Source organism: Paenibacillus sp. M2 (assembly GCF_046713495.1).
Lineage (GTDB): Bacteria > Bacillota > Bacilli > Paenibacillales > Paenibacillaceae > Paenibacillus > Paenibacillus amylolyticus_B.
In genome coordinates, this window is sequence record NZ_CP169648.1 from 1614803 (window position 1) to 1844914 (window position 230112).

Annotated in this window: 254 protein-coding genes, 3 tRNA genes, 2 pseudogenes and 2 riboswitches (1 of these 261 running past the window's edge); of the genes and pseudogenes, 201 read left to right on the forward strand and 58 right to left on the reverse strand. The window is 45.5% G+C overall.

What is annotated here, in order from left to right; all coding sequences use genetic code 11:
• The first annotated feature begins 33 nt into the window (after window positions 1–33).
• The 3 genes from ACETMN_RS07215 (at window position 34) to ACETMN_RS07225 (ending at window position 804) form a co-directional block, all read left to right on the forward strand.
• Window positions 34–109 (forward strand) — tRNA-Lys (locus ACETMN_RS07215).
• A gap of 17 nt (window positions 110–126) precedes the next feature.
• Window positions 127–209, forward strand: a tRNA-Leu gene (locus ACETMN_RS07220).
• A 169-nt stretch (window positions 210–378) separates the two neighbouring features.
• Window positions 379–804, forward strand: coding sequence for a helix-turn-helix domain-containing protein (locus tag ACETMN_RS07225; RefSeq protein ID WP_036610863.1), 426 nt, complete (start codon window positions 379–381; stop codon window positions 802–804).
• Window positions 805–916: 112 nt separating this feature from the next.
• On the opposite strand, the gene ACETMN_RS07230 is transcribed toward ACETMN_RS07225, so the two are convergent.
• Genes ACETMN_RS07230 through ACETMN_RS07255 form a run of 6 tightly spaced genes read right to left on the reverse strand, consistent with a single transcriptional unit; the run spans window position 917 to window position 5700 of the window.
• Window positions 917–1876, reverse strand: a complete 960-nt coding sequence (locus ACETMN_RS07230; RefSeq protein WP_143786495.1) for an urease accessory protein UreD — start codon at window positions 1874–1876, stop codon at window positions 917–919.
• Window positions 1794–2513, reverse strand: coding sequence for an urease accessory protein UreG (gene ureG, locus ACETMN_RS07235; RefSeq protein WP_017690021.1), 720 nt, complete (start codon window positions 2511–2513; stop codon window positions 1794–1796). The genes ACETMN_RS07230 and ureG overlap by 83 nt, the downstream gene beginning before the upstream one ends.
• Before the next feature lie 33 nt (window positions 2514–2546).
• Window positions 2547–3239 (reverse strand): urease accessory protein UreF, encoded by a 693-nt coding sequence (locus ACETMN_RS07240; RefSeq protein WP_179198468.1) that lies wholly within the window; start codon window positions 3237–3239, stop codon window positions 2547–2549.
• A 36-nt stretch (window positions 3240–3275) separates the two neighbouring features.
• Complete coding sequence (gene ureC / locus ACETMN_RS07245) at window positions 3276–4994, reverse strand: urease subunit alpha (RefSeq protein ID WP_411735943.1); 1719 nt, start codon at window positions 4992–4994, stop codon at window positions 3276–3278.
• The gene (locus ACETMN_RS07250; RefSeq protein WP_149846382.1) at window positions 4991–5380 is read right to left on the reverse strand and encodes an urease subunit beta; all 390 of its coding nucleotides are present in this window, start codon (window positions 5378–5380) and stop codon (window positions 4991–4993) included. The genes ureC and ACETMN_RS07250 overlap by 4 nt, the downstream gene beginning before the upstream one ends.
• 17 nt (window positions 5381–5397) lie before the next feature.
• Window positions 5398–5700, reverse strand: coding sequence for an urease subunit gamma (locus ACETMN_RS07255; RefSeq protein WP_091015308.1), 303 nt, complete (start codon window positions 5698–5700; stop codon window positions 5398–5400).
• 261 nt (window positions 5701–5961) lie between these two features.
• On the opposite strand from ACETMN_RS07255, the gene urtA reads away from it, so the two are divergent.
• The 5 genes from urtA (at window position 5962) to urtE (ending at window position 10858) form a co-directional block, all read left to right on the forward strand.
• Entirely contained in the window at window positions 5962–7212 is a 1251-nt protein-coding gene (urtA, locus tag ACETMN_RS07260; protein ID WP_192133145.1) for an urea ABC transporter substrate-binding protein, read from the forward strand.
• Between the two features lie 182 nt (window positions 7213–7394).
• Window positions 7395–8300 carry an urea ABC transporter permease subunit UrtB gene (gene urtB, locus ACETMN_RS07265; RefSeq protein ID WP_091015304.1) on the forward strand — a complete coding sequence of 302 codons (906 nt, stop codon included), beginning with the start codon at window positions 7395–7397 and terminating at the stop codon, window positions 8298–8300.
• Window positions 8301–8321: 21 nt separating this feature from the next.
• Window positions 8322–9413 carry an urea ABC transporter permease subunit UrtC gene (urtC, locus tag ACETMN_RS07270; protein WP_091015303.1) on the forward strand — a complete coding sequence of 364 codons (1092 nt, stop codon included), beginning with the start codon at window positions 8322–8324 and terminating at the stop codon, window positions 9411–9413.
• A complete protein-coding gene (gene urtD / locus ACETMN_RS07275; protein WP_091015301.1) occupies window positions 9376–10185 on the forward strand; it encodes an urea ABC transporter ATP-binding protein UrtD in 810 nt (269 codons plus the stop codon). The genes urtC and urtD overlap by 38 nt, the downstream gene beginning before the upstream one ends.
• Window positions 10163–10858, forward strand: coding sequence for an urea ABC transporter ATP-binding subunit UrtE (gene urtE, locus ACETMN_RS07280; RefSeq protein ID WP_076209466.1), 696 nt, complete (start codon window positions 10163–10165; stop codon window positions 10856–10858). The genes urtD and urtE overlap by 23 nt, the downstream gene beginning before the upstream one ends.
• A gap of 30 nt (window positions 10859–10888) precedes the next feature.
• On the opposite strand, the gene ACETMN_RS07285 is transcribed toward urtE, so the two are convergent.
• From ACETMN_RS07285 to ACETMN_RS07295, 3 genes are all read right to left on the reverse strand, one after another.
• Complete coding sequence (locus ACETMN_RS07285; protein ID WP_091015300.1) at window positions 10889–11524, reverse strand: hypothetical protein; 636 nt, start codon at window positions 11522–11524, stop codon at window positions 10889–10891.
• 27 nt (window positions 11525–11551) lie between these two features.
• The gene (locus ACETMN_RS07290; RefSeq protein ID WP_017690011.1) at window positions 11552–11755 is read right to left on the reverse strand and encodes a hypothetical protein; all 204 of its coding nucleotides are present in this window, start codon (window positions 11753–11755) and stop codon (window positions 11552–11554) included.
• A gap of 266 nt (window positions 11756–12021) precedes the next feature.
• On the reverse strand, window positions 12022–12723 hold the full coding sequence (locus ACETMN_RS07295) for an urease accessory protein UreF (protein WP_179198467.1): 702 nt from the start codon (window positions 12721–12723) through the stop codon (window positions 12022–12024).
• Window positions 12724–13167: 444 nt separating this feature from the next.
• Here ACETMN_RS07295 and ACETMN_RS07300 point away from each other — a divergent pair.
• Window positions 13168–13250 (forward strand) — tRNA-Leu (locus ACETMN_RS07300).
• A gap of 148 nt (window positions 13251–13398) precedes the next feature.
• On the opposite strand, the gene ACETMN_RS07305 is transcribed toward ACETMN_RS07300, so the two are convergent.
• Complete coding sequence (locus ACETMN_RS07305) at window positions 13399–13878, reverse strand: glutathione peroxidase (RefSeq protein WP_091015296.1); 480 nt, start codon at window positions 13876–13878, stop codon at window positions 13399–13401.
• Between the two features lie 371 nt (window positions 13879–14249).
• Window positions 14250–14425, forward strand: a riboswitch (cyclic di-AMP (ydaO/yuaA leader).
• 118 nt (window positions 14426–14543) lie between these two features.
• Between ACETMN_RS07305 and ACETMN_RS07310 the strand changes: the two genes are divergently transcribed.
• Window positions 14544–14939 (forward strand): hypothetical protein, encoded by a 396-nt coding sequence (locus ACETMN_RS07310; protein WP_017690008.1) that lies wholly within the window; start codon window positions 14544–14546, stop codon window positions 14937–14939.
• A 127-nt stretch (window positions 14940–15066) separates the two neighbouring features.
• Window positions 15067–15750: an HAD family hydrolase gene (locus tag ACETMN_RS07315; RefSeq protein WP_179198466.1), complete on the forward strand. Its 684-nt coding sequence runs from the start codon at window positions 15067–15069 to the stop codon at window positions 15748–15750.
• Window positions 15751–15892: 142 nt separating this feature from the next.
• Here the strand turns inward: ACETMN_RS07315 and ACETMN_RS07320 are convergent, their stop codons facing one another.
• The gene (locus ACETMN_RS07320; RefSeq protein WP_091016180.1) at window positions 15893–17188 is read right to left on the reverse strand and encodes an Nramp family divalent metal transporter; all 1296 of its coding nucleotides are present in this window, start codon (window positions 17186–17188) and stop codon (window positions 15893–15895) included.
• A 397-nt stretch (window positions 17189–17585) separates the two neighbouring features.
• Here ACETMN_RS07320 and ACETMN_RS07325 point away from each other — a divergent pair, with 397 nt between their 5' ends.
• The 16 genes from ACETMN_RS07325 (at window position 17586) to ACETMN_RS07400 (ending at window position 32076) form a co-directional block, all read left to right on the forward strand.
• Window positions 17586–18005: an organic hydroperoxide resistance protein gene (locus ACETMN_RS07325; RefSeq protein WP_036610819.1), complete on the forward strand. Its 420-nt coding sequence runs from the start codon at window positions 17586–17588 to the stop codon at window positions 18003–18005.
• A 210-nt stretch (window positions 18006–18215) separates the two neighbouring features.
• Window positions 18216–18461 carry a zinc ribbon domain-containing protein gene (locus tag ACETMN_RS07330; RefSeq protein ID WP_036610816.1) on the forward strand — a complete coding sequence of 82 codons (246 nt, stop codon included), beginning with the start codon at window positions 18216–18218 and terminating at the stop codon, window positions 18459–18461.
• A gap of 99 nt (window positions 18462–18560) precedes the next feature.
• Window positions 18561–18839 (forward strand): hypothetical protein, encoded by a 279-nt coding sequence (locus ACETMN_RS07335; RefSeq protein WP_036610814.1) that lies wholly within the window; start codon window positions 18561–18563, stop codon window positions 18837–18839.
• A 190-nt stretch (window positions 18840–19029) separates the two neighbouring features.
• Window positions 19030–19452, forward strand: a complete 423-nt coding sequence (locus ACETMN_RS07340) for a thiol-disulfide oxidoreductase DCC family protein (RefSeq protein ID WP_411735944.1) — start codon at window positions 19030–19032, stop codon at window positions 19450–19452.
• Between the two features lie 67 nt (window positions 19453–19519).
• On the forward strand, window positions 19520–20383 hold the full coding sequence (locus tag ACETMN_RS07345; protein WP_091015291.1) for a DUF6612 family protein: 864 nt from the start codon (window positions 19520–19522) through the stop codon (window positions 20381–20383).
• 210 nt (window positions 20384–20593) lie between these two features.
• On the forward strand, window positions 20594–20977 hold the full coding sequence (locus tag ACETMN_RS07350; RefSeq protein WP_017690000.1) for a VOC family protein: 384 nt from the start codon (window positions 20594–20596) through the stop codon (window positions 20975–20977).
• Window positions 20978–21138: 161 nt separating this feature from the next.
• The gene (locus tag ACETMN_RS07355) at window positions 21139–22356 is read left to right on the forward strand and encodes a hypothetical protein (RefSeq protein WP_091015290.1); all 1218 of its coding nucleotides are present in this window, start codon (window positions 21139–21141) and stop codon (window positions 22354–22356) included.
• The gene (locus tag ACETMN_RS07360) at window positions 22356–23657 is read left to right on the forward strand and encodes a CpaF family protein (RefSeq protein ID WP_373419823.1); all 1302 of its coding nucleotides are present in this window, start codon (window positions 22356–22358) and stop codon (window positions 23655–23657) included. The genes ACETMN_RS07355 and ACETMN_RS07360 overlap by 1 nt, the downstream gene beginning before the upstream one ends.
• A gap of 40 nt (window positions 23658–23697) precedes the next feature.
• Window positions 23698–24441 carry a type II secretion system F family protein gene (locus ACETMN_RS07365; RefSeq protein WP_091016179.1) on the forward strand — a complete coding sequence of 248 codons (744 nt, stop codon included), beginning with the start codon at window positions 23698–23700 and terminating at the stop codon, window positions 24439–24441.
• A gap of 12 nt (window positions 24442–24453) precedes the next feature.
• Window positions 24454–25323, forward strand: a complete 870-nt coding sequence (locus tag ACETMN_RS07370) for a type II secretion system F family protein (RefSeq protein ID WP_091015287.1) — start codon at window positions 24454–24456, stop codon at window positions 25321–25323.
• A gap of 11 nt (window positions 25324–25334) precedes the next feature.
• Window positions 25335–25523, forward strand: coding sequence for a Flp1 family type IVb pilin (locus ACETMN_RS07375; protein ID WP_047842034.1), 189 nt, complete (start codon window positions 25335–25337; stop codon window positions 25521–25523).
• On the forward strand, window positions 25507–26181 hold the full coding sequence (locus ACETMN_RS07380; RefSeq protein WP_091015286.1) for a TadE/TadG family type IV pilus assembly protein: 675 nt from the start codon (window positions 25507–25509) through the stop codon (window positions 26179–26181). The genes ACETMN_RS07375 and ACETMN_RS07380 overlap by 17 nt, the downstream gene beginning before the upstream one ends.
• Window positions 26162–28390 carry a hypothetical protein gene (locus ACETMN_RS07385; protein ID WP_256975077.1) on the forward strand — a complete coding sequence of 743 codons (2229 nt, stop codon included), beginning with the start codon at window positions 26162–26164 and terminating at the stop codon, window positions 28388–28390. Before ACETMN_RS07380 ends, ACETMN_RS07385 begins: the two co-directional genes overlap by 20 nt.
• A gap of 29 nt (window positions 28391–28419) precedes the next feature.
• Window positions 28420–29451, forward strand: coding sequence for a hypothetical protein (locus ACETMN_RS07390; RefSeq protein ID WP_091016176.1), 1032 nt, complete (start codon window positions 28420–28422; stop codon window positions 29449–29451).
• 14 nt (window positions 29452–29465) lie between these two features.
• Complete coding sequence (locus ACETMN_RS07395) at window positions 29466–29981, forward strand: prepilin peptidase (RefSeq protein ID WP_091015284.1); 516 nt, start codon at window positions 29466–29468, stop codon at window positions 29979–29981.
• Between the two features lie 322 nt (window positions 29982–30303).
• Complete coding sequence (locus tag ACETMN_RS07400) at window positions 30304–32076, forward strand: DUF6382 domain-containing protein (RefSeq protein ID WP_091015282.1); 1773 nt, start codon at window positions 30304–30306, stop codon at window positions 32074–32076.
• Window positions 32077–32088: 12 nt separating this feature from the next.
• Here ACETMN_RS07400 and ACETMN_RS07405 read toward each other — a convergent pair whose 3' ends face one another.
• The gene (locus ACETMN_RS07405) at window positions 32089–33000 is read right to left on the reverse strand and encodes a TIGR01777 family oxidoreductase (RefSeq protein WP_091015280.1); all 912 of its coding nucleotides are present in this window, start codon (window positions 32998–33000) and stop codon (window positions 32089–32091) included.
• 159 nt (window positions 33001–33159) lie between these two features.
• Complete coding sequence (locus tag ACETMN_RS07410; RefSeq protein ID WP_411735945.1) at window positions 33160–33606, reverse strand: DUF2621 domain-containing protein; 447 nt, start codon at window positions 33604–33606, stop codon at window positions 33160–33162.
• Between the two features lie 190 nt (window positions 33607–33796).
• Between ACETMN_RS07410 and ACETMN_RS07415 the strand changes: the two genes are divergently transcribed.
• Together ACETMN_RS07415 and purU are read left to right on the forward strand one after the other, a co-directional pair.
• Window positions 33797–34903: a deoxyribonuclease IV gene (locus ACETMN_RS07415; RefSeq protein ID WP_091015278.1), complete on the forward strand. Its 1107-nt coding sequence runs from the start codon at window positions 33797–33799 to the stop codon at window positions 34901–34903.
• Between the two features lie 42 nt (window positions 34904–34945).
• A complete protein-coding gene (gene purU / locus ACETMN_RS07420; protein WP_091015277.1) occupies window positions 34946–35839 on the forward strand; it encodes a formyltetrahydrofolate deformylase in 894 nt (297 codons plus the stop codon).
• A gap of 73 nt (window positions 35840–35912) precedes the next feature.
• Here purU and ACETMN_RS07425 read toward each other — a convergent pair whose 3' ends face one another.
• Complete coding sequence (locus ACETMN_RS07425; protein ID WP_091015275.1) at window positions 35913–36389, reverse strand: hypothetical protein; 477 nt, start codon at window positions 36387–36389, stop codon at window positions 35913–35915.
• A 431-nt stretch (window positions 36390–36820) separates the two neighbouring features.
• Between ACETMN_RS07425 and tkt the strand changes: the two genes are divergently transcribed.
• The 5 genes from tkt to ACETMN_RS07450 all read left to right on the forward strand — a co-directional run bounded on the left by tkt (window position 36821) and on the right by ACETMN_RS07450 (window position 42385).
• Window positions 36821–38863, forward strand: coding sequence for a transketolase (gene tkt, locus ACETMN_RS07430; protein ID WP_091015274.1), 2043 nt, complete (start codon window positions 36821–36823; stop codon window positions 38861–38863).
• A gap of 195 nt (window positions 38864–39058) precedes the next feature.
• On the forward strand, window positions 39059–39376 hold the full coding sequence (locus ACETMN_RS07435) for a pyrimidine/purine nucleoside phosphorylase (protein WP_017689983.1): 318 nt from the start codon (window positions 39059–39061) through the stop codon (window positions 39374–39376).
• Window positions 39377–39612: 236 nt separating this feature from the next.
• Window positions 39613–40968, forward strand: coding sequence for a glucose-6-phosphate isomerase (locus ACETMN_RS07440; protein ID WP_091015272.1), 1356 nt, complete (start codon window positions 39613–39615; stop codon window positions 40966–40968).
• 176 nt (window positions 40969–41144) lie between these two features.
• On the forward strand, window positions 41145–41777 hold the full coding sequence (locus ACETMN_RS07445) for a YigZ family protein (RefSeq protein WP_036669098.1): 633 nt from the start codon (window positions 41145–41147) through the stop codon (window positions 41775–41777).
• Window positions 41778–41782: 5 nt separating this feature from the next.
• A complete protein-coding gene (locus ACETMN_RS07450; RefSeq protein WP_091015271.1) occupies window positions 41783–42385 on the forward strand; it encodes a TetR/AcrR family transcriptional regulator in 603 nt (200 codons plus the stop codon).
• A gap of 189 nt (window positions 42386–42574) precedes the next feature.
• On the opposite strand, the gene ACETMN_RS07455 is transcribed toward ACETMN_RS07450, so the two are convergent.
• Window positions 42575–42976 (reverse strand): secondary thiamine-phosphate synthase enzyme YjbQ, encoded by a 402-nt coding sequence (locus ACETMN_RS07455; RefSeq protein ID WP_091015269.1) that lies wholly within the window; start codon window positions 42974–42976, stop codon window positions 42575–42577.
• Window positions 42977–43321: 345 nt separating this feature from the next.
• On the opposite strand from ACETMN_RS07455, the gene cysT reads away from it, so the two are divergent.
• Genes cysT through ACETMN_RS07475 form a run of 4 tightly spaced genes read left to right on the forward strand, consistent with a single transcriptional unit; the run spans window position 43322 to window position 47087 of the window.
• Complete coding sequence (cysT, locus tag ACETMN_RS07460) at window positions 43322–44137, forward strand: sulfate ABC transporter permease subunit CysT (protein WP_017689978.1); 816 nt, start codon at window positions 43322–43324, stop codon at window positions 44135–44137.
• The gene (locus ACETMN_RS07465; RefSeq protein WP_091015268.1) at window positions 44134–44931 is read left to right on the forward strand and encodes a sulfate ABC transporter permease subunit; all 798 of its coding nucleotides are present in this window, start codon (window positions 44134–44136) and stop codon (window positions 44929–44931) included. The genes cysT and ACETMN_RS07465 overlap by 4 nt, the downstream gene beginning before the upstream one ends.
• Before the next feature lies 1 nt (window position 44932).
• Complete coding sequence (locus tag ACETMN_RS07470) at window positions 44933–45997, forward strand: sulfate/molybdate ABC transporter ATP-binding protein (protein ID WP_091015266.1); 1065 nt, start codon at window positions 44933–44935, stop codon at window positions 45995–45997.
• 25 nt (window positions 45998–46022) lie between these two features.
• Entirely contained in the window at window positions 46023–47087 is a 1065-nt protein-coding gene (locus ACETMN_RS07475) for a sulfate ABC transporter substrate-binding protein (RefSeq protein ID WP_091015265.1), read from the forward strand.
• 117 nt (window positions 47088–47204) lie between these two features.
• Here ACETMN_RS07475 and ACETMN_RS07480 read toward each other — a convergent pair whose 3' ends face one another.
• Both ACETMN_RS07480 and ACETMN_RS07485 read right to left on the reverse strand, forming a co-directional pair.
• On the reverse strand, window positions 47205–48449 hold the full coding sequence (locus ACETMN_RS07480) for a hypothetical protein (protein ID WP_091015263.1): 1245 nt from the start codon (window positions 48447–48449) through the stop codon (window positions 47205–47207).
• 63 nt (window positions 48450–48512) lie between these two features.
• Window positions 48513–49241, reverse strand: a complete 729-nt coding sequence (locus ACETMN_RS07485; RefSeq protein WP_179198464.1) for a C39 family peptidase — start codon at window positions 49239–49241, stop codon at window positions 48513–48515.
• 177 nt (window positions 49242–49418) lie between these two features.
• Here ACETMN_RS07485 and ACETMN_RS07490 point away from each other — a divergent pair, with 177 nt between their 5' ends.
• Window positions 49419–49577 (forward strand): hypothetical protein, encoded by a 159-nt coding sequence (locus ACETMN_RS07490; protein WP_179198463.1) that lies wholly within the window; start codon window positions 49419–49421, stop codon window positions 49575–49577.
• 274 nt (window positions 49578–49851) lie between these two features.
• On the opposite strand, the gene ACETMN_RS07495 is transcribed toward ACETMN_RS07490, so the two are convergent.
• Window positions 49852–49998 carry a hypothetical protein gene (locus ACETMN_RS07495; protein WP_223199877.1) on the reverse strand — a complete coding sequence of 49 codons (147 nt, stop codon included), beginning with the start codon at window positions 49996–49998 and terminating at the stop codon, window positions 49852–49854.
• A gap of 124 nt (window positions 49999–50122) precedes the next feature.
• On the opposite strand from ACETMN_RS07495, the gene ACETMN_RS07500 reads away from it, so the two are divergent.
• The 7 genes from ACETMN_RS07500 (at window position 50123) to ACETMN_RS07530 (ending at window position 55336) form a co-directional block, all read left to right on the forward strand.
• The gene (locus ACETMN_RS07500) at window positions 50123–50569 is read left to right on the forward strand and encodes a hypothetical protein (protein WP_149846898.1); all 447 of its coding nucleotides are present in this window, start codon (window positions 50123–50125) and stop codon (window positions 50567–50569) included.
• 285 nt (window positions 50570–50854) lie between these two features.
• Window positions 50855–51661, forward strand: coding sequence for an MBL fold metallo-hydrolase (locus ACETMN_RS07505; protein WP_149846397.1), 807 nt, complete (start codon window positions 50855–50857; stop codon window positions 51659–51661).
• Between the two features lie 118 nt (window positions 51662–51779).
• The gene (locus tag ACETMN_RS07510; protein ID WP_149846398.1) at window positions 51780–52643 is read left to right on the forward strand and encodes an RNA polymerase sigma factor; all 864 of its coding nucleotides are present in this window, start codon (window positions 51780–51782) and stop codon (window positions 52641–52643) included.
• Window positions 52644–52661: 18 nt separating this feature from the next.
• Window positions 52662–53243, forward strand: a complete 582-nt coding sequence (gene clpP, locus ACETMN_RS07515) for an ATP-dependent Clp endopeptidase proteolytic subunit ClpP (RefSeq protein ID WP_017689971.1) — start codon at window positions 52662–52664, stop codon at window positions 53241–53243.
• Window positions 53244–53470: 227 nt separating this feature from the next.
• Window positions 53471–53845 (forward strand): GntR family transcriptional regulator, encoded by a 375-nt coding sequence (locus tag ACETMN_RS07520; protein WP_091015256.1) that lies wholly within the window; start codon window positions 53471–53473, stop codon window positions 53843–53845.
• Window positions 53846–53850: 5 nt separating this feature from the next.
• Window positions 53851–54717 (forward strand): ABC transporter ATP-binding protein, encoded by an 867-nt coding sequence (locus ACETMN_RS07525; RefSeq protein ID WP_091015254.1) that lies wholly within the window; start codon window positions 53851–53853, stop codon window positions 54715–54717.
• Window positions 54710–55336 carry an ABC-2 transporter permease gene (locus ACETMN_RS07530; RefSeq protein ID WP_149846399.1) on the forward strand — a complete coding sequence of 209 codons (627 nt, stop codon included), beginning with the start codon at window positions 54710–54712 and terminating at the stop codon, window positions 55334–55336. Before ACETMN_RS07525 ends, ACETMN_RS07530 begins: the two co-directional genes overlap by 8 nt.
• 140 nt (window positions 55337–55476) lie before the next feature.
• On the opposite strand, the gene ACETMN_RS07535 is transcribed toward ACETMN_RS07530, so the two are convergent.
• Window positions 55477–56898: a PLP-dependent aminotransferase family protein gene (locus tag ACETMN_RS07535; RefSeq protein WP_223199878.1), complete on the reverse strand. Its 1422-nt coding sequence runs from the start codon at window positions 56896–56898 to the stop codon at window positions 55477–55479.
• A gap of 120 nt (window positions 56899–57018) precedes the next feature.
• Here ACETMN_RS07535 and ACETMN_RS07540 point away from each other — a divergent pair, with 120 nt between their 5' ends.
• The gene (locus ACETMN_RS07540; protein WP_149846400.1) at window positions 57019–57957 is read left to right on the forward strand and encodes a DMT family transporter; all 939 of its coding nucleotides are present in this window, start codon (window positions 57019–57021) and stop codon (window positions 57955–57957) included.
• A 64-nt stretch (window positions 57958–58021) separates the two neighbouring features.
• Here the strand turns inward: ACETMN_RS07540 and ACETMN_RS07545 are convergent, their stop codons facing one another.
• Window positions 58022–58591 (reverse strand): TetR/AcrR family transcriptional regulator, encoded by a 570-nt coding sequence (locus ACETMN_RS07545; RefSeq protein ID WP_149846401.1) that lies wholly within the window; start codon window positions 58589–58591, stop codon window positions 58022–58024.
• A 155-nt stretch (window positions 58592–58746) separates the two neighbouring features.
• Here ACETMN_RS07545 and ACETMN_RS07550 point away from each other — a divergent pair, with 155 nt between their 5' ends.
• Window positions 58747–60276: an FAD-dependent oxidoreductase gene (locus ACETMN_RS07550; RefSeq protein ID WP_411735946.1), complete on the forward strand. Its 1530-nt coding sequence runs from the start codon at window positions 58747–58749 to the stop codon at window positions 60274–60276.
• A 44-nt stretch (window positions 60277–60320) separates the two neighbouring features.
• Window positions 60321–60500: a hypothetical protein gene (locus ACETMN_RS07555; protein ID WP_411735947.1), complete on the forward strand. Its 180-nt coding sequence runs from the start codon at window positions 60321–60323 to the stop codon at window positions 60498–60500.
• Window positions 60501–60614: 114 nt separating this feature from the next.
• On the opposite strand, the gene ACETMN_RS07560 is transcribed toward ACETMN_RS07555, so the two are convergent.
• Both ACETMN_RS07560 and ACETMN_RS07565 read right to left on the reverse strand, forming a co-directional pair.
• Window positions 60615–61418, reverse strand: a complete 804-nt coding sequence (locus ACETMN_RS07560) for a Cof-type HAD-IIB family hydrolase (protein WP_192134328.1) — start codon at window positions 61416–61418, stop codon at window positions 60615–60617.
• A gap of 279 nt (window positions 61419–61697) precedes the next feature.
• Window positions 61698–62702, reverse strand: coding sequence for a lipoate--protein ligase (locus ACETMN_RS07565; protein WP_411735948.1), 1005 nt, complete (start codon window positions 62700–62702; stop codon window positions 61698–61700).
• Window positions 62703–62891: 189 nt separating this feature from the next.
• Between ACETMN_RS07565 and cobD the strand changes: the two genes are divergently transcribed.
• The 11 genes from cobD to ACETMN_RS07620 all read left to right on the forward strand — a co-directional run bounded on the left by cobD (window position 62892) and on the right by ACETMN_RS07620 (window position 74457).
• Entirely contained in the window at window positions 62892–64082 is a 1191-nt protein-coding gene (gene cobD, locus ACETMN_RS07570) for a threonine-phosphate decarboxylase CobD (RefSeq protein WP_411735949.1), read from the forward strand.
• Window positions 64079–64909, forward strand: a complete 831-nt coding sequence (locus tag ACETMN_RS07575) for an adenosylcobinamide amidohydrolase (protein ID WP_341072692.1) — start codon at window positions 64079–64081, stop codon at window positions 64907–64909. Before cobD ends, ACETMN_RS07575 begins: the two co-directional genes overlap by 4 nt.
• A gap of 44 nt (window positions 64910–64953) precedes the next feature.
• Window positions 64954–65934: an adenosylcobinamide-phosphate synthase CbiB gene (cbiB, locus tag ACETMN_RS07580; RefSeq protein ID WP_341074206.1), complete on the forward strand. Its 981-nt coding sequence runs from the start codon at window positions 64954–64956 to the stop codon at window positions 65932–65934.
• Window positions 65925–66611, forward strand: a complete 687-nt coding sequence (locus ACETMN_RS07585; RefSeq protein WP_411735950.1) for a histidine phosphatase family protein — start codon at window positions 65925–65927, stop codon at window positions 66609–66611. Before cbiB ends, ACETMN_RS07585 begins: the two co-directional genes overlap by 10 nt.
• A gap of 182 nt (window positions 66612–66793) precedes the next feature.
• Window positions 66794–66912: riboswitch (cobalamin riboswitch) on the forward strand.
• A gap of 409 nt (window positions 66913–67321) precedes the next feature.
• Window positions 67322–68320, forward strand: a complete 999-nt coding sequence (locus ACETMN_RS07590) for an ABC transporter substrate-binding protein (RefSeq protein ID WP_210107441.1) — start codon at window positions 67322–67324, stop codon at window positions 68318–68320.
• Window positions 68317–69363 (forward strand): FecCD family ABC transporter permease, encoded by a 1047-nt coding sequence (locus tag ACETMN_RS07595; protein WP_091015237.1) that lies wholly within the window; start codon window positions 68317–68319, stop codon window positions 69361–69363. Before ACETMN_RS07590 ends, ACETMN_RS07595 begins: the two co-directional genes overlap by 4 nt.
• Window positions 69360–70172: an ABC transporter ATP-binding protein gene (locus ACETMN_RS07600; RefSeq protein WP_091015235.1), complete on the forward strand. Its 813-nt coding sequence runs from the start codon at window positions 69360–69362 to the stop codon at window positions 70170–70172. The genes ACETMN_RS07595 and ACETMN_RS07600 overlap by 4 nt, the downstream gene beginning before the upstream one ends.
• Window positions 70173–70217: 45 nt before the next feature.
• A complete protein-coding gene (gene cobT / locus ACETMN_RS07605; protein WP_091016166.1) occupies window positions 70218–71339 on the forward strand; it encodes a nicotinate-nucleotide--dimethylbenzimidazole phosphoribosyltransferase in 1122 nt (373 codons plus the stop codon).
• On the forward strand, window positions 71336–71896 hold the full coding sequence (cobU, locus tag ACETMN_RS07610) for a bifunctional adenosylcobinamide kinase/adenosylcobinamide-phosphate guanylyltransferase (protein ID WP_091015233.1): 561 nt from the start codon (window positions 71336–71338) through the stop codon (window positions 71894–71896). Before cobT ends, cobU begins: the two co-directional genes overlap by 4 nt.
• Window positions 71893–72783: an adenosylcobinamide-GDP ribazoletransferase gene (cobS, locus tag ACETMN_RS07615; RefSeq protein WP_091015232.1), complete on the forward strand. Its 891-nt coding sequence runs from the start codon at window positions 71893–71895 to the stop codon at window positions 72781–72783. The genes cobU and cobS overlap by 4 nt, the downstream gene beginning before the upstream one ends.
• Window positions 72784–72912: 129 nt before the next feature.
• Window positions 72913–74457 carry a cobyric acid synthase gene (locus tag ACETMN_RS07620; protein ID WP_091016164.1) on the forward strand — a complete coding sequence of 515 codons (1545 nt, stop codon included), beginning with the start codon at window positions 72913–72915 and terminating at the stop codon, window positions 74455–74457.
• A 126-nt stretch (window positions 74458–74583) separates the two neighbouring features.
• Here ACETMN_RS07620 and ACETMN_RS07625 read toward each other — a convergent pair whose 3' ends face one another.
• Window positions 74584–76284, reverse strand: a complete 1701-nt coding sequence (locus ACETMN_RS07625; protein WP_411735951.1) for a methyl-accepting chemotaxis protein — start codon at window positions 76282–76284, stop codon at window positions 74584–74586.
• A 353-nt stretch (window positions 76285–76637) separates the two neighbouring features.
• Here ACETMN_RS07625 and ACETMN_RS07630 point away from each other — a divergent pair, with 353 nt between their 5' ends.
• From ACETMN_RS07630 to ACETMN_RS07640, 3 genes are all read left to right on the forward strand, one after another.
• A complete protein-coding gene (locus ACETMN_RS07630; protein WP_149846411.1) occupies window positions 76638–78035 on the forward strand; it encodes an L-cystine transporter in 1398 nt (465 codons plus the stop codon).
• Between the two features lie 264 nt (window positions 78036–78299).
• Entirely contained in the window at window positions 78300–78983 is a 684-nt protein-coding gene (locus ACETMN_RS07635) for a queuosine precursor transporter (RefSeq protein WP_149846412.1), read from the forward strand.
• Between the two features lie 206 nt (window positions 78984–79189).
• Window positions 79190–79543 (forward strand): hypothetical protein, encoded by a 354-nt coding sequence (locus tag ACETMN_RS07640; RefSeq protein WP_149846413.1) that lies wholly within the window; start codon window positions 79190–79192, stop codon window positions 79541–79543.
• Between the two features lie 109 nt (window positions 79544–79652).
• Here ACETMN_RS07640 and ACETMN_RS07645 read toward each other — a convergent pair whose 3' ends face one another.
• Window positions 79653–80741 carry a M24 family metallopeptidase gene (locus ACETMN_RS07645; protein ID WP_411735952.1) on the reverse strand — a complete coding sequence of 363 codons (1089 nt, stop codon included), beginning with the start codon at window positions 80739–80741 and terminating at the stop codon, window positions 79653–79655.
• Between the two features lie 262 nt (window positions 80742–81003).
• Here ACETMN_RS07645 and ACETMN_RS07650 point away from each other — a divergent pair, with 262 nt between their 5' ends.
• Entirely contained in the window at window positions 81004–82215 is a 1212-nt protein-coding gene (locus tag ACETMN_RS07650; RefSeq protein ID WP_149846414.1) for a PQQ-dependent sugar dehydrogenase, read from the forward strand.
• 510 nt (window positions 82216–82725) lie between these two features.
• Here ACETMN_RS07650 and ACETMN_RS07655 read toward each other — a convergent pair.
• Both ACETMN_RS07655 and ACETMN_RS07660 read right to left on the reverse strand, forming a co-directional pair.
• A complete protein-coding gene (locus tag ACETMN_RS07655) occupies window positions 82726–83457 on the reverse strand; it encodes an MBL fold metallo-hydrolase (protein WP_149846415.1) in 732 nt (243 codons plus the stop codon).
• Between the two features lie 56 nt (window positions 83458–83513).
• A complete protein-coding gene (locus ACETMN_RS07660; RefSeq protein WP_105597750.1) occupies window positions 83514–84056 on the reverse strand; it encodes a hypothetical protein in 543 nt (180 codons plus the stop codon).
• 104 nt (window positions 84057–84160) lie between these two features.
• Between ACETMN_RS07660 and ACETMN_RS07665 the strand changes: the two genes are divergently transcribed.
• Window positions 84161–85024: an SDR family oxidoreductase gene (locus tag ACETMN_RS07665; RefSeq protein ID WP_149846416.1), complete on the forward strand. Its 864-nt coding sequence runs from the start codon at window positions 84161–84163 to the stop codon at window positions 85022–85024.
• Between the two features lie 12 nt (window positions 85025–85036).
• On the opposite strand, the gene thrS is transcribed toward ACETMN_RS07665, so the two are convergent.
• The 3 genes from thrS to ACETMN_RS07680 all read right to left on the reverse strand — a co-directional run bounded on the left by thrS (window position 85037) and on the right by ACETMN_RS07680 (window position 90026).
• Window positions 85037–87037: a threonine--tRNA ligase gene (gene thrS, locus ACETMN_RS07670; protein WP_223199879.1), complete on the reverse strand. Its 2001-nt coding sequence runs from the start codon at window positions 87035–87037 to the stop codon at window positions 85037–85039.
• Between the two features lie 470 nt (window positions 87038–87507).
• Complete coding sequence (locus ACETMN_RS07675) at window positions 87508–89268, reverse strand: sensor histidine kinase (RefSeq protein WP_149846417.1); 1761 nt, start codon at window positions 89266–89268, stop codon at window positions 87508–87510.
• A complete protein-coding gene (locus ACETMN_RS07680) occupies window positions 89265–90026 on the reverse strand; it encodes a response regulator transcription factor (RefSeq protein ID WP_091015214.1) in 762 nt (253 codons plus the stop codon). Before ACETMN_RS07680 ends, ACETMN_RS07675 begins: the two co-directional genes overlap by 4 nt.
• A gap of 221 nt (window positions 90027–90247) precedes the next feature.
• Between ACETMN_RS07680 and ACETMN_RS07685 the strand changes: the two genes are divergently transcribed.
• Together ACETMN_RS07685 and ACETMN_RS07690 are read left to right on the forward strand one after the other, a co-directional pair.
• A complete protein-coding gene (locus ACETMN_RS07685) occupies window positions 90248–91348 on the forward strand; it encodes a M23 family metallopeptidase (RefSeq protein ID WP_411735953.1) in 1101 nt (366 codons plus the stop codon).
• Between the two features lie 95 nt (window positions 91349–91443).
• The gene (locus ACETMN_RS07690; protein WP_091015210.1) at window positions 91444–91947 is read left to right on the forward strand and encodes a GNAT family N-acetyltransferase; all 504 of its coding nucleotides are present in this window, start codon (window positions 91444–91446) and stop codon (window positions 91945–91947) included.
• Window positions 91948–92060: 113 nt separating this feature from the next.
• Here the strand turns inward: ACETMN_RS07690 and ACETMN_RS07695 are convergent, their stop codons facing one another.
• Window positions 92061–92552: a DinB family protein gene (locus tag ACETMN_RS07695; protein ID WP_411735954.1), complete on the reverse strand. Its 492-nt coding sequence runs from the start codon at window positions 92550–92552 to the stop codon at window positions 92061–92063.
• Between the two features lie 285 nt (window positions 92553–92837).
• On the opposite strand from ACETMN_RS07695, the gene ACETMN_RS07700 reads away from it, so the two are divergent.
• From ACETMN_RS07700 to ACETMN_RS07745, 10 genes are all read left to right on the forward strand, one after another.
• Window positions 92838–93257 carry a hypothetical protein gene (locus ACETMN_RS07700; protein ID WP_091015207.1) on the forward strand — a complete coding sequence of 140 codons (420 nt, stop codon included), beginning with the start codon at window positions 92838–92840 and terminating at the stop codon, window positions 93255–93257.
• The gene (locus tag ACETMN_RS07705) at window positions 93254–94543 is read left to right on the forward strand and encodes an ammonium transporter (protein ID WP_091015206.1); all 1290 of its coding nucleotides are present in this window, start codon (window positions 93254–93256) and stop codon (window positions 94541–94543) included. Before ACETMN_RS07700 ends, ACETMN_RS07705 begins: the two co-directional genes overlap by 4 nt.
• Window positions 94544–94692: 149 nt before the next feature.
• The gene (locus ACETMN_RS07710) at window positions 94693–95634 is read left to right on the forward strand and encodes a YwqG family protein (protein WP_091015204.1); all 942 of its coding nucleotides are present in this window, start codon (window positions 94693–94695) and stop codon (window positions 95632–95634) included.
• Window positions 95635–95988: 354 nt separating this feature from the next.
• Window positions 95989–96456: a DinB family protein gene (locus tag ACETMN_RS07715; RefSeq protein WP_223199881.1), complete on the forward strand. Its 468-nt coding sequence runs from the start codon at window positions 95989–95991 to the stop codon at window positions 96454–96456.
• A 107-nt stretch (window positions 96457–96563) separates the two neighbouring features.
• Window positions 96564–97520, forward strand: coding sequence for an aminoglycoside phosphotransferase family protein (locus ACETMN_RS07720; protein ID WP_256975074.1), 957 nt, complete (start codon window positions 96564–96566; stop codon window positions 97518–97520).
• A complete protein-coding gene (locus ACETMN_RS07725; protein WP_091015201.1) occupies window positions 97517–98251 on the forward strand; it encodes a response regulator transcription factor in 735 nt (244 codons plus the stop codon). Before ACETMN_RS07720 ends, ACETMN_RS07725 begins: the two co-directional genes overlap by 4 nt.
• Before the next feature lie 55 nt (window positions 98252–98306).
• Window positions 98307–99440 (forward strand): sensor histidine kinase, encoded by a 1134-nt coding sequence (locus tag ACETMN_RS07730; protein WP_091015199.1) that lies wholly within the window; start codon window positions 98307–98309, stop codon window positions 99438–99440.
• Between the two features lie 99 nt (window positions 99441–99539).
• The gene (locus tag ACETMN_RS07735) at window positions 99540–100280 is read left to right on the forward strand and encodes a hypothetical protein (protein ID WP_091015197.1); all 741 of its coding nucleotides are present in this window, start codon (window positions 99540–99542) and stop codon (window positions 100278–100280) included.
• Window positions 100281–100300: 20 nt separating this feature from the next.
• Window positions 100301–102142, forward strand: a complete 1842-nt coding sequence (locus ACETMN_RS07740) for a transglycosylase domain-containing protein (RefSeq protein WP_256975072.1) — start codon at window positions 100301–100303, stop codon at window positions 102140–102142.
• 110 nt (window positions 102143–102252) lie between these two features.
• On the forward strand, window positions 102253–102798 hold the full coding sequence (locus ACETMN_RS07745) for a DUF2569 domain-containing protein (protein WP_091015195.1): 546 nt from the start codon (window positions 102253–102255) through the stop codon (window positions 102796–102798).
• Between the two features lie 131 nt (window positions 102799–102929).
• Here the strand turns inward: ACETMN_RS07745 and ACETMN_RS07750 are convergent, their stop codons facing one another.
• The 13 genes from ACETMN_RS07750 to ACETMN_RS07810 all read right to left on the reverse strand — a co-directional run bounded on the left by ACETMN_RS07750 (window position 102930) and on the right by ACETMN_RS07810 (window position 114016).
• Window positions 102930–103388, reverse strand: coding sequence for a threonine/serine exporter family protein (locus tag ACETMN_RS07750; RefSeq protein WP_047842069.1), 459 nt, complete (start codon window positions 103386–103388; stop codon window positions 102930–102932).
• A gap of 18 nt (window positions 103389–103406) precedes the next feature.
• Window positions 103407–104168 carry a threonine/serine exporter family protein gene (locus ACETMN_RS07755; protein ID WP_091016159.1) on the reverse strand — a complete coding sequence of 254 codons (762 nt, stop codon included), beginning with the start codon at window positions 104166–104168 and terminating at the stop codon, window positions 103407–103409.
• Window positions 104169–104413: 245 nt separating this feature from the next.
• Window positions 104414–104719 carry a hypothetical protein gene (locus ACETMN_RS07760; RefSeq protein ID WP_411735955.1) on the reverse strand — a complete coding sequence of 102 codons (306 nt, stop codon included), beginning with the start codon at window positions 104717–104719 and terminating at the stop codon, window positions 104414–104416.
• A gap of 64 nt (window positions 104720–104783) precedes the next feature.
• Window positions 104784–105827, reverse strand: a complete 1044-nt coding sequence (locus tag ACETMN_RS07765; protein WP_411735956.1) for a S66 peptidase family protein — start codon at window positions 105825–105827, stop codon at window positions 104784–104786.
• Window positions 105828–105938: 111 nt separating this feature from the next.
• The gene (locus ACETMN_RS07770) at window positions 105939–107255 is read right to left on the reverse strand and encodes a DUF4179 domain-containing protein (RefSeq protein ID WP_091015190.1); all 1317 of its coding nucleotides are present in this window, start codon (window positions 107253–107255) and stop codon (window positions 105939–105941) included.
• Window positions 107252–107767 carry a sigma-70 family RNA polymerase sigma factor gene (locus tag ACETMN_RS07775; RefSeq protein ID WP_091015188.1) on the reverse strand — a complete coding sequence of 172 codons (516 nt, stop codon included), beginning with the start codon at window positions 107765–107767 and terminating at the stop codon, window positions 107252–107254. Before ACETMN_RS07775 ends, ACETMN_RS07770 begins: the two co-directional genes overlap by 4 nt.
• Before the next feature lie 227 nt (window positions 107768–107994).
• Window positions 107995–108516, reverse strand: a complete 522-nt coding sequence (locus ACETMN_RS07780; protein ID WP_091015187.1) for an ankyrin repeat domain-containing protein — start codon at window positions 108514–108516, stop codon at window positions 107995–107997.
• Window positions 108517–108585: 69 nt separating this feature from the next.
• A complete protein-coding gene (locus tag ACETMN_RS07785) occupies window positions 108586–109449 on the reverse strand; it encodes a helix-turn-helix transcriptional regulator (protein WP_091015185.1) in 864 nt (287 codons plus the stop codon).
• A gap of 18 nt (window positions 109450–109467) precedes the next feature.
• Complete coding sequence (locus ACETMN_RS07790; RefSeq protein ID WP_411735957.1) at window positions 109468–110499, reverse strand: GNAT family N-acetyltransferase; 1032 nt, start codon at window positions 110497–110499, stop codon at window positions 109468–109470.
• Between the two features lie 149 nt (window positions 110500–110648).
• The gene (gene flgB, locus ACETMN_RS07795; protein ID WP_036610664.1) at window positions 110649–111059 is read right to left on the reverse strand and encodes a flagellar basal body rod protein FlgB; all 411 of its coding nucleotides are present in this window, start codon (window positions 111057–111059) and stop codon (window positions 110649–110651) included.
• A 184-nt stretch (window positions 111060–111243) separates the two neighbouring features.
• Window positions 111244–112059 carry an adenosylmethionine decarboxylase gene (gene speD, locus ACETMN_RS07800; RefSeq protein WP_091015183.1) on the reverse strand — a complete coding sequence of 272 codons (816 nt, stop codon included), beginning with the start codon at window positions 112057–112059 and terminating at the stop codon, window positions 111244–111246.
• Between the two features lie 157 nt (window positions 112060–112216).
• The gene (locus tag ACETMN_RS07805; protein ID WP_036669296.1) at window positions 112217–112795 is read right to left on the reverse strand and encodes a DUF1273 domain-containing protein; all 579 of its coding nucleotides are present in this window, start codon (window positions 112793–112795) and stop codon (window positions 112217–112219) included.
• Between the two features lie 72 nt (window positions 112796–112867).
• Window positions 112868–114016, reverse strand: coding sequence for an RluA family pseudouridine synthase (locus tag ACETMN_RS07810; RefSeq protein WP_411735958.1), 1149 nt, complete (start codon window positions 114014–114016; stop codon window positions 112868–112870).
• 189 nt (window positions 114017–114205) lie between these two features.
• Between ACETMN_RS07810 and ACETMN_RS07815 the strand changes: the two genes are divergently transcribed.
• Complete coding sequence (locus tag ACETMN_RS07815; RefSeq protein ID WP_411735959.1) at window positions 114206–114613, forward strand: hypothetical protein; 408 nt, start codon at window positions 114206–114208, stop codon at window positions 114611–114613.
• A gap of 216 nt (window positions 114614–114829) precedes the next feature.
• Here ACETMN_RS07815 and ACETMN_RS07820 read toward each other — a convergent pair whose 3' ends face one another.
• Window positions 114830–115540 (reverse strand): GT-D fold domain-containing glycosyltransferase, encoded by a 711-nt coding sequence (locus ACETMN_RS07820; protein ID WP_411735960.1) that lies wholly within the window; start codon window positions 115538–115540, stop codon window positions 114830–114832.
• A gap of 311 nt (window positions 115541–115851) precedes the next feature.
• Between ACETMN_RS07820 and ACETMN_RS07825 the strand changes: the two genes are divergently transcribed.
• The 5 genes from ACETMN_RS07825 to ACETMN_RS07845 all read left to right on the forward strand — a co-directional run bounded on the left by ACETMN_RS07825 (window position 115852) and on the right by ACETMN_RS07845 (window position 121450).
• Window positions 115852–116541 carry a glycosyltransferase gene (locus ACETMN_RS07825; protein WP_411735961.1) on the forward strand — a complete coding sequence of 230 codons (690 nt, stop codon included), beginning with the start codon at window positions 115852–115854 and terminating at the stop codon, window positions 116539–116541.
• Between the two features lie 18 nt (window positions 116542–116559).
• Entirely contained in the window at window positions 116560–117549 is a 990-nt protein-coding gene (locus tag ACETMN_RS07830; protein WP_091015176.1) for a polysaccharide biosynthesis protein, read from the forward strand.
• Between the two features lie 63 nt (window positions 117550–117612).
• Entirely contained in the window at window positions 117613–119139 is a 1527-nt protein-coding gene (locus tag ACETMN_RS07835) for a nucleotide sugar dehydrogenase (protein ID WP_256975071.1), read from the forward strand.
• Window positions 119126–119872 carry a class I SAM-dependent methyltransferase gene (locus ACETMN_RS07840; RefSeq protein ID WP_091015174.1) on the forward strand — a complete coding sequence of 249 codons (747 nt, stop codon included), beginning with the start codon at window positions 119126–119128 and terminating at the stop codon, window positions 119870–119872. The genes ACETMN_RS07835 and ACETMN_RS07840 overlap by 14 nt, the downstream gene beginning before the upstream one ends.
• A 468-nt stretch (window positions 119873–120340) precedes the next feature.
• Entirely contained in the window at window positions 120341–121450 is a 1110-nt protein-coding gene (locus ACETMN_RS07845; protein WP_411735962.1) for a glycosyltransferase, read from the forward strand.
• 245 nt (window positions 121451–121695) lie between these two features.
• Here the strand turns inward: ACETMN_RS07845 and ACETMN_RS07850 are convergent, their stop codons facing one another.
• A complete protein-coding gene (locus ACETMN_RS07850) occupies window positions 121696–122220 on the reverse strand; it encodes a DUF5412 family protein (RefSeq protein WP_091015171.1) in 525 nt (174 codons plus the stop codon).
• Window positions 122221–122244: 24 nt separating this feature from the next.
• Window positions 122245–123138: a helix-turn-helix domain-containing protein gene (locus ACETMN_RS07855; protein WP_091015170.1), complete on the reverse strand. Its 894-nt coding sequence runs from the start codon at window positions 123136–123138 to the stop codon at window positions 122245–122247.
• Window positions 123139–123252: 114 nt separating this feature from the next.
• Here ACETMN_RS07855 and ACETMN_RS07860 point away from each other — a divergent pair, with 114 nt between their 5' ends.
• The 14 genes from ACETMN_RS07860 to ACETMN_RS07925 all read left to right on the forward strand — a co-directional run bounded on the left by ACETMN_RS07860 (window position 123253) and on the right by ACETMN_RS07925 (window position 139884).
• The gene (locus tag ACETMN_RS07860; RefSeq protein ID WP_411735963.1) at window positions 123253–125073 is read left to right on the forward strand and encodes an ABC transporter ATP-binding protein; all 1821 of its coding nucleotides are present in this window, start codon (window positions 123253–123255) and stop codon (window positions 125071–125073) included.
• Entirely contained in the window at window positions 125066–127039 is a 1974-nt protein-coding gene (locus tag ACETMN_RS07865; RefSeq protein WP_411735964.1) for an ABC transporter ATP-binding protein, read from the forward strand. Before ACETMN_RS07860 ends, ACETMN_RS07865 begins: the two co-directional genes overlap by 8 nt.
• Entirely contained in the window at window positions 127036–127161 is a 126-nt protein-coding gene (locus ACETMN_RS07870; protein WP_411735965.1) for a hypothetical protein, read from the forward strand. Before ACETMN_RS07865 ends, ACETMN_RS07870 begins: the two co-directional genes overlap by 4 nt.
• 26 nt (window positions 127162–127187) lie before the next feature.
• Window positions 127188–127328: a hypothetical protein gene (locus tag ACETMN_RS07875; protein ID WP_411735966.1), complete on the forward strand. Its 141-nt coding sequence runs from the start codon at window positions 127188–127190 to the stop codon at window positions 127326–127328.
• A gap of 345 nt (window positions 127329–127673) precedes the next feature.
• The gene (gene recQ, locus ACETMN_RS07880) at window positions 127674–129554 is read left to right on the forward strand and encodes a DNA helicase RecQ (protein WP_411735967.1); all 1881 of its coding nucleotides are present in this window, start codon (window positions 127674–127676) and stop codon (window positions 129552–129554) included.
• 546 nt (window positions 129555–130100) lie between these two features.
• Window positions 130101–132143 carry a B12-binding domain-containing radical SAM protein gene (locus tag ACETMN_RS07885; protein WP_411735968.1) on the forward strand — a complete coding sequence of 681 codons (2043 nt, stop codon included), beginning with the start codon at window positions 130101–130103 and terminating at the stop codon, window positions 132141–132143.
• Window positions 132144–132503: 360 nt separating this feature from the next.
• On the forward strand, window positions 132504–132635 hold the full coding sequence (locus ACETMN_RS07890) for a hypothetical protein (RefSeq protein ID WP_256975070.1): 132 nt from the start codon (window positions 132504–132506) through the stop codon (window positions 132633–132635).
• A gap of 189 nt (window positions 132636–132824) precedes the next feature.
• The gene (locus ACETMN_RS07895) at window positions 132825–133949 is read left to right on the forward strand and encodes a GntR family transcriptional regulator (RefSeq protein WP_149846440.1); all 1125 of its coding nucleotides are present in this window, start codon (window positions 132825–132827) and stop codon (window positions 133947–133949) included.
• A gap of 412 nt (window positions 133950–134361) precedes the next feature.
• The gene (locus tag ACETMN_RS07900; RefSeq protein ID WP_411735969.1) at window positions 134362–135663 is read left to right on the forward strand and encodes an ABC transporter substrate-binding protein; all 1302 of its coding nucleotides are present in this window, start codon (window positions 134362–134364) and stop codon (window positions 135661–135663) included.
• 48 nt (window positions 135664–135711) lie between these two features.
• Window positions 135712–136671, forward strand: a complete 960-nt coding sequence (locus tag ACETMN_RS07905) for a carbohydrate ABC transporter permease (RefSeq protein WP_411735970.1) — start codon at window positions 135712–135714, stop codon at window positions 136669–136671.
• A 14-nt stretch (window positions 136672–136685) separates the two neighbouring features.
• Window positions 136686–137522 carry a carbohydrate ABC transporter permease gene (locus ACETMN_RS07910; protein WP_091015157.1) on the forward strand — a complete coding sequence of 279 codons (837 nt, stop codon included), beginning with the start codon at window positions 136686–136688 and terminating at the stop codon, window positions 137520–137522.
• An 866-nt stretch (window positions 137523–138388) separates the two neighbouring features.
• Window positions 138389–138550 (forward strand): DUF3024 domain-containing protein, encoded by a 162-nt coding sequence (locus ACETMN_RS07915; RefSeq protein ID WP_411735971.1) that lies wholly within the window; start codon window positions 138389–138391, stop codon window positions 138548–138550.
• Between the two features lie 48 nt (window positions 138551–138598).
• Entirely contained in the window at window positions 138599–139243 is a 645-nt protein-coding gene (locus ACETMN_RS07920; protein ID WP_411735972.1) for a DUF3885 domain-containing protein, read from the forward strand.
• A gap of 161 nt (window positions 139244–139404) precedes the next feature.
• Complete coding sequence (locus tag ACETMN_RS07925) at window positions 139405–139884, forward strand: hypothetical protein (protein ID WP_411735973.1); 480 nt, start codon at window positions 139405–139407, stop codon at window positions 139882–139884.
• A gap of 53 nt (window positions 139885–139937) precedes the next feature.
• Here ACETMN_RS07925 and ACETMN_RS07930 read toward each other — a convergent pair whose 3' ends face one another.
• Window positions 139938–140495, reverse strand: coding sequence for a hypothetical protein (locus tag ACETMN_RS07930; protein ID WP_411735974.1), 558 nt, complete (start codon window positions 140493–140495; stop codon window positions 139938–139940).
• Between the two features lie 227 nt (window positions 140496–140722).
• Between ACETMN_RS07930 and ACETMN_RS07935 the strand changes: the two genes are divergently transcribed.
• The 6 genes from ACETMN_RS07935 to ACETMN_RS07960 all read left to right on the forward strand — a co-directional run bounded on the left by ACETMN_RS07935 (window position 140723) and on the right by ACETMN_RS07960 (window position 144000).
• Window positions 140723–141289: a histidine phosphatase family protein gene (locus ACETMN_RS07935; RefSeq protein ID WP_411735975.1), complete on the forward strand. Its 567-nt coding sequence runs from the start codon at window positions 140723–140725 to the stop codon at window positions 141287–141289.
• Window positions 141290–141400: 111 nt separating this feature from the next.
• Window positions 141401–141592, forward strand: coding sequence for a hypothetical protein (locus ACETMN_RS07940; protein WP_244661036.1), 192 nt, complete (start codon window positions 141401–141403; stop codon window positions 141590–141592).
• Window position 141593: 1 nt separating this feature from the next.
• Complete coding sequence (locus ACETMN_RS07945) at window positions 141594–141731, forward strand: hypothetical protein (RefSeq protein ID WP_244661037.1); 138 nt, start codon at window positions 141594–141596, stop codon at window positions 141729–141731.
• Between the two features lie 30 nt (window positions 141732–141761).
• The gene (locus ACETMN_RS07950; RefSeq protein ID WP_105597786.1) at window positions 141762–142487 is read left to right on the forward strand and encodes a hypothetical protein; all 726 of its coding nucleotides are present in this window, start codon (window positions 141762–141764) and stop codon (window positions 142485–142487) included.
• A 177-nt stretch (window positions 142488–142664) separates the two neighbouring features.
• Window positions 142665–143204 (forward strand): hypothetical protein, encoded by a 540-nt coding sequence (locus ACETMN_RS07955; RefSeq protein ID WP_192134407.1) that lies wholly within the window; start codon window positions 142665–142667, stop codon window positions 143202–143204.
• 211 nt (window positions 143205–143415) lie between these two features.
• Window positions 143416–144000: a chloramphenicol phosphotransferase CPT family protein gene (locus ACETMN_RS07960; RefSeq protein WP_411735976.1), complete on the forward strand. Its 585-nt coding sequence runs from the start codon at window positions 143416–143418 to the stop codon at window positions 143998–144000.
• A gap of 42 nt (window positions 144001–144042) precedes the next feature.
• Here the strand turns inward: ACETMN_RS07960 and ACETMN_RS07965 are convergent, their stop codons facing one another.
• Window positions 144043–144408, reverse strand: coding sequence for a hypothetical protein (locus ACETMN_RS07965; RefSeq protein WP_411735977.1), 366 nt, complete (start codon window positions 144406–144408; stop codon window positions 144043–144045).
• A 168-nt stretch (window positions 144409–144576) separates the two neighbouring features.
• Here ACETMN_RS07965 and ACETMN_RS07970 point away from each other — a divergent pair, with 168 nt between their 5' ends.
• From ACETMN_RS07970 to ACETMN_RS08060, 19 genes and pseudogenes are all read left to right on the forward strand, one after another.
• On the forward strand, window positions 144577–144870 hold the full coding sequence (locus ACETMN_RS07970; RefSeq protein WP_411735978.1) for a hypothetical protein: 294 nt from the start codon (window positions 144577–144579) through the stop codon (window positions 144868–144870).
• A 137-nt stretch (window positions 144871–145007) separates the two neighbouring features.
• Window positions 145008–146048, forward strand: coding sequence for an ABC transporter substrate-binding protein (locus ACETMN_RS07975; protein WP_411735979.1), 1041 nt, complete (start codon window positions 145008–145010; stop codon window positions 146046–146048).
• A gap of 1 nt (window position 146049) precedes the next feature.
• Window positions 146050–146826 carry a (2Fe-2S)-binding protein gene (locus ACETMN_RS07980; RefSeq protein ID WP_411735980.1) on the forward strand — a complete coding sequence of 259 codons (777 nt, stop codon included), beginning with the start codon at window positions 146050–146052 and terminating at the stop codon, window positions 146824–146826.
• Window positions 146827–146870: 44 nt separating this feature from the next.
• Entirely contained in the window at window positions 146871–148592 is a 1722-nt protein-coding gene (locus ACETMN_RS07985) for a helix-turn-helix domain-containing protein (RefSeq protein WP_411735981.1), read from the forward strand.
• 153 nt (window positions 148593–148745) lie between these two features.
• Window positions 148746–149168, forward strand: coding sequence for a hypothetical protein (locus tag ACETMN_RS07990; protein ID WP_091015133.1), 423 nt, complete (start codon window positions 148746–148748; stop codon window positions 149166–149168).
• Between the two features lie 306 nt (window positions 149169–149474).
• A pseudogene (locus ACETMN_RS07995) lies at window positions 149475–149733 on the forward strand (hypothetical protein).
• Window positions 149734–149901: 168 nt separating this feature from the next.
• Window positions 149902–150210, forward strand: a complete 309-nt coding sequence (locus ACETMN_RS08000; RefSeq protein WP_179198458.1) for a hypothetical protein — start codon at window positions 149902–149904, stop codon at window positions 150208–150210.
• Between the two features lie 253 nt (window positions 150211–150463).
• Window positions 150464–150793 (forward strand): hypothetical protein, encoded by a 330-nt coding sequence (locus ACETMN_RS08005; RefSeq protein ID WP_143786491.1) that lies wholly within the window; start codon window positions 150464–150466, stop codon window positions 150791–150793.
• A gap of 61 nt (window positions 150794–150854) precedes the next feature.
• A complete protein-coding gene (locus ACETMN_RS08010; RefSeq protein WP_411735982.1) occupies window positions 150855–151304 on the forward strand; it encodes a DUF4279 domain-containing protein in 450 nt (149 codons plus the stop codon).
• 93 nt (window positions 151305–151397) lie between these two features.
• Entirely contained in the window at window positions 151398–151628 is a 231-nt protein-coding gene (locus ACETMN_RS08015; protein ID WP_091015128.1) for a hypothetical protein, read from the forward strand.
• Window positions 151629–151716: 88 nt separating this feature from the next.
• Window positions 151717–152352 (forward strand): AAA family ATPase, encoded by a 636-nt coding sequence (locus ACETMN_RS08020; RefSeq protein ID WP_091015126.1) that lies wholly within the window; start codon window positions 151717–151719, stop codon window positions 152350–152352.
• Window positions 152353–152458: 106 nt separating this feature from the next.
• The gene (locus tag ACETMN_RS08025; protein WP_091015125.1) at window positions 152459–152833 is read left to right on the forward strand and encodes a hypothetical protein; all 375 of its coding nucleotides are present in this window, start codon (window positions 152459–152461) and stop codon (window positions 152831–152833) included.
• Between the two features lie 113 nt (window positions 152834–152946).
• The gene (locus ACETMN_RS08030; RefSeq protein ID WP_091015123.1) at window positions 152947–154749 is read left to right on the forward strand and encodes a serine hydrolase domain-containing protein; all 1803 of its coding nucleotides are present in this window, start codon (window positions 152947–152949) and stop codon (window positions 154747–154749) included.
• Window positions 154750–156330: 1581 nt separating this feature from the next.
• Window positions 156331–157101, forward strand: coding sequence for a hypothetical protein (locus ACETMN_RS08035; protein ID WP_091015120.1), 771 nt, complete (start codon window positions 156331–156333; stop codon window positions 157099–157101).
• Between the two features lie 179 nt (window positions 157102–157280).
• Window positions 157281–158492, forward strand: coding sequence for a Shedu immune nuclease family protein (locus tag ACETMN_RS08040; protein WP_091015118.1), 1212 nt, complete (start codon window positions 157281–157283; stop codon window positions 158490–158492).
• Window positions 158493–158550: 58 nt separating this feature from the next.
• The gene (locus tag ACETMN_RS08045; RefSeq protein ID WP_091015116.1) at window positions 158551–160335 is read left to right on the forward strand and encodes an ATP-dependent nuclease; all 1785 of its coding nucleotides are present in this window, start codon (window positions 158551–158553) and stop codon (window positions 160333–160335) included.
• A 45-nt stretch (window positions 160336–160380) separates the two neighbouring features.
• On the forward strand, window positions 160381–161133 hold the full coding sequence (locus ACETMN_RS08050; RefSeq protein ID WP_411735983.1) for a hypothetical protein: 753 nt from the start codon (window positions 160381–160383) through the stop codon (window positions 161131–161133).
• 430 nt (window positions 161134–161563) lie between these two features.
• On the forward strand, window positions 161564–161749 hold the full coding sequence (locus ACETMN_RS08055) for a hypothetical protein (RefSeq protein WP_091015113.1): 186 nt from the start codon (window positions 161564–161566) through the stop codon (window positions 161747–161749).
• A 35-nt stretch (window positions 161750–161784) separates the two neighbouring features.
• Window positions 161785–162087: a hypothetical protein gene (locus tag ACETMN_RS08060; RefSeq protein ID WP_091015111.1), complete on the forward strand. Its 303-nt coding sequence runs from the start codon at window positions 161785–161787 to the stop codon at window positions 162085–162087.
• A gap of 120 nt (window positions 162088–162207) precedes the next feature.
• Here ACETMN_RS08060 and ACETMN_RS08065 read toward each other — a convergent pair whose 3' ends face one another.
• The 3 genes from ACETMN_RS08065 to ACETMN_RS08075 form a co-directional block, all read right to left on the reverse strand.
• Window positions 162208–163890, reverse strand: coding sequence for an ABC transporter substrate-binding protein (locus tag ACETMN_RS08065; RefSeq protein ID WP_411735984.1), 1683 nt, complete (start codon window positions 163888–163890; stop codon window positions 162208–162210).
• A 368-nt stretch (window positions 163891–164258) separates the two neighbouring features.
• Entirely contained in the window at window positions 164259–165869 is a 1611-nt protein-coding gene (locus tag ACETMN_RS08070) for a response regulator (protein ID WP_411735985.1), read from the reverse strand.
• Between the two features lie 232 nt (window positions 165870–166101).
• On the reverse strand, window positions 166102–167907 hold the full coding sequence (locus ACETMN_RS08075; RefSeq protein ID WP_411735986.1) for a sensor histidine kinase: 1806 nt from the start codon (window positions 167905–167907) through the stop codon (window positions 166102–166104).
• Between the two features lie 274 nt (window positions 167908–168181).
• On the opposite strand from ACETMN_RS08075, the gene ACETMN_RS08080 reads away from it, so the two are divergent.
• The 6 genes from ACETMN_RS08080 (at window position 168182) to ACETMN_RS08105 (ending at window position 173986) form a co-directional block, all read left to right on the forward strand.
• A complete protein-coding gene (locus ACETMN_RS08080) occupies window positions 168182–169039 on the forward strand; it encodes an ABC transporter permease (RefSeq protein ID WP_179086446.1) in 858 nt (285 codons plus the stop codon).
• A 16-nt stretch (window positions 169040–169055) separates the two neighbouring features.
• Window positions 169056–169928, forward strand: a complete 873-nt coding sequence (locus tag ACETMN_RS08085; RefSeq protein ID WP_091015104.1) for a carbohydrate ABC transporter permease — start codon at window positions 169056–169058, stop codon at window positions 169926–169928.
• 215 nt (window positions 169929–170143) lie between these two features.
• A complete protein-coding gene (locus ACETMN_RS08090) occupies window positions 170144–170800 on the forward strand; it encodes a hypothetical protein (protein WP_341072751.1) in 657 nt (218 codons plus the stop codon).
• Window positions 170801–170921: 121 nt separating this feature from the next.
• Window positions 170922–171311 (forward strand): GNAT family protein, encoded by a 390-nt coding sequence (locus ACETMN_RS08095; protein WP_341074208.1) that lies wholly within the window; start codon window positions 170922–170924, stop codon window positions 171309–171311.
• Between the two features lie 119 nt (window positions 171312–171430).
• Entirely contained in the window at window positions 171431–173047 is a 1617-nt protein-coding gene (locus ACETMN_RS08100; protein WP_341074209.1) for an FGGY-family carbohydrate kinase, read from the forward strand.
• 297 nt (window positions 173048–173344) lie between these two features.
• A complete protein-coding gene (locus ACETMN_RS08105; protein WP_091015102.1) occupies window positions 173345–173986 on the forward strand; it encodes a FusB/FusC family EF-G-binding protein in 642 nt (213 codons plus the stop codon).
• A gap of 102 nt (window positions 173987–174088) precedes the next feature.
• On the opposite strand, the gene ACETMN_RS08110 is transcribed toward ACETMN_RS08105, so the two are convergent.
• Window positions 174089–174676 carry an NAD(P)H oxidoreductase gene (locus ACETMN_RS08110; RefSeq protein ID WP_091015100.1) on the reverse strand — a complete coding sequence of 196 codons (588 nt, stop codon included), beginning with the start codon at window positions 174674–174676 and terminating at the stop codon, window positions 174089–174091.
• 247 nt (window positions 174677–174923) lie between these two features.
• On the opposite strand from ACETMN_RS08110, the gene ACETMN_RS08115 reads away from it, so the two are divergent.
• From ACETMN_RS08115 to ACETMN_RS08175, 13 genes are all read left to right on the forward strand, one after another.
• Window positions 174924–175322 (forward strand): winged helix-turn-helix transcriptional regulator, encoded by a 399-nt coding sequence (locus ACETMN_RS08115; protein ID WP_091015098.1) that lies wholly within the window; start codon window positions 174924–174926, stop codon window positions 175320–175322.
• On the forward strand, window positions 175319–175813 hold the full coding sequence (locus ACETMN_RS08120) for an NUDIX hydrolase (RefSeq protein ID WP_091015096.1): 495 nt from the start codon (window positions 175319–175321) through the stop codon (window positions 175811–175813). Before ACETMN_RS08115 ends, ACETMN_RS08120 begins: the two co-directional genes overlap by 4 nt.
• A 60-nt stretch (window positions 175814–175873) precedes the next feature.
• Window positions 175874–176263: a hypothetical protein gene (locus tag ACETMN_RS08125; protein ID WP_143786489.1), complete on the forward strand. Its 390-nt coding sequence runs from the start codon at window positions 175874–175876 to the stop codon at window positions 176261–176263.
• Window positions 176264–176408: 145 nt separating this feature from the next.
• Window positions 176409–177272: a DUF4085 domain-containing protein gene (locus tag ACETMN_RS08130; protein ID WP_256975065.1), complete on the forward strand. Its 864-nt coding sequence runs from the start codon at window positions 176409–176411 to the stop codon at window positions 177270–177272.
• A 19-nt stretch (window positions 177273–177291) separates the two neighbouring features.
• Window positions 177292–177492: a hypothetical protein gene (locus ACETMN_RS08135; RefSeq protein ID WP_143786488.1), complete on the forward strand. Its 201-nt coding sequence runs from the start codon at window positions 177292–177294 to the stop codon at window positions 177490–177492.
• Between the two features lie 109 nt (window positions 177493–177601).
• Window positions 177602–177817 (forward strand): hypothetical protein, encoded by a 216-nt coding sequence (locus tag ACETMN_RS08140; RefSeq protein WP_091015091.1) that lies wholly within the window; start codon window positions 177602–177604, stop codon window positions 177815–177817.
• 70 nt (window positions 177818–177887) lie between these two features.
• Window positions 177888–178436, forward strand: a complete 549-nt coding sequence (locus tag ACETMN_RS08145) for an HAD-IIIA family hydrolase (RefSeq protein ID WP_091015089.1) — start codon at window positions 177888–177890, stop codon at window positions 178434–178436.
• A gap of 20 nt (window positions 178437–178456) precedes the next feature.
• Window positions 178457–178930 carry an NUDIX domain-containing protein gene (locus ACETMN_RS08150; RefSeq protein ID WP_091015087.1) on the forward strand — a complete coding sequence of 158 codons (474 nt, stop codon included), beginning with the start codon at window positions 178457–178459 and terminating at the stop codon, window positions 178928–178930.
• 211 nt (window positions 178931–179141) lie between these two features.
• Window positions 179142–179708 (forward strand): MepB family protein, encoded by a 567-nt coding sequence (locus ACETMN_RS08155; protein ID WP_091015085.1) that lies wholly within the window; start codon window positions 179142–179144, stop codon window positions 179706–179708.
• 15 nt (window positions 179709–179723) lie between these two features.
• A complete protein-coding gene (locus ACETMN_RS08160; RefSeq protein WP_091015083.1) occupies window positions 179724–180107 on the forward strand; it encodes a hypothetical protein in 384 nt (127 codons plus the stop codon).
• Window positions 180108–180250: 143 nt separating this feature from the next.
• The gene (locus tag ACETMN_RS08165; protein WP_091015082.1) at window positions 180251–181288 is read left to right on the forward strand and encodes a hypothetical protein; all 1038 of its coding nucleotides are present in this window, start codon (window positions 180251–180253) and stop codon (window positions 181286–181288) included.
• A gap of 88 nt (window positions 181289–181376) precedes the next feature.
• Window positions 181377–181760, forward strand: a complete 384-nt coding sequence (locus tag ACETMN_RS08170; protein WP_091015080.1) for a hypothetical protein — start codon at window positions 181377–181379, stop codon at window positions 181758–181760.
• 65 nt (window positions 181761–181825) lie between these two features.
• Window positions 181826–182122 carry an SHOCT domain-containing protein gene (locus ACETMN_RS08175; RefSeq protein ID WP_091015079.1) on the forward strand — a complete coding sequence of 99 codons (297 nt, stop codon included), beginning with the start codon at window positions 181826–181828 and terminating at the stop codon, window positions 182120–182122.
• A 146-nt stretch (window positions 182123–182268) separates the two neighbouring features.
• Here ACETMN_RS08175 and ACETMN_RS08180 read toward each other — a convergent pair whose 3' ends face one another.
• Window positions 182269–183252, reverse strand: a complete 984-nt coding sequence (locus ACETMN_RS08180) for a cation diffusion facilitator family transporter (RefSeq protein WP_091015076.1) — start codon at window positions 183250–183252, stop codon at window positions 182269–182271.
• A gap of 289 nt (window positions 183253–183541) precedes the next feature.
• Between ACETMN_RS08180 and ACETMN_RS08185 the strand changes: the two genes are divergently transcribed.
• From ACETMN_RS08185 to ACETMN_RS08225, 9 genes are all read left to right on the forward strand, one after another.
• Window positions 183542–184219, forward strand: coding sequence for a response regulator transcription factor (locus ACETMN_RS08185; protein ID WP_091015075.1), 678 nt, complete (start codon window positions 183542–183544; stop codon window positions 184217–184219).
• Window positions 184216–185592: a sensor histidine kinase gene (locus ACETMN_RS08190; protein ID WP_091015073.1), complete on the forward strand. Its 1377-nt coding sequence runs from the start codon at window positions 184216–184218 to the stop codon at window positions 185590–185592. Before ACETMN_RS08185 ends, ACETMN_RS08190 begins: the two co-directional genes overlap by 4 nt.
• Before the next feature lie 67 nt (window positions 185593–185659).
• Complete coding sequence (locus ACETMN_RS08195) at window positions 185660–186790, forward strand: ABC transporter permease (protein WP_091015071.1); 1131 nt, start codon at window positions 185660–185662, stop codon at window positions 186788–186790.
• Window positions 186787–187464 (forward strand): ABC transporter ATP-binding protein, encoded by a 678-nt coding sequence (locus ACETMN_RS08200; RefSeq protein WP_091015069.1) that lies wholly within the window; start codon window positions 186787–186789, stop codon window positions 187462–187464. The genes ACETMN_RS08195 and ACETMN_RS08200 overlap by 4 nt, the downstream gene beginning before the upstream one ends.
• 165 nt (window positions 187465–187629) lie before the next feature.
• Entirely contained in the window at window positions 187630–188190 is a 561-nt protein-coding gene (locus tag ACETMN_RS08205; RefSeq protein WP_091015067.1) for an NUDIX domain-containing protein, read from the forward strand.
• A gap of 25 nt (window positions 188191–188215) precedes the next feature.
• Window positions 188216–188725, forward strand: coding sequence for a DUF4275 family protein (locus ACETMN_RS08210; protein WP_091015066.1), 510 nt, complete (start codon window positions 188216–188218; stop codon window positions 188723–188725).
• Window positions 188726–188752: 27 nt separating this feature from the next.
• Complete coding sequence (locus ACETMN_RS08215) at window positions 188753–189346, forward strand: DUF4304 domain-containing protein (RefSeq protein WP_091015064.1); 594 nt, start codon at window positions 188753–188755, stop codon at window positions 189344–189346.
• A 40-nt stretch (window positions 189347–189386) separates the two neighbouring features.
• Window positions 189387–190394 (forward strand): phosphotransferase, encoded by a 1008-nt coding sequence (locus ACETMN_RS08220; protein WP_411735987.1) that lies wholly within the window; start codon window positions 189387–189389, stop codon window positions 190392–190394.
• A 19-nt stretch (window positions 190395–190413) separates the two neighbouring features.
• The gene (locus tag ACETMN_RS08225) at window positions 190414–190707 is read left to right on the forward strand and encodes an RNA polymerase alpha subunit C-terminal domain-containing protein (protein ID WP_091015061.1); all 294 of its coding nucleotides are present in this window, start codon (window positions 190414–190416) and stop codon (window positions 190705–190707) included.
• 19 nt (window positions 190708–190726) lie between these two features.
• Here the strand turns inward: ACETMN_RS08225 and ACETMN_RS08230 are convergent, their stop codons facing one another.
• Window positions 190727–191671, reverse strand: a complete 945-nt coding sequence (locus ACETMN_RS08230) for a hypothetical protein (RefSeq protein WP_091015059.1) — start codon at window positions 191669–191671, stop codon at window positions 190727–190729.
• 340 nt (window positions 191672–192011) lie between these two features.
• On the opposite strand from ACETMN_RS08230, the gene ACETMN_RS08235 reads away from it, so the two are divergent.
• The 8 genes from ACETMN_RS08235 (at window position 192012) to ACETMN_RS08270 (ending at window position 198764) form a co-directional block, all read left to right on the forward strand.
• Entirely contained in the window at window positions 192012–192518 is a 507-nt protein-coding gene (locus tag ACETMN_RS08235) for a DUF2569 domain-containing protein (RefSeq protein WP_179198456.1), read from the forward strand.
• Between the two features lie 119 nt (window positions 192519–192637).
• On the forward strand, window positions 192638–193252 hold the full coding sequence (locus tag ACETMN_RS08240) for a histidine phosphatase family protein (protein WP_091015055.1): 615 nt from the start codon (window positions 192638–192640) through the stop codon (window positions 193250–193252).
• A 122-nt stretch (window positions 193253–193374) separates the two neighbouring features.
• On the forward strand, window positions 193375–194031 hold the full coding sequence (locus ACETMN_RS08245; protein ID WP_091015053.1) for a pyridoxal 5'-phosphate synthase: 657 nt from the start codon (window positions 193375–193377) through the stop codon (window positions 194029–194031).
• Between the two features lie 79 nt (window positions 194032–194110).
• Complete coding sequence (locus ACETMN_RS08250; RefSeq protein WP_091015052.1) at window positions 194111–194686, forward strand: GNAT family N-acetyltransferase; 576 nt, start codon at window positions 194111–194113, stop codon at window positions 194684–194686.
• Between the two features lie 53 nt (window positions 194687–194739).
• Window positions 194740–195348 carry a hypothetical protein gene (locus ACETMN_RS08255; RefSeq protein ID WP_411735988.1) on the forward strand — a complete coding sequence of 203 codons (609 nt, stop codon included), beginning with the start codon at window positions 194740–194742 and terminating at the stop codon, window positions 195346–195348.
• Window positions 195349–195488: 140 nt separating this feature from the next.
• On the forward strand, window positions 195489–196445 hold the full coding sequence (locus tag ACETMN_RS08260) for a radical SAM protein (RefSeq protein WP_091015049.1): 957 nt from the start codon (window positions 195489–195491) through the stop codon (window positions 196443–196445).
• Between the two features lie 295 nt (window positions 196446–196740).
• Window positions 196741–197754, forward strand: coding sequence for a phosphodiester glycosidase family protein (locus ACETMN_RS08265; RefSeq protein ID WP_091015047.1), 1014 nt, complete (start codon window positions 196741–196743; stop codon window positions 197752–197754).
• A complete protein-coding gene (locus tag ACETMN_RS08270) occupies window positions 197751–198764 on the forward strand; it encodes a bifunctional glycosyltransferase family 2/GtrA family protein (protein ID WP_091015045.1) in 1014 nt (337 codons plus the stop codon). Before ACETMN_RS08265 ends, ACETMN_RS08270 begins: the two co-directional genes overlap by 4 nt.
• Before the next feature lie 152 nt (window positions 198765–198916).
• On the opposite strand, the gene ACETMN_RS08275 is transcribed toward ACETMN_RS08270, so the two are convergent.
• Genes ACETMN_RS08275 through ACETMN_RS08285 form a run of 3 tightly spaced genes read right to left on the reverse strand, consistent with a single transcriptional unit; the run spans window position 198917 to window position 201792 of the window.
• A complete protein-coding gene (locus ACETMN_RS08275; protein ID WP_411735989.1) occupies window positions 198917–200374 on the reverse strand; it encodes a PTS transporter subunit EIIC in 1458 nt (485 codons plus the stop codon).
• Between the two features lie 30 nt (window positions 200375–200404).
• Window positions 200405–200911 carry a PTS glucose transporter subunit IIA gene (locus ACETMN_RS08280; protein WP_411735990.1) on the reverse strand — a complete coding sequence of 169 codons (507 nt, stop codon included), beginning with the start codon at window positions 200909–200911 and terminating at the stop codon, window positions 200405–200407.
• Entirely contained in the window at window positions 200908–201792 is an 885-nt protein-coding gene (locus ACETMN_RS08285) for a PRD domain-containing protein (protein WP_411735991.1), read from the reverse strand. The genes ACETMN_RS08280 and ACETMN_RS08285 overlap by 4 nt, the downstream gene beginning before the upstream one ends.
• Window positions 201793–202088: 296 nt before the next feature.
• Here ACETMN_RS08285 and ACETMN_RS08290 point away from each other — a divergent pair, with 296 nt between their 5' ends.
• The 42 genes and pseudogenes from ACETMN_RS08290 (at window position 202089) to ACETMN_RS08495 (ending at window position 228017) form a co-directional block, all read left to right on the forward strand.
• Window positions 202089–202799 carry an AAA family ATPase gene (locus ACETMN_RS08290; protein WP_411735992.1) on the forward strand — a complete coding sequence of 237 codons (711 nt, stop codon included), beginning with the start codon at window positions 202089–202091 and terminating at the stop codon, window positions 202797–202799.
• Between the two features lie 43 nt (window positions 202800–202842).
• Window positions 202843–203337: a cysteine hydrolase family protein gene (locus ACETMN_RS08295; protein WP_411735993.1), complete on the forward strand. Its 495-nt coding sequence runs from the start codon at window positions 202843–202845 to the stop codon at window positions 203335–203337.
• Window positions 203338–203791: 454 nt separating this feature from the next.
• Window positions 203792–204319 carry a GNAT family N-acetyltransferase gene (locus ACETMN_RS08300; protein ID WP_411735994.1) on the forward strand — a complete coding sequence of 176 codons (528 nt, stop codon included), beginning with the start codon at window positions 203792–203794 and terminating at the stop codon, window positions 204317–204319.
• Between the two features lie 376 nt (window positions 204320–204695).
• Window positions 204696–205178, forward strand: a complete 483-nt coding sequence (locus tag ACETMN_RS08305) for a hypothetical protein (RefSeq protein ID WP_091015032.1) — start codon at window positions 204696–204698, stop codon at window positions 205176–205178.
• 71 nt (window positions 205179–205249) lie between these two features.
• Window positions 205250–205714, forward strand: coding sequence for an NUDIX domain-containing protein (locus tag ACETMN_RS08310; protein ID WP_411735995.1), 465 nt, complete (start codon window positions 205250–205252; stop codon window positions 205712–205714).
• A gap of 43 nt (window positions 205715–205757) precedes the next feature.
• Window positions 205758–206393, forward strand: coding sequence for a zinc dependent phospholipase C family protein (locus tag ACETMN_RS08315; RefSeq protein ID WP_091015028.1), 636 nt, complete (start codon window positions 205758–205760; stop codon window positions 206391–206393).
• Between the two features lie 53 nt (window positions 206394–206446).
• Window positions 206447–206722, forward strand: coding sequence for a hypothetical protein (locus ACETMN_RS08320; RefSeq protein WP_091015027.1), 276 nt, complete (start codon window positions 206447–206449; stop codon window positions 206720–206722).
• A 136-nt stretch (window positions 206723–206858) separates the two neighbouring features.
• Window positions 206859–207179 (forward strand): hypothetical protein, encoded by a 321-nt coding sequence (locus ACETMN_RS08325; protein ID WP_411735996.1) that lies wholly within the window; start codon window positions 206859–206861, stop codon window positions 207177–207179.
• Window position 207180: 1 nt separating this feature from the next.
• Window positions 207181–207684, forward strand: a complete 504-nt coding sequence (locus tag ACETMN_RS08330) for a DUF4188 domain-containing protein (RefSeq protein WP_411735997.1) — start codon at window positions 207181–207183, stop codon at window positions 207682–207684.
• Between the two features lie 25 nt (window positions 207685–207709).
• The gene (locus ACETMN_RS08335) at window positions 207710–208210 is read left to right on the forward strand and encodes a hypothetical protein (RefSeq protein ID WP_411735998.1); all 501 of its coding nucleotides are present in this window, start codon (window positions 207710–207712) and stop codon (window positions 208208–208210) included.
• 209 nt (window positions 208211–208419) lie between these two features.
• A complete protein-coding gene (locus ACETMN_RS08340; RefSeq protein WP_411735999.1) occupies window positions 208420–208866 on the forward strand; it encodes a LytTR family DNA-binding domain-containing protein in 447 nt (148 codons plus the stop codon).
• A complete protein-coding gene (locus tag ACETMN_RS08345) occupies window positions 208863–209273 on the forward strand; it encodes a hypothetical protein (protein WP_411736000.1) in 411 nt (136 codons plus the stop codon). Before ACETMN_RS08340 ends, ACETMN_RS08345 begins: the two co-directional genes overlap by 4 nt.
• Before the next feature lie 15 nt (window positions 209274–209288).
• Window positions 209289–209687 (forward strand): hypothetical protein, encoded by a 399-nt coding sequence (locus ACETMN_RS08350; protein ID WP_411736001.1) that lies wholly within the window; start codon window positions 209289–209291, stop codon window positions 209685–209687.
• Between the two features lie 40 nt (window positions 209688–209727).
• Entirely contained in the window at window positions 209728–210135 is a 408-nt protein-coding gene (locus tag ACETMN_RS08355) for a hypothetical protein (protein ID WP_411736002.1), read from the forward strand.
• On the forward strand, window positions 210116–210472 hold the full coding sequence (locus ACETMN_RS08360) for a hypothetical protein (RefSeq protein ID WP_411736003.1): 357 nt from the start codon (window positions 210116–210118) through the stop codon (window positions 210470–210472). Before ACETMN_RS08355 ends, ACETMN_RS08360 begins: the two co-directional genes overlap by 20 nt.
• A 239-nt stretch (window positions 210473–210711) precedes the next feature.
• On the forward strand, window positions 210712–211221 hold the full coding sequence (locus ACETMN_RS08365; RefSeq protein WP_411736004.1) for a hypothetical protein: 510 nt from the start codon (window positions 210712–210714) through the stop codon (window positions 211219–211221).
• 63 nt (window positions 211222–211284) lie between these two features.
• Complete coding sequence (locus ACETMN_RS08370; RefSeq protein ID WP_192134523.1) at window positions 211285–212124, forward strand: adenylyl-sulfate kinase; 840 nt, start codon at window positions 211285–211287, stop codon at window positions 212122–212124.
• 220 nt (window positions 212125–212344) lie between these two features.
• Entirely contained in the window at window positions 212345–212836 is a 492-nt protein-coding gene (locus ACETMN_RS08375; protein ID WP_411736005.1) for an NUDIX hydrolase, read from the forward strand.
• A 14-nt stretch (window positions 212837–212850) separates the two neighbouring features.
• Window positions 212851–213417: a phosphoglycerate mutase family protein gene (locus ACETMN_RS08380; protein ID WP_411736006.1), complete on the forward strand. Its 567-nt coding sequence runs from the start codon at window positions 212851–212853 to the stop codon at window positions 213415–213417.
• A gap of 20 nt (window positions 213418–213437) precedes the next feature.
• Window positions 213438–213572 (forward strand): GNAT family N-acetyltransferase, encoded by a 135-nt coding sequence (locus ACETMN_RS08385; protein ID WP_218780897.1) that lies wholly within the window; start codon window positions 213438–213440, stop codon window positions 213570–213572.
• 31 nt (window positions 213573–213603) lie between these two features.
• The gene (locus ACETMN_RS08390; RefSeq protein WP_091015005.1) at window positions 213604–214116 is read left to right on the forward strand and encodes a nucleoside deaminase; all 513 of its coding nucleotides are present in this window, start codon (window positions 213604–213606) and stop codon (window positions 214114–214116) included.
• The gene (locus ACETMN_RS08395; RefSeq protein ID WP_091015003.1) at window positions 214113–214487 is read left to right on the forward strand and encodes a hypothetical protein; all 375 of its coding nucleotides are present in this window, start codon (window positions 214113–214115) and stop codon (window positions 214485–214487) included. The genes ACETMN_RS08390 and ACETMN_RS08395 overlap by 4 nt, the downstream gene beginning before the upstream one ends.
• A 41-nt stretch (window positions 214488–214528) precedes the next feature.
• Complete coding sequence (locus tag ACETMN_RS08400; protein WP_091015002.1) at window positions 214529–215071, forward strand: GNAT family N-acetyltransferase; 543 nt, start codon at window positions 214529–214531, stop codon at window positions 215069–215071.
• A 20-nt stretch (window positions 215072–215091) separates the two neighbouring features.
• Complete coding sequence (locus ACETMN_RS08405) at window positions 215092–215757, forward strand: Type 1 glutamine amidotransferase-like domain-containing protein (protein WP_091015000.1); 666 nt, start codon at window positions 215092–215094, stop codon at window positions 215755–215757.
• Window positions 215750–216643: a PhzF family phenazine biosynthesis isomerase gene (locus ACETMN_RS08410; RefSeq protein ID WP_091014998.1), complete on the forward strand. Its 894-nt coding sequence runs from the start codon at window positions 215750–215752 to the stop codon at window positions 216641–216643. Before ACETMN_RS08405 ends, ACETMN_RS08410 begins: the two co-directional genes overlap by 8 nt.
• 37 nt (window positions 216644–216680) lie before the next feature.
• Entirely contained in the window at window positions 216681–217136 is a 456-nt protein-coding gene (locus ACETMN_RS08415; RefSeq protein ID WP_091014996.1) for a GNAT family N-acetyltransferase, read from the forward strand.
• On the forward strand, window positions 217120–218118 hold the full coding sequence (locus ACETMN_RS08420) for a phosphotransferase (protein ID WP_411736007.1): 999 nt from the start codon (window positions 217120–217122) through the stop codon (window positions 218116–218118). Before ACETMN_RS08415 ends, ACETMN_RS08420 begins: the two co-directional genes overlap by 17 nt.
• 52 nt (window positions 218119–218170) lie before the next feature.
• Window positions 218171–219010, forward strand: a complete 840-nt coding sequence (locus tag ACETMN_RS08425; RefSeq protein ID WP_411736008.1) for a GNAT family N-acetyltransferase — start codon at window positions 218171–218173, stop codon at window positions 219008–219010.
• Window positions 219011–219040: 30 nt separating this feature from the next.
• A complete protein-coding gene (locus tag ACETMN_RS08430; RefSeq protein WP_411736009.1) occupies window positions 219041–219631 on the forward strand; it encodes an HD domain-containing protein in 591 nt (196 codons plus the stop codon).
• 42 nt (window positions 219632–219673) lie between these two features.
• Entirely contained in the window at window positions 219674–220003 is a 330-nt protein-coding gene (locus ACETMN_RS08435; protein ID WP_179198453.1) for an HIT domain-containing protein, read from the forward strand.
• A gap of 147 nt (window positions 220004–220150) precedes the next feature.
• Window positions 220151–220930, forward strand: a complete 780-nt coding sequence (locus ACETMN_RS08440) for a hypothetical protein (protein ID WP_411736010.1) — start codon at window positions 220151–220153, stop codon at window positions 220928–220930.
• Between the two features lie 136 nt (window positions 220931–221066).
• The gene (locus ACETMN_RS08445; protein ID WP_341072757.1) at window positions 221067–221747 is read left to right on the forward strand and encodes a zinc dependent phospholipase C family protein; all 681 of its coding nucleotides are present in this window, start codon (window positions 221067–221069) and stop codon (window positions 221745–221747) included.
• Between the two features lie 103 nt (window positions 221748–221850).
• Window positions 221851–222273 (forward strand): hypothetical protein, encoded by a 423-nt coding sequence (locus tag ACETMN_RS08450; RefSeq protein ID WP_411736011.1) that lies wholly within the window; start codon window positions 221851–221853, stop codon window positions 222271–222273.
• A 27-nt stretch (window positions 222274–222300) separates the two neighbouring features.
• The gene (locus tag ACETMN_RS08455; protein WP_341072759.1) at window positions 222301–222867 is read left to right on the forward strand and encodes a GNAT family N-acetyltransferase; all 567 of its coding nucleotides are present in this window, start codon (window positions 222301–222303) and stop codon (window positions 222865–222867) included.
• Window positions 222868–222994: 127 nt separating this feature from the next.
• The gene (locus ACETMN_RS08460) at window positions 222995–223492 is read left to right on the forward strand and encodes a PH domain-containing protein (protein ID WP_341072761.1); all 498 of its coding nucleotides are present in this window, start codon (window positions 222995–222997) and stop codon (window positions 223490–223492) included.
• Window positions 223489–225051, forward strand: coding sequence for a PH domain-containing protein (locus tag ACETMN_RS08465; RefSeq protein WP_411736012.1), 1563 nt, complete (start codon window positions 223489–223491; stop codon window positions 225049–225051). The genes ACETMN_RS08460 and ACETMN_RS08465 overlap by 4 nt, the downstream gene beginning before the upstream one ends.
• An 82-nt stretch (window positions 225052–225133) precedes the next feature.
• A pseudogene (locus tag ACETMN_RS08470) lies at window positions 225134–225271 on the forward strand (HAD family hydrolase); the annotation flags it as partial.
• A 115-nt stretch (window positions 225272–225386) separates the two neighbouring features.
• Window positions 225387–225557 carry a YHYH domain-containing protein gene (locus ACETMN_RS08475; RefSeq protein WP_094030640.1) on the forward strand — a complete coding sequence of 57 codons (171 nt, stop codon included), beginning with the start codon at window positions 225387–225389 and terminating at the stop codon, window positions 225555–225557.
• A gap of 94 nt (window positions 225558–225651) precedes the next feature.
• Window positions 225652–226113 (forward strand): GNAT family N-acetyltransferase, encoded by a 462-nt coding sequence (locus ACETMN_RS08480; RefSeq protein ID WP_192134557.1) that lies wholly within the window; start codon window positions 225652–225654, stop codon window positions 226111–226113.
• Window positions 226100–226762 (forward strand): HAD family hydrolase, encoded by a 663-nt coding sequence (locus ACETMN_RS08485; protein ID WP_192134559.1) that lies wholly within the window; start codon window positions 226100–226102, stop codon window positions 226760–226762. Before ACETMN_RS08480 ends, ACETMN_RS08485 begins: the two co-directional genes overlap by 14 nt.
• A gap of 72 nt (window positions 226763–226834) precedes the next feature.
• Window positions 226835–227359, forward strand: coding sequence for an NUDIX domain-containing protein (locus ACETMN_RS08490; protein WP_192134789.1), 525 nt, complete (start codon window positions 226835–226837; stop codon window positions 227357–227359).
• On the forward strand, window positions 227346–228017 hold the full coding sequence (locus ACETMN_RS08495; protein WP_411736013.1) for a DUF3298 domain-containing protein: 672 nt from the start codon (window positions 227346–227348) through the stop codon (window positions 228015–228017). The genes ACETMN_RS08490 and ACETMN_RS08495 overlap by 14 nt, the downstream gene beginning before the upstream one ends.
• Before the next feature lie 277 nt (window positions 228018–228294).
• On the opposite strand, the gene ACETMN_RS08500 is transcribed toward ACETMN_RS08495, so the two are convergent.
• Window positions 228295–229452 carry a glycosyltransferase family 4 protein gene (locus tag ACETMN_RS08500; RefSeq protein WP_210108643.1) on the reverse strand — a complete coding sequence of 386 codons (1158 nt, stop codon included), beginning with the start codon at window positions 229450–229452 and terminating at the stop codon, window positions 228295–228297.
• A 214-nt stretch (window positions 229453–229666) separates the two neighbouring features.
• Between ACETMN_RS08500 and ACETMN_RS08505 the strand changes: the two genes are divergently transcribed.
• Window positions 229667–230112 carry the 5' portion of a hypothetical protein gene (locus ACETMN_RS08505; protein ID WP_210107543.1) on the forward strand. The gene runs 124 nt beyond the window's last position, so only the first 446 of its 570 coding nucleotides appear in the window; the start codon lies at window positions 229667–229669; the stop codon falls past the right edge of the window.

The window sequence follows — 230112 nt, forward strand, 5'->3', positions numbered from 1 at the left end:
GAAGCATGGCACATCCGGTGAAGTTTACAGCAAGAGCCATTAGCTCAGTTGGTAGAGCACCTGACTTTTAATCAGGGTGTCGAAGGTTCGAGCCCTTCATGGCTCACCATTTTTACAATTGAATATGCGGTCGTGGTGGAATGGCAGACACGCTATCTTGAGGGGGTAGTGGGTGTATACCCGTGGAGGTTCGAGTCCTCTCGACCGCATCACAGCAACAATATAAGATAGACTTCTATGATCATTCATGGGAGTCTATCTTTGTGTTATACGATATACCTCATCCTGTTCCGGGCATATAAAGGCTGAGCATTCAGGAATAATGTGGTATAATTCAAGCAGATGAGTTGATTATTACGGTTGGAAGGCGGTTCTTGTATGCAGTCGATCTATGAGCGAATTGAACACCTGATTGCCGAACGAGGAATGACCAAGAAGGCTTTCTGCCAACAGCTGAAGATTAGCACAGGCAATCTGGGTGATTGGAAACGTGGCAAGTCTATTCCGAGTACGAATAAACTAATTGAGATTGCTTCGTTTTTTGATGTGAGCCTCGACTGGCTCATGATTGGACGTCCATCGAAGGAAGCGATGGTTCGGGAAAAACGGGAGGATTATTTTTTTGACGTTTTGCGGCAATTGAATTGCCAAGAAAGTGAATTATCGACTGTGGAACAGTCTTTTATCAGCGAATATATTGAGTTCACCCGTTACCGCAAATCGAAGGAAAGTAAGGATGCAGGCGACTATCGCTACAAACCTGAGAACAAATCAGAGAACGATTCTGAGGAAAACGAAGCGTAAGTGATATGAGCAGCATCCATAGACAGAATGTACAAAAACCTCTGGACTAATCCGAACACACTCGGAGACAGTTCAGAGGTTTTTTTGTATTAACCATGCAAGCTTCATGCCCTTATTTACGAAAGACAAGAGTTTCTTTGCCAAGCAGCTGGGGGCGGAGTGTGTTCCATATATGAAGACACTGCTCCTGAAGCTCCCAAGCTGCCATGCCAAGGAGTCGAACGCCGATGCCTCCGGTTGCCAGCAAACTTGCACCTGCGAGCATTCGTCCATCGGGTGGCAGGGCGGATCGGACTTGCTCCAACTCCACAGTGCCAAGCCCCGGGGCGATTATCCACAATGCAGCGGTATGAGTGTAGTGAAGGAGGGACGCTGAGTGTTTGGGGTCATCGGTTTCTGGTACGAGTCCGAAGCGATCCCAGACAGCCAGTTGCTTACCTTGCCATATCTCCGTCAAGCTGCGGTAGCGTTCGAACTGGAACGCTTCACCCCGATGAATCCGTCCGGCAGACCAGATATCTGCATAGGCAAGAATGGCCTGTTCTTCCAGCTCAAAGGTTACAGCGAGTGAAGAAGAACTTCCCTTGAAGGGAATGACGCATTCCGGGAAGTATTCCAGCGTGGCCCCTTTTCCCAACCGAAAGTGATGATTAACGGATGAGGGAATGGAAGGTGTAGGATGAAGTCTGGTCGCTGATGTGCTGCTCAGCATGACATGCGTGCCTTCGCCTAATTCCCACTCAGAATGATAATGATCCCCGTTAAGGACTCCGGGAGAGACGTCTGACGTGTACACACATAATTCGGTTCCGCCTCCGGGAGGTCGAAAGGATCGGCTAAACCGGAGAGGGGCGCTGTAATAACGATCGGTCATAACCGTCCGCTCGCCTTGAAAGGCAAAGGTGGCCCGAAGCTCGCTGCGGCGCGTGACGGGCTCACCTGTACTTTCGTTCCGATTCATCTCTGTCCCGGTGGGAACAGAAGATGAATTAATGTGAGTGAGTGCCATGTTCATGGCTGTGTGAATGCAGATGTGCAGCGGAAGCATCGTCATCCATATACTGATGTTCAAGCCAGTGGACAATCTCGGATACACCTTCACCGCTCATTAGATTAGACATGACATAAGGACGGCCTTCGCGTACCCGCTCGGTATCATTTTTCATAACTTCCAGGCTTGCTCCAACGTAAGGGGCGAGGTCGGTTTTGTTGATTAACAGCAGATCTGAACGTGTGATGCCGGGACCGCCTTTGCGAGGAAGTTTCTCCCCTTGGGCAACGTCGATAATGTAGATGAACACATCGGCCAGTTCCGGACTGAATGCAGCAGAGAGATTGTCGCCGCCGCTCTCGATGAAGATCAGTTGCAGATCCGGGAAACGTTCAATTAACTCATCAACCGCTTCAAAATTCATGGAGGCGTCCTCACGAATAGCGGTATGCGGGCATCCGCCTGTCTCTACGCCGATAATACGCTCTGGTGCCAATGCATTCTGACGCAGCAAAATCTCGGCATCTTCCTTGGTATAAATGTCATTGGTGATGACAGCAAGGCTATAACGTGTACGCAGTGCCTTGGAAAGCTTCTCCACAAGGGCTGTTTTACCTGAACCTACCGGTCCACCAATTCCAATTCTCATCGGACGACTCCGATCAAATGCCTTGCGTTCCCACTCCGGATGATGCGTATGATTAGCTCCTCCACACATAACAATTCCTCCTTGGTTATATAAAAGTTGATGTTAAGACATAAACAGCCGCGCGGGTAAGGTCTCATGCCGCATGGCGTAGATTTCCTGGGCGATTCCGAAGCTGTGCATATCTTCCGGGTCATTGTCCCGCATGAGAGCCCATTCCGCTTCGATATCATCAAGCAGTTTCTGAATCAACATCTGCGCTTCGGTTTGTCCGATGGGCAGCAGGCGAAGTGCGCTGTTCACATAAGCGTTCACCGAGGTATACAGATGCCCGGTAACGGCTTCATCCAATTCAATCTCCAATTGATAGTTGATATAACCGTGAATGGTCGTGATGCCGCAATACGCGCCGTATTCCCGGATGGCCTCATCAATCAGGGAAAAGTCCATCCATGGATAGAGTGAGCGGGCCAGCTTGAGCAGTCGCTTTCCCATTTTGTGGCCGCTTTCCCTGAGTTCCCGAGGGGAGCGCTGGGCGTGGACACGTTTATCATACAGGGCAAGTAGAGCGGCATCTTGCTGTTTTATCGCCTGATAGACGCCTTTGATGGAAAGACCATCTAGTCGTACAAGATTGGAATGAAGCTGGCTGCGAATAAACTGTTCAAGCTGCGCGGTATTTTGCACGGTGCCATCATGTGTGTAAGCTTCCAGACCGAAGGAATGGGAAAAACCACCAATGGGCAGGGCTGAATCCAGCAGCTGAACATAACGGAGTAGCTTTGTGCCACTGTTCATCATGAGTGCCCCCTTATCAGCTAATCCGTATTCCTATCAAAACATAAAGTACCGCTGTGCCATAGGCAACTCGTCTGCGGGTTCACAGGTGAGAAGCTCGCCGTCGGCGCGTACCTCATAGGTCTCAGGATCGACTTCAATGACAGGGGTGACGTCGTTGTGAATCATGTCTTTTTTGCTGACCGAGCGGCAGCCTTTGACGGGTTCGACCCGTTTCTTCAGGCCCAATGACTCTTTGATCCCCGCATCTGCTGCGGCTTGGGAGACAAAGGTGATCGATCCGCTGGCAATGGCGCTACCATAAGCTCCGAACATGGGTCTGCCAAATACGGGCTGAGGTGTCGGGATGGACGCATTAGGATCACCCATCTGGGCAAATGTAATCATGCCACCCTTGATGACAATCTCGGGTTTAACTCCGAAGTAAGCTGGTTTCCAGATGATTAGATCTGCCAGCTTTCCGACTTCCACCGAACCGACGAGGTGTCCGATTCCGTGTGCGATAGCTGGATTGATGGTGTACTTGGCGACATATCGCTTGATCCGATCGTTATCGGAGGGGGAATCCAGGTTGAGTTCAAGTTTGCCGCGCTGTTTTTTCATTTTGTCGGCTGTCTGCCAAGTGCGGATAATGACTTCACCCACTCGGCCCATGGCCTGTGAATCGGAACTGATGATGCTGAACACGCCAAGATCATGCAAAATGTCTTCGGCTGCGATTGTTTCGGGACGAATCCGCGAATCAGCGAAAGCCACATCTTCCGGGATGGAAGGGTCCAGGTGATGACACACCATCAACATATCGAGATGCTCTTCTACAGTGTTGCGTGTGTACGGTCGTGTTGGATTGGTTGATGAGGGGATAACGTAGGACTCCCCAGCGGCCCGAATAATATCCGGTGCGTGTCCGCCACCAGCGCCTTCCGTATGGTACGTGTGGATCGTCCGGCCGTTGATTGCGGCCAGAGTATTTTCGAGAAATCCGGTTTCGTTCAGGGTATCGGTATGGATAGCGACTTGAACATCATGTTCACCCGCGGCAGTCAGGCAGGCATCGATAGCGCTCGGGGTAGTTCCCCAATCCTCATGCAGCTTCAGACCGATGACACCCGCTTCAATCTGTTCGATTAAAGGTGCGGTGCTGGAGCTGTTGCCTTTGCCGAGGTAACCGATGTTCATGGGAAAAGCTTCTGCGGACTCCAGCATCCGGTGAATGTGCCAGGCCCCTGGTGTGCAGGTGGTGGCTTTGGTTCCTGTTGCTGGTCCTGTTCCGCCGCCAATCATGGTCGTGACCCCGGAGGATAACGCAGTCTGAATCTGCTGTGGGCAGATGAAATGAATATGGGTATCAATGCCGCCAGCGGTTACAATCATGCCTTCCCCGGCGATGATTTCGGTGGAAGCACCGATGACCAGTACGGGATGAACACCATCCATTGTATCCGGGTTACCGGATTTGCCAATGGCGCAGATGTGACCATCCCGAATGCCGATATCCGCTTTTACAATGCCCCAATGATCGATAATGATAGCGTTAGTGATGACAGTATCAGGGGTGCCGTCGCTTCGCAGAGCAGTAGTAGACTGGCCCATCCCGTCGCGGATAACTTTGCCACCCCCGAATTTGCTCTCGTCTCCGTAGACGGCATAATCATGTTCAATCTCTGCCCATAGTTCGGTATCTGCAAGTCTTACGGCATCGCCGGTTGTCGGTCCAAACATCGACGCGTATTGTTCACGGCTCATTCGTTTCATGAAGGTTCACCTCCATCTTGTATGGGAGGGGAGAACGTCTTCAGGAATGCCTCCAGTTTCACTGGATCGGGGGCTTGATCCGCAGAGCCTTCGGTTAATCCGTTGAACCCGTGAATCTGGCGTTTGCCGCCAAAGGTCGTGAGTTCAACAGGTTTCTCTTCACCGGGTTCGAAGCGGACTGCGGTGCCTGCCGGAATATGCAGGCGATGTCCAAAAGCTGACGTGCGATCAAAGTCCAGTGCTGCATTAACTTCATAGAAGTGAACGTGAGAGCCGACTTGGACGGGGCGGTCGCCGCGGTTAAGGACAAGGAGGCGTATGGTTAAACGATCCGGATGACAGATGATGTCGTCATCTGGCTTCAAACGGTATTCACCAGGAATCATGGTTTCTCCTGCCTTTCTCAGCGTATAGGTTCATGTACGGTAACCAGTTTTGTACCGTCAGGAAATGTGGCTTCTACCTGTACTTCAGGAATCATATCGGGAACACCACTCATACAGTCTTCACGTGTCAGGATGGTGCCTCCGTATCTCATTAATTCGGCAACACTCATTCCATCCCGTGCTCGTTCCATCAGTTCGGAGGTCAACAAGGCGATGGCTTCGGGAACATTCAACTTGAGTCCGCGTGCTCTTCGTTCACGGGCGAGGTTAGCGGCCACGGTAATCAGGAGTTTTTCCTTTTCCTGCTCAGTCCAGTGCAAGGCAATCCGACCTTTCGCTTATAATGTCTGATATGTTCATGGATCATATTGTATGTTAAATATACTCACACAGGGTGAATCCTTTGTCAATAAGCTTCAAGACATATTAGCAGTATGCATGAAACGAGTAGGCATGAAATAAAATTATGTAAGCTATATTGACATGAAGGGAGGAACCCTCCATAATTTGGATCAACGAACATTTCGGACGTAAATGACCTTAATGTTCGTCAATAGACTAAAAAAAGGGAGTGTAGGCTATTGAAGAAGAGGTCGGTCAAGTTATGGAGTATTTTGCTGGGTGCGGTCATTGTGATGACAGGATGTGTGGAGGGCACTGCGCCGCCTGAAGCTTCGGGTTCAGGTGGTACAGGAGAGCCGGCTGCATCCGGTGATACGATTAAAGTTGGCATTCTTCACTCTCTCAGCGGAACAATGGCGATCAGTGAGGTATCTGTTAAAGATGCGGAGATGCTTGCCATCGAAGAGATCAACGCCGCGGGCGGAGTTTTGGGTAAACAGATCGAGCCTGTAGTTGAGGATGGCGCTTCGGATTGGCCTACTTTTGCGGAGAAGGCTGGAAAGTTACTGCAACAGGATAAGGTTGCTGCTGTATTTGGTGGATGGACCTCTGCAAGTCGGAAGGCTATGCTCCCGGTGTTTGAACAGAATAAAGGTCTATTGTTTTACCCGGTGCAATATGAGGGATTGGAATCGTCGCCAAATATTTTTTATACAGGAGCAACAACCAATCAACAGATCGTTCCATCCGTAACCTGGTTACTGGAGAACAGGGGCAAGACGTTTTATTTGCTCGGTTCCGATTATGTATTCCCAAAAACGGCCAATCAGGTCATTAAGGCACAACTCGCAGCAGAAGGCGGCGAAGTTGTGGGTGAAGAATACACACCGCTGGGACATACCGATTACAGTACCATCATTAGCAAAATCAAGGCTGCGAAGCCGGATATTGTATACAATACGCTGAACGGAGACAGTAATGTAGCTTTCTTCAAACAATTGAAGGATGCGGGAATCTCTTCGGATCAGATGACAACCCTCTCGGTAAGTGTGGCGGAGGAAGAAATCCGTGGTATTGGCGCGGATGTACTGAAGGGACATCTGGCTTCGTGGAATTATTATCAGACAACCGATACACCTGAAAATGCTACATTTGTTGCCAAGTATAAAGAAAAATACGGTGCTGATCGAGTGACAGCTGATCCGATTGAAGCGGGATATGTGGCGGTTTATCTCTGGAAGGCGGCAGTGGAAAAAGCAGGATCAACCGACGTAGAGAAGGTGAAGGCAGCTGCCAAGGGTCTGGAATTTGATGCCCCGGAAGGTAAGGTAACTGTGGATGGAGAGAATCAGCATATCTACAAAACCGTACGGATCGGTGAGGTGCAGGAAGATGGGCAGTTCAAGGAATTGTGGAATTCTGGTGAGCCTGTCAAGCCGGACCCTTATCTGAAAACGTATGAATGGGGAGTTTCCCTCAGCGCTAAATAACATAGAAACCTCGCAATAAAACAGGCAACTCGCTTCAAAGCAGCTGAAACATAAACGAGGGTGTGACAACACACCCTTTCACAGTATTGCGGTAAAGCGTTACTGTGATATGAAATGTGAGGCTGGTGCGAATTGAAGTCATGTGAAATATCGAGATTCACGGTATGGAGGAGGGGATAGCGATGGATATGTTTATCCTGCAGATATTCAACGGTCTGAGTATCAGTTCAATTCTGTTGTTAATTGCACTCGGTCTGGCGGTAACGTTTGGGCTGATGAATGTCATCAATATGGCTCACGGTGAACTGATCATGATCGGTGCATATGCAACGTATGTAACACAAAATTTGTTCATGTCCTATGCTCCAGCAGCGTGGTTTGGTGCCTATTTTGTTGTGGCTATGCCGATTGCGTTCATTGTAGCGGCTCTGATTGGCTGGTTGCTTGAAGTGGTGTTGATCAGGCATCTGTATGGCAGGCCGCTTGATAGTCTGCTTGCGACATGGGGTGTAGGCATGATGCTGCAACAACTGGCCCGTACAATATTCGGAGCACCCAATGTGGGAGTATCCAGTCCGGCTTGGCTCAATGGGGGATTGGTGATCTCGGATGGTATTGTATTTCCGTATAAACGAATTTTCATTATCGCACTGGTTGCGGTTGTGCTGCTGTGTATGTATCTCTATATCTATCGAACATCTTCCGGAAGACGAATGAGGGCTGTAATGCAAAATCGGAGCATGGCGGGGTGTCTTGGGATTTCGACCCGGCGGGTGGATGGCATGACCTTTGCGATTGGTTCGGGCATTGCCGGAATTGCTGGTTGTGCATTAACGCTCATTGGTCCGATTGGTCCTTCACTTGGTACGTATTATATTGTGGATGCTTTCATGGTCGTTGTCCTGGGTGGTGTGGGGAAATTGGTCGGAACCGTGTGTGGTGCATTGGGGATTGGTATGTTCAACACGCTGTTCGAAACTTATACCTCGGCCTCCATTGGCAAGGTGCTTGTGTTTGTATGTATCGTTGCTTTCCTGCAATGGAAACCACGCGGATTGGTCGCGATGCGCACACGGAGTCTCGATTAACGTGAAAAAGGGGGTTAGTTCATGTCCGCTTTACTCAAGACTGGCAGTCTGAAAATGAGGATTATTTGGGCGGTTGTACTGATCATGATGTGTCTTGCTCCACTGATGTCCACGGAGTTTCGTCTGAGTCTGTTAGCCAAGTTTTTGGCACTGGCGATCCTGGCCATCGGTCTCGATCTGATCTGGGGTTATGGGGGCGTGCTGAGTCTTGGGCATGGGGTGTTCTTTGGTCTGGGTGGGTACGCGATGGCGATGTATCTGAAGCTTCAGGCCAGTGGAGCAACGCTTCCTGACTTCATGGGATGGAGTGGTCTCAGTGGTCTGCCATGGTTCTGGGAACCGTTTCGCTCTTTCCCGGTGGCGCTGTTATTGGGGATAGCCCTTCCGGCATTGCTCGCCTTTGCGCTGGGATGGTTTACGTTCCGTAACCGGATCACCGGTGTTTATTTTACCATCCTGACTCAAGCCTTGGTTCTTATTACGGTAACACTCTTTGTTGGTAAACAGGAATGGACGGGTGGAACAAATGGCATTACCGGATATAATTCGATCTTTGGTTTTACACTTCATTCCGCTGGAACAACCATTGTTCTCTACTATATAACGCTTGCCGTTCTGGTGATCGCTTATGTGCTCTGTCGTCGAATGGTGAACAGTCGGTTCGGCCAAGTGCTCGAAGCTGCGCGGGATGGAGAGAATCGGGTGCGATTCCTCGGATATGATCCGGCAGGATATAAAACGCTGGCTTTTGCTTTTTCCGGTGCGCTTGCAGGCATCGCGGGCATGTTGTTTGTTCTTCAGGTGGGTATTATCTCACCATCCATGATGGGGATTGTGCCCTCCATTGAGATGGTCTTGTGGGTTGCGCTGGGTGGTCGCGGTACGCTTATTGGAGCGGTCATCGGAGCGGTGGTGCTGAATGCAGCCAAAACAGGCATAAGTGAGGCTTATCCCGAAGGGTGGCTGTTTGTCATTGGTGGGCTCTTTGTAACAGTAGTTTTGTTCATGCCAAACGGAATTGTAGGTGTGTATCGTCATGTCGTTCGCTTGCTGAAGCGGAGAGGAGAGAGTGCGCATGTCCAAGTCACTCGGGAAAAACCTAAAGTCTACTGAGGAATCAGCGGTGTTGGTAGCCGAGGATATTACGGTCGCCTTTGGTGGGTTCGTTGCTGTCAAAGGAATGAATCTGAAGCTGCATGAACATGACCTGCATTTTCTGATCGGACCCAATGGTGCTGGGAAAACAACGATGCTGGATGTGATATGCGGCAAAACAAAACCCATGTCCGGCTCGGTGAAGATGGCGGATGGCACGGAATTAACACGACTGAAGGAGCACCAGATTGTTCGCAAAGGTGTGGGACGCAAATTCCAGGCGCCATCGATCTTTGCAGGTCTGACGGTGCAGGAGAATCTGACGCTGGCGGCGGAGACTCGCCGTTCCCCTTTGCAAGCCATCGGTATTCGTCGATATGGGAAAATGAGTGCTGCCATGGAGCATGTTACCCTCCAGATTGGTCTGCAAGATCGCGTTGATGCTCGTGCAGGAGCATTATCACATGGGGAGAAGCAGTGGCTGGAGATCGGCATGCTGCTTCTCCAGGAGCCACGTGTGTTGTTGCTGGACGAACCAGCCGCAGGCATGACGGATGAAGAAACACACAAGACCGGGCGACTTCTGCAAGAGATTGCGCGTGAACGCTCGGTTGTGGTGGTGGAGCATGATATGGAGTTTGTGCGAGAGTTCGCAGCCAAGGTAACGGTGATGCATGAAGGGAAACTGCTGAAGGAAGGTACGATGGTGGAGGTACAGGCAGATCCGAAAGTGGCCGAAGTGTATCTGGGCAAAAGGAGGGATGACCATGCTGTCGCTGCAACGAATTGAATCCGGCTACGGGGAAAGCAATGTGCTTCGTGGTGTGAACCTGGATGTACAGCCTGGACAGGTGGTGTGTCTGATGGGCCGTAACGGTGTAGGGAAAACAACGTTGATGAAAACATTAATGGGGTTGCTCAAAACACGCAAGGGCAGTATTCAGTGGCAAAATCAGGAGTTATCCACTTTGGACACAGCCAAGCGGGCAAGGGCAGGGATCGGTTATGTACCGCAGGGGCGGGAAATTTTCCCGCAGCTTACGGTGAAAGAAAACTTATTGCTCGGTCTGGAGACAAGTGCGCCGGGAGTAAAAACGTTCCCGGAGGATGTACTGGCGATGTTTCCAGTGCTTGCGACGATGTATGGACGGCAGGGCGGGGATCTGAGTGGTGGACAGCAGCAACAGTTGGCATTCGCCCGGGCATTGGCTTCGCGTCCGGGGTTGTTGCTACTTGATGAGCCGACAGAAGGCATCCAGCCTTCTATCGTGGAGGACATTCGGCAGGTTATTTTGCAGCTCAAGGCAAAGGGGAACCTCTCGGTTTTGCTGGTAGAGCAGAGTATCGATTTTGTACGAAGTGCCGCAGATTACATCTATATCATGGACAAAGGAACCATAACCCTGCACGGGACACCGCAAGAACTGGATATGTCGCAGTTTGAACATCATCTCTCCGTATAGTTGTAGTTAGTCGGCGAGTGGAGAAAGGTTTCAGGAACGCTTGTCCAGGATATTCGAGTATTTGGGATATAACCGCCGGATGCATTCCGGACAGATGTCATGGGTGAATTCGGCGTGGGTATGCTTCTCCAGATAACTCTCAACGGAGTTCCAATGTTCCTCTTCGTCCTTGATTTGTTTGCAGACGGCGCAAATAGGCAGCAGTCCGCGCAATGTGCGCACTTCAGACAATGCCTTCTTCAATTGGTGTTCTGTCTTTCTCTGTTCGGTAATATCCATGTGTGCAATCAAAGCGAGATTGGTATCCAGAATTGAATTTGCATAAGATAGAGGGGTGAGTTCTACACGAAACCACCTCTTTTCGTTGTATACAGTATACACGCAGATGTCATATGTATGATTTCGATTAAAGGGTATTCCGCGTTCTTTCAAATTCTGTGCGACAAGTGCCATGTTAGCGTTCTTGCCTCGTTTTGCCCAGGCTTCCGTCAGATGCAGGTAATGTCTATAACTACTGTGTATATCCGGGTTAGGTGAGCATTGACCAAGTCCCTGTTGCCAGGCACGGTTACAACTTTGGATAATCCAATTGTGATCAACGATGATGAGTTGGTGACGTATGGACTGGAACGACAGCCTCTCCAGATCGGATGTAACATGTCTCATGGATGAGACCCTCCTTTGGCAGAAATCTTATCTCAGTTCATCTGGAATATCCAAAATATCAGCGACCAGGTGCCTGAATCGGGTTGCTTTGCGTGTGCCGTGAATAAGATTGGATAAACGATAGGGTGGGATGCCATGCTGTTCACAAAAGGTCTTCTGGTCCACTTGAAGTTCGGTTAGCCGTCGTTTGATGGCCCATCCGAACGGAGTAACTGGTTTTTTCTTGTTCAAAAGGGTTCACCCCTGGTTAGAATGTAGTATTCAGCCGCCCTTTCATCATGTAGAATATATAGAAATGCGAGCTGTATGTTTCATTATATACGCAAATTCGTCATCTAACAATTAAAAAAGACGGAAAAAAGTGTATTTTGTGATGATAAATGGCGTAAATACGTAAATAAAACAAATGAAATGACAAAAAACACGTCGGCAAGGAGGTTGCCGCGTGTTTTTTAGTTTGTCTGAATGAAGGGGAGCAGGTATGAGGAGGAAGAGGATTAGGCCCTGTAGGCATGAAGTCCAGCTCCAAGCATATGGAAACTGGGGAAAAACGATTTCATGGACATCGAGGTTGGCTGTGCCAGTCCATCCGCAGCCGAGGCGCTGACGGTCTTCCATTCATTCTCCAGATCTGTGGCCAGGCGGACCATCAGATCCTTGGTTGTATCGTTGTCCAGGGGAATGACTTTGGAGGCTTCGGTTATGCAGGCATTCATGGCTGAATGCAGGTAACCAAGGACCGCCTCCTCGACCGGGATGTCGAGGTGGTGATTAATCCAGGCGTGAACAGTGGAGAGGCAGCCAACCGAATCGTATTTGGCACAGATCTGTTCGAGCTGGCTGAATTCAATCCAGGGGTGCAGAGCACGTGCAAGTCTGATCAATCGTTTACCCATGGCGGCAGCTTGTTCTCTGAGATCTCCAGGGGTTCGCTGAACATGGACGAGCTTGTCGATTAGAGCTATCCGCCATGTATCTTTGTGATCTGCTGCGGTATAGATGCCTTTGATGGCCATACCTTCAAGACGAACGATGCTGGGATGCAACTGACAACGCATGAATGATTCGAGATCTTCAGCATTACGAATGGTACCCTCCCTGATATGGATATCCATGCCGAAGGAATGGGTGAACCCTCCAACCTGAATAGAGGAATCAAGCAGGTTGACATAATCGAGCAGCTTATTCCCACGGTTCACAATCATTCGCCTCCTGTGTTCGTTAAATGTCACTTATAGTGACATTTATAATCCTTTTTGTTTGCTTTATGTTTATAAATCCGAATTATATGATAGTTATTTTCCCATAAATGTCCGCTTTTTGTCAATGGTATCCGTGAAATTTAATGGATTAAATCTGTAATTTAATATTTGTGTTATTTTATATAACTTATTGTGTTATTTATGTGGTGGAGTGCAGGGAGAACTATATAGAAGGAAGGACTATATATAAATGAATCAACAAGATCGGCTCTTACCGAAAAAGAGGAGATCAAATCTAATAATATGCAGTTCATGGGTAAAGATGACGAGATTATGCGATTTTTGATGAAAATGCCTAGCTGAAAAAGTAGTATTTAAAAATACTTTACTTTTAGTTCTGAACCCGGTATAATCAATTCTGTTGCCGATTATTTACGACATGCGGTCGTGGTGGAATGGCAGACACGCTATCTTGAGGGGGTAGTGGGCGTATGCCCGTGGAGGTTCGAGTCCTCTCGACCGCATCATATGAACGATGAAGAAGAAGCTTTCCGTTATTGGAGAGCTTCTTTTTTTGTCTTTTTCGAACAGTATGACATCTGGGTTGAGGAAAAAAGCCATCCATTACCGAGGCAATGGTGCTCTACCTTACGGCTACGGGTGGCCTGTGTATTATTTTTGAAGTAAGTTCTTGATATCTTCTTCAATCTTGTCCGGTGTTGTTTTGGGAGCATAACGTTTCAGTACCTGTCCGTTCTGATCCACAAGGAATTTGGTGAAGTTCCATTTGATTGCTTTGGAGCCGAGCAGGCCAGGAGCTTCTGTGCTAAGGTGTTGGAAAAGAGGGTGAGCGCTTGAGCCGTTCACATCAATTTTCTCAAACATTGGGAAGCTTACGCCATAATTCATCTGACAGAACTCGGCAATATCGTCGGAAGATCCTTTTTCCTGTGCAAACTGGTTGCTTGGGAAACCAAGAACTTCAAATGGAGCATCTTGAAACTTGTCTTGCAGTTCTTGCAGACCTTTGAATTGAGGAGTAAGGCCGCATGAGCTTGCCGTATTCACAATCAGGAGCACTTTGTCACGGTAGTCGGACATTTCAACTTCTTGACCGCGAAGGGTATTCACTTTGTAATCGTAGACTGTCATCTAAATCGCCTCCATTTATTTACTCTTATATCTTCTATTATATTGGCTACAATTAAATATTGCAAAACTAATGTGGTGTTAAAAGCATCAAAACAGGCAAGTTGTGCAGAATACGTGAATGAATTGCGAAGTGATTTTCGTCAGAGTGAGAATTAGATAGCCTTGAAGAGGTGGATAGAGTATAACCTTATTGTAAGCGTTATTATAAACGAGTATTGGCAAAAATCTGCCGATTTGGTGATCTGTAAGGACTTTACACCGTCATGGCGGGGGTGTATGATTCATAACGTAATTTCAATTTAAACTAAATTGTACTTGAAAAACGAAACAAACGATAATATCGTTCGATCTTACCTTAAGATATACGAACGATGTTTTAATCGCTGAGTTTCCATTCATTGATGAATGGGAAACGGGGGAACCAACGGAATGCGCTGTCCAGGACAGTGGGCATTCATGGGGTGAATTTTCCGGTGACAGCCGGAAATAGGGCGACTCTCGCGCCCGAATCCGTCAGCTAACCTCGTAAGCGTTAAAGGGAGAGGCAACAAGCCGTACGCTGGTTCATGGTGTTTTCGCCATGGGTTATTTAAGAAGCGTTCGGGAGGCCTTGGTCCCCCACGCTTCTTTTTTGTTGTCTTTTCACGCCAAGGGAGGAACGAATGATGGATACTGAGATGATTTTAGTGACTGCTCCAAATGAAGCAGGACGCAAATTTATTAAATTGCTGATGTACAAAAAAATGCCGTTTGCCGTTCTAACCAACAGTGCAGGGGAAGAGCGCAGACTCCGTAGAATCGGAGTAGAACATGTCATTCGCATGAATACAGCTGCAGCTCAAAAATGGTTTTTGCCGCAGGGCAGCGTAGGTAACGTGTTTATTTTCGAGAACAGCCTGAATCTGACCTGTCGTTATTTACAGATCTGTCGTTCATGGACTTCGAAATCCCTGTGCGTGATTACGGAGCAGAGTCATCCTAAGGGCATCTATCGGGGCATGGGCGCAGACCGGATTGTATATTCGCTCAATGGGGAAGTTGGCTTTCTCCTCAATGGTTAATGCCATAGCTTGTGATTGCTCAGGTGTAAGGTGCCTGTTATAATTGAATGTATCGATAAACGGAAGTTTGAGGAGACTCATGCGTGATGGTGAGTCTTCTTTTTTATGCTTACAAGGAGGAATTGGTGTGCCGGATGTAGGTGGATTGAAATGGTTGTTTTTTGATGTTGGAGATACGCTGGTGGATGAATGGGAGCCGGTTGATGATATTATCGGACAGTTCGTCCGCGAAGCCTGTGCATTGGGGTATCCGGTGAAGATTGAGGCGGTACGCGAACTGTTCGCGAACTGTTACCAGAAATATGAGCAATGGCCTATGAGAGTGGCGATTCGCACATTCGTTGAAGACGAGGGACACCAAAAACAGATTCAGGACAAGCTGAAATTCCAAAAAGATCTTGAACGTCCTTTTCCTTCAGCGGATTCCGTTCTTCAGCAGTTGTCACGGTATTATCGCATTGGCATTATTGCCAATCAGAGTCCTGGAACGGAAGAGAGACTGGAGAGCTACGGCTTGCGGAAGTATGTTGATGTTCTGGCCTGCTCGGCTGAAGAAGGAGTGTCCAAGCCAGACCCTGAGTTATACGCTGTGGCCTTGAAGCAGGCTGGTTGTGAACCGGAGGAAGCCGTCATGATCGGTGATCGGATCGATAACGACATTATACCTGCTCGGAAGCTGGGCATGCGTACGATTCGAATTATGCAGGGTTACGGAAGATTCCAGCCAGAACTATCGGATGACAAACGTGCGGATTGGACTGTGGATTCATTGGATCAACTCCTGCCCTTACTGATGCCAAATCAGGATTAGATTCAGATGGTTATTTATTGGAGTATGAGTTTTATTATAAAAGGAAACATGTTGCTGTATTGCAACAATAAAGGCTGATCAACTTGGGTATAGAATACCGGAGTTGATCAGCCTTTTTAGGATTTAGTTCATAAGAACGAGATTAGAATAACCGAATCGTCTGAATGATCAGATATACATTCAGCACAACGATAATCGCGGCAATGACCCATGAGATGATTTTGAGCCACAATTTGTTGGCAAATGCACCCATACTTTTTTTATCACTTGTGAACAACACCAGGGGAATCACAGCAAAGGGCAGTTGAAGCGACAGCACGACCTGGCTCAAAATGAGCAGTTCTTCTGTGCCATGTTCTCCTGCAATGGCTGTCACAATTACCGCCGGGATGATGGCGATCAGACGTGTGACCAGTCTGCGCAGCCAAGCCGGAATTCGAATGTTCAGGAAACCTTCCATAACGATCTGCCCAGCGAGTGTACCTGTAAGGGTAGAGTTCTGACCTGATGCTAGCAGCGCCACACCGAACAGAGTACTTGCAACCGTAGTACCCAATAGAGGTGTCAGCAGATGATAGGCATCTGCGATCTCGGCAACCTGCGTCATACCAGCACTGTGGAATACAGCAGCAGATACAATCAGGATGGCCGCATTGATGAACAGGGCCAGTGTCAACGCGATTGTAGAATCCATGGTCGAGTACCGAATAGCTTCTTTTTTGCCCTGTGGGGTCTGTTCGATCTGACGGGTCTGCACAATGGAAGAATGCAGATACAGATTATGCGGCATCACAGTTGCTCCAATAATACCAATAGCGATATAGAGCATGGCCGGGTTTTGCAAAATCTCAACATTTGGTACAAAACCATGGAGAACACCGCCCATATCGGGTTTCGCCAGGAAGAGGTCAATCCCGAAGCAGAGGGCAATGGTCGCCATTAGCACAATGACGAGTGTTTCCAAAGCGCGGAAACCTTTGTTTTGCAGTACAAGAATCAGGAGTACATCAACTGCGGTGATAATAACGCCATATAACATGGGGATGTTAAATAACAGCTTTAATGCGATAGCAGAACCTATGACCTCAGCCAGATCGGTAGCTGCAATGGCGAGTTCACACAGAATCCATAACATCACGACAACAGGCATGCTGAATCGTTCACGACAGGCTTGAGCCAGATCCCGTCCAGTGACGATACCGAGTTTGCCAGCCAGCGACTGAAGGACAACGGCCATCAGGTTCGATAACAGGATAACGGATAACAAGGTGTACCCGAACTGCGAGCCGCCTGCGATATCTGTTGCCCAGTTCCCGGGGTCCATGTAACCTACGGCAACGAGGTATCCTGGGCCTACAAAGGCGAGGAATTTCTTCCACCATGACGCATTCTGCGGAACTTTCATGGAACTATGTGCTTCTCCAAGGGAAGGGGCCATGCCCGCAGTAGACAATGATTCTCTTGAAGGAGCGTTGAACGGATTTTTTTTACTCATACGATAATCACCTGACTTTGAATTATTGATTTGGAAATATTGTTGCGGAAAAATCGCTTATGATATATCTAAATTTTTATGTTTATTGTTACATTGTACTCCTTCAAATATTTTTGTCTAGTGCAACTTTTATGTATTAACACAAAATTTTCGGTTCTAATTTGAAGACCCCCTTCGTATATTACCCAACCTTAGGAAAATACAGCCATGGCGTTGAAATGCATGAAAATAATAAAGTTGTAAAAGCTGATAAAGATACAAAATTGCGTTTCAAAATGAGCCAGAAGTTTAAATTGAAAGGAAGGCAGTAAAAACTATATGGATAAGGGAGAGATTCTTAATGGAAGCTTTATATACAGCAGTAGCGACAGTTAAAGGTGGACGTACAGGTTCTGTGACTTCTTCGGATGGCGTGCTTAAGCATGATCTGAAAATGCCAAAAGAGCTTGGTGGCTCCGGTGGTGAAGGTACTAACCCTGAGCAGCTTTTTGCCGCAGGATATGGAGCATGTTATGAAAGTGCCCTTGCCAATGTAGCACGCAAAGCAGGTGTGAAATTGGAGGATGTGGTCGTTACAAGTAACGTATCTATTGGTAAAGACCCTGCGGATGACGGTTTCCAGCTATCTGTTCGTCTGGACGTTAGCATGCCTGGTGTAGATCACAGTCAAGCAGAGGAACTGGCCCGCAAGGCGCATGATTTCTGTCCATATTCCAAAGCAACACGTGGCAACATTGATGTTGTTTTAAACGTAGTCTAAGATTTGACTCCCGGCAAGTAAAGGGAACATATAGAGCAGGGTATCCCAGATACCTGATGTTCGACTACAAAGCCCTGCTGGCAATCGGCAGGGTTTTGTGTTGATTATAATATATGGACATGATGCAGGAGATTAGATGCCAGATCGCGTACTATTTTACATAATTGCACTCCCACTTCATGCTACATATTCCATAAAGGGGGAACGAAGATGAGTATTGAAGAGATGATCGAGCGGCGATTTGTGTGTACAAAATGCAGGGGCACGGATTGTAACATTAAGGAAGTTTCCATGTCAGGAGCAGGCCTGAGCAAGATGTTCGATATCCAGCATAACCACTACCTGTTCGTGGCTTGTGCTTCCTGCGGGTATGTTGAAGTATTTGATCCGGATGTCTTGAAAGGGAAAAAACAGGGGCAGGTTGGGACTATTCTGGATATTCTGTTTGGCGGGTAGACATGCGCGAGTTGACATTGAACTGAAATTTCTTTAATATAACTTAGTACTGAGTAGTGTCATTGCATGAACCAAATTTGAATTAAACAGGTGATATCCATGTCTTATAGACCGCGTATTGCAGATTTAGAATTAGCTTATGGTAACAAGGAAGACGGATTGTATGAATTCAAAATGAATTTGGTAGACGGTACAAAATGCCGTGTATTCTACACCCGTTCCCCGGAATGGAAGATGACCAATATCAGCCGTCTGCAGAAAACCCCTTGTCCAGTATGTCGCAAAGATTTCATTTGCAAATGTATGGACCAGTGGGCAAGTGACCTGCATCAACAGATGATCGATGACCAATGGATGGAAAAGGCAGTTACGGAGTAATTGTCGGACAGATACGAGCGTGGGCACAATGCCTGCGCTCTTTTTCTTTTACTTCCTATTAATGCTTGTTCAAAAAGAGCGGTTTTCAGTCTTTTTGAACTACCTCTAGAAGAAATAAATTTAGAATAAGTGAACAAGAAGGCCCAGATTGGGTAAGTTACTCTAACCGCAACAATAGGAGGCAGCCAATATGACAGCAAATCAAACAGATGTGCATCAGGGACATCCGATCGTACTGGTGGATGGTGTCTGTCACTTCTGCCAAGGCTTAACCAAATGGATTATCAAGCGTGACCCGGAAGGGAAATATCATTTTGCATCGCTTCAATCGGATATAGCCAAGGAACTGCTGAAGAAAGGCAATTTGTCGACAGACAGTATGGATACCTTTGTGCTGATTGAAAATGGAAAATACTATACACGTTCAACCGCCGCACTGCGATTGGCTAAGGGTCTGAAGTTTCCTTATCCGTTGTTATATGTGTTCATCATCATACCGAAATTTATTCGTAATGCAGTCTATAACTGGGTTGCTCGCAACCGTTATCGCTGGTTTGGCAAGGATGAAGCGTGCATGTTGCCTACACCGGAGATCAAAGATCGATTTTTGTGAGTGTGATTAATAACGGGAATAATTGGGTAATGACTACAGATCATATCTATTTTGGGAGGACAACAACTTGAAGAAGTGGACTACATTATTTATCGGGGCATTATTAGCAGTGAGCTTGGCAGCATGCGGTAACGATACAGATAATACGGCAACGCCGCCAGCGACTAACAACGAAACATCCAACGAGGGCAATACACCTGCAGAGCAGGCAACAAAGATCCCTACCTTGGATGAATTGATTACCAAAACGAATGAAGCAACCAAAGAAATGAAAAGCTTCACAACTGAAGCAAACATTGATCAGAATCTGAAACTGGATGCTGGTGAACAGTCCCAGGATCAACAGGTTAAAACATCGCTCAAGATGGATATCATCAAAGATCCAATGATGATCTATCAAGAGATGAAAATGGAAATGTCGGGACAGGAAGCTCAGAACGTGAAGCAGTATATCACTTCGGATAAAATCTACTCTCAAGTTGGGGATCAATGGGTTGCGATTCCTGAAGCTCAAACCAAGGAACTGATTGAGCAGATGAAAGCAAGCATGAATCCCGAAGGTGAATTGGAGCAATTCAAAAAGATTGAAGAAGATACTGAAGTGACCGAAGAAGGCGACAATTATGTGATTAACGCTGACGTATCCGGTGATAATGTGAAGGAACTGGCCAAAGCCGTGATGGAGCAGAACGGATCGGATGCCCAGATGCAAGCCATGCTTGATCAGATGAATATTACCAGCATGAAGATGAAGTATATGATCAACAAAGAAACCTACCTGCCTGCAAGTACGGACGTAACCATGGTCATGGAGATGGAACAGAATGGACAGAAAATGACGATGGACATGAAGATGAACAGTACATTTTCTAACCAGGATAAAGTGGAAGAGATCAAGATTCCACAAGAAGCATTGGATAGCGCTAAATAATTTGGTTATGCCAAGTGATATGTTGAAGATGAATTCAATTCTCTAAGCGAGCATCAATGCATATCGTTTGCAGCACCTCTGAACTGGATCTGTGTGAGCCGTGAGGCTTGGCGGATCAGAGTCAGGGGTGTTTTCTTTTTAGCGGAGATTATGGTCAGGGTTCAAGGTGTTATAGTATAGTCATGTATAATTAGAGAGGGGATATACAAGATGATTGAATACGCACACATCCACCATGTTAGTTTGGCTGTACGTGATCTGGAAATCGCGAAGAAATTCTATTCGGGGTTACTGGGAATGCAGGAGATTGAACGTCCGCCTTTCCGCTCCACAGGTACATGGTATGCCATCGGTAGCCAGCAGCTTCATCTGTTACAGCACCCGGAGGGTCACACGTTACGTGAGGCTGGGATTGACACAACAGACGGCCACTTTGCAATCTGGGTCACCAGTTATTCAGGGACTATAGCTTGGTTGGAGCAGCAGGGAATTGAGTATGAAGCGAGACCTGACAGTGTAGCGGGATTCGCACAGATTTTTGTACTTGATCCGGACCGTAACATTATTGAGTTCGATTCACCTTACAACTCGTAAGGGAAAAAGGGTTAGAATAAATCCCTTGCTCCCCCAGAAATTGTATGTTATATTATCCATACATTCATAGCACGTGACGGAAGCACCGTCCATATACTGCATATTCATGCGGTTATTGGACGGTGTTTTTTTGTGCTTTTTGACAGGGAGGGAAGGGGAATTTGATTGTACTGAAGGTTGTTCTGGTTTCAAAGGATAGAGATTACATTAGCGCCTGGCTTGATTATGTACAGGGAAATTCGTCTGGTCTCCATGTGCGTTTCACGGCATTCTCCCAAGGAGATTCATTCAAGGATCACATGAATGAGCAAGAAGGTCGAGAATTACCGGATCTGGTTATTGCGGAACCGGAGTTTCTGAATGACTGGCTGAATAACGGGGGAGAAGTATCGGGTGTACCTTGGCTAATGCTTAGTGAAGGGTTGGAAGAGGTAGATGAGGCCAAACGGCTGATGAAATATCAATCCTTGCCTGCTTTGCTGGATGCTGTGATGCATGCTTGCCGGCAGCCACGCCGTAAGAAGGTTCACCATCCGGGGCAAGAGACTCTCTCCATCGGTGTAGTATCCGCTTCGGGTGGAAGTGGCAAAACGGCAGTGGCCCTGCATATGGCGAAGCAATTGGGACTTGCAGGATATGCTGTTCTCTATCTGAATTTGGAGACACTGGACAGTACGCACCCGTTTCTGGAAAAGGGACTAACAAGAAGTGGGCAACGTCACCCGGATGCGGAGACGGGATTGTCACGCCTGTTATACGATCTGAAGGTAGGAAGAAAGGAATCCGGCAAGCAGTTACAGGTGCAATCGAAGGGCGTAGATGGATATGTGGTCCGGCATGAAGCGCTGAAATCCGATGTGTTCTGGCCATTATCGAATCGGAAAGAACTGTTACAAATGACTCGTGAGGATACGTCGAATCTGCTTCGTTATTTAACGGATTGTGGACAGTATGACGTGTTGATTCTGGATGGGGATTCCGGTTGGGATGGGCGCAGTGAAGGGGTGCTGGATGCAGCAGATGCATTTGTCTGGTTGGTTGAGGATGATATATCTGCCATGCATCGATGGGGGCAATGGTTGCAGCATGCTGAACGAACGAAGCCAGATTTGTACGAAAGTATGCTGGAGCGTGCACGCTTTGTGGTTAACAAATATCGGGACAATGTCGTCAATGCACTCCCACGCCCTGATCTGCATCTGGATGCAGTGTTGCCCTACATCCCTTCTTGGAAACAACTCAGTCAGGAGGAAGTCATGCTCAGTTCTCCGATCTTCCAACGTGAAGTGAAGAGATTATGTGCCATGCTGGTACAAGATGGCGAAGAAGAATTGAAGCAGACGGGACGAATTCAGAAGCAGGATCGGTGGGCACTATGATGGATTCATCCAATAGATTACTGGATCGTGAAGAACAGTTTCAGATGATGCGCAGGGAAGTCAGGGCTGGCCTCGATTTAACCTCTTCCGCAGGAGATGATGAACTGTGGCAGGGGATAGAACGCAAAGTTCTGTCTGACCCGAAGCTGGATGATCTGACCTCAGGAGAGCGTCACACGCTGGTACAGCGATTGTTTGACTCCTTTCGTGGGTTGGATATTTTGCAGCCACTTGTGGATCATCCCGATATTACGGAGATTATGATCAATAGTCACAAGGAGATTTTTGTGGAGCAGGAAGGTGAAGTCAGCCAGATCACCCTTGAATTTGAGTCCAGGGAACGGCTCGAGGATATTATCCAGATGATTGTGTCCGGGGTAAACCGGATTGTGAATGAGTCTTCTCCAATCGTAGATGCCCGTTTAAAGGATGGTTCGCGGGTCAATATCGTGTTGCCCCCTATTGCCTTGAAAGGTCCCACGATGACGATTCGTAAATTCCCCAGTGAACCGATGAAGATGTCCGATCTGATTGAAAAGGGAGCCCTGCATGAAGAAGCGGCAGAATTATTGCAGCAGTTGGTACGGAGCAAATACAACATCTTCATTGGAGGCGGGACCGGATCGGGAAAAACGACCTTTCTGAACGCATTATCCCAGTTTATCCCTTCCGATGAGCGGATTATTACCATTGAGGATTCGGCTGAGCTACAGATAGTTACGGTACCAAATCTGGTATCACTGGAAACGCGAAATGCCAACACCGAAGGCAAGGGACAGATATCTATTCGGGATCTGATCAAATCTTCCTTACGGATGCGTCCGAACCGGATTGTGATTGGTGAGGTAAGGGGCGCAGAAGCGCTGGATATGTTGCAGGCCATGAACACTGGCCATGATGGATCTTTGTCTACAGGGCATGCGAATACCATCTCGGACATGATTAGCAGACTCGAAACGATGGTGCTCAGTGGTGCAGATCTTCCCATTGCGGTTGTAAGGCAGCAGATTAGTTCAGCAATCGATATTTTCGTACATCTATCTCGGCTGCGAGACCGCTCACGGCGGGTGACAGAGATTAGTGAAGTGATTGGCATGCAGAACGGTGAGGTTTTGCTGAATCCACTGTTTCGTTTCCAGGAACAAGAAGAGCGTGAAGGCAAAATTATTGGTGGGTTAGTACAGGTTGGGAAGTTGAATCAGGTGGATAAAATTCAGATGGCTGGGCTCGGGGAATGGCTGAATGGATACATAGAACAATATAGTGTTGGAATAGATTCATCAGATAACAACGTGAATTAAAGTCATTGGAAGGTGATTATTGTTGGGTGAAGCCAGACAGATGTTGACGGATTACACCGTATATACGCTTTCCCGGAGACAACGAATGGTCTGTATGCTGATTAGTGGTCTGCTGTTTTTTGGCATCGGAATTCTGTTCTATCATCACTGGTTGGCTGGAGCGATCCTCGCTGCGGGTTGCATATGGGTACCAAAACATTGGACTAAAGTGCTGTTGGAACGAAAAAGAATGACACTCAGTTTACATTTTAAGCAAGCATTATATGCATTATCTTCGGCGCTAGCCGCAGGAAAATCGGTGGAAAATGGATTCAAGGAATCCGTGGAGGATCTGCGGATGTTGAACCCGGAAGCGGATACCGATCTGATCCGTGAGTTCACGATATTGCGGACACGGATGGAGTATGGACAACCAATCGAAGAGGCGCTACAGGATTTTTCGGATCGGGCGCAGATTGAAGATATTACGAATTTTGCAGATGTGTTCATTACGTGCAAACGAACTGGCGGGGATCTGGTTGAGGTTGTGCGTCGTACCTCTGCGGTGATTGGTGAGAAGCTGGATATTCAGCAGGATATTATGGTCGCGGTATCGCAGAAAAAGTTTGAATCAAAGGTGATGTTTGCCGCTCCATTTATTTTTCTGATATTCCTCAATCTGACCGCCAAGGATTTTATGGAGCCGTTATATAGCGGGATGGGGTACCTCATCTCTAGTGGTGCATTGGCAGTACTCGCCTGCTGTTATCTGTGGATTAATCGCATTATGGATATCAAAGTATAAGGAGCTGAAACGATGCTGCTTCCCGTTATAATCGCAGGGATGCTCGGAGCGGGATGGCTGGTGCTGGATCGAACCCGGGGACAGACCTACCGGCATTTGCGCAAGCTGGATATGGAAGGATTACGACTGAAAAAATTGCATGGCCCCTTCCTGTTTATATTGGACAAGTTTGAGATTGGACGCAGATTGCCAGTACTCATGTTTCGGATGCAACATGCCATTCAGAAAATGTATGGCATACAGCACAGTGGAGAGAAAACGATGCTCTATTGCGCTGAAATGTTGACCTATACATGGCTCATGTTGCTGGTTGGCTGCCTGTTATCACTCGTTGGAGATATGGGCATCGGAGGTATGATGGGTGGGCTCGCGCTCGGTGCAGTGTTGCCTTTTGCGCTCTACAAAGATCTCAATACAAAGGTGCAGCGAAGAGACCAGGATATTCTTATGGAACTGCCTGAGCTGCTGAACCGAATTGTACTGCTGGTTGGCGCAGGGGAGACCGTGCAACGCGCTATCGTTCACTGTGTGACAAGCCAGGGGGAACGGAATCATCCGTTGTACAACGAACTTAGAAAGACGGTGGGAGATTGGAATAATGGTTACTCGTTTCAACAATCATTTGAACAGTTCAGCCGCCGCTGCGGTGTACAGGAAGTAACGATTTTTACGACAACGGTGCTGCTGAATTTCCGGCGTGGGGGAGGTGACTTTGTATTGGCGCTGCGGGATCTGTCACATGTGTTGTGGGAGAAACGCAAGGCTGTCAGTCGGGCGAAGGGAGAACAGGCTTCTTCCAAATTGGTGTTTCCGATGGTACTGATCTTTTTTACGATTGTGGTCATGATCGGGGCACCTGCTTTTATGATGATGAATATGTAGGAGGAATTGGGATGATGGAAGTATTGAAGAACAAGGTAAACGCATTTTGGAAGGAAGAGGACGGGCTCGGCACATTGGAGCTGATTCTGATTATCGGAGTTATTATCATTATTGCTTTGATTTTCAAGGACCAAATTAAAAAATTGGTAGAAAGACTGTTAACTAATGTGAGTAATAAAAGTAATGAATTCTTCGAATAACAAGTTCAAAAAGGAAGAAGGGAGCTTCACGGTTGAAGCCTCCCTGATCTTCCCTGTTGTGCTGTTTATTCTTGTGTTGTTACTCTTCTTTACCATGTACATGTATCAAAAGACATTCCTGAATCAACATGCTTATGCAGCTTCCGAACGTGCAGCCTATAGCTGGGACAACAGCCACAAGCAGGCGATGACAGGTGAATATGTTGCTGGAGAACATGACAATCTGTACTGGCGACTGATGGACGATCGTATGCTTGGAGCGCTGTTTGGCTGGGCGGGAGCGGATAATCAGGTTAGCGTTTCTATACCTGCTGGTGAAGGCGGCAATCTCTCGGAACAGAAATTAGCACAAGCGGTGCAACATATGCCCTCAGCTATGAAAGGAACGATTGAGTATCAGAATTCTCTGATTCAGCGGAAAGTAACAACCAAGCTGGAACAAGTAATTTCTTTGCCTCTTCCTTCTTTTTTGTTCGATTCAGGTAACCGTGTACTGACCCAGGGATCGTCTGCAGTTGTTGAACCGGTTGAATTCATTCGAACTGTAGATTTAATCCGGTATTACGCAGCCAAGTTTAAAGGAAAAGGCGGTGCGGGGACCACTACAGCGGCAGAAGCCGGACAGGTTGTGCAGCATTTTGGCAAAAGCAAAAAGTGAGAAAAGGAGGAGGGCGGAACTGTTTAGAAAAAAAGACGGTGAATTGGGAGCCGTAACCCTTTTTTTAATATTAATATTGGCCGGAGTTTATATGTTTGTCGCTATATTTATTGATTACGCTCGTATAGCGGCATTCAAGGTGCAGACCGAACGCATGACACATGCTGCGATGAGATCCGTCATGTCAGCCTATGACACATCACTCCGAGAGTATGGTTTATTCGGGTATGGTGACAGCAGTGGGGATGCGATTATGGCTAAAGTATTGAATGATAGTGTGAAGCCTTCATCTGTAAAAGATGGATTCCCCATTCTGGATATCCAGTGGGATACAACTTCGCTGAGCATGGAGCGTGAACTGGGCAGATACGATATATTTAATCGCCAGATTCAGGAGGATATGAAGTATCGGGCTCCGGTTGATTTTACCCTTGAAGTGATCAATCGGTTCAAACCGATATCAGACGAGATGAAGGAAGCCGCGCACACGGTAGACTTGCTGAAAAAATTACAGAAGTTATATGACAAACGTGAAGAACTACTGGACGAAGCCATTGCCAATCAGGCGGAATCCGCGGAGAAGCTGAAGAATCTTCCAAAGTTAATCATGGACCCGCCTTCACAAGCTATCTATGAAGAAATGTTGGAAGAAACACCAGAGACAGCTACCGAGGCAGCAGCACGTTATGCAGATTATCTTAACAAGAAACAGGCAGATGAGGGACTGCCGTTCAGAGAGCAACAATACATATTGGAACTGGCTCGTTATCGGACTGGTGTTGGTAATGTGGTGACAGGTATCAGCATGATTATACAACCGGCGTTACAGGCCCATCAAACGAAGCTGGAGGAAGCACAGTCCAAAATCGAAGAAGCACGTAAGATCAATGAGGAAATGAAACGTGTGATCGCGGAGGGGGAGAACCGTTCGCAGAATGCCAGTTACGACAACGTGGGCAACTCGGATCTGCCTGGAACGAGTCCTGCATCTACTGGATTAGGCAGTGAAGCTAAAAGCACACGTTCCCTCGCCTCGGAGCTTGTGAGGGCGGATAGCCTATTTGATCAGTTGAAAGCACGTGTGGTTTCACAGAATTCGGACTTCTCTAACGTCAGAAGAGACAACATGGAGTTGAATAATCAGCTTCGCAGCGTTACGGGAATGAGTGGAGTTCCAATTAAACCGGCGGTCAGACAGGCAAGTCAGGTTACGGAACGATATATGGACACCTATGTACGTAGCGGTCCTGCCAATCTCATCCTCCAAAGTAAGCAGCAGCTGGAAAGTGGTCGTGGGTCGGATGCCCAGCGCAAAGCGAATGACAAAGAATCCAAAGGGAAATTGAAGGAAGTCAAACGAATCTTGTCGCAGATTCAGAATGGAAGTTCGGGTTCCATGGACGCTTTCAAACAATTGGAGGAATATTACAACGCTAATATTGCTTTTAACGAGGCTAGTCGTGAGGAAGCCAAAAAGGCAGAGATTGCTGGTGATCCCTATGACTCTGGTGGCGACGCCATGAAGGGAATGGACAGTTTGTTTGGCGGGATGTCCGGTCTGCTGGACAGTCTTGGCGACGAATTATTTCAGAATGAATATGCTTTAGCCTATTTCAACTCCTTTGATTTTGGTCAGTTATTTACCTGGACTGAAGGTGGTGGAGATGCTGGTGATGTCTTCAAATTGGAGAATCAGGAACTGGAGTATATCGTCTACGGGTTTCATAATCCTTCCGGTAACATCGCTGCGGCATATGCGGAGATATTTGGGATGCGGCTGGCTATTCGGACGGCCGAAGGGTTAATTGAGCACAGCAAGCTTGGGAACCCACTGCTGGTATTATCGGCGGCAATCTTATACGGGATTACAAACGCCATCGCGGATATGGTGAAACTAGCAAAAGAGGGCAGTGTGGAATTGTCCAAGTATATCAAAGTCAAACTGACGTACAGGGACCATCTCCGATTGTTTCTATTGATGCACAGTAACAATGAACGCAAAATGTCCAGAATGCTGGCGCTAATTCGATTGAATACGGGTGTGAATCCGGATGAGAAACAGACATACGCTTCGGGTAACATGCGTAGTAGCATCAAGCTGTGGTTTTTACCAGGGGTGGTTAGAAGCATAGGTGCAGTTATGGGTAGTGCGGATCAGGTTGAAGATGGGCGATTTTTCATTGAGCGGAAGGCGGATTATTCCTATTGAATGATCAGGATCGTTTCGGTGGAGGGATTATGGACAAGCAGCAACATTATGAAAAAGAAAGCGCACAAATGCAGACCCGTTTAATAAGAATAATCAGATTGCAGCGTTTGAAGTCTCTCAAAAAGCAGATATGTTCTCCGAAAAAGGAACAGGGCAGTATGGTTCTGGAAGCTTCACTGGTGTTGCCTGTTTTTCTGTTCTTTATCATGTTTCTCATCTTCATTGTGCAAATGACTCTAATCTCCACAGCGCTACAGAGCACAGCAGGGGAAGCGGTGAAGCAGTTATCAACGAAAATATACCCCGTTTCCCTGGCATTCACACCTTCTGATTCTGCCGGAGGTGAAGGCTCTGGAGGAGGGTGGATGATACCGGAGTTGTCTCTGACGGAATGGGCAGAAGGTTATGCTTCTTCTCTGCCCGAGCCATTAAGTGATTGGGTACGTTCAGCGGCGGCCAGTGGTGAACAGCCACTACAGGAGATCAAGACATCCGTCTTGGAAACCGTACTTGATCCCACGGTAAAACCGCTGCTTCAACCATTTATTGAACCAACGCTACTGAATATGGAACGTGTTCATGTGAATGGTATTTCAATACCAGATCTCAAAAACAAAACCAATCCATATTTCCGACTTGAACTGAGTTATGAATTGCCTATAAAAGTCCCCTTTCTCAGTAAACCGCTTCGTATTCAGGCTGCTGCGGCAGAACGGGTATGGATTGGAGATACCGGAGAAGGATCGGATGGCAGCGCAGGAGACGGGGATACTGCTGGTTCAGCAACGGTACTGTCGAAGCCTGACCCGGCTTACATAGGCAACAATGCAACGATCAAGGTGAAGGTAGAACCAGGAGCGACAGCCAACTTAACGATATTTTACAAGTCAGGTGAAAGTTCTGCGAAGCACATCGGCTGGGCGAGCGCAGATGAGAATGGAATTATTGAATGGAACTGGTTTGTTGGTACTCGGACAACAGAAGGAACATGGAGTTTTGTTGTTGAGACAGGAGACGGTGCCAAGACGGAGACTACGTTTAATGTGGCCTCCAGGAAATAAGGAAGGGGGGGGGGATGGAGGTGGAGTGGTTCTACATTGCCTGTGGCCTATACATTATTGCAGCTTTTATTACTGACATTCGATCCATGAAAATTCCAAATCGATTGACTTTACCCGTGACTGTTGCAGGCGTATTAGCCCATATCATATGGGGAGGGTGGGATGGTTTCTTGTTCTCAGCCGCTGGATTTGCAGCAGGTTTTGGCATTTTGTTTCTGATGTATGCGATTGGGGCGGTAGGAGCAGGAGATGTGAAATTGTTTGGTGGGATTGGGGCATGGACGGGGTTTGCTTTTGGCATTCATGTCCTAATTTACTCCGTTTTGTACGCGGGCGCAATTGGTTTAGTGATACTTCTATTCCGTAAAGATTCAGCGAAACGAATTCGAGGCATGGCAGGTAGTCTTGCAGGTTTTTTCATGCTCGGTTCGCTCAAGCTGGTAAATAAAGAGAAGACATTGAAGTTTCCATTTATGCTTGCCGTATTGCCCGGGTTTATCACTGTACTTATCTCAGGAGTTTTCCCTTGATATCAGGAGTCTGGAAAACGCTAAGATAGCACTGCGATTGGAGTGGAAGAGTGTGGTGTATTGTAACTCAACTTATATCAACTAAATTTTTTACACGAGAACGGAGAGGACGGAAAAAACCTGAAGAAGCGGAGCTAAAAGCTTTCTGAAAGAAAGCTGCATCGGAAGCATATACTTCGCCTTTATCCCCGGATTTCCCCCTTTATAGAAGGGAATCAAGAAATCTGGGGATAACAGCGATCGGAAGGTTGTTCCGTCATCGAAGTACCTAGTGTAACTTTCTTTAGTTGATCCTATATAGCAATGGAAAGAGAGGATTGGCATGTATGGATTAACGAGAGATTTTATTCGTAACGGCGGAGCGTTCATGGTTTTGGAGAAAGATGACGGGTTACGAATGGAGGAATTGAGCCGGGTACAGATGGGGATGTTATCCTCCAATCAAATTCCGCGACTTCTTCCTGTTCATATTCGGGAAGTGGATCGAAATGTAACTTTGCAGTACGACATATCAGGGTACAAGATGTTATCCCAGATGTTAAAGTCAAGCAAAATCAAGTTACGTGTTCTGTATGGTTTGTTGTTCCAACTAGCCGATGCCTTCACGGAATGCCGACAGTATATGTTGGAGCCCCGTAAATTATTGATCCAGGAAGAGTACTTGTTCATCAAAGGTTCATTAGAACAAGGTGAGCTTGGGATTGTATATGTACCGATCATGGATACGGTTGAAGTTGATCGAACGCCTCAGCAATTCCGTGAGCTGGTGATCAGGCTGATGGCACATGTACAGGAACTGCAGGGAGAAGGCATTCAGCGTGTTCTGCAATTATGTGACAACGAGCGCTGGGATATCAGACAGTTGCGCGAGCTTCTGCTGGAATTATACGCTGACGAGCAAGAGAATGGAGGAGGCGCAGCATTTCTCTCATCCAGAACTTCGGAAACACCCAATGATTCAAGAGGTGATCTTCATTCGTCGATTTCTGAGCGAGATAGCAGGCTAGTCACTGGTTCTTCTCGGCCATATCAACTCGGTCCTCCCGTTCAAAATGCTGGTGTGGGGCCGCAACTAAATTTCCGTCAGCCGCAGAAAACGAGTGAATCCGAGGTTGAAGACATTCCGGTGAGATCTCGAACCTTTCCAGACAGGCGCTCACCTGAGCAATCTTCATTAGAAAGCTCAAACGACATGGATCAGGGACGAAGTAACCCATATGATTCGCTAGAGCGTGTTGATATGGAGGTGGAGGAAAAGCCTGGTTCTTCAAAAGTAACCTATATCATATTGGGCTGCATGGTTGCCATGGCATTGGTATGGAGATTTATTTACATGGAGCAGCCGGGACAGACGCAGATGATCCTGTGCATGGTACTCAGCCTTGGCTTGTTTGGTGTAGCAGGATGGACGTGGAAGCGTAAGGGAAGCACTCATAATGACTCAGAGAATAAGCGGTCTTTTTCATTCAGTTTAGGTAAGAACAAAGGCAAGCAAACGGAAGAGGACGAGGAACCATTTCAGGAAAGTTGGCGCTGGAATACAGCTGATAGGAAAGAGGAACGCATAAACAAAACGGTTGCATCCGCCTCAGAAGGTGGTAGCGAGCATTCCCGTTTTCAAAATTTGCATATGACACCTGAACACTCCCAACCACCGTTCGTTCAGCGCCATGTGGAAGCGGTAGCTTCAACTTCAGAGCTAATTCGACAGGATGCAATTGCGGAGGCAACCGTGAATTTGCAGAATCTGAGTAGAGGTAATGTTACAGGGGCAGGCCCGGTGATGGCGTCTTATTATCTTGAAAGAAGATCGGGAAGCAGTGACAAACATGAACGGATGGACGTGCAGGGAGCATCTTTTGTCATCGGAAGATCAGCAGATATGGTTCAGTGGGTGGACACAGCGACCGGCGTGTCCCGTGCTCATGTGGAATTGAGCCGGAACAAATCGGGCTATGTGATTAAGGATCTGGGTTCCGTCAATGGCACCATTCTTCAGGGCAATATTCTTGCTCCGTATAAGGAGTATCCCTTGGCGGATGGAGACACATTTACACTTGCGGAATCTGTTTACACTTATCGGTCGGTTGGATAAGGCATAGTTCAATCAGTCAGATAAGCCGCGGTGCTTCAGATCTTCCAGAGCCTGGGTTAGGGTAGGGAAGGTGAATTGGAATCCGTGGTCGAGTGCTTTTTGCGGAATGACTCGCTGTCCTTGAAGCAGAACAACGGATAGTTCGCCAACCAAGGTTTTAATTAAGAAACCGGGTACGGGGAACCAGTGAGGGCGATGATACACCTTGCCTACTGTGCGTCCAAATTCATCATTGGTGACAGGGTTCGGGGAGGAAGCATTGACCGGACCTGACACTTGTTTATTTTGAATGCTAAAATCAATGAGTCTTACGATATCCATAATGTGAATCCAGCTGGTCCATTGCTTGCCACTGCCGATCTTGCCGCCAAAACCCAGCATATAAGGGAGTTTCATTAACGGAAAAGCCCCTCTTTTATGTCCAAGAACTAAACTCACCCGGATTTTAACGAGTCGCACATCTTTGATTGCATCTGCAGCAACTTCCCATTGTTCCGAGACCCGGGAAGGGAAATTCATGGATTTTTGTGGACTGCTCTCGTCAAAGGTTTCGGTAGGGGAGGTTCCATAGATGGCCATGGCAGAAGCCTGAACGACCACTTCCGGCTTTTGTTCCAGGGATTCTACCAATCGGGCTACCCGCGCTACGGTTGTGACTCTGGATTCAACAATTTCCAGCTTCGCCTTGGTTGTCCAACGTTGATTCAGCGTTTCTCCGGCAAGGTTAACAAGAGCGTCCATACCTTCCAACAAGTGTGGTTGTTCTTCGACTTGTTCCCACGATATATATGTAAGATTTTTACTTGGATTATGCAAGTCAGGCAGTTTTCGTGTAATAACTTTCACATGGTGCCCGGCTTGCAGCCAATAATCTACAAGTGCTCCTCCCACAAATCCGGTACCTCCACAAATGGCAATTTTCATATCAAACATCCTTTCTGTATTTTCAATGCGCTGATATATACCGTTGGATCGACAAACAGCCCCGTACGGTAAGCAATGCCTGTTGGGAACAACTTACCTGACGGAGCATATCTGTATCTAATTAACCAAATCTATATGCCACTTAACTCATCTTTTATTTTATTTAATCAAATGTTGATAAGGGGAATAATCGATTTTGTTTTTCTCCAAAAATTTGACCAAAAACTTATTATCCCGCTTCGGTGTGGCAATAATGTATCCTTTGATGCAATGATCTCTCGATACTTCTGTGGCATTGTCTTCAACTGCAATCTTACCGATCTCTGCAGCAATGGAATGTTTGGCGATGTCTCGAAATGGCCCGGGAACAGGCTCCACTAGTTGATCCAAAAAAGCTTTGGCTTCATCTGTCCATAAGTGACGGCTGGTTTCAACCCAATAGTTCTGCCAATCCAGTTTGGACTTTCCGTCTGCTTTTGGTAGCACTTTCAAAAACTTGCGCATCATGAAGAATCCACCGATACACATGCTGCCAAGCAATAAAAAAGTCCAGAATGCGATTGTATTCATAAACCAATTGCTAGGGGAATTGCTGGTCAGTATCATCGCGTAGGAGTCGAAAATCATTGCGGAGTCACCTCGGTTCATTGATTTTCACGGAAAGACGGATTCCGCCTACCATGTTCCACATATTAGCTGTAAAAAATAGCCTCTATCCCGAATTATAGCGCATTTCTAGATTTATTTCGATAATCGCGTTAGAATAAGGGATAATTCAGATTAAGGGGGATCAATAATGCTGAAAATCGGCTCCCACGTGTCCTTTTCGGACAAGGGATTATTGAGTGCAACGAAGGAAGCGTCCTCGTACGGTTCCAGTTCGTTTATGATATATACGGGTGCACCACAGAATACACGTCGCAAGCCAATTGAATCCATGTATATTGAAGAAGGCAGACTTGCCATGCAAGAGGGTGGAATGGAAGATATCGTTGTCCATGCACCGTACATTATTAATCTTGGCTCATACAAAGACAACACGTATAGACTCGCTGTAGATTTCCTTCAGGAAGAGATCCGTCGTACACATGCCATTGGTGTCAAAAACATCGTATTACATCCCGGTGCTTTTACAGATAAAGATGCCCACTATGGAATCGGACGGATCGCAGAAGGGTTGAATGAAGTGCTGGAAGGTGTGAAAGAGACAGATGTGAACATCGCTCTGGAAACCATGGCTGGCAAAGGTACGGAGATGGGTCGCAGTTTCGAAGAGATCGCCCAGATTATCGAGAAAGTAACCTATAACGAACGCCTGACTGTGTGTATGGATACATGCCACATTCACGATGCCGGATACGATATCGTTAACGATTTTGACGGTGTATTGGAACAATTCGATCGCACTGTAGGACTTGACCGCATTGCCGTAATGCATATTAATGATAGTAAGAATGCTGTGGGTGCGCACAAGGACCGTCATACTCCAATTGGCTCTGGCTGGATTGGGTTTGAAGCGATTAACCGCATTGTTAACCATGAGAAGCTTCAAGGACGTCCATTTATTCTGGAGACACCTTGGATTGGCAAAGAGGCCAAGACACAGCGTCCAATGTATGAGGTGGAGATTGCGTTGCTTCGTGGGGATGTTGCTGGTCGATTCGGCCAGGAATTCCTGACAGAAGTAGAACAATTGCAACATTTTTTCAAAGGTAAAGAGATCGAGTCCCGTTCGTATATTCTGGATGTGTGGACGTTGCTCAAAAATGATGCCAAAGCCAAAAAGGCAGACCCGCGCGAACCGCTGGAACGCCTCTATGACATGGTGACTGAAGCTGCGTTGTTCCCACATTTGAATGAAGAACAACTGAATCATCGCTTGATTGCATGGCTTGCGGGTTAACCCCGCAGGTCATGGCTTAATTGAAGGAGGAAGAATAACCCGATGGAGATCCACGCTAAACAAGTACGCCCTGATTCTAAAAACCGCGCCGACCGTGCGCGCATGCTCATTTCCTGTCCGGATGGTCCAGGAATTGTAGCTGCGGTATCTCATTTCCTGCACCAGCATGGTGCGAACATTGTTCAGTCGGACCAGTACACCATGGACCCTGCTGGCGGCATGTTCTTTATGCGAATTGAGTTTGATCTTCCGCAATTGTTGGTCAATTTGCCGAAACTGGAAGCTGATTTTGCAGAAGTGGCAAGCCGTTTCCAAATGGAATGGACGTTATCTGCGGTTAGCCGCAAGAAGAAACTGGCTATCTTTGTATCCAAAGAAGATCATTGTCTGGTTGAATTGTTGTGGCAATGGCAGGCAGGCGACCTGGATGCAGATATTGCTCTTGTGGTCAGCAACCATCTGGACATGAAGGACTATGTAGAATCATTTGGCATTCCATATCATCATATTCCGGTAACAGCAGATACGAAGAAAGAAGCGGAACAGCGCCAACTGGACGTCATCGGCAACGATGTGGATGTGATCATTCTGGCTCGTTACATGCAGATCATCTCTCCAATGTTCATTGAGCACTATCGCAATCGAATCATTAATATCCATCATTCATTCCTGCCAGCCTTTGTGGGTGGTAAACCGTATGCACAAGCGTATAACCGTGGTGTCAAAATCATTGGTGCGACAGCGCACTATGTTACGGAAGAACTGGATGGCGGACCAATTATCGAACAGGACGTGCAGCGTGTAAGCCACGGGGACGATGTAACCGAGCTGAAGCGTATCGGACGTACCATTGAGCGTGTTGTGCTTGCACGTGCCGTGAAATGGCATGTCGAAGACCGGGTTCTCGTTTATGAAAATAAGACGGTCGTATTTTAAGTTTACACTTTAATACTGTGCAAGGTTGATTCGGAACCACATAACAGATTGAGAAAAAAGCGACCCCATTCGTTTACGAACGGTGAGTCGCTTTTTTCGCGCTTATATACTTTCCGCACAAGCCGAGCACAATACCGAATAGCAGATGACCGATTACCCAGTAGAGAATGGCTGTTATATCGTAAAGGTTTGGTACACGTGAAGATAGTTGAGAGAGCGGGATATAGAGCAGGGACGATCCAGCACCAAGCAAGATTCCTTTGAACATCGGGTGACCAGAATGCCTTACCCACCATAGATAGAAGATGCCAATGAACACGGACACGAAGAGATGCAGAGAAAATTCAATGATTTCGGGTAAGGTTGGCGGAAGTCCAGGTACAAAATCAATATTCAGAAGTAAGGTATATACCTTTTCACCAGTGTAAAGCTGAATTATTTTGAGGAATAATCCAAGGACAACTCCGGAAACCATACCTGTTAAAATGCCAGAGATCCAGGGTAATGAACGATTTGAGTACCCAGTAGGGTGAGCAGCAGGTACAGACATGATAACAACCTCCTATGATTGATGCTTACTTTGAAAAGTAAACCACAGTCCCGCTTTCGAATCCATATTCAGGATATGTTATGTAAATTTAACTTGAATATCTAAAAAGTGTATGGTTTTCGTGTTAAAGGTTATACTTCATCCGATGGATTTGCGAGGCTTAATAGGTCTGTTTATGGAATTTAATGCCTTGTTCTGGTACGGTTTTTGCTTGATTGGCAAGGGATTATTCATCACAAACAACCAATTTTTCACGAACTTCTGAAAGAAGGTTATGGAAAAGCTTCACGCCAAGTGATACAATACAAAAGTGAATAAGTCAAAATGAAACACTCAAGCGGATTCACTTATTGTGAAATTCGGTTTGCTTGTATGATGAGAGGGATTCGCTTGCGCACCCGACTTATCTAAAGACATGAGGAGGACAAACCATGACTGACAAGAACGAAGCGATTCAAAAGGACGAGAACACTACAATCGACAACCTGTCGATTACGACCGTACGTACTTTGGCGATTGATGCAATTGAGAAGGCAAATTCCGGACATCCCGGTATGCCTATGGGCTCCGCTCCAATGGGGTACCAACTTTTTGCAAAAACGATGACTCATAACCCGGACCACCCAACTTGGGTTAACCGGGACCGTTTTGTCCTGTCTGCAGGACACGGCTCCATGTTGCTGTACAGCTTGCTGCACCTGAGCGGATATGATCTTCCAATGGAAGAACTGAAACAGTTCCGTCAATGGGGAAGCAAAACTCCGGGTCACCCGGAATTCGGACATACTGCAGGTGTTGATGCAACTACCGGCCCACTGGGTCAAGGTATTGCAATGGCTGTAGGTATGGCGATGGCTGAAGCTCAACTGGGCGCAACTTACAATAAAGACAAGTTCAACGTAGTTGACCACTACACTTACGCAATCTGTGGTGATGGTGACTTGATGGAAGGCGTATCTCATGAATCAGCTTCCTTGGCTGGACGTTTGCACCTGGGCAAACTGATCATGTTGTTCGACTCCAATGACATCACGCTCGATGGTAAATTGGATCTGTCTTCTTCCGAAAGCATCGCGAAGCGTTTTGAAGCTTATGGCTGGCAAGTGCTGCGCGTTGAAGATGGTAACGATCTGCCTGCAATTGAAAAAGCAATTCAGGAAGGTCAAGCAGATACGCTGCGTCCTACACTGATCGAAGTTAAAACGGTTATCGGTTATGGTAGCCCGAACAAACAAGGTAAAGGCGGCCACGGCGGTACTCACGGATCTCCACTGGGTGCAGACGAAGCCAAATTGACTAAAGAGTATTACAAATGGGTTTATGAAGAAAACTTCCACGTACCAGCTGAAGTTCGCGATCACTTTGCACAAGTGAAAGATCGTGGTATCTCTGCTAACAAAGCTTGGGACGAGAAATTTGCCGAGTACAAAAAAGCATTCCCTGAGCTGGCAGCTCAATTCGAAACAGCGATTAACGGCGACCTTCCAGAAGGATGGGACCGTGATCTTCCTAAATATGCAGCAACAGACAAAGCCCTTTCCACTCGTGTAGCATCCGGTAACGCTCTGAACGGTCTGGCGCACAACGTGCCACAACTGACAGGTGGATCTGCTGACTTGGAAAGCTCCACAATGACTCACTTGAACAACCTGGAGAACTTCACACCTGAAGATTACTCCGGCCGTAACATCTACTTTGGTATCCGTGAATTCGGTATGGCTGGAGCAATGAACGGTATGGCACTGCACAGTGGTGTGAAAGTATTCGGAGGTACGTTCTTCGTATTTACCGATTACCTTCGTCCGGCTGTTCGTTTGGCTGCCCTGATGGGATTGCCTGTAACGTATGTTCTGACTCACGACAGTATCGCTGTTGGTGAAGACGGTCCTACGCACGAACCGATCGAGCAATTGGCATCCCTGCGTATCATTCCTAACCTGACGGTTATTCGTCCGGCTGATGGTAATGAAACTTCGGCTGCTTGGGCTTACGCGCTTGAGAACAAGAGCAACCCGGTTGCACTCGTACTCACTCGTCAAAACCTGCCGATCCTGGAAGGTACGGTTGAAGGTTCACGTGAGAACGTGAAACGTGGTGCTTATGTTGTCTCTGATGCAAAAGATGGCAAAGCGATAGCACAAATCATCGCAACAGGTTCTGAAGTGCAATTGGCTGTTAAAGCTCAAGCAGCACTTGCAGAACAAGGCATCCAAGTTCGCGTAATCAGCATGCCAAGTTGGGATCTGTTCGAGAAACAAGACAAAGCTTATAAAGAGTCCGTTCTTCTTCCGGATGTTAAAGCTCGTCTCGCAATTGAAATGGCTTATCCAATGGGCTGGGAGAAATATGTTGGCGATCAAGGTGACATTCTCGGAATCAGCACATTTGGTGCTTCCGCGCCTGGCGACCGTGTTATCCAAGAATATGGCTTTACAGTGGATAACGTGGTTAGCCGCGTAAAAGCATTGCTGTAATAGAGGTTGTTCAAAAAGTCTGCTTTTGATTACGAAGGATGCCTCACGGCATCATAAGCGCTGCTATGGTCGGGATAGCATCATGCTGTCCTGATCCATGGCAGCAAGTTATTTCCGCAGAACATGGGCGATAAATGTTATCGCCCTGATCTGTTTTGCCTTTTGTTTTCATTAACTTCAGGGGAGCGGGTACGCATGTCACAATTCGATCAAGTCAGTGTAGTGAAAGAGGCCAACATTTATTATGATGGTCAGGTAACCAGCAGAACAGTTATTTTGGGGGATGGCAGCAAAGTGACTCTGGGCATCATGCTTCCAGGCAGTTATGAATTCGGTACGGATTCCCGTGAAATTATGGAGATTCTGTCCGGAGATCTGAAAGTATTGCTTCCTGGAGAAGAAGAGTGGCAAGAGATTCAAGGCCAAGCTACGTTCCACGTGCCTGCCGAATCCAAATTTAAACTGGAGATACGCAGCGTTACTGACTACGTCTGCTCGTACCCGGCGGAATAACATAAGAAGGGTAAGCAGAACCGCAACCCGCGGATTCGGTTTACCCTTTTTGCTTCTTGAATTCTAACGACAAAGTTCGAGCTGCAAGCTTGTCAGCCCCGTGGATTTGAAGTATCCTTAAGGCAAGTTGTTTAGAATGGAATACGGACATAATATAAGAGGTTGTTCAAAAAGTCCGCTTTTGATTACAAAGTTTGAACACGCACTATAACCGAAATCAGGAGGTTTTTGAGATCATGGCAAAAAAAGTGACATTTGACTATAGCACGGCATTGCAATTTGTAAATCAGCACGAAGTGGATTATTTCGCAGAACCGATTCGTCTGGCTCACGAGCAGCTTCACAACGGAACAGGAACAGGCTCCGATTATCTGGGCTGGATTGACCTGCCAACGGCTTATGACAAAGAAGAGTTTGCTCGCATTCAAAAAGCAGCTGCCAAGATCCAAAGCGACTCCGAAGTACTGATTGTTATCGGTATCGGTGGATCATATCTGGGTGCACGTGCAGCGATTGAAATGTTGACACACTCGTTCTATAACAATCTGCCAAAAGACAAACGCAAAACACCTGAAATCTATTTTGCAGGAAACAATATCAGTTCCACATATGTAACTCATTTGCTGGATCTGGTTGAAGGCAAAGATTTCTCCGTTAACGTTATCTCCAAATCCGGTACAACAACAGAGCCGGCGATTGCTTTCCGTATCTTCCGTGCAGCATTGGAAGAGAAATATGGTAAGGAAGAAGCTCGCAAACGCATCTATGCTACAACAGACAAAGCGCGTGGTGCACTGAAAGAACTGGCAAATGCAGAAGGATACGAATCTTTCATTATTCCTGATGATGTAGGTGGACGTTACTCCGTTCTGACAGCTGTAGGTTTGCTGCCAATCGCAGCAGCTGGTATCAACATCGAAGAAATGATGCAAGGTGCGGCTGATGCATCCAAGGAATACAGCAACCCAAACGTAGCTGAGAATGAAGCATATCAATATGCAGCTGTTCGTAACGCATTGTATCGCAAAGGCAAAGGCACTGAGATTCTTGTAAACTATGAGCCATCCCTGCACTTCGTGTCCGAGTGGTGGAAACAACTGTTCGGAGAGAGTGAAGGTAAAGATTACAAAGGAATCTATCCAGCATCCGTTGATTTCTCTACAGACTTGCACTCCATGGGTCAATTCATTCAGGAAGGTAGCCGGAATATCTTCGAAACGGTTATCCAGGTTACTGAAGTTGCTGAGCATATCTCAATCAAATCCGATCCGGACGATCTGGATGGTTTGAACTTCCTTGAAGGAAAAACGATGGACTTTGTTAACAAAAAAGCGTTCCAAGGAACACTGCTTGCACATACGGATGGTCAAGTACCAAACCTGATTGTGAACATTCCAGATATGACTCCATATTCTTTCGGATATCTGGTATACTTCTTTGAAAAAGCATGCGGTATCAGTGGCTACTTGCTGGGCGTCAATCCATTTGACCAACCAGGCGTGGAAGCTTACAAGAAAAATATGTTCGCATTGCTGGGCAAACCAGGCTTTGAAGAAGAGAAAGCAGCGCTCGAAGCGAGACTTTCCGAATAATTCATCGGTCTGCTCATATAGTTGAATAAGGTAATGTAAATCTAACCGGGAATCACTGTTCGTGTAAGAGGCAGGGTTCCCGGATGTAGATAACCAGGGCAGTTCGTCCGCGTTCGCGCGGTGAACTGCTTTCTTGTAAAATGGACTCAGGAAAAGATCAGAAAGTTGGATTTAGGATGATTGAACGTTATCGCACGGTTCGAGGACCGGGCAATCTGGAAATTGTAATCAAGAAGTCGCGATTTATCGGTCATATTATGCCGGTCACGACAGAGGAAGAGGCTGTTGCCTTCATCGATGAGATCAAGAAAAAACATTGGAATGCAACTCATAACTGCTCTGCATACATGATTGGGGAGCGGGACGAGATCCAGAAGCAATCCGATGATGGTGAACCCAGCGGAACAGCAGGGAAACCCATTCTTGAAGTGATCAAAAATCAGAAATTAAAAAATGTGGCAATTGTGGTTACGCGATACTTCGGGGGAATTATGCTTGGAGCTGGCGGGTTAATTCGTGCTTATACGGATGGAGCTGTAGCAGCCATTGAAGCCGGAGAAGCCATTACCAACGTGCTGCATCGTGAAGTGTTTGTTGAACTGGATTATACGTGGCTGGGTAAAGTGGAAAATGAGTTAAGAAGCCGGGAAGTCCGTACAGGTGAAACTGGATTCACCGATAAGGTTACGTTGACTTGTCTTCCGCCGGATAGTGAAACCGAGGCTTTTATAGCCTGGATCACGGATTTGACGCAAGGGCAATCCCGGATCACGGAGGGACAGCGGCTTTATTTTATTGAAGGGGAATAAAATATATGGCTAGAAGAGCAGTCGAACAGGAGTTGTCGAGGGAGCGGATACTGGAGGCGGCGAGGCACCTTTTTATTACCAAAGGATACCGCGCCATTTCGATGCGAAGCATCGGCCAGCATCTGGGCTATAGTCATGGGTCGCTGTATTATCACTTTAAGGAAAAGGCAGAGCTGTTCTATGCCATCGTGGTTGAAGATTTTAATCATCTGGGGCATTTACTGCTGCAAGCCATGGTCAGGCCGGTTCGTGATGATGTGAGCAAGGTAGAGCACATTATGATGGAGTTTATTCGCTTTGGTCTGGAGAATCCATACCAATACGAAATTATGTTTATGATCAGGGATGAAGAACTGTTGTCTTATTGTCGTACCGAACAGGGACGTTGCTTCGAATTGTTTGCATCGATTATAAGGCAGTATATGAATGAAGCGAACTGTACGGAAGAGGATATTCAAAGGGTACCGCGTACGCTATTTTTGGCTATGCACGGATTCATTTCTTATTACATTCAGGACCGTTTAACGTTTGTGGAGATTGAATCGTCTGCGCTGTCTCATGTCAAAGTGCTGTGCCGCAATCTGGGTCAGCAGCCTGGCGTCCAATAATGGCGCTGTTGTTGCACCCCTACACTTCAGGGCGGTGATTTGTCATAACTTTAATTCTTTATAACGTTGTCTCGCGAAAGTTAATATGTGCAGCAGACCAAGTCAGGCGGCTCCGACCCGGAATGAGGGTGGACCGCCTGTTTGTGTTTGCAAAAATGAAAGAGTAGGTGGCAGGTCTATTGGACCCAACTAACCTTCCATGATTTTGAGAAAATACTCTCGTTCACGTGGTCCATCGAATTCGCAAAAGTAAATGCCTTGCCAGCGGCCAAGCAGCAGCCTGCCTTCGTGAATAATCACCGTCTGTGATGGCCCTGTTGTGATCGACTTGAGGTGAGAGGCTGTATTGCCTTCGGCATGTCGATACTCGGGATGCTCCCAAGGGTATACTTCGTCAAGACGCAACAATACATCGTGTTTCACATCCGGGTCTGCATTTTCGTTGATGGCTATACCCGCCGTTGTATGTGGACAGTAGATGAGCACCGTCCCATTCTGCACTCCGCTACTCTGGACAACCTGCTTTACGTCCCATGTGATATCCTTCATTTCATCTCGTGTGGAAGTGGACATATTCTTCTTGTATAACATCTTAAATCACTCCTTAGGATCTCATTTCTTACCCTCGATTGTACCTTAACCACTACATACCAAACAAACCACATATAACGCTGATTATGGGAATTGCATCATAACGGAGAGGACAGAAATAACCTGAAGTGATTTTATTAATTAATCTCAGATGTGGCCCAATTATATTCAATAAAAGCATTGACGATTAGCACTGCAAACTGGTAAAGTATCAGAAAAGCAAAACCAAGTAGACTAATGGGAATAATATTAAAGTAATATCATCCAACTTAGGAAAAATGTCGTATTGAAGCCAGGAAGACTGCCGACCGGAGCTAAAGCCGGAGGCTGGGAGGGAACGCAGCAATGAATACCGTTCTTCGTCATAAGGGATGGACTTGGGGATTCCGCAGTACCGTATTGTTATATTTTATCGTACTTATTGTACTTCCAATCATCGGTGTGTACGTCAATTCCTTCTCTGAAGGATGGAGCAACTTTGTTCAGAGCATTATGGACCCTATTGCGTGGAAAGCCGTACTGCTGACCATTCGGCTGGCCGTGATTGCTACGCTAATTAATGTGGTTCTGGGCACGATGATCGCTTGGGTGTTGACAAGGTATCGCTTTGTCGGCCGATCGTTTCTTAACAGTCTGGTTGATCTCCCGTTTGCACTGCCAACAGCGGTGGGCGGTTTGATGATTATGCTGCTTTTGGGTCCGGTCAGTGCCATCGGAAAACTGGCAGAATCCATGGGATTTGAGATTGTATTTCACCAGCCCGCCATTGTTATCGCGATGACCTTTGTCACGTTTCCGTTTGTTATTCGTGCGGTGCAGCCTTTGCTGGAAGAAATCGATCCTTCCGAGGAAGAGGCCTCATACACGATGGGGGCATCCAAGGCGCGCACGTTCATGCAGGTTATTCTGCCGTCTATGGCACCTGGCATGATCAGTGGAGGGATGTTGGCTTTCTCCAGAGGACTGGCTGAATTCGGGGCTGTCGTGCTGGTGGCTGGTAACATTCCGGGAAGAACACTGACTGCTTCCGTATTTATATACGGGGAGATTGAAAGTGATAATCCAACGGGAGCCGCTGCGGTATCCGTGTTGCTCCTGACGCTCTCCTTCCTGATCCTCTGGCTGATCAATCTGGTGCAGATGCGGGGGAGAAGACGATGAGACGACTCTTAATCGGACTGACGTTTGCGGTATTTATAGTACTGTTGATCATCCCGCTTGGACGCATTTTTATTGGTGCATTTGAAGACGGGGCAGGTGGATTCCTGAAAGGGCTGATGCGCCCTGAGGCGTTACACGCCTTGATGATGACCGGACTGGTGGTCCTGGTGGTCACCCTGTTAAATACATTGTTTGGCATCATGATGGCTCTGTATCTGGTTCGTGCCGGATGGTTGAGTGAACGGATAAAAGGGCTGCTGAACAGCATTGTAGACTTGCCTTATGCCGTATCTCCTGTCATTGGCGGTTTGATGATTGTATTGATGTTGGGACCTAACAGCATTATGGGTGCTTTTTTTGAAGGGTTTGGATTCAATGTGGTCTATGCCTTCCCAGGTATGGTGATCGCAACGTTATTTGTTACATTTCCACTAATGGTAAGAGAGGTTATGCCTGTCCTGCAGGAACTTGGTTCTCAACAAGAGGAGGCCGCATCTACACTTGGCGCCTACGGCTGGAGAACGTTCTGGAGTGTGACATGGCCTTCGATCCGCTGGGCGGTAGTGTATGGTCTAGTCTTGACAGTTGCGCGCTCGCTTGGGGAATTCGGTGCAGTGCTGGTTGTATCCGGGAATATTATGAACAAAACGCAGACCGCAACAACCCTGGTGTATCAGGATGTTGAGAATTTTAATGTGGCTGCCGCAAATGGTGTGGCATTGGTGCTGGTCACCTTCTCCGTCGGGCTGCTGCTCATGATGGAATGGGCCAAGAAGCGAAAGGAAGTGCATTGATATGCATGTAGAAGTCCGTGATTTGAACAAACATTTCGGTGATTTTCATGCGGTAAAAGATGTCTCATTCGATATTGCCAAAGGCCATCTGATCGGTCTGCTTGGACCCAGCGGAGGCGGGAAAACGTCCATTCTGCGGATGCTTGCGGGTCTGGAAAATCCGGGTTCCGGTGAGATTCGCTTTCACGGAAAAGTCGTGAACCATCTGCCTCCACAGGAGCGTGGCATCGGATTTGTATTCCAGAACTATGCCTTGTTCAAACATATGACGGTATTTGAGAATATTGCTTTTGGACTCAAGGTCAAGAAGACACCAAAAGCCCAGATCCGTGATCGGGTGATGGAACTTGTTGAACTGACCGGGTTAAAAGGTTTTGAACAGCGCTATCCACACCAGTTGTCTGGTGGACAGCGTCAACGTGTGGCTTTTGCCAGAGCACTCGCCCCTGAGCCGCAGCTGTTATTGCTGGACGAACCGTTCGCGGCCATTGATGCGAAGATCCGTCAGGAACTGCGTTCATGGTTGCGGGAGCTAATCGAGCGGGTAGGAATCACTTCGATTTTTGTAACGCATGACCAGGATGAAGCGATTGAAGTGGCGGACGAGATTATGATTATCAGTCAGGGTCGTCTGGAACAGAAGGGCACACCTTGGGATATCTACAAAAACCCGCAGACACCGTTTGTCGCTACATTTATCGGGGAGTCTACGGTTGTGGAGGATGCTTCCCAGTTGAAAGGATTCGAACATGCCGTTGAGGGTGAACATACCAAAGCGCTGATTCGACCGGAGTATATTGAGATCGGCTTGAAAAACGAGTTCACCATGTTGTCTGCAACGGAAAAAGGTACAGTCAAACATCTTCATTTCCGCGGCAGTCAATGGATGGTAGAGGTGGACGTACAGGGTCATAAGTTAATCACATATCGTTCCCTGGAGAAAACGACATTGGAGATCGGTCAACAAATTCGCGTCCTTGTACACCGTGCATACCTGTTCAATGACTCCAACAGTTGGGTGGTTGAGAACCGACTGAAGGAAGATCCGATGCCGGTGATGATTTAGATCAAGTGGAAGAAAGGGGCTGCCCATGCAGACGAGGAAGAAGAAAGCCATACTCTTATATGTTGCCCTCATGCTTCTGCTCGTCTGCATGACCGCTGGGTGCAGCAAGCAGGAGGGGGCAAGCGAACAGAACGAGCCCTCTGGTAATGATTCATCCAATACGCTGGTGATTGGTGCTTATAGTGTAGCGAAAGACGCTGTAGGCGAGTTGCTACCCAAGTTCCAAGAGGAGTGGAAGGCAAAAACCGGACAGACAATTAACTTCCAGGAATCCTATGAAGCTTCGGGTACACAGGCAAGAGCCATCGTTGGTGGATTCGAGGCTGATGTGGCTTTGCTCGCGATGGAGAGTGATATCGAGAAGCTGGTCAAAGCCGATCTGGTCAGCTCCGATTGGAAACAGACCCCTCATGAGGGCATGATCACCCGTTCGATTGTTGTTCTGGGCACAAGAGCAGGCAACCCGCTCGGAATTCATGATTTTCAGGATTTAACCAAACCGGGAGTGAAGGTGCTCTACCCTAATCCAAAGACATCCGGGGGCGCACAATGGGATATTAATGCCATTTACGGTGCTGGATTGAAACTGTCGGAGGAGCAAGAGGGGAAGAAAGATCCTGCCGCAGCCAAGGCTTTTCTCGAACAGGTACATCGTAACGTTGAGTCATTGGACAAGAGTGGGCGTTCTTCGATGGCGGCATTTGAATATGGTGTGGGTGATGTCATCGTCACGTATGAAAATGAATTGCTTGCCCGGATCGCGAAAGGTGTAGATTATGACATTGTCATTCCGAAAAATACGATCCTGATTGAAAACCCGGCAGTTGTGGTGAATAAATATGCCGACAAACATGGGAATCGTGAACTTGCGGAAGCTTTTGTCGCCTATCTGCGTACACCAGAAGCACAGCGCATTTTTGCCAAGCATGGTTTTCGTTCAGTAGATCCGGATGTATTTGCACAGACAGAGTCCACATTCCCAACGCCAGAAGGGCTATTTGATATTAACTATCTAGGGGGATGGGATGAGGTACGCAGTACGTTGTACTCCAAACGTGGCGTGTGGTATCAGGTGCTCGCGGGGCTGTAGTGGAATCGTACAGCATTGAAATGGCCTCCCCATGGTTAGATCATGTCTAACTATGGGGAGGCCATTTACCTGAGAGGGGGTTAAGGCCAAACTGCTCCGGCATATTCATTAAATATATTATTGATCTCTTGCATTCAAGTGGATGAAAAATAATTCTGCTTGTGTTCTATCTTTTTCATATTCCATGCGAGTAAAGGTGAGAATATCACCGAAGTTATAAATAGACGTGTAGCTTCCTTCTTTATTAATTACTCGTTGCTTATGGCCTGTGGTTAAATCTACAGCCATAATATAGGGCGATTGTTTGTAGATAAGCTGATTTTCCAATAGAAAAGGGGAGTATCCACCGAGTAGCGAACTGTCGTGAACAATGGTATAGATCAATTTTTTTGTATTTCTATCTAAAATTTCAGTAGCACTCTCAGTCGTTAATACAATCCATTGCTCATTTGCTGTGAAATCATAAATGTCTTCACGATCTTTAATAATAAGCTCAGGTTCGGAATGATCTTTAGGATACATAACAATGTCAAACCGTTTTTCTGTATTTGGATCTTTATCTCCAAAGACCGTTTGCTGTATCAATAATCCTTCATTGACAGGTCTTTGTAAATCAAGGAAAATGCCCTTTTTATTCTTTGTTTTTTCATTTAGCAATTGTGTGGTTACATTAGTCTTAATATTGCTTTTTACATTATAAATAAATGCTTCATTTTTAACAATTTTATTGTTGATCTTCTTCTCTATCCAGCTAATCTCATCTTGATAGGTTCTTAATACAGGGACGGCAATTTGATCTTCACTAATCCCTTCGGTAAAAATGGTAGGGCTTGCTTCAAGATCATCTCGTTTCATCCGCATCATTTTCCAAGGAGTATTATTATCTGGTGAATGAGATGGATTTTCCACCCAAAATAAGTCATCACCAACGGACACTAAGGTATTAATAATCATGCCTTTCGCAGCACGATATTGAGAGACATAGGTATTCTTTTTCGTGTCAAACTGAATAATTTCCATTTCCATCTCATCAGTTGTGGAGAAATCTCTGCTAAAAATGACAATATCGTTGTCATTTTTATAACTGGAAACGATGGTGTTACGCTCCAAAATATCATTTTTAATAGTTATTGAATCGATAGTGTAAGGAAGCTTAAATTTAACATCGGGTTTAGTTTGTGGTAGTTCTGTTGTTGTAGGGTTAGTAGATGAGTCAATTTCAGGTGTAGTTTCCAACGTACTAGAAGGTTTTTCAGATGGGTTATGGTTTACCGTTTGATCGGATGTAGTGGTTTCTTTACAGGCTGTAAGTAATAAAACAACTAGAAGGGCGATGTAAAAGAAAATAAATCTATTTTTCATGTTAATACCTCCCGTACATTATTAAAGAAGGGAAGCTTTGCTTCCCTTCTTTTTAACGAATCATTACCATATTATTGCTTGTCTAAAGTGGTTTTGATTGGCTTGATACACTTTATCGAGGCTATACCACTTGTTACCGTGTGTTTTTCCTCTATTACCCTGATCATAAGGATCTGTAAGCCTAACCTTTGCATCATTTGTTCTAAAGTCATAGCCAGAAACATTGATTATATGTCCGCTTACAGTACCAGTGTAGTTTTCTAATTCATTACCAGTAATTTTTAAATCTAATACAGCTGGATGGTATTTATCCGACGAATACATGATTGCATACTTCCATGTTTCAAAATTGAGTGATGTTGAGTACGAATATGTGTACTGCGATTGAAGATTGTTTAGAACATCGTCAACGATTGTAAAGTCAGTACCATCTTTTGTAGTTCCTAATTTCTTAGCATAGTAAGACTGTGATTCAGAACTACTATTTAGATAATTTAATACTTGCTTTGTAGTAGCAGGTCCGCACCAATAGGTTGTTTCCTGTTTGAACGGAGTAACCCCTACGGTTTGTAGATCACCTAGAGCCATAATATGGTACTTACTTTCAGCTCTATCCTTATGAATTTGTAATTCTTTCATTTTTTTTGGAAGCATCTGTTGTTGTTTTAGGGTTGGAATGTCCATCGTGGGTGTTGGGTTATCACCAGTACCAGCAGCAAAAGCACTTGAAGCCAGCATTCCAGTGAAGATAAGAGTGAATGTAGTGCTTTTTAGAAGTTTTTTTAGTTCCAATTTAAAGCCTCCCTTTAAAATAATGTGAAGAAATGTACTAAGTCCGGACATCTATAATATATATATTATGGTATTGATTGTCAATACTATTAATTTGTCCTATTTAAATCTAATATGTAAGACTGTTTTGATGTGATGGATATTAGTGCAATATTTGGTGGACGGGATGTTGTTAAGATGAACGAGTGGCAGTTGAAGCCGCTACACAAACGGATAGAGAAAATCTTTCAGGACCCGTATTCCTCACTAAATTCAGGCATGAAGATTCTGCTGATCATCAGTGAACCCGTGGTGAGGTTTGAAGGTAGAGATGAAGGCACAATGCTTACCTCATGAACTAGTAGGCTTGAAGTTGAACGTTATCCGCATGATTTCAGCTGAGGGCAACGTCAGTGTTTGAGTATTGCCCGTGCTCTATCAGTCAATCCCGATTTTATTCTCTGTCATGGGTCGTTGTCTGCGCTGGGGTGTTTCAGTATAAGCACAGTTGGTCAATCTGTTGAAGGGTTTACAGGCCGAACTAGGAATGACTTATCTGTTCATAGTCCATGATCTGTCTATGGTTCTTCACTTCTTCGATTAAAAGCCGGCATGTACCTTGGTTAGCTGGTTAAGGTCGCACCAACGGAGGAATTGTATTGTGATCCGGTGCGTCCGTATATGCAGATTTGCTGGGGGCGATTCCTGTACCTGATCTTGGCGTATACGACACGATGCCACCAATCTGTAGCGGAGACATCGATGCTTCTGCTCGCATCCGAGAGGAAAAATCGGAATGGTTGCAAGTGTCGTCGGGATACTTTGTATTCAGGTATCAGGACAGGATATAATGAGCTTATACGAATAGAATTCGAATGGATGTTGCAGAAAGGCGTGATAGTATGAACACAGAGATCAAATTATCCCAAAGTACAGCAATTCGACTGGAGCAGGCCCGCGGTAAGGGAATGCCTGAGGAAGAAATATTAAAAGCCATTCAAGCCAAAGATGTTTCCGCTTTTGACGCCGTGTCTGAAGAGGAATACCGATATAACGAATTTTTCTCGTATGCGGATGAGCATGGTGAAAATCTGGAGGCAGCAGTAAAAGATGGGTACCGGATTACCTTTAACACGCGTGGTGGACTCGGAATCTGGTTGGAAAAGGCCTTTAAGGTACAGCCAGAGAGAGACTTCACAGTGGGTGAAGGAATCGTCACCGGATTACAGTTGAAACCGGAGCAGGCAGAGGTACTGGCGAAGCGGCTTGCATCGAACTGGGTCATTACGGATTCGAAGGATGTACCTGAAGGTCAGGAACTGACATTGAAGCTGCGGGCACTGGTATAGTTCCAGCGCGGAGTGAATGTGAGACGAACTAATTGGCCATGGTCTGTGAAAAAGGTAAAGCCTGCTCTTGGTGCGGGCGGCCGGCTTATAAATGGGCGCACCAAATTAAGATGAGCGTACGCTCCCGAATGGAGCGAAGCATGGAGATGAAGGTCTGACGGTGAACGGTCAGACCACAGACTGTCCCGAATTGCAGTGGAGAACTGCAGCGGGATGGTCTTTTTTTTGCAAAAACAGAGGTGGACGATTACAATCTACATATCATTAATTCAGGGGGAATGCGGATTGAATCAGCTAACATTTCTGGGCACTGGCGATGCGATGGGCGTTCCACGTGTGTATTGTGATTGCGAAATATGTACAGAGGCAAGGCTTACGGGAGAGAATAAACGGAAACGCTCTTCTGTCCTGATTGACGGTGGTGGCGATGGTGCGAGTGAACAGTTCATGATTGACTGCGGACCAGACTGGAGATCACAGATGGAGGATCAGGGATTACGTATGGTGCATACGCTGCTCGTCACTCATGCTCATTTTGATCATATTGGAGGATTGCCGGAATGGGCGGATGCATGCCGCTGGTTGGGTGTAAAGGGGCGTTTGTATGCACCACGCGAAGTGATTGCTACCATTCAGGGACAGTTTCCCTGGTTGGGGCGTCATATGGACTTTCTGGAAACTGATGATGATATTGAACTCGGGGGATGGAAGGTGCATTCCTGGAAAGTATGTCATGGGCATAACGGGTATTCGTACGCGTATCGGCTGGATCGGGTTGGGTATAGCTGGGCGTATTGTTCAGACGCCATTGACCTGAAGCCATCCGAAAAAGAGCCGTTGCTGGGACTGGATCTGCTGGTGCTTGGAACAAGCTTTGTGCATGAACTTGCGGAATTCTCAACACGTTCCGTGTACGATATGCGTGAGGCGCAGGAGCTGCTGCTGGAACTGAAGCCAGGTCATACTTATTTTACACATATGTCTCATGACGTCGATGTACGGCAGAATTATAATCTGGATCAACGTATTACGATTGCCCTTACCGGGATGAAGGTGCCGCTTGGAACATTAAAGCTGGAAACGAATGCGTAACCCAACTTAACTAGCGTAATAAAAATAAATTCAGAAGAGCGTATCCTTTACAAGGGGTTCTTCGTTTACATAGTGTAAGTCAAAATCAATCAGGAACCAGCAAAGGGGGGCCCCCAAGATGGCCTTTGTGAAGTCCGTGGATTGCAGAATCAACAGACCACATGATGATGGAAAACAAGATAAATTCGATATTGAATTCAATGGCAACGACAGAAAAAATCAATTGAACCAAAGCATCCATACCGTACTACCCGATCTGATGGGTTCGTTGTATGCGTATTGTTTATCTCTGACGAAATCAGTTCCAGACACGGAGGATCTGGTTCAGGAGACCTGTCTCAAAGTGTTGTCGTCGAGTGTAGTTGGAACTTCCGGGATGAATAAAGATATAAACTGGGAAGCTTATCTGATTCGTATTGCACGCAACAGCTGGATTGATATCTTACGTCAGCGGGAGAGATTGTCATATAAACTGGATAGCTTAAAGCCGCTCCTACACGAAATGGAGGAGGAAAGGCGATTCGAGGAATTGGAGTCTGCCGTACAACTTCTTGTAAATACGCTATCACCGTGGCAGCGAGTGATATATGTATTACGTGAATTAATGGGTTATAAGGCGGCAGAGACTGCGGAAATGCTGGATACGACAGAAGGTGCTGTGAAAGCAGCGTTAAGTCGTGCACGTTCTGCTATAGCTGAAGTGAGGCACAGGTTGGAACAATCGGACACAGAATTGCAGTATGAGGAGGGCGCAGTGGAGGACAATCGGGAGGAACTGCGTAGCTATCTGCTGGCATTTCGTAATGGGGATACAGCCCGAATCATTGATCTGTGCCTGAATCGTCCGATGGCTGTGGCGGGGACGATTTTGCAGCAGACTTTGCCGTCTCCATCCATGCAGCCAATGATGTACGGGTACTCTACTTCTGGCATGAACTCGATGTCATATGGAGGCGGGTACACGATCAACATGGTTGCCTAAACCGAGGAGGCGACACATATGAATGTAGTGCCCTATGTAGTGGAACAAACTGCTCGCGGAGAGCGGAGTTATGATATTTATTCCCGTTTGCTCAAAGACAGGATCATTATGGTGTCCGGAGAGATTGAGGATCAGATGGCAAATGCCATCGTGGCCCAGTTGTTGTTTTTGACTGCAGAGGACCCGGAGAAGGACATCCAGATGTACATCAACAGCCCTGGTGGGTCGGTGACCGCAGGATTTTCGATCTATGACACGATGCAATTCGTGAAGCCGGATATCTCCACGATCTGTACAGGGATGGCGGCAAGCTTTGGCACGATATTGCTGGTAGGTGGAACAAAAGGCAAACGTATGGCATTGCCAAACAGTGAGATCATGATCCATCAGCCACATGGCGGTACGCGAGGGCAGGCGTCGGATATGCTGATTCATGCTAACCGCATCATTCAGCATCGTCAGCGCCTTAACAAGCTGTTAGCCGATCATACAGGACAGTCGATTGAGCGGATTGAGAAGGACTCAGATCGAGATTATTTCCTGACCGCTGCTGAAGCAGTCGAATATGGATTGGTGGATAAGGTCATATCCAGCTCATAACAGTAGCTCGGAAGGTCATGTGACCTTTCGGGCTTGATTAATCAAGAGGACGAACAGGAAACTGACGTCCTCTTTTTGTCGTACAGATTAGCCAGTCCGTGTCTATGGATCGGATCAGAATAAGAACAATCTGAAATAAAGATTGACCATCAGTAGGTATAGTGTATATATTATATATATACACTATACCTACTGAAAACTACGTAACATCATTGAGGTGAGGAAAGATTAACATTTTAATATCGAACGCTTCGAGCGATCCGATCTACATGCAGATTTTAAATCAGATCAGACAGAGCATCTTGAGCGGAGAATTGGTTGCTGGAGATAGTCTTCCCTCCATTCGGCAACTCGCCAAGGATCTGCAAGTCAGTGTTATTACAACTAAACGTGTCTATGAAGAGCTGGAGAAGGAGAAGCTGATCGATTCAGTTGTAGGCAAAGGGAGCTTTGTATCCGGAGCCAATCAGGACTTTATTCGAGAGCGGCGGATGAAACAATTGGAAGAGAAGATGCTCGAAGTGATTCGTGAGAGCAGAGAACTGGGCATGAGTTCACAGGATGTAATCCATCATCTTACATTGTTGGTTGAGGAGGAATAAGCATAATGAACGCTATCGAATTACGTAATGTAACCAAAACGTATCCCTTATTTAAAGTGGATAATGTATCTCTTGATGTGAAAAAAGGATATATAACGGGACTTATTGGTCCGAATGGGGCGGGAAAGAGTACTTTGATCAAAATGATCACGGGTCTGATCCAGCCCGATAAGGGAAGCCTCAAGACACTGGGCAGTGAGATGCCCAATCAGGAAATTGATATCAAGCAACGCCTTGGCATTGTGTCCGATGAATGTTTTTACTATGAGCATCTAACGATCCGGGAAATGACACAAATGATCGCTCCTTTTTACACCAAATGGGATAATAAAGCGTTCAATGACTACTTGGATCAGTTCGAACTGTCTCCCAAAAAGAAAATTCAGGATCTGTCCAAAGGCATGAAGATCAAGTATTCTCTCGCCGTAGCTTTGTCGCATGAAGCAGATTTGCTGATTATGGATGAACCAACATCCGGGCTTGATCCTGTATTTAGGCGGGAACTGCTCGATCTGCTTGCAGATATGATACAGGACGAAACAAGGTCCATTATTTTCTCAACGCATATTACGACCGATCTGGAACGTATTGCAGACTACATTACGTTTATTCATCAAGGAAAACTGGTGTTCAATGAAGCCAAAGATGATGTGCTGGAAAGGTATACGATTGTAAAAGGGGATATGGATCTGCTTGATTCCGACATTCGGAAACATTTCATCGGAATACGCGAGACAGCCGTTGGTTTTGAAGCATTGTCGGATCATAAGGCAGAGGCAGAACGGTTATTTGCCAGCCTTGCTCTTTTACAAAGACCTACGTTGGAAGACCTCATTTATTTTACGGCGAAGGGAGGACGCAAATATGCTTAACTTGCTTCGTAAAGATTTCATTGTACTAAAAAGTTCACTGTGGACGATTGGGTTATACCTGGTGGTATTTAGTTTCGCCTTTATACCCCAGAGTGAAATGTCAATGTATTTTGTAGGCATCTACACAGCCTTTGGTTCGGTCATGCTGGCAACCATGATTGATATCAAGAACCATAATCACAATTTCCTGGTCACACTCCCCGTTAGCCGCAAACAGATTGTAAAAGCCAAGTACCTTTCTGCTATAATCTATACGTTATTCGGGGTACTCGCGTCGTTTGGAATTCACCAGCTTGTGAACCTGAATTATCCTGAACTGAACAAGCCGAATTATTCACTTAGGGATATTGTCATTGCCGTAGGTATGGTGCTTGTATTAGTTTCCATATACATGCCTCTTTTCTATGGACTTAGCAAAAAAGGTGCTGGTATCATCAATGCGATATTCATGGTCTGCATGATTATACTGGCGCAACCCGTTGCGTACCTCATGAGTATGGCCAACGAGAACGGTATGATTACCACAATGACAATGGCATTGGTTTCTGTAGGCATTATAGGTTTGTTTGTAGTGTCTTATCTTATTACGATCCGCTTGTTTGTAAGAAAAGACCTTTAAGCACAAAGCGGGTGCAGGTAGAGAATATAGAACACCAAAAGTAAAGTCGCCATAAGGCGACTTTTTTTGATGTAGCAGAGTGAGAGGGCAATTGCATTTGATATTCTTCGGAGTGATGACAGTTCCAGGAAATCCAAACCTTAGATTTCTTTTGCAAGCGTAATAAGCCTGCTCATGCCTTCCCGAATCTGCTGCTCATGTGCATAAGAGAAGGACAGGCGCAGCTTGCGACTGGCTGAATGATCCGAAGAATCAAATACGGTTCCGGGTACAAAGGCAACGGATTGTTCCATGCATCGGTGAAGTAGTCTCCCTGTATCCATACCCTCAGGAAGCTCTACCCAAAAGTTGAGTCCGCCCTCCGGCCGGGTCCACGTCCAGTCCGTTTCCAGCAGAGATTGTTCCATCACTTCCATCCGTAGCTGGATGGCGGTCCGCAGCTTGGACAGATGCTGATGCATACGTTCTGACTGAAAATAACGGAGAAAAAGCTTCTGGTTCAGAAGGGGTGTTCCATTATCTGTAAGTGATTTTACAGCCTGTAGTCCTGGCATGAAACGCTGACGGCATATGATGGCTGCAATCCGTAGCCCGGGTGCAACGTACTTGCTGTAACTGCGAATGTACAGCGTGTGTCCGGTGGTGTCATAGGTGAAAATCGGTGCAGGAGGTTTATCCTTAAAATAGATATCATAGGTGCTGTCGTCTTCCAGCAGAAAACAACCATACTGTTCTGCAAGTTCGGGTAATTGCTTGCGCTGTTCTACTGGAACATTAATGCCGGTTGGATTCTGAAAGGTCGGTGTCATATAAAAGAGGCGCGGCTTCTCACTCTTCATCAGATGTTTGATCTGCTCCAGATCATACCCGTCCGAGTGAATATCCGTAAAGATCAGACGAGCACCTTGTTTGCGGAAAATCTCCATTGCTGGTCCATACGTAGGCCGTTCCATCAACACCCGATCTCCGGGTTTGACCAGCGTCCGCGAGATGACGTCAATCGCTTGCTGGGCCCCCGAAGTAATGAGCACTTCGTCTGCAGAGAGATAGAAACGTTCTTTTTTTGTCAGATGGCTTGCCAGCGCACTTCGCAATTCCAGATCACCCTGAATTGTGGAATACGTTCCGAGCAAACGGGGATATTGATCTAGCAGATCACGCATTAGTTCACCCCAATACCGGTTGGGCAGCAAAGAGGGATCGATTAACGATTTGGAAAATTGGTATTCTGCTTCAAGGGACTGTACCCGTGCAAGTGAATCCCAATGCAGCCAGGCAGACACAGCGGGATCATCCGCCTGATCCGTTACTGAGAATGGAGTCGCTGGGCTGACATAATAGCCAGACTTATCCTTCACATAAACATTCCCACGTTCTTTTAACTCCTGATAGGCTTTGAAAACGGTCAGCCGATGTACGCCGAGTAGCTCGGACAGGCTTCGTACAGATGGCAGTTTTTCATGTTCTGCCCACTCTCCCGCTTCTATACGCACAACGAGATAATGGATTACTTGCTCATATAATTTCAGGCTGTTATCTGTCATCATCATGGTTCTGCCCACCCGGCTCACACTCCTTTTGAACTCTATTGTAACAGCTAATGGGAGAAAACTGTTCTGTTTTGTTCATTCTGTTCTGTAGACCATGAGATATGATGGAGAACAGATAAAGGAGTGGTTATCATGGTGGGGATTGCATTTACGGTTATGTGTCTTGTTTTCGGTACAACATTTCTGGCTATTAAAATTGGAGTAGAGGCAGGCATGCCGCCTTTTCTGTCAGCCGGATTGCGATTTGTAATCGCGGGAGCGCTGATGTTTGCATGGATGAGGATGAAGGGCAAAGTCAATATTTCCCTGCTGTGGCGTAAAGAAATGCTCATCACAGGTGCAGGACTGACGTTTGGTACATTCGCGACCTTATATTGGGCTGAACAATATGTGAGTTCGGGCGTTGGCGCAATTTTGTCAGCCACAGGTCCACTCATGATTATGCTGATGCAGACAGCTTTGTTGCGACAGAAGACATCTGCGCGCATGATTACCGGATGTCTAATCGGTTTTGCCGGAGTTGTGCTTGTGGTTCTGCCGGGTGTATCCATTGGTGGAAGTCCACTATGGCTATGGGGGTGTATTGCCGTTCTGGTGGGCGAAGTATGTTATTCTGCAGGTGCGATATATTCCAAGAAGGTTATAAATCAGTTCAAAGAAGCGAACCCCATTGCGATTAACGCAGTACAGATGATGTATGGGGGACTGCTGTTATCCCTGCTCTCGGTCGGAACGGAATCGTGGAATATGTCTGCTCTGGATTGGGTGCCTGCTGTCTCGTCGGTGATCTATCTGACTGTCATCGGCTCCATGGTGGGGCATAGTCTGTTCTATTGGATTATGTCGCGTACGAACCCGTTGTTTCCAGCAACATGGTTATACATTTCACCACCCATTGCCGTAGGGCTTGGTGCTGTTGTCTACGGTGAGCATGTCAGCTGGGTTACATGGATTGGTGTAGTGCTTGTCGTTTCAGGTCTGCTAGCGATGAATGAGAAGGTGAGCGGCTGGTTGAAGAAAAGAAGTCGTGCGAGGATGACAGTGCAGGCTTCCGAGTCTGTTTTAAAATAGGTAAAGTTTGAAGGTATGCAGCTCAATCTCAAAATCAGCCATTGATTTTAGGTTGAGCTGTTTGTTATTCCAACATGATATTCTCGTTAACCAGTAGGTAATAATATTCATCCATCTGTTCTGCCGTAACATTCTCTTCGAAATGTTGTATCCACCAGGTCACAAGTAAACGAATCACCCCCGAGTGAAACTCGGCTACCAATTCTATGGGAAGTGAAAATTGTTTACCTCTTCTCTTCAGTTCCAGAAAATCTCGTCTGAATATCTCTCCGATATAATGTATGAAAAAGTTGTTAAACCCCTCGTCTTTCTGTTGGTTCTGCACAATGGTCTCCAGTACATTTCCAAACAGAATTTTAGATACGCTTTGCAAAGGCTGATGCAGCCGCTCTTCTACATTAATGTGTAAATAATCCCGGAGGACCCAAGTTAGGGTGGAGGACAGTAGAACAAATTTATCCTTAAAATGTTTGTAAAACGTTGTTCGGTGAACCATAGCTTTGTCACATATTTCATTAATTGTGATGTTGCTGAATAGCTGGCCTTTCTCACATAACAGATCGAGTAGCGCCATCGTTAACAATTTATGAGTTCGGGTAACTCTCAAATCCAACTTTTTATCAATCATTTTCATCTACATCAGTTCCTTATTGTAGTTTAGCTATATAGTATCAACACTTTGATTCTTACATGATACGAGATTTCAAGTGTATATTGGTATTATAAGTAATTTTTTGATAGGGCTACAAGTGTAGATGAAATATGATGGATTAGAGAGGTGAAGTGGCGATGTCCGACATGAAAAAAGCTGTGGTAATTGGGGCAGGTATTGCAGGATTAATCACTGCAAGGATGTTATCTGATTATTATGATGAGGTATGTATCATTGAGCGAGATGAATTGCCTTCTGAGCCGGCGAATCGGCAGGGTGTTCCTCAGTCCTTTCATCCACATCGTGTATTACCGCGCGGCGGACTCATTCTGGAAAATTACTTTCCCGGATACAATGACGAATTGGTCGCGCTTGGTGCCATTCCTTCACATGAAGAGAAGTTTATGATTGCCAATCGCTACGGTACATTAGTTAATAAGGCGAATGCCGCTTCCTCATTCAAAATTGCATCGAGTAGCAGAGCCCTGCTGGAATGGGTAATGCGTCAGCGAGTCCAGAACATAGAACATATAAACTTCTTAACGAATACGGAAGTTACCGGGTTAATGACATCAGAAGATGAGCGTTCGATTACAGGCGTGTATACCAAAATAAGAGGCAGGGATAACCGGGAAGAAATGCTTGCAGCAGATATGGTTATTGATGCCTCGGGACGTTCTTCCAAATTGATCAAATGGCTTGAACAGATAGCGTTTTCCGTGCCTGAGCCGGAAGTGCTGAAGGTGTCGCTTGGTTACAGCACGCGCTATTATAAGATACCATCCTCTATTCAAAACGACTGGGGTACGGTGATAACAGAGTCCCATCCTGTGCAAGGAATTCGTGCAGGCATGTTGTGGCGCATTGAAAATGATATCGCTGGACTATTATTGTTCAACGCAGGAGGAGATGAATATCCTTCAACTCATCCGGATGAGTTCCAAGAGCAAATCAAACATCTGTTTGCTTCGGATGAAATCGTAGCGTTGGAAGAACAGCTGGAGCCTTTTCAAGGGCCGCGTGGATACCGTATTTCCGAGTCTGTCCGTCAACATTTTGAACTGATGGAGAATTGGCCCTCCGGATTACTCGTCCTTGGCGATGCATTTTGCAGCTTCGATCCGATCCATGGCCAAGGCATGACGGTCGCTGCAATTGAAGCCGAGACCCTAGCGAAATGTTTGGATGAGCAGCGAATGCATCCTGAGCCGCAGTTTGAGCGCCAAGTGTTGCTTCGTATGCAGCAGGCCATTGAACCGGCCTGGTGGCTTAGTTCTGTGGCCGATCTGCGTTGGAAAGGGGTCGAACATGTTGGACCTTCCCGAATGAAAGGGGTTGCGTTTGCTCAGAAGTATATAAACTTGTTTACTAAGCAGGCGATGAAAAAGGCGAGTCAGGAAAATAATAGACATCTCTTTTTTACCCAGTTCCTGATGAATGCTCTAATCCTTCCTCCGAGTGAATACTTTAAAGGTGAAATCCTGAACATGATCCTGAACGACAATGGTTCCGAAGAAGAAATGGAGTTAAGAGCAGAGCTTGGTGTCCAGGATCCGGAGTTGTTCCAGCAAAAAATAGATGAGATCATTCCGTCATTTCAACTGGAATTTGATGGGCAAATCAAGAAACTGCTGGAGTCTTTTCAGCATGCTGCCTTGAGCAAGTAAGACACTGAATAGTGGTGACTGAAGGTTCGGGGAGGAGGCAAAGCATGAAAGGAATTATTGCAAATTTCATAGCTAGCATTGTAGTCTCATTCATTGTATTTTTTATTGTTTTGTTTTTTGACGATGTTCCAGATACAGATCGTGTCCTCTTAGCTATGGCGATTACGATTTCACTACAATTATCTTTGATTACCGCATTGTTGCTCTCAAAACATAAAAAATAACAGAGAAATATACCTAATATAATCGTTTAAACAGGATAATGATCATATTTTTAAAATCAAAAAAACAGCCCTGCACGGCGAAATTCGCCGGACTGGGCTGTTCGTTGATCTTATTTACTCTGCGTTCAATACAAACTTCTCAATAACCTCTTTTACGCCATCTTCGTTATTGCTCGCCGTAATGTAGTCTGCCAGCTCTTTCAACGCAGGGATGGCATTCCCCATCGCTACACCAAGACCAGCAACTTCGAGCATTTCATGGTCGTTCCATGAGTCGCCGATGGCAATACACTCGCTGAGCTGGTGACCGAAGTGGTCTGCCAGGAACGTAAGGGCGTGGCCTTTAGTTCCTTCATTGTGCATAATCTCGAGGAAGTAAGGTTTGGATTTGGTGATATGCACTTGTGGTCCGAGCAATTCACGCAGTTCAACAGCAACCTTATCCAAGTAGTCAGGCTCATCGATAATAAGCAGCTTCGGTGTCTTCTGTTCGATGACTTTGATGAAATCAGATTCGATATAATATTGGGTGCCGTTTAGTTTGGCATAATCACGCAGCTTGTCGTTTTCCTCACGGGCATACAGCTTGTCGTCAATGTATGTTTGAAGGTGGAGATTGTTCTCCAGGCAGTAATCATACAATTTGCGGGAAGCTTCCTGTGGAACGTAACGCTCATAGAGGACTTTTTCGTCCAGCAGGTTTTTCACCAATGCGCCTTGATACGTAATGATCGGCACGTTAAGTCCGGTTTGACGAGCAAGCGCTTGTGCGGAAGCATAAGCACGTCCAGTCGCGAGTGTTACAGTTACACCATGGGCAACCGCTTGTTCCAGTGCTGTCTGTGTAGCAGGGGTAACTTCCTTGTTGTCGTTGATCAGGGTGTCATCAATGTCAATTGCAATCAATTTGTAGGTCATGTAAGTTTCTCTCCTTTTTATCTGTATCTATACCCGACTTTATTTATATCAGTTCAATATGAACGTTTTACACGAGAACGGAGAGGACAGAAAAAACCTGAAGAAGCAGAGCGTTCGCCTACAAGCTTTCTGCAAGAAAGCTACATCGGAAGCATACGCTATCACCGGATTTTCCCTTTCGAATAAGGGAATCAAAAAAATCTGGGGATAACAGCGATCGGAAGGTTATTCTGTCATCGGAGTGGCAGGTGTAAACATCCTTGGGTTGAACTTATATACCTACTCTTCCAGGAAAACAAGGCCAATAAAGTCTTCCAGCTCAAGGTTGCCGAAGTAATGTTTTACATCCAGGCCCTCAAGTGCAGTACGCACATCGGATTCCTCATAACGCTTGCCGCGCAGCATATTTTCGATATCCGCCACATCACCTACACCGAAGAAGTCGCCAAAGATTTTGATATCTTCGATATGTCCATCCTTAATGTTCATGCGCAGATCGATGATACCGACAGGGAATTTGCGAGTGTGCTTCACATTGCTTTCCGGAGACAAGCCATAGTTCCAGTCCCAGTTGTTATAACGCTCAGCAGAGATTTCCTTGATTTTGTCCCAGTCCTTATCAGTGAGCGTGTACTGTGGGACGTCCTGTGGCTCCATTCGGAAAATGTGACGTAACAACTCATCGCGAAACTGCTCAACCGTCAGGTTGGTGTCAATCAGATCCCGTATGTTGGCGACCCGGCTGCGCACGGACTTGGTGCTCTTGGATTTGAATTTCTCGGGATTGACGTTCAGGGAAGCCTGAACATGCTCCAGATTCAGATCAAACATCAAGGTGCCATGACTGAACATGCGCCCACGTGTGGAAAACTGAGCGTTGCCCGAAATTTTCTTTTCGCCCACTTGCAGATCATTACGCCCGGTCAACTCGGCATTTACACCAAGCTCGTGCAAAGCTTCAACGACAGGCTGGGTAAACTTGCGGAAATTGTGGAAGGATTGACCGTCATCCGCTGTAATAAAACTGAAATTCAGGTTGCCCAGATCGTGATATACCGCTCCGCCGCCCGAAAGACGACGAACCACCTGCACACCGTTATCCTGAACGTACTCGATATTAATTTCTTCAATTGTATTTTGGTGCTTTCCGATGATGATCGACGGACGGTTGATGTAGAACAGCAGATAGCTGTCATCCTCCATCGGCAGATGCTTCAGAATGTACTCCTCAATGGCAAGGTTTACAGAAGGATCTGTAATGCCCTGGTTGTCTACAAACAGCATGGTCATTCCTCCATTAATGTATGTGAGGGATTGCTAGTCCCTTATGTAGTGAAGCTTGTATATTAAAAGGAACCGAAATTCCTCTTCTATTGTAAACCAATTATGGTTGGGACACAAAGAAAACAGGATTGACCCACACCTCCCGTGCCATCCATAATAAAAAGGACAGACAGAAAGGATGACGGAAGAATGACCGGTTATATCGAAGTGTTCGGACATGGCGGGGACGTGGAGACAGCTGCGTCACGATTTGGGAGGGAAGCCGCTGATTTTCTGGATTTCAGTGCCAACATTAATCCGCTCGGTCCGCCCAGAGGGGTGCTGGAGGCTATACAGCAAGGATGGCAGTCGGTGATTCGGTATCCCGATCCGGCGCACCGGGGATTCAAAGCACTGCTGAGCGAGCGTCTTGGTGTGATGCAGGAGCAGATTTCCGTGGGCAACGGTGCAGCCGAAAGTATGGCGCTTATTCTACTGGGGCTCGCCCCGCGCAAGGTTGGTACGGTGGAACCGGGATTCTCGGAGTACCGCGCATTGGCCCGACAATTTGGTGCCGAGGTTGTGCATACAGAGGGCAAAGAAGAGCTGGCGTGGCGAGCAGAACCCAAGGACATCGAGCAACTCATGGACAAGGTAGACCTGCTCTTCCTCGGTCAGCCCAACAATCCAAACGGTGTACAATATCCGCTTGAGGTATTGCAAAGGCTTGCCCGCAAAGCGGAAGAAACGGGAACCGTACTTGTCATTGACGAGGCCTTTATGGATTTTATTCCGGTAAACCGGCGTCAGTCCCTGGCAGCACATCTGAGCGACTATCCGAATGTAATCATCATTCGTTCGATGACGAAGTTTTATGCCATTCCGGGCTTGCGTCTCGGATATGCTTTGGGCCGTGCCGAATATATTCAGGCGATGACAAAGAAACAGGTGACCTGGAGTGTCAACGGTCTGGCGCTTATGGCAGGTGAAGCCTGTCTGCGCAGTGGAGAACGGTACGAACAGGAGACCCTATCACAGATCACGCGGGGACGGGAACATCTCATCGCTGGACTGCAGGCGTATGGATGTGCGGTGACACCGGGAGAAGCGAACTTTATTCTGGCACGTGTTCCAGCGCCTTGGACAGCAGCATCCATGCAGGAGGCGCTGGGCCAAAGGGGCATTCTGATTCGCAGCTGTGCCATGTATCCGGGGCTTGACAAAGGGCATGTTCGTTTCGCGGTCAAGGATGCAGATGCCAATGCTACATTACTCGAAGTGCTGGGCAGCGTGCTGGAAAGTAAGGGATATCCGAATGCTGATCAGACCTCCATTCATGAATCAAGTCAGCAGGAGCAGACGAAAGATTCGGAACAGGAACAGGGAGGGAAGCGGCAGTGACACTCCCGTTTTATAATTATTTTGCTAATGGAAAAACAGACGAAAATGAATATGTGTCCTCTTCCTGGCCGGGACTGAACATATCTGCACATGAACGACATATCAAAGCACAGAGCCCAAGGGCTGCCCAAGCGTTGTCGAGTGCGGTATATGGCGGTGGGATGTTAGAACTGGATCGCATATTTAATATCTATGTGGATAGGCATTACCGCTGTGAAGATCCGCCTCGTGATATCGAACAGGCACTGAACGAATGGCAAGAGCCACGGGATCAATGTGCCGGATTACTGACAGCCGTAAGGCTGGAGCATACCTCCGTTCAGGAATATACAAGTGATGAATTTGGTCTTCTGTGCTGTACCACTGCGGGTGTATCAAATGCAGCACGCGCGGGGTCGGAGAGAACGGTATTTGATGCGGCGGGAAATAAGACGATGGCTTCCGGCAGGGACCACTCTTCTCCTTCAGCACGGAATCTAACCATGCAGCCCTATGTCCCGGGTACAATTAACATCATGCTCTGGTTGAATGGACGCATGACCACCGGGGCGATGGTGAATGCGGTACAGACGGCGGTGGAAGCCAAAGCGGCAGCGCTGGCAGATGCAGGTGTTCTGGATTCGGAGAACGGGTTGCCCGCCACGGGCACCACAACCGATGCCATTGTGTTTGCGGTACGTCAGGCAGTGGATGAACCACAACCAAAGATCACGTATGCCGGGACGGCGACTACGGCAGGGGCGGCGATTGGCAGATTGGTATACGACACGGTGACGGAGAGCCTTCAGGTCGGACTGTTATGGAAAGAGAGGATCAGGCAAAAATGACTTTTGAGGTAGAGCATCTATGGACTTGGCCACTCTGGACAGGCATGGCGGGAGCCTGGATTATTATACTGTCTTACCTGTTGGACCGATGTATCGGAGATCCGCGCTGGATTCCCCATCCGGTGATTGGCATGGGAAAAGGAATCTCGGCGTTGGAGCGTGTCATTCGCTCGCTTGTGAACACAGATTCGGGGCTGAAGAGAGCAGGGGTGTTGTTCCCAATTGTGATTGCGGGAGGTTCCTTTGCCATCACTTGGGGACTCGTATATGTGCTTGGGTTGATTCATCCTGTCATTGCGGCGGCAGCTGAAGTGGTGCTCATCGCCACGACCATTGCTTCAAAAGGGCTGAAGGATGCAGGTATGGAAGTGTATCGTCATCTAAAGCAGCAGGATTGGCCGGCTGCCAGACGTTCACTGGGCATGATTGTTGGACGTGATACAGCGCATCTGGATGAACCGGAGGTTGTGCGGGGAACGGTTGAGACGGTTGCCGAAAATATCGTGGATGCCATTGTATCCCCGTTATTCTATGCGCTCATTGGAGGTGCTCCGTTAGCCATGGCTTATCGCGCCGTCAACACATTGGATTCCATGGTCGGATATAAAAATGACAAGTATCTGCATCTTGGCTGGGCATCGGCCCGTCTGGATGATGTGGCGAACTGGATACCTGCGCGACTGACCGCGATGCTGTTAATTGTGGGTGCCTGGGTCATGAAGCTGGACGCCAAAGGAGCAGCACGCATGGTCGCACGGGATGCAAGACTACATCCAAGTCCGAATAGCGGTTTTCCCGAATCAGCGGTAGCTGGAGCACTGGGCATCCGGCTTGGCGGACATAACGTGTATCACGGAGTTGCTTCATTTCGTGCCTACATGGGCGAGGCAATAAGGCCGATGGAAGCCGAGGATATTGTGCAAACGTCACGTCTGATGTTCTGGTCGGCAGGGGCTTTTGTGGTACTATGCGTGTTCATAACGCTGGGAGTGTGGCTGGCAGGAGGGACGCTGTTATGGCCGTAAATGAAGAGAATGCAGGCAATGAAGTACATAGGGATCAACCCGGGCCGCTGAAACGAAACATCCTGTGGGTCCGTCATGGGACAACGCTGTGGAATCTGGAAAAAAGATACCTGGGGCATACCGACATCGGTCTGCTGCCAAATGCCAAAGAAGAACTGGCTCCGCTTCATGAACAATTGAGATGTGTTTCGTGGCACGAGGTATATTGCAGTGATCTGCTTCGCTGTCGGCAGACGCTGGAACAGATTCTTCCTGATGCCATCGGACAGGTGAAGTTCGACTCACGTCTGCGCGAGAATGATTTTGGAGAGTGGGAAGGGCTGACGTATGATCAGCTCAAGGATAACCCTGTGTACCGAAGCTGGATTGATGCGCCACAGGAGGTCACTCCGCCTGGAGGGGAATCGTGGCAGGAGTTTACCGGACGGTTGGATTCCTTTCTCCAAGAGATGTTGTTGGAGGGTCGTCCTTCGATGCACGTTGATGAGGGGAGCGAGTCAACCATAGTTGTGGTTACGCATGGTGGTGTCATCCGGTATGCCTTGTCCCGTCTGATTGCCGGGCTTGGATTCTGGGATACACATGTTGTCCCAGGACAGGCGATTCAGGTTCAGCTTGATCAACAGGGGAATGAGTGGTTTGGCAGCATAGTGACTTTTCCGCCGATCGGGTTGTAAGGATGTACAATATACCCTATAATCACAACAGAAGTGTGACTTCAGCATGGATACAGATACGCTGCAGGCAGTGAAGCCTGAACGAGTATGCAACATGCAGAAATTACACGGCAATGATTTACCATATCAGCGACCAAGGGTCCCGCGTGTGAAGGCTGTGTTCATGGCAGATTATTAGTACGAGTCGTGAAACACACAAGGGTGAAATGGGGAAGCCGGTGCAAATCCGGCACGGTCCCGCCACTGTAAAACAGGATGATTCCTGTAAGTCAGGTTACCTGCCCTGGACGTACAAACCGGTGTTCCTTCGAGGAAAGGACAGCGTTTCGGGCTATTCTATGCGCATGGACAACCCTTGGTTGAACATGTACAGATTGCCATATGCGAGACGTCATCCCTGATCCTGTATGTAAGGATTAGGGATTTTTTATTGTTCATGTAAGATAAATGAGTCCAATTTTACACGAGGTCACTACGATTGCAGTACCATCTTCCGATCGCTGTTATCCCCAGATTTTTTTGATTCCCTTTTCGAAAGGGAAAATCCGGTGATAAAGGCGAACACTTCGTTTCTTCAGATCGGTTCTGCACTCTCCGTTAACGTGTAAATGTTGAGTTCAAATCTTGTATAGGAACACCAAGACATGGGGAGTAAGAGTTCGAGCACGATGCAAGAAAATAGCGCAAATAGAGAAGGGGAGAATAACAGAATGAATTTTAAAAATTGGAAAAGCGTAGCGTCCCTGCTAAGTGCAGCGGCACTCGCACTGGCTTTGGCCGGATGTGGAAATGCAACAACAAACGAGGGCACAGGTACTTCACAGCAACCGGCACAGGAGCAGTCCCAAAGCCAGGCGCAGACGGACCTCAAAACACAATATCCACTTACCGTTACGGATGCAACGGGTGAATCGTTTACCTTTGAAAAGGCACCGGCCAAAATCGTATCCGTGTCTCCGGCTGAGACGGAATCCCTGTTTGCCCTTGGATTGGACGATCAAATCGTTGGTGTATCCGACTATGACGATTATCCGGAAGCGGCAACAACCAAAGCTAAAATGGGCGGTATTACCAAGCCCAATGAAGAGTCCATTATTGCCGCTGAAGCCGACATTGTCTTCACAGGCATCTCGATGAGCGAGGATGCGGTGAAAAAGCTGCGCGAACTGGGCATTACCATTTTCAAAACGGATCCTAAATCCATTGACGATGTGATGAACAATATCGAAACCTTCGGTAAAATCACCGATCATCAGGAAAAAGCACAAGAAATCATCACCCAGATGAAACAGGACGTGACGGATGTAACCGAAGCGGTGAAGGCAGTTAAACCGGAAGATAAGAAAAAAGTATACGTTGAATTCTCCCCAGGCTGGTCGGTAGGTAAAGGTGAGTTCATGGACGAACTGATCACTGTAGCCGGAGGAACTAATATCGCTTCAGACGAAGAAGGCTGGTACCAAATCAATGAAGAGAATGTGATTGCCTCCAACCCCGATGTGATCCTGTATGCCAACGATGTGATTGATGAAAACTCGAAAACACTGGATCAGATCATCAAGGCGCGCAGCGGCTGGGATCAAATTACGGCTGTGAAAAATGACGCGGTTATTGGCCTGGATGCCAACCTGCTGAGCCGTCCGGGTCCACGTGTAACTCAAGGGTTGAAAGAAGTAGCCAAAGCGATCTACCCTGACTTGTTCCAATGAGTAAAAAGCTGATCCTGTTCGGAACGACGGGCATGGTGCTGCTGGTGCTCACCGTGCTCATCTGCACGGGCATTGGTTCAGTAGCGTTGCCGATCCGGGATATTGCAGGCATCCTGATTCACAAAATTCCCTGGGTGGGCGATTGGATTACACCGGATTGGAATAGGGCAGCCGAACAGATTATCTGGAAAGTCAGATTCCCACGTGTACTGCTTGCCGTGCTCGTGGGCGCATCGTTGGCGATTGCCGGTACGGGATTCCAGGGGGTTCTTCGGAACCCACTGGCAGACCCGTTCACCCTGGGCGTGTCATCCGGTGCTTCGGTGGGTGCAGCCTTTCTGATTTTCTTCGGATTGCAGTATGCACTGATCGGAATCTGGACGTTGCCACTGGTGGCGTTTTTGACGGGTGTAATTACGTTATGGTTTGTTATGGCACTGGCTCGTGAAGGGCGTAAAATACCTACACACAGCCTCATTCTGGCTGGTGTGGTCATGCAAAGTTTCCTGGGCGCAGTTGTTTCCTTCCTGTCGACCATGTCGAAACAAACGATTAATGAAATTATATACTGGACGATGGGAAGTCTGGCACTGCGTGGGTGGTCGTATACGGCCATCCTTTTCCCGTATTTTCTGTTAGGGCTGGTCTTTCTCTGGAGCCGCGCACGCTCGTTGAATGTGCTTGCACTGGGAGAACGTCAAGCGGCACATATCGGGATCGGGGTGGACAGACTCAAGCTGTCGGTACTGGCAGTTGGCACACTGCTGACCGCAGGTGCTGTCTCTGTATCGGGTGTCATCGGATTCGTTGGATTGGTGATCCCCCATATGTTGCGACTGCTGGTGGGACCGGATTACCGACTGCTGGTACCTTTGTCTGCCATTGGTGGAGCGATCTTCATGGTGTGGGCCGATACCATCGCAAGGTCGTTGCTGGCGCCAACTGAAATTCCGCTCGGTGTTGTCACCGCCTTTGTTGGTGCGCCGTTCTTTGCTTACCTGCTGCACCGGAACAAAAAGTTGCAGAAGGGGATGATGCCATGAATTCCAGTACCAGTTCCAACTCGACTTCACTTATCTCCATTAAGGGAGCAGGGAAGTCATATGGCAATCATCAGGCACTGCGCAATGTAGACTGGCATGTTGGCGAAGGTGACTGGTGGGGAGTTGTCGGGCCAAACGGCAGCGGCAAGTCCACCCTGATCCAGCTTATTGCCGGAACGGAACAGTTAAGCGAAGGTCAGATCCGTATCGATGGTCGAGACATTGGCTCTTACAGCCGTAAGGACCTGTCGCGCATGATCGCTGTATTGCAACAGGATGGCTTGCCACCCATCTCCTATCCTGTACGAGACGTGGTGGAGATGGGGCGATATCCATACCAGAACTGGCTGGGGCGGGAAGTGGGCGATGGGGCACTTGTGGTGGACAGAGTGCTTGAAGACCTGGGATTGACTGAGCTGGCGGACAGACCGCTGGATGCACTCAGCGGCGGGCAACGTCAGCGGGTCGCACTAGCCAAAGTTATGGCTCAGGAGCCGAGGTTACTACTGCTGGACGAGCCAACCACGTTTCTGGATATTAAATATCAATTGCAATTCATGGAATTGTTATCGGCATGGCGACAGAGAAATAACATTACGATTGTGGCTGTGCTGCATGATCTGAATCTGGCCGCGTTATTTTGCGATCACATTCTGGCGCTGCGTGAGGGCATTGCGGTTGGAAAGGGCACGCCTCATACGTTAATCAACGATGAGAATATTCAGGACATATTTCGCGTCAAACCCGCAATTGTTTCCCATCCCGACCATGCCATACCTCAACTGCTACTGCGGCGGGACATCGATTAAATGAAGCGGGGCAACACATATATTGATGAAGGAAGTGCTGGTTGTATGAATAATGAACAGGTGTTGGCTCAATTAACGCAAAGGATTACCGCTCCCGACCAGGAAGTGGCGGCAGCGACCTCTGCACACGTGGATTCGTTGACGAAGCCGCCAGGGAGTCTGGGCAAATTGGAAGAGTTGGTAATCCGCCTGGCAGGCATGACGGGCAATGCACGTCCGCGTTTTGATCACAGAGCGGTCATTGTCATGGCCGCAGATCACGGCGTAGTGGAAGAAGGTATCAGTGCTTTTCCTGCTGAAGTAACCCCGCAGATGGTCATGAATTTCCTGGCTGGGGGCGCAGCCGTGAATGTGCTTGCACGTCACGCAGGTGCTGATGTGATCTGTGTGGATATCGGGGTGAATGCCGATCTTGAACATCCGGATCTGCTTTCCCGTAAAATTCGCAAAGGCACGGCCAATATGGCCCGAGGCGCAGCGATGACCCGGGATGAGGCGGTTCGGGCGATCCTTGCAGGAGCCGAAGTTGTATCGGCAGAGGTGGCGAAGGGAACACAGCTGTTTGTCACCGGAGAGATGGGAATCGGCAACACCACTGCAAGTGCTGCGGTAATGAGCGCACTAACCGGAGTTGCCCCTGCCGACGCCGTGGGGCGAGGAACCGGCATTGATGATGCAGGCTTACAGCGGAAGGCTGCTGTAGTCAGCCGTGCTCTTAGCGTAAACGCACCGAACCCGGAAGATGCACTGGATGTTCTGTGCAAGGTGGGTGGACTGGAGATTGCTGGACTCACGGGGGTTATCCTCGCAGCAGCTGCTCATCGTTGCCCGGTCGTTGTAGACGGGTTCATCTCTACCGCAGCAGCGCTGGTTGCGAGACAACTTGCACCTCTGAGCACAGCCTATATGATCGCTTCTCATACTTCACATGAAAATGGACATGGAGCGCTGCTGCGTGAACTGGACCTGAAATCGATGCTGGATCTGGACATGCGTCTGGGTGAAGGCACAGGTGGTGTGCTCAGTCTTCATCTGATTGACGCAGCATGTCTCATTCTGAATGAGATGGCAACCTTTGCAAGCGCGGGTGTCACGGATGGGTCAAGCACTGCTTCGGACACCACTGCGTCGGGTGATTCATCCCTGCAAGGAGAGAGTTCCCGATGAGCGTATTGGTGACGGGCGGCGCACGCAGTGGCAAAAGCTCCTTTGCCGAGCGTCTATGCATGCAGCGTTCCTCGGAGGCGTGGTATGTGGCGACAGCTCAGGCGTACGATGATGAAATGCGTGAGCGTATCGCCATGCATCAGCATCAACGCGAGGCATCAGGGTATCTGTGGCACACGATGGAAGAGCCGATACATTTGCCTGATTTGATAAGCCGCATGGGTGAAGGGCATACAGGGACTTCTGCACCCACCATTCTGGTGGATTGCCTGACGCTGTGGCTGACAAATGTTTTGTTAGCACATGAGCATGACGAGAAACATGTGTTACAGGGACATTTGGACGCGCTGGTTGAAGCGATTCGAACCTATCCCGGGTTGCTTGTTCTGGTTACGAATGAAGTGGGGGACGGAATCGTACCGGAATATGCCCTTGGCAGGAAATATCGGGATCTGGCCGGTGTATTGAATCAGCGCATTGCGGCGATATGCGGTGAAGTGTTTCTGGTGACCGTAGGCATTGCGATTGAACTAAAAAGCAAGGAGTACCGCTTATGAAGGATGGCACGTCTGCTCCTCAGCGTAAACATGCAGCGGCAGCCGCTTTTCAATTTTTGTCCCGTTTCCCTGTCAAAATGCACATCGATTTTGTCCCGCCGTTGCTGCGGGAAAGTGTTGTCTTTTATCCGTTGGTCGGTGCAGCAATCGGTCTGTGTGTCTGGCTCTTGGGAGCCTTAAGTGGTGCAGTGCTCCCAGCCTTTCCGGCTGCCGTCCTGACCCTGACGTTATGGGTGTGGCTCACCGGAGGGCTCCATCTTGACGGATGGATGGATACGGCAGATGGTTTGCTCAGTTATCGTACCCGTGAACGGATGCTGGAGATTATGAAGGACAGCCGTGTAGGGGCCATGGGGGTAATTGCCTGTGTGCTGCTGCTTATGATGAAAGCTGCGCTGATCGCCGATTTTATTGCCCGGGGCCACTGGGTATACGGTGCGTTGCTGATTCTGCCCATGATCTGGAGCCGCTGGTTCATGGTATATGCGATGTCGGCCTGGCCGAATGCCCGCGGAGATGATGGACTTGCCGTATTGTTCAAAGGTCTGGGTGATCGGAAGGAGGTCCAGCGTGCACGCAGCTCAGCCGTTGGCCTGACCTTGATCGCAGGTGCAATTACGTTTGCCGCGGTGTGGCTTTTCAAGCCGGATATGGGGATTGCGGATGCGATGGTGAGTGGTCTGGGAACACTGCCATGGTGGCTATACCCGGTGACGGTAGTTATTATACTGCCTGTGGCGTGTTATTACATCGGCCGATTCGTGGCTGCCCGGATCAGTGAACGGCTCGGCGGTTTAACCGGAGATACGTATGGTGCCATGAATGAGCTGCTGGAGGCGGTTTTGTTGACCGTGCTGAGCGTGCTTCAAGGACTGTTCTGGCTTTAACTTTTGAAGTGTGAAGCAGTTTGGATAGCGTTACGCATGAGGTCGGGAGCAAGGTGATCTGGAGATAACACGGAGACAGGGGGAGAGATCGTGGAGGGTAAGCTTGTACAGCAAACAGCGGCGGTACTCATGCTGCAAGGAACGGCTTCTGATGTGGGCAAAAGTGTCATCACAACGGCTTTATGCCGTATATTCAAGCAGGATGGCTTCAAGCCAGCCCCGTTCAAGTCACAGAATATGGCGCTGAATTCCTATGTGACGGAAGATGGCAAGGAGATAGGTAGGGCTCAGGGAGCACAAGCTGAAGCCTGCGGTATTGAGGCGACAACCGACATGAACCCGATCCTGATCAAGCCGGTGCGGGACATGCATTCGCAGATCGTGGTACACGGTGTACCTTTTGCTCAGATGAGTGCTTCGGACTACCGTCAGCATTTCCTGCCTGAAGCAAAGCAGACAGTTATGGATGCGTTGAACCGGCTACGGGATACCTATGATATTGTACTGATGGAAGGAGCGGGCAGTCCTGCCGAAATCAATCTGAAGGATCGGGATATCGTCAATATGAATCTGGCAGGTTGGGCTGATGCACCGGTAATTCTGATCTCCGATATTGATCGGGGCGGGGTATTTGCTTCCATTGTAGGTACGCTCGAGCTGCTGGAACCCCATGAGGTTGCTCGTGTCAAAGGGTTCATTATCAACAAGTTTCGCGGTGATCTGTCCCTGTTGCAGCCAGGACTCGACTGGCTCGAAGAACGGACAGGCATTCCAGTATTGGGTGTATTGCCTTACATAAGAGATATTCAGATTGAAGCAGAGGATTCAGTGGTGCTGGACTCCATCCGTCATGGGAAATCCGGCAAAACCGAGCTGGATCTGGCGGTGATCCGATATCCGCGAATTTCCAACTTTACAGATTTCGATGCACTTTCCCGTGAACCGGATGTCAATGTGCGTTACGTGACCTCGCCAGAGGAATTGGGTAGTCCGGATGCCATTCTTCTACCGGGTACGAAGGATACCATAGGTGACCTGGCGTTTCTGCGTGAGTCTGGGCTGGAGCAGGCGATTGCGAGCCAGACCGAGCGTGATCATGTTCAGCTCGTAGGAATATGTGGCGGGTACCAGATGCTGGGACGACATCTGAAGGACCCGTTTGCTGTGGAGGCGAATCAGATCCAGGAAGCAAAAGGACTTGGCTGGCTCCCGCTATCGACAACGTTTCTTCAGGAAAAGCAGACCGTCAGAGCTTCCGGACGGGTGCAGCTTGATCACCCGATTCGTCTGTATGGTGAGCAAGATGAAGCAGATGCTTCATTACCTGTTAATGGATATGAGATTCATATGGGCGTTACAGAGTGCCACGAGCCTGAACGTGTAACCGCGTTGTTTGAAATCTCACATCCAAGTGGTCAACCTTTCCAAGAGGGCTGGGGCTCAGCGGATGGCAGCGTGTGGGGAACCTACTTGCATGGTTTGTTTGAAAGTGATCTGTTCCGCCGTTCGTGGCTTAATGGTTTGCGTGCAGGAAAGGGACTGGCTCCACTTCAGGAGACATATAGTGTACATGAACGTAAGGAGATGGAGTTCGATCGGGTAGCTGAATCATTGCGTTCGGCATTGGATATGAAGCGTGTGTACGAGATTATGGGTGTTCAGGCACCCGAGTGAAACAACAATACCCCCATGTCCGACAACCCGTTCTCTAGAAACGGAATGTTAGCGGCATGGGGGTATTGTATATCCTATGATTCAATGAGGTTTAAAACAGGTGATGATAGGTTAATGGTTAACCTGTTAGTTTATTTTGAAATTTTTCATAGCGGATTGCAGCTCTACAGCTTGTTCATGCAGATGGCGAACCGTATTCGAATGTGAATCCATCTCGCTAAGCTGAAGATCTGCTGTTGAAGCAATCTGTAACATGCTCTCACGGGATTTGGTCGTAATCTGTGCCGTTTCTTCAACGGATGCACTCACTTCTTCAGCACCAGCAGATACTTGTTGAGTAGAAGCAGAGACGGTCTGAATGGTCAGATTCACGTTCTGAATCAATTCATTCAGTTGCTGGAAGGCTGAGCCTGCTTGTTGAACGACAGTTGTGCCTGAACCAATCTCCTGGGTTACACGGTTCATGGCATCAACCGAGCGTTCAGCATCTTCACGAATGGTACCCAGATAATCCGAAATTTCTTCGGTGGCTGTCTTGGATTGCTCGGCAAGTTTGCGAACTTCTCCAGCAACAACAGCGAATCCGCGGCCATGCTCTCCGGCACGTGCTGCTTCAATGGAGGCGTTGAGTGACAGCATGTTAATCTGTTTGGTGATTTCAAAAATGGAAGCAACAATGGTGCCGATGGCAACCGAACGTTCATTCATAGTTTCAACATAACTCAACGATTCGCTTGCTGTCTGGCCTACACGCTCCATCTGCTCAATGGCATTCTGAGCCAGTCGGTTACCGTTAACTGCCTCGTTGGCTGCTTCACCAATCTGGTCAGACACTTCAGCGGAAGAAGAAGCAATATGCATGATACCCTGCGTAATTTCTTCCATAGCTCTGGCGTTCTCGGATGCGCTTGACGCAATGCTGATACTTCCTTTTTCTGCATCTTCTGCGGAGCGGCTGGAGTTTCGTACCATACCGGACATCGATTCAACCCGCTGAAGCAGGTCATTGGAGCCTGACACAACTTCATTGGACGTGGACAAGGCACGGCTGATCATTTCTTTCAGGTTATGCGTCATCGTCTGGAAGCTTGCGGCAAGCTGGGCAATTTCATCTTTGCCTTTGATCTGGAGTTCAGCGGTCAGATCACCTTGGGATATTTGTTTGCTATGTTGGACAAGCTTGATGATTGGTTTGGTAACTCTTTTGATCATACTAGTGGAGATAAGCCAGCCGAGCACAAACACTAATGCTGTAATCCCAAGACACAACCAGAAAATCTGGGTAATCTTGTCTTGAATGAACTGGGCATCCATGCTCACAGCCATAATCATGTTACTTCCTGCAATTGGAATGAATGCTGCCTTATGTACACCGAAGGAATCGGAATAGACTTCGCTGATTACCATTTCTTTGCTCTCGATGGCTGTATTCATTGCTGGCTCTACAGTGATATCATCCTGGGCTTTCATACCTGAGGAAGAGTTGGCCACAACGACTTTGGCTGAGCCATCCTGGATAGCGACAACGTAAGCTGCATCCAGATTATGTTCTTTTGCTTTATCTGCCAGATACGATTCCACGGTCATGGCAGCACCTTCAGAACCGGCTCCGCCACTCTGTACCTGTAGGATTTTGGATGCTGAAGTATTCTTGTATATATCCTGAATGGACGTGTTTAGGACTTTGTCAAACTGCGGTAGCACGTAGCTTTGAATAATATTCATCGACACGGCATAGAAACTAATACTGAACAACAGGGAAGCAACCAGCAGAACGAGGAACAAGGTGCCTCTGATTTTACCGGCGACGGTGCGATTACGAAACATATGATCATCCTTTCACGTCAAGTTCATTAACATTATCGCTTTTCCGTACTCATAAGACCTATCTACCAATGAAGAAAGACCTAAATTATACGTTGAGAAAACTTGGGAATAAGCGGATATACCTATATTACAAAATTAACCGGAGGTTGAATAGAACAATTTTCACGAATTGGTGTATTTTTTTCAGAAATACATGAATCTATTACATGCATATTACATAATATCAATTAATACCTACCAGAATAGTTTGTTATATGTTATATTGTAAAATGTCTTTGTCGGAAGTACAAAAAGATAAAAGAGAAAACCGGATATTTTTCGGTTACACACATGCCTGAGGAGGATTTAAAGAAATGGATACTTTTCTAGTCATATTGAATGTAGTGGTTATGCTTGCCTTACTTGGCATCCTCTACTGGATGCAGAAAAAGCATGTCTCCTTTACGAAACGCGTATTTGCGGGTCTGGGACTGGGGGTTGTTTACGGGGTTATTCTCCAATTGGTGTACACATCAGGTTCTGATGTAGTTACGAAATCAGTCGATTGGTTCAATCTGGTCGGTTCAGGATATGTTCGTTTGTTGCAAATGGTCGTGATTCCATTGATCATGGTATCGATCATTTCAGCCATTATGAATCTGAAGGGCAAGCAAAATCTCGGCAAGATGAGTGTTTCCATTATTGCCATTCTGTTGATCACCACAGCGATTGCCGCAGGGGTTAGCATTGTAACGAGCCTTGGCTTTAACCTGACTTCCATTGAGATTCAAGGAGGAGAGCGGGAGAATGCGCAGGTTCAGAAGGTGGAGGAACGGCTTGTTGATGTGAAGGATCAGACCATCCCGCAGCAAGTGCTGGAATTCATTCCTTCGAATCCATTTGCAGATATGACAGGAGAACGTCGTACATCCACACTGGCCGTGGTTATTTTCTCCGCGTTCATCGGTGTAGCCGTACTTGGACTGGATCGCAAAAAACCTCAGCAGGCGGAGACGTTCCGCGGTATGGTTAATGCCGTATATGCGGTGGTTATGCGGATTGTAACATTGGTGCTCAGGCTTACACCATACGGGATTCTTGCCCTTATCACCAAAGTAACGGCGACAACGAATCCGGATGAAATTCTCAAGTTGATCAAATTCGTCATTGCGTCCTACGTGGCCCTCATCGTGATGTTTATCATTCACTTGATCATTATCTCACTGTCCGGGTTCAACCCGATTACGTATGTGAAGAAGGTTCTGCCAACACTGGTATTTGCCTTTACATCCCGTTCAAGTGCAGCGTCGATCCCACTGAATGTGGAGACACAGACGAAGAAACTGGGTGTATCCGACGGTATTGCCAACTTGTCTGCAAGCTTTGGTGCTACTATTGGGCAAAACGGCTGCGCCGGGGTCTATCCGGCCATGCTGGCGGTGATGATTGCTCCGACGGTCGGCATCGACCCGCTGAGCTGGGACTTCATTGTGACTCTGATCCTCGTAGTCATGATCAGTTCGTTTGGTGTGGCTGGCGTTGGCGGCGGGGCAACCTTCGCTTCCCTGATCGTATTGTCCACCATGAATCTGCCTGTGGCTCTGGTTGGACTACTCATTTCGGTGGAGCCGCTGATCGACATGGGTCGTACAGCGCTTAACGTGAACGGGTCCATGACTTCTGGACTTGTAACCAGCAAAATTTTGAAAGAAAATGATCATGACACATTCAATGATCAGAGCCGTGAGCTGGATTCTGCGGCTCAGGCTTAATACAGAATGGATTTAGATAGAGGCTCATATTAAGATAGCTAGAGCCGTCTATAAGCCAAGTGGGAAAGCCGTCCTTCGGAGGAATCTGGAGGGCGGTTTTTTTTGTGGCAATCCAATTATACTGTCACTCAGCCAGACCTGGAGTTATTTAGTTCTGTTCATGGGACGAGAAATGTGATAGAGTATTCATGTTTTGGCCCTGAGCCAAACCGCGGTTCGTAACCATCCCGCGTAATCAAAACTAGGAAGGCAGTGTATGTATTTATGTTTAACTTAGGGTGGGGAGCAGTTTTTGTTCTCGTAACTTATGGATTTTTCCTGTTGTGTTACCGCTTGTTCGGTAAAAAAGGTCTCTATGCCTGGATTGGTGTGGCTACGGTTATAGCCAACATTCAGGTGACCAAAACGATAGATATTATGGGGGTTGTACTGACGCTTGGCAACACGATGTATGTCAGCATGTACCTGACCAGTGATCTGCTCAATGAGAAATATGGACCAGGTGAGGCACGCAAAGCCGTATGGTTCGGATTCTTTACGTTGATCATGACGACGGTACTGATGCAAATGGTGTTACGCTTTGATCCGGCACCGACGGACTTTGCACAGGATTCGATGAAAACATTATTCGGTCTGCTGCCACGTCTGGCTCTCGGAAGTCTGACAGCGTACTTCATCAGTCAGTTCCTGGATGTACGATTATACTCCTGGCTGCGCAAGGTGGCCCCAGGACGCAATCAGTTGTGGATTCGTACCAACGGCAGTTCGATCATCAGTTCATTCGTGGATACACTGGTGTTCTGCACGATTGCGTTTGCGTTCATCTATCCTTGGGACGTTTGGCTGGAAATCTTCCTGACGACGTATATTATCAAATTTGTATTAACTGCGGTTGGAACACCGTTCCTGTATGCTGCACGCAGCTTTAAGTTCAAGGATGAAGCTTAGATAATATTCAAGAGGATCACTTAAAATCACCCTTTGCGCAGTCGCTTGTAATTCGGACTCTGCAAGGGGATTTTTTATAGAAAACACATTTACCCGAAACAAGAAAAACTCTTTTTACATTATTATGAAAAAGTTATAATATAAACGACCTGTCGTTATGAGCATGTATCATTAGCACGAAGATTTCAACCAAAGGGGAATCGCATATGTACTCTACACTGCGTTATACACTGGAAAGCAATGGCACAACCTACGAGAATGATAGCATTGATGCCTCACTATTGGTGGATTTGATTACCAATCTGGAATTGCAGGAATACGTAGTACTTACACCTTCAGAGCTGGTGGAGGGAAGTATGTATATGCAGGCTGCTGCGCTTGAGGAACCAGGGCAGATGGTGGCGGAGATTCGTTTACAGGAAGGTGAGGACGGTTTCCAGCATTACAGCTACAGCACAGCAGATCCGACTGTGATTATTCAATGGTTTCTGGATTATTGGGGGAAGCAACAGCTGCCACAGCTGGAATCCTGGCAGGATATCACGCATGAGTTTGGCTAATGGTACATGAGTGAGCAGGAATAAGACACGTAGGATATGCTTCGTATGAATTAAAATCCCGCAACCCATGATATCATGGATTTGCGGGATTTTTGAGTTCACAATTGGACTAGTCGGTAAGGATTTGCAGTTCTTTTGGATAAGACGTCAGAACTTCGACACCCGTTTCGGTCACAATTACATCATCCTCAATACGGACGCCGCCTGCTGCGGTATATATGCCCGGCTCAATCGTGAATACGGTACCTTCATTCAGGATGTCCATATTCTCTCCATGGAGAGAAGGATACTCATGTACGTCAATACCCAGTCCATGACCTACTCTATGCATAAAACGTTCGCCGTATCCGGCTTCTTCCGTGACTTGGCGTGCTGCACGATCCACTTCAGCGCAGGTGATGCCTGGTTTTACGATTTGGATAGCCGCTTCGTTGGCTGCGAGTACCGTGTTATAGATGGTTTTGAGTTCAGGTGAGATGTCACCAAAGGCGAATGTACGCGTGATATCCGAGGCATATCCGCCAGCATACACACCCATATCAAACATCAACAGGTCACCATGTTGCAGTTTCCGTTCACCCGGTGTACCGTGTGGCAGACCTGTTTTGGGTCCGGTGAGTACCATGGTATCAAAGGAAGGGCCATCGGCACCCAGTTTTTTCATCTGATATTCCATCTCGGCAACAAGTTCAATCTCGGTTACGCCTGTGCGAACATGAGAGAGGCCTTGACGCAATGTTTCTTCGATCAGGTGAATGGCGTGGCGAATGCGGGCTACCTCATCCGGAGTTTTTTTCACACGTAATGTGCGAAGCAACGGGCCTACATCTTCAAAGCTGGCAGCACCAAGAGCGGCAGTAAGCTGCTCATAACGTGCGACTGTCACGTATTCTTTCTCGAGACCAACCCGGCCCAAGCGCCCCTGATAACGATCAAACAAAGCGTATGGATTATCCGTATCCGTGTGCGTGGCAATGTTGGATACCGAGGAAGCGGCTGCGGCTGCTTTAGCGTCCAGTGCGGGTACAATCAGCAGGGGCTCTTCGCCGCGTGCGAGAACCAGACCGAGGAAGCGTTCATGCGGATTGCTTGCAAATCCAGTTAAATAGTAGATATGTTTCGGATCTGTGATCAGCATGGCGTCCAATCCTTGCCCGGACAGATCGGCTTCAAGACGAGATAAAGGGTTTTGATTCATAAGTGTAGTTGTCCACCTTTCCATTCATACTATCCTTCTATTATAAAAGATTATGATGGAATTCCAAACTGCGATGATTTCATGTCCTCGGAATCCCTTGCCTTCTTCGTTTAAGCGGCTGGTGTGAAGGGTAATACAGGGCGAAACCGTAATACACATGAATAATAGTGCGACAACTATAGAGAACAATATGTTAACAATACATTGAAGCTTGGCTTATTTATTTTATACAAAAGATCGATATGCGAAGGGAGATGTATTCATGAATAATCGAGGAATCGTTCCACTGTATGCTTCATTATTAAGTGTGGCACTGTTGACCGCGTCATGCTCTTCAGGCGAACCCTCAACGGGAGGAGTAGAGCAGACGTCTCAGGGACAGGGAACAGGTCAGGGACAGACAGCGAATGGAAGCAATACCGGTGCAAGTGGAAATGAGAGTGGAGCGCAGGGAGAGACGGTCATTCCGTATCGGGCTTCCGTTCTGGTTGAAGGATTGAATGCACCATGGGAGATTGTGAGTGTGCCTGATGGTCGGATGTTCGTAACGGAACGCCCTGGTGCGATTCGAGTCATTGAGGATGGAAAACTAGCCCCTGAACCACTGATTGAATTCTCAGCCCCATTTAATGAAGAAGGTGAAGGAGGTTTGTTAGGTCTTGCAGCAGATCCGGACTTTGAGGAGAACGGTTACTTGTATGCATACCACTCTTATCTGGAAGGCGATGACATTGCCAATCGAGTGTTACGTCTCAAGGTGAATGATGCGAAAGCGGTCATAGATCAAGAGTTGCTTGGTAACATTCCAGGCGGAATAAATCATAATGGTGGGCGGATCAAAATTGGCCCGGACAAGTTGCTCTATATCACGACAGGTGAACGTTATGAGCCGGAATTGTCACAGAACGAAGATAGCCTTGGAGGTAAAATATTGCGGATAGGTCTTGACGGGTCGATCCCGGCAGACAACCCATGGCCGAATTCACCTGTATACAGTATGGGACACCGTAACGCACAGGGACTGGCCTGGAACCCAGACAACGGTTACCTCTATTCCACGGAGCATGGTCAGCGTAATCATGATGAGATTAACCGGATTGTAGCTGGTGAGAATTATGGCTGGCCCGAGGTGGAGGGAGACGATGATGACAATGGCGCATATCAGGCTCCGCTTGCACATAGTGGGAATGATACATGGGCGCCGTCTGGTGTAGCTTTTGTTGAGGAAGGACCTTGGGCTGGATCACTGATTGCTGCAAATCTGCGTGGAGAGCAGTTGCTGAAGGTTACTCTTTCGGAAGATGGCACACAGGTGGAGAAGGTGGAACCCATCTTCGAAGATGAATGGGGCCGGATTCGTAATGTGAGTGCTGGTGAGGACGGAAAGTTGTATGTGCTTACGAACAATCGGGATGGACGGGGATCGCCACGAGATGGAGATGACAAGCTGATTGTACTAACTCCGGAGAGCTGATTTATTCTAACGAACCTGGCACACCATAAATAGAGGTATAATGGCGTTTGTAGAATGTAACGAACCTCAGCCACGTTATATCGCCAAAATTCACTCGAAACCTGCGGGAAAATCAACGAAATGAGTAAATAAGAGGTCTGGTGGAACTCTGTCAAAAATCAAACACTTACGTTACGGATTTTCCGGTGAATTGTTTTGCCAAACGGGCAGGGGAAGATATTGTGCGCATGCCGTGGTGTAATATAGCGGTGTGATATAAGATACTGTGTGCATATCGTGCGCAATAGGAGCTGCCATACGGTCAACACCAGTGCAGTGGTAAATACACATGGTTAATTAATCAAAGGAGCTGTCCCCGTCAAATTCATGACTTATGGGACAGCTCCTTGCTTGTAATGTATGTGTCATCCTAATCTTGAATGAGTACAACGCACAATGCCGCACGAAGAGAAACAGCGTTAATAGGATGCTTGTGTCGTTCCAAAACACTCACAAGTCCGCTTTCTATTCTTACTCTGCGCTCTCCGCAAGTGTGGCAATGCGCTGAGCCGGATCATTCGTGTACTCTCCACCGTGATAACAGAGAACCTTATTGAGCTTAAGGTCGGTCAGTTTCTTCAGGCTTCGCAGCGCTTCAGGCATGTCCGGTGTTGCGGGTGGCGCAGGGCCAACCAGTTCATCATCGACCACACGAAGTTCATCGGCAGCGAGCAGGAATTGTTGCTCCCCGAAATACAGACAGATATGGCCTGGCGTATGTCCCGGTGTATGAATGACCTGTGTACCGCCTTGAAGGGGTAATAAGTCTCCGTCTGCCAGCGTTCTGCTGATGTTCACTTCAGGCAGCTGCAAGAGCAGTTGGTCTGCCAGTGCCAAAACGGGCGCGGGCAGCAGAGCACGACGTTCAGGTGTGAATTTGATCAAAGGTTTCTCACCGGTTAGATATGGAATCTCATCGGCATGTGCCCAGATTTCCAGATCAGGGATGGCATCCAAAAGAGCACCCAAGTTACCGATATGATCGATGTCCTGATGAGTAATAATCACCCGTTTAACGTCCGAGAGCTGTACGCCTTCTTGTTCCAATGCGGATTGAAGTTCGGCAAATTGTCCAATCATGCCCGTATCCACCAAGGTAACGCCATCTTCATCACGAAGCATGACGGGGAATATGGGGCTGTTCCCGGAAGGTGTCGGAATCTGCAGATTTAACACAGTAATTGAAGTTGTTGGATGGCTCATGGTGATCCGGACCGTAGTCCGGTACACCTCCTTTTCTTTTTTAGCGATGATTGTTGTTATTCAGGGCGATTATATTTTAAGTGTTTTCTATATTTTTTGACCGTATGGAGTAATGCTTCAAACGTTTCTTCTTCATTACTGCCATCCTTAACGATGGAGACAAACGAGAAGTTCTCATGAACAAGTTTGTTCCTTGTCTGAAATACCAGACCAAGGGCTTCAGCGAAGTGTTCTTTTTCGGATTCCAGAGCAATGAACTCTTTACTCAGTTCGGCTTGAATGATCTCCATGTTGGAGCGTGCACGGTAGGCAGGAGTTTTCATCAGCTGGGTCGAATTAAACTTTTTCTGATATACGTCTCTGTACAGTTGATGTAACATTTGTTCAATAATGGCGCATAGTTCGATGACGAGTGAAGCATATCTTCGGTTTTTGCGTTTTCGGGTGAGTTCACGTGTTTCTTCTTTGTCCAAAATACCGTATTTTTCATACAGCGTAGAATCAACGTTCTGCAAGATTTCCTGATATTCCTGTTCGAGTAGTGCGATTTCAAGTTTGGCTTGTTTTTTAACTTTTTTAAAATCTTCTTTGGTCAGCATACTTGTCCTCCCATGGAAACCGAGATGTGATCCTATCATTATCTCATATTGTCCGTCGTCGCGCCTCTAATTTCAGAACCTCAGGTTCAGAAGGGAAGTACCTCATGTCCAATCAGACAGCAATTGTAACAGGAGCTAACTCAGGTATGGGGTTGGCGACCACCATTGAACTTGCAAGACAAGGATATCGCGTAATCATGGCATGCCGCAGTGAGAAGCGCGGACAGGAGGCTCTTCAGGAAGCTGTGCGTCAGTCCGGCTCTTCTGCGATTGAATTGATGCTGTGTGACCTGGGTTCACTCGAAAGTATACGCCAGTTTGCCCGCACATTCCGCGAGCGTCATGATCGCCTTGACGTTCTGGTTAATAATGCGGGGGTGGTGATGGTCAAGCGGAAGGAAACCTCAGATGGGTTCGAACAAAGTATCGGGATTAACCATCTGGGACATTTCCTGCTGACTTTACTTTTGATCGAACCTCTGAAAGCTGCGAAGCAGGGACGGGTTGTGAACGTTTCGTCAGGTGCTTACAAGGCCGGCAAAATCCACTTCGAAGATCCACATCTGCACACAGGTTATAATCCGATCAAAAGCTATGCTCAATCCAAATTGGCGAACGTGCTGTTCACTCGTGCACTGGCTCGCAAACTGTCAGGTACGTCTGTCACAGTAAACTGTCTACACCCTGGTGCGGTGGGAACGAGTATTGGCGTAGATCGCAATACCGGATTTGGCACACGCATTATGGCGTTTGCAGGTAAACTTCCATTCTTTCTGTCCCCTGAAGAAGGGGCACGAACGGCTGTTTATCTGGCTACAAGCCCTGAAGTCGTCGGGATCACCGGGCGTTACTTCTATCAACAGAAAGAGCAGCAACTGAAGAAACATGCCGTTGATGATGCTTCAGCTGAGCGTTTCTGGACATGGAGCGAAGAACAGGTGGGGCTAAAGCCTGACGAGAAGTTGTGATGCGGATGTGGTTCAGACTTTTGCCTTCACCGCTTGTTGGATCATTTCAATAACAGCTTCAATACGTTGAATGCCTTGATCTCCCTGACCGTATGCACGGACTGAGGCGGATGAGGCATTTTTCTCATTCTCACCAAGCACGAGCGAATAAGGCACTTTTTCCATCTGGGCTTCACGGATTTTGTACCCGAGCTTCTCGCTACGCAGATCTGTTTCTACCCGAATGCCCGCCGCACGGAGTTGGCTCTGTACTTGGAGCGCATAGTCTGCGTAATGATCCGACACAGGTAGGAGCTTCACTTGCACGGGGGCAAGCCAGAGTGGGAACGCTCCTGCATAGTGCTCAGTCAGGATGCCGATGAAACGATCGATGGAACCATAGATGGCACGGTGGATTACGACCGGACGGTGTTTCAGGCTATCCTCGCCAATATAAGTGAGGTCGAACTTCTCCGGCATCTGAAAATCAAGCTGGATTGTTCCGCATTGCCAGCTGCGTTTGAGCGCATCGAGGATATGAAAGTCAATTTTCGGTCCATAAAAGGCACCGTCCCCTACGTTAATGCGATATTCCACGCCACGACGATCCAGTACATTTTGCAATGCGCGTTCCGCCTGATCCCACAGCTCTTCCGATCCCATGGAATCTTCCGGGCGAGTGGACAATTCAATCTTATATTCGAATCCAAAGATATCGTACATACGTCCAATCAGTGAGATCGCTTGATTGATCTCGTCCTCGATCTGCTCTGGCATGACGTAGAGATGGGCATCATCCTGACAGAATGTCCGCACACGCATCATGCCGTTCAGGGCACCTGAGAATTCATGACGGTGAACCTGACCAAATTCCATCATGCGAATCGGTAATTCGCGATAGGAATGGAGTGTATTTTTGAAGATCAGCATGTGGCCAGGACAGTTCATCGGTTTAAGTGCAAAAGTGGCATCGTCCACTTCGGAGAAATACATGTTGTCCTTGTAATGCTCCCAGTGGCCAGATTGCTCCCACAGCCTGTTGTTCATCATGAGAGGAGTCCGAACTTCCTGATAACCTTCTTGTAATTGCAACTCACGGGAGAATTGCTCCAGTTCAGTGCGAACAGTCATGCCTTTAGGCAGATAGAAGGGCATGCCGGGCGCTTCTTCGGAGAACATGAACAGTTCAAGCTCTTTGCCGAGTTTACGATGATCCCGTTTTTTTGCTTCTTCGAGCATGTGCAGATATTCATCCAGCTGGGCTTTGTTCGGGAAAGCAGTGCCGTAGATGCGTTGCAGCATCTTATTATCCGAGTTGCCGCGCCAGTACGCACCGGCCACATTCAGCAGCTTGAACGCTTTGATCCGGCCAGTGGATGGAAGATGGGGACCGCGACACAGATCGAAGAACTCTCCTTGATCATAGATTGAAAGTTCGGCATCCTCTGGCAAATCCTGAATGAGTTCAAGCTTGTAAGGGTCCTGGATTTCTCCGAAGATACGGAGGGCTTCTTCCCGGCTAACGACCCGTCGACTGATCTTTTCATTTTCCTGAATAATTTTGTTCATTTCCCGTTCAATGGCAGCCAGATCACTGATGGACAAGGCATGCTCCAGATCAACATCGTAATAGAATCCATCTTCAATGACTGGGCCGATACCCAGTTTCACTTGATCTGCACCGTAGATGCGTTTGAGTGCCTGTGCGAGCACATGTGCTGCGCTGTGACGATAACGATACAGACCTTCCACGCTGTCCAAAGTAACGATAACGAGTTCGCAATCTTGCTTGAGCACCCCATCGAGATCGACATTCTGACCGTCTACAATACCGCCAATCGCCTGTTTTCCCAGGCTTGTGCTGATAGATGAGGCAACCGCACCTACAGTGATGCCTGCTTCGTAAGAACGTACCGCGTCACCTTGCAGACGGACCTTAATGGAATGACTGGATGGTTGAAGATCATTTGCGTGGTTGTTTACTTCGTTACCTGATTTGTTGCTTGCGGAGTTACTGTTTTCTTGTTTGCTCATGTGTACCACTCTCCATTTCATCAAATGAAAGCGCAAAAAACACCCGTCCCGGAAAAGGGACGAGTGCGCTTGGCTCGTGGTTCCACCCTAATTTGGTTATAGTGCACTCTGCTCTCGGCCAGCCGCCGTGAACAGGAAACATCATAACCCTCATTGGAATCCGTTATCGGGGATCAGGCGGTGAACTCTACTGGCAACAAGCCGAACATCCGAGGAGGTCCGAAATGCTGAGGTTCGAGGTCACGGCTGCAGAGGGGTAATTCCGGTCCGTTCACTGAAGAAGGTTTCACCAATCCCCTCTCTCTCTGGGCAGCACGCAAACGAAATCTTGTCTCTGGTCATCGCCAAATATGTTAGATCAACTCATCAGATGATCCTGAAATGTGTTGTATTCAATATCAATATATTGGAACAGGTGTTATTGAGTGTCGATTATATAGACTGAAAATGGAAAGGTCAAGCGGAACATTTTAATTCGTTTCGGACGGCCCATCCCATATTAAGCGAATGATCGTTCCTTCACCAGGGGTGGACTGTACCTCAATATGCCCTTTCATCGCTTCAATCAACCCTTTGGTTACGGCCATACCCAGCCCTGATCCAACGTCCGATGTACCTGTATCTGTACCGCGATAGTATCGTTCAAATAACTTCCATACCGTCTCGGGGTCCATGCCTCGTCCATTATCGGCAAACTGAATGCTGAATGCATCTGCATGTTCACCAGAATGCACACTGACAACGAGGATGGACTCGGGTGGATTATGAAGAAGGGCATTGGCGGTCAGATTATCCACAATTCGTTCAAACGACGGAATATGGACAAGTCCATACACAGGCACTTCGGAAGGTTGGAATAGGATGCGACCTTCTCCATATGCCGGATTCCGTTCTGCGCGCTGGATCAGATCACGGAGCAACGTATTTACGTCAGTCTCTTCCACTACAGGTTGATATCCTCCACTGCGTAATCGATAGGTCATGGCAAGGTCGTTGACAAGCCTGTCCATATACATGGATTTATCGAGCATGATGCCTGCAAATTCCCTGACTTCCTCCGCGGTCCAGCTATACTTATCCGCCTCAAGCATATGAGCGTATCCCTGAATGGAGGAGAGGGGTGTCTTCAGATCATGTGTTATGCCCGCAATCCACTCCTCCCGCAGAGAATCGTTCTGTTTCCGAAGTTCTTCATCTTGCTTCAAAGTGTGAGACAGGGCCTGCATGGAGCGAAGGACTTCAGCATACACGTTGTATTTTCGCTTCCACTTTCCGTTACGACGCTGACTGCGAGGGATTCCGAAGGCTCCGGTAGGTTCCTCGTAATGCCCTCTCTCCAGACGTTGTAACCATTGGAGCATATGCAGCATGGGTGAGCCGAAGCGGTTGGCATACCAGAAGGCAAGCAAAATGAGCAGAATGATGATGGATACGATCAATATGACCAATGCCGGTTCCAAGATAAAATTGTAGGGGTTTTGATTTCCGGTCGCCAATGGATTACTAGGTATGCTAATCAGCCAGGTAGTTTCATTCTGTTCGTCGTACCACGTTGCAACAGACATACCTGATCGACTCGGATAGCGAACTTGCAGAACGAGTTCCTGAATGGTGTATTCGCTAGGTACGCCCATGGCCGGTTTGTTATAGGAGGAGAGTTCGCTTCCTGACGCGTCCAATACTTGAAGATAAGCATTGGCGGCACGAAGGGCCTCCTGTTGATCGGGCTGAAGATCAAGTTTTCCGTTGGTGAAAGCAAGGTCTGAACGAATGTTATTCATTAAGGACTTAGCTGGGTTAATCTCGCCATATAACAAGGTGAATTCCTTCCCATTTTTCTCCCGGATCAGCATCACAATCTGATAAGGGAACGGCTTCTGGCTTTCCCAGTATGCAATCAATTCCCCTGGTTTATAGTGAGTGGGGACATCAGCGGGTGTGTGATATTCATCAATGGCGTAACCTTGTTCATCCAGAACCTGGAGCCAGCCGTTATTTTTATCCACTTGTTTCAGCAATTCGGGGTCATATCGGATCGTATTATCTGGCAGAATTTCTGCTGTATTAATCAATTGATCCAGACCGTTAAGTGCAAAATCATCCACCAAGTTCACTTCATTTACCCTTTGAACGACCCAGTAAGTGGCTACAGACCCAAGCAGGATGATAAGAACGACTGCACCGGCAAGCATCCCGATAAACCGGGTCATTAACCTGCGACGAATACTCATGGGCGTGACACATGTTCCGGCTGAATCAGTTTGTAACCCAGACCCCGGACGTTGACGAGAAACACCGGATTGGAAGGATCGGCTTCAATGCGCTCCCGAATGCGGTGAATATGAACCATCACGGTATTGTCATCACTAATGGCTTCAGAGCCCCAGACCCGTTCATATAGATCTGATTTGGTGAAGATTCGATTGGGATGTTTGCAGAAAAAGAGCAGTAGTTGAAACACAAGTGCCGGACAGGATACGGACTCTCCTTCAACCCGAAGCTCACCAGCCCACTCCAGTACCTGAAATCGTCCAAAGTCGTACACGCCTTCCGATGTGCTGGGAGATGACGTATTTACGTTAGATGGGACGTGATCCGAGATCGCTGCGGTTTTAGATGGTAAATAACGCTTCAGTAATGATTTAATTCGAGCAACGACTTCCAGCGGATTAAAGGGTTTGGCAACATAATCGTCACCACCAACGGCGAATCCGGTTAATTTGTCATAATCGGTTGTTTTGGCCGTCAGAAACAGGATGGGCGCATCGGTGACCTGTCGTAGAAAAGGACAGATTTCCAGTCCGCTTTTGCCAGGAAGCATGATGTCGAGCACGATGCAATGATACGTCTTGTTGTTGCATGCCTCAATGGCAGCTTCACCTGTTGTAACGGTATCAATATCGAGAAACTGCTCTTTGAGCAGAACGGTTTTGAGCATATGCAGAATCGCCTGTTCATCATCCACAAGCAGTAATGAGACGTTATCCATAGTTTAAAAATGACCTCCTGATCCTTCTGTTGTGTGTATTGCTAATCATACCATCCAAGAAGGCTGTATAGCGTATGAGCTATCTTAACGGAATCTTAATTATACAACCTCAAAAGGCGTTACAAGTTTAACTACATGTAAGATGGGGTTAGACGAAGGATAAGACTCATTCTGTACACTTAACTGGAAAGTATAATGAATTAGCAGAAAGGATGTTGAAAATGAAGAGGGAAGGTCATCTGAAATCAGAGCAACATACACATTCGAAATTACAGAATAGAAAAGGCTGGAAGGTGCTTGCAATTACCCTTGGAGCTTGCGTGATATTGTCTGCTTGTGGCAACAGCAATTCCATTACTTCTGACCAGGCGGAGCAGCAGTCGGCCGAACAGGCGTCCAATAATGAAGCAAGCGAGAAATCCAATCAGGAACAGAATTCCACTTCAGAAGGTAATGCAATGGTTACACCCGACAATTTTGTTGATACCCTGATGAAGGGTTCCATTGAAGATATTTACCGTCAGTTGAGTCCTCAAATGAAGGAAGCGATCACACTTGAAAAGCTTAAAACGTCTGCTGACGAGTTCCTGGAGGGAGTAACTTCCCTGGATCAAGTATTCGCAGCTGAGATGAACAATCTGACCGAGTTCGCCTGGAAGGATCAAACAGGGACAAAAGGGATTCGAGCCTATTTTACCGAGGCCAATCAGATTGATGGTCTGTTGATCCAGCCGCTAGAAACGCATGAGGATACAGATCAAAAGTTCACCAAAACCGAATTCCATTTCCCTTTAAAGGGTGAATGGTATGTGTTCTGGGGAGGCAACGATGTGATGTCGAACTATCATTATGAGCATGAAACACAGCGCTATGCGTTGGATATCATTCGGTCAAAAGAAGGTTTCAGTTATAACGGGGATGCCAAGGTAAACGCAAGCTACCATGCTTTTGGTGAACCGCTCTATGCAGCTGCGGATGGAACCGTCGTTGACATCAAGAACGATATACCGGACAATGTACCGGGTGTTATGAATCCGGAAGAGCCAGCGGGTAATTATGTGGTGATCGACCATGGAAATGGGGAGTACAGCCTCACAGCACATATCAAGGAAGGCAGTGTTTCGGTCAAAAAAGGAGATAAGCTCAAACAGGGAGACCTCATCGGTGAGCTTGGTAATTCAGGGAACTCCAGTGAAGCTCATCTGCATTTCCAAGTGTCTGATGGTGCGGATCTGTTCACATCTCGCTCCATTAACATTCGTTGGGCAGACCAGAGTCAACAGTTAACGCGTGGGAACACCATAGAGGGACTTCCAGAGTGATTCTTCCCCAGAATGTTAGAGGTGACGAAAACTTCTCTTCTCCATTATAATATCCTCTATGATATAGAACGATCTGGAATAATGGAGGAGTATAGATGAAGCTGGAAGATGTGCAGATTGAATATGCGCGCCTGGAGGACTTGCCAAGGATTGTAGAAATTTATAATTCCACCATTGAGAGCCGTATGGTAACAGCGGATTTGGAACCGGTGACAGTGGAGCAACGTGTTCCGTGGTTCGAGGACCATTCACCGGATCATCGTCCTCTTTGGGTGATGAAGCAGGCAGGTCATGTGGTAGCTTGGGCAAGTCTCAGCTCGTTCTATGGACGCCCTGCGTATAATGGAACGGTGGAAGTCAGTGTATACGTGGATCAGCAATGCCGCGGAATTGGGGCTGGTGGACGTTTGCTTGAAACGGTATTTGCGGCTTGTCCTGCACTTGGAATTACGACCATTCTCGGATTTGTCTTCGGGCATAATGAACCGAGTCTGGGATTGTTGCGCAAGCATGGTTTTGAACAGTGGGGATATTATCCTGAAGTGGCCGTGTTGGATGGTATGAATAGAGATCTGGCGATTTTGGGAAAAAAAATATAAGTGTCGTTCTTATTCGTAGAAAAGAACATTGAAAACCTCCAACCTAATTAATAGGATTGGAGGTTTTTTGTCGTTCAACTATATTCTTCGCTATGTGAAAGTGTAGGTTGTGCTTACACGCCAAGCTGCTGTTTGATCTCTTGAATCTGTCCCAGATGACGCTCCTCATGATAACTTGTAAAGTCAATCCATTGGGTTAGATCCATCTCACCAAATACGGGATGAGGAAAGGACTTGCTGCGCAGCAGGTCAGGATCATGATCCAATGCAAAGTTATTTAACGCTTTATGAGATTCGTCCAGATCATTGCGTACGTCTGCAAGTGCTTCAGGCGCTGCTGGAGGCTGAAGATGGGGTGGTGCCTCGACGGAGCGGCTGCGGTCCAACGATAATTCATATGGTTTTTTGTCCACAGACACCGTCTGTTCCTTCTCGAGGGCCAGACGGACTTGTTTTCCAATGACATTTTCCATCAGATTCAGATGTCGTAGTACTTGCATAATACTCCACTGTTCGGGTGAAGGTTTTCGGCTCAATTGTTCTTCTTCGAGTCCCGAGACAGCTTCCCAGATTTGGTTGCGTATATCGTCATTACGAGTAAACATTGTGCAATCCTCTCCTTATATACGGGTTCTATGATGCGGGTAGTCTGTGTATGTTCATTACCTCAAATGTGGATGCTTATTCTATAAGCATAGGGGATGGAAAAAGTGAATGCGAATCCAGGCGAGATTAGCCTTGTTAGATGTATTATGTACCCAATAAAAAAAGCCGTTCTCTCTGAACGGTTCATTTCAATCCATACCAAGTCCAAAAAAAGATTGACGGGCAGACCTCGGGAAACTATAATCGGTACAAGTAACTTGATATGTAAGGAGTCCTGACATGATATGTTAGTAATCGACGAGGTTTATCACCACACAGCATTGCAAATATCATCGTCCGATTTATTGTACCTTATCGAACGGATGAAGGTCAAAAAAGAAAATGAGATTCAAACGCTCAAGCAGAAGATCGAACAGTTCGAACAAAAGCGTCGAGCGGAAGAGGTCGCTTATCAATCGTTGTCGACCGTACGAAAGTGGTTTGCGGGACGCCCTGCAACCCATCATCAGGCGGTGGAATATATGGTTCAGGTGAAGGAACGTTTTCGCAAGATGGAACAGATTCGCAGACGTATACGTGAATTGGATCAGATCGCAGAACGAATCAAACATCCGGACAGCATTGAGCGGGACGAGATTGAGCTTGCGCCCGATACAATCCGTGAGCTCAGACAGCTTAGTGAAACGGAGGATGTACAAACATGACTTTGGAGACGTTAAGCACCGGGATTGATACGGTCTGGGTCGTACTGAGTGCAGCGATGATTTTATTGATGGAGGGTGGATTCGCCCTGCTCGAGGCTGGCTTTGTGCGTTATAAAAATAGTGTGAACATTATTATGAAGGTTTTTGCTGACATTACGATTGGGACGTTACTGTTCTATGCGATCGGTTTTGGACTGATGTATGGTTCGGACGTAGGTGGTTTTGCGGGAGTAACGGGATTTTTCCTGAATGGGGATTTGTCTCATCTGGACGTGCCGGTATCTCTGGAGACATTCTGGTTGTTCCAGGCGGCCTTTACCATTGCTGTTATTTCCATCGTTTCAGGAGCCGTAGCCGAGCGGATCAACTTCCGTGCCTACCTGTTGTATATCATATTGATGACGGCGATCATCTATCCAATTGGTGGACACTGGGCATGGGGCGGCGGCTGGCTTAGTCAGCTGGGGATGCAGGACTTTGCCGGTTCGGCTGTCATCCATGCGCTCGGCGGATTCTCGGCACTGGCGGCTGCGATTATCATTGGTCCGCGTAAAGGGAAGTACACACCACTTGGCGTAAGTGCTATTGCACTTCCGAGCAATCTGCCACTGGCATCTGTGGGTGCATTTCTGTTATGGTTCGGCTGGTTTGGCTTCAATGCGGGTAGTACACTCAGCGCCACGGATGTAAGAATTGGTCACATTGCGATTGTTACGATGTTATCCGCGGCCTCAGGTGGTGCAGCTACGTTGCTGTACACGTTATTCCGCTTCAATCGTTCTGATGCACCCTCGGTCATTAACGGTTCGCTTGCGGGACTGGTCGGAATTACAGCAGGCTGTGCTTTTGTTGGCGATGTAGCAGCGATATTCATTGGGGCAGTCTCCGGCTTATTGATGATGGCAGCCACCAACTGGCTGGACCGTCGGCAGATTGATGATCCGGTTGGTGCTTTCCCGGTGCATGCCGTATCAGGAATGTGGGGCACGATTGCTGTAGGTCTGTTTGCCACGGATGGTGGATTATTCATGGGCGGCGGCTTGAGGTTGCTGGGGGTTCAGGCACTTGGCCTTACAGCACTGGTCATCTGGGGATTCGCCATGACCTGGATCGGGTTAAAGTTGATTAGCAAAATTGTGCCTGTACGTTCGACAGAAGAAGAGGAAGATCTGGGTCTGGATATCAGCTATCATGGGGTGATGGCAGCCCATCAGGCCCATGAATTCCTGGACGGTGAGGAGCATATGCGTGCTTACCAGGAAAAGTCTTCTGATCCAAATCGTTAAATGGAATATAGGATAAGGAAGTAGACTGACAAGCAATGTCAGTCTCTTTTTTTGCTAGAAGCAGGGAAAGACGACTGGGCGGAAGAATATACAGGTGTGAACCTGAATATGTCTCAGCATAGGTGTATTGTCAAAAGGGGAGGATCTATATGATTAAGCCAGAACAATGTGAACGTCTGACCAGAAAAGCCCGTAAAACACTTGAGGAATATGGTTTGGGAGTTGCTGCCGATCTGCTGTTGTCCTCAAGCCGCTGGGGAATTCGCCTCGATGTATCCACACTGGACGAATATCGCAGGACAGGAAACTCACGTGTAGGTGGACATCCGGATTTGCCGAGTGGCATGGAGTGGCCCGTAACACAAGAAGGAGTTCCGATGACTTTCCTGGCCCAGTTGAACCTGGTGGATCTGTCGCCGTATACGCCGAATGATGGGCGCGGGACTTTGCCTGAACGCGGAATGTTATACTTTTTCGTTGGCACGGATGAATCTGCTAGTCCCATTGAACATCGTGTGATTTTTGAGCCGAGTTCTCATAACCTGATAAGGCGAGAGTCAGAAGGTGATACCGCGCTGGATGGAGCACCGTTTGTTGCACATTCGGTGACCGTGCTGCCTAATCTTGAGTTTCCTACATATGCATATATTGACGCCAACGTGCTGAATGAACTCTCGCCGCCGAGGCTAGAGAACGATGAGGCCGAAGCGGAAGTGAGTCTGTATGACCGTTACCTTGAATTCGAGTCGAGTTGGAATCATCCAAGTACGCTGAATTGGGGGGGGATGTTTGGATATCCTGACGGGCAGCATCCGGATGCCGAGCATCGTGCCTTGTTACAGATCGCACTGGGAGAAGAGTACGATTATAATGAGCAGGCGTGTGAGAAGAAGCTGACCAAGTATTACGGCGGAGATGAGGATCGGACATGGCAGGAACTATCCGATACGCTGCTGCTGCTGAAGATAGATACACATGATGCTATTGGTTTCCAATGGTGGGATTGCGGGGAACTGCAATTTTTCATTCGCAAGTCTGACTTGGAGGCTGAACGATTCGAGCAAACGTATTGTTCGTTATACTCAAGTTGAGCAAAGATTTGAAAACAAATAGGCAACAAAATGTCCTGAATCCCGTCTATATGAAGGAGGAAGGACTTTTTTTGTTCGTAGATTGTTATATAAATTGAACTAAAGAATATTTACACTGTACACTCCGATGACAGAACAACCTTCTGATCGCTGTTATCCCCAGATTTTTTTAATTCCTTTTATAAAGGGGAAATCCGGGGATAAAGGCGAACGCTCCGCTTCTTCAGGTCCTTTCTGTCCTCTCCGTTTTGTGTAAATGTTTTGTTCAATTTATATAGATTTGGGGTATATATTAAGGAGGGATATGTTGGTTGATAACCGATCATACGTTCTGTATAATGGGATAAAAAGGAAGTGTGTCTGTTGATTCAATCTGCGTTCAAACATATTGACGTGGCTGTAACATCGTTAATTGATATATGTGATCAGCTGTCGGAAGAAGACTTGGCTTTGACTCCAATTGAAGGTAAACGGCCTGTTGGAGAGTTACTAGCTCATCTGTCTGTGATCTGCCGAGCGGATGTTTATATTTCCGAAGGTGCCTCGGAGGAAGAGATGGCTCAATTCTATGTAGAGAATCAGGTGCATTCGCTCGGTGAGATCAAGCAGGCTTTGATTGATAACCAGATGTATCTATACCAACGTTACAGGCAGTTTAACACGGAAGAGTTATTACATGTGACGGATTCGTACTGGGGAGCTTCCTATAGTCGGCTGGAGTGGTTACTTGAGATTATGGGGCATGTATATCATCACAGAGGACAATTGTATACGATGCTGACCCTGACGGGCAAAGAACCCGAATCAGTACTTTTTAAATAGAAACGGATAGAATACATATAAGCATGTTATAGGAAACATCATGGGTTAAAGTGGGAATAGACCGACGATACTACACGCCATACGTGAAATAACGGAGGATTCGGGACGTGGAACAACACGATACATGGAATGCATCGATGGAGAATACGTTGATTGACAGGTTAAAACAGATTCCTGAACTTGGTCAGGTCACGCGGATTGAACCTGTTATGAAGGGTTATTCAGCAGATGCTAAATTCAAAATGTTTGTCCCTGGCCAAGGCCATGTGCTGGTGAGGGTGTATGATATTGCTGAGGAATGGATGAAGCAAAGGGAATATCAATATTTGCAGGGCATGCAACAATTAGGTGTTCTGTGTCCAGCAACGTTGGGCGCAGGTAGATTGGATGAGAAACATGGTTATATGATCCTTAGCTACATTGAAGGCGAAGATGCTTCCGAGAGACTACCTCAGCTGAATGAACAGCAGCAGTGGGCGGTTGGTTTGGAAGCAGGAGCGCAGCTACAGCTGATTCACCAGTTGCCGATGGAGGAACAGATCGAATCATGGTACATACGCAAGAGCACCAAGCATCAACGTTACGTGGAGCGCTATAAACAGTGCCCTATCGTGATGAAAGAGGATCATGTTATTCTAACGTTTATTGCAGACCATCTCGGTTGGATGAAAAATCGTCCAGATGGATTTCAGCATGATGACTTTCACCCGAGTAATCTTGTCGTTAAGCAGGATAAACTCGCAGGAGTGATTGATTTTAATCGTTATGATCAAGGTGATCCCATACATGAATTTTTGAAGCTGGGTTTGTTTGCTTCGGAGATCAGTATTCCATATTCCATAGGTCAGATTCAGGGTTATTTCAATGGCAATGAACCGGATGAGTTATTTTGGAGATTGTATTCACTGTATACGGCTATGGCGCTGGTGTCCTCTGTGGTGTGGATTCAGCAGGTGAAGCCGGAAGAGACACATGAGATGATGACCAAGATCGAGCGTGTCCGTGAAGATCACGATGATTTTCGCAGTTTCATCCCTCGGTGGTATACTTTGAACAGATCATGAATTATGGAAGGGAAAGGAATAATGCCGTGGCACAGCCAGCAACCATTCTGCTTGTCGATGATGAGCAGGAGATTATTAAACTGATGGAAATTTATTTTGGCAACGAGGGTTATCGGATTCTCACCGCGAATGATGGGCTTGAAGCGCTGGAAGCATTGAAAAGAGAGTCGATTGATCTCATTATTCTGGATGTCATGATGCCAAATATGGACGGAATCGAAGCTTGTATGAAAATTCGGGAAGAGCAGAAAATGCCGATTATTATGCTGTCCGCCAAAAGCATGGATATGGATAAAATCACAGGGCTAAGCATCGGTGCCGATGATTATGTAACCAAACCGTTTAACCCGCTTGAACTTGTCGCACGGACGAAATCCCAGCTGCGCAGGTATCATACCTTCAATAAAGGTCGGGAGAACAAAGAGCACGAGTGGGTTATTGATGATCTGGTCATTAATACCGATACTCATGAAGTTTGGGTGGATGAGCAGCCGGTTCGTCTGACTCCGCGTGAATTTGCTGTTCTTGAATTACTGGCTCGTCACCAAGGTTCAGTACTTAGTATGGAACAGATCTATCGTCAAGTCTGGAAAGAAGAATTCATGGAGTCGAACAATACCGTCATGGTGCATATTCGCAAGATTCGTGAGAAGATTGAACTCGATAGCAAACATCCCAAGTTCATTCAGACCGTATGGGGTGTTGGTTATAAGATGATCAAACCGCAATAAACATGTACATCCACAGGATGTCATGTGACATGAACACAGGCAGGGAGTTCCTACTATGAATTCAAAGCTGATTAATACAGTCCGATGGAAATTTATCTATGCATTTCTGCTGAGCGGCATATTAACTGCAGTTATTTTGTACGGGGGCAGTCAGGTGGGGCAGACCATCCTGAAAGCTCAGACGTATCCGGATTATTCCATTCCAGCCCAAGGGATCAGGTGGTTGGTGAATAATATCGGTTCGGTGCCTTTGATGATTGTGGTAGGCGTGCTGGGTTTCGTGTTGTTTTTTTTCCTGTTCTCACGCAAGGTGATGCGGGTTCTGGATGAAATTACGGCGGGAATTCAGGAGGTTGCCAAAGGAGAGTTATCCCATCGCATCGAAGTGAAGACTTCGGATGAATTCGGAGTGGTTGCTGCAAGCATTAATCAGATGGCTGAACAATTGCAGTTATCTCTTCAGGAAGAGCGTAATGCGGTAGCTGCCAAAAACGATCTGATAACGGGGATATCCCATGATCTGAGAACACCACTCACTTCTATTCTGGGATTTCTGGAGTACATCGAGAAGGATCGCTATCAGGATGAGATTGAGATGCGCTATTACGTTAGCATTGCCTATGAGAAATCCTTGACCCTTCGCAAGTTAATCGATGACTTGTTCGAATATACGCGTGTGAGTGGCGGGAGTCTTCCATTATCTCTGCAAGCATTGAACTTGAATTCGTTTCTGATGCAGCTGGCTGAAGAGTTTGCTCCCATGCTGGAGGATGCTGGCATGACCTACAAGATCATCGGCGGACAAGATCCACTATGGATACAGGCTGCTCCGGGGGAGCTTGTAAGAGCATATGAGAATCTGTTCAGCAATGCCATTCGGTATGGTTCGCAAGGTAAACGAATGGAGATTGGGCTGGCCCTTGAAGGTAAAGAGGCTGTAGTCCGCATCAGTAATTATGGTGAGCCGATTCCGGCACAAGATCTGCCACATCTATTTGATCGATTCTATCGGGTAGATAAGTCCCGTTCCCGCGATACGGGAGGTACCGGTCTCGGCCTGGCGATTGCCAAATCGATGATTGAATTACATCGAGGAAGTATCGTTGCTTACAGTGAAAATGGCAGAACGGATTTTGTTACACGTTTCCCTGTTACCACTGCTTCACCAAGTAATTACTCAGAGGATTAATAATTAAGAATTTGATAAGAAGTTAACTACTATCTCATTAAGAAATATTCGGTATTCTACCTCTATTACCATATTATTGTATAGAGGAGGATACCCAATATGAAGTCTCAATTCAGTACAGTAAGACTAAGATACATATACATTGGAGGAGCAAGCGCGTTACTGAGCGCAGCGCTCCTTTTTGTCGTTTATCATGTGCTACGGTTTGCCCACAATCACGTCCTTCCAGATGCAGCATGGATAACGCGTATGATGAACTGGGGAATCAACCATATCGGAACAAAGCCACTCTTTATCTTCATTGGAGGAGCCGTGTTTGCGATCTTTTTCTGGATTCGATCCCAGAAGATTTCGGAAGATCTAAGTCAACTTGCACGCGGAACAGCCGAACTTGCATTGGGCCACAATCCCGGAAGAATGGATGTTCTAAGTGGTGGTGAACTACAACAAATTGCTGCCAATCTGAATGTAATTACGTTTCTCATGCATGAGGAAGGGCTGAGCAGATCAGAACCGAAACATGAGAGAAGAGAGGTAGAGGGAGCGACTATTCAGCATGAGCAACCCGGCCTTCAGCAACATAATGAAGAAGACAAGGAGAACACTCAAACTATTTCTACACAGGTTGACCTACCGATAAAACTTACTCTCTACGGTATTCAATCTTCTCTGGATGAGATTATCCAAGGGCGGTGTCAGGACGAGATGGAAGTTCATCATTGGGTCAAGTTGGCGTATGAACAGACATTGCTACTTCATCATGCTCTGGAGATTACACAACGAGATAGACAGGAACACGAAGTTTCAATTGAACGGCTACACAAGGAGCCTGAATGTTGAAGCACGGGAGCAAGCGATGGATGTATTACGTTTTTGATGCCGCAGTGGTTGTAGTTTTGATATTGACCCTTTTCTATCTCTATCTGATTACTTATGGCGAAGGAATGCTTCGCAATCGTCCAGAGGCCATGCAGGTGGCCTCTTCAACCATTATTACGAATGCAGAGGGGATCGAAATTTCGAGCTTGCATACGCAGACCAAAGGGTATTCCGAATATACTGACCTGAACGCTATGCCAGATTTATTAAAGAGGGCTTTTTTGGCTACAGAAGATCGACGGTTCTACAACCATGATGGACTGGATTTCATCGGACTTGGCAGAGCCATCATGCAAGACATCTTACATATGAATCTGAGTCAGGGAGGAAGCTCCATTACGCAGCAACTGGCAAGAAATCTGTTTTTGAATGGGGATAAAACGTTGAGTCGAAAGGTGAATGAGATATCGATTGCGATGGCCCTGGAGAAGAAGTATAGCAAGGATGAAATTCTGGAAATGTATCTGAATCAGATCTACATGGGACGCCAGCAGTATGGTGTAAAAGCGGCAGCCTGGCGGTATTTCAGAATTAAGGATATGCACCAATTGAAACTATGGCAGATTGCTACATTAGCTGGAATGCCCAAAGGTCCGTCCATATACAATCCAGTAGATCATCCTGAACTTTCAAAACAAAGACGTGCCGTTATCCTTGGACTAATGCATGAACAGGGACTAATTACACGAAAGCAGATGCTCCAAGCCCGTGACGTCGAGTTCACGCCGCCTGAAACCGTATTGAATGCAACAACTTCACCGGGCTTGAGCAAGCCCGCATATGTATCTGCCGTGGATGCTGTGATTCAGGAGGCTTCTCGGCTCACAGGCAAGAGTGAAGCAGAGATTCAAGCGGCAGGCTGGGTTATTCAAACTGGGCTAGAAGAACAGGCGCAACAGGCGATGGAAGAAACATTTGCAGACCATACCCGATTCCCCGATGATCGCCAAGACGAGCAGGTTCAGGCAAGTATGGTTATTATCGACCAGCATAACGGTGAAGTGAAAGCAATGATGGGTGGACGTAATCCTTCGAAAGGGGGCATCAACCGGGCGATTATGGATGCAAGGCAGCCAGGCTCTTCTTTTAAACCGATTATTGCATATGGCCCTGCGTTGGAGTCGGGGAAGTTTAAGCCAGAGAGCATACTACCGGATAAACGCATGCGATATGGCAACTATCAACCTTCCAATCTCGGTGGGCGTTACAGTGGTTCAATAGCAATGTCCCAAGCCTTGCAAAAGTCTATCAATGCCCCAGCCGTATGGCTGCTTCATGAGACCGGACTGAACGATGCACATCAATTTGCGGCACGACTCGGTATTGAGCTGGGGAAAGAGGATATGAATCTGTCGATTGCTCTGGGCAGTGTGCATCAGGGAGTGTCGCCAATGAAGATGGCGCAGGCCTACACGGTGTTTGCGAATAATGGCCAATTGAATACAGCCCATCTGATACGCGAGATTACAGATTCACAAGGACGGACAATATTTGCGCATAAGTCGGAAAATAAGCAGGTAATCTCCTCCAGTACGGCGAATGCCATGACCAGAATGCTGCAAAATGTAGTCAGTCAGGGAACAGGAAGTCGTGCACAACTGGGTCAACACAAGGTAGCGGGTAAAACGGGAACAACACAGGCTGCATTACCTGGTGTGGGAAGGGAGGCCAATCGGGATCTGTGGTTTGTGGGCTATACGAGTAACTGGACTGCGGCGGTCTGGATGGGATTTGATCATACGGATGCAAAACATTATATGAAGTCAGGAAGTGGTGTTGCAGCGGAGATGTATGCAACAGTGATGAGACGTGCTACCCAATAGAATGCAAGAGAGAGACCGTAGTCCAGATGGTTCTTTCCTTCTCTTGGATAACACAGAAAATAGCTTCTAATGTATAATATGTGTCTTATCTATCGTAAACGGAGGCTGAAATGAACTATAAATATAGGAACTCGAAACTGGATACAAGCTCGCTGCAGCCTAAAAGTGGTATCAGATCGGAGCTGCCTGGCATCTCCGGATTAGGCGGTTGGATTATTTTAATTCAGATTGGCCTGTGGGTCTCACTGGTGCTTCTGATCGCGGATATGTCGCAGGTAAATGTCATTATGGATCCGGTAAGGTGGGAGGGTGTCCGTGGTGTTGATCCGGAACTTTATACTGAAGGGATACGCCCGCTCCTTTGGTTCGGGGTCATAAGCAGCGTCATTTTACTAATAATTGTTATCATGAATCTCGTACTGCTGTATAAGAAAAAAAGGCAATTTCCGCGCATGATGATTATTCTGTACATTGCAAATGTATTCATTGGAGTCATGACATGGATCATGATCGCACGAATTGAGATTCCGAGAGAGCAACATGTGCTCGATCCTACATCAGCATTTAATTTAACAATCCGATCGCTTCTGACATGCTGTATCTTTATTCCATATTTCCTAAGGTCGGTACGTGTGAAAAATACGTTTGTGAAGTAAATAGACTTCTTTTATTGTCTCACTGCACTATAGTGCTCTATAGGATAGTGACACGTAAGGCCCGTTGCTATACAAGAGATCATCCTGTATGCTAACGGGCCTCACGTGTGTTGAATATATGAAAAGAATAATCATTTCGATGATGATTTTGTCCGAAGTGAGGCGGGAATTCGGCGTATCATCTGGTTTAATACCTCGGATAACACGAGGCCTACGGCAATGGCGCCGGATAACATGAGTGCCTTGGCGGCCATCTCCATAGCGGCACTGTAGTCATTTTGCACAAAACTTCGCATCGCATTATACGCCAGTCCACCAGGAACCAGAGGAATGATGCCTGCAACGCTGAAGATGATGACGGGTGCGCGAAACATGCGAGAGAATACCTGGCTGATGACACCTACGGCTATGGTCGCTGCAAGTGTAGCAGGCACCGCATCCGCTGCATATTCAAGTACGATATAGATGATCCAGCCGATCATGCCGACAAATCCACCGTGGAGCAACATGCGCCGTGGTGCGTTGAAGATGATTCCAAACGCGGCTGAAGCGACAAAACTGGTCAAGGCTTGTTCAATAAAATGGAGCATATCCTGCATTCCTCCGTCTTACATAAAAAGTGAAAATACAACTGCAATGCCGGTACCTATGGCAAAAGCAGTCAGAAATGCCTCGGCTCCCTTGGATAATCCGGAGACGAGATGTCCGGCCATCAGGTCGCGTACAGCATTGGTAATCAGTAGCCCCGGAACCAGCGGCATAACCGAACCAATGATGATTTTGTCCCGTTCATGACCTACTCCCATATAGATCAGGAGAAAAGCGAGTAAGCCAATGACAAAGGATGCCGTAAGCTCGGCAAAGAATTTGACCCGCACCAACCGGTGAAAGGCAATAACGGCTGCATAACCTATGCCCCCGCAGATTAGCGCCGGAAGAAAGTCGCTCCAGCCTCCGCCAAACATAATGGTAAAACAACCACTGGATAACGCTGCGGCCGTAAGCTGCACAGCCGTTGAGTAGGAGGAAGGCTTGCCTTCGATCTGCACCAACAGTTCATGGGCTTCCTGAGCGGATAGCTCACCTTGTCCGATGCGGCGGGAGACCGCATTCACCTCGGACACCTTGTCCAGATCCGTCGTACGCTCGGAGATACGAATTAGCTTGGCGGGTTCGGTTGCATCAACAGAAAAGAAGATGCCTGTAGGCACAACGTAACTGTGTGAATGGGGTAAACCGAGCGCAGCGGCCATACGTTTCATCGTATCTTCCACACGGTAGGTTTCACCACCGCTTTGCAGCATGATTTTGCCGGCGAGTAGACAGATGGCAATCACGCGGGATTGTTCAGTAGGGTTGCTGTCAATCATACCCGTCTCGACTTGTGATACGGGTGATGAATCATGACGTATGTATTCCAACCGGATCAAGCTCCGTTTCATAAGTGATATGGGGTGGTGCGACACCATTGTATCATATTTCACACGCTCGCAAGGAATCATACCGCACCATCGCCAAGACCATAAAAAAGCTTCGTTCCCAAGACTTGAAGATCTTAGGAGCGAAGCTTCGTGGAACAGATTCGGATATAAACGGATATACAGGAACACTACCCCTACATCAACAGAGTAATAACCAACAATTCATACAGCACAAGCGGCAAAATCGTAGGTCCAAACAAGGCGCGCGGTTCAGGATATCCATGCATCGGGGTAACCTGGAGATACAAAATCCCCCGGTCTGCACTGATGATGACACCTTCCCACACTTGCCCATCGATATTCTGGACTTGTACCTTCTTGCCTACATGCTGCCGGGCTGTATGATGAAGCATATTCCGCACACTTTGCACGGATTGAAGCATCGGTTGATTGGCTTGATACACGACACGCATGGATGGCGTGGATGTGGATTCAGACATGATGCACAACCCTTCCTCAAAATAAGTTCTTACTTCAAGGTATGCATCTGCCTATAAAAGGTGATTACACAAACGCCGTCTCAAGGCTCCCGCATCCATTTTCATAAGCGACTTTGCCCAATGCTCCATTCACAAAGGTAAGCTGGGGCGGAACATGGCCGAGATCCACATCGTACAGTACAGGGACATCCAGATCCCCAAGTGCAGAGGATAGGGCATCAGTAAAATTGAAATCGGCTGTATCGGAATAACCCGCAGGTCGGCCAAACATGAAGCCTTTCACACCTGCAAACCAGCCAGCCTGTTTCATCTGCCACAGATGACGGTAGATATCCCCCGCATTCATCTCACAGCTTTCCAGATACCAGATCGTTCCTTCGTCTGCACAGTACTGATCCAGATACGATTGGACGGGTGCATACGGCGTACCAATCAGACTAGTGATCGTATCCATGCAGCCGCCGATCAGCCGACCGGAGAACACCACAGCGGTGTCTGCATCTTCCGAGTGTCCGAGCTTTTTCCAGCGTGAGGGTGTGTCCAGGTTAAATCCAGGCAGGTCCATTTTCCATGCCGATTGATAATGTGTGGAAGACGATTGTGTGATCTGTCCGCCGTATTCGGTCTGTAGAACATCAATCCAGCGCGCAGTCACCGGATCGAGGGCGTTTGATCTTAGATCAACATAATTGGTGCCATGTGCTGATGCTGTTCCGGTGAGCAGGGTGTATGCGAACAGGAACGTGCTGATATCCGAATATCCCATGACCCATTTGGGCGGCAATGTTCTCAAAGCTTCCCAATCCAGCAGGGGCAGGATATCCATGAGAAACTCCCCGCCCCATGGAGGGATAATGGCTTGAATAGTTGGATTGCGGAAAAATTCATTCATCTCTTCGGCGCGTTCTTCTTTGGAGGCACTTACACATTTGGTATTGTGGCGGAGCGACGGGCTTTCCATCACGCCAAAACCAAGGCGCTCCATGTTGCGTTTACTCTCCTCAAGGTAATGGTGCAGGGATTCGCCTACACCGCTGGAGGGTGCAGCTACACCGATGGTATTTCCCGGAGCGAGTGGTTGCGGATAACGGATGGAACGATTATTCATTGCGGAAACACCCTTTCCTGTAAACATATCAATTTAATGTAGTTGTTTAATATTTTCATTATAGTGCATGAGTACGTCGTGTGGCTTACAATTATGGCTGTTACATTTTCTTTAGGGAGTCACAGGAATTTCAATAGAGAACGGTGCACGAATTTGATCAGGGTAAGAGAATATTTCCATTGTCAGATCTCCTTTGGCTGCGGCTCCATTTTTAATGACAACTCTTGCTTCAAAGACGGAAGGGCTCCAGCTTACTTCATTAATGTCGAAGGGGTTTCCTTTACTGTCCTCAATATTGGTAAATGATAGCCCTGATGTAGCATTTTGAGCATCTACAATTGAAAACTCGAGGATCAGATTTTTGCCCTGGACTGAGCTTTTCAAAAATTTCAAATTTGATGGGCCACCTTGGATTTCACCCGATAATGGATCGATACTAATAACCAGTTCATTCTTATCCACTGCTGAAAGGCCAGACCCTTGGAGCGTCAGTTTTTTCGGAGTGGAGAAATACATGCTTTCGAAAAAGACGGAATTTCCAGAGCCTCCGATGGAAGATGAATCGGTTCTCCATGCTCGGCCTTGCTCATCTACCAAGTGCAGATCACGAATGCCAAAGATTTTTTTGGTGTTGTTCCGATCATATTCGATATCAAGTACAAGACGAGTGGGATACAGAACGGCCTGTTTCACATAAATACGTTGCTCGTCCACGGTCATAGTTTGGTTTACTGGAATGATTTTTTTCATGCCTTTTGTTAAGCTGTGATCCACGGGGAAGGTGACCTTCCACTTATTATTCGGTTCCTTACCTCGTTCCTTAAATACAACGGTCAGCTCTTGTGGTGGTAAAGATTCTGTGAATGAGACATCGATTTTGTCCTCGTAAACGCCACTTCTTGAAGCCGGCTTAGGAGAGGAATAACTAAATCCAACCGGAAGATCTTTACCGTTTTCATCCAGCAAATCGATATCATATCCACCCTTCTCCGGATCTTTCATGCCCTTCATCGTGTAAAAAATGACCATACGTGACTCGTCTGTGATAATGCCTTCAACGGTCAAGGAAGCACCATCATGTTCGTCGGTGACGCCGACCTTCTGCAAGAGGGACTGATCAATCGCCATCATTAATCCTTTGTCCTGACGAATCATGCTAACAATGCCTTCCATGCCAGGCAATTGCTCCACGAAGGACGCAAAAGCGGGAGAGACACGGATACATCCCGTAAACAGCAGGATGAGGGCAGCTGCCGAGATGGAACTCATATACCAGCGCAGCCGGGACTTTCGCTTACGGGCAGCTTGGCGAATTCCCGCTTGCACAGCCTGAGAGGCAGCATCCGGTATAGGCATGGTTTCGTATTCCATCTTGCGAGCATTCAGACGTTCTTCCAATGCGTCAAATGATTGTTGTTCATCCGTCATGAGGATGCATCTCCTTTCGTTTCAAGTTGAATCCGGAGTTGTCCGAGTGCCCGATGTAATCGGGATTTTACGGTTCCGATCGGGATGTCGAGAATATCGGCAACTTCAGTTAAAGAGAAACCTTCGAAATAACTCAGAATAATAATCTGTTTGCAATCTCGGTCAAGGGTGGAGACGGCGGCGTCAAGATCGGGGTCCGCAGGACGATCCCAACTGCTGGATTCATGAATCTTGGTGACGGGACTGAACCGATTTTTGCGTTTGCGTTCGTCTGCACAGTAGTTGAGCAGAATGCGGATGAGCCAAGTGCCAAAGTAGGAGGGCTCTTTTAATTTTTTGAGTTTATGGAACGCCCTGAATGTTGATTCCTGAATCGCTTCGAGCGCATCACCTTCGTCATGCAGGTAGGCATAGGCGATACGGTACAGTTGGCTCTGATGTAATTCCATTAAGGCTGCAAAAGCCTCGGCATCCCCTTTTTGTGCGGCGATGGTGAGCTGAGTAGGGGTCACATGGCTCCTCCTTTCATGGATATGTTGAGTATTAGACCGTGTAAGGCGTCAAAAGGTTCTTGTTTTCTGAAAAAATATGATGTATTGCGATTTCTATAGAAGTTGAACTACGTATGTATCCGAGAACGTAGAGGACAACACAAATAACCGTCAGACCTTCTCTTTGTACTCCAAAAAGAGTTCTGGCGGTTGTTCGTGGTAATGCTCACGTTATCTAATCATTGTTGCTACTGCGCTGCAACGGCTGCTTGCAAGCATGAAGCTGTAGACGTGTTACCACGTTCAAGTGAAATATCCAGTGCGGTCTGGCCAGCTGAGTTCAGCGCGTTTGGATCAGCTCCATGCTGAAGTAACATCTCGATAAGTTCGATCTGATCCGTATGGAATGCTGCCGAGTGCAACGCATATTGTCCATCGCTGTCCAGAATACTCGTGGATGCCCCATGTTCGAGTAAAAGTTGGATAACTTCTGGCGAACGTTCTCCCGCAAGCGCGGCATGTAGTGCAGTATTGGACGGAATAAAGGAAATCTTGGAATGAGAAAGGGCGTTAGCATCCGCTCCATGCTCCAGAAGAAGACGAACTGCTCCTGCTTGTCCATAATGAGATGCATACCCCAGCGGAGTTAACCCATCCTGATTTTCAGTATTGGTGAGTTCCGGATGAGAAGCGAGCAATAATTGCAGGTTGGCCACATCTCCAGCCTGTGCAGCCTGAAATAGTTGATTCATCTGTTCAGGATGATTCATAAAGGAATACCTCCATCTGATGAGATAATGTAATTATAGATGTTCCTCTTCAGAGGTTCTTCTTCATAATCACCTTTTTGCCCGCAGCTGGGAAGGAGAGCTATGGAAGCGTCTAGTGAATAATGAACTGAACGAACCGAGGCTTTCGAAGCCCACATCATAACAGATATTGGTGACAGACCTGTCCGATTCTAGCAAAAGCCGCTTCGCAGCCAATAGTCTGCATTCAGTCAGATAACGATGGGGTGAAGTACCAAACAACTTTTTATAATTGCGTAGAAAATGATTCACGGATAGTTGTGCAGCCGATGCTGTCTGTTCTAGCGTTAACGGCTGATCATAGTAGGCGGAGATATACTCATGCCCGATATACACTCTTCGATACAACTCTTCTCGGGTTGAACGTCTGATCATATCCAGTTCGTTGATCTCTTGCTGAACGTTACGGTGTAGATCCAGCATGTGAACAGCAAGCTGATGAAGCTGCTCCGCTATTGCCCAGGAATCCAGCATGTCTTGACTGTAGAGATTATGCAACTGATTCAGGGCTGCGCCAAGCCGATTATTCATCGCGTATGTACGTTCTACCCACTCCATCTTGCTTGAGGGTGAATAACGATACGGCTCATCAAGTAGCCGAAGATCACTGGTAATTAGATTCCGGCCGATCTCTTCCACATAACCGGGAGGGAAGAAGATACAGAAGGATTCAACTGGCGTAGATGAATCAATGTGAAGACTATATTCCTGGCCCTCATTCAGAAGCAGATAGTTCTCATTATTGACTGCGAAGTGACCGCGTCCCGCTTCATAGAGCGTTTTTCCGTTACGGAATGTTTTCAGTGATAGCGAGCCGCTGCCTTTCCAATCGAATTGGGAACTCGATTCATGCAGAATGAAGGGTACAGGCCGAGGAAGAGGAATCTCCAACACTTGCAAGCACCTCCAAGCTTAATTCTGGTTATACAGCTTCTTCACAGCTTCCAGCCCAGGCAAGGCAAAGCAGGCGAGTGGAGAAGGCAGATCATTCAATGGGAACCAGCCGATCTCACCAATGGCTCCGCCTTCTTCCAGATTACGAGCATGGCCGCCAATCACCTTGGTGGAATAGAGCACGGATATCCAATGTTCCTTCTGCTCTGGCTGGATCGTCTCCGCTGTGCAAAGCAGACTGTCAATGGCAATATCCAGATCCACTTCTTCCTTGATTTCACGGATAACGGCGGTTTCCAGTGTTTCGTAGGGATCGACTTTCCCGCCGGGAATACTCCAGGTATGCTGCTCGGGCTGACGATTCCGCCAGGCGAGAAGCACTTCGCCCCGTTCATTCAGGATGACCGCACCTACGCCGATGCGAGGTGATGTTTCAGATTCGCCTTTTGAGTCCATTTCCCCAGATTGAGGAGTGTGAGTAGATTGGAATGACAATGGAAGCCCAGACTGCGCCGACCATTCCTCGGCAAGGATACTCATCGAGATCAGGTCGTAATGCATGCCATCCCGCAAAACTGCTGAACGCTGGCGCCCCTCTTCCCGGAATCCAGCTTTTAGGTACGCACGTCTAGCCGCTTCATTGTATTCGATGACTTCCAGCGCAATCCGGTTCAGATTCAATTCGTGGAAGCCATACCGAAGAATCAGGGCGAGGGCATCGCTGCCATATCCTTTACCCCGATCATTTTCTTCACCGATGCCAATCGCCAGACGGGCGGAGCGATTGTTCCATTCAATCCGGTAGAGGGCTGTGAATCCAATAAATCGGTTACCCTCCAGTGTACGTAATGCAAATTCAAAGCCGTTGTCTCGACGGACAGAGGAGGAACCTGTCTCATCCGGCGTTAATGGAACAGCAATATCGGTATCCATGTTGCGCAAATATTCGTAATCGTCCGTGAAGCGGGAGAGACGCATGCAATCTTCCGGGTATGGGGCCGCGAGTCTGACTTTGGAACCTTGAAAAGCATTTAAATGACGTGGAGCCATGTTGCACCTCTTTTGTTCGATATGAAATCAATCGTTTCCCCCCATTATACTACGAACAGGAGAGGATACCGAAAAATGGCACCAAACGAGCTACATTCACGTGAAAAACAACAAAAAAAAGCAGCCGTTTCGGGCTGCTTGTACATTCATTATTTCAGATCATTCAATAAATTCTTCATTTTTTTGTAGTGTCCACTGACCCGATCGACCATGTAGTTATACATGAGCTGATTCTCCGAAAGATTCGCCATTTCCTTGTCAATGTCAACGTTATTGTTGTTATTGTTCATGGCTGTTTCGTTGTTCTCGACAATTCGGTACTGTACGATGGAAGAATTGGGATCACTGATAGGAAAGTGTTTGTCATGAGTCCGCTTCATGGCGAGTTGATCTGTTTTGCCATTTTCAACGATACGTCTAAGCTCTTCCTGAAACTCTACCGTTTTCTTTTTGTAGTTGGGCGTGTCTGCATTGGCAATGTTATTGGTGATGGCATTGTGTTGTGCAGTCAGTGCTTGTAACAGTGATTCGTTACGTCTTGTCGTATTCGTTTCGATCACGGGCTCAGTCTCCTTCACTGTAGATTGATACAGTTACTTCTATAATAAGAAATAAAGTTGCACACTGTCAACATAACAAAGAAAAAGACAAGCACATGCCGGAGGTCCCCCGAAAAGAAGAACCCTGCCTTCATGAAATCTTGTCTTAAACCTTGCCCTTATGGATCAGCGTTGAACAACCTCTTTAAGAGGGACGATTCATATTTTTGCCGTAATAAATCTCGTCCATCTCCAGCTTCAGCCACTCCGTAATCTCCTGTTGTTCCTTCTTGCTGAGCTTATCTTTGGTGTACCCAAACAGATAATTGTCGAGATCAAATTCCCTCAGTTTACACTTGGTATGAAAAATATTCTCCTGATAGACGTTCACGTCAATCATATCAAAGCTGCTCTTGATTTCATCCGGAATATAATTCTGTATTGAGCCGATCTCATGGTCAATGAACAGCTTGCGTCCGCTCGTATCCCGCGTAAAACCACGCACCCTGTAATCCATCGTCATAATGTCGGTATCAAAGGAGTGGATCAGATAATTCAGCGCCTTAAGCGGTGAGATCTCACCGCAGGTGGAGACATCAATGTCCGCACGGAAGGTACTGATGCCTTCACTGGGGTGGAACTCAGGATAGGTGTGCACCGTGATATGGCTTTTATCCAGCTGCATAACGACGTTATCTGGCAAAGGGCCGGGAGATTCATCGAGTGATTCCTCGGGGATCTCCACGATTGGACCTTCCGAGACCAGCATCGTCACACTCGCACCTTGAGGCACGTAATCCTGCTGCGCAACATTAAGAACGTGGGCCCCGATGATATCGGAGACGTTGTTCAGAATTTTACTCAACCGGGCGGCGTTATACTGTTCATCAATATATTCAATGTAAGCTTCGCGTTCGTCTTTGGTTTTGGTATAACAAATATCGTACATATTAAAGCTCAATGACTTGGTCAGGTTGTTAAATCCATGCAGTTGAATGCGCTGCTCTGGCGTAATTGTCATGGTTGCAGTTCCCCTTATCCCATACGACATATCATCGCAGTTATAATACTACTTATACCCAACCTGCCTCGAAAAAAAACATATGTACGTCATTCGAAATACGTTTCTCCTCTGATCACGGCTATGCATGAAAGGACTTCAGATAATCTACATTTTTTCAGAATGAAGAATCGTCAAAGTCTATAACATCGTTCATGCGCTCATCCTCAGCTACAGATTGAATATCCTCTGAAGTGACACTGATGATTGTATAGTCCTCGTTCTGCTGTTTCTTCACGGCTTTTTCCTTCACAAAACGGGGACTGCCTTCTCCAGCATCTTCGTCATAGACGAGGAGAAGACCGTCGCTTTTACGCAGCAACAGGTCATCCCGTGCAGTGAACTGCCACGGCCCGATATAAGGTTGATTGCTAATCGCACCGTAATAGTCCACACCCGAGAGGATGGAACGGTAATACTCCTGTTTGTCTTCTTTCCATTGTTCCTCCGGGTTCTGAAAGGCAGTAATAATTGACAGCTTTAGATGCGGATACGTCTTCTTCAGATCAATGACCACTTCGCAGGCCCACAGATCCACACCGTATTGTCCCGGCGTCAGCACCCATTCCAGACCATCTTCGACAAGAGGTGTGAGGCGGGAGGAGATGGCTTTTTTGATAAAAGGAATACCTTCATGCTTCTGTCCAAAAATCTGCAATTCATGTGCCCGGTAACCGGTGATCAACAGGTTTTTCAGTGTCCGTTCCTCCTTTCAGGCATGATCAATGGATCAGTGAATTTTCTATATATGCACACATTAGAGGTGCAGTTACTTCGCAGGTGGAGTTTCTGCACGGAACGGATACAGGAATGGCTTTGGAATATCCGTTTCGAATGACATTAACTCATCCGTTGTGGGATGGATAAACGAGAGTATACGTGCATGAAGTCCGAGACGGCCAAGGTCTCTTGTGCGCGCGCCGTATTTTCTGTCACCAGCAATCGGATGTCCGAGATCTTCCATATGCACACGAATCTGATTTTTACGCCCTGTCTCCAGACGCACTTCCAGCAAGGAGAATTCACGGTTCGACTTCAGACGCTTGTAATGTGTAATGGCATGTTGTCCATCATTTGGACGAGAGCTGGAGTACATTTTCAGCGTTTTGGTTTCCTTCAGCCAGGAAGAGATGGTGCCTTCTTCTTTGGCTACTGAACCTTCAACAAGCGCAACGTATACGCGGTCCTGCACATTTTCCTTCCAGTTGTTTTGCAGCTTCTGCTGTACCTCTTCACTTTTGGCAAACATCATCACACCCGATGTATCCCGATCCAGACGATGGACAACAAAGATCCGGTTGAGCGGATTGATGCGGCGTACATGCTCTGTCAGTTGGCGATAAGCCGTCAGGTCATCCGTCTTGTCAGCGGCAATGGACAATAGTCCGGCTTCCTTGCGGATCACAATGATATCATCGTCTTCATGCAAAATGTTAATACCCGTCAAGGATGGAGCAGCGACTGCACCTTCTTTACGGATGTAGACAATCTGACCTGGCGTCAGCGCTTCATTAAACTTGGTTACGACCTTCTGATCCACGGATACCTGTCCACGACCCAGAATGGACTTCACTGCGTTCCGTCCTGATTTCAAATGCTGCAACAGGAAGTTCAACAGTTCATCCGGTTCGGTCACTTTATACTGGCGTGGTGGTTCCTGCTTGCGATAATAGGAATTGCCTGGTCGTTTGGATGCGCTGGCATTTTTGGGTTTGTTGCCTCCAGCTTTCTTGGGTGCACCCGATGATTTCGCGGCTAATGGCTTCTTATTCTCCTCCGTATTGCGTGATGCGGAAGCACCTGATGATTTTGCAGATGAGAAGTTAGACTTGCCGGACCGTGCTGAAGATGAACCTGCATAAGATTTCCCCTTGGCCGAGGCCGATGTCTTGCCTGTTGGACGTTTGCGTTTATTCATGAATAGTAATCTCCTTCTGAACAGCCTGTACCGCTTGTGTGCATACGATCCGTTCATTTTCGTTATGCAGTTCAATATACCATTAACAGTCGACAAATAAAAATAGGTTCATGCAATCTGCATACATCCAATCATAAGAGTAGTGAGATTCATAGGATAGGGTATCCCATAGCATTGGAGGTGTTACTCATGGGCGTGTTTCTCGATATGAGAACTTCGATGAACTCGGCAACCGTAGGACAGCCCGGTTTGTCTCTGTCGGTATCCCCGGCAGCGTTCGGCACCATTGGTCTTCAGACGCTGGGAGTGGTGAATCCCATTATTACGTTGAACGGGACAGTAGGTGTTACGGGAGAACTGGGAGATACCTTTGTTGTGGAGCTTGTGCGGGGTTTTTTATATGATCCTTTCTATGTCATCTACCGTGCTGAAGGGACGGTTGGACAGAACGGCGGTGCCGAATTTCATTCATTCACAGCTCAGGATCTAGCTGCACCACCAGCATTGGAAAGTGTGTATACTTCGTTCATCTCGGGGGTGTCCACAGCAGTAAGAACCGGGCCGGAGATGTTATACGGTATTGCAGCCACCGGTTAGTATTGAAAGGCGAAATATTACAGGCAGAGTGCTTCGTCATCACTTCCGTTGAGGGCAGAGTTCGCTTCAGATCCCAGAAACGCAAGACAATGCAGCGATAGGTCTCGACTAGCGCCAGCAAGAAACCCCCGGCTTAAGAAGTCGGGGGTTTTTGCCGTACAAGCATCTGCATGTTTCAATACAACTCACGAATCTAAAGTTTGGAACGGTCCATGATCAGTTGGCACGGCCTTTCAGAATGATGTTGTTGGCTTTGCCAAAATCGATGGCTACTTTACCTGCGAGTGCAGCTGTTCGCTCCGCAAGGATAACCGCATTGACGCCACAGGAGAAGAGAGCGACATCAAATATAGTTTGATTATTCTGAATCCAATGCAGCGTTTCATCCATTTGATCATAGCTGTCAAAGGGCAGGGCAGTCACAATGTTCAGATTATACGGCTCACGTTCGAGCATGACACGCAGGGCCTCAATCTCACGAGTAACAAGTAATACACGCTTGCCTGCAAGCATTTGCCAGAAACGCGGGTTCTGCGCCAGTTCCCGATTAACACAGGCGTGACAAGTCATCGGAGGAGAGATGCTAAAGTGTGCAAACACCATATCAGTCAGAGGTCTTTTGAGATAATCCGGCGCGTTAATGGTACTGTCACCGCGAGGAAGAACGCCGACGATATCCGCCCGTTGCAAGGAAGCAGCGACTTCATCCCGGAGCTGCGGGTTGGGAAGACGCAATCCCTTTTGTCCTAAATTGGCTTTCTTGGCCCAACGCTCCTGAAGGACCTGTTCCGTGGTCCACACGGTTTCTTGAGACATGACGATATTCTCGCCATCACCGACTCGCACAAGCGAGAGCGGACGCTGTTCACGAAGCGCCGCTTCAAGCTGCTCAAGCACACCTTCCAGTTCAAGATAGATCGAATCCATTCAGCGATTGCCCCCTTTGAAAATAGAACTGCTCTATTCTATGTTGCGACTGGAACAACGATATGTACGTTCGACCCGCAGGGCTCCATCTTCAGGCGTATATGAATCTATTTATATGGAAAGTTAGTACATCTGTCGGTACCGCTTCTACTAACGTTTCATACGTTATAGAGTGCGGGATTCCAAAGGAGATGTTGCTTGGAAGTGATCAGATAGATAGAAGATGGTTTTCGTAGGAAGACGGCATCGAAACTATGAAAACAGTCTGCATCCGATAAACGGAACTTGCAGTGTCCATGAGGAGGAATGTTATGTCCAGGAAAGTTGTAATTGAGATTAACTTCAACAATTATGGGATGGACCCGCAGCGATTAACGCGGGAGTGGCTGGAGCGTCGGATGGGCATCTTCCGCACGTTCACATTGCATTGCCTGAAGGCACAGACGAATCAGGATTTTCTGACCGTGGTGAAGCTGTCCAAGGAATCGGGGGACTTGATGAAGGAGATTCTGGCAGGTCAAGAGCCGCTCCCTTCCAATATCCGTTTTGGAACAAATATTGAAAGTGTGCGTGCCATTTTGGCTTTTGCTGAAGGCGCAGAGGATATCTATATTGCCCGTCTGGATTCGGATGATCTGTACCATAGAACCTTTGTCCAACAACTCTACGATATTCAGCCACAGCCGCAGACGGTAGCACTGATTAATCAGAACGGTTATCTCTGGGATAGCGTGAACAACGAGATGGCACCAGCGTTTCATCGTTCTCCGCAATTCTATGTCTACCTGTATAAAACAGCGGAGTACGCGTCCGGATACCGGGTCAAGCTTCCGGGCAGAGGTACACATGGCAATGTCATAGACTTGCCGCATGAACTTCTTGCTCCGCGCAATTATGTCAACATTGTACATTCGAACAATACTTCAGTGAAAAAAGTACCGCCCAAGGACCGATTAAGCCGGGATGAGATGGCACAGGTATTACGGGAATTTATGATCTGATCAGGGAGGGATTCATCGATGATTCAAGGACAAACGATTCTGATCACCGGAGGAACAGGCTCCTGGGGTCAAAAGCTGACCGAGGTGCTGCTGGAACAGGACCCGGCTGAGATTCGCCTTCTGTCACGCAATGAATACGCCCAGATTGCAATGCAGCGTGAGTTCAACCATGACCCGCGTCTGCGATTCATCATTGGAGATATCCGGGATTATCGGGCAGTGGAAGATGCATGCAGGGGCGTGGATGTGCTTTTCCATTTGGCTGCGCTGAAGCATGTTCCGGTCTGCGAGGACCAGCCGGATGAGGCGTTCAAGACCAATGTGATCGGGACACAGAACATTATTCGGGCTGCGATCCGTATGCGGATTCCCAAAGTTATTGATGTGTCCACGGATAAGGCGGTAGATCCGATTAACGTATATGGCATGACAAAGGCTTTGGGTGAAAAAATGATGATCCGTGCCAATTGGCTGAGTGAAGGGACCCGGTTTGTCTGCATCCGCGGCGGTAATGTGCTTGGAACCAGCGGAAGTGTTGTGCCCTTGTTCCGTCGTCAGATCGATGAAGGCAAGAGCCTGACCATTACAGACAAAGGCATGACCCGTTTTTTCCTTACGCGTACCGAGGCCATACATTTACTGCTTAAGGCCGCTGAGGCAGCCGTGGGCGGAGAGACGTTTGTGATGAAAATGAAAGCTTGCAAGATGACGGAACTTGCATCCGTCATGTTGGAACAGGCAGGTCGTCCATCCTTCGATTATAAGGTGACGGGAATTCGTCCGGGGGAGAAATTGCATGAAGTGCTGATCTCGCCCTTTGAAGCACCGCGCACTCGTCAATACGATGCACAGTATTATGTGATCCTGCCGGAACACCAGGACAAGGGACTGACGGAACAGTACAGCAGCCTGCCTCGTGTGAACTTCACAGAGTATCGTTCGGACAGTGCCATGATGAACAAACCAGCGATTGCCCGGTTTTTGCGTGCAGGCGGTTATATCGATTAGGGTGTGTCTCAAAACTGCTTCAACGGAGTTTTCAGACACGCCCACCGAAGGGAGGCGGAGCATTTGGAGTTGGAAGGAATGGAAGAGAATCATCAGCATGAGCAGCATGAAGGAAATGAAGAGTTACTGCGACGTACCCTAATACAACCTATTCATGACCGCTCCTTGAAAGCTGTCGTCATCGGTCTAGGTTATGTAGGTTTACCCATGGCCATGGAGATGGCCCAGGCAGGTTATCAGGTCCACGGGATCGATATCGATACCTCCAAGGTAAACAAACTGCGTGCAGGGCACTCGTATGTCATTGGCATTGAGGATGATGTCCTGCAGTCTCTCATGAAGGCAGGTTTGTTCACGGCCAGTACGGATTATGCAGTGGTGGCAGAAGCGAATGTCATTGTAATCTGTGTGCCCACTCCGCTGACTGCCGAGCACCAACCGGACATCTCGTATATTGCGGCGGCGGTGGATGGCATGACTCCGTATTTGCAGGAGGGAAGTCTTGTTATATTGGAAAGCACGACTTATCCGGGCACGACGGAAGAGCGCGTGAAACAACCGATAGAAGCGGCAAGCGGCTGGCGGGCGGGAGAACAGTTCTACGTTTGCTATTCTCCCGAGCGGGTAGATCCGGGCAGTGTGCATTATGGGGTAAAAAATACGCCAAAGATCATTGGCGGCTCTACTCCTGCCTGTCTGGATTATGGTAAACAGTTCTACGGCTCGTTCCTCAACGAAGTTGTTCCGGTCAGTTCGACGACGGTAGCAGAGACGGCAAAGCTGTTCGAAAATACGTTTCGCAGTGTCAACATTGCACTTGTAAATGAGCTGACTCCGGCCTGTGAACAGATGGGCGTGAACATCTGGGAGGTGTTGGGTGCGGCGGCCACCAAGCCGTTTGGTTACATGCCATTCTATCCCGGTCCAGGCATCGGCGGACACTGTATCCCAATCGATCCCATCTATCTGTCCTGGGCGGCAAGCCGGCAAGGATCGGAGCTGCAATTTATCCAGTTGGCGGATACAACCAATCGGCAAATGCCAGAGAAAGTAGTGAAGCGTGCCGCGGAGTTGCTGGAGCAGAAGGGAATATCTATGCGGGGGGCGCGCGTTGTACTGGCGGGAATGGCTTACAAAAAGGACATTGACGACTTGCGCGAATCACCAGCGCTGGACGTCTTTCGGCTGCTGAGCGCAGCGGGGGCAGATGTGGTTTTCGCCGATCCGATGGTGCCTGTCTTCCGCAAGGATGATGGGACAGTGCTGCACGCTAGTCCGGCGGTGCCGGAATTGTGGGCATGGGCTGATCTGGTGATCATCACAACGGATCATTCGGGATTCAATTATCAGGAGATGGCAGATCATGCGAAGCTGATCTTCGATACACGTAACGCAACGGCCGACTGCCACGGGGGAAATATTGTGGTGCTGGGCCAGCCTATACGCCCTAAGGTGAAGGGAGTTCGCGAGCAACAGGAGAGTGTAGCATGGGTAGGACAAAAAGAAACGGCAGTCGAGGATACTGCAGCTCACCATGAAGTTGCCATCGGCCTCGACAAGGATCAGGGAGATGCCCATGGCAAATCATGATCGAGTGAGTGAGCGCTACTATGGCGAGATTAATTCGGAAGATTCTCATGAAGCGACGAGAACGCGTATCCATTGGATGTGCCGTGAGGCGACAGGCAAACGAATCCTCGATGTCGGGTGCAGTCAGGGCATTACGTCCATTCTGCTGGGCCGTGAAGGATTTCGTGTCACTGGCATTGATCTGGAGGAAGAGAGCATTAGGTATGCACAAGAAGAGCTTGCCAAAGAGTCTAGGCCAGTTCGGAACAATGTAGATTTTAGAATGCTGGATATTACGCAATGGAAAGTCAGAACGACTTTTGACACGGTACTGCTTGGAGAAGTGCTGGAACATTTTGCTCATCCAGAGACTTTACTGATCCAGATTCATCGGCTGTTGCAAGAAGAGGGGACGCTGGTTGTAACCGTGCCATATGGATATCATCCGTTCTATGATCACAAGCAGACCTTCTATGCAGGAAATCTGGCGATGTGTCTAATGCCATATTTCGAAGTCTTGAAACTGGAAGTTCATCATAAATATCTATGTTGCGTGGCCCGCAGACGGCGGAGAACACAGCTGCATATGTCGCCAACGTTAGATCAACTGATGAAGTGGATGGAGCTGGATCATGCACATTTTGCCGAGGTGGAACAACAGCATCTACGCGCAATGAAACAGCGCAAGAAGGCTCTGGACAGTGCGGTGGAGCAGGTGAAACGGCTTCGTCGTCAGGAGAGTGGGGAAGGGTAGCAGTGAAGGTAGGGACAGAGACAGCGGCAAGGCGAGGGTTAGGGCCACAAGAGCATCTTTTATTCCTCCCTGTTGTTTAGTGTGACGGCAGAGCTAGAGCTATTCTATATTCTAACGAATCTCACACGCCTTATTTTGACGAAATAGACGAGATGAGAAATGTAACGAATCTCAGCGGTGCTATTTCATCTGAAAGCTTTGATAAACGACGAATAGTTCCCTGAAATGCGAGAATAGAGGGTCTCAGATTCGTTACATTTTCCAAGTAGCTGAAATACACCAAATAGCGTCACCTCAGTTCGTTAGCCAAGGCGAAGATGAAATAAATTCCGTGACCAATACCAAATACCAATACCAAATAAATTGGAATAAACATTCACACGAAACGGTGAAGGCAGAAAGAATTTCAAGAAGCGGAGCTAAAAGGGACAGGAAGGGGCTCAAAACGTGATCACCATCAGTCTGTGCATGATTGTGAAGAACGAGGAACGCACGCTGGCGCGCTGTCTGGACTCGGTTGCCGGCATCGCGGACGAGATCGTCATTGTGGATACCGGTTCATCGGATCGCACGATGGACATCGCTGCGCAGTATACCGACCATGTCTACACGCATGAATGGAAGGAAGACTTTGCCGCAGCGCGGAATGAGTCATTCGCCAAGGCCACGCAGGAGTATATCCTGTGGCTTGATGCGGATGATGTGCTGCTGCCCGCGGAACGGGCGAAGCTGGAGGTGTTGAAGCAGCAGCTTCCGTCCGGGGGGAAGACGGAAGCTGTGATCTTGAACTACACGCTGGCCGAGGGAGCGGAGGGGAGTCCACTTGTGACGGACCGACGCCTTCGCCTGGTCAAGCGGGATGCCGGGTGCCGCTGGCATGGCCGGCTGCACGAGCAGCTCAGCTTCCCGCAGGGCGAGGTCATTACGGCAGACATTGCCGTCACGCATCGCCGCGAAGCGGGACATCATTCGGCGCGAAACGTGCGCATTTTGCGCAAATGGATCGCCGAAGAGGGCGTAGCCCAAGGTCGCCTGCTGTTCTATTATGCAGGCGAATGTTATGACCGCCAGCGTTATGCGGCGGCGGCACGCGGGTACGCGAAGCTGCTGGAACAGCCAAGCGGTTACCGCGAGGACTGCCTAATTGCCTGCGCGCGGCTGGCGGAATGTTATGAACGACTGGGTGAGCCGGGCCGTAAGCTCGGCGCACTGCTGCAGTCTTTCCAGTATGATCTGCCGCATGCCGACTTCTGCTGCGCCATTGCGGCTTGTTTCCATGAACGGCATGAACCCGTCTCGGCGATCTACTGGTATATGCAGGCAGTCGATGTGAGCAGCCGCGACCCAGGTCTGCGCCCGGTGCCTATGGCTTGCCGCACCTGGCTGCCACATGCTCGTTTATCCCTTTGTTATGCCCATCTAGGCAACTGGGAGCAGGCATTGATGCATAACACCAGAGCCCGTGAGTACTTGCCAAACGATCCCGGATTGCTTGCCAATCGGCAGAAGCTCGAAGTTGTGGTACGCAAAGAGATGAAGGAGCGGGAAGAACGTGGTGAAGTGTCACCGCGTAAGTAGGGAGACGAACTGAGACAGATAATGAACAAGAGCAGCCCCGCTTAACCGAAAGAGTCGGTGAGTGGGGCTTGTTACGTTTCTCGTGCCGCGTGTATTTCTTGCCATGGTGTAATGAAGTAGCATTTGGTGAAATTTTCACAAGGCTTACACAGCGTAGAACTTTTGATGTACGTTGCAGTGAGTATTACGCGTCACAAGATGAGACCTTGAGTGCTCGGGGCCGTCATTTTAGCTGCTAAGTTGCTTTACTTTTCAGGTGCCCAGCATCGCACATACTGGTCTTTCATCCGTAAGCTTTTGCACGCCCAGCCCCATCCATCATATATTTCGTCATCGATATTGAGGGTAATGGTCTCATCCGTGTATTCATTCCAGTTTTCAATCCGGAGTGTGTTTTCATTTTCCCATTCAAGATGGTTATTTCCGTGGTGCTCGGCACGATAGATCGTTTGTACTGTGGCATCCTCAGGTACATTTGTCTTCTTCACATCGACCCAGATTGTAACGCCGCCTGCCGCACCACCATAGGGCACACCATAAATCTCGGCAGTATACTCACCATTCCTTGAAGGAATGGAATAACTCAATTCCCCCAGTTCGGAACGGTCAAATGTGGAGAAGTATGGGCGGAGCCAGAAATACAGGAATAAGGCAACGAACAGCACAAGAATCAATAATGTAAATATGGTGAAAAACGGGTGTGTACGTATCCAAGGTTTGCGAGAATCTGTATGGGATGAACTTGAATTAGCTTGAGTATTTTGATCCATAAGCATTGGACCTCCATTTGCAGCTTACAGTGAAATTTGCTTTGCAGGGATATAAATGTCCATTTCTCCGTAGTGGTCCTGAGCCAGACTGCCATCAATTCGTTCAAAGTAGTATGAGTCACTCTTCTCGTACCCTGAATGGCACTGCCAATATTCATCAATAAATGTCCAGACACTGTCCAGATGATCAATGTTGATCAGACTTGGATGGAAATCACAGACGAATTTGAATACGGCATACTGGTTGGCCGGGACCTCAATTCCGTCCAGTTCTTCAGGAATATGATCCAGACTGGTTACTTCTACAGACGGCTGATATGTACTGTAATCCTCGTTAATTTCATTGGTAAATCCGATATATACGTTGGGTTGCAGCACGTTAGGAATCGAATGAAAGTGTTTTTCAAAAAAGTCGTTGCCTGCTGAATTGGCTTCATAATGCTCTTCGTTATCTGCATACCGAATATGGGAACGCTGTCCGATGAGTTTCATGACCGGTTTTCGTACATACGTTGGTTTGAAAATATATCCATACGGAAGTATTGTGATCATGGATGAAGTCATACGAGCTGTGAATTCAAGGTCTCCAGCTCCCTGTTTGCGATATTGCAAGGGTGTGATCCCAAAGGTTTGTTTGAAAGCACGTATGTAGGATTGTTCATGTTCAAAAGCGTAATGTCCACTGATATCGATAATTTTCCAATTCAAATTCACCAATTGCTCCAGGCTGCGCGCCAATTTGCGTGAACGAATGTATTCTCCAGGCAATTGCCCACTCACATGTTTGAACATGCGATGCAGGTGGAACTTGGATATATGAGTCACGGATGCCAGATGATCCAGTGTTAATTTGTCTTGAATATGGTCTTCTATGTAGTCGAATAGCTTATCAAGTGTGTCTAGCAAATCATGTTGCATATCAATCTCCCTACTTCAAATAGTACTTACAGCAATAAATGTTCATTTTTTCCTTATCACCGATGATATCATAACCAAGTACATAATTTAATGACAAGATTGGAGAAACCATCCATGTTAGCTGACAAAAGAACGTATACAACGTTAGGCATGATAACTCGATTATGGACATTAACGGGCAAGTACGGTGTGTTCATCATTCTGTTACTATTCGCCGCATGTATGGTCTCCCTGATTGAGGTCGGTTATTTGGAATCGATCCGAAGACTGGTCAAAGGTGCTACCGAAGCACAGTTTTCGTTACTCTACTCAGGTTTGATCATAGGCGTTAGCATTGTAGTATTACGATTGATTGTAACCGCATTCATGACGAGGGTCGAGACGTTATTCCAGCAAAAGACATTATTGTCTATGCAGTCTCTACTGTTCTCATCTCTAGGCAACACAGAGACACGCGATCTGGCACATTATCATACGGGTGACTTAACCTCTAGGGTCTGGACTTCAGCCAAGGAAGCACAGAAGGGGATCAACCAACATGGCATTGAACTTGCAAAAAATATCATTCAGCTGATTCTTGCCTTTGCTTACTTCAGCTGGGTGAACTTGCCGTTGTCATTGGCTATCATTGCATTCACGTTAATCTATCCTCTTGTAACGGTAGAACTTGGTAAACGTCTACAAAGACGACATGATCAGTTAAATGCCAGCGCAGCGTCAAGAGATGAGATGCTAACTGAAATCATCCAAGCCCCGGTTGAGATCCGAAGTTACGGACTCGCGGGTTATGTACACCATCATTTTAAAGAGCGAATGGATCAGGTGTTCAAATATACGATGTCCGTATCTGTGTTACAACGACTTTCGGAAGCAGCCGGACGGGTCTCGACGTATGGTGGCATGATTCTGATTCTCTATCTAGGCGGCATGCAGATCCTGAATGGACATATGGATGTAGGAGGACTGGCTGCTTTTCTGGTAGCAAGCAGTCAATTAACTCGTCCGATTGAATCGTTATCTGGGCTGTGGAATGATTTTATTGGTTCGGCTTCTCATGCGTCCAGAATCTTTGAGGTGTTGGATTTGGAGAAAAAGAACACGGTTGCTAATCCCAGTACAAATACATATGTACGGTCCGATACGAATTTAGGGCAGCTTGAAAACCAATCTAAACCGGCTGGCATCAACGTACAGCATGTGTCTTATAAGTATGCAGAGCAAGAAGAAGTGTTAACGGATATTACTTTTGAAGCCAAGAAAGGAAAGCTTACTGTAATCACTGGGCCAAGCGGATGTGGGAAGACCACGTTATTGAAATTAATAGCCGGATTAGATAGACCTGTTACTGGTTCGATCCAGGTCATGAATCAGAAGAATTCACTGAAGGATATGCACGAAGTTCAGACAGCGTATGTCAATCAGGTGTATGTTCCACAACAAGCCTTTATTTTCACAGGCACAGTGGAAGAGAATATTGTTTTTGGACAAGAGGGGATATCTGCCAAACAAGTAGAGGTTGTGGCCCACATGACTTATGCACATGACGCCATTATGCGGCAATCGCTCGGTTATGGGACAGAGCTTCAACCGCAAGGCGGGACAATGTCGGGTGGTGAGCTTCAGCGTATTAGTCTAGCAAGAGCGCTGCTGAGGAACCCGGATATTCTATTGTTGGATGAACCGACGTCATCTCAAGACCCGTGGCATGAGCAAAGATTGAATGATCTCTTTGCCCGAATCACTGCTGACAAAGGCACAACGGTTATTGCAGTTACTCATCGATTATCGCTGATAGAACGGGCAGATCAGGTCATCTATATTCAGAAGGGACGCGTCGAAGATACAGGGACTCATCGTGAATTGCTGGATCGTCCCAATGGATATCGGAGCTATATTGCGGAGCAGTATACGGAAGTGGAGGGGCAGCATGAGTAACAAAATTGAAGATGCAGCATATGCCGATGGTGTTGGAACGAAGAGCAGTCAAGAGAAAAGTGGAGCATATGAGATAAATGAAAATAATGAAATAGAAAATATCGAAAATGAAGCTCATCATCAGATAAACGAAAGTGATGTTCCAGATGACCCAAAACAAGCTGTATCACTGGCAACGGTATGGCCCGTTATTTATCGCTGGATGAAGCCTTATGGATTAGCTTTAGCGATCTTGCTCATTTTTATCGCAGCAGATGCAGTCTTTGATTGGGGACTTGCCTTTGTACAGGGATTCTTCGTGGATGCCATTCATGATGGGGGACAGGAGCAGCTTAATGCTACGGCGTTGATCTTTATTGCCATTCTGGCAGGGTTTATCGTATTGCTCGCGATGCATCGGTATGTGCTGGTATGGCTCAAGGAATCGATGCAACGGGATATGTCCATGGATCTGTTGAAACTGTTAAACCGGATGCCCTATTCCTGGGTGCGCAGACAGAAGTCCGGAGATGTGATGCTTCGCATCAAGGAAGACACCAAGCATGGTGCAGAAGTTGTGGAGGCTATTACAGAGGGTGTTACGGTTGTATTCATCATTGCTCTATCGCTGGGATACTTGTACAGAGCAGATGCATGGGTTGCGGTTATTGCCTTGGTAAGTGCAGGGGCAATCTGGTTTACGGCGAGGTTGTATGATCAGCGGATTGTACATCTGTCCGATGAGGTCGAATCCAGAGAAGGCGAGTCCCAAGAACAGATCCAGCAGTATGTTGAAGGGATACCGGTGATTCAGATGTATGATGCTTCACCGTGGTTTCTCGCTCGTTTTCGGACACAACAGCAATCACTGAATCGTGTTCAGGCTAAGTTACAGATGACCCTGAGCATGTCGGATAACGTGTCGATGGCGGTGTTTGGTCTGGCTCAATTGGCAGCGTTGTTCCTTATTGCTCTGTCAGCGGCTAGGGGAACTTTGTCTCCGGGCATGGTTGTTGCAAGTAGTCTGCTGTTTGAATTGGTGGTGTGGCCAGTACTCGGCTTGTCCAGCCAGTGGAGTCAGATGCAAGCCAGCGTGGGAGCATTTGGACGTATCTCTGCATGGTTGAAATTGGCGGAGAACAAGAAGACAGACGCATCTAATACTAAGCACGGGGCGCTTGCACAGGGAATGTGTAACCAAGATCAAGGGAGTACACAAAAAGGGGCACATAAAGAGAACGAAATGGCTATGCTACGTTTTCAACAGGTTACGGTAACCGATGAAGACAGTGGTCGAAAAATTCTGGATCAGATTTCGCTTAGTCTGGTTCCTGGTGAATTGGTTGCGGTAGTTGGCCCCAGCGGGGCAGGCAAATCTACATTATGCCAAGTGTGTGCAGGGCTGATCGAGCCAACAAACGGAAGCGCATTGCTGGGTAATCAACATGTTGCAGAGTATATAGAGATGGATAATGAAATGGATAAGCAATCCAGACTGACGTATATGCCGCAGACCCCAACTTTTTTTACAGGAACGATCGAAGAAAATATTCGTCTGAGTTCAGACGTTACATTGGACAGAGTTAAGCTTGCGGCAAAGCAGGCAGGTTTGCATGAATATATTGAGACACAGGAAGGACAATACGCAGCAATGTTGCATGAGAAAGGGGCCAATCTATCCGGAGGACAACAGCAGCGACTGTCGCTTGCCAGGCTCTTTATGAGGTCATCCGATCTGTACATTCTGGACGAACCAACGTCATCCCTGGATATTCAGACAGAACAGAAGGTGATGAATCACTTGCTGAACTTTATGAAAGGCAGAATCGGGTTGCTTGTCACACATCGGATGGAGGTTGCTCGTCAGTGTTCTCGTATCCTTGTAATGGAGAAAGGCCGAATTGCCGAGGATGGGACGCATGAACAGTTAATGCAGAGGAAAGGATTGTATTATCGGATGAATGCAAGAGGCGGTGATACAACATGAATGAATCTGGGGTTAAGAAAGTAATGGATACGCTGGAGTTCTTGAGTCAGGATCGGGAAGCACGTCGTTTGTATGAAGAGCGTCAGAAGTATTTGCGTGATGAAGCTTCCATGATTGAGTAGGCTAGGGAAAAGGGAATGGAAAAGGATTGGAAAAAGGGTTAGTTGAAGGCGAAAAAAGAAAGGCGATTGAAATTGCAAAGAATATGCTCTCAGTTGGGATTGAAGTTTCAGTTATTGCCAAAACAAGTGGTCTAACTGAGTCTGAAGTTGAGGCGCTAAAAGATTAGCAAGTGTACTTTAAACAAACAATCGTTTTGTCCCCAAAAAGGCATGCGATTGTTTTTTGATTTTTCCTGGAATGTTCAATCACATCTGAATCTACTTGCGATCTTTCCTATCATTCAGGTTATACAGCACTGTCACACATTTGCAAAAGATTGTTTTACAGTAAAACGCGGTTGCTCATTCGGGGCTGGGCCGTTAAACTAAAGGGAGCGGCGTTTGCTTGACGGACAAGTCATGAGAACGCCATTTTGTTGTCAAGGATGCGGCAGATGAGCCGCTTTCGGATGTCAGAATCGGATCGGACCAAGCTGGTGGAAGAACACCGGTGATAAGTAAGGAGTCTTTACATGAGTGTGCAAACACCTACTATTGAAGAAGCGCAGGGTCTCCTGCAAAAATATTATGGCTACCCCGACTTTCGTGAGGGACAGAAAAAGATTGTAGCCAGCCTGCTCGAACGTGAAGATACGCTCGGCATTATGCCAACCGGGGGCGGTAAGTCGATCTGTTATCAGATCCCCGCTCTGTTATATTCGGGTCTGACGCTTGTTGTCTCCCCGTTGATCTCATTGATGAAGGACCAGGTCGATGCGTTGACGACCGCCGGAATTGCTGCCGCGTATATTAATAGTACACTTAGCGGCAAAGAAGTGAATGATCGCATCCGCGCGGCGCAGCGCGGTGAGCTGAAGTTGCTCTATGTCGCGCCTGAGCGACTGGAGCTGGATTGGTTCCGCGAGGAGATGGGCTATTTGCCGATCTCGTGCGTTGCTGTGGATGAGGCTCACTGTGTGTCGCAGTGGGGGCATGATTTTCGGACAAGCTACCTGGCGGTAGCGCCGTTTGTGGACAGTTTGCCGGAGCGGCCGGTGGTTGCGGCCTTCACGGCAACAGCGACGCCCGAGGTCATGGGCGATATTCTGCGGCTGCTGCGTTTGCAGGACCCGCAGACGTATGTGACCGGACTTGGGCGTGATAATCTGGCGTTTAGCGTGCTGCGCGGCGAGAGCAAGAAGGACTTTGTCCTGAACTATGCGCGCGAGCATGCCAGCGAGCCAGGTATTGTGTACGCCGCGACCCGTAAGGACGTGGACGATCTGCATCAGCGTTTGTTGCAGGCGGGATTGCCCGCAGGACGCTACCATGCCGGGATGACGGACGATGAACGGTCCCAGAGCCAGGAAGCTTTTTTGTACGATGATATCCGAGTGATGGTGGCGACCAATGCGTTCGGGATGGGGATTGATAAATCGAACGTGCGTTACGTGATTCATAACAGCATGCCGAAGAACATGGAGGCATATGTACAGGAAGCCGGACGTGCAGGCCGGGACGGAGAGCCCAGTCAGTGTATTCTGCTATTCGGGGCGCAGGACATTATCACCCAGAAGTTCCTGATTGAGCAGAATCCGATGGACGGCGACCGCAAACAGAACGATTACCGGAAGCTGCAACAGATGGTGGATTACTGTTACACGACGCGCTGTCTGCGAAGTGCACAGCTGGATTATTTTGGTGAGGTGCATGACGATACACCTTGCGGTATTTGCAGTTCCTGTACGGACGACCGTGAGTTGGTAGACATGACGATTGATGCACAGAAAATATTCAGCTGCATTCACCGCATGCGTGAACGGTATGGTGTATCGCTGGTCGCTTCGGTGCTCAAAGGCTCCCGTGCCAAAAAGGTACTTGATTACGGCTTCAACTCTCTGCCAACCTACGGCGTGATGGGCAATCGGACAGAGCGTGAAATATCCGAGATCATCAACGTGATGGTATCCGAAGGATATCTGATGCTTTCTGAGGGACAGTATCCGGTTGTGCGTTTGCAGCCGCTGGCGGTTGAAGTGCTCAAGGGCCAGCGTGAAGTGATGCAACGTGTTGTCCGCAAAACAGCGGCGATGGCTTCGGGTACGAACTATGGTGGACGCCGCGGACGCGATGCGATGCCATCTGCGGTTAATGAGACGGTATTTGAACAGCTTCGTCTGATCCGGCGTGATCTGGCGGCGAAAGAGCATGTACCATCGTACATTATCTTCAATGATGCGACCCTGCGCGAGATGAGTGTGGTATGTCCACAGACAGAACGTGACATGCTGGATATCAAAGGGGTCGGTGAGGTCAAGTACCGCAAGTACGGATTGCCGTTCCTGGAGTTTTTCCAGAAGCAATCGGGCGAAGAAGTGGATACGGATGACGATGCATTTTACGAGTATGAGTAGTATGAGAAGGTATCATCAGATATGAGTGAGTATGTTCAGATATGAGCAAGTTGGGATGAAGTGTGAATTGTGGTTAAATTCTCGCTTTCAGGTCTTTGAGGCTCATGTGCGTAAAGCTTAAATGATTGTAGAGATGCTATATGTCTATCCAGAGGATATCTTCAAACCTGTTGAAAGCCGGAGCGCAATTAAGTTTGAAATGGACTTGGACTATAGTGTGTCTCTGTATTGTGGACAAATTAAGGTGAATTGTTTTTCAAAGGGTGGACATTGGCGTTAGGGATGTCTGATATTAGAATATACAATATGTAGTTTTATTTAGTTGGTTGCGCACTGTATGTTGTGTTTTTGGTTTGGCGGGGTGTATATGTATTTTTGAAAAGAGTGTCCACTCTTTGAAAGACAAAAGTTGGATATGTCCATGAGACATGGAATGGCTAGTTCAATAGAGGTTTAGATGAACAGCATCCGGGGCGGGATGGCTGTGGAGCTTTCCTTTTCCCAAAAAAATATATGGTCTGGGTGTCCAGGCAAAGGTTGTGAACCATGAAGGTTATTCTTTCTACATTAAATGCAAAGTACATCCATACCTCCTTGGCCTTGCGGTGTCTGAAGGCGTACAGTGAGAAGGATTTTGATATTGACCTGGCGGAGTATACGATCAAAGATCCGGTGATGAATATTGTCTCTGATCTGTATCAGCGTGGGGCGGACGTGATTGGTTTCTCGTGTTACATCTGGAACATCGAAGAGACGATTAAGGTCATTGATAATCTGAAAAAGGTTATGCCTGACGTGAAAATTCTGCTGGGCGGGCCGGAAGTGTCCTACGACACGGAATATTGGATGAACCGGATTCCCAATGTTGATTTCATCGTGATGGGTGAAGGGGAAGAGACGCTGCACCAACTGTTGATGGAGCTGGAAGGAAGCAAAAAGTTCCACTTTGTCTATGGACTGGCGTATCGCAAAGGGGAAGAGGTCATTCTCATGCCAGGACGGCCAAAGGCGGATTTGAACGAGCTGCCGTCACCGCACCGATTTGAAGAGGATATTCCCGACCTCGGGAAGCGTGTGGTTTATTTTGAGACCAGCCGGGGCTGTCCATTTAGTTGTCAGTTCTGTCTGTCCAGTATTGAGGTAGGCGTGCGGTATTACGATATTGAGCGGACGAAGTCTGACATTTTGTACCTGATCGAGAAGGGTGCGAAGCTGATCAAGTTTGTGGACCGGACGTTTAACATCAAGCGGGATTATGCGCTCGAAATGTTCAAATTCCTGATCGAGAATCATCAGGGGACGGTGTTCCAGTTTGAAATTACGGCGGATATTATGCGTCCCGAGGTACTGGATTATCTGGCAGAGAATGCGCCGCCAGGCACATTCCGGTTCGAGATCGGGGTTCAATCCACGAATGATCCGACAAATGAACTGGTGAAACGTCGCCAGAACTTTACGAAGCTAAGCCGGACCGTCAACAAAGTCAAAGCCAGTGGAAAAATCGACCAGCATCTGGATCTCATCGCCGGACTGCCGGAGGAAGACTATAATACGTTCCGCAAGACGTTTAACGATGTGTTTGCACTGGGACCGGAAGAGCTTCAGCTCGGATTCCTTAAAATGCTGCGTGGTACGGGTCTGCGTCTGGATGCGGAAAAATACAACTATACGTATATGGATCACGCGCCGTATGAGATTTTGGGTAGTGACGTGCTGCCGTTCAGCGACATTGTGCGCTTGAAGCGGCTGGAAGATGTGCTGGAGAAATACTGGAACGCACACCGGATGGATCATACGCTGAAATATCTGATGGAGCAGGAGTTCAACTCGCCGTTTGATTTCTTCCAGGCGTTCGGGGATTACTGGGAAGGTCAGGGGTGGCAGAAGATTGGTCACCAACTGGAGGATTTGTTCACTCGTCTGCACAGCTTCCTGGAGTCGCGGAATACGCCGCATATGGATGTCGTGCTCGGCCTGATGAAGTTGGATTATTTCCTCGGCCACAAATACAAACCGCGCAAAATCTGGTGGGAAGATCCGCTCCAGAAAGACCAGTGGGCTGGTTATATGAAAACGTTGGCTGAACGTCCGGAAGACGTTCGTCTGCCACGTGTTGCCGGCGCCGCAGGCACGGCATGGCTGGAAAGCAGCGGCACGGGTCCGAGTGCCGCTGTGGCAAGCTCGGCTGCTGCCGGGGAAGACGCTGCCGCAGATGCGGCGGGTGTAATCGGCAGCGAAGCCGGGGGTGAAGCGTCGCTCCCTGCGGGCGACGCAACAGGGTCCGCCGCGGATGGAGCGGCGGACGGGGAAGACGGCAACGGTTCGCGTGCGTTGCCGATGACCTCGGCCATGACCGCACAGACGGTCATGGGTGCCCGTGCTTTCGCCGACCTTGGTCTCGGCGAAAAGGAACTGCAGAAGCACACCGTATTGGATGTGCTTCCGTTCCGGCTTGAGCGTGTGCTAGCTGGCGCCAGCCCGCTTGCCGCGAAAGGCCGGACGCTGCTGGTCGTTGTGTACCAGCAGCATGAAGGGCAGCAGGCGCAGTATTACACGCTGCCGCTGGGAGAAGAAGCCGCTGCCATGTAGGTGCAGCGGCCTTCCACAAGCTACATGGCCAACTGGCATGATGCAGAAGGGAGAGGTGCCACGGCTTTGGGGTCGTGGCACTTTATTGGCAGGCATCACGGGTGATGCCTGCATTGATGAGCACCGCGTCAATGAACGTGGTGCATCCTCATAAGGTGCTTGCACCCATCGGGCGCAGCACCTCACCCTTACGCGGCTTGCCGTTGCATATGCCGCGCTCCCGCTTTACCTTTTCAACATCATATTTCCGAAACCATCGGAAGGTCATCTGATTCCCAAACGGGATGAAGAATGATCTTCTTTTTTTGTTTGCCAGTTACATAGAATCACATGTCGAATTCAGTCAAAGGAGTGTTTCGTATGAATGATAAGACCAGAACCGAAGAGACAATCACTGTACCTAAAGGTTCAGCTGACTCACTACATGTCCATATTCCCTATAACGCTGTACATATTCAACACATTCGTCAGATATCGGGTAGACGAATTTAGAGATCCATTCAGCGAAGCTAAACCTAGAATTCCACGATAACCTTCTGTATTGACGCCTGTACAATCATCAAGCCTCTAGGAGGCACTCGACCTTCTTCAAGGAATACCACAATCCCACCCAGTAACTTTGCGAATTACTTCTTGTGTAATATACTTAGTATATTAATATTATGATGTCAGGGTGGTTTTGTGGAATTGCATTTATATGAGCAGATATATAGCTATATTGTACAAGAGATTAAAGAAGGTCGCTTAAACGAAGGTGACCGGGTCTCTTCTGAAAAAGAGTTGGCTGAACAATTTGGCGTCAGTCGTATTACATCTAAAAAGGCTCTGGAGAAATTGGCAGATTCTGGGGTGATTAAACGAATACAAGGAAAAGGTTCATATGTAGCCGATGGTATCATTGGAGGACAAGAACCGAAGCATTATTCAGAGGTAAGAACAACTTTGGTTCCTGAGGACGATAAGCGGGTGATCGGGTTTATTATACCGAATTTTTCTGACGAGTTTGGCCTGGAACTTCTTAGATCGATGGAAAAGCGGAGTGCTGAGCATAATTATCAACTCGTTATTAAGCGAACTTGCGGGGATCGGGATGAGGAAAAACGTGCGATTGACTTATTTATTGGTTTAGGCATCAAAGGATTAATCGTGACCCCCATTCATGGTCAACACTATAATTCTGAACTGCTCCGACTTGTATTAGATCGGTTTCCAATTGTTTTGGCCGATAGATATCTAAAAGGAATTCCGGTTTGTTCGGTTTACACAGACAATAAGAAAGCAGCCATGGATCTTACGCGTCATCTGATTAGCAAAGGTCATAAAAAAATTGCCTTTTTATCTCCGCCGGAAGAGAACACTTCAACATTGGAGGAAAGGCTGCTCGGATATACGTTTGCCTTCACCCAGGAAGGAATGAATTTGAACAAAAACTATGTATTGACGAACTTGAAGGGCACCCTTCCCAAGAACATAAATGGAACAGCGATTGAAAGTGATAAAGAAACAGTAAAGCATTTTTTGAAACAACACCCTGATGTAAAGGCGTTTGTCGCATCGGAATTTCTAATAGCTACCATGCTGGCTCAAGTCATCCACTCGATGGGGAAATCTCTGGAGGAATACGAGATCGTTTGTTTCGACTCCCTGAACGATCACCTGGGTCAACCCATCTTCACTCATATTAAACAGGATGAGAAGCAGATGGGTGAATTGGCAGTGGATATGTTAATCTCTCAATTGCATGGAACAGCAGTTCCCGAGCTGAACATTATTAAACATCGTATGGTCGTGAAAAATAACGGGTAGGGTTTATACAAGTGCAGCTAAACCAAAGCAGTTGTTCAAAGTGTCGAGAAGTCCTGAGGGGCTTATCGGCACTTTTTTTGATATCAGACATATAAACTTCGAAGCAGAGACCTTCCTGACCGGAGATTAACCAACCTTGAAACGTCGAATTCTATATCTAAATTATAGCCATACATCATGAATAGTGATGTCGTAATATTGCAATTGACATGTTTTATGATGTCATATTAATATACTTAGTATAACTAGTGGGTTCCTATAAAAAATTCACGGTGTTCATCTCTTTCTGATTTTAATAGTTCATATCACCAGAGTTGTTAGCGCTTACATAAGTTGTGGATGATCAGAAAATGAAGTGGATCCTATAGGAATTCAAGTTAAACGAATTCATTTAACTTAAGGGGGACTTTGAATGAGGAGATCCAAAAGATTCGCATTTCCAATTCTTGTTTGCTTTCTGGTTATGGTACTACTTGTAACGGCTTGTTCAACGAATGGAGGCTCTAGCGATCAGGCCGGAGAGGGGATTACAACGGTTACGATGTGGCATGGTCTTACCTCAATTGATTTAGATAATATGAATAAAGTCGTGAAGGCATTTGAAGAGAAAAACCCTACGATCAAAATGAATTTGGTTTATACAGAATCCAACGAGGGATCCGATCAGAAGCTGCTGACTGCAGTCGCAGGCGGCAATCCTCCTGACGTTGCACTATTCGACCGTTTTAAGGTCGGTACTTGGGCTGCGCAAGGTTCTCTGACTGACTTATCCTCGATGGCAGCAGAATCCGGAATACGTAAGGAAATGTATTATCCATTTGCATGGGAGGAGTCCAGTTATCAAGGAAAGCTTTATGCAATGCCAATGGATACAGACTCTCGTCTGCTATTTTACAATAAGGATCATTTCACAGAAGTAGGGTTGGATCCCAACAAACCACCACAAACGATCGCCGAGCTTGAAGCGGCCGCTGATAAGTTAACCATCAAGGAAGGTAAACGTTTCAAACGGATTGGGTTCATCCCATGGTATTCGCAAGGCTGGCTGTATACTTGGGGATGGGCATTTGGAGGAGAATTCCAGGATGCTGCCACCGGCAAAATTACCGCAAATGATCCTAAAGTCGTTGAAGCATTACAATGGATGACCGACTTCGGCCAAAAATACAATGTCGAGGATATTGCCGGATTCACAAGCGCAGCTGGCTCGGAGGAAATGGATCCGTTTATTTCCGGTCAAGTCAGCATGAAGATAAGTGGAAACTTCACGGTGAAGGGTATCGAAAAATTTAAGCCGGATTTAAACTACGGTGTTGCACCCATACCGACCCCAACAGGTACTAATTTTACGACATGGTCGGGAGGCGGGTCCGCTATTATCCCTAAAGGCGCCAAGAACGTTGCTGCTGCTTGGAAATTCCTCGAATTCTTAGGGAAAGAAGAGGGGCAAACGTTATTAAACGCTGACTCTCAAATTTCCGTTATTGATTCGGTTAACGACAAATACGGTTACAAAGACGATCCGATTATGAAGGAATTTATTAATATTTTGCCCAATTCACACAACCGCCCAGTTATTCCTGAAGGACAACTGCTGTGGAATGAGTTAGCTTCCGCTACGGAAAAGGCAACCCGCGGTAACGGTACTCCGAAAGAGAACCTGGATAGAGTAACAGAGACTGTTAATAAGGCTTTAGAAAAATACGACAAATAGAGTGCTCGGTAGGCAGGGAGCGAACTCTCTCTCCTTGCCTATTCATAAATGACACTTGGAAGGAGAATGTACATGGTGAAACTGGCCGATCCAGTTCAAGTAAAAGCAATTCCATCGGCAAGTAAACGAGCACTCCACAGAACTAACGCGATTGGGTGGCTGTTTGCTTCACCTTGGGCTATAGGGCTGCTATGCTTTTATGCAATTCCGATGCTAATGTCCATCTACTTCAGCTTCACTACTTACAGCATTCTGCAGCCTGGTGAATTTATCGGAATGAATAATTATAAAGAGCTTTTTCATGATCCTCTATTTTGGAAATCCATATACAACACGATTTATTTTACGGTATTTTTTGTTCCATTAAGTATATTTTTCGGTGTGGCACTCGCTATGATGTTGAATATGAAGGTCAAGGGTATGGCTGTATTCAGAACGATCTTTTTCTTACCTACTCTCGTGCCACAAGTGGCTCTGGCTGTTCTGTGGATGTGGCTGTTACATCCAAACTTCGGATTGGTGAACGGGATGTTAGCGAATATCGGTATCGATGGGCCCGCTTGGCTTGGTGGTGAGTCATGGTCCAAGCCCTCTCTCATTCTGATGTCGCTTTGGGGTATTGGGCAAGCTGTCGTTATCTACCTTGCTGGATTAGGAGACATCCCTGAGGAGTACTATGAAGCGGCGCAAATCGATGGAGCTAACTGGTTTCAGAAAACGAGAAAGGTAACCCTGCCTTTGCTCACTCCCGTTATTTTCTACAACCTTGTCATGGGAATGATTGGTGCATTCCAACAGTTTACTCTTCCCTATACATTGACCAAAGGGCAAGGAACTCCTGCAAATTCCATGACTTTCTACGTCATGTATTTATATGAGAACGGCTTTAGGTATTTCAAAATGGGTTATGCTTCCGCAATGGCCTGGATCTTATTTATTATCGTTATGGCATTAACCGGAATTATTTTTATTACGTCTAAACGCTGGGTTCATTATCAGGGGAAATAAGGAGGAAGTAAGGGATGAATCCTACCGCTATTAAAAGAATCAATCGTGCCTTAGCCTATGTATGTCTAATTGTTGCTTCTGCATTTTTCATGATTCCGTTCATTTGGCTGCTTTCGACTTCTCTTAAACCACTCACACAAATCTTTACATTCCCACCAGAGTGGATTCCGCGTCCAATTCTGTGGAGTAATTATTCCCGTGCTGTTGAGTATATCCCTTTCTGGACATATCTGAAAAACACGGCGATTATAACTATCGTTAGTACGCTTGGTGTGATCATATCCTGTCCCTTGGTTGCATATAGTTTTGCCAAGTTAGAGTACCGTGGGAGAGGTTTACTTTTCTTTGTTACCCTTGCTGTTATGATGATCCCCGGACAGGTGACCATGATTCCTCTATTCCTGTTGTTTACTAAATTAGGTTGGGTAGGGACACCTCTTCCACTAATTGTACCCCAATTTTTTGGAGTGCCCATTTACATTTTTCTGTTGCGGCAGTTTTTCATGGGACTGCCTGATGCCCTGCGCGAAGCAGCCCGCTTGGACGGCGCTAGTGAGTTCCGTATATATTTACAGATCATGTTTCCACTAGCCAAATCCGCCGTTTTAGCCGTGGCATTGTTTCAATTTATGGGGAGCTGGACTGATTTCATGGGCCCCTTGCTCTATTTAACCAATGAACCATCTTACACGGTTTCGCTCGGATTGCAGCAATTTCAGAGTCAAAAGGGATCCGAATGGGGTCTATTAATGGCGGTATCCACCTTGATGACATTACCTATTATTGTTTTGTTCTTTTTTCTTCAAAAGACGTTTATTAGCGGCATTACATTTAGCGGTATAAAAGGTTGAACATCATTTGTATCAGCTCCAGCGATACTGAATTTGATTAAACGCAAGGGTGGAAAAAAGTTAATATGCAAATAGGCAGAGATGTGTAAAGCAGAAGCTGCCTTTTTGCGTATCAATGCATTTTGCATAATAATGAGGCTCGCGGGCAGATGGAACGATAGTTTGTGGATTTGATACAAATGTAAACTTAATTACGAAAAATAGGATTTTAATAATGTGACTCCAACTCAAGGAAAATTCCAATCTGACACTTGTGCATTACTAAGTATTATTTAATGAAGCCTGTGATTCCGTTGTATAACATAATATTCAATCAGCGACCTTGGGGGATGCACCTATGGGATGCAGCAGCGTAACACAAGCTGCATGGCCGATTGGCATTATGCAGCAGGAGGAAGCGCCACGACGATGAGGTCGCGGCGCTTTTTTCGTGCATCACGGCGTAGCTATCGTGATGCACCAAGTGTTGCCATCATGAAAATGTGCTCGTGATGGCAGCATGAGCACCGCGCTAATGCACGCGGTGCAACCCCATGAGGTGCTGCCCATTGGGCGCAGCAACTCATCCTGACGTGGCTTGCCATTGCATAAGCCGCGCTCCGTTTCACCTTTTACAACACTAAAAGCATCATTTAAATCGGAGAAAACAACATGATATAATCAAAGCAAAACGGATCAAGGCAGGAGAGTTAGAGAGCATGGATGATTTTACGAAGAAACGAATTCAAAAGATTATGGACCATTACACCGAGAAGGCTGTACCCGAGCATGTGTAAAGTCAGATAAAGATTAGTTATAAAATCAGAGGACAACATGTGACGTTGATTGAAGAAAGACAAGCCTTTCAAAGTGATCAATGGGTATAGATGCCGGTAGCACAGTTCAGATTGGATGAGAAGGCATGGAAAGTGTATTGGCAAGACAGTAAAGGCAAATGGCATTTCATCGATGATATCGAACAGAATGAAAATTTTGAAACACAACTCAGGATCGTTGACGAAGGTCATAACGGAAAGTTCTGGGGTTAATTTTTCATATGTCAAATCGGCAACTATTGAAGAGACGGAGGCCACAGAATGGATCTGAAGACGTACCTGGCAGAGCATTTTCCAAACCTGACCTTAGAACCGCCTCATTTTTATAATCGGGAAGTTGCAATACGATTCGAGCTTGGCAATCCTCTGATGTTTGGAATGGATACAGAGCATTACATGGAACAAGTTTATCATCGATCAATTGAATTATTTAAGGCTCTTCATGATCAAGAAGATGAAGTCCTATTAATAACTCAAGCTTATTTTGCAGATAAGCCTAAACACAAAGTGAAGAAATTGAACCTGTACAGGAAATATATCAAGAAGAAAGGGCCGATTAGAGCCTTGAGCCTTGAGATAATTCCAGGTTTGGATTGTGAATCGGATAACATCCTAGACCCAAGGAACAACATGTATAGGTACTGGACTAAATGTAGAGTTGAGGACTTGAAATATAATCAGTTAATCAAAGCTATATGTAATCATGATGTTGGAATTAAGCCAACGATTTATCATAGGGTGTATTTCATTAATATAAGTAAGAAAACGATATTTCATATCTATGATGATAGAGGTTGCGATGTTATTTCAGCATCAAGGGAAGCGCTAGTGGATATCTATTCAGAATATAACGATTGGATTCTAGATTATGATCGAGATAGAATTAACAATGTATTTCTAGGATAATGTGGGAAAACCTGAAATTCAATCGATTATAATCCCTAATGGAATGGATGATCGATGATCCAAGACAATTTTCTGATGTTGATCGAGCAGGGATAACGTATTATTTGAAACACTGGTTTGAAAAGAACTTAAAGAGTGTCCAGATGTAAGGAGTAAGGATTATGTATAAAAAAGAGAAGAAGTCTATCATCGTTTTGATTGTACTTGCTGTAGTTGTATTCGGAGTTATATGGTACCTAAAAGTAGGCTATCTATTAAAGAAACCGGAGATGCCCGAAGCAAATATTGCAATTCAGACCCAAATGGTCAATGGTGGTGCGATCAGTTTACGAAATGCTGATTACACGGAAAATCAAATCAAGATTGGATATGAAGTGAAAGGATTCAGTTTGGAGGAATATAATATTGCTTGTGAGCTTTATCATGACGGACATTTGATTTCAACTTCTGGCTCAACAGGTGGAGGTTTAATAGAACTGAATGAAAAGCATCATTACTTCATTGGTCATGAGGATGTAACTGAAATGAATCTTCCTGAATCTATACATCTAAATGTGGAGATTAAAGTGATACCCAATGATTTTAGACAAAAATCGATAACTTCATCATTTGCCGTAAGTCTTGATAAAGAAGTGCAATAGATTGAAGGGAGCAGCTATGTCCGCAAAGGGATGATCGTTGCATCATGAAAACCTTAATCCGGATTATACTTCTCCATGACAGAGTTACGAAATGTTTCGTATTCGGATAACTCTTCTACAGTGGAGGATTGAGGTACACTATATTGAGTTATCCCTTCCAAGCTGAATTTTCCGAGATTATCATTAATTAATCCATAATCACCAAAAGTATTTCTCATCAAGAAAAGCACACTTCTATCACCCTTCTGTAGTTCCATATAGTCATTAACGGTGTACTTGACGTCTCCTTCCAGACTGACGGGTTCGATGATCGTTAATTCGTTTTGATCTGAAGGGAAATCATCGGGCTTCTTCAATATCTTATCAATCTTGATGTTCGTGTTAGTGTGAAAGGATTGCATGGTTCCGTCATCAAATGCAGTAATAACATGCTCTCGATCTCTGAAATCTTCTGTTGCATGACCAATGACGATCAGTTCAACGAACGCATCCAGCTTATCTATTTCATGGAATGTTAGGGAGTTAGCTGAAAGGTTAACGACATTATGAATGGGGACATCCGGTTTCGATTGACCATTTACGTAAGCGATTGCACTAGCAGAGATAGCCAATATGAATAATATAGAGACTAGTACAACCTTCCTTTTGAAAAAAGACATGACCTCATCCTCTCTGTTAGATTTAACTTCTTCTTTTAAAACCATCTTGCTTCATTTCTACTATACACATATCTGAAAATTATTGTAAATTAAATGTCTAGCAAAATATCAATTCTAAATTCAGAATCTAAAATAAGCGTGACCATAAATTTTGATAGAAGAAATTCAAGGAGGGTCCTATGAAGACCATCGTTTATATGGTAAGGCATGCGGAGTCACCGTATACGGAAGGAACGGAAAGAACGAGGGGGCTTACTTTGGAGGGCAAGATGAATGCAGAACGAATAACGGAAATATTAACGAATGAAGGAATACATTCCATCATCTCAAGTCCTTATGCCAGGGCTATTCTGACCTTAGAGGGTGTGGCAGTAACGTTAGAATTAGATATTCAGATCATGGAGGATCTCCGAGAAAGACATTTTTCAGATGATATGATTGCGGATGAAGAGTTCGAGCCTGCTTCGAAGAAGATGTTTGATGACCCCGATTATGCATTGCCAGGAGGCGAGTCGAACACAGTTTGCCAGAATAGAGCAGTGGGCGTGTTGAAACAGATTTTAGAAGAATACAAGGGTAAAAAAGTGGCGATCGGCACACACGGACATGTAATGACGTTGATGATGAATTACTTTGATTCGAGTTACAGATTGGATTTTATGAATCAAACCAAGAAACCGGACATTTATCGATTACAATTTGAAGAGATAGAATTAGAGAACGTGACAAGGCTATGGGGCGAATAGGGTGAAAGTGAATAGGCGAGAACGCTTGTTCATAATTTTGGTTACAGGTAAAATACAGACATCATTATATATGGAAGGGATTGATTCTATTGACGTTACAAAACTTGTTTCATGAAAAACCAACGAAACTATGGAACGAGAGAATGGTTAAACACGGAGATGAGCTTTTTCACAGAAGAGAGATTACTCATGTCTGATCAAGCCCTGGATACATATTTGCACCAATTAACAGCATTACAAGAAACGAAAGATTCTGAGCGCATGATGAAGGCTGTAGAAGAAGCTGTGGTTAGGTTTAAATGAAATGAATGAGGCCAATGGTTACTTTATTGAAACGATGGAACGTGAAGAATTGGCTGATTTTATAGACAAGGCAGCTAGGCTGGCTGGATTAGACATTGAGGAGGATGAAGATATTACGGAAGAATGGAGAGAGTGGTAAACGGTGTAACAGAAGAGGAGATGGTACCGATTGAATCAACAGGAATATGGCCGCTATTTATTAGCGATGGGTGGAGAAGAATTCAAGCCAGCGGATGATGCTGAAGTTGAAGCAGACCATCTTTACGGATTTTTTCAGTGGTTTATGCCATCGGGAGCAGGCGTTGAACGTGTGTTTGAGCCTATTCCAGACGGTCAGCGTTTTTTGGATAGAATACGTCCGATCTATGAGATGTTGAATCCTGAGGACTTCGCCGGCGAATATGTGCCAGGATATTTCAACGGTGGAAATGAGCCTGCTTCTGAGGCAATGTTGCGTGGTCTGGGGGAGAAGCTGGTTCAAAATTTGAAGAGTCTGTTCTCCATGGTACCGGAAGATGACGAAGCGGCTGACGTAGCAAATGAAGCATTACAAGATTTGGCAAGTCTTACGGAGGTCGTTGTATTACCTACAAGCGAAATTAACAAGCTGGAGCAAAGATTGATTCAAGGCACGGATGAAGAAGATGGAGAGGTCGTTTACGAAGCACTCGGAGAACTCCTCAGTTCGCGCAGTGATTATGATGAAACCATCGAGCTATTAAGCGAAGCGTACTATTCCATCGCTTGCGATTATTGGATATCCTACTACTTGCAGTGGCCCCGCTATCAAGGTCTACAGGAGGCGGAAGACTGCCTGCATCCTTACTTTGAGCTATACCGTTATGGCTATAATCTTCATTGGACTCAAAATAAGCTATTCATCGGCAGACGCTAAAGAATGTTGGGGTTTGAAACTAGTAGTCAAACAGTCATTAGTCAACAAGAGGACAAGGATAAGAAGAATGAAAGAGGAGTAGAAGAAGCAGAACTCCTGGGTAGACATTAGTTAAACGGAGAAATTCTAAGCGCTTAAGGTCAATTGGAATATTCTACCCAACAAGGAGTTACTGGTATGAAGATAGAACCGAATAAAGAGTTTGCTTGTAAGATGGGTATTATGCTCGATAGTAAATTAATCTGGTACAAACACTTTCATCCTTTTTGTGATGACATTATCCTTGAGTACACGAACCCGCCGTTCTGGATCATAGAACTAGCCACGGTGCGTTATCAAGGCAGCGCTATTGAAATCGTTAACAAATATATTCACTCAGAACCTTGTATTACTTACTACAATAGTAAACTTTTCGATCAATACATTGCTTGTTTGTACATAAAGTACGACAGAAGAGAAATATCCTGGGCCAGCTTTCTGCTGGAGTCTGGCCAGTATGCTGACAGTTGTGAAGCTGTGAAAGAGCCTTGTGAATATTTCTTTGAATTATTGACTGAATATGAAGCCGAAGAATTTAACATTGAGGTTGAACATAAACAAAGAGAAGAAATATGGGGTAAGTTTCGGGGCGAAATTCATGAAATGCAGGAGCTCTATGATGTGTTTAGGGAGTATTTTAAACAATATACTATGAAGGAAAGAGAAGCATCAAAATAAAATTTGCATTATGATTTTGTTGAAAAAGTGATTCATCGGACACGTAAATCACTGACAAGGAAGAAATAGAGACCTATTTATTCGATTTTGCTTCTAGGATGTATAACAGCTTATAAGGGAAGGCCTCATGACATGGGATCAAATGAGTTGAAATTTTTATTGTTATGTGATCTGAATTGCAGCACTAATTTTATAGATAAGGGTGATCGATATGGAACGAGGACTCATTATATTTTTGAACGGAACGTCAAGTTCGGGGAAGACAAGCATTGCGATGGAAATGAAAAATCAGGGAGACATTCCGTTTCATCATCTATCTGTAGATCAATTTCTGCATAATTATGATCAATTTATCGACAATACATATCCAGATATGAAACCAACAAGAGAAGTGGAACACCATGTGATGACCGATATCCTGTTCGCCCCCATCAATTCGTTGTACTGTGCAACCATTAAACTGTTTTCGGAGATGGGTCTGAATGTCATCGTGGATACGGTCATCAGCAATGACAAGTGGTTTAACGATTTTTATGAGTTACTATTGGATTATCCGATACTGTTTGTAGGCGTGCAGTGCTCGAAAGAAGAACTCACCAGAAGAGAGCAGAGCAGGGGAGATCGCGAGGTTGGACTTGCCCATTCTCAGTTCGACTACATCTACTCTTATGATGAATATGATCTGGAAGTCAATACGGAAGAGCTTAGCTCAGCTGCATGTGCGGATAAGATATTAAGTTATATCAAGTCTGATCAGGAATACTCGGCATTTAAGAAGTTAAGCAGAAGAGACTGAAGCTGTTTGCGTCAGATCATATGATATCCATTCCAATGAAAGTTAGGGGTCCGGCCAAATCTTTTTCTTAGCGTTGCCAGGACCTAATAAGTAGATTTCATCAACATTCCCATAAGTATTAGAAAATGAAATTGTGAAGTCTTTACTACCACCGATAGGAAGTTTACTGCCTTTAATCTGAATGTAAAGTGAATTGTTATGATGTGAAAGGTAGTAGCCATGATATCTGCTAATACTGTCTGCAAATCCACCTTGTATAGTAATAAGCTCAGGAGAAACTTCAGTTCTCGTAACCATTGTCTCGTCAGGATCGATAACCTTGTTCAACATATAAAATCCAATGATAATAGGAACAACGACAATAATAACTGCGCTAACAATAATGCCATACTTCATGCTTGGTCGCATACTCGTTATTCACCTCCATAATTAGAGGATAGGAATCGATGTCTCAATACTCAATGGGCATCGATTCCTTGTGTTCGATAAGAACAGAATTCTACGTTTAGCAATAGGAGGCTCATTTGAATAATATACTAATTCATTTTTTTGTATAGAGATAGGGGGAGGTTACGGATGAAAACTAAAGCTATGAATCCAGAAGACCATATCCAACATATGTTGCAGGTGATCATCGAAAAAACACAATCCATCATTAAGGATAGCAATAAACAATCCTTCGGCTCACTGGAATATTTCCTGGGACATATTGTAGAGTATCGCGATGTAAAGCAATACCTGACAGATGAGTGGCATATTCGCACACCACGCTGGCTAGGGGAGTATGGAAATACACCGGAGGAAGAAGAGCTTCTTTCAGACATCTACCGACTGCAAGCCTATATCACTGAAACATTAAAGGGCGGATAAATGGCTTGCGATGTCGCATTAGTCCGGCTGAAATGTCGCAAAAGTACATGGTAACCCGATACGGAGATCGTATATACTCTCTTTATGTTTCGATAATGAAAATCATTATCAGTATTATACATAAGGGGGATTCACAAATGAAACAAGGAACAAAGGGGCAAGCGGCTGGTAACAAAGCCTATGCTGCTCACAAATCAAGATTATTCATGGGCTTGATGTTGGCCCTTATTCTTGTATTGACAGCTTGCGGTGCTGCAACAGGTACAGATAGCGGTAAGCAATCTGTAGCAACGCCAGCAGAGACACCTGCGAATGCGGAAACGCAGACGGACGGAGCTTTTCCCGTAACGATCAAGGGTATGAAGGGTGACATCACTCTAAACGAAAAACCACAGAAAATTGCAGTGCTTGATGTTAAGTTTCTGGATCAGATGTTAGCGGTTGGCGAGAAGCCAGCAGGTAGTGTTATCGCTGGAGGCAACACTGATTTCCCAGAATACTTAGGCGATCAACCGAGTGGCGTACAGGTTCTGGGTACACGGGACGAGCCTAACCTGGAAGCGATTGTTGCACTCGACCCGGATCTGATCATCATGACCGACTTCCAGGAGAAACAGTATGAAAGTGTAAGCAAAATTGCACCTACCCTCGTACTTGACTTCTACGAAGACTGGCGTGATACGTTAGCTACAGTAGCTCAGATTACAGACAAGCAGGACGAGGCAGAGAAAGTGCGTACAGCGTATGAAGACAAAATTGCCGGGCTGAAGACACAATTGTCAGAGAAGCTGGGCGATGAAACGGTGGCGATCATTCGTCCACGAAAAGAAGGCATTCGTGTTCACGGTATTGAGCATCGCATCGGCGGTATTATGTACAATGACTTGGGACTGAAGATGCCTGCTTTGGTGCAGGAGATTAATGAAGATGGTTCCGTTGAAATTTCCATGGAGAAGGTTCCTGACATTGGAGCAGATCGTTATTTTGTGCTGTCGGATGAACTGTTTGCGGCAGAGGCAGAAGCTATGGTGAGTAATCCCGTGTGGAAGTCCCTGGATGCTGTGAAAAATAACCGCACGTATGACGTAAACTCAACACTGTGGATTGCATACTACGGACCGCTTGCAATTAATCTGATTGTAGATCAGGCAGCAGAAGCCCTGCTCGGATCGAACTAATATGAACCGATATCTCTCGACAGACTTATGGAAAGAGACGGTAGAGGATTATTCGATTTTGCTTGGTGAGCCGCCTGAACATAGTGTCCGTACCATTGCTTTGAGTGAGTTGCATGACGAAGAGGCGTGTCGAGAGTATATCCACTGGTTTCAGAACTATATCGATGCGCCTGACATGAAAGTCGCAGCCTCCATGCTAGCCAAGCGGCTTGGCTATCTATGGACGACTCCGCTCGTGACCGCGATGACGTTTCATCATCAGCATGTAACCTTTCAGCTGGAGAACAGCTTTCTCTATCATCCAAAGCTCGAAGAACATGAGGAGGGTACACGGTTTCCTTTTCTAGCGGTGAACGAGCTTCAGGCTGAAGAACTGACTGGAGACAGGAACGTTTGGCGGGAAAAAGCGGTTCAGGAGATGTTTGCGGTACAGCTGACACCTCTGTTAAAGACACTTGCTGCGATTGCACCCCTTTCGATGAGCATTCTCTGGGAGAATATTATGGTACGGATTGGCCGACTATTCGCTCCTGATGAAGGCGAGACAGAGCAGGAAAGTAAGATCATTCGAGAGGACTTTTCCTATCTAACACAGGTGGCATCCGGGGAGGTATTTGGTGAGAGGAAGAATCCGTTAACCCGCTTCACCGATTGTAAGGACAATGTGCATGTTGCCAAAAGTGAGCGGATCACCTGCTGTTTCTATTACCAGATGTCAGGGGAATATTGTCTCAAATGTCCGAAAATTGACAATGAGAAAGAATCTCAATTAAAATGACAACAGCAACAATTTACCTATGCGATTGTCAGGAGATGAGAGAAATGCCGCTGCAAGAACAGACAAGTCTATGGAGTGATACGACGATCAAGATGATCGACGGATATAGTGGTACTTTGCAGACTGGCAGTGTTCTTCACGAAACCGAATTAATTTCAAATGTGTTACTGCTGGCGGTAGGCGGGGAAGGGGAGCTTGCAATGAATGGTGAAGTTTGCCACATTGGAGCTTCTTTTGCTTGTCATGTGGCGAAGGGAACATCCTTTACACTGACGGCCAGATCAGACGAACTTTATTATATCGTGATTAGGTATAAGGCTTCTTCCATGGAAGGAGCCTCCCATGCGTTGCCCTCGTATCGCAAACACCCGCTGCAAACTTCGTTTATTCAGAACCCTGTGACTCAGGCAGAATGGATTCAGAATGCGGAAAAAATCGTTGCCAAATGGCGTCGCGGTGAAGGGCTGGAGCGTTTTCATGCCAATGCGTTGCTCCAGGGGATGATCTACGAACTGATCATGGAGTATGAACGTGGTCAAGGCGGAGCAGAGTCCGACATGGTGGATGTTGTCGTGTCCTATATATCATCGCATTATCGCCACAATCTGGAACTGAAAGAGCTGGCAGCCCTCGCTGGATGCAGCGTAAGGCAGTTGCAGCGACGATTCAAACAAGAGAAGCAGCTCGGGCCGATGGAGTACGTCATCCAGTTGCGGATGGAGAATGCATCGCGAATGTTGCTCCATACAGATGCTTCCATTGGGGAAATTGCTGACAAAATGGGTTACCGAGACATGTATTATTTCAGCAGGGCGTTTAAGAAATATTATGGCGTTCCTCCACTGCGTTACAGACTAGCTGCCACTTCGGAAACAGATGAAAAGTATGCTCAAGCCTTACTGCGGAATCGCACAGCTTCTTCATACGAGTCGGCCCAAGGTCCGGTGATCTGCCATATGCGAGGTGAATATCAAGTTACTGAATCACCGCAGCGGATCGCCGTATTGGATGTTCAATATGCCGACCATTTGCTCGCGCTTGGATTATCTCCAGCAGGAAGTGTAGGATCGGGAAGTGCGGTGGTTAATTTCCCTCAATACATCCGGGCAGGACTTCAAGGTACCGAATTACTTGGGACGTATGAGTACCCTGATCTGCTTGCTGTAGAACGATTGTCGCCGGATCTGATTATCTGTACCGAGGTACATGATCAACATGTTGAACGGTTAAGCCGAATTGCTCCAGTAATCATGTTCAAGCGTAATGAGAGCTGGCAGACCATCCTGAGTTTGTTCGGTGAACTGACAGGCAAGCGGGCAGTGGCCAAACAAATACTTGCGGATTATCATCGACGTACTGCTTTGCTGTCTGAAGAACTGGCTCCGGTACTGGCAGGTAAAAGTGTAGCCCTGATCCGTCCGCTCGACTCTCTCGTTCGGGTTCACTCTGCTGCTCATCGTACAGGTGCTGTGTTATATCGTGATCTGGGTCTGCCTGTCCCGTTATTTGTATCCGATACCGCCGACACGGCCTATCATATCTCGGTTGATAGACTACCGGCTGTACAAGCCAGTCATTACTTTTTGCTGAGTAATGAGCTTATGCAGGATGGCATATCCGCGACAGAGCAAAGTGTCTGGGGAATGCTTGATACAGATGAGCATCAGCATATACACTCGGTAGATGCTGCGACATGGATTGGGTGCTATGGGCCGATGGGGATTAACGGGATTGTGGATCAGATTGAGCAGGCGTTGTTGGGGTGAGGGGGAGTTCCGCTGTGACTCCTCCTATTTTACATATGGGGGGCAAATTTATCTGATTTAACCTTTATAAAATGAGTTTTTTAATTTTAATTTTTGTTAAAATGTGGAACAATTTAAATGCGAAAATCGTTTAATGATTAAGGGGGGAATATGATGAAAAAATATTTACTCTCCACCTTAATTTGTGCTTCGTTGTTGACTTTGTTTCTTAGCGCATGTCAGAGTTCTAGTCAGTCCGATCAGGTGGAAGTAAGCAAAGAACCAAAAGAATTAGAAACCTTCTATCCCGGGGATATTACACAGGTTGATTCTATTAGAATGATGAGCAGTGATGGCACTAAAAAAACAACTACAGATCAAGCACTAATTAAGGAATGGATTGAAAAGGTTCGCCACTTAAAAATCGTAATTGATCCTGACCAAGAAGATACAACGGGGGTTTTGTTCTATGTCACTATGTTTGAGCAGGGGAAAAAAATGTTAAATATGACGCCTACCACTATGAATAATCAGCGGATGGAGCCGCAATCGGAATTAGCAGACCGAATGACAGAGCTTTACGATACTGTAAAATAAGGTGATAATCGCTGGTTGTGAACTAGGAAAAGCTAACATTTAAGCACAATGAAAAGCAACGCTCGTTTAAAAAGACGGGGCGTTGTTTTCTTTACTCATCTAAGGTTGACAATTTTCAATTTTTTTTTAATTCTAAACTCCTTTAAATACTTCTGTGGCATAAGCGATTTATGAGTTGCTGCCTAGAAAAGGTGAGACTAAACCCTAATGATACTCGCTTGTCGCCGAGCTGTTAATTAATTTGACTAATCTATATGTTAAAATGATAGAAAGTTGAACCACTACGAATAACAGGAGGTATGACACATGAAATGGCAAGAAGTTAGAGAACTTTTCCCTGACCAATTTGTTCTGGTTTCTATCATTCATTATCATGAGGAAGATAACAAAAAAAATCGTAGATGTGGTTGCACCAATTCGCACCGTATCAGAAGAAGATGCGAATAAAGAGTTTTTTCGAGTAGAGCCTGGTAACGTTGTATATCATACTTCGAATCAAGACTTTGTGATTCATCTCCGTAAAGATCCATTAATGAGAGTGAGACGTAATACGAATGAAAATTAACTATGATGGTCAGCTAATCACAACGTCACTTACCGTTACATTTAGAGGAAGAACATAAAGATAGATGATGTCATAACAAAATATTATTATAGACTTGAAGAGATTAGAGTTACATAACTGAATTTTGAAAATCTTGATATACGTCCAAGGTAAAAGGAGAGAATGTAAATGAACAACATAAATTCTCATAATTGCAACCTAAATATAAGTTATGACCTGCCTGATGAGGTATGGGCTAAAGTTGCTAAAGTATATGAGCGTATGCCAGGGTGGATCGGTTATAAAAGTGGAATTCCATATTGGTTTGGAACTGAAGAGGATGATGTATTTATTGAAGCATCCGTTGAGCCTAGTGGGTTATCCTTTTATGCGCAGATGAATAGCGAGGATTGGGCTTCTTGGATAGAAGCATTTAAGTTGGAAGCGTCAAAAGTGTTGGGCTTTGATGTTGGTGAACCTGAAGATGGATATGTGTGATAAATGTTATTTAATTGTGGATGTCCACGGTAAGGGAGGATGATGACATCGGTGTCTGGATGTATTGGTCCCAATTATCAATGGTAAGCTTATTCAGTGGAATGATAATTCAACCAAGCTGCGTAAATTCTATAGTGAAGCATTTAAGATGGAGGATCTAAACCAATAAAATGATCTAAAAAGGATAAAAAAAATGATAAACTCTATTAGCATTGATGAACGGAACGGGACCACATTTAATGAAGAGATCGTTATGAATCCTACATGGCTAGACAGTTTGCGTTTTTTGAAAAAACTCGACGGAGATAAATTTACATTAGTTTTTTTGGAGGTTTCAGACACAGATTCAGCATTAGTTGGAGGCGGACCGGAATATTTTGTTGTGTCTATTACAATGGATGATAATATATATACGCTTATGAACGACAAGCAGGGAAACGGTGAAATTTCTTTAGTGATTGGTGGTCAGTTAGGCAATTATTCCGATAATATTTGTATAGAATTAATGCCCATACTCGAAGTACTAAAGTATTTTTATGAAACTGGTAAACTACACGAATCACATCAATGGAAACAAGAATAATATGTGAAATTGTATTAAAAGAGTTGGAGTAGGTGAGATCCACACATCAATTCTCAAAGAGGTGAAACTACTGAAAGACAAAACTGAAGTAATGGCTTATTTTAGCTTGTTTGGAGATGAATTCGATCCGAATTATGTAAGTTCAATACTTAAAATTGAACCTACGAATACGGCTTACAAAGGCGATATAATTAACAAAAAGCATCGAATAAAAGAAACATCATGGACATTAGGTACGGAGTATGAAGAATCATTAGATGTAAATCACCAATTAACAAAAGTAGTCGATTTATTAAAAAATAAAGTGAAAGAAATCAATTCAATCCGGATTGAACATCGATTATTTACGAAATTTTTCATTGTAATAAGAATAGAAGAGGGCAAAACTCCTGCTCTTTATTTCGATTCTGATTTTATTGAATTCGTTAATATGATTCATGCTGAGATTGATGTGGATTTGTATACAAATTCATATAATGAAGAATTGGAACAAGAAATATACGAATCTTAAGGCTCATCATCGGATAACAAAGTGTTTATGTTGTGGGGCAGGCTTCCTTTTTGCTGTAAATAGTGGTGTTTCCTTAAAGGAGGATCTTACATAATGAGAAAACGGCATTCTATTGAAAAAGCGGAGTGGTCAGAAACAAGAGAGAACCAGTATCACAAGGAATGCAAGGATATTGTATTTTTATTTGGCGATAGACTCATCGAAGTGGATGGCACGGTTTATTTGAAGCGAAAAGAAGTACAAATGAAGGTGATAAAACCTCTTAAACGAAAAACATTTTGGTATGAAACATGGCTGAAGATCAAAGAAATCTACAATGCATAGTCTAATATGAAATTCAACATGATCACTTAAGAGCCAGTGAAGGTTGATTAATCATTTTGTGAGTAATATCTGGAGGTAATATATTTCAATGACGATAATTTGTCTCGAAGGTGCCAGTTCTGTAGGTAAAAGTACGACTTGTCAGCAGTTCGCTACACAATATGATGCATATATTGTTCAAGAAACAGGGTTCCTTTTTGAATCTCCTCAACTTGAAGGTAAGGAACTTATGATGTGGTTGCTGGAGAGACAAATCGATAGATGGCATATAGCATATGAGAAGAATCAACAACATGAGTATGTGATTTTGGATGGCGATGTATTTAAGATGTGGTACAGCTGGATATATGGTTATGAGCATCTATCTTTAGATGAAACAGCGAACTTTTTTAGAAAGAAATTATTGGAGAATGAAATATCATTACTGGATGCTTATGTACTATTCTGGGCGGAAGAAGATGAACTGCGCAAGCGAAAGGAGATGGATCAGACAAGATCCAGAAGAAATTTTGATAAACACCTACGCATGATTGAACCTCAAATGAGATACTTCCATTACCTTAATGAACTGGTACCAGGATATGTGGGAATTCATAAAGCTGAGTCTATAGCAGATAATGTACATCATATTGTAAAGCATAGCGAGACATTACCGGACATAAAAAAACGAGAGATCGAGATCTTTGATAGAGTAATTGATTTCTACAAAAGTACTACTCTTTAAACTCCGTATGGTATTTGATATAAGATCCCAAAGCTACTCTAACTGTGTCTTGGTTAAATGACCAAATACTGCGATCAAAAGAAAAAAGAAATATGCGAGGTGAGTTATGGGCGTAAGAAAAAAATATAAACGTAAAATCGTTCGCTCCAATCGATTGTTTTATTGGTATGTTGATCCGGATATTGACGACGAAGGGATAATCAAATTACATATCGTTTCTGAGGATAAGAAGTTAATCGTCACTTATGAAGTGGGACAACACAGTATTAAGAACAAGCCCCCATTTATAGTCATCATCGGAGAAGAATTCGAAGGCTGGACAACAGAATATATAGGATACAGAAGAGTACTAACACCGCAATGGAGCGATGAGATCATCACGCCAAAGTTGATAGGAGAAATGATTGATTGGTGCCTCTTGAAAGACAAAGAGATAAACATCGTTAATTGGAAAGGTGAACTTCCGCGACCTATTTCTTGAATGGAGTGTAATTGCATTTGAGAATAATTTAGATTCATGTGGACTCATTTGAAAACGCATACGTTAGAACAAGAATATGTAATTAACATTTTAATATAAAAGGAGAGAAGCTAATGCAGATGAATCGAGGACATCACACGGTAAACAAGGTAATCGCTAGTGTTCTTTCATACATATTTATCATTATGGCAATAGCAGTACCTGCCCACGCTGATGAGAAACAGGTTGAGACTACACCATCCAGGATTCCTTTATCCAATTTAGAGGAAACGATTGATGCGTATGTTGCCTCGTATGAGAAGTATACTGCTGCCGTTTCGGTTGTGGCTATCAAAGACGGTGAAACCATTGTGAATAAGGCATATGGTTACGCGGATATTGAGAATCAGCGAAAGGCAGATACCTCTACTGTGTTTGAATGGGCTTCCATCTCGAAACTGTTGGTTTATACAAGTGTGATGCAGCTTGTCGAACAAGGTAAGCTCGATTTGGAGACCGATATCAGAGAATACCTGCCAGAGGGATTCTTCAAAAAGCTCAAATACGATGAACCGATTACCCTACTGAACCTGATGCATCACAATGCGGGTTGGGAAGATCAGACAGTCACGGAAGTGTATTATTACGACGAGAATGAAAATGTTGATTTGGGAGACACGCTACGTAAAAATGAGCCGAAACAAATCTATAAACCGAATAGCATCGTGGGTTATTCGAACTACGGCATTGGTCTAGCTGGTTACATCGTGGAAGAGATAAGTGGACAACCTTTTTATGAATATGTTAATCAACATATTTTCAAACCGCTTCATATGAACGACACTACGGTTCATCCAACGGGGCGAGATCGTCCAGACCTAGTACAGAGAAGGAATGAGATTGAAGGGTATACAAAAGATTTGAAACTAATCCCTGAGAACAGAGTATACGTAACGTTTTATCCTACAGGTGCAGCGATGGGGACAGCAGAAGATTTAGGGAAATTCCTTGCAGCGTTGATGCCAGTAGATGATAGCAATGTATTATTTAAGAACAGGGATACGTTGAACGAAATGTTATCAACAAGTCTCTATTATGAGGGGACCTCTACTCCGCGATTTGCGCATGGGTTCGTTGAGATGGAATATTGGGTGCCTACACTGATGCATGAGGGGAATCTGAAAGGGTTCTCCAGCAAACTTGTCTTTGATCCCGAATCTAAATTTGGGATGGTGGTCATGACAAACCAGTCTTTTGAAGAAATTTATTATTATGGGCTTATCAAAGAGATTTTTGGCGATAACGTAAATTCTAATATTATTACTTCAGAGGGGGGAGGATATTTTCAATCCGCACGACGACCTGCCGCTAGATTTACCGATTTATTCAGACAGCTTGATATAACGAAATTTTCAAAAGCTGATCTAGCAAAATCTTATAATGTTGTCGAGCATAATGGTATTGTGGAGAAAATTTCAGTCACTCCTTATATTGATTACTTGCCTGTATCGAATTTAAAGGTAAACTTGATTAAGATATCTCTTATTCCTGTCATACTAGCCATTCTTTTCAGTGTGACAGCTTTGCTCGTCTATTTTATCCGGATGCTACTACTTTACAAACGAAATAAACGAGGAAATCCTCGGATAGATTTGAATAAATATCATCTTGCAATTAATGTTGCAGGTGCGCTACTTCCTCTTAACCTTTTAGTCATACACACAAGACTTCCAAATTATCCCGCTCATTCTTCGATACGCATCAATTTAATGTTTAACCTACTTTATGTGGTTCTGGCAGTCGCGTATCTTGGCTTGCTTATTTACAAACTGCGGAAGAACAGTTACAGCAAAAAGCAAAAGGTGATGTACATCATGTCTGGCATCTCGGCTTTCATCTTGGCTGCTTTTGTTGTGGGATGGAATTTATATGTTTAGACTGGCAAACGCTCAATATAGATATTCAAAGCATTGCCAATGGCTCGCGGATGACTTCTATATATCAGTGATAATAAGTGTGGTTAGCTAAAAGGAGTAAAGACAGTAGCTCCTTATTGGGGACTACTGTCTTTGTGTTAGTGCGCCCTTTGGCAACGTGTGCCTCGGCATATTGAAGGAGATCAAGATCATCCTATTTTTTTTTACTCTCAAAATAAATATTTTAAAGAAACTGTAAATGACCACTAGAATATTCAATAATAATAGACCTATATATCCATCCGTTAATTTTGTTCTTTCAATCCACTTATTCACTAACTCTCCAGAGAGAGCTTGTTTTCCTAAATATTTATCTATATCATTTTGATTTATTTCATCCCTATATATAAGTGGAAACTCCATGCTGTTGGATGAAGCAGCTAGCGGCGGATAGAACTCTACCCATTTCTGACCAGCCCATCGATCATACTTATAATGAAAGTCTACGCTGGATTCAAGATTATCCCACCTCAGAAAACCCAATATGATTAGAATACAAAGTGTGATGACGCTAATTATTAGCTTCTTGAAAATCAAATAAACACCGTCCTTATGTTGTACTACTAATTATACAGTTTCATATGAAAACAACTTCATTATCCATTATATTTTATCAGTATTTTCCGTTATTTGTAAGTGTGTTGTTTCATTACGAATGAAATGCTAGTAAGTAAACAACCAGTGGAGCAAAGAACAGTTGCAGAAGGCGTAAAAGTTACGAGGGTGCAGTATATTTTTCTGGGCTTCGTAGTAGGTGAAGTTGTGCGTCTGTGTTGCAGCGGTTAGATATTGAAAGGCAAACACTCATCGTGAGACAGGGAAAGGGGCAAAAGGATCAGGGACGCTTCTTTCAAATCTCGCTAGGGATTTTGTGCAGAAATGCATAGGTGAATATACATCCAATCGTTGGTTGTTTCCGGGGCAATCTTCTAATCGTATTTTACCAAGCGGAGTGTGCAGAAGGTTTTCAAAGAAGCAAGTCGACGTGCAGAAATTGTGAAATAGGTAAGTATACATGTCCTGAGACACTCTTTTGGTACTCATTGCTGGAAAACGGGATAGACCTAAGCTACATTCGGGTGCTACTTGAGTCATATGAGCGCACGAACAACCCAGAGATTACGCGCATGTTAGTACGAAAAATATTCAGCGTATTCAAATTCCACTGGATCGTATGTCATGGGGGATCAAATACTCTGCTAAATCGTCCTTTTCCACGGATGTTTATCTTCGCAAATATAATAACATGAGTTATCATATAAATAGTTCGTATATTGGACGGAATAGGGTTGTATTCATGCAGTACATACCTCTTAAAAACTGAAGTGAAAGTAAACGAATGTATTAATATGATAACTAGCAATAATGATAAGACAAAAATGCTAATTAACTTATTGATAATAAATCTTTGCTCGGCATTTGAGTCTTTTTTAATTGAAATGTTTGATTCTAGGTAATCAGAATAACTAAGGAATTCTAATGCAACTAAATTTTTTTGTAGAACTATAACATTTTATGTGACTAAACTTAAGGAGTAATTTTATGTCTAAAGAAGAGAAAAATGTGAACTCAAAGTTGATGGAATGGTTAAATCGACATGGTTATTCTTTAGAAATGAAATTAGGCAAAAGAATGAATGAAGCTGACTATTTCACTAGAAATTCTGCATATTACATTGATCAAGATACTAATAGGTTTAGGGAAATTGATGTAGTGTCGCAATACAAAGAAATTACAGGTTTACTGAATATTTCATTTGTATTTGAGTGCAAGTCTTCTAAATCATACCCTTACGTTCTATTTACATCGGCTGAAACATTGAATCATCGTAATAAACTGTTTTCATTTTCTTATAATTCTGACTCATCAAGAGGGATACTTATAGAAAAGCTTGACAAACTCGAAAATATACCTTGGATTAACAAAGAAGGGAGAGTCGGTTATAACTTTGTACAGGGCTTCAAAGACAATCAAATAGACACTTATCAAGCAGTTACAGGTGTGCTTAAAGCATCAAAATACATTCTGAATAGTAATAATTCCGATGCTTACAACTTTGTTTTTCCTATCATTCTTGTTGAAGGCGAGTTATTTGAATGCTATTTGGATGAACATAGTGAAATGAAATTTGAAGCAATACAAAGAGGATTTTTATTAGAGGATATATCTATTGAGAATTCTCATTCACCTTGCATAATGGTCATGAAATTTGATTATCTTAACGCATTTTTAGAAGAAGCCGATAAACTAATTAAAGAACTATCGAATTTAACAAAATCAGAAATCAAAAGTAAGTTAACGCATCTATCATAGGCTTTCTGCATACTTAGGAGTATATCAGAAGACTGTATTGTGGCTAATATAGATGGGGTTATAAGAATCTGAATTTCAGGGCATACGGACAGGTGAATTTGTGTTTAGGTTTTCAATAATAATTTCAAATTATGTAATGTAAATAACGCTCATGGTGAAGTGAAGTTAAAGGAGGCTTTATGATTAAATTTGAAGTGATTGGTGATGAAATTATAGCTCAATATACTCCAAGAGATGGGCTCCATTGGATAACAAAAAAATTTGATGATAATGAGATGATAGCTATTGGCAAAACCTTTTATTTTGAGAAAAATGATTTGTATAAGGAGATTGACTTAGAAGAATTTACTATATTAGAAGAAGTGCAATTTTCCTTCGCCAAGTTAGAAGGTGACTATTTTAGAGTCAAGAAAACTGCAATTAGAATAGAGAATGAATTACTAATCCACAAAAATATAAAGTTCCAAATTAATATGTTTAAGACATTCAACAATATCTCTATTTTCAGACGAATTTTTGATGTCATAGAAGGAGATTTATCTATTGGACCCAAAGAATCGGATTTACCAGTAGAAGAGTTCAATAAACTATTGAAAATATTCCCCAACTCCACTGAAGTACGGAAATATTCCAAAGCTAGAATTAGTCAGATACTAAAGGAATATGTAAATACAAAACGAGAGTTTGTATTAGAATACAATTCTTACATGTCTAAGAAGTTAGTGGGAAAGAGTATTAAGTCAAGCTTAAATGCGACATTTGCTGAGTACGAAGTTAAAAAGTATCAATATGTACTGGAACGTCTTAAATATATGCTAAAAAATGAAAATGGCTACACTGAATCAGATTGGCAAAACGAAATTATAGACGTCTTGTTATTGATTTACCCTAAATATATCCAAGTATTTAAAGAAGTGAAATTCAGAGATGAATATAGTTTAAAGCAACGAAGGTTAGACTATATGCTAATTGACTCAAGTGGGAATATTGATGTTGTTGAAATAAAGAAACCGAATTATAATGCTTTGATTTCTCAACATACATATAGAGATAATTATGTTCCGGTTAGAGAATTATCAGGTACTATTATGCAAGTAGAAAAGTATTTGTTTCATTTGAACAAGTCAGGAAGACAAGGTGAAAAAGATTTAACAAATAAATATAGGGAGTTCCTTCCGAATGGTTTCGAGATTAATATTACAAGTCCTAGTGCTATCATTATTCTTGGAAGAGAAAAGGAATTGAATGGCGAACAACTTCGAGATTTGGAAGTTATCAAAAGAAAATATAAAAATGTAATGGATATTGTTACATATGATGATCTTATTAGACGTTTAGAAGGCATTATCGGTAAATTTCAAAATCAATTATCCGAACTCGATCCGGGCTAATCCGTAATACAACGTATTTACCTAAATTTACAAGTAAACTCATTAAGGAGGAATATGTATGAGCCATATTCGGATAGAGGGTATAAAAATTAAAAATTACAGATCTTTTGGAGAACAAGAAGTTACAGTTAATTTTCCTAAAGAAGATTATAAAAAACCAGTAGCAATAGTGGGATACAATAATGCAGGTAAGACGAATTTTTTGAATTCAATTTTATATGGAATAACAGAAAGGTATGTTACTAAGGATAGTTTTACAATTAATGATTTTCATAACCGTAGATATGATAATATACCTGCCATAGCGACAAAACTGATTAGTAGTAGCGAAACAAAAGTAGATGGAAAGATAGCAAATCTAACTGGATACCATTTTTTGAGAATCGAACTTGATGGCAATGAAATAGAAAGCGCTAGAATTAACTCTTACGAGGACTGGGGCAAGACAAGACAAATATTTAGTTCATTTGGTGCAGCAAAATATTATAAAATATTCTACATAAACTTTCATGAAATTAAAAAAGAAATATCAACAAAAAAAACAAGTTGGGGAAACTTATCCTCATTTTTGGCGAAACATATCAAAAGTATCGTTGATAAAGATAGCATCATGGCAGGGAAAAAAGCTTCATTTAAAGATGAAATACAGACCTCTACTGATAAGGTAATGGCTGACTCTACTTTGAGAGAATTTTTAAATAGTATACAAACTAATTATATAACTAACTTAAGACAGAACCAGTGTCATATAGAATTTGGATTACCAGAATACGAGGAAATATTTTTAGAGATGATGTTCAAAATTGGCCTTAATGGAGATATGGAAAACCTAATACCGATCAGTCATTTTGGAGATGGCTATATTTCTATGTTTGTCATGGCTGTTATCCAAGCAATTGCAGAGAGCAATGAGACTGATAAATGTCTTTTTTTATTTGAAGAACCTGAAAGCTTTTTACATGAGAACCATCAAGAATATTTCTACAAGACTGTTCTTTGTGGGCTAGCAGAAAAAGGACACCAAGTAATTTACACTACACATTCTGATAAGATGTTAGATATTTTTGATACTAGAGGGTTGATTCGTTTTGAATTTAATGAAGAAAGTAAACAAACGGTACTTAAATACAACAAACAGAATAATGAGTTTCTCGAAACTGAAGAAAACGAAGGAATTTTTGATGAAATGCTCTCTGAAATTGATGACTACAATAACTATATTAAATTAATTGAACCGAATTTAAATAAAATAATATTCAGTAAGAAAGTACTTCTTGTAGAAGGTCCAAATGATTTAATGACCTATAAGGAGATTATTAGAAGAAAAGTATTAGAACTAACTGGTGATAACAAATACTCAGAGACCTATTTGAATTTTAACAACATTGCTATAATTCCTCATCATGGGAAAATAACTGCTTTAATCTTAATCAAACTTTGCAAGCACTTTGGAATAGATTATTTCGCTATCAACGATTTTGACTTTGAAGAAGACTTCTTAACAAAGCTCTCTTTTCAAACATTTGAAGAACTTAAAGAGAGTGACATCTATAATACTGAATTAACAAATATCAGAGCGTTCAATTCAAAAGGAGAACCATTAAGTGAAAGAACTAAAAAGGGGATGATAACCACAAATTGGAGTTTGATTAAAGAGGCCTCTTTTGAAAAGATACATTTCAACATTCCGAAATTAGAGTCTGTTTTAGGCTACGGCTCGGACGATAAAAATAGTGCGAAAATCTGGAGAATAATCAAAGAAACATCTGAATTTGGGACGTTAATTTTTCCAGAGAAACTTAAAGACTTCCTTGAATTGAATAATCTTGAAAGACAAGGTTAGATTAATTATTAATTGGCTCAGAAAGGCCCAGTTATATTTGTTTACATGTCGGTCGTTGCGATACCAAGTTCATCATTAAGAAATATGCATTTTAAAACTTTGAGCAGAAAGGTACTGATTGAGTTGATTCATCAGATAATTCATTTTTATATCAAGAAACTAGGTAATTATAATTTAGTATTCAAGAAAATGAAGATACATTGGTTTGGATTTATTAGTTTGTTATTGTTAACTAGTTTTGCATTTTTATTTATTCCTATTGACTATAGGCTTTATGGATCTGCAATTTACCTTATATTAACATTTGTGGGATTATACCTTGTGAACAAAAAAGCTAAGAGAATCGTACTTTCTGAATATGGACTGAAACAAGATGAAAAAATGTGGGGTGGCTCTGAATTTAATCTATATAAGGAAAATGAATTAAAGAAATATTTAGAAAGTGAACAAGGGCTAAACCTATCGAAAAGTTGTACTAAAATAATTAATGCTCTTAATAAAGAAATTGAAAATACTAAACTCACTATTTTTTTTGTTCCAGGTATATTTGTTGGACTTTTTATACCAATATGGAACCAGTATGCCATCACCCAATTCAAAAATATAAGTCTAATGCCCGAAACACTAACAGTATTATCGGTTCATATCATAGGAATAGTTATGATGACTTACGTGATTTCACTTCTTAAATTTGTTATGTCTGATGTAGTAAGTTTGAGAAGAACAAGATTAAAAGAACTAGTAAGCTTAATTGAAGGCATTGATATGAGAAGCAGTGATGAGGGTTCTGAGAAGTGACTATCTTTAGATATAGATATATTATTCGAATAGGAGTGGCTTGAATGGAGGAATGGTTCGAGGGGGAGAAATACCTCACCATTCCAATGAGTTTCGCTAGTTAACCTTTCAAACTGAAAGACTGGCTTAGTAGATTTCCAACTAGTATACACAATGTAAAAAGCAATTCTCTCTATTCGATTCTTATTTTCGAGAATAGACCGGAATCTGAGAGTCGATTTTATTGTTGACACCGAAGGTTTATATCGGTGTTTTTTTTATTTTAATTCGATCCCCGCATTAAAACGATCATATTTTATCTTACAATTCGGATGAGACAAAAATGTTAGGTATACAATATCGAGGAATGGATGTTCACATTAAAAATGATTGCTCACGTCTAGTCTTAACAAGACATGGCGCAGTTTAGACCCATCAGAGAGGTGGAAGTATGAGGCGGTTGCTTGATGTATTAGAAGAGGAACGGCGCAAGCTTAATCAGCTTGGTGAGGCATCCTTGAAGCAAGCGATTCCGTTATGGGACAACCCTGAAGTGCAAGAACAGAGCCGAAGGGTGGACGAACTGGTGGCACGAGTTAGTGAAATAAAGGCGAGACATAGCCGAGTGGTACGATGATGAGTGAGGTACATAATGCGTAGGGAGGAGAAACAATGAATTTTCCACCGTGGTTGGAACAAGCGATTCAGGTAAGGCTGGAAGAGGTGTCTGCCCAGATTGGGCAAGATCCTGAACTGAGTCGTGTACGTGGGGAAACAGAAGAAGCGTTCGAAGCTTTGTTTGCTAGCAAAGATGTCGAGCAGACACCTGAATATGCCGAGTGGGAGAATCGTTATATTGTCAGCAAAGGAATAGAGAATGAGCAGTTGTATATGCAAGGACTGAGGGACGGTATTCAGCTCACAGTTTCCTTGCTGGGTCAGTCGATGCCGGAGGAGATTGATACGAAGGTTTAATCCACTAACACGAAGCCTAAATTGGGGGAAGCGACCTCAATCTCTACCTAAAAAACAGCCGAAGCGTGTAACTATCGCTTCGGCTGTTTTTATAATCTCTACTTTTCCAAAATCCAACTCTTACTTCGCACTTACCGATTTAAACCAATCATTCACTTCTTGCGTGATCTGATCACCGCCGTTGGATTTCCAGTTGGCGACGAATTGGTCAAAGGCATCAATCGGCAGATTGCCGTAGATGATTTTGTTGAAGGTTTCCATCTCGGACTGACGGAGCAGGTTCCATTTGGACACCATGGTTGGTGTTGCAGCGCCAGTGAAATAGTTTTGTTTACGGACGTCAATTTGGGACATAACGACTTTACCAGCATACCAGTTTTCCGGTTTACGGAATTCGGCCATTTGTTTCTCGTAAGGTGTTTCAGGCTTCTCGCCGTTGGCCAGCTTCACGAGTGTTTTCATGTACAGATCCGGGATACGTGCTGGGCCAGTCAGGAAAGGGAATTCGTTGGAGAAGTCTTTGATCTTCTCTTTGTCACTGGTCGGTTGTCCGTCAATGATATCCCAGTCGTACCCTTTGGCGAAGCCGTATTCATACTCACTGCCCGCTTTCGGGTTCGCAAGGTTATCCAGCAAGTAGTTGTAGTACAGGAAGATGGCTTCTGGATGCTTCGCATCCTTGTTAATCATGATACTTGCGTTGACACCAGAGTTCTGCCACTTCGTACCGATCTTGCCGTCTGGGCCAGCTGGAACAGGGTAAGCTTTATATTTTGAGCCAGGTACGTTCTTCAGCAGGTCAGGGGCAGGCCAGTCCGGTACCCAGTTGGCGCCAGGCAGAATGCCCGCTTTGCCAGCTGTCCAGCTTTCAGCGGATTTGCCTTCGTCCCACAGAGCGGAGTCAGCGTGGATATAACCTTTATCCATCCATTCAGCCAGCTTGGCAAGAGCTTGTTTGGCACCCGGGTTAACGGAGCCGTACTCGAGATTACCGTTCGCGTCTTTGTTCCATTGCTCCTCGATTGTGCCGTATGCACCGAACAACCAGTCGAGCTGACCCATCCAGGTGTTGGTGTTATTTTTCAGCGAGATTGCCAGCGGGAATACTTTGTCTGGAGACAGACCGTCCGGGTTCTCGTTTTTGAATTTGTCCATGATGTTCTCAAGGTCTGCGATGGTTTTCGGAGCTTCCAGGTTCAGCTTCTCCATCCAATCCTCGCGGAGCCAGAGCAGTGTATCGTCGTTATCGGTGTACTCCATGATCGGCATGTTGTATTTCTTGCCGTCCTTGGTGAACGGATACCACAGTTCAGGATGTGCTGCGGCGTGATCTTTCAGGGTCTGACTCGCGTACTTATCGAACAACTCATCGATGGCGATGAATTGACCGGAGTCGATCAGCTGATTGGTCAGTACCGCATTGGTCGGTACGGTTACAAAATCAGGCAGCTTCTCGCCAGAAGCGATAGCCAGTTGAAGCTTTTGTCTGTATTGATCGTCATTGGCCGGATACCAAGTATCTTTATGCTTCATACCCAGCGTTTCGAGCATCCAGCGATCGTGCACGTTATTTTCTTTGGTATCTCCTTGCACGTATTTCTTCGGCATCAATACCGAGCTGAACTCGATGGGTGGGTCATATTTTCCTTTGGCAAAAGCAGCTTCTGCTTCCGCTGAGCCGACAGTTCCCGGCGTATTATCGGTACCATTGTCACTGGCTGTCTCGCCACTGCCGCACGCAGTGATCGTGATGAGCGCGATAACCATGAGCAGTGACCACCATGTTTTTTTGAATTTGATCATTGTTCAATCCCCCTACGGTGTATGATCTTTATAAATGCGTGTTCAAAAAGGCCGGTTTTCAGTACCGAGAAGATGGGATGAAGCTAGAAATGGAGTAGCGGAGCGTAGATAGAGCTACGTGAGCAACTACAATGTTTCCAAAGGAAACATACTTCGTAAGCCTCCCGCTTATTTCGGCTGAATCCTATATTCGATGCTGATGATGCCGCTAGGCATCCTTCGTAATCAAAAGCGGACTTTTTGAACAACCTCTACAATGTAACTGTACCAATTTGGGCGGGAGGGCATCTATATGAGTTTGTTAGTTTCCATAGGACTCTATTAGTGAATGTTCAAATGAAGTTCAAAAAAATCGGTTTTCAGTCATGTTATTTGTGCTGGTCTCTGTATTCTTGCGGCGTAACGCCGAATTGACGCTTGAACACTTTGATAAAATAAGCCGGGTCCATATAACCAATCTCCATGCTGATTTCATACACTTTTTTGGTGGTCGTCACCAGCTTGTGGCAGGCTCGATCCATACGCAGGCGCGAGATATAATCACTGATACCTTCGCCCGTTTCGATCTTATAGATCTTGGACAGATGGGTTGGGTGCAGGTTCACATGATCTGCAAGCACACGCAAAGATACATCCAGATGCAGGTTCTTATCTGTAAAATCCTGAATCTTCTTCACATAATCCGAACGAATATCCTTGATCTCATTGGATGTGCCTTCCTTGAGTTTGCCGAGCACGCTGAGCGACCATTTCCGTAATTTGCTGATGGTAGCGAAAACTTCGCCGCTTTGCAAATCCTCGACATCATTTCCCATTAAAGTGGTCAGAGTCAGCTTGTTCCGATGGGCAATATTGGTGAACGAAGCCGTAATAAGAAAACCTGCCTCCATGCAGTGTTCCCAGGATTCCGACCATTTCTCGTCTAACTCGGCGCAGACTGCGAGGATTTTCTCTTCGGCGGCATCCCACTGTCCGCTTTCCAACAGACTAATGAACGTTGGTGGGGTGTACAGTACATCCAAAGGGCCTTGCGCCGCAGGTGTCTCGACATCACTAACGCGCATGACAAATTCGCGTTCGTCCCCAACGATCTGCCGGAAATAGGCCGACGCCTGACGGAAACGATCGTAAATCTGTTCCGGAAAGATGAACCACTCGGTGATAACGATGGAGAGGGAGCCTTTCAGAAACTGTTTTACTTTGGATTGAAGCTGAATCGATAGCTTCTCCAGCATGGTTTCTTTGCCAATATCACCTTTGCGATCTTTCATTTGCAGAAGAAACACCAGATATCCATGCTCCTCCTTGACGCCCCACACTTCCATAAACTCACCCATAATCTCTTCCGCCATGTTGATGATCGCATACTCGATCAAGGTCTGATCATTGCTGTCATAGTGTCCGAATTCTTCTTCCAACCGTACCAACATTAATGCGGCATCCCCGGTATGAAAGGGCAGAGCGTAATTGGCGAGCTTCCGCTCCCATTCGGCAGCGGCGATCCGTTGTCCCTGCAAAGCCCCCAAGAGCAGTCTTCCTCGCAAATGGGGGAGATTCTCTCGCAACGTAAACTGGGTCCGTGTCAGTGAGCTGACCAGTTCCCATTCATTGTTCAATTGATCGATGGCCTTCTGAACAGCACCCATTAGTTCATCGTCAGTGGGCGGCTTCAGCAGATAGTCTACGGCTTCGAACTGGATGGCTTTTTTGGCGTACTCGAATTCGGAATACCCAGATAACAGGATGCACTTTATTTTTTTGTCCCGGATGCGGATGCGTTCGATCAGTTCTATGCCTGTCATTTCGGGCATCTGGATGTCCGAGATCACGATATCGATGGGGTGGGTGTCGATCATTTGCAGTGCTTCGTGTGCCGAGTATGCTTTGTGCACATGTTCGATCCCGAGCGTATGCCAGGGCTTGGTCATGGACAGGTTATCGACCCAGTGTGCTTCATCGTCTACGATCATCATTTGCATGTTTGTATTGTCTCCTTGGTGGTTGAACGCAGACATATGTACACTTGCCACTCCGATGACAGAATAACCTTCCGATCGCTGTTACCCCCAGATTTATTGATTGAATTTTTAAATGTGTAAATCTGGGGATAAAGGCGAACGCTTTGCTTCTACAGGTTTTTTCTGTCCTCTGCGTTATCGTGTACATGATCTTGTTCAAAATTAAATCGTCAATTTATTTTTTGTATTAACTTTAACTCTTAGAAGCATCTCCGTGCTCCGTATCCTCTTTTGATATCTCCCAGATAATTTCGGTTCGGAATCCGCCAAGTGGGGATGGGCCGAATAGGAGGTAGGAGTGGCTTCCGAATGTGTGCATGATTCGTTGATTCGTATTCCAAAGGCCGCAGCCCATTTCTTCTTGTAGTGGTTCTTGCATCTTCAAGTTCAACGCTTCGTACTGTTCGGGGCTTAGGCCTGGGCCATCGTCGTCGATGTATATTCTGCCAAAACCATTCTTGCGCTCCCCGGTAATTCGGATTTCCCCGGATGAATAGGACTTCGCCACACCGTGTATGACGGAATTCTCAACCATCGGTTGAAGCATTAATCGCGGCACTGATTGGGCAAGCATATCCTCAGGGATATCGATGTGATATTCAATCCGGCCATTGCGCAGCTTCTGAATGTCCAGATAGTTGATCAGCAGCTTGATCTCTTCCTGAAGCGAAGAGGTCTCTTTTTCCATACGGGTGGTATAGCGATAATACGCACTTAGGTTATGCGCCATGGAGACCACAGCTTGTTCGTCCTTCATCTGGGCCATGTTGATGATATAGCCTAGACAATTATATAGGAAATGCGGATTGATCTGCGCCTGTAATTGCTTCAGCGTAGCTTCCCTGGCTCTAATCTTCTCATGGAACACATTCTCGATCAGATCCTGAATCTGATGGGACATATCGTTGAATCGGCGGAACAGGAATGAGAATTCATTCTGGTTTTTGCTATGCAGTCGAACGGAATAATCGCCCTGCTCTACGCGGCGTAAGCCTTTGATCAGCTGTTTGATTGGATACTGGACATTCCGGTACAGCAGGATGGAAGCCGAGATGCCCACAACGAGTAGTAAAATCATACTGGTGTAGAACAGATTCTGACTGAGCGAGATGGGTTTCAAAATCTGATACAGCGGGATGACGTCAACCAGATGCCAATCCAGATAGGTGGACTTCACGGAGCTAACCAGATATTTCTTTCCGTTCAGTTCGACCACGTCCTGTGTGGTATCCTCTGGTGAGTGCGTATCCAGATACTGAGTGAGTGCTGCGGATAACTGCTTGTCCGCGCTGCGATTCAGAATGGGTTCATTTCCTTTGTGATATAAGAAAGGATCGCCTTGTCCGCCTGCTTTATACGTATCCAGCATATTCTGAATATTCTCATAGCTGAAGCTGGCTTCAATCACCAGATTGCTTCCAGTGAGCATTCCAGGTTGGGCGAGGGAGTCTGTAAAGAACCAATAGAAGGATTTCATCTCATCTTGTGATTCGGCACTTTGGTCCCCATAGGTCCATTGTCCGCTCATATTTTTTTTCAAATACGCCTCATCATATCCGGTAGTTCGGTTGTAGTTGGCGATGACATCCTCATTCTGCTGTGAATACACCGCATATCGGGTAGGCCATATATCGGTAACGCTCGTCTGAAGCGTCATCTTCTCCTGAATTACATAACGGGTCTGCATCCGGTCATATCGATCATCCCACATGTTCAGGCCGTTGAAGGCTCTGACATTCGGATCTCGGGAGAGAATCAGGCTGAAATCCATCATCTGATTGATACGGGAGTCGATCTGACTGGACAAGAACGTGAGCTGTTTCGTGTTGGAGATCTGTAATTCTTTGCTGACGACATCGTAGGTGACGTTGTTGGAGTAGGTGTACATGATCAGAATGGGGATGAATAAGACCACAATTAACAGATTTATTTTGGCGAATAGACTGAATCGGGATCTGGTTTTATTTTGAAAAGGCATGAAGCGCTTCCATATATACATAAAAAGTCTCCTTCTAATTCGTGTGTAAACAACTTCTTCTAGGATGGCCCTAACAAAACACTATCAAGCCTAACAATGTTATATAGCAGACCTCAGTATGGCTTGATACTATTTATATCAGAGAACCCCATCACACACAAAAACTTTTTTTGGGAACAGGAGCAGTGCTATGGAGGCTAAATTGGAGGGTAAGCGGGTCCCGCAGGCAAACGTTGGGAACAAGCTGGAAAAAAAGAGAAAAAAACGCTACAAACAGCCATGGATTCTGCACTTCATGGTGTTGCCGGCGGCCATTATGGTCTTTATATTTTCATACATTCCGATGTCCGGGATTTTGATGGCATTTCAGGATTATAAACCTGCCTTGGGATTTTTCAATTCCGAATGGGTAGGGCTAAAGCACTTCAGGTACATGTGGGAAAATGATTACTTCCTGCAAATTACGTGGAACACGCTATTTTTTGCCTGTACGAAGATTGTCATGAATCTAATCATTCCGTTTGTCTTCGCCTTATTGCTCAACGAGGTACGGAAGATGGCGCTAAAAAGAACGATTCAAACGCTCGTGTATCTACCACACTTTCTGTCTTGGGTAACGTTATCCGGTATCCTGATCGACATTCTGGCCCAGACGGGTATTGTCAATCAGTTCCTGGTTTCGGTATTCGGCATCAAGCCGATCTTCTTCCTGGGGGATGGCAGCTGGTTCCGATTCACGATTATTGCGAGTGACGTCTGGAAAGAGTTTGGATTCAACACGATCATCTTCCTCGCGGCGTTGTCCGGCATTAACCCAGCACTTTATGAAGCAGCTGAAGTGGATGGAGCGGGACGCTGGAAGCAAACGATGTATATTACCATCCCGGCACTTATTCCGATTGGGATCGTCATCGCGACCCTGGCACTGGGGAATGTGCTTAACGCCAACTTTGACCAGATCTTTAACTTATATAGCCCGTTGATTTACCAACAAGGCGATATTATCGATACGTTTGTGTATAGAGAAGGTCTGCTTAGTGGGCAGTTCAGTTTCGCTACCGCTGTGAATCTGTTCAAATCGGTCATCAGCCTGATCCTGATTGTGATCTCGTACCGACTGGCTTACCGATTCGCCGGATACCGAATTTTCTAGAGAGGAGGACGAACGAATGTATCATAAAACGATGCCTTACCGCATATTTAGCATATTCAACAATGTGTTACTGACCCTGCTTTCACTGCTCTGCTTGCTGCCTTTGTATCACTTGCTCATGGTATCTCTTAGCGCATCTGCACCTGCGAATGCTGGTCTCGTCACGTTCTGGCCGATTGGATTTACATTGGAGGCGTATGCAAAAACATTTGCCAATACCAACTTCCTCTCCTCCTTGTGGGTATCCGTGGAGCGGACGGTACTGGGTACAGGGCTTGCGTTAATCGTCAATACGATTGCAGCCTATGCACTCTCCAAAGAGACGCGGGTGTTCCGCGCTCGTAACATCTATCTGTGGTATTTTGTCATCACGATGCTTTTCAGCGGTGGCCTCATTCCGGGGTATATCCTGATCCTGAAGCTGGGTCTAATGAATACATTGCTGGCCTTGATCCTGCCGGGATTGGTTGCGGTGTTCAACATCATTCTGTTGCTGAATTTCTTCCGTACCGTTCCGAAGGATCTGGAGGAAGCTGCATTTATCGATGGAGCAGGGCACTTTCAGACGTTTATCAAAATCTATCTGCCGGTCTCCGTACCTGTTATTGCAACGGTTTCACTCTTCATGATGGTTGGGCATTGGAACGCATACTTTGACGGAATCATCTACATCCGTGATGCGGAAAAGCTGCCACTCGCGACGTTCATGCAGACGATCATCGTACAAGCGGACATGTCGAAACTTGATCCAGAAGCGGTGAAGAACCTGTCCCAACGGACGATTCGGGCTTCGCAGATCTTTATCAGCGCGCTTCCGATCCTGCTCGTGTATCCGTTCCTGCAACGGTACTTTGTAACGGGAATTGTGGTTGGTGCTGTTAAGGAGTAGGGACCGTAAATGTAAACATGTGTTGCTTAACTGAAATGAATGTATTATGAAAAGGGAGTCACTGAACTGGGGAAGGCCAGGGAGGTGGCTCTTTCTTTGTGTGGAAAAAGAACATTGCATATATGTAGTGTATTACCTTTATTTGAATAAAATGGTACGATAAAAACGTGAAATGCAAGTATATCCTGATTATTCCTATCGAGGAGTTGTACATAGTGAAAAAGATGATGATGTTTACACTTGTTGTAACGTTATTAAGCTGCTCCATGGCTCATACCGTTTCAAGTGCACCTAAGAAAATCAGCGTGATTTTTAATGAAAAGGAACTCAAAACACAGGCAGGAGCCGAAGCAAAAATGATAGACGGCCGAGTATATATCCCGGCTAATATTCTTCGAGGTGCGAGATTCTCCGTAGAGTATAAAAACTCAACGCTTCATTTGGTTAATAGCTATTTACTATACACCAGAAATTTGATGGAGATGCATGTGTTTAATCATGTCTTTACAACGCGATTCAACAAGATGGATCAGGAAGTGGTTCACATTTTGGGCAATGTGCTGCTTGAAGAGCCGGTAGATTTCTCGAAATTACACGAGTTCATAGCGGAAGCTGAATCAAATGCGGGAATCCGACCGGAGAACTTTACTCCCGTGCTAGACTATAACTCCTTTGATTTTGCACCTGCGAGACAAAGTGTAGAAGTATACAAAAAAGCAAGTCGTGAGTTAATCGCTTATGTCGATACTGGAGACACAGAGAGGTTGAAGTCGTTTTACGAAGAAAGAAAACAGGCACTTGAGTATTACGATTCTTACACCAATGTGTATGATCTTATTTTTAAAGCGAGTTTTACTAGTGCAGTTAGATAGAGAAGAAACTAGTAATGATGACAAGTGCAGGAGGGAATTCAAAATGGAATTTAGAAGAATAACTTAGGATAATTTTATCGAATGTATTGAACTTAAAGTCACTCCAGACCAACAAAGATTCATATCCTCGAACCAACATGCACTTGCTGAAGCGTACGTTGCCTCAGATGAGGGGCAGATTATTATTACTTTTGCAGTCTATAAGGAAGACAATATGGTAGGTTTTATTTCGATGTACTATGATGACGGGGATGGCAACTTTGAATATAGCAGTTATGGCATCTTCAAGATGATGATTGACCAGCGATACCAAGGTAACGGATATGGTAAAGAAATCGTAGTAAAAGCAATTGAGTATGCGAGGACTTTCCCACGTGGAAAAGCCAAAGTTGTAGAACTCACCTACAAACCTGAAAATCTAGCTGCGAAGAAAATTTATGACTCTCTTGGTTTTGTTCAAACCGGTGAAATATTGGCATGTGGTGAAGTACAGGCGGTATTAACGTTGTAATTGTCCGTTACAGCTCCAATCCTGCTCTTTCTTCATGAAATTTACACCTTGATTTGGGCTATTCAAATCACCTATTCCCGAATCGAGCTATTTCAAATTCAGAGAGGATGAATACGATGATGGATCAAAACTTGAAACAAGCAATACTCAGGGGAGAAACTTCGCTAGGCATTGAATTTGGATCCACACGAATCAAAGCTGTACTCATAGATTACCATTTCAAAACCATCTGTTCCAGCAGTTATGAATGGGAAAATCAATTGATTGGCGGTTACTGGACTTACCATTTGGATGATATGATTCATGGGTTGCAACAAACCTATCATCAATTACAGCAAGAGATTGAGGAAAAATATGGTGTAACGATACAAAAGATTGGATCAATCGGATGTTCTGCTATGATGCAGGGTTACATTGCACTTGATCAGGCAGGGGAGTTATTGGTTCCGTTCCGTACATGGCGTAATGCCACAACGGGGAAGGCTGCATCAGAGCTAACCGAGAAATTCCAGTTTAAAATTCCAGAGCGCTGGAGCATCGCACATTTGTATCAAGCGATTTTGAACGGAGAAGAGCATGTCACGAACATCAATTATATTACGACATTGTCGGGTTACATACATCGGCTCTTAACTGGCAGTAAAGCTATTGGTATAGGGGATGCCTCAGGCATGTTCCCAATGGATGAATCCACACGGGGATATCATGAAGTTATGTTGAAGAAGTTTGACGATTTAATTGCTGACAGAGGCTACGCGTGGAATCTTATAGATATTTTACCTAAAGTGTACCCTGCCGGTGAACATGCCGGATATCTTAGTGAAGCTGGTGCGCGACTGTTAGATCCATCGGGTAGGTTGGGATCCCATATTCCACTTTGCCCTCCGGAAGGCGATGCTGGAACAGGCATGGTTGCTACGAATAGTGTCCAAAAACGGACGGGCAACATTTCCGTGGGTACATCGATTTTTGCCATGATTGTATTAGAGAAAAACGTATCTGCGGTATACCCTGAGATTGACATTGTCACTACACCTGATGGCAATCCTGTGGCTATGGTGCTTGCGAATAACTGCTCCAGCGATATTAATGCCTGGGTCGACTTGTTCCGTGAATTTTATGTGGCGATGGGGATGAAACCCGATATGAATCAGTTATTTAGCGTCTTGTTCAATGAAGCGCTGAAAGCTGACTCGGATGGCGGTGGCTTACTGAGCTACGGCTACTATTCAGGGGAGAACATTACAGGAATTGCGAAAGGTCGTCCGTTGTTCGTGCGTTCTCCAGAGAGTCGCTTCAATCTGGCAAACTTCATGAGAGTCCATCTATTTGCTGCGTTTGCTGCACTAAGGCTCGGACTGGATATTCTCACACAGAAGGAGCACGTAACGATTGAGCACATATGGGCGCATGGTGGATTGTTCAAAACCCCACTTGTCGCTCAAAAAATGTGTGCCTCCGCACTGAATATTCCCGTTTCGGTCATGTCTACCGCGGGCGAAGGCGGCGCATGGGGAATGGCTATTTTGGCTTCCTACATGGTGAATAAGCAACAGGACGAGGGTTTGGCGGAGTACCTTACCACTAAAGTGTTTAAAGATGCACAAGGACAAGAGGTTGTTCCGAATCGTGTGGACGTGAATGGATTTGCCTTGTTCATGGAGCGTTACACCGAAGGGCTGGCCATTGAGCAGTCAGCAGTAGATCATTTCGTGGAAAATGGGAAGAAAGCCTGAGATGTAATCATATTTCCTGAAAAGAGGAAACTGGAACGAAGCCCGTTGCCTACGCTATGCCACCCTGTTATAATTCCGTTATATCTATCGTATTGGGGGTTATGACGTGGCAATAGGGATGATGCCGGATTGCTCGTTCGCTAGAAAGCCTTACGCAAAGCCTGAATAGGGGCGGACTTTGTGTAGGGCGCGACAAAAATGAGATTGTTGCCCTGAAATCAATATCAACATAACGGTTCATCCCGCAGGCTTTGCACCTTACTTTATTTTCCTAATAAAAATAAGGGGCTGAAAGCCATGCAAACACCATTTATTCATAATCATCAATTCAATTATATTCATAAACAAGCTGATTTCCTGCTCAAAACGCTACGCTCGGTCGTGGACCCCAAAGTATTGGATACGGTCCGTTATACCGTCAGTACGAATGCCGTTGGCATCTTCGATGATCTGACGCCGGAACAAAAGCAACTGCTGGAGCAGTTATCCACGTATGAGAAGACACATGAGTTGCAGACCTATCTGAACCAGCTGGAAGAATATCTGATTCCATTTCCGCAAGTATCCGCGAAGCAGATTCAGAAGCTGTTTCCCAAGGTAAAGAAGCTCAAAGTGCCGGATCTGGAATCCATCGATTATGCACGTACAACTTATCTGAGATGGACCGACATTGCTACCGATCGCTTGTTCATCGTGTATCCGCATGAAGGCAGATTCCTCGGAATTGAGGGACGGCTTACAGCCACGAACAAGAAAGGGTATTGCATGTTCTGTCATCGCCATCAGGAGCTCGGATTTTTCAACGTGAAAACCAAGAGTTATACGCCGGACAACATTTCTTCCGTGGCCCAGTACGTATGCATGGATAACACAGCTTGCAACCATAGTATTACCGATATCACTATGTTGGAGAAGTTCCTTCTCTCGACCGTAAAATAATGCAAGACACACAGACAGGGTCGCTCTTCGGAGCGACCTTTTTGCCGTGTTCAAGCGGAGTTGCGGCGTCAGGCGTCGTATCGATGTAGCGCTATAATGCCTTTATAGCGTCGAAGGGTCGTTGGCATAGTTCAGTCCCATGTGATGTGCATGGTTCAGCAGTGCCTCATAATGCTCAGGCTTGGATTCCAACGTTTCATATAAAAACTCAACCCTTGATTGGGACACGCCGCAATAATCGGCAATACCCACATTGAGCAGATTGGCGATTGATTGACCATAGTTGCGCTTATGCATCTGTTCTTCCGTCACACCCGAAAGAGCGATCCACAACATCTGCTGATGAGGGAGCTTGTTCGCGCCGTAGGCAAATCCGTTGTTCATGACACGATCCACATAACCCTTCAACATGGCTGGCAGATGCCACCACCAGAGAGGAAACACAAAAACCACAGCATCGTGTTTCTTCAATCGCTTCATCTCGGTTTCAACCTCAGGTGAGAACACTTGATTCTCTTGGGTATAGTCTGGTTCATCCATCTCACGAAGAATCGGGTCGAATCCAATTCCATGCAAATCCAATATTTCATAACCGTGACCAGCCTCGGTAAGCCCTTTTGCAAAACGTTCAGCTACCTGGAAGGTCAACGAATCTTTACGCGGGTGGGATACGACAACGAGTACGTTCATCTTAACTTTCACTACCTTTCTGGATTACGGTCTTGTAGCCATAAATCAATGGCTGATGCTATTATAAACAGGTATGAAAACATCTGGAAGTACGCACTTTGATGTTCTATAAGAAGAATAAAGTGCCATAGGAACATTGAAGTACCCTAAATGGCGGCCCCGAAATGGGCTTGAATAAATGGAAAAAGAGAAGCAAGAAGATTATGTTTTCACCTAGGATACAGCCTGATTATGGAGGGGTTCAAAAATGACGGAACATGGAGAAACAAGTGCTCCAAAGAAATATAAAGTAGGCGTGGAAGCGGCCTTGGAAGTGATGGGTGGGAAGTGGAAGCCTTTGATTATTTATCACTTGATGACTGGACGGAAACGCACGTCAGAGCTTCGACGATTGATACCGGACATTACGCAGAAGATGCTGACAACACAGCTCAGAGGTCTCGAAAAGGACGAGATTGTGCAGCGCAAGGTATATTCGGAGGTTCCTCCCAAAGTGGAGTATGAGTTAACGGACTACGGCTGGGGACTTAAGCCTGCCCTGGACCATTTGTGTTATTGGGGAGAAGATCATCTGGACAAAATCCACGGGGATAAGTTTAAGGTTCTGGAAGACTTTGATTCCGAAGAGAAGGGGGCGGGAAGGTGAATGGTGAGGAGCACGCGAAACAGGCAGTGCCCTATCGTTGCGAAGGCGTGGCTGTAGTTCTGTTGAAGAAGAGCTTGGATCAATACCGTGTACTGATGCTAAAGCGGGCGGGTCGTATGTTGCATAACGAGTGGTGTTATGTTGGCGGCGGGATAGAAAAGGGTGAGAAGGCATGGGAAGCTGCACTCAGAGAAGCCCACGAGGAAACAGGTATTACGGAAGTCCAGTTGTATTCTGCCAATCAATTCGAACAATATTATTCACCCATGGGAGAGTATATCTATACCGCTCCCGTATTCGTAGGATACGTGGATGAAAGCCAGGTTGTCCGGTTAAATCATGAACATACCGAGTACCAATGGATGACGTTTGACGAAGCCAAAGAAAATGCGGCATTGCCCGGAATTGAAGACATTTTGGATTTTGTTGAAAAGCATTTTGCCAGAAAAGTCCCTTCCAAGTGGCTTCGGATTTATGGAGAGAATGATTAGGAGGTGGAACTCATCACATACAAGACGATTTATCCAAGAGCATGGTTGAGCCTACTATGTATGTTGGTCATTGAAGCAATACTCCTCAGGGATGGTATTTACGATAAAAATGGGATTTGGAAGTACTCCCTGATCGCTCTATTGACCTATATTCTGGTTTATATCGTTTTCCTGATCTGGCGGTTATTTTTCACTAAACCCAGTATTACGCTGGCAAGCGATCATGTGATTTCTACGAAACATCAGAGATATGATGCATCTCAGATTGAGTGTATTTATGTGAATTACAGACGGATTGGCATCAAACTCTACGGTAAACGGTTAGTGCCGATCGATCTATGTTTTTATTTTCAAAGAGGCCAGGAGTCCGTAGGTGTAGAAGCTGTGCACGAATGGGCGGTGCGAAACGACAAAGAGATAAAACACAGATTTTTTCAAACCTTGGCGTAGACCCGTGCGTCTGTTGAGTATAAGGAATTGTTAAGGCTGAAGATAGGGGAGGCGTAGCAATGCAAACCATAGAGCAGTTTCTAACGAGATCGGGTCTACACTTCAATCGCAAAGTAGATTCTAAAAATCAGCAGGAGAGGTGCATATGAGATATTTAACGAAAGAATGGTATGAGCTGTGTCAACGAACAGGACTTCATTTTGGGATGAGGGTACATAGAGGAACGTATGAGTTTGATGAGAATCTATTTTTAAGGCTATATAAAAGAAAGGAAAAAGCGCATGTGAAGCAGGAGCGAGATCTTTATAACTTGGACCCGCGTTTCATGCTGGAGCATGATGGACAGGTGCTCACTCGCGTAGACAAAGCTTTCGGTGAGGGAGAAGTGACAGAAGAGGATCAGATCGTATTTCACATGCCGCCGGAACAAAGAGCGCATATCGAGAAACTTATTGCAGAATATGATGTACGCCCTCCGTTTGATGAGAAGAAATGCAAGGAAGAGTACAAAGAATCAATGGAATGGAATTTTCGATATAAGGCAGAGAATTTGCCACAGGAAATCGTTGAACAAATTGCGGATATCCGTGTGTTTACGTTGGGTTATTGTACGAGAGAAGTTATGCTACAGCTAAAGAAACAGAGCGCAGAAAATATGAGAGAGATGGAGCGTGTATCGGATGAATACCGGGAAGCCATTATAGCACAGGATATTCCGGATGAAATACATAGCCGAGTTCAATTTCATGATTGTACGGTAACGGAATTACTGACTGGAGAGGAAGTGCTCATTCGTTTTGACACCCGCGGGGGCTTCACCAGTATAAACAAACTTACGCTGGTTGCACCCCAAATCATCAAGCAAGACGGTGGAATTGTAGGCACTTACTGGCTGTATCAAGAGCTGTATCGGATCGATAACGGATATGAGCTTCATGTTCTTTTTGATGGAGAAAATATGCCTGAATTGATTGTTCGCTGTGCTGACATTCTCGCAGAGGAAGAGTGAGAGAGAGCCCAAAAGGAGGATGGAGGGAATAGAGATGGAATGGACCACCAGCACCTTTGGTTATTTATCTACTCCCGTATTTATCGTGGGCGTTGCGTGTTACTTTTTTCCTGACCTTTTATACAAAGTATTTGTTCTGATGAGATATCGAGAAATTAAACCGAATTGGGAGTTCGAAGATAACCCACCTCATAGTGATATCCCTAAACATATCGAATAAATATTAAAAGTACTAGGCACCATTATGGTGATCCTGGGGTTGATATGGTTTTGGTTTTCAGAAAAGTTTTACAATTTAGTTTTTTGACAGCAAGGAGTTGAGCAAAAATATGGAGTTTTTCTGGGCTTTAATTATCTCAATGATAAGTATTATTGTGGTTCTTATCTTTGCGGCAATTATACGTTATGCCGTAGATTCATCCAAAACATCCCAAAAGCTGGATCTACTCATCAAAGAAGTACACTATCTTAAAACTGAAATCAAAAAACAGCAACACCATAAGCAGCAAGATGATAGCAAGCATATTATCGATGAGAAAGTATAGGGAAATAATTTAGATAGATCAGAGGCGAGAGATCCAATTAATATGTTCTCGGTAAGGAAAGGAACAAACCATGATGAAACCAAATGGGAATGTACAAGCTGTTTTTATAGACAGGGATGGAACCATCGGTGGTACAGGTCATTTTATTCATCCGAGAGATTTCAGATTATACCCCAATGCTCAAGAAGCCTTTATGTGTTTGAAACGAGAAGGAATTATGGTACTGGCGTTTACGAATCAATATCGAATCTCACGTGGAGAAGCAAGTGTTCAGGAGTTTGAAGCGCAGTTTCGCGAGTATGGATTCGATCACTCCTATATATGTCCGCATGAGCAAGAATGCAGTTGCCGAAAGCCGAAACCCGGGATGTTACTGCAAGCTTCCGAGGAACACGGCCTGGATTTATCCAAATGCATCGTTATTGGAGATGTGGGAGATACAGACATGCTTGCTGCACACGCAGTAGGAGCGACCAAGATTATGGTGAGAACAGGCTGGGGGGAATCTTCATTAACGAAATTCAGAGAAAAATGGGCGGAGACCAAACCTGATTATATCGCAGAGGATATTTGGGATGCCGTACAGTGGATCATTCATGGAAGAGAATTTAGAAAATAAAAGACAGGAGGTAGACCTGTATGGGCATGTCAGACTATTACATAAATCTCAGGGACAAGATCGGCAACGAGCTTATTTTTATGCCGGGTGTCGCTGGGATTATCCGAAATGAACAAGGGGAGATCCTGTTCGGTCGTAAACATAACGAATCAACCTGGGGGTTAATTGCTGGAGCCATTGAGCTTGGTGAGACACCGGCGCAAGCGATGGTAAGAGAGGCACTGGAAGAGACAGGTCTAGTTGTTGAACCCGAGAAGATTATTGGAGTATACGGGGGTGAAGCAAGAAGGTTTACATACAGTAATGGTCATCAGGTTGAATATTTGACTATCGTTTTTGAATGCAGGATCAAATCCGGGCAACTCACGCCCGATAATGAAGAGATGAAGGATTTGCAGTTTTTCCCCAAGGATCAGCTTCCACCCATGGCAAACCAGTATCCAGATTATATTTTTAGTTCCAATCAAGAAGAACGAGCACATTTTGAAAGATAACCCAACCCACTGTGCAACTGGAATCTAACCTCACTTTATGTTTACCAAATAAATCAAGATCCTAGTTATATGAGGAGAACTATATGTTAATCAATCCAACGATAAATGAGATCAATAACTTATTCAAGATACATCATATCAATGAAGAAATATCTGAAATTATCGCAAATGCCTAAGTTCAGACTATATAAGACAGGAGAGATATCACAAGTTGGATAACAAAAGTAGTTTGAATTGTCCGAATGCTTGGACTACTCCTGATATACTTCATGGCGACTTAGTTGCCAGTAAAGAACTTATCTATGACAAGTGTGGCTTTATCTGCTCACAACCACATGAAGAAGCACAAAATGCTGAATACGGGGCGTATGTATTCACCTTAAATTCTCTCTCCATTCGATTTCGCGTCGCCAAAACCACCCCAACTAAGATTGGACAATTTGTTACCCTGTGGGAGCGGAGTGAGGATGGATCGACACAGCCATATGATGTATCAGATCCAGCAGATATGTATGTCATTAGTACGCGCACAGGTAGCAACTTTGGTCAATTTGTATTTCCAAAACATGTATTGTTACAGCGAGATATCATATCGGATCAAGGCAAAGGTGGCAAGCGCGCCATACGTGTATATCCGCCTTGGGACAAACCAACAAGTAACCAGGCTCAGAAAACCCAGCAGTGGCAGCTTGAATACTTCCTGGAAGTACCTTTTACTGAACCATTGAACTGTGATCAAGCCCGGGTACTTATGATAAACCATTATAATCACCTATGATTTAGGAGCGTGCTCATGATCGTATTAACGTCAGCAATAGCATTTACCTTCCTGATCCTAATCGTGATTCTCTTTCAAGTTGCTTTAGCGGTAGGTGTGCCGTGGGGCGAGTATGCTATGGGTGGGAAGTTTCCCGGGAAATACCCTATCTCCATGCGATTTTCCTGCATAGTTCTGATTGCGATTTTGGCATTCATGGGGATCATTGTTCTGAGTAAAGCAGGATTGCTTTGGCCTCAGTGGTCTGTTTTTGCAGAGACAGCGATCTGGTTTATCGTCGCGTATTTAGTACTTGGGACGATTTTGAATCTGATTACGAGAAGTGTATGGGAACGAAGAATCTGGGCGCCTGTAACATTGTTGATGCTGATAACGAGTATAATCATTGCCATTTCATAACAATGGGCAACAACGAAATTTACAAAACTAGAGCCCTGGCATGTTATGCCAAAGGGCTCTATGAATCACTGCCGTTCCTCATTTATACTATTGATAGTTTAACCCTTACATAGAGAAGATCAACGGAGAGGAGCGGTTTTATTATGCCGATCTACTACTACCTTGCAGCAGTTTTATTGGTTGTAATAGCCTATTTGATTCGACGCAAGCTCAAGACTTTCCGTCCAGCAGGAAGACGCAGGAAACAGACGAAAGTTACGTACAGACGAAAAAAAGTGCCATTGAATCTTGGACTTCGAGAAGAAGTTTCCTATCAACAAACCATTCTTCAGTTGGAGAAGAGCTACAATAAACATTTTGCCAACAAACTCAAGATCCGAATTCAACAGGAGTATCCTCACATGAAAACGCTGGAGTATCGGTGGAAACTAATAGAGCTTAAGAGATACTTCATTATGGCTTCATTACTTAAGCAGGTGCCTATGTTTAGTGATGAGATAGATGATTTGTGGCATGAGATGCTGATGTTCACGAAATCTTACGCTGACTTTTGTGCAGAGTTAATGGGTTCCATGGTACACCATGAACCTGCAATCACTCGCCGCGAAATGCCAGGAGCACGTGCATGGTTTGACTGGGTGTACTGTCAATTATTCGAATTCACCCCCTACAGTGCTGCAATCTGGGGTGATTTTTTCGCTTACCCATTATCCAGTGATGTTCAGAAGCTGATTACACAGGGTGATCAATCAAAACTTGTGAATGAATTGTTTCATGCCAGACGCATGCAAGAGGATCCTGAAGCTGCTCAGGTGATTGCTTACTTGATTGATAAATTAAGTGGATCCGCAACTCTAAGTGAAGAAGAGTTATCTCCAGCATCTTCCGGAGGTAGCGATGTAGCTCTCGTCATGGCTAGCGCCATGGTGTATTACTCCATGCATAATGAGGCGACATATGGACTACACATGGGCCGACTGGAGCAGGAAATTCTTCCACAAGAAAAGGCAGTCTCTGGTTCCTCGTCAAGCAGTGGTTGCACAAGCGGTTCCAGCTGTTATACGGATCAATGTACTGATAGTGGTAGTTCCTCGGGAGGATCCGGATCATCCTCGGGATCATCTTCTGACTCTTCTTGCAGCTCATCCAGCTGTTCATCTTGTGGTGGTGGCGGAGATTAATGAAGTTGAGTATGTAGGCTGCATTAGAATCTGCAATCTTGAATGAAACAGTCACTAGACAAATGGAAATTCCGGAAAGGAAGAGCACATGCGAAGCTCCAGATTCACACCGTATTTAAGTTTTATAGGTTTTGGATTAGTCATTCTCACCTTGAGTGTGAATGTAAGCTTCAAACTAGGAATGGAGAAAGGTTTGGATGAAGGTTCCCTTATGCTGTTGTCAGTTGCTAATGCAGTGTTACTGATATATACGTTGGTATGGGGTGTATTTGGTGTAATCGAGTTTATGCTGTTATGGAAAGAAAAACAAAAGATAAAGTCCAAGCTGGAACGCGGAAAAATGAACAAAGAGGAATTCTTAGATCAGACTAAGAGAGTGAAGACCAGTCTGGAAATCAACATCAGTTATATTGTCATCCTGTTGTTTCAGCTTGGATACGTCATAACAAACTGGGACGAGGTTAATGTTTAGTCTTCTGACCGACCTTTCCTGATTTTGAATAAAAACATACATAACAAGTAGGAGGAATAAATTCATTGAAAGCATTATCGATTGTCAGCCTTATTGGGTTCGTACTCAATTTTTTGTTAATGGTCGTTTTTTTAGATGGTTCGCAAGATGGTGCGGAAGTAGCGGCAGGTTTGGGACTTCTCGGTGTCCTATATGGTCTGCTTTTCTCAATTCTAGCCCTAGTGATATCTGGCAAGAGAAAAAAGACCCCTGTGAATGTTCATGAACAACTGCTTCAGCTAGGTGAATTAAAAGAAAAAAATATCATTTCAGAATATGAATTCGATCAAAAGAAAGAAAAGCTACTCGCCAGATACAAATAGCCCAGAGTCTGCTGCGATAAGGTAAAGGCTATTCCATTTTCTACTCATACCAAAAAGCTGAACTTAGGAAAATAAAAACAGGGCGTTCCCATTCCGGGGAATCTGCCCTGTTTTTATTTAGAAGCAATTATATATTTATACCCATCTCAATGGTGATGGTGTGCGTGAGCATCAGGTGCGTCGCCTTTGACCGTACATAGTACCGAGGTGTCATGCAGATGTTTCTCGGACTCCACTTGAAGCGTCACGTGTTTAATTTCTTTATGCTCCAGCATATGTTCAATCTTCTGAACCAGGATCTCGGATGCATAAACATCCATCGTTCCATCTACGACGATATGAGCAGTCAGTGCGTTCAGGTTACTGGTAATGGACCAGACATGCACATCGTGTACGCCTTTGACGCCATCCACTTGTTTGATGGTCTGCACCAGCTCATTCACATCCACATTGGCCGGTGTACCTTCCATTAAGATATGCAGAGATGATTTGGTGACATAGAACCCACTACGCAATACGAGTGCCGCGACAATTACACTTGCCAGTGGATCGGCCCAACCCCAGCCAAAGAACATCATGAGCAATGCTGCCGCAATGGCACCAACCGATCCGAGCATATCACTAATGACGTGGAGATAAGCACCGCGCATATTCAGATTATTCTCCGTATCGCTACCACGCATCATGATCCAGGCCACCAGAATATTAACGAGCAATCCAATGACGCTGATGATTAACATACCTACGGTTGCGACTTCTGGCGGGTTAATGAATCGACCAATGGCTTCGTAGAAAATGTAGAGTGCAATGGCGATTAATGTAATTCCGTTTAACGTGGCAGCTAGAATCTCGAATCGTCTGTAGCCGTACGTTTTGCCAGTATTCACGGCTTTTTCACCAAACGTGAACGCCAGTAAAGCGATCCCGAGTGCAATGGAATCGGACAACATATGACCTGCATCCGAAATAAGTGCGAGACTGTTGGTAATGAATCCGCCAATGGCTTCAACAATCATATAGACGGTAATAATAATAAAGGAAAACAGCAGTACTTTCTTGTTATTGGTGGTGTGAGCGTGGTTGTGCCCATGATCGTGCCCATGGTCATGACTGTGTTGATGTCCAGACATATAAATCCTCTCCTTTGGAGCTTTGCTCCGTTATGTAAAATGATTTCTAGTGTGACTATAAATGATCCTTAACAAGGATTAACCACCTACAAATGAATATATGAGCGGTTGTTCATATGTTATGGTTTTATTATAGTTGCGCCTCATAGTAGTGTCAACCAGATTTAAGGAAATGTAAACATACCAAGGTATCTCCGTGCACGTGCTGGCGAATGAGATTGCTTTTGTGCTACCATCTGTGCAGGATCATAGTGAGATGTTCTCGCTACATAGAAGGGCGGACAACGATATGAAACATCTGCTGCTGGCAGACGATGATGCGAATATTCGAGCACTCTTGCGGCATGTCATGACCAAGGAAGGCTATCGGGTCCATGAAGCGCAGGATGGTGTAGAAGCGGTGAAACTGATGCAAGAAACGCCAATCGATCTGGCGATCCTCGATGTCATGATGCCAGGCATGGACGGACTGGAGTTATGTGATTTCATTCGGCAGCATTACGACATTCCGATTATGTTGCTGACGGCACGAGATCAGCTATCTGATAAGAGAGAAGGTTATTTGAAAGGAACGGATGAGTATGTGACCAAGCCGTTTGAACCCGAAGAACTGGTTTACCGGGTAAAGGCATTATTTCGTCGGTACCATCGCACATCCAGCGATATCATCCGCATGAATCGAATCGTCATTGACCGTAACAATGTGGAGGTCACGGACGGGCAATCCATTCTCTTTTTACCAATGAAGGAATTTGAATTACTCTCACAGCTTGCCCAGTTTCCGGGACGGTTGTTCTCTCGGGATGAACTCATTCGACTTGTCTGGGGAGCAGATTACGAAGGAGATGACCGTACTGTTGATGTACATATTAAGCGACTCCGTGATCGGTTTGCTGATTATGCGGACGATTTCGTGATCCAAACGGTGCGGGGCATTGGTTACAAGATGGAGGTGAAAGCACCGTGAGGACCTTGTACGTCCGGGTATTCCTTATTACGGTTGCGGTAATTGTGGTCAGCGGCATGCTGGGTTTCCTTTTGTCGAATATCTACTATCATGCGAAGCTCAAGGACTTCAATGATGAGAAGCTGGTGGGCATTGCAACGCAAATGAAGCAATTTGTGGAACAGCAACCCAGCACGATGGAGCAGTATTTGAACAATGCCGCCGCACTCGGGTACGAAATCTATGTGACGGATGGAAAAGGCAACGACCAATTCTACGGCCGCGAATTCCGTGAGAAGGACCTGGACAAGCGAGCTGTAGATCTGGTACTTAATGGTGAGGTGTACCATGGCGTCGCCCAGTTTCCAAGTAAACCGTTCATTACCGGTTTCTTTGATAATCAATTAAGCAATACCGTGGGTGTTTATCTACAGCTAGGCAATGCGAATTACGCTCTTTTTATGCGTCCGGATGTAATTCTGCAGTTCGGTGAGCTGCGAATCTTTTTTGCACTGATTGGCGCATTTACCATAGGTATCAGTATCCTGATCTTTCTGATCAGTACCCGATATCTGGTCAATCCGATTGAACGTCTGTCCGAGGCGACCAAACGCATCGCACAAGGAAAATATAATCTGAAATTGCCTACTGCAAGACGGGATGAGATTGGACAATTAGCCCAGCATTTCATGACCATGAGCCGTGAATTGGAGAGGGTCGATCAGGCACGGCAACAGTTTGTATCGAACGTATCCCATGAGATTCAATCACCGCTGACCTCGATTCAGGGGTTTGCCCAATTGGTGGCGGATCGAGATCTACCCGAACAGGAACGAGAGCACTATGCATCGATCATTGAGGAGGAGAGTCGTCATCTCTCTTTGCTCAGCAAACAATTGCTTCTCCTGTCCTCCCTTGAACAGGGCAACGAAGATCTGACCAAAGTGAAGTTCTCTCTGCGGGATCAATTCCGGCAAGCGGTTCAGGTGCTGCAATGGCAACTGGAAGAAAAAGAACTGCTGCTTCGGATTTCGGTGCCCGAATCCATCCAGCTGATTGGCAATGAAGTGCTGCTCATGCAAGTCTGGATGAATCTTCTCGGTAATGCGGTGAATCACCTTCCACAAGGAAGAAGCATCGAGATCCATGCCGAGCAGATAGATGACCAGTGTGTAATCCAGATTCGGGATACAGGGGACGGCATTGCTGCGGAGCATCTGCCTTTTCTGTTCGATCGATTTTACCGGGTGGACCGTGCGCGGGAACGTTCTTCGGGGCGAACCGGGCTTGGACTTGCCATTGTGCAGAAAATTATCCGAATCCATGACGGTACAATTGAGGTTGCCAGTTCGCCTGAGGGAACAGTCTTTACCGTGACCCTTCCGCAGATGTAATCTGTTATTCATTTTCCGTTCATTTTCGCCTCCTATACTTGGGTTATCAAGAGGGAGGTCACACAACATGTACTTGGCTATTCGGGAAATGAGGTATGCCAAAGGGCGGTATGCCTTAATTGCTACAATCATGGTACTGGTTTCATTTCTGGTACTGTTTGTTACAGGTCTTGCACAGGGGCTGGCTTATGATAACGCAGCTTCGGTCAAAAATATGGCAGCAACCCACTTTGTGCTGGAGCAGGATTCGAATCATCGGTTTACCCGGTCACAAGTGGATCAGGATCAGCTTGATCAAGCTCGCTCCGTAGTGGGGCAAGAGAACGCTGAGCCGCTCGGTGTGAAAATGACAACCGTCAGTCCAATGGGCGACACGAAAAAGATTGATGTCACGTTGTTCATGGTGAATCCGGAAGGCTGGCTTGCTCCAGCAGTTACCGAAGGAACTCCGATTACGGATCAGACCAACGGGCAGGTTGTGGTGGATCATAAGTTAGCTGAATCTGGTGTGACGATTGGTACCGTTCTGGTCGATCAAGCGTCGGGAATGGAGTGGACCGTTGGCGGATTTGTACAAAATGAGTCTTTCAGTCACTCGCCGGTCGTGTTCCTGAATGAAGAAGAATGGCTTACGCTTCAAGGAGGTTCACGAACTACACAAGGTTCGGCCGACATCAATGCCAATTCGCCGATATACAATGCCATTGCGGTAAAGGACGCGGGTGAGCAGGTAGACGGACTGAGTGCTGCAATGCCTGATACGGAAGTCATCACGAAGTCGGATGCCGTATCGGCCATTCCTGGATATAAGGAAGAGCAGGGATCGTTGCTCATGATGATCGCTTTTCTATATGTCATCTCGGCGTTTGTGCTTGCGGTATTCTTCTATGTCATCACGATTCAGAAAACAAGTCAGTTCGGCATATTAAAAGCGATCGGAACGCGGAATGGATATCTGGCGGGTAGTGTTTCGTTACAAGTGTTCATTCTGTCGGTTGGCAGTTTGGTCATTAGCGTACTGTTGGTTCGACTGTTTGAGTCCATCTTGCCAGCATCAATGCCATTTCAATTAGGCTTATCCACGCTTGCCTTAACCTGCATATTGTTCATCCTGATGTCTATGGCGGGTTCATTATTTTCAGTGTGGAAGGTTACCAAAATTGATGCACTTGATGCGATTGGGAGGACTGCAGCATGAGAAACCGATTGGTATTACAGGGAATTACCCAGACCTTTGAAGATGGTGGCAGTAAACGCACGATTCTGGATAAGCTCGACCTTGAGGTGGCCGAGGGGGAACTGGTGGCTGTGATGGGGCCTTCCGGCTCGGGTAAAAGTACATTCCTGTCCATTGCTGGCGCACTTCTTGAACCAACGGAAGGACAGGTTCTGCTGGACGGGGCTTCTATTATGGGCAAAAGCAAACAAGATATATCCGATGTACGGCTACAACAGCTTGGTTTTATTTTCCAAAGTGCCAACCTCATTCCTTACCTCAAAGTAGAAGAACAACTGATGGTGGTCGCGAAGCTTGCCGGAACGGATAAAAACAAGGCGGAGAAACGAGTGGATGAGCTATTGGATACCGTAGGGTTGACCCATCGGCGGAAGGCGTATACGGAGAAGCTGTCTGGTGGGGAGCGTCAGCGGGTTGCCATTGCACGGGCCTTGATGAACGACCCTGCTGTCCTGCTCGCGGATGAACCAACAGCCAGTCTGGATGCGGAACGTGGGCTGGATATTGTCGGCATGATTGCACGGCTCGTGAAAGAGCAGGGCAAGAGTGCAGTGATGGTTACACATGATGAGCGGATCTTGCCGCTCTGTAGCCGGGTTCTTTTTTTGGAAAAGGGAAAGCTGGTGCAGCATTAGACGATTAGGTGAATTTGTCAGGAACGGAACGATCTGATGTGGTTAAGGACGAGAAGGTCATGTATTCCCTCAAGGGGAAGGTGGCCTTCTTTCTTCATTTTCATCTATAATTGGGAGAAGTATATAGATGAGAGATTTTATTTTACATAGAGAGGAACGGTGCGGATGAGCAGCTTGAATGCAGAACAATTCCCGGCGCTGAGTACGTCAATTCATTGGGGAATTATTGAGGCAGAGTTCAGATTAAATGACATCGTGGATGAAAAGCTGGTGAGCAATGTTAGCATCATTCCATTTGTCGGGGATCAATGTGTTGTTTTCCAACTGGATAATGGAGACTGGGAGCTGCCCGGAGGCACGCTTGAAGCAGGTGAGCCGTATATGGACGGACTGAAGCGCGAACTGATGGAGGAACTTGGGGCGGAAATGCGTTCCTATCAGATTTTTGGTCAATTCCACTGTACATCCAGTGCGTTGGAACCGTATCGACCGCATATCCCGCATCCCCATTTCGTGCGAATCATCGGATATGGAGATGTTGAACTTGTCGGTGATCCGCTGAATCCAGAGGATGGCGAGCAGGTGGTTGCTGTTGAAGTGGTAGAGATTGATGAAGCGATTCGGAGGTTCCGGGCACAGAACAGATATGACATCGCCGAGATGTACCAACTGGCTCATATACTGCGAGAAAAAGCTAAACAGGCAGGCAAGGACCAAGTATTTTAATTCCAGATAGCCTACGGAGGTAATGATGATTCGAGATAAAATTAATGAGTTGCTGGATACTTTACCCGAATTGGAACTGAACCGAGCATATTGGGGAATTGAGCGTATCCATCAGGAATATATGTTCAAGAAGAACTTGCAGGATAAGAGAGTTATCGTGTCCGAACTGTACGAGGAATCCGAAGGGATTGTAAAGCAATGGGATAGCGTGTTTGCCCATAATATCGATGATGTGGTCAAAGAGTCTATCCATTATAGCCAGTACAAGTGGCATATGTTCAGTTATGAACAACAGAAATGTCTGACACATGATGAAGCACGAGATGCTTTCAATGCCGAGCCGAAAGATGAAGTATATGTGATGTATGAAAGTGGTGGTTGGGTACTTTTATACGAAAATGCGAATCGGATCATTGCAGCGGATTTTGATTCGGAGCAAGATATCTATATCTTCGACCGGGCGTTTACATGGACTTACGTGTATACGCACGAATCCATGTGTGGCCCATATTTTTATAAAATAGAACAAGTATGATTCTGAACAAAAGGGGAGTGATATCTTATGCAGGAACTGTTTAAGAAGATCATCAACACAGACGTCAAACCCTTATTGGCCAAACACGGCTATTCCAAGAAAGATCTGAATTTCTCCAAAGCGGCTGGAAGTCTCGTATACAAGTTCAACGTTCAAAAATCAAAGGTTAACACGAGTAGTCACGTGCAGTTTTATATTAACTGTATTGTCCATTCCACCGAGCTCGCGGAGTTGCAGTCTGTTGCATTGAGTGGGGTCGTATTGGAGAACAAATCGCATTTCACCTGCCGGATCGAGGAAATAGTCCCTTCCGCTCCAGATCACTATTCCCTAACGCCCGATATCAATCCAGACGCTTTATCGAAAGAACTGGTTTCACATTTGGAAGAGGGTATTTCATTCCTACACTCGCTAACAGGGGCCAGAGATATAGTCCATTATTATATGGCGAAGACAGCGCTACATTTAAGTGAAGAAACTTTCCGCTTCCTGCTACAAGCCGGCGATACGGAAGAAGCCAAGTATTATTTACAGCAACTACATGCCAGATACGGAGCCGAAAAGCGCTGGACGATATTTGAAAAGAAATATGCAGCCATTTTTGCTGAGTACGGATTGTAAGCTTTGCTCCAGACAAATAGTCAAAATGAGGGGATAACATATGAGCGATACTCAATATAATTTAAATTTTGAGAAACTGTGTAATGAATTACAGCTTGGTGAATTGATCAGTTCGCCCAAACCAATCTCAGGTGGACTTCTTCATCGAATGTACGCCATTGAAACGACGCAAGCTAATTATGCAGTTAAGGCATTGAACCCTCAGATCATGGTAAGACCTTCTGCTGTGCAAAATTATATTGATTCAGAAAAAATAGCAAACGTGGCAGCTGAACATATCCATGCTCAACCTGCAAAAAGGTTAAAGGGTGCTTCTATGCATAACATTGATAATCAATTCTATCTAATATTTGATTGGATTGAGGGTCAATGTTTGAAACAAGATGAAGTTACCATCAATAACAGTTCTCTGATGGGAACGATCCTTGCAGATATCCATAAAACGGATTTTAGACAACTAGAATTGGATAGTTCACAGGCGACTAATTCTAAAAAAATAGATTGGATGTTTTATCTGAACAAAGGAAGAATTGAGAATTCGGAATGGATTAAGATTTTGGATTCCAATATGGATCAGCTGTATGAGTGGAGCATGAAAGCTAAGAATTCATCTTCAATGCTGGCATCCAATAATGTTATTAGTCACAGAGATCTGGAGCCTAAGAATGTGATGTGGAGACAAGACATTCCTATAATTATAGATTGGGAATCGGCAGGTTATATTAATCCGATGCATGATCTGGTAGAAACAGCTGTGTATTGGTCAGTAGATAGCTCTGGAAGTATAAACGAGGAAAAGTTCTTGGCTTTTATAGGTGGATATAAGAAGCGAGTGGGCAGTCTAACAGCCAATTGGGAAGTGGTTCTGGATGTTGGTTTTGCTGGAAAGTTGGACTGGCTCGAGTATAGTCTTAAACGGTCACTGCGGATTGAATGTACGGACATAGAGGAACAGTTATTAGGAACATCACAAGTCATTAGGACTTTAGAGGCTTTGAAACAATACGAAAATATGATCTCAGATATGAAGAACTGGTTGAATACTTAATTCAGGAGGGGATGCCCACATGGCAAACGATAAAGGAACACTTAGAACATGCGAACAAGGACATTCGTATTATAAAAAAAGTGATTGCCCAATCTGTCCAACGTGCGAAGCTGAACGTAAACCGACAGAGGGATTTCTAGCCATTCTGTCAGCTCCTGCCAGACGCGCCTTGGTGAATGAAGGGATTATGACACTACTGCAACTTGCGGAGTACACGGAGAAAGAGATCCTGAAACTCCATGGAATCGGACCATCTGCAATGCCCAAACTGCGAAACGCTTTGGAAGAAGAGGGATTATCTTTTAAGAAATAACCCTCTTGACTCCTCTCCATTAATCCAAACCAGAAGCTGAAATAATCTCCTCCATCGTTACCCGATACAACAAGTTACCTTCACTGAGTAGCAGACGATGTTGGCGAAAATCTTGCCTTGCCTGCTTGAAGGACTTACCATCTTCATTTAGCAAATCAATCTTCTGCGCCTTGCTGAATTTACCGGGTTTCTCCATTTTCTTAAGTACAAACGTCCCATGTTTACCGTACCCGGCATCGAACAAGAAATGATAACCATCCGTACTGAAGCCGGAGGAACCGGAGATGTTTGGATTCATGAATGTAACGTTGGGTTCACGGGTGCCCCCTGAGATACAACCGAGTTCAAAATCGGTATAGAAGTAGAACCAGACTTGCTTCTCATTCACCACATTGAGTGCGTAACAATCCGCAATGTCAGCTTCACGATTTTCATATAGTTTATTCCCGTGCTCATCCCAAGCCAGCAGACCATATGATCCAATCGGATCGCTCCATCCGTAGTTACCAAATACCCCTTCATCGAAGTAACTGGTCCAGATCGTTCCCTTTTCGGTAACTTGTACACTCTGAATACCGTCTCCCAACAAAAACTCGCGAATTGTATTTCCGTCTAAATCACACACTTTGGCGTTCAGATCAACCTGTCCATTCCCATAATTCGTACAGCGTGCTCCGATGAGCAGTAGATGTTCATGTAATGGTTGTACGTAATGATAATTGAACGTCTGTCCCCAGATGACAACTTCCTCGATATTTTGATCTGTCACAATGAGCACTTTGTACGTATAACTTTGATTCAATTTACTTTGGACGAACACACCTCGTTTTCTTTCGGGGATCTGATTCATGAGCAGCACATAGACTCGGCCATCACCGCCCCACTGGGTGGAAACGATATCGAATCCCTCGACATAGTTCGAAATGTCGGCAAAAGGCAAAAGTTTTACTTTGGGATTGGACATATCCATATCCTCCTTTGTAGTCAAATACTGAGTCACCATCTGCATCTGTATAAGAGGATTATGACTGACGCGTACTAAACTGAACATGGCGGAAGTATAGCGAAGGTCTTCTTTGGCTTTCTTGACACACGTAGTACAATAAGGAAGTTGTGTAAAATTCTATATAAGAGGAGGATGGAGAGGTAGCTATAAGAAGAGTGTGAGAATACATACAACGCACGTGTAGTAAGGGGAAAGAAGTACCCGTAGATTTGATTTGTATGAGTACGATTACGTGGAAGACTCATCTCTGAAAAACTAAAAAACTAAAAAACTAAAATGTATAAGGAAGTGTTACGAGGTGGAACCACATATTCAAGAGCAAAAGACAGACTACCGTCCACTAGGCGTATCGGGCTTGGGTGGTTGGCTGATTCTCGTCCAGATCGGATTATTTCTTACGTTGATTTTCCTGGCGCTCCAATTGGTCCTGTATTGTTTGCCCATGCTTACAACAGAGACTTGGGAGTTGCTAACTTCGGAGCAATCTGCATATTATCACCCGCTATGGGGACCGGTCGTTATTTTTGAAACGGTATATAACGCACTGTTTTTAGTGTTTAGCATATATACCATCATTGCTTTGTATAGTAAAAAATCGATCTTTCCTCGTCTTATGATCATGTTTTATAGTGTCAGTCTAGCCGTTAGTGTCATTGATTATTTATTGTTGCTTCAGATTCCGATGGCGAGAGAACTTGAGGATGGAAACTCGTTAAGAGATATTGGCAAGTCGGTACTTACTTGTGCGATCTGGATTCCTTACTTTATCAAATCAGAGCGAGTTCATAACACATTTGTAAGATAAATGGGTTGCAGGAAATGCCCGATCTCGGATAGAAGCTATCAGAGGTCGGGTTTATTTGTTACAAACGAAACCAGTCACATATATAGTTAACCTGTTCAAAGGGAAAAGGAGAAGAGATCTTGAAAGTTTATCTGGTAAGGCATGGGATGGATGAGGAAGGGTATCGAGGCGGATGGAGCGATCGTGGACTTACGGAACAAGGAATCAATCAATCCAGGAAATTGGGAGAGCATTTGCATCATCATGCTGACGAGTACAACATACATACGATTATTAGCAGTGATCTTCCTCGTGCAGTACAGACTACACGGGAAATTGAGAAGAGATTAAACATGCAGGCTAGCTTAATGAAAGATTGGCGGGAGATGAATAACGGAGATTTGGCAGGCATGCTCCATAAGGATGCTGAAGAACATTACCCAGGGGTTTATTTCAACACCCTTGAGATGGATTCCCCTTTTCCGGGAGGAGAAAGTCCAAGGGATTTTTATAAACGGATAAGCACTGCTTTCGAGAATCTTTTCAGAGGTCTAGAGGAGAATACACTCAAGTCCAATGTTCTGTTAATTACTCACGGCGGAGTGATTAACATCCTGTATTATCTGCTTGAGAATCGGAAATGGAGCAATCAGTCCAGCTTTTATCCCATGGGCAACACCAGTGTACATACCGTTGAAAAGGGAAGGCACGGTTGGAAACTTAGCAAAGTAAATGGTTTGAGTCATCTGGATTAGTTTTTTTGATATGTCTAACGGAATGGGTGAACCACGGATGCTCTTGGGTATTTATTTTGAAGAAGCGGAGAGTAAAGGATAAAAATAAACGGATAGATCAAATAGAAGATGGAGGCGATGACATGAGCGATCAACCAATTGAACTGTTGCAACGTTTAAAATCTTTATCCGGCCCATTTCCAACGTGGGATACGGGGCATTTGCCGGAGCGGCCGGGAAAGCTATTATTGGAGTGGTTGAGATTGGCAGTTGAGAACGAAGTGAAAGAACCTCATGCCATGACGATCTCCACCGTGGATCACGATGGTTATCCTGATGCGCGGGTGTTGATTTTGAAAAACGTAATCGACGAAACGTTTTATTTTGCTTCGAGTTCGGAGAGCCGAAAAGGGCAGCAGTTGAAGGAGAACCCTTATGTGGCTCTGACATTCTACTGGCCCTCACTGGGAAGACAGATTCGGATAAGGGGAATTGCTGAGGATCAGGGAGATCAAGCGGGTGCTGATGATTTCCGCAAACGTTCAACTGGAGCGCGAGCAGTTGCCATGACAGGGCATCAGAGTGAGGTTTTGGATAGTGAGGAAGTGCTGGATAGTGCCATTGAAACTCAGAAAGAACGCATCCAACGTGACCCCGATGTCGTTACACCTCAATGGCGTTTATATGCCGTGAATGCACAAGAGGTGGAGTTCTGGCAGGGAGATTCAAAGCGTAAGCATGTGCGAGTCCAATATGTGATGCAAGATGGGCAGTGGAAGACACGCAGGTTGTGGCCTTGATTGTATAACAGATGAGTAGGCAACGCGGATCGAACGGTTATCTGTTTCTCTTCTTAACAATCTCAGGGAGGGCGAATCTATGAAAACAATTGAAAGTTTCTTCGAACCATTTCCGGTATTGGAGACAGAACGGACGATACTCCGGCGGCTTACCTATGATGATCTGGATGATATGTATAGTTATTGTGTTGTACCTGCTGTCTCGGAGTTCACTACCTGGGACGCGCACAAGAGCAAAGAAGATACCAAAGCTTTTTTGGATTTTGTCATGAGCCGGTATGATGTGAATTTAATAGGCCCATGGGCCATTGAAGATAAACAAACCAAGCGGCTGATTGGGAGTTGTAACTATCTAGGGTGTGATAGCGATAACAGGAGAGTCGAGTTGGGATATGTGTTATCTGATCAATATTGGAATCAAGGCTACATGACCGAAGTAGTGAAACGAATCATCCAATTTGGATTTGACGAAGTGGGATTGGAACGAATCCAGGCTCAATGTTTAGTGAAGAACACGGGCTCCGCGAAAGTCATGGAGAAGGCAGGCATGCAATTTGAAGGTGTGCTGAGGAAATACATGAAGGTGAAAAATGAACTTCAGGATTTGAAGATGTATGCTATCGTAAAAGAAGATTTCTATACTCGTATTAAATAAAGAACGTTTTTTTGAAAGGGCGATTCGGGTTGAACAAAGGAATTCTGTATCTTATGTTATTCATGACTTTTTTAAGTAGCTCAGAAGTGTCATACAATCGTAATGCGGTTTCACAAGAACCTCCTGCATCTTATGCAACTAAGATATTTACTGAGGATGAATTCCAATTTCAGATTAAATCCAAAGATATTACGATTAAACTCGGAAGTACTCGTGAAGTGGTTGAGCAGCATCTTGGACCCCACGTGGATTATTTCTACTATACGAATGTCTACCATTACAAAGATATGAGTATTCATTACAAAGATGGCCGTGTGGATGGCATCATGATTGATGACCCGGCAAAGTTCAAAACGTATAAAACGCCAAGCGGGATAGGATATGGAAGTACAGTTCAAGAGGTCTTCCAACAATACGGCAAAAAAGCTTTTATAGATACTAAAAAGGGAAAAGTACAAAGTATTACATATGTTATGGAGAAAAATAAACAAGGCAATTACCATGTCATACCGTCCTTTGATCATGCAATATTGGAAGGCGGATTTGAGAACATGAAAGGAGTATCCATGAATTTTGATCAAAAAGGTCGTGTCTCATTCATCATGCTGGCAAGCCATGAGTTTGCCTATAATCCTGAGTTCAACATGGATGACATACAATAGAGGGCTCCGGGGATTTCCTTTCATCACACTTTTTCAACAACCAACGTACATAATGTCATATCGTCAACCGTGTGCCATCCGCTATACTCTTCAAGTTATCCAAACGTGGATTGAATGAAGGAATCAGGAGGTACAACAAATTGATAGCCAAAAACAGATATAAATCACTCGAACTGGAAACACCCGGCGTATATGAGCTGGAAGGACTTGAGGTGGGAGTGACATCGAACTGCAATTATAAATGTGACTATTGCTGCGCCTACAATCGGGATGATGGAGCATGCATCGGTAGTCAGGAAGTTATCCGTATTATTAGTGAGCTTCCTCGTCTCAAGCGCGTGCGATTGTCCGGGGGAGAAGTTACTTTGAAATACCAGGATTGTCTGGAGATCGTGACGTATTGTGCGGCACATGGCATCGATACACAATTGAACAGCAATGCCAGTCTGCTGACAGAAGAACGGATTCTTGCGTTGCGTGATGCGGGCTTGTCCAACATTCATATCTCGTTCAACTATACGGATGCGGAGGCCTATGCTGCGTACTACCGTGTGCATTCTCGCATGTATGAGAGACTGGAGCAGAATATCCGTTTGTGCACGGAAGCCGGTCTGGAGACAGTGCTGGAAACGTTACTGTTTGAAGGTAATCAAGCGAATATGCAGGCCATTAGCGATAAGGTATATGATCTGGGTGTGCGCATCCATGAGATCCAGAACAGCATTAAGATGCCGCATACGGACTGGAGCCAGATTGTATCCAAAGAGTCTCTTGTACGATCTGTAACGGAATTAATTGAGCATAAAAAGCCAGATACAACGCTCTATTTCACCTGTATGGACCGGTTTGCTGAACAGTTGAATTTGCGGGAGCAACCGGGCGTGTATTTCTCTAATTGCGTGGATGGCACGAAACAACTTCACTTGCACGGCAACGGAGATATTCTCATCTGTGAGTTATGCCATCCTGTCGTTATTGGCAACATTTATAACGGAACGTCGTTGAAGGATATCTATGCCCATCAGCCACCGGCGTTAACGGAATTTCTGGAAAAGCGGCCTTGTCCCGCATACGATGCTCTTTTTGCAGACGCATAACAGGAAGCTACGACGAAGAAATTTTGATATTTATGTTGAGCGAGATACGTACACGATATCAGTGACATTTAAGGTTATATAGCTTGAAAATAAGGTGAACTGCTTTCCTCAATGGGAAAACGGATCACCTTATTTTATTAAAACTATTCATTCACACAATAACAGCGATTGGAAGGTTGTTCTGTCATCGTAGTGTCAGTGAATATTCCTTAGTTCAATTCATTCGGTTTCAGATTCATTTAAGCTACCCGGCCTAATATGGCCTTAAGAACTTAGATGAAGAGGTGAGCTTCACATGATGAAGATGTATCAGAAACCAAACCGGAAAGACCCACATAAAAGACCGATCTCCCCAAGAAAGCGCAGATGGCTCATCATCACACTTGTCATCGTGCTCGCAGTAGGTGGAATCCTGTACAGCCTGGCTGACCGTTACCTGATCCGGCATGTACAGGTGGTTGTAGCGGATGAGAACACGGCAACGGCAGCATCTGGCAACGCCAATGATTCCATCAGTACATCGACCACCGCTACTGAAGTGAATGCAATGTCAGATGATTGGAATTATTCGAGTGATGATATGGAGGTCCATATTGATAAGGTACAGTCAGGATCTGGCTCGGATCAGATTACGTATTATGTCGCTGATGTTCAGCTAACGGATGCAAGCAGCCTGAGAACAGCACTGGCGGATAACAGTTTTGGAACGAACATTACCGAGAATACGTCAGAGATTGCCGCAGCCAACAATGCGATCTTTGCCATCAACGGTGATTATTACGGTTTCCGCGATGATGGTGTCATTATTCGAAATGGAACACTGTACCGGGACAGCCCCACGCGGGATGCACTTGCCCTGTTCAACGACGGAACGATGAAAACATATAACGAGAACGAGATTTCTTCCTCGGAATTACTGGCCGAAGGTGCCACCAATACGTTATCCTTTGGGCCCACTCTGATTCAGGATGGAGAGATTGTCAGTGATTTTAGCAGTGTAAAAATTGACAACAACTTCGGCAACCGCTCCATTCAAGACGCGAATCCAAGAACAGCAATCGGCATGATTGCTCCGAATCATTACGTCTTCGTGGTGGTGGATGGGCGGCAGGACGACAGTCGTGGCATGACCTTGGCAGAACTGGCCGATGTCATGAAAGGCCTTGGAGCAACCGAAGCCTACAATCTGGACGGCGGCGGTTCATCCACGATGTATTTTATGGGCAGAATCGTCAATAATCCACTGGGGCGCAACCAGGAACGTGGCGTAAGTGACATTCTATATCTGACGGAGGGACAAGGATCATGACGATATTAATTCCATCCTATGAACCCGATGTGCGTTTGCTGAATCTCGTTCTGCAGTTACAGACATTTAAGCTTGGACCCATTGTGATTGTGGATGATGGCAGTGGCCCGGGTTACCGTGGGATTTTCGAGACGGCAGAAGCTTATGGCTGTACGGTCCTGACACATCCCGTCAATCTGGGGAAGGGCAGGGCGTTGAAGACAGGCTTTCAGCATATTAAGGAGTACGGACCTCAAGGCGGTGTAGTGTGCGCAGATAGTGACGGACAGCATCTGCCACATGATATTAAGCGTATCTTCGAAGGGCTGCTCACACAAACGAGACCCGGAATTGTACTCGGCAGCCGTCGCTTCAGCGGGAAAATCCCAGCACGCAGCCGTTTTGGCAACACAGTCACTCGGGCAGTTTTTTTGCTCACGACAGGTACCAAAGTAGATGACACGCAGACGGGTCTACGCGGTTTTCCTTACTCCATGCTGGATTGGCTGAACCAGATTCCCGGGGATCGGTTTGAATACGAGATGAACATATTGCTAACGGCACACAAGGAAGGGTATGAGATTACGGAGGAGTTTATTGATACGGTGTATCTGGATCACAATGAGTCCTCCCATTTCCGCCCGCTGGTGGATTCATTCCGGATCTATATGCCAATCCTGATGTTCAGCACATCTTCGGTGCTATCCGCTCTGATTGATTTTGGACTATTATTCGTCATCCAGTATTTCACGCATAATCTGTTTCTGTCGGTTGTCGCAGCAAGGCTGTGCAGCTCTATCTTCAACTATATGATCAATCGGAAGTACGTGTTCTCCGCAGGGCGAATCTCGAAGGTTCGGCAGTCTTTGCCCAAATACTTCTCACTTGTCCTACTGGTGCTGTTATTAAACTACGGTTTATTGTATTTTTATAATGAAAAATTAATTATCCCACTGCTCGCAGCCAAGCTGTTGACCGAGGTGTCCATTTTCCTGTTCAGCTATTGGGCGCAGCGCAGATTTGTCTATTAACACAGAGAGAGTGGGCATACAGTTTGCTCTCTTTTTTTCAATCAAAACCGTTTCAAAAGAATATCCTGCGCTTCTTGGTTAACAAAAAAGGTCGAGAACAGGGGGAAGCATACCCTTGTTCTCGGCCTTTTAAACTCACAGGAGGACGAGCGTTACATCAGCTTCTTAATCTCATCCTTCAGGATTTCGGACTGAGTGCCGAAGATGACCTGCACAGCTCCACCACCGAGCCTCATGACGCCGGAAGCGCCGAGCTGTTTGAGCGCCTGATCGTTGACGGCTTTGTCGTCCCTGACAACTAGCCGGAGGCGAGTGATGCAGGCGTCAATGCTCTCGATATTATCTGTTCCCCCGATCTCGGCGAGCACTTTGCCAGCCTTGGTGTCGGCAGACGCCGCTCCCACGGCGGAAGCATTAGTGGGGGCATCCGCATCATAAGCGTCATCCTCGCGCCCCGGCGTTTTCAGGTTGAACTTGATAATCATGAACCGGAACAGGAAATAATAGACGACCGCAAATGCGAGTCCGACCGGGATCATGAGCAGCGGATTGGTCGACAGCTTCATGTTCACGAGGTAATCGATTAGACCTGCAGAGAAGGCGAAGCCCAGCTTAACATTCAGCAGGTACATGATTAGGGCCGCCGCACCGGTAAGAATAGCGTGAACCACATACAGTAGAGGCGCCGCGAACATAAAGGAGAACTCGAGCGGCTCGGTAATACCCGTTAAGAACGAAGCCACCGCTGCGCCGATAAAGATCGAAGCGACCATTTTGCGCTTTTCAGGCCGGGCTGTATGAATCAAGGCTAGCGCCGCCGCCGGAAGAGCGAACATCATAATCGGGAAGAAGCCAGACATGAACATGCCTGCCGTAGGGTCTCCGTTGAAGAAGCGGGTCAGGTCGCCGTGCACGACTTCCCCGGCTGCATTGGTATAATCTCCGATCTGGAACCAGGCGATGGAGTTGAGGACATGATGCAGACCGAGCGGGATGAGTAGGCGGTTGGCGATCATAAACACCATGGAGCCAACGCCGCCAAAACCTACAATCCAGGCGCCGAAAGCGCCGATGGCATCCTGAATCGGGCTCCAGACCATGCCGAACAGGATGGCTAACACCAGCATGGAGCCGGCGGTGACCATCGGCACAAAGCGTTTGCCGGAGAAGAAGCCGAGCCAGTCAGGAAGCTTGATATTATGATATTTTTTATACATATAGGCTGCAAGCAGTCCGGCAAATATCCCGCCCAATACGCCCATATCCAGCTTGACATCGTCAGGAATATAGCCGAATACACCTGGAACGGCTCCCAGAATCCGCGTCAGTACCATATAAGCGATCAGGGCGGAAAGCGCGGCGACCGCATCCCCCGCCAGTCCGATTGCCACCCCAATGGCGAAGATGAGCGCAAGGTTGCCGAAGATCGCCCCCGCTCCCTCATTCAGGAATGGAACTACATACTGATTAAGAAATCCCCCGATCACGGGACCGAGTGGAATGTCCTTTTCGTAATTAAGAAGACCGAGGCCTTGAAGAATACCTGCCGCAGGCAGGGTTGCTACAGGAAGCATCAGGGATTTTCCCAGCTTTTGCAGTGATTTCAGCATATTGTTCTTCCTTTCTTTTTTTGATTTAGGTTATTTGGACAAGCTGACTTTCATGATCGTTCCCATGCCTGCTTCTAAGCTGCCATACTCCGGGTGTGACTCCCACGGCTGTTCAGCCGCATTCGCAACGATGACAGGGGTGATGACCGGATAACCGGCGGAAGCAATCGCATTCAGGTCAAATTCAATCAGAGTCTGACCGATAGTGACTTGATCCCCGGCCTGCACTTGGGGGGTGAAGCCCTGTCCTTTCAGGCTGACAGTATTCATACCGATATGCAGCAGCAGCTGCAGCCCGGAAGCATGCTCAATCATTAAGGCATGGTGCGATTTGATCAGGTGCACCACAGTGCCGTCGATAGGGGCGACCAGCCTGCCTTCTTGGGGAATCATTGCGACTCCCGGTCCCATAAGTCCTTGCGCGAACGCTTCGTCAGGCACTTCTTCCAAACTGACGCAGGTTCCGGTGAGTGGGGATGCGACGGATATTGTTTCAGATGTTTTGGCAGATTTGTTGTTTTTCCATTTCCAGATCATTGTGTGTTGTCCTTTCTGTTGTTGGTTTTGGCATGGGTTTGAAAAAGCCGGTATAAATGCATTGCGAGAAAAGCCGTTTCTTCCTCAGGCACTTCTGTACCTAAATCCTCGGCCATTACAGCGCTCAGTTTTCTGGCCAGCTGGTATTCGGACGTATATTCATTTTTCACATATTGTGCGAAGGTGGGGGCCGTCATCGGCTGCTGATACAGGCGTTCCATGGAGAAGCGCAGGTGTATCATGAGTCTTGCCTGGCTAAGGCTGCTCTGATCAAAGCGAACACCACCCTCCTCTTCAATAATCGACTGAAGTTTGCTGATCACATTGGATACCTTAACCAACTGTCCGACAGAGACGTGATTTACGGAGGAGTACACATGGTATGTCAGGAACCCGGCCTCATCCTCCGGTACCTCTACGCCAAAGGCCTCTCCGATCATGGCCGCCGCTTCCAAGGCGATTTCGAATTCTTTCGGAAAACTGAGCTTTGTCTCCGTAAGAAAAGGATTCAGAATCTCCATCCCATTGCGGATACGATATAAGGTGAACTGAATATGACTCGGAAGAGCAAGGTAGATCTTGTCATTCAGCTTGCCGGGAAACTGATCAGCGATGAGACGGATAATTCGGTCAGAGATGTCAATGACATTGGGGTCCAAGTCCCTCATCAGCTCCTGCGCCTGCCCCCACTCCTCCCGGTCTTCCAGCCGGAACCTTTTTTCAATCCGCGGATCATCGGCCTGAACGGTGCTTTCCACCTTGAACGCAAATCCCAACCCTTTGCCAATCAGTACGTACTCCTTGGTATTCTGGTGCGACCGGGCCAGAACAATATTACTGCCAACGACCCGCTCCACCTGCAAAATCATTCCTTTACTCACGGTTCACCGCCTCCTCATTTCTAAAGTTAACGCTTTCATGCCTCCGGAACGCAAAAAGAGCCAAGAAGCGAGTATAGTCTCATGTTCGCTTCTTGGCTCATGCCCTCTGGGGTGGTAACACGCCAATTCATTTTATGTTTTCATCAGAACGTTCTTCCTACATAATATAAAGCTGATCTGCCACCGTCAACCATAATTTTGTCATCCAACTGTTCGTCGTTTAATATAGGGAATGTGTAAACGAAAAGGTACCTGCCGTAGTTGGAGCTAAATCTAACATGAATAGGAGTATGCCTATGTATCTTCGAAGTGTGGAACTCCTGTCGGCCAAGATCGAGAATCGGGACCAATATCCTTTTGACATCCCCGCGATCCGGTCCTTGGAACGATTGGAGATCACGAATAACGTTACTTTTTTTGTAGGTGAAAATGGTTCAGGGAAATCTACGCTGCTGGAAGGCATCGCACATCAATGTGGCTTCAATACCGCAGGGGGTGGCAGGAATAATACCTATGAGACACATGCTTCGGAATCCTCGCTCGGGAATTATCTCAGGCTGGCCTGGTTGCCCAAAATAACGAATGGTTTCTTCATGCGCTCTGAATCGTTCTATCAATTCGCATCGCATGTCGACGAGATGCCGGCGTCGCTTCAATATTATGGCGGGCGTTCATTACATGAACAATCACATGGGGAGTCTTTTCTCAGTCTGTTCGTCAACCGCTTTAGTTCCAAAGGCATCTATCTGCTTGATGAGCCCGAAGCCGCTTTATCTCCTGCTAGGCAGCTCTCTTTATTGCGTATCCTTCATGATCTGTCAGGCACTTCGCAATTCATTATTGCGACGCACTCACCCATTTTGCTGGGGTATCCGGGGGCAGAGATTTTAAGCTTTGACGATAGCCAGATTCAAGAGGTAGCCTATGAGGATACCGACCACTATCAGATTACCCGCAGTTTTCTGGAGAACCGCGACCGGATGCTGAATGAATTATTTAAAGACTAAGTTGAGATGTGATACAAGTTTAATACTTATGAGGAGAGATTGGATGAAAGTAGGATTCATAATCATTGATATGCAAGAGAGTATTGTGCGGAAAAAGATGGATCAGAGCTCGATAGACCATGCTTGCGAGTACATTAACCATGTAGCTAACGTGCTGCGCTCGAATGATCATGTGGTCATTCACGTACAGGATGTGGAGGGTATGGAGGAGACATCACCGGAAGAATATCGTATTATTCCCGAGGTAGATGTGAATGAGAAGGATATCACAGTTACCAAAGAAGCTTCCAACGCTTTCTGGCAGACTGATCTGGAGCAGGTGTTGAAGAGTCACGGAATTGAATTGGTGATTATCGCAGGTTTTGCCGCAGAGGAATGTGTTCTATTCACCTACAACGGTGCGATGGAGCGAGGTTTCCGGCCGGTGATGTTGCAAAACGGAATTCTTAGCACACATCCCGAAGCGGTGACTTCAACGTACAGAGATCGCAATGTGATCTCATATCCTGTGGTTGATTATCTATATAAGTTCAACTAAAGAGGTTTACACTGAGCACTCCAATGACAGAACAACCTTCCGATCACTGTTATCCCCGGATTTTTTTGATTCCTTTTTTAAAGGGGAAATCCGGTGATAAAGGCGAACGCTCCGCTTCATCAGGTTATTTCTGTCCTCTCCGTTTTGTGTAAAAAGTTTAGTTGAACCTATATAATTCAATAATTATTAGCTAAGTGCTAGTGGATACTTGGTGAAAAATAAAGACAAGAGCACCAACCGGACCCTGTAAAGGGTCTATTTTTATGCACAAATGTTCATGTCCACTGTGAAAGTTAAGATTACTCTATGGTTTAAACCAAACTTTGCCTATATCTGCTGTGGTTGAAAGGATATATTGAGAACAGGGCACAGCAAACGTGCTGTGGACATCGGAAAGGTTATGTATGGATCACTAACTAACTAACTCATTAACTAAGGGAGATGTACAAAGAAAATGAATGTACACATTAAAAGTATTTTGGCAGAACAAAAGGAAATGTTCCTCAACCTGTACAACTTGTACTTATATGATCTGTCTGAATTTTCTGACGAGGATCTACTTGAAGAGGGGAAATATGATCCAACGAACACCTATCTCTATCTGGAACGCGATGAATTACATCCGTTTTTGATTCAGTATGAAGGAAAGATTATTGGATTCGTCCTGGTGTGTTCACCTCCATATGTGCCAGAAGATGTGGATTATACCGTGCAGGAGCTGTTCCTGGTCAAAAAGTATCGTGGACAGGGACTGGCATCACAAGCGGTTGACTTGGTTTTTGCTCAATTTCAGGGTAGATTCAAAGTAGAACAGCTCGCTAACAATGCGGCAGCAGTTTCGTTCTGGAAAAAGTATTATGAGCAACATCAGATTGAATATACCGAGTCTGAATATAACATTGAGATTGACAACATCGCTGGCAGCCACCGGATTTTGTCTCAGACTTTTGTGCGTGGAAAAGCGTCAGGCATCTCCATTTAGGTTTCTCGGCAAAGATGAAGTGATTTCACTTTTCGATCATACGGATATATCAGAGGACGAAGATGAGGTGCACTTCAATATCTACACGGTGGATTCAGATTATAGACCAAAGAAACCTGGAACAGATTATATGGGAATACTGAGGCATGATCATGTGACCAATGAATCTATAGAGATGTACCGAGAAGAAGGAACAGCGTTTCTGAGTAGACGAAGGATTTTATGAATGTAAGGAAGTTTTTATCACGGTCCTATTTTACTTCTCCTGATTTGGGAGGTAGATAGGACCTTTTTCAATTTCCATTTACCAATACATGGGTTATGATGAATTAAGAGGATTGAATGAAAGTGAGCGTGTAAGGGGGCGCATGTAGGTATGCCAAAGCATCATTTTGTTATCGAAAACAAATCGCAAGTAGACGGGAATATTCATACCTCCTACTCATGGGATTCACAAGGGAAAATACATGGAAGTGGATTAACCACAGAGAATCATGCGACCTTGGAAGACGAATTCATTGCGTACATCTATGATTCCCTTCGATGGTTGAATACATGGAATCCATCCACTTGTATAAGTTGTAGTGGGCTGAACAACTATGGAATAACCGTTATTGAAGAGCAGGATGCTTTGTTGAAATTTCATCAACTGATTCGAGCCTGGATGGATCTATTCAGCCAAGCGACTGCTCCGATTGTTCTAACAGGGAATTACGGTATTGATGGAGGCGAACAGAAGGGCTACTACGAGAAACTCGTGTACAACAAAGTTGAATTAATTAACGAATTACATAAGCTTGCGAACATGGCAAAGTACGCTGAGGTAAATGGGAAATGCATTGTGCATTTTGGGATATGAATCGATAGAAAAGGTTCCTGATAAAAATCGTAAGCTGTTGAGAAGCAATCTAATAGAAAGGAGCAAGAGTAATGACTAGTCGTATTGTTGTTACGGGTGGAGCTATTATTCGAGATCATATGGGAAGGGTTCTGCTGCAAAAGAGATCAGATTATGGAGATTGGGGATTACCAGGTGGGGGTATGGAGCCAGGTGAACGAATCGAAGAAACCATGATTAGAGAAGTGAAAGAGGAAACAGGGCTTGACGTGAGTTCTTATAAATTGGCCTCCATCTACACGGGCGAGAGGATGCACTATACGTATCCGGATGGAAATGAAGTAGTATTTGTAATGTTTTTATTTGACGTTATTGCGGAATTGGAAGGAAAACTCTGTGATGACCACGTAACTCTTTTATTTGAAGATGAACAAAGGGAGTCATTAAAGCTTATCTTTAAAAGTGTGGATGAGATTGATATTGCCACAATTAACAATGTGCAGAAGCCTATATTTGTAGACTTGAAGCAAGGGGAGTCTAAATTGCTACGCGAGTGATCGCGTTAATAGAATAGTTTAGATACAGAAGGGAGTTTTTATATTGCCTTGGCCTATGGTTCATTTTGCAATTGCATCCGAATTGATATCAGATCCATCCCCTGAATTATTATTGGGAAGCCTCGCTCCAGATTCCATCCATGTAAGAACTAATCTTCGTACCGAAAAGGCGAAAACCCACCTCATGCCAGAGGCAGGAAGGTTCGCAACAGACGAAGAACTTAAAGGATTTTTTGAGTCCAACAAGAAGATAGCTTATAGTGATCCCAAATTCCTGCAATATCTGTGTGGTTACATCGCCCATATCTATACGGATCGCGTGTGGACATTCAATATATATCCTGCATATGAAGTTCACCCCAATGGAAGAAACGTGTATACACAGGATGTCACGAAGTTAGAGTTTATGATTCTACAGAATTGGAACGGGGCCCATGAATGGTTAAGTGAGCTGAACGTGGGGAAAGCATTTGGTTTAGGTGGATTGCTGGAGTCTGAGGTGTACCAGTATAGAGGAAAGAAACTTGAGTTTTTAACTAACCCTGACAACGAACCTTTGGGTGATTTAAATATTTTATCCATGGAAGTTATGGACAAGTTCATACATACAACAGGATTAGCGCTAAAACAATTGTATACAAAATGGAATGTGTATAATGATTTACGCACCATTGTGTAAGTAAGGGAGGGATTTACCAGAAGGTATACAGGAAACAACTCCGCAAAATTGTAGTGAATGGTACACTGTTCCTGTACGTTGTGGATGAGCAAGCATACGATATCGTCATTCGGGTTTATTCGAATGCGCTTAAATCCACATTTGTAGAGTTCGATGTTGCTTGGGAAGATACATGGGATATATTTGTCTATGAACCCAGACTGATATCCAACCTTATTCAATATGCAATAAGACAAGGGTGGGACTACCAACAAAAGAATAACAAAATGAAATTCAACAACGCGACTAGTATTGTGAGAGTTTTAATAGCAGAGAATCTGGACCAATAAACGTTCGCAGACGATATGAGGATCAACTAGATTTAGAGATTGGGGGTCAGATCAGATGTATGCGGTAATTGCCAATGTTATTAAGGACAATCAACTCCGAACGGGTGCGAAGGTGTACATTTTATATTGTCATGGTATGGCTGAAAGTCCATTGGTGTATGGTATGGCCAGGGGAGGAAAGAGAATCGAGAAGTATATTTCCTACAAAAAATTAAAGAAATTCAGATCACAGTGGGTCCCTCAACATATTAGGCATCGGGTGAAATGGTCATATGAAGATCGAAAAGAAGCGGATAAGAGTGCTAAGTCATTAGAATTAATGTGGACTAACGTTCGATTATTTGATAGTGCGGGTCATATAATTAAAGAGGGTGTGACGACAAGCCAAGCTTTTAATATTGCTAGTAAGATCAAGTTTATTGAACGCAGGTACATGTTGGACGAGAAGGAGAAGTGACGTGCCGAACATATATAAGGGAAGATATTCAGCTCAGATTGAGGGAGAATTTGTTGTTTTTATCATCGGAATGAGGATCAATCGTTTGTGGGCTATACACAAATGGCTGCCTGTCTTTAAGTCCATGGGGCCGATGATTAAAGAACTCTATATGAATCCGGAGACCGGATTTCTGAGTACAGAGTATTTTATAAGCTGGCGTGGGGTGACGCTACTCCAATACTGGCGCTCTTACGATGAATTGGAGAAATACGCACGGGGCGGATTACACTTGGAAGCTTGGAAAAAATTCAACCGCTCCATTGGTACTGACGGAACAGTAGGAATTTATCATGAAACATACAAGGCTCAGTCGGGTTCCTTCGAGACCATATACGCCAATATGCCCAAATTCGGATTAGCTAAAGCTTCTGACCATGTGCCTTCGACAGGGAGAATGGAGACATCCAGACGCAGAATGGGCGGCGATAATGAATCGGCAGTGGAAACACCAGAGAATCCTTAAATTAGTGAATAGAGAGGAGCATGTTATGAAGGCTAGACTTCGACCAGAAGATATATATTCCAAGCAATTAAGTTGGTTATGTATTGAACCGATGCTTGTTTCCGTACGGGGCAGAGATATGGCCGCCAAAACAGAGATATACCGACAGTTACATGAGGGGCAACAAGCTTTATTTTTGTTCTATTCTTATCATAATCACACGAAGAGTCTGGCAGAATTTTATTGGTTTTCGGCATATAACATCATTGAGCTCAAGAGCTGGAATGGAATTAAAAATGGGATGCGATTTTTTCATTTAGATGAGATGGTGAATGTACTAGAACAGATCGAATGCCTGATTACGGACCACAATAGAGTGGATGAAACGTGGCGTGAGGTGTTGGCAACGGATCTGGAGAAGGACCCGATCTTGCTTCAGAGAACAGAGGCATTATATGCTACTTATCAGACTGTGGCAGAAGAAGCTATTACACACATGAACGAAATGATCCTGCAAAATCAGGAGATGTATCTGGAGATTGATTAACGTTAACCTAGCACCAGTATGCGAAAAGAATAACTCATGCCCTGAATGCTCTGGATGAGTACATAGAAGAACTGCTCCCATGGAGTGGTTCTTTTTGGTATCTATGCAGTGATGATGCAACAAACTTGCAAAATCCTGCAACAAAACGCAATACAGTGGGATTGTTGTAACTATGCTTGTAATATGAGTTGTGAGAGGAGGGCCAACACATGAAAGTCATTTTTGAAGAGGACACGTCAGTTGAAAAAAGGGTAGCCAAGGTCATTACACATCCAGAGGAAAAGTCGAAGTGGGACCGTATTCAGCAGGCGATCTGCGCATCAGAAACTCAATTAACGGTCATCCATGCCAAGAATAATCGCAATATGCAGATCCAATTGAGCTCTGTGGTTGCCTTTGAATCAGAGGATCGGATGTGCTGTGTCCGGGTGATCTCAGGGGAGAGGTATTTGCTTAATAAACGTCTGAAATTTGTAGAAGAGGATCTGGGTGACGTTCATTTTGTGAAAATTAATAATCAAACGATCATCAATACACGATACATCACCGCATTCTCTGCAACAGACCATGCCCGAATTAAGGTAGACCTGAGCGATCGCTCCAGCTACTTTGTCAGTCGATTTTATATTAAAAACTTTAGGGGGAAATTATCATGATTACTCAACTTAGACATTCTTTTTTTCAAGTATTCACTATGATGACGCTATGGATCACACTCTTGGCAACCATATTCTTTGGTGATCTGCCCATTCAGATGTCCTATTTATGGAACATAGCGGGTATTGCTTTCATTGCAGCTGTGTTGTTTGGAGTGATGTATAACATACTGTGGAACCATTTTACGTTAAAACCGGTATGGAATATCGTCATCTCGTCCACATTCAATATTGCTGGAGGTATGGCGATGGTATGGTTGTTCTCGGTAGACATGTTCCAGTTCATCGCTCCCTGGTTCCCCGGCATGTGGTTATTATCCATCGTGCTGCACATCATCGCTTTTTATTTTTATGCTAGAATGGATAGCAGGAAAAAAGCGGAAGAGTTAAATAACATTCTCAAGTAGGCAGGGAGTGCACGTATGAACGAGGAAGAACTGTTGCAGCTGTACGGATTGGAACCTGATGAGCTTAACCGGAAGGACATCCGACAGCTACTACACCAAGAGATGGAGAATAGAAATTTAGAGGATAACGAAGTTCTGAAACTGTTGTGCATTATGTTGTTCTGTATTGGGAATGTAGAGGACACCATGCTGATCTGGCAAGCCAAACAGAAGAATCAGGATACGAGCAGTTATATTGATGTGCAGTTATTATGTGGTGCAGGGTATGAAGAGACATTGTTTTACCTGGAAAAGATGGACGGGGAACAGGCGCACGAGGAGTTGCTGTACCTTAGACATTGCGAGCCGTATGATTTTGTTGATTTCTCCAAAGCGGAATGGGTCTCGAACTATAAACGATATTATGGTGTTTGAGGATAAACGAGCTAACAGACATATTGGAAGGAGGGGGAGTATGCCAAGTTTACATGACAACACCATATTGAGCTACGAAGTGGATTTAGAGAACGAAAGAATCAGGATGCGTACTCGTTCAAGTCACGCTGTGCCGAAAAATATGGATGTCTTATTCTCTGGTGTAATGGCCCATGCGTTTGATACACCGCTGCATGGCAGCATTATTTTGGATCTGGATGAGTGGGATCTAGAACATTTTATCCCATATAATCGCGAGTTATTGGAATCGGGGAAAGGTCAAGGCTGGCCTGTCAGTTATGATTCCGATGACGAATTGCACACCAGGCTGATCAAGGAGAAATATAAGTACACGGTGATCTCATCTTCGTATGGTTTGAGTGGTTGGGTTCTGGCGAAGAACGTAGAGATTTCTGTTCAAGAAATGGGTGATCAAGATGAAGCCTGAATACACGCAACATGGTAGCAAGAGGGGCGCAGGACTAAGAACAGGCATTGTTGTATTTGTTGTTCTGCTCGTTATTCTAGTCATGCCCAATCCAAACGAAGAGGATTTTGTTGCCTGGCTCTCAAGTGAACATGGCATCCATGCTTCGTATGATATGGATGAAGGCAGGACGTTTACTCAGACGATCAACGGTGACGAAAAGAGGCTTCATTACAAAGGTGGACATATACGCCATATGGGAATCTTTTCAACGTATAGTTATCTTTTCTCGGATCATGAAGAAAAAGAAATCCAGATTGAAGCGGTCGGCATAATGAATATGCTATGGAATCGATAGGTAGATTGACTAAGGACAGTTAAAAAAGTTAGGAAAAAGTTCTGCTGATATCCACGCTCTATGCATGATGTAACTTGTGCAGAGAAGCGTGTTTTTGGCGTGAGATGCCTTATACGTTGAAATGGCTAATTTCGCTCGTTCGCAAATCCCACATTATGGGTTATGATGTACCTTGAGAGAAAATTTTACATAGATAGGAAGTCTTCTTATGTAGACGATTGCTGATTGGAGGACTGATTATGAGAAAGTTAACCGTACTTTCATTATTACTTCTACTTCTGGCGGCCTGTCAGAACAAGGGAAACACACAAGATGCACAGCAATCAATAGATTCGCCATCTCAAAGCGTCACTGAAAAAGAGACACTACAGGATGAAGAAATATCAACATCCCAAGAGAAAGAAGACATCCCACCAGAGTATCTCGATGAAACAAACTATACCGGGGACCAATTGGAGATTGTCAAACTGATGAATGCACGTATGCGTTATTTATACGAAAAGGATGAAGCAGCATATATGAATCTTTTTGATCCGAAATCTCCTATATCAGGTATGGGAAGATACAAAGTTCTCAAGGTTACTTCCATGAGCGACATAACGATACAGGAGCAAAGGAAGCTCTATCAGGCAGTGGTGATGATTAACGAGTTAAATGAGAACGGCGAAGAGTATAGCAATACGATGGTGTTTTGGAAAAAGAAAGAAGATGGCGATTCTGCGCAATGGATTATTGCAGATATTGATTAATAAAATAGCGGATAGATACATGGAAAATCCATGTCATCGCACAAAATAAAGGATGATGTAATAATGGCTAGACGCTTAGTACTGATTGAAGGATTACCGGGTTCAGGCAAGTCAACAATTGCCCAAATGGTATCCGAAATTTTGATAGAACAAGGCAAGGTGGTACAACTATTTCAAGAAGGGAACCTGGATCACCCTGCTGATTACGAAGGTGTTGCTTTTTATGATGCTGGAGACTTCGAGTCCTTATTGAAAACGCATGAAGAATACACAGAGATTCTGAAAAGCCATGCAATTGCTCATGATCAAGGATACCTGATTCCTTATCGTAAGATGAAAGAACAACGGGGCATAGAGTTCCCCAGTCACGTTGTACAGGATATTTTCAGCCGGGATATTTACGAAATTCCTTTTGCGCAAAATGTGAAGCTGATCACCGAGAAGTGGCAAGATTTCACCCAAAACGTGTTAAGCACGAATGATGACTGCATCACGATATTTGAGTGTTGTTTTATCCAGAATCCACTAACCATGGGTCTCGTAAAATGCAATCAATCCAAAGAGCAGAACGTGCAGTATGTATTGGAACTGGGGCGTATCATTCATGCTCTGAATCCGCTTCTCATCTATATCGATCAGAAAGATATATCCTATACCTTTGATAAGGCGGTTAGTGAAAGACCCAAAGAATGGTCAGAGGGATTCATTCATTATTATACGAACCAGGGTTTGGGGCAGGCACAGGGTTATCAGGGTGTTAAGGGTACGGTACAGGTTTTGCAGGAAAGAAAGAAGCTGGAGTCCGAAATCTATGGCTTACTTCAGATGGATAAGGTATGGCTGGATAATTCGGATTATGACCGCGAGGCTTGTAGGCACAAGTTAGAAAAGATTTTGCAGTAACCTTAATGAAATACGAATACATACCGGAGGTTAGTTTTATGACATTTTATGGAGTAGCCTTAATTGCAACAACCGCAATCTTAATTATTTTAGGTGTTCGAAGCAAACGGAAAGTAATTCTTAGATGGGGCATAGCCAGTTTAATTTTATTGCTCGTACTCATCATTCCCTCATTCATCATGGGATTCATGGATGGATTTACTGATGGGTGGTCAGCGAGATGACCACTGCAGATAACAATAATGTATCGTTCGACCAAAATAACAACAAATTCAACTTCCGTGTGGCAGGTATTGTGATGGATGCGGGAAGAGTTCTTTTGCATACGACTGAACAGGATGCTTTCTGGAATCTGCCCGGAGGTCGGGTGAAATTAAACGAGACAACAGAAGCGGCTATTGTGCGAGAGATGATGGAGGAACTGGGTGTTCAGGTAGAAGCGCAAAGGCTCGCATATGTTAGTGAAGATTTCTTTGAATATGATGGCCTGAAGTATCATGAAGTTGGCTTTTATTATCTCATCACATTGCCGGAAGCCCATAAGCTATATAGTGAAACTGAATTCAAAGGTTTAGAAGATAACGGAAAGTTAATTTTCCAATGGTTTTCCTTGGACGAACTAGAGCAGATGGAAGTATATCCTGTGTTTTTGAAAAAGGAACTGAGTAACCTTCTTGATGCAAAAGGCATCAAACACTTCATTCAGAAATAGAGGAATAGGTGCCTATGGACATTACATTTATTCGTCATGGTCATGGTGAACACTTGATGGACTACCCTAACCAATTAAATTGCCTGCATCCTGGTCTCACTGAATTGGGAAAAAGTCAGGTTATAGCGTTACGTAAACAATTGGTTGTTGCGCCTGAAGACGTCATTTTGGTTAGTCCAACCAAACGTACGATTGAAACGGCACTCCTTTTAGCCCAAAGTACCAATCTTACGTTCAGCCCACTGGTTGGCCCAAGAATGTTTCCTCAGAATCCGGAGTTTTTCCCTTTCGTCTGCGATCAGATCTATTCCAAGGAAGAACTCAGCCATAAGTATCCTGGTATAAGAATGGTTGAGCTGGGGCTGGATTGTTGGGAAGAAAGTATTAATCAGATGGATGTATATCGATTCAAGATATTAGCTGAACAGCTTCTTGAATGGTGCAGGCAACAGAGCGGGAATACGTTTATCATTTCACATGATGGTACGATATCGAACTACAGGATGTTACTCGGAGAAAAAGGGATAACCAAAAGTGATTTTCTTGGTGAAGCAGGGCAGTACACAATTCGTAACGTTTAACGATTAAAGGAGATCATGTCATGATACATTTTCCTAATGTAGAGACTGAACGTCTGTACCTCAGAGAATTAACCTTAGCAGACCGGCAGGATGTGTATGAACATTTCGCTGAACCGGATGTAACCCGGTTTATGGAGAAGGAATCTGCTGTATAAGCGACTATAACTGCACTTAGGGGGATTTTCAATGAAGTTATCGGATTATGAATATTTAACTTTGGCTATGGAAGAAGCAGAGCAATCACTGATTGAAGGAACGTATCCGATTGGTGCGATAATCGTTGATGTAGATGGGAATGTCGTGAGTAAAGGCAGGAACCGTGTCTACTCTGCGTGCGATCCCACCGCACATGCTGAAGTGGATGCCATTCGTCGGGCCGGACAACATTTGCTGGATGTAGAGAAGAAGAGATACACGAAGAATGATTTGACACTCTACACTACCTGTGAACCTTGTCCTATGTGTTCCTGTACCATACTAATGTCGGGTATTAAAAAGATTGTATGGGCAGCAGATGATGAAGAGTATGGAGGGCTTCGACGGTTCAAGGAAGGACCTCATTTTATCCAGATGTTTGATACGCTATCCTGTGTAGCGGCTCCCTATCTGGATTTGGAAAATAGACAAAGGGCGTTACTTGCCAAATGGAACATTGGTAGAGGAGTGCTTCATACAGAGTGGGAGATTCCAAAACAATGAAATCTGTAACGCTCTCTATCCTGTTATCCAGTGTCGTTTTGGGGATCTCCTTTATCATTGGCTGCACAATTTTAACGACTCATGAGAGAAATAGTGAACTCACTCAGGCAGAAGAACAAGTAGTACCAAACGATAAAGTATTATTGACGATGCAAGAAACTGCCGAGTATCTGAGTATGACTGAAGAACAGGTGATGAGTATTATTAAGGCGGAACAAGGGAGCTTTACCGTATCAGGTTTCTTTGATGGGAGGATGTTTCCGTTCATTAAGGTTCAGGATCAATTTTTTGTTAGTAGAGTGGAGTTGGATTTGTGGGTTCAGGAAGCATCTGCAAGTCACAGAAGATATATTAATGGGCAGATGCAGTAGTCTATGGGAACGATGGCATACTCCAAAGGAGATGAATCCACATGGAATTTGTGGGACAGAAAATTAAAATAACAACAGTCATAGAGCAGGACCTCAACTTCATAGGTCAACTTGAATGTGACACAAACATTTGGAGTTTTGAGGAAACTGTTGAGACGGATGAGGAAAAGGTTCGTGAGGATTATCGTAGCCATTTTGCTGTCGCAGATGAGAAACCGTATGCTTATGATTTCGTTATACGGCGCATGAATGATCCAGAGGATACACCCATTGGTATCGTTCAGATGTGGAGTTATGTGGATCACCGAAAAAGCTGGGAACTTGGATTCGCTGTACTTTCGGAATACGCAGGTAGAGGATACGGGAGTGAAGCTACCCGACTTTTGCTACAATTTGCGTTTCAAGAGTTACAAGCTCATAAGGTCGTTGGCATGTGCAATTCACAAAACGTTCCCTCAGCAGCACTGATGCAGCATGTGGGAATGACACGGGAGGCCGTCTTCCAAGAAGAACTATGGTGGAACAATCAGTGGACAGACCAGTATTTTTTCTCGATTTTGGATAGAGAGTTTAAGTCAGTCTAATAGGTACGGGAGGAAATAAGATGACGTCGTTGGTTCTGCTAAGTGATTTGGTGTTCGAATCTAACGATAAATTGGATCAGAGAATACGAAGCTTATTTAACAGTGAACAGCCTTCCATTGGATATATCCCTTCGTGCTCCGACCCGGAGCGGAAGTATTTTGAACACACTAGACGTTACTACAATCAATTAGGAATAGATAACATTCAATATTATGATCTTGATCTGAAGTATGAGGAGAGCACATTTGGCTCTATTTTCGAGTGTGATGCAATTCATCTATCCGGCGGAAATACGTTTTATTTTCTAAGTTTATTACAGAAGAGAAATATGCTTGGTTTACTATGTTCCTATGTGAAGAGTGGCGGCATGCTGATCGGGGTCAGCGCAGGAAGTATTCTGACGACACCTACGATAGAGATAGCGGGGTATGGGGAAGATGCTGATGAAAACGAAGTAGATCTGAAAGATATGAAAGCACTGGAACTCGTTAATTTTGAGTTTGCACCGCATTGGGACGGTTCGGAAGATAAACTAAATGCATTAAGAGAATATACTCATGTTCACCGTACAGCGGTCTATGCGTGCCAAGATGGAGGCGGGGTCGTAGTTGATGGTGAAAGCGTAGAGTTATATGGAAATGTGTGTCGCTTAGATTACAGAGAGAGTGGATCTAATCATGAGTGATGTTACGGTCTATCATTATGATGCTTTCTCTACAGTTCCCGGTCAAGGTAACCCTGCAGGAGTGGTTTTTGACGCTGATCATTTCAGTGAGACGGAAATGCAGCAGATCGCTTATCAGGTTGGTTTTAATGAGACAGTATTTGTGTTGAATTCTGAAGTAGCTGACGTCAGATTACGTTATTTTACACCGGGCCATGAGATTAATCTGTGTGGTCATGCCACAATGGCATCACTGTATGGTTTGAAGACGCGTGGTATGTTGGGTGACCAAGAGTTGATCACGATTGAAACCAATGTAGGAACATTACCTATACGATTTGAGCGCGCTGCCGACACCATTTACATGGAAATGAAACAGGATCAACCGCAGTTTATACCGTTCCAGGGTGATATCCAGAAGCTGGTGAGCGCCATAAACCTCACTCTGGATGAGGTTGACCTTTCTACGCCAATCGTTTATGGAAGTACAGGAACCTGGACGTTATTAATTCCAATTCGTGAACTAAGCTCTTTTATGAAAATGAAACCGGATTCTTCCCTGTTTCCAGGAATTTTAATTGAGAATCCCAAAGCTTCCCTACATCCCTTTGGTTTCGAAACCCGTGATTCCGATTCAATGATGCATGCCAGACATTTCTCTTCACCTTACTCAGGTACGACGGAAGATCCAGTGACTGGAACAGCCTCAGGGGTGATGGGGGCTTATTATTTAACCTATGTGAAACCGGGGATTGATGAGGTACAGTTTGTGGTAGAGCAAGGGCATGAGATTGGAAGAGATGGTAAGGTTCAAGTGAGTGTGATTCGGGATGGTGAGGATATGGATGTCAGAATAAAGGGGACAGCTGTATTTGTGCGTGAACTGAATGTTGAATTGGACACCTGATCCTATACGAAAGTAAAAAGCGCGAAGGGAGATTAACATGTTGCAAATTTTTGATATTCGGCAGAAGCCGGACGTGCTGCAAGAAGCAGTGCAGTATTTCTGGAAACAATGGGGTTCGGAATCAAGCTTCCACTTCTATCGGGATTGTATAGAGCGTTCAATGGAAACAGAGAGTGATGTGCCAAGATTTTATGTGATGTTGGACGAAGATCGAATTATTGGTGGGTACGCTTTGTTACGAAGTGATCTGAATAGCAGGCAGGATCTCTTTCCCTGGTTTGCATGTCTTCATGTTGATCCAGAATATCGGGGCCGAAACCTGGGTGGACAACTCCAGACCCATGCATTGAATGAGGTGAAAACAAAGGGGTATGACAAGCTGTATTTATGTACTGATCTGACCGATTATTATGAAAAAAATAACTGGGCCTATATCGGTAAAGGATATCTACTTGATGATGAAGAGACGAGAATCTATGAATATAAGATTTGACGAAATCATTTTTCATTATTTCGAAGATACCGAGTATACCTTGGAAGCCGTTCCATTTGGCTTGACGAATACGACCAAGATTCTTGAAATACATGGACAGAGGTTTATTGTTCGTATCTATAACAGACATCTCAAAACGATGGATGGTATTGAACTTGAATGTGAAGTGACGGCTTTCCTTGAAAGTACGCCTTCTTCGTTTCAAGTCCCTCGCTTTCACAGGGCTATAGACGGACAAAACTATTTATTATTAGAAGACGGGACGCTTGCGTCTATTACTAGCTTTTTGGAAGGTACTGTACCCCAATTGTCTAGCGTAGACAAATCTAAGAAGTTTGGGCAGTTGGTGGGTGAGTTTTCGACACGAATGCAAGGGTTCCCAATAGGCAAGCAAGCTTACAGGGGAATTTCATTTACTAAAGTGTACGAAATTCATCCGTTAGCTAATCGTCAATCGATTAAGGTTTTTTATGAAAATCTACCTTTTGAATTATCAGTTTCAAGGGTTACCTTTTATCAGAAAATGATCACAGAAATTAAGAGTTCTAATCTGCAGTTAGAGATATTACCACAACAGTTGGTTCATCATGATTTGTTGATTTATAATTTGCTCGCTGAAAATGAGAAGATCACATGCGTACTGGATTTTGATTTTATGGGTATGGATGCTGCGTTTATGGAATTCACAATTAGCTTTAACCATGTGGTTCAGGAATCCCAAGGATCAATGGAAATGATTGAGTCCTTTATTCAGGGGTATGGTCGTGAACGCAAGCATTCAGTGCTTGAGTTCGGTTATCTCCCTTTACTTACAAAAATCTATTATATAGCAGTACTTCATTTCTATATTGGTCAGCATTATGCCGGAGCAACGATTGAACACAACTTCACGTTTATGATTGAACAGTATGAGAGGAACATGAATTGGCTGGAAAAGCATAATCTTAGCATTCAAGAGTTGCTTAATAGATACTTGATCTGATTACACGTTAGATAAATAATTCCTGAGCTGTCGTTTTAGGAGGAATGATCCTATGATCACCGAGATTAATAAACAGGAGTTTCACAAAGTAAAACATCTCACGGATTCGTGTCAGAATATTGAAGTCAAGGCGGTGTCGTCTGGCTTGAACCCGGGACGGATCTATGTCGATGATGCAGAGAATATCACAGCAGCATTAATTTGGATACATGGACAATCTGGTTTTCAGTTGATCGGAGATTCTCGAAGTGAACCCTTTCTGAATGAATTGAAAGAGTACATGCGGGAACGTATTGAACCTGAATTATTGAACTTACATATTCATGCTGTGGAAATTGGTGTGGTGGATGAAGCTTGGGAAGATGTTCTTCAACATATCTCCGGGAAAAGAGATATCTCCAGTGATATTCAGCGTGTATTCATGTTGAATCCAAATTCGATAAGTCAGCAAGTACATCTCGACATATGTGCTTCACAGGACGAGGAAGTCAGAATTCTCAGGATAGATCAAGTACTATTAGGAGAGAAAAGATATAACAATTCTCCATTCCTGAAAGATAAAATCTCTCACTTTTGGACGACAAGAGATGATTTTTTACAACATGGATTTGGCTACGTTATAGTGCATAACGATGATATCGCCAGTGTTTGCCTTTCGGCATTTATCGCAGATCAGACACATGCGGTTGATATTGAAACGGTTGAAGTCTACAGAAGAAGGAATTATGGTGCGATGGTGGCAAAAGCTTTTGTGGAAGAATGCGGTCGTGTAGGCATACATCCGTATTGGGATTGTTCACCGGACAATGTGGGCTCCATTCGTCTTGCACAGGGTGTGGGGATGTCACTGGATTTTAACTATAGAGTTTACTGGTATGACCTCTCTATTTGATGGGAGATCAGATATGAAGGAGGATATGTTGTGAGCGACTCATTACAGGATCAGATTCAATTTCTCATTGAGATTGATAAACTCAAAACGATTGAACGAAAGACGAGAATTATGCATGGTGATAGACTTGAAAATGATGCAGAGCATTCCTGGCATCTGGCGATGATGGCCTTGGTTTTGCAGAGTCATGCCAACAAGGATGTGGATATCCTCAAAGTCATTAAGATGCTTCTCGTTCATGATCTGGTTGAGATCGATGCCGGAGATACATTCGCTTACGATACGGTGGGACACACGGATAAATATGATCGTGAACTCAAAGCAGCTCATCGGCTGTTTGGTATGTTGCCTAAGGGACAGGCTGAAGAACTACTCCAGTTATGGTTGGAATTTGAAGCAAAACAGACGCCTGAAGCGCAATTTGCCTCCTCTCTTGATCGATTGCAGCCTATTATCCACAACCATCAGAATGAGGGAGATACATGGCAGAAATATAACATTACAAGTGATCAGGTGTTAAACAGAAACCGTGAGATTGCGAACGGTTCCGAAACATTGTGGGAGTATGCGCAGCAGCTTATTCAGAAATCCGTGGATCAGGGAATCTTGACCAAATCATAAGGATACGTTTTAACGTATGCATTTCGAAGATGGAGGAGTATAATGACGCAGGACTTTTATTGTGATGAGGTGTTAAGTGGTAAAACGCAAGTCAAAGTTGTGATGGAAACAAAGAACGTTATGGCTTATCATCACACTCGGCCATACTACAAGCATCACATTGTTGTAATTCCCAAGATACATATTCAGTCCTTCATTTCAGAAGAGGAAGAGAATAATGATGAGCTGCTTATTGAAATGATGCGGGTCATTAAAAAAGTAGCTGCTGACATGTTAGCTCAGACAGGCTCATCAAAGATTATAACTAACCTGGGCAGTTATCAGGACTCGAAGCATCAACATTGGCATATAGTCAGTGGTGAACGAACTTAGAAAAATGTATGCCGGATTATAAAACTTCCACCTTTCTAACGTTCACCATCTCACACTCGAACAGAATTATCATTTTTCTCTCAGTGTTTTATCTTTTCTATTCTAGTATGATTAACGCATCAATCCAGTAAAGAGAGGGTTAATGACATGGATGCTTTTTTAGAGCAAATTAACGAGTTAAACGAGCTTCAGAAAGACTTGGTCAGCCTACATCCTTTATTTGCAGAACATTATCCAGTGGTTGTAGCCTATGAAGCTTTATTATATATCTATGATTATTCGTCCAAGACACAGCAATATGAGTGGATAAAAACGGTACCGGACGATTTATATATTCCAGATGAATGTCTTGCTGCGATGCCGGTGCATCATATGAACGGACGAATGTGTGCGATCGTAACGGATACAGCGTTCAAAGATCTGGAGCAGAAAGTCTATCTATTCCATGAATATGTTCATTGCTATGTATATGAGAAATATGATGAGCGGATCGTTAACCGTTTCCAGATTAAGCATAAAATGGACCAACTGAAGCGCGTAACATGGGAACTGGATTATGAGTTTCCCTATGAAAATGAAGTCGTTGTGGAACGGATTAACTCATTGTTGTCTGCTTTGAAGAGTAAAGACCTGACACAAGTACAGACAGCTAGAAAGGCGCTGTTCCGTTCATTAAATGAAGAACAAGCCGAGTATTGGAGCTGGTTGGAGTGGAACGAGGGTTACGCGCGTTATATTGAGAATCTGATTCGGGCAAAATTTGGGCAGGAAAGCAATCATTTTGGAGATACTGCTCCGTTTAATCGTCTAGTATTCTATGAATGTGGATCGGAATATATTAGTCTGCTTATGAAGGAGCACCCGGAGTACCATACGGATCTGGAGCAGCTGTTTGATCGAATGCAAGTGGAGAGAATACAGGGTTAGTCACGCATCTACGGTGAAAAAGGTGGAACATAGCGAAGTCTCACTATTCCAGTGATCTGTACGTTGCACCAGTAGGTTATATCGTTTCTTTTTCTAAGTATAGTAGAATACTTCCCGATAAAAGGAGATTAACTCTATGCCGTTACCTATGGTTCATCTCAATATTGCTAATCTGATTGCAGACTCGCTGCAAATACAGACTGATCGAGGTTCATTCTATCTGGGGAATACCGCCCCGGATTCCATACATATGCGCGAAGGTACAACCAGAGATGATAAGGAATACACCCATTTCAATCCAAAGGATGAAGGAGATTACACTGGACGAATCAAGGAACTCTACTCATCTTATATAAAACAACGTACCGATGAAGGATGGAAGTGGTTTGTTCGTGGGTACTTTATGCATGTGATGACAGACTATTACTGGTTCCGGAGTGTGCATCCTGAATTCGTCGAACGGGTCAACAAGGTAGATCAACATACAGGCAGGAGCAGATCGAAGGATGAACTGGCGCGTTTATACTATCAGGAGACGGACCAGATTGATTTCAATCTCTATCAAGGTTCAAGTTGGAGCGAAGAGGTATGGCAGGTGCTCAACAGTTCACCGGGTTATGACATGACGGATCGTTTAACTGCTGATGAGATTGTACGCTGGCGGGACCACACGTTTTCTTTTCTGAATGGGGAAGAACCGGGAATTACTCCTGAGTTCATTACGGGTGAGAGAGTTCAGGTATTTGTGGAAGAGAACGTAGAGCGACTGATCTCTCTGTTGTCTTCATGGGACCCGGAGTTACGTAACTTGATATGAATATAGATAGTTAGTGCAGTTGAATTATTTCATTATATACTGTATTTATTACTTCTCTACTCATTACTAGTTTATTTAATACTAAGTCAGGGAGGCACGCAGTGTGGTGAAATATGTAGGAGTGTTGCTCGTATTTGTCATTGCCACGTTCATTGCAGGGTGCAGTCAACCGAATGAATCGAACGCGGAAGAAGGGCTTCCTGTACTGATCACTTTAACGTGTAATCCCAACCTTGCCTCGGAACCATGCCAAGATGTTGAGTTTGATCGACCTGACGAGATTCGAATCATGATGGAGGCCATACATAAGGCAGAGCGTATGCCGGGTATTATTGATTATGGTACGCAGTACAAGATGAGTATTAATAATGCAGATGGTTCGGTTACACGGTATGATTTTTCATTGGGAATGGATCCCAAGATGCAAGGCTTGTTAGTAAACGAGGAAGACACGCATACTGGATATAGCATTCCTCTTGAAGATGCGAATCAACTAAGAAGACTGATTCAGCGACGTACAGATTAAGAAGGTATATGGAACGGAGAAGAACCTGTGGATGACAAAATTACCATTGAACCATTGACGCAATCAGATGCAGAGGGAGCGTATCGGGTATTCGAGACAACGATCCCCGCAGCATTTAATCAGGAGGGCATAGGCTCGCTTCTGGATGATATTCAGGATGAGATAACACACAAAAAAGCGATGATTTACACCGCATTGCAAGCAAAGGACAATATAGAATCAAGTGTATTTTTCCTCGTCGCCAAAATGGGAGATGTTATTGTAGGCACAATCTCGTATGGACCGTGTGGTAAGGAGATTCGAGAATGTACAGAGGGCCGGCTGAACGGTATCGGAGAACTGGGTAGCCTGTATGTGTTGCCCGAGGTTCAAGGACAGGGGGTTGGTTCGGCGCTCATTCTCGCACTGATTACTGAACTGCAACGGCTGGGAATTCAGCAATTCTGTCTGGATAGCGGTTACCAGATCGCACAGAAGAAGTGGCAACGCAAATTCGGTGAACCCTATGTGGTGGCGAACAACTATTGGGGCGAAGGAACAGACCATATGGTGTGGTTGTGTGAAGTACAGGATTTTTATAGTAAAATGAAATGAACAAAAGAGATGACGACCTGTATTGTATAGGGGTCATCTCTTTATCTTTTTGCATCGATCGTGAACGATTGTTCGTACAGTGTATCATGTGTGTTTTTATGTACCCGAGGAAAAAAGGAGTGAACATATGTCAATACAGTGGAATATACCCGAGCAAAGGCTTTCCCCTCATGCGGTAAACTTGTGGAGAATTAGCGCCATCATATGGAATGTAATAGGTTTCCTGATCCTTGCCATACTGTTAATACTCGACTCAATCTATGGATGGAAAACGTGGATTGGTTGGATTTTGTGGGGGGTTACGGCCATATCTGTGCTCTATGCGGTGTGGGATATTTTCATCCAGCCTGCATGGTTATACAAGCATTGGTACTATGATGTGAATGAGGAGTTCCTGCAACTGAAGCGTGGGGCGCTAACCAAGGTACATCAGATCATCCCCATGGCGAAAGTGCAATCGGTTACCACAAATCAGGGACCTTTAATGCGAAAATATGGACTCTATTCCGTATCGGTTGGCACGATGGGTTCATCGCATGAAATCCCCGCATTGCCAGAGGAAGTCGCGTTTGCACTCCGTCATCAGATTGCATCCTATGCCCGTATTAATGAGGTGGATGAATGATCGATATGAAGCGACATCATCCATTAACCATGCTGTGGAGCTTGTGGAAACGGGTAAAGAATTGGTTCGCCATCGTCCTTTTTTTGTTTGTTTTCCGTCAGGGCTCGGAGTCCCAATGGATATTCTATGGAAGAATCGCTTTTTATGTAGGTGTCTCCATTAGCATCCTGTCCATTATCCTGAGGTGGTTCACCTCGCGTTATGCAGCAGACGATACAGCCTTTCATATCTATAGTGGTGTGTTTAACCGTACCCGAAGAACGATACCTTATACGAAGGTCCAGAATGTGAATCGTCATACAACGCTGTTTCATCGGTTGTTCAGCGTGACGTCGATCCGATTCGAGACCGGGATTAAGGGAGAAGATGCTACCTTTCAGTTACACGTTGTTTCACTTTCCGAAGCGGAACAGCTGGAGAAAATTGTAGCAGGTCATATGGCTGAAGAAGCAGAAACAGCAGGAGCAACAGAGGAACATGATACGTTGGATGCAGTTAAGGCTATGGAAGACGGAGAGGCGCAATCTGAACCTTTTATAACTGATGAAGTCATGTCTCTGTCTGCAAAAGAAAAACAGGAACGGGTTGTTCATTATCATTCCACCCGCAAGGACATATTCAAAGCATCCTTTACCTCGCTTAGTTTTCTCGTACTGATTCCGGTCCTGGCTACGCTGTATTCCTGGGTAAAGGACTTCTTCCCTGATGAAGAAGTAACGGAAAGTTTGTTATTAACCTGGCTGGATTCCTGGTGGATTGCCAGTTTGATGATTTTGGTTTTATTGATCATATCTATTGCTCTGGGCATAGTCAGAACCTTCGTAAAGTATGGCAATTTCCAGATCACCTCGGATGCCAAGCGGATCTATATCTCGAAGGGCATGATGGAGCAAACGTCATTTTCAATCCTGAAAGAGCGAGTCCAGGCTGTGAAAATTACACAGTCGCCAATGAAAAGATTGCTTGGACTAGCGGAAGTAGAACTGACCACTGCAGGTAGTCTGGGGGAATCCGAGCAGGAGGTAAACTCGCTCTATCCCTTCTTGCCGGTGAAGCAAGCTTATACCCTGATTGAGGAGATCCTGCCATCCTATCGGGTTACGCAGGAGATGGAAAAACTTCCACGAATATCACTATGGCTGCGCCTGCTCAAACCAAGTTGGGGATGGATCATGATCACGGGTTTATTGTGGTATTTCAAACCATTGGTGTTTGGGCAGAAGCATGCCTGGTGGATGATTCCGGCGATTCTGCTCGTGTGGATTGCAACAAGCAGAGTGATGGACTTTTTCCATACCAGATACATTTTACATCAAAATTTCATTCAACTTCGAACCGGTGCGCTCACTTCAACACTTTTCATCTCCAAACGTGAGAAAGTCATCGAAATACAGATCACCCGTAACGTGTTACAGCGCTGGTTCGGTGTGGCTTCCATTCATACGGTAAACCGTGCCAAACCTGTACTGCATCATCGGGCACATGACATTTCCCTGGATACGGCGAAATCATTTCAATTATGGTACATGAGACGTACCCAAGATGTTCAGACCCGTTAATTGCAAGAGCAAGCGCAGGAAGACCAGACAAGGTTATTCTGTACTTGCTCTTTTTAATTGAAGACAGAGGAGGAAGAACATCTTGATGAAAGCTGTGTTCTTTGATGTGGACGGTACATTGCTGAGCGAAATAGATCGGAGTTTATCACCGCGTACAGCTGAGTCGATCCCGGAGTTGATTCGTAAAGGCGTTCAAGTCGTACTCGTTACAGGCAGGCCTTTATGAGAATGTACAGATGAAAAAGATGAAGGATATCCCAATTGTGGATTTTCATGTAGAATGATATAGCACGTATTAAACCCTAAAGCATAGGGTGTTGATCGAAGGGTGACTTATGAAAAAGGTTGTTATCGTAATCCTGTCTCTTGTCGTACTTGTTGGTGTATCCTCTTCCGCTTATGCTCATCCAGGCAGACTGGATAAGAACGGTGGACATAACTGTTCAGCCAAATCCAAACAAAAGGGTCTGTGCACGGGTTATCACTATCACAAAAAGAAAAAATGAGAATGAGCTTTACAAGATAAACCCGGCCATCATTCAATGTATGGTTGGGTTTGCATGTGTACCTTTGATTTAAAATGATGGAGGCGGTTACACCATGCAGATACAGGAGATATGGGGATGGAATCATGACGATTTAGTGGAGATGCTGGCCGAGAGCTCCAGTGAGGGGTTCAGACATATCGAGCGATTAATCCATGAATATGAGACAGGAATTAATACATTCGAGCAAGAAGATGAAGCGCTTTTTGAATGCAGAGTGCACGATAAGGTGGTTGGGATCTGCGGTTTGAACAGAGATCCTTATTCTGAGGTGACTGATACCGGAAGAATTCGCAGACTTTATGTGATGAGAGAATTTCGAAGGCATGGGGTTGGGGGCAGGCTGATGGATGCGGTTATTCAAAAAGCGGAAAATCATTACGCTCGACTGGTTCTGTACACGGATCAACCGGTTGCTGGATCTTTTTATCGCAACTTGGGATTTAGAGAAGTGACAAGTATGGAGAAGATAACGCATGTACTGGAATTGGGGGAGAAGGAAGATGGATCATATTAAAGCGGTTATTTTTGATTTGGACAATACAATTCTGAACAGAACGATGACCTTTGACGGCTTCACTCGGAGTTTGATTAAAACCTATTTTGCCCATCTTGAGTCAACGGAAGATATTCTCAAAAGAATTATTGAACTCGACCAGGATGGTTATAAGGACAAACCACTTCTGTTCAACGAATTGTTGAATGAACTGCCTTGGGCAGAGCATCCGCCACATGCAGAACTGATGGAGTTCTATGGCAGAGAGTATGTGCGAAGTTCAGTTCTGATGGAACAGGCGCGAGAAGTCGTTCAGCATCTGCGGGGGAAATACCAAACCGGGTTAATCACCAATGGGCAGACCGATATTCAGTATGGAAAAATCGATCAACTCGGTATCCGGGAGGATTACGACCATATTATTGTTTCAGAAGAGGCAGGAGTCAAAAAGCCCGATCCACGCATATTTCAGCTTGCGCTTGATCATTTCGGTCTAAGCCCAGAGCAATGTATCTACATTGGCGATCATCCGGTGAACGATATTGAGGGAGCAGCAAGCGTAGGCATGAGCACCATCTGGATGAAGGTCAACCAGCCGTGGCAGGACAGCATTACGTCGGGTCCTTTACATACGATTGAACATCTAAGTGAGTTAAAGAAACTGCTTTAGAAGACGGTTATATAAGTAAAATTTAATATCACAGTCTGGAAAGCGAGGAACATACATATGGAGATTAGACAGATGGCTACAGCGTTTTTGAGCAATGGCTCAGACATGCTGATGATGAAGAAGGCGGGTAGCAGATTGTTTGATTTTGAATTCTGGGGGGGCATTGGCGGACATCTGGAACAAGGGGAACTGAACACACCCATGACTGCCAGCTATCGGGAGATTGAAGAAGAGACCGGGTTCAAGCAAGAGGATGTCGAACACTTTCGGCTTCGATATATTCTGTTGGAGGTTAATGGTGGTGAGATTTGGCAGCAGTTTATATATTTCGGAGAGACCACGCATCGACATTTTGTGGCCTCGGATGAAGGCGAGTTATTCTGGATACCGCTGGATGAGGTACTGGACTTGCATTCGTCTATTCTAATCAAAGCAACGCTCAGGCACTATTTACAACATCCGGGAGCAGAGGACATCTGGATTGGCAACGTTCAGAGCGGAACAGACCTAAAGGGCACTCCACAGGTAATATGGAACAAAATGCAGGAAACGAAATCATTTGAGCCAAAGGGGGTTATCCATAATGATGAAATATAGAACTGAGAGAAAAAAATGGAGATGGGTGAATTACCTGTTGATCACTGTACTGATTGCTATAATTCTTCCGAGTAGTCATGTAGAGGCAGGCAGCACGATTACAGTGAAAACGAAGGTCCAATATTACAAAGGACAGCCATACATACATCTAACAGGTGGTAAGAAATCTGTGACGGATAAGCTGAACAAGACATTTAAACTTCACGCAGTGAAAGCAGCTCGCCTGGACAAAGAAGAAAAGAAATCAAACAAAAATTATTTCTACATTACCATGGCCAGTGTAAAATACAATGCAAAAGAAAAGTTATCTGTGGTATATGAAGATCATGTGTACACTGGCGGAGCACATGGAATGGATGCGACAAAATCATATAACTATGATTTAAGAACGGGGAAAGAACTGAAGCTAAGCGAGTATGTTAAAGATGATAATCAGATGGAGAAGGTAGAGAAATCAATCTCCAACAGTCTATTAGCCATGTATAATGCAGGAGTTTCAATTTTTGAAGAAAATATTTATGATTTTAAGCTTGATCAAACTTCTCAATTCTTTTTATATGATGAAGGCATCGTCATCCGATTCCATCCTTATGAGGTTGCACCCTACGCTAAAGGATTTGTAGATATCAAAGTCCCGTTCAGTAAATTCACCCAGTAGATTTCTTGCAATAAAAGGCATGATTCAGTTCAATGAGATCATGCCTTTTTCTATCCGTCCAACGCAGACTTCCTATGGTGTGTGGAAAAGGGTTACCTTGCATTCAGAATAGAAATCTGATTTCTGGTATCACACCTTAACGCTCAACATATTCGCTATTCAGGCTGACCGTAGCGGAGTGTAAATGCTATGGCAGCCTGAACGAGCGAACCAGTTTAATTTTGCATAGGGCAGTGGTGGTAGTTATGGGTTGTTGGAAGAAACTGATTTCATCAGACTACGCAGTAATAATTCGATCTTTCGTTTTTCTGTTCCGATGTTCTATAGCCTCCTCATAATCCCCGATCAGTGTATCAAAAATATGCTCCCACGACCGCTGCTCAGCCAGCTTTCTGCCTTCCAGTCCCATTATCCTCAATTGGTTCCCGTGATTTCCCCAGAGACATATCTCCCGAATCAGTGCATCAGCCTGACCAGGCTCGAATAACACACCGTTGCGGTTGTGGGATATCAGATCCTTTACACCTCCGGCATTGGCCGCCACCACAGGAAGTCCTGAAGCCATCGCTTCCAGTACCACATTGCCAAATGTCTCCGTAGAGGAAGGAAACACAAACAGATCTGCCGAAGCATACATAACAGCAAGTTCTTCGCCATGCATATAGCCTGTAAAGGTGACATTGGGTGGGGATTGCAGACGCATTCTCGGGAGAGATGGGCCGTCGCCAACGATAATCCAGTGAACACGGGACTGCATTTCCTGGGGCAGCTGCTGCATGGTAGTCGTGAGTGTAGCGATATCTTTTTCCGGGGCAATGCGTCCAACGTAGAGTAAAATAAGGGGAGCGGTGATGTGGTATCGTTCACGGATATCCGAGCTGCGTTTATCAGGGGAATACAGGTTGCAATCAATCCCGCGGGACCAAAGTTTCAGACGCTGAATGCCTTGGGCTTGAAGGGTGCTTAACGTTTCCTGCGATGGAGTTAGGGTTGCTTCACAGGCACGGTGGAACCACTGGATATACTTCCAGTAGAGAGGAATCATACTTTTCAACCGGTAGTATTCGAGATAACGATCGAAGTGGGTATGGTAGGAGACAACATGCGGAAGATGGTGTTTGAGCGCATACCTCAGACCAAGCAATCCCATATTAAAAGGTGTGGCGATATGCAACAGATCGGGTTGAAAGGTTTGTAGCTGCTTGTGCGTGTCTGTTCTGTTGGGTAGAGCAATGCGGCATTCTGGATACAGAAAAAAAGGGATGTTGGCAACCGATCTGACTTGAGTCTCATGGCTTCCTTCAATGATGGAGTTCGGAGTAAACAGCAGATGTTCAATTCTTCTGCGGTTCAGATGGTTACTCAAGCGGTGGAGCGTGCCAGCAACACCATTGGTTTCCGGAAGATAGGTGTCTGTGAACAAGGCCAGGCGCATCATTACCCCTCCCAAGACTCGTGATGACAAGATCATAACAGCGGAACATTTTCCAGAGGTCAAGTGCACGTTAACTTGACGATATTCCCTGTAAATTTGATAACAGGTTGCAAGGCCTCATCTTCATTAAATTCAACTTGTATAGCGTATTCTGCTATGATGTAATAACGTGTCGGCGTATATATAGACAGAGAGATACAGGAGGCAGAGAAAGATGAACAAGTTACAAGAAGAACTGCAGGAGCTGTTACCCCTCGATCAGCTTGAAGAGATGTCAGGTGAAGAGGTGGTAGGGAGTATTGCCATGGACCTTTATCGGGCTGAATTTGCAACGATTCGAGAGAGTGGGCCGGGACTTCCGCAAGTGCTGCGAGATACCATTCTGATCATCGATCTGGATACCGAGCTGTCCATGAACGGCATGACCGGTTTCCTGGAGAATGCCAGCGGGCAGTATCTGGTTGAGACAATAGCAGCGATGGAGCGGATCGGCAATGATGCAGATGCTGTGATCCTCAAGAAGATTGAGCAGAAGTTGTCCGAAAGCGGCATAACGCACGGGCAATTACGAGATAATGTGAATGGCCTGTCCGAAGACGATATCACGACAAGCCTGCAAACACATGGGGAACAGATTCATGAGATATTGCAGGAGATTGA

Excerpts from the sequence above, each read along its gene's own strand:
- ACETMN_RS07225 (WP_036610863.1), top strand. The coding sequence starts at position 379 with ATGCAGTCGATCTATGAGCGAATTGAACACCTGATTGCCGAACGAGGA.
- ureG (WP_017690021.1), bottom strand. The coding sequence starts at position 2,513 with ATGTGTGGAGGAGCTAATCATACGCATCATCCGGAGTGGGAACGCAAG.
- ACETMN_RS07240 (WP_179198468.1), bottom strand. The coding sequence starts at position 3,239 with ATGAACAGTGGCACAAAGCTACTCCGTTATGTTCAGCTGCTGGATTCA.
- ureC (WP_411735943.1), bottom strand. The coding sequence starts at position 4,994 with ATGAAACGAATGAGCCGTGAACAATACGCGTCGATGTTTGGACCGACA.
- ACETMN_RS07250 (WP_149846382.1), bottom strand. The coding sequence starts at position 5,380 with ATGATTCCTGGTGAATACCGTTTGAAGCCAGATGACGACATCATCTGT.
- urtB (WP_091015304.1), top strand. The coding sequence starts at position 7,395 with ATGGATATGTTTATCCTGCAGATATTCAACGGTCTGAGTATCAGTTCA.
- urtC (WP_091015303.1), top strand. The coding sequence starts at position 8,322 with ATGTCCGCTTTACTCAAGACTGGCAGTCTGAAAATGAGGATTATTTGG.
- urtD (WP_091015301.1), top strand. The coding sequence starts at position 9,376 with ATGTCCAAGTCACTCGGGAAAAACCTAAAGTCTACTGAGGAATCAGCG.
- urtE (WP_076209466.1), top strand. The coding sequence starts at position 10,163 with ATGCTGTCGCTGCAACGAATTGAATCCGGCTACGGGGAAAGCAATGTG.
- ACETMN_RS07285 (WP_091015300.1), bottom strand. The coding sequence starts at position 11,524 with ATGAGACATGTTACATCCGATCTGGAGAGGCTGTCGTTCCAGTCCATA.
- ACETMN_RS07305 (WP_091015296.1), bottom strand. The coding sequence starts at position 13,878 with ATGACAGTCTACGATTACAAAGTGAATACCCTTCGCGGTCAAGAAGTT.
- ACETMN_RS07310 (WP_017690008.1), top strand. The coding sequence starts at position 14,544 with ATGGATACTGAGATGATTTTAGTGACTGCTCCAAATGAAGCAGGACGC.
- ACETMN_RS07320 (WP_091016180.1), bottom strand. The coding sequence starts at position 17,188 with ATGGCCCCTTCCCTTGGAGAAGCACATAGTTCCATGAAAGTTCCGCAG.
- ACETMN_RS07325 (WP_036610819.1), top strand. The coding sequence starts at position 17,586 with ATGGAAGCTTTATATACAGCAGTAGCGACAGTTAAAGGTGGACGTACA.
- ACETMN_RS07330 (WP_036610816.1), top strand. The coding sequence starts at position 18,216 with ATGAGTATTGAAGAGATGATCGAGCGGCGATTTGTGTGTACAAAATGC.
- ACETMN_RS07335 (WP_036610814.1), top strand. The coding sequence starts at position 18,561 with ATGTCTTATAGACCGCGTATTGCAGATTTAGAATTAGCTTATGGTAAC.
- ACETMN_RS07340 (WP_411735944.1), top strand. The coding sequence starts at position 19,030 with ATGACAGCAAATCAAACAGATGTGCATCAGGGACATCCGATCGTACTG.
- ACETMN_RS07350 (WP_017690000.1), top strand. The coding sequence starts at position 20,594 with ATGATTGAATACGCACACATCCACCATGTTAGTTTGGCTGTACGTGAT.
- ACETMN_RS07360 (WP_373419823.1), top strand. The coding sequence starts at position 22,356 with ATGGATTCATCCAATAGATTACTGGATCGTGAAGAACAGTTTCAGATG.
- ACETMN_RS07365 (WP_091016179.1), top strand. The coding sequence starts at position 23,698 with ATGTTGACGGATTACACCGTATATACGCTTTCCCGGAGACAACGAATG.
- ACETMN_RS07370 (WP_091015287.1), top strand. The coding sequence starts at position 24,454 with ATGCTGCTTCCCGTTATAATCGCAGGGATGCTCGGAGCGGGATGGCTG.
- ACETMN_RS07375 (WP_047842034.1), top strand. The coding sequence starts at position 25,335 with ATGATGGAAGTATTGAAGAACAAGGTAAACGCATTTTGGAAGGAAGAG.
- ACETMN_RS07380 (WP_091015286.1), top strand. The coding sequence starts at position 25,507 with ATGAATTCTTCGAATAACAAGTTCAAAAAGGAAGAAGGGAGCTTCACG.
- ACETMN_RS07390 (WP_091016176.1), top strand. The coding sequence starts at position 28,420 with ATGGACAAGCAGCAACATTATGAAAAAGAAAGCGCACAAATGCAGACC.
- ACETMN_RS07395 (WP_091015284.1), top strand. The coding sequence starts at position 29,466 with ATGGAGGTGGAGTGGTTCTACATTGCCTGTGGCCTATACATTATTGCA.
- ACETMN_RS07400 (WP_091015282.1), top strand. The coding sequence starts at position 30,304 with ATGTATGGATTAACGAGAGATTTTATTCGTAACGGCGGAGCGTTCATG.
- ACETMN_RS07405 (WP_091015280.1), bottom strand. The coding sequence starts at position 33,000 with ATGAAAATTGCCATTTGTGGAGGTACCGGATTTGTGGGAGGAGCACTT.
- ACETMN_RS07410 (WP_411735945.1), bottom strand. The coding sequence starts at position 33,606 with ATGATACTGACCAGCAATTCCCCTAGCAATTGGTTTATGAATACAATC.
- ACETMN_RS07415 (WP_091015278.1), top strand. The coding sequence starts at position 33,797 with ATGCTGAAAATCGGCTCCCACGTGTCCTTTTCGGACAAGGGATTATTG.
- purU (WP_091015277.1), top strand. The coding sequence starts at position 34,946 with ATGGAGATCCACGCTAAACAAGTACGCCCTGATTCTAAAAACCGCGCC.
- ACETMN_RS07425 (WP_091015275.1), bottom strand. The coding sequence starts at position 36,389 with ATGTCTGTACCTGCTGCTCACCCTACTGGGTACTCAAATCGTTCATTA.
- tkt (WP_091015274.1), top strand. The coding sequence starts at position 36,821 with ATGACTGACAAGAACGAAGCGATTCAAAAGGACGAGAACACTACAATC.
- ACETMN_RS07435 (WP_017689983.1), top strand. The coding sequence starts at position 39,059 with ATGTCACAATTCGATCAAGTCAGTGTAGTGAAAGAGGCCAACATTTAT.
- ACETMN_RS07440 (WP_091015272.1), top strand. The coding sequence starts at position 39,613 with ATGGCAAAAAAAGTGACATTTGACTATAGCACGGCATTGCAATTTGTA.
- ACETMN_RS07445 (WP_036669098.1), top strand. The coding sequence starts at position 41,145 with ATGATTGAACGTTATCGCACGGTTCGAGGACCGGGCAATCTGGAAATT.
- ACETMN_RS07450 (WP_091015271.1), top strand. The coding sequence starts at position 41,783 with ATGGCTAGAAGAGCAGTCGAACAGGAGTTGTCGAGGGAGCGGATACTG.
- ACETMN_RS07455 (WP_091015269.1), bottom strand. The coding sequence starts at position 42,976 with ATGTTATACAAGAAGAATATGTCCACTTCCACACGAGATGAAATGAAG.
- cysT (WP_017689978.1), top strand. The coding sequence starts at position 43,322 with ATGAATACCGTTCTTCGTCATAAGGGATGGACTTGGGGATTCCGCAGT.
- ACETMN_RS07465 (WP_091015268.1), top strand. The coding sequence starts at position 44,134 with ATGAGACGACTCTTAATCGGACTGACGTTTGCGGTATTTATAGTACTG.
- ACETMN_RS07470 (WP_091015266.1), top strand. The coding sequence starts at position 44,933 with ATGCATGTAGAAGTCCGTGATTTGAACAAACATTTCGGTGATTTTCAT.
- ACETMN_RS07475 (WP_091015265.1), top strand. The coding sequence starts at position 46,023 with ATGCAGACGAGGAAGAAGAAAGCCATACTCTTATATGTTGCCCTCATG.
- ACETMN_RS07480 (WP_091015263.1), bottom strand. The coding sequence starts at position 48,449 with ATGAAAAATAGATTTATTTTCTTTTACATCGCCCTTCTAGTTGTTTTA.
- ACETMN_RS07490 (WP_179198463.1), top strand. The coding sequence starts at position 49,419 with ATGAACGAGTGGCAGTTGAAGCCGCTACACAAACGGATAGAGAAAATC.
- ACETMN_RS07495 (WP_223199877.1), bottom strand. The coding sequence starts at position 49,998 with ATGCGAGCAGAAGCATCGATGTCTCCGCTACAGATTGGTGGCATCGTG.
- ACETMN_RS07500 (WP_149846898.1), top strand. The coding sequence starts at position 50,123 with ATGAACACAGAGATCAAATTATCCCAAAGTACAGCAATTCGACTGGAG.
- ACETMN_RS07510 (WP_149846398.1), top strand. The coding sequence starts at position 51,780 with ATGGCCTTTGTGAAGTCCGTGGATTGCAGAATCAACAGACCACATGAT.
- clpP (WP_017689971.1), top strand. The coding sequence starts at position 52,662 with ATGAATGTAGTGCCCTATGTAGTGGAACAAACTGCTCGCGGAGAGCGG.
- ACETMN_RS07525 (WP_091015254.1), top strand. The coding sequence starts at position 53,851 with ATGAACGCTATCGAATTACGTAATGTAACCAAAACGTATCCCTTATTT.
- ACETMN_RS07530 (WP_149846399.1), top strand. The coding sequence starts at position 54,710 with ATGCTTAACTTGCTTCGTAAAGATTTCATTGTACTAAAAAGTTCACTG.
- ACETMN_RS07540 (WP_149846400.1), top strand. The coding sequence starts at position 57,019 with ATGGTGGGGATTGCATTTACGGTTATGTGTCTTGTTTTCGGTACAACA.
- ACETMN_RS07545 (WP_149846401.1), bottom strand. The coding sequence starts at position 58,591 with ATGAAAATGATTGATAAAAAGTTGGATTTGAGAGTTACCCGAACTCAT.
- ACETMN_RS07550 (WP_411735946.1), top strand. The coding sequence starts at position 58,747 with ATGTCCGACATGAAAAAAGCTGTGGTAATTGGGGCAGGTATTGCAGGA.
- ACETMN_RS07555 (WP_411735947.1), top strand. The coding sequence starts at position 60,321 with ATGAAAGGAATTATTGCAAATTTCATAGCTAGCATTGTAGTCTCATTC.
- ACETMN_RS07560 (WP_192134328.1), bottom strand. The coding sequence starts at position 61,418 with ATGACCTACAAATTGATTGCAATTGACATTGATGACACCCTGATCAAC.
- ACETMN_RS07565 (WP_411735948.1), bottom strand. The coding sequence starts at position 62,702 with ATGCTGTTTGTAGACAACCAGGGCATTACAGATCCTTCTGTAAACCTT.
- cobD (WP_411735949.1), top strand. The coding sequence starts at position 62,892 with ATGACCGGTTATATCGAAGTGTTCGGACATGGCGGGGACGTGGAGACA.
- cbiB (WP_341074206.1), top strand. The coding sequence starts at position 64,954 with ATGGCGGGAGCCTGGATTATTATACTGTCTTACCTGTTGGACCGATGT.
- ACETMN_RS07585 (WP_411735950.1), top strand. The coding sequence starts at position 65,925 with ATGGCCGTAAATGAAGAGAATGCAGGCAATGAAGTACATAGGGATCAA.
- ACETMN_RS07590 (WP_210107441.1), top strand. The coding sequence starts at position 67,322 with ATGAATTTTAAAAATTGGAAAAGCGTAGCGTCCCTGCTAAGTGCAGCG.
- ACETMN_RS07595 (WP_091015237.1), top strand. The coding sequence starts at position 68,317 with ATGAGTAAAAAGCTGATCCTGTTCGGAACGACGGGCATGGTGCTGCTG.
- ACETMN_RS07600 (WP_091015235.1), top strand. The coding sequence starts at position 69,360 with ATGAATTCCAGTACCAGTTCCAACTCGACTTCACTTATCTCCATTAAG.
- cobT (WP_091016166.1), top strand. The coding sequence starts at position 70,218 with ATGAATAATGAACAGGTGTTGGCTCAATTAACGCAAAGGATTACCGCT.
- cobU (WP_091015233.1), top strand. The coding sequence starts at position 71,336 with ATGAGCGTATTGGTGACGGGCGGCGCACGCAGTGGCAAAAGCTCCTTT.
- cobS (WP_091015232.1), top strand. The coding sequence starts at position 71,893 with ATGAAGGATGGCACGTCTGCTCCTCAGCGTAAACATGCAGCGGCAGCC.
- ACETMN_RS07620 (WP_091016164.1), top strand. The coding sequence starts at position 72,913 with ATGCTGCAAGGAACGGCTTCTGATGTGGGCAAAAGTGTCATCACAACG.
- ACETMN_RS07625 (WP_411735951.1), bottom strand. The coding sequence starts at position 76,284 with ATGTTTCGTAATCGCACCGTCGCCGGTAAAATCAGAGGCACCTTGTTC.
- ACETMN_RS07630 (WP_149846411.1), top strand. The coding sequence starts at position 76,638 with ATGGATACTTTTCTAGTCATATTGAATGTAGTGGTTATGCTTGCCTTA.
- ACETMN_RS07635 (WP_149846412.1), top strand. The coding sequence starts at position 78,300 with ATGTTTAACTTAGGGTGGGGAGCAGTTTTTGTTCTCGTAACTTATGGA.
- ACETMN_RS07640 (WP_149846413.1), top strand. The coding sequence starts at position 79,190 with ATGTACTCTACACTGCGTTATACACTGGAAAGCAATGGCACAACCTAC.
- ACETMN_RS07645 (WP_411735952.1), bottom strand. The coding sequence starts at position 80,741 with ATGAATCAAAACCCTTTATCTCGTCTTGAAGCCGATCTGTCCGGGCAA.
- ACETMN_RS07650 (WP_149846414.1), top strand. The coding sequence starts at position 81,004 with ATGAATAATCGAGGAATCGTTCCACTGTATGCTTCATTATTAAGTGTG.
- ACETMN_RS07655 (WP_149846415.1), bottom strand. The coding sequence starts at position 83,457 with ATGAGCCATCCAACAACTTCAATTACTGTGTTAAATCTGCAGATTCCG.
- ACETMN_RS07660 (WP_105597750.1), bottom strand. The coding sequence starts at position 84,056 with ATGCTGACCAAAGAAGATTTTAAAAAAGTTAAAAAACAAGCCAAACTT.
- ACETMN_RS07665 (WP_149846416.1), top strand. The coding sequence starts at position 84,161 with ATGTCCAATCAGACAGCAATTGTAACAGGAGCTAACTCAGGTATGGGG.
- thrS (WP_223199879.1), bottom strand. The coding sequence starts at position 87,037 with ATGAGCAAACAAGAAAACAGTAACTCCGCAAGCAACAAATCAGGTAAC.
- ACETMN_RS07675 (WP_149846417.1), bottom strand. The coding sequence starts at position 89,268 with ATGAGTATTCGTCGCAGGTTAATGACCCGGTTTATCGGGATGCTTGCC.
- ACETMN_RS07680 (WP_091015214.1), bottom strand. The coding sequence starts at position 90,026 with ATGGATAACGTCTCATTACTGCTTGTGGATGATGAACAGGCGATTCTG.
- ACETMN_RS07685 (WP_411735953.1), top strand. The coding sequence starts at position 90,248 with ATGAAGAGGGAAGGTCATCTGAAATCAGAGCAACATACACATTCGAAA.
- ACETMN_RS07690 (WP_091015210.1), top strand. The coding sequence starts at position 91,444 with ATGAAGCTGGAAGATGTGCAGATTGAATATGCGCGCCTGGAGGACTTG.
- ACETMN_RS07695 (WP_411735954.1), bottom strand. The coding sequence starts at position 92,552 with ATGTTTACTCGTAATGACGATATACGCAACCAAATCTGGGAAGCTGTC.
- ACETMN_RS07700 (WP_091015207.1), top strand. The coding sequence starts at position 92,838 with ATGTTAGTAATCGACGAGGTTTATCACCACACAGCATTGCAAATATCA.
- ACETMN_RS07705 (WP_091015206.1), top strand. The coding sequence starts at position 93,254 with ATGACTTTGGAGACGTTAAGCACCGGGATTGATACGGTCTGGGTCGTA.
- ACETMN_RS07710 (WP_091015204.1), top strand. The coding sequence starts at position 94,693 with ATGATTAAGCCAGAACAATGTGAACGTCTGACCAGAAAAGCCCGTAAA.
- ACETMN_RS07725 (WP_091015201.1), top strand. The coding sequence starts at position 97,517 with ATGAATTATGGAAGGGAAAGGAATAATGCCGTGGCACAGCCAGCAACC.
- ACETMN_RS07730 (WP_091015199.1), top strand. The coding sequence starts at position 98,307 with ATGAATTCAAAGCTGATTAATACAGTCCGATGGAAATTTATCTATGCA.
- ACETMN_RS07735 (WP_091015197.1), top strand. The coding sequence starts at position 99,540 with ATGAAGTCTCAATTCAGTACAGTAAGACTAAGATACATATACATTGGA.
- ACETMN_RS07740 (WP_256975072.1), top strand. The coding sequence starts at position 100,301 with ATGTATTACGTTTTTGATGCCGCAGTGGTTGTAGTTTTGATATTGACC.
- ACETMN_RS07745 (WP_091015195.1), top strand. The coding sequence starts at position 102,253 with ATGAACTATAAATATAGGAACTCGAAACTGGATACAAGCTCGCTGCAG.
- ACETMN_RS07750 (WP_047842069.1), bottom strand. The coding sequence starts at position 103,388 with ATGCTCCATTTTATTGAACAAGCCTTGACCAGTTTTGTCGCTTCAGCC.
- ACETMN_RS07755 (WP_091016159.1), bottom strand. The coding sequence starts at position 104,168 with ATGATTGACAGCAACCCTACTGAACAATCCCGCGTGATTGCCATCTGT.
- ACETMN_RS07760 (WP_411735955.1), bottom strand. The coding sequence starts at position 104,719 with ATGTCTGAATCCACATCCACGCCATCCATGCGTGTCGTGTATCAAGCC.
- ACETMN_RS07765 (WP_411735956.1), bottom strand. The coding sequence starts at position 105,827 with ATGAATAATCGTTCCATCCGTTATCCGCAACCACTCGCTCCGGGAAAT.
- ACETMN_RS07770 (WP_091015190.1), bottom strand. The coding sequence starts at position 107,255 with ATGACGGATGAACAACAATCATTTGACGCATTGGAAGAACGTCTGAAT.
- ACETMN_RS07780 (WP_091015187.1), bottom strand. The coding sequence starts at position 108,516 with ATGAATCATCCTGAACAGATGAATCAACTATTTCAGGCTGCACAGGCT.
- ACETMN_RS07790 (WP_411735957.1), bottom strand. The coding sequence starts at position 110,499 with ATGGCTCCACGTCATTTAAATGCTTTTCAAGGTTCCAAAGTCAGACTC.
- speD (WP_091015183.1), bottom strand. The coding sequence starts at position 112,059 with ATGACAATTACGCCAGAGCAGCGCATTCAACTGCATGGATTTAACAAC.
- ACETMN_RS07810 (WP_411735958.1), bottom strand. The coding sequence starts at position 114,016 with ATGAATAAACGCAAACGTCCAACAGGCAAGACATCGGCCTCGGCCAAG.
- ACETMN_RS07815 (WP_411735959.1), top strand. The coding sequence starts at position 114,206 with ATGGGCGTGTTTCTCGATATGAGAACTTCGATGAACTCGGCAACCGTA.
- ACETMN_RS07820 (WP_411735960.1), bottom strand. The coding sequence starts at position 115,540 with ATGGATTCGATCTATCTTGAACTGGAAGGTGTGCTTGAGCAGCTTGAA.
- ACETMN_RS07825 (WP_411735961.1), top strand. The coding sequence starts at position 115,852 with ATGTCCAGGAAAGTTGTAATTGAGATTAACTTCAACAATTATGGGATG.
- ACETMN_RS07830 (WP_091015176.1), top strand. The coding sequence starts at position 116,560 with ATGATTCAAGGACAAACGATTCTGATCACCGGAGGAACAGGCTCCTGG.
- ACETMN_RS07840 (WP_091015174.1), top strand. The coding sequence starts at position 119,126 with ATGGCAAATCATGATCGAGTGAGTGAGCGCTACTATGGCGAGATTAAT.
- ACETMN_RS07845 (WP_411735962.1), top strand. The coding sequence starts at position 120,341 with ATGATTGTGAAGAACGAGGAACGCACGCTGGCGCGCTGTCTGGACTCG.
- ACETMN_RS07850 (WP_091015171.1), bottom strand. The coding sequence starts at position 122,220 with ATGGATCAAAATACTCAAGCTAATTCAAGTTCATCCCATACAGATTCT.
- ACETMN_RS07855 (WP_091015170.1), bottom strand. The coding sequence starts at position 123,138 with ATGCAACATGATTTGCTAGACACACTTGATAAGCTATTCGACTACATA.
- ACETMN_RS07860 (WP_411735963.1), top strand. The coding sequence starts at position 123,253 with ATGTTAGCTGACAAAAGAACGTATACAACGTTAGGCATGATAACTCGA.
- ACETMN_RS07865 (WP_411735964.1), top strand. The coding sequence starts at position 125,066 with ATGAGTAACAAAATTGAAGATGCAGCATATGCCGATGGTGTTGGAACG.
- ACETMN_RS07870 (WP_411735965.1), top strand. The coding sequence starts at position 127,036 with ATGAATGAATCTGGGGTTAAGAAAGTAATGGATACGCTGGAGTTCTTG.
- recQ (WP_411735967.1), top strand. The coding sequence starts at position 127,674 with ATGAGTGTGCAAACACCTACTATTGAAGAAGCGCAGGGTCTCCTGCAA.
- ACETMN_RS07885 (WP_411735968.1), top strand. The coding sequence starts at position 130,101 with ATGAAGGTTATTCTTTCTACATTAAATGCAAAGTACATCCATACCTCC.
- ACETMN_RS07890 (WP_256975070.1), top strand. The coding sequence starts at position 132,504 with ATGAATGATAAGACCAGAACCGAAGAGACAATCACTGTACCTAAAGGT.
- ACETMN_RS07900 (WP_411735969.1), top strand. The coding sequence starts at position 134,362 with ATGAGGAGATCCAAAAGATTCGCATTTCCAATTCTTGTTTGCTTTCTG.
- ACETMN_RS07905 (WP_411735970.1), top strand. The coding sequence starts at position 135,712 with ATGACACTTGGAAGGAGAATGTACATGGTGAAACTGGCCGATCCAGTT.
- ACETMN_RS07910 (WP_091015157.1), top strand. The coding sequence starts at position 136,686 with ATGAATCCTACCGCTATTAAAAGAATCAATCGTGCCTTAGCCTATGTA.
- ACETMN_RS07915 (WP_411735971.1), top strand. The coding sequence starts at position 138,389 with ATGCCGGTAGCACAGTTCAGATTGGATGAGAAGGCATGGAAAGTGTAT.
- ACETMN_RS07920 (WP_411735972.1), top strand. The coding sequence starts at position 138,599 with ATGGATCTGAAGACGTACCTGGCAGAGCATTTTCCAAACCTGACCTTA.
- ACETMN_RS07925 (WP_411735973.1), top strand. The coding sequence starts at position 139,405 with ATGTATAAAAAAGAGAAGAAGTCTATCATCGTTTTGATTGTACTTGCT.
- ACETMN_RS07935 (WP_411735975.1), top strand. The coding sequence starts at position 140,723 with ATGAAGACCATCGTTTATATGGTAAGGCATGCGGAGTCACCGTATACG.
- ACETMN_RS07940 (WP_244661036.1), top strand. The coding sequence starts at position 141,401 with ATGAAAAACCAACGAAACTATGGAACGAGAGAATGGTTAAACACGGAG.
- ACETMN_RS07945 (WP_244661037.1), top strand. The coding sequence starts at position 141,594 with ATGAATGAGGCCAATGGTTACTTTATTGAAACGATGGAACGTGAAGAA.
- ACETMN_RS07955 (WP_192134407.1), top strand. The coding sequence starts at position 142,665 with ATGAAGATAGAACCGAATAAAGAGTTTGCTTGTAAGATGGGTATTATG.
- ACETMN_RS07960 (WP_411735976.1), top strand. The coding sequence starts at position 143,416 with ATGGAACGAGGACTCATTATATTTTTGAACGGAACGTCAAGTTCGGGG.
- ACETMN_RS07965 (WP_411735977.1), bottom strand. The coding sequence starts at position 144,408 with ATGCGACCAAGCATGAAGTATGGCATTATTGTTAGCGCAGTTATTATT.
- ACETMN_RS07970 (WP_411735978.1), top strand. The coding sequence starts at position 144,577 with ATGAAAACTAAAGCTATGAATCCAGAAGACCATATCCAACATATGTTG.
- ACETMN_RS07975 (WP_411735979.1), top strand. The coding sequence starts at position 145,008 with ATGAAACAAGGAACAAAGGGGCAAGCGGCTGGTAACAAAGCCTATGCT.
- ACETMN_RS07980 (WP_411735980.1), top strand. The coding sequence starts at position 146,050 with ATGAACCGATATCTCTCGACAGACTTATGGAAAGAGACGGTAGAGGAT.
- ACETMN_RS07985 (WP_411735981.1), top strand. The coding sequence starts at position 146,871 with ATGCCGCTGCAAGAACAGACAAGTCTATGGAGTGATACGACGATCAAG.
- ACETMN_RS07990 (WP_091015133.1), top strand. The coding sequence starts at position 148,746 with ATGAAAAAATATTTACTCTCCACCTTAATTTGTGCTTCGTTGTTGACT.
- ACETMN_RS08000 (WP_179198458.1), top strand. The coding sequence starts at position 149,902 with ATGAACAACATAAATTCTCATAATTGCAACCTAAATATAAGTTATGAC.
- ACETMN_RS08005 (WP_143786491.1), top strand. The coding sequence starts at position 150,464 with ATGAATCCTACATGGCTAGACAGTTTGCGTTTTTTGAAAAAACTCGAC.
- ACETMN_RS08015 (WP_091015128.1), top strand. The coding sequence starts at position 151,398 with ATGAGAAAACGGCATTCTATTGAAAAAGCGGAGTGGTCAGAAACAAGA.
- ACETMN_RS08020 (WP_091015126.1), top strand. The coding sequence starts at position 151,717 with ATGACGATAATTTGTCTCGAAGGTGCCAGTTCTGTAGGTAAAAGTACG.
- ACETMN_RS08025 (WP_091015125.1), top strand. The coding sequence starts at position 152,459 with ATGGGCGTAAGAAAAAAATATAAACGTAAAATCGTTCGCTCCAATCGA.
- ACETMN_RS08030 (WP_091015123.1), top strand. The coding sequence starts at position 152,947 with ATGCAGATGAATCGAGGACATCACACGGTAAACAAGGTAATCGCTAGT.
- ACETMN_RS08035 (WP_091015120.1), top strand. The coding sequence starts at position 156,331 with ATGTCTAAAGAAGAGAAAAATGTGAACTCAAAGTTGATGGAATGGTTA.
- ACETMN_RS08040 (WP_091015118.1), top strand. The coding sequence starts at position 157,281 with ATGATTAAATTTGAAGTGATTGGTGATGAAATTATAGCTCAATATACT.
- ACETMN_RS08045 (WP_091015116.1), top strand. The coding sequence starts at position 158,551 with ATGAGCCATATTCGGATAGAGGGTATAAAAATTAAAAATTACAGATCT.
- ACETMN_RS08050 (WP_411735983.1), top strand. The coding sequence starts at position 160,381 with ATGTCGGTCGTTGCGATACCAAGTTCATCATTAAGAAATATGCATTTT.
- ACETMN_RS08055 (WP_091015113.1), top strand. The coding sequence starts at position 161,564 with ATGAGGCGGTTGCTTGATGTATTAGAAGAGGAACGGCGCAAGCTTAAT.
- ACETMN_RS08060 (WP_091015111.1), top strand. The coding sequence starts at position 161,785 with ATGAATTTTCCACCGTGGTTGGAACAAGCGATTCAGGTAAGGCTGGAA.
- ACETMN_RS08065 (WP_411735984.1), bottom strand. The coding sequence starts at position 163,890 with ATGATCAAATTCAAAAAAACATGGTGGTCACTGCTCATGGTTATCGCG.
- ACETMN_RS08070 (WP_411735985.1), bottom strand. The coding sequence starts at position 165,869 with ATGCAAATGATGATCGTAGACGATGAAGCACACTGGGTCGATAACCTG.
- ACETMN_RS08075 (WP_411735986.1), bottom strand. The coding sequence starts at position 167,907 with ATGTATATATGGAAGCGCTTCATGCCTTTTCAAAATAAAACCAGATCC.
- ACETMN_RS08080 (WP_179086446.1), top strand. The coding sequence starts at position 168,182 with ATGGTGTTGCCGGCGGCCATTATGGTCTTTATATTTTCATACATTCCG.
- ACETMN_RS08085 (WP_091015104.1), top strand. The coding sequence starts at position 169,056 with ATGTATCATAAAACGATGCCTTACCGCATATTTAGCATATTCAACAAT.
- ACETMN_RS08100 (WP_341074209.1), top strand. The coding sequence starts at position 171,431 with ATGGATCAAAACTTGAAACAAGCAATACTCAGGGGAGAAACTTCGCTA.
- ACETMN_RS08105 (WP_091015102.1), top strand. The coding sequence starts at position 173,345 with ATGCAAACACCATTTATTCATAATCATCAATTCAATTATATTCATAAA.
- ACETMN_RS08110 (WP_091015100.1), bottom strand. The coding sequence starts at position 174,676 with ATGAACGTACTCGTTGTCGTATCCCACCCGCGTAAAGATTCGTTGACC.
- ACETMN_RS08115 (WP_091015098.1), top strand. The coding sequence starts at position 174,924 with ATGACGGAACATGGAGAAACAAGTGCTCCAAAGAAATATAAAGTAGGC.
- ACETMN_RS08125 (WP_143786489.1), top strand. The coding sequence starts at position 175,874 with ATGTTGGTCATTGAAGCAATACTCCTCAGGGATGGTATTTACGATAAA.
- ACETMN_RS08130 (WP_256975065.1), top strand. The coding sequence starts at position 176,409 with ATGAGATATTTAACGAAAGAATGGTATGAGCTGTGTCAACGAACAGGA.
- ACETMN_RS08135 (WP_143786488.1), top strand. The coding sequence starts at position 177,292 with ATGGAGGGAATAGAGATGGAATGGACCACCAGCACCTTTGGTTATTTA.
- ACETMN_RS08140 (WP_091015091.1), top strand. The coding sequence starts at position 177,602 with ATGGAGTTTTTCTGGGCTTTAATTATCTCAATGATAAGTATTATTGTG.
- ACETMN_RS08145 (WP_091015089.1), top strand. The coding sequence starts at position 177,888 with ATGATGAAACCAAATGGGAATGTACAAGCTGTTTTTATAGACAGGGAT.
- ACETMN_RS08150 (WP_091015087.1), top strand. The coding sequence starts at position 178,457 with ATGGGCATGTCAGACTATTACATAAATCTCAGGGACAAGATCGGCAAC.
- ACETMN_RS08160 (WP_091015083.1), top strand. The coding sequence starts at position 179,724 with ATGATCGTATTAACGTCAGCAATAGCATTTACCTTCCTGATCCTAATC.
- ACETMN_RS08165 (WP_091015082.1), top strand. The coding sequence starts at position 180,251 with ATGCCGATCTACTACTACCTTGCAGCAGTTTTATTGGTTGTAATAGCC.
- ACETMN_RS08170 (WP_091015080.1), top strand. The coding sequence starts at position 181,377 with ATGCGAAGCTCCAGATTCACACCGTATTTAAGTTTTATAGGTTTTGGA.
- ACETMN_RS08180 (WP_091015076.1), bottom strand. The coding sequence starts at position 183,252 with ATGTCTGGACATCAACACAGTCATGACCATGGGCACGATCATGGGCAC.
- ACETMN_RS08185 (WP_091015075.1), top strand. The coding sequence starts at position 183,542 with ATGAAACATCTGCTGCTGGCAGACGATGATGCGAATATTCGAGCACTC.
- ACETMN_RS08195 (WP_091015071.1), top strand. The coding sequence starts at position 185,660 with ATGTACTTGGCTATTCGGGAAATGAGGTATGCCAAAGGGCGGTATGCC.
- ACETMN_RS08200 (WP_091015069.1), top strand. The coding sequence starts at position 186,787 with ATGAGAAACCGATTGGTATTACAGGGAATTACCCAGACCTTTGAAGAT.
- ACETMN_RS08205 (WP_091015067.1), top strand. The coding sequence starts at position 187,630 with ATGAGCAGCTTGAATGCAGAACAATTCCCGGCGCTGAGTACGTCAATT.
- ACETMN_RS08210 (WP_091015066.1), top strand. The coding sequence starts at position 188,216 with ATGATTCGAGATAAAATTAATGAGTTGCTGGATACTTTACCCGAATTG.
- ACETMN_RS08215 (WP_091015064.1), top strand. The coding sequence starts at position 188,753 with ATGCAGGAACTGTTTAAGAAGATCATCAACACAGACGTCAAACCCTTA.
- ACETMN_RS08220 (WP_411735987.1), top strand. The coding sequence starts at position 189,387 with ATGAGCGATACTCAATATAATTTAAATTTTGAGAAACTGTGTAATGAA.
- ACETMN_RS08225 (WP_091015061.1), top strand. The coding sequence starts at position 190,414 with ATGGCAAACGATAAAGGAACACTTAGAACATGCGAACAAGGACATTCG.
- ACETMN_RS08230 (WP_091015059.1), bottom strand. The coding sequence starts at position 191,671 with ATGTCCAATCCCAAAGTAAAACTTTTGCCTTTTGCCGACATTTCGAAC.
- ACETMN_RS08245 (WP_091015053.1), top strand. The coding sequence starts at position 193,375 with ATGAGCGATCAACCAATTGAACTGTTGCAACGTTTAAAATCTTTATCC.
- ACETMN_RS08250 (WP_091015052.1), top strand. The coding sequence starts at position 194,111 with ATGAAAACAATTGAAAGTTTCTTCGAACCATTTCCGGTATTGGAGACA.
- ACETMN_RS08255 (WP_411735988.1), top strand. The coding sequence starts at position 194,740 with ATGTTATTCATGACTTTTTTAAGTAGCTCAGAAGTGTCATACAATCGT.
- ACETMN_RS08265 (WP_091015047.1), top strand. The coding sequence starts at position 196,741 with ATGATGAAGATGTATCAGAAACCAAACCGGAAAGACCCACATAAAAGA.
- ACETMN_RS08270 (WP_091015045.1), top strand. The coding sequence starts at position 197,751 with ATGACGATATTAATTCCATCCTATGAACCCGATGTGCGTTTGCTGAAT.
- ACETMN_RS08275 (WP_411735989.1), bottom strand. The coding sequence starts at position 200,374 with ATGCTGAAATCACTGCAAAAGCTGGGAAAATCCCTGATGCTTCCTGTA.
- ACETMN_RS08280 (WP_411735990.1), bottom strand. The coding sequence starts at position 200,911 with ATGATCTGGAAATGGAAAAACAACAAATCTGCCAAAACATCTGAAACA.
- ACETMN_RS08290 (WP_411735992.1), top strand. The coding sequence starts at position 202,089 with ATGTATCTTCGAAGTGTGGAACTCCTGTCGGCCAAGATCGAGAATCGG.
- ACETMN_RS08295 (WP_411735993.1), top strand. The coding sequence starts at position 202,843 with ATGAAAGTAGGATTCATAATCATTGATATGCAAGAGAGTATTGTGCGG.
- ACETMN_RS08300 (WP_411735994.1), top strand. The coding sequence starts at position 203,792 with ATGAATGTACACATTAAAAGTATTTTGGCAGAACAAAAGGAAATGTTC.
- ACETMN_RS08305 (WP_091015032.1), top strand. The coding sequence starts at position 204,696 with ATGCCAAAGCATCATTTTGTTATCGAAAACAAATCGCAAGTAGACGGG.
- ACETMN_RS08310 (WP_411735995.1), top strand. The coding sequence starts at position 205,250 with ATGACTAGTCGTATTGTTGTTACGGGTGGAGCTATTATTCGAGATCAT.
- ACETMN_RS08325 (WP_411735996.1), top strand. The coding sequence starts at position 206,859 with ATGGCTGAAAGTCCATTGGTGTATGGTATGGCCAGGGGAGGAAAGAGA.
- ACETMN_RS08335 (WP_411735998.1), top strand. The coding sequence starts at position 207,710 with ATGAAGGCTAGACTTCGACCAGAAGATATATATTCCAAGCAATTAAGT.
- ACETMN_RS08340 (WP_411735999.1), top strand. The coding sequence starts at position 208,420 with ATGAAAGTCATTTTTGAAGAGGACACGTCAGTTGAAAAAAGGGTAGCC.
- ACETMN_RS08345 (WP_411736000.1), top strand. The coding sequence starts at position 208,863 with ATGATTACTCAACTTAGACATTCTTTTTTTCAAGTATTCACTATGATG.
- ACETMN_RS08350 (WP_411736001.1), top strand. The coding sequence starts at position 209,289 with ATGAACGAGGAAGAACTGTTGCAGCTGTACGGATTGGAACCTGATGAG.
- ACETMN_RS08355 (WP_411736002.1), top strand. The coding sequence starts at position 209,728 with ATGCCAAGTTTACATGACAACACCATATTGAGCTACGAAGTGGATTTA.
- ACETMN_RS08365 (WP_411736004.1), top strand. The coding sequence starts at position 210,712 with ATGAGAAAGTTAACCGTACTTTCATTATTACTTCTACTTCTGGCGGCC.
- ACETMN_RS08370 (WP_192134523.1), top strand. The coding sequence starts at position 211,285 with ATGGCTAGACGCTTAGTACTGATTGAAGGATTACCGGGTTCAGGCAAG.
- ACETMN_RS08375 (WP_411736005.1), top strand. The coding sequence starts at position 212,345 with ATGACCACTGCAGATAACAATAATGTATCGTTCGACCAAAATAACAAC.
- ACETMN_RS08380 (WP_411736006.1), top strand. The coding sequence starts at position 212,851 with ATGGACATTACATTTATTCGTCATGGTCATGGTGAACACTTGATGGAC.
- ACETMN_RS08385 (WP_218780897.1), top strand. The coding sequence starts at position 213,438 with ATGATACATTTTCCTAATGTAGAGACTGAACGTCTGTACCTCAGAGAA.
- ACETMN_RS08390 (WP_091015005.1), top strand. The coding sequence starts at position 213,604 with ATGAAGTTATCGGATTATGAATATTTAACTTTGGCTATGGAAGAAGCA.
- ACETMN_RS08395 (WP_091015003.1), top strand. The coding sequence starts at position 214,113 with ATGAAATCTGTAACGCTCTCTATCCTGTTATCCAGTGTCGTTTTGGGG.
- ACETMN_RS08400 (WP_091015002.1), top strand. The coding sequence starts at position 214,529 with ATGGAATTTGTGGGACAGAAAATTAAAATAACAACAGTCATAGAGCAG.
- ACETMN_RS08405 (WP_091015000.1), top strand. The coding sequence starts at position 215,092 with ATGACGTCGTTGGTTCTGCTAAGTGATTTGGTGTTCGAATCTAACGAT.
- ACETMN_RS08410 (WP_091014998.1), top strand. The coding sequence starts at position 215,750 with ATGAGTGATGTTACGGTCTATCATTATGATGCTTTCTCTACAGTTCCC.
- ACETMN_RS08415 (WP_091014996.1), top strand. The coding sequence starts at position 216,681 with ATGTTGCAAATTTTTGATATTCGGCAGAAGCCGGACGTGCTGCAAGAA.
- ACETMN_RS08420 (WP_411736007.1), top strand. The coding sequence starts at position 217,120 with ATGAATATAAGATTTGACGAAATCATTTTTCATTATTTCGAAGATACC.
- ACETMN_RS08425 (WP_411736008.1), top strand. The coding sequence starts at position 218,171 with ATGATCACCGAGATTAATAAACAGGAGTTTCACAAAGTAAAACATCTC.
- ACETMN_RS08435 (WP_179198453.1), top strand. The coding sequence starts at position 219,674 with ATGACGCAGGACTTTTATTGTGATGAGGTGTTAAGTGGTAAAACGCAA.
- ACETMN_RS08440 (WP_411736010.1), top strand. The coding sequence starts at position 220,151 with ATGGATGCTTTTTTAGAGCAAATTAACGAGTTAAACGAGCTTCAGAAA.
- ACETMN_RS08445 (WP_341072757.1), top strand. The coding sequence starts at position 221,067 with ATGCCGTTACCTATGGTTCATCTCAATATTGCTAATCTGATTGCAGAC.
- ACETMN_RS08460 (WP_341072761.1), top strand. The coding sequence starts at position 222,995 with ATGTCAATACAGTGGAATATACCCGAGCAAAGGCTTTCCCCTCATGCG.
- ACETMN_RS08465 (WP_411736012.1), top strand. The coding sequence starts at position 223,489 with ATGATCGATATGAAGCGACATCATCCATTAACCATGCTGTGGAGCTTG.
- ACETMN_RS08475 (WP_094030640.1), top strand. The coding sequence starts at position 225,387 with ATGAAAAAGGTTGTTATCGTAATCCTGTCTCTTGTCGTACTTGTTGGT.
- ACETMN_RS08480 (WP_192134557.1), top strand. The coding sequence starts at position 225,652 with ATGCAGATACAGGAGATATGGGGATGGAATCATGACGATTTAGTGGAG.
- ACETMN_RS08485 (WP_192134559.1), top strand. The coding sequence starts at position 226,100 with ATGGATCATATTAAAGCGGTTATTTTTGATTTGGACAATACAATTCTG.
- ACETMN_RS08490 (WP_192134789.1), top strand. The coding sequence starts at position 226,835 with ATGGCTACAGCGTTTTTGAGCAATGGCTCAGACATGCTGATGATGAAG.
- ACETMN_RS08495 (WP_411736013.1), top strand. The coding sequence starts at position 227,346 with ATGATGAAATATAGAACTGAGAGAAAAAAATGGAGATGGGTGAATTAC.
- ACETMN_RS08500 (WP_210108643.1), bottom strand. The coding sequence starts at position 229,452 with ATGCGCCTGGCCTTGTTCACAGACACCTATCTTCCGGAAACCAATGGT.